This is a genomic window from Allocellulophaga tsushimaensis (assembly GCF_055383085.1).
In genome coordinates this window covers 1,384,114-1,614,799 of the sequence record NZ_AP039451.1, presented here as the reverse complement: position 1 = coordinate 1,614,799, position 230,686 = coordinate 1,384,114, and the positions used below count along the sequence as shown (strand labels likewise).

Annotated in this window: 198 protein-coding genes (2 of these 198 running past the window's edge); 91 read left to right on the top strand and 107 right to left on the bottom strand. The window is 32.2% G+C overall.

Features of this window, described 5'->3' with window-relative positions; translation table 11 throughout:
• The 4 genes from aspS to ACZ451_RS07000 form a co-directional block, all read left to right on the top strand.
• Window positions 1-1,464 carry the 3' portion of an aspartate--tRNA ligase gene (aspS, locus tag ACZ451_RS07015; protein ID WP_464216402.1) on the top strand. The gene continues 291 nt to the left of window position 1, outside the view, so 1,464 of the gene's 1,755 nt are visible here — the last part of the coding sequence; the start codon falls outside the window, past its left edge; it ends in the stop codon at window positions 1,462-1,464.
• Between the two features lie 150 nt (window positions 1,465-1,614).
• Entirely contained in the window at window positions 1,615-3,324 is a 1,710-nt protein-coding gene (locus ACZ451_RS07010; RefSeq protein ID WP_464216907.1) for a chloride channel protein, read from the top strand.
• A 15-nt stretch (window positions 3,325-3,339) separates the two neighbouring features.
• Window positions 3,340-3,600: a hypothetical protein gene (locus ACZ451_RS07005; RefSeq protein WP_464216401.1), complete on the top strand. Its 261-nt coding sequence runs from the start codon at window positions 3,340-3,342 to the stop codon at window positions 3,598-3,600.
• A gap of 90 nt (window positions 3,601-3,690) precedes the next feature.
• The gene (locus ACZ451_RS07000) at window positions 3,691-3,885 is read left to right on the top strand and encodes a cold-shock protein (RefSeq protein ID WP_464216400.1); all 195 of its coding nucleotides are present in this window, start codon (window positions 3,691-3,693) and stop codon (window positions 3,883-3,885) included.
• A 53-nt stretch (window positions 3,886-3,938) separates the two neighbouring features.
• On the opposite strand, the gene ACZ451_RS06995 is transcribed toward ACZ451_RS07000, so the two are convergent.
• The 3 genes from ACZ451_RS06995 to ACZ451_RS06985 form a co-directional block, all read right to left on the bottom strand.
• Window positions 3,939-4,388, bottom strand: a complete 450-nt coding sequence (locus tag ACZ451_RS06995) for a nucleoside deaminase (protein WP_464216399.1) — start codon at window positions 4,386-4,388, stop codon at window positions 3,939-3,941.
• A 102-nt stretch (window positions 4,389-4,490) separates the two neighbouring features.
• A complete protein-coding gene (locus ACZ451_RS06990) occupies window positions 4,491-5,507 on the bottom strand; it encodes a hypothetical protein (RefSeq protein WP_464216398.1) in 1,017 nt (338 codons plus the stop codon).
• A gap of 216 nt (window positions 5,508-5,723) precedes the next feature.
• Window positions 5,724-6,848 (bottom strand): hypothetical protein, encoded by a 1,125-nt coding sequence (locus ACZ451_RS06985; protein ID WP_464216397.1) that lies wholly within the window; start codon window positions 6,846-6,848, stop codon window positions 5,724-5,726.
• A gap of 144 nt (window positions 6,849-6,992) precedes the next feature.
• Here ACZ451_RS06985 and dxs point away from each other — a divergent pair, with 144 nt between their 5' ends.
• Together dxs and ACZ451_RS06975 are read left to right on the top strand one after the other, a co-directional pair.
• The gene (gene dxs / locus ACZ451_RS06980) at window positions 6,993-8,774 is read left to right on the top strand and encodes a 1-deoxy-D-xylulose-5-phosphate synthase (protein ID WP_464216396.1); all 1,782 of its coding nucleotides are present in this window, start codon (window positions 6,993-6,995) and stop codon (window positions 8,772-8,774) included.
• A gap of 40 nt (window positions 8,775-8,814) precedes the next feature.
• Window positions 8,815-9,876, top strand: coding sequence for a DUF3078 domain-containing protein (locus ACZ451_RS06975; RefSeq protein ID WP_464216395.1), 1,062 nt, complete (start codon window positions 8,815-8,817; stop codon window positions 9,874-9,876).
• On the opposite strand, the gene dgt is transcribed toward ACZ451_RS06975, so the two are convergent.
• Window positions 9,873-11,216: a dGTP triphosphohydrolase gene (dgt, locus tag ACZ451_RS06970; RefSeq protein WP_464216394.1), complete on the bottom strand. Its 1,344-nt coding sequence runs from the start codon at window positions 11,214-11,216 to the stop codon at window positions 9,873-9,875. The two genes, ACZ451_RS06975 and dgt, sit on opposite strands and share 4 nt — an antisense overlap.
• A 276-nt stretch (window positions 11,217-11,492) precedes the next feature.
• Window positions 11,493-12,203, bottom strand: a complete 711-nt coding sequence (locus ACZ451_RS06965) for an XRE family transcriptional regulator (RefSeq protein WP_464216393.1) — start codon at window positions 12,201-12,203, stop codon at window positions 11,493-11,495.
• A 193-nt stretch (window positions 12,204-12,396) separates the two neighbouring features.
• Between ACZ451_RS06965 and ACZ451_RS06960 the strand changes: the two genes are divergently transcribed.
• Window positions 12,397-12,678 (top strand): hypothetical protein, encoded by a 282-nt coding sequence (locus ACZ451_RS06960; protein ID WP_464216392.1) that lies wholly within the window; start codon window positions 12,397-12,399, stop codon window positions 12,676-12,678.
• Here the strand turns inward: ACZ451_RS06960 and ACZ451_RS06955 are convergent.
• From ACZ451_RS06955 to ACZ451_RS06945, 3 genes are all read right to left on the bottom strand, one after another.
• Entirely contained in the window at window positions 12,675-14,210 is a 1,536-nt protein-coding gene (locus ACZ451_RS06955; protein ID WP_464216391.1) for a sulfatase family protein, read from the bottom strand. The two genes, ACZ451_RS06960 and ACZ451_RS06955, sit on opposite strands and share 4 nt — an antisense overlap.
• Before the next feature lie 182 nt (window positions 14,211-14,392).
• On the bottom strand, window positions 14,393-15,232 hold the full coding sequence (locus tag ACZ451_RS06950; protein ID WP_464216390.1) for a DMT family transporter: 840 nt from the start codon (window positions 15,230-15,232) through the stop codon (window positions 14,393-14,395).
• 90 nt (window positions 15,233-15,322) lie between these two features.
• Window positions 15,323-17,809 (bottom strand): zinc-dependent metalloprotease, encoded by a 2,487-nt coding sequence (locus ACZ451_RS06945; RefSeq protein WP_464216389.1) that lies wholly within the window; start codon window positions 17,807-17,809, stop codon window positions 15,323-15,325.
• 257 nt (window positions 17,810-18,066) lie between these two features.
• Between ACZ451_RS06945 and ACZ451_RS06940 the strand changes: the two genes are divergently transcribed.
• The 4 genes from ACZ451_RS06940 to ACZ451_RS06925 all read left to right on the top strand — a co-directional run bounded on the left by ACZ451_RS06940 (window position 18,067) and on the right by ACZ451_RS06925 (window position 20,288).
• The gene (locus ACZ451_RS06940) at window positions 18,067-18,768 is read left to right on the top strand and encodes a hypothetical protein (RefSeq protein ID WP_464216388.1); all 702 of its coding nucleotides are present in this window, start codon (window positions 18,067-18,069) and stop codon (window positions 18,766-18,768) included.
• A gap of 270 nt (window positions 18,769-19,038) precedes the next feature.
• On the top strand, window positions 19,039-19,287 hold the full coding sequence (locus ACZ451_RS06935; protein ID WP_464216387.1) for a type II toxin-antitoxin system ParD family antitoxin: 249 nt from the start codon (window positions 19,039-19,041) through the stop codon (window positions 19,285-19,287).
• Window positions 19,280-19,579 carry a type II toxin-antitoxin system RelE/ParE family toxin gene (locus ACZ451_RS06930; protein ID WP_464216386.1) on the top strand — a complete coding sequence of 100 codons (300 nt, stop codon included), beginning with the start codon at window positions 19,280-19,282 and terminating at the stop codon, window positions 19,577-19,579. Before ACZ451_RS06935 ends, ACZ451_RS06930 begins: the two co-directional genes overlap by 8 nt.
• Before the next feature lie 307 nt (window positions 19,580-19,886).
• On the top strand, window positions 19,887-20,288 hold the full coding sequence (locus tag ACZ451_RS06925; RefSeq protein WP_464216385.1) for a hypothetical protein: 402 nt from the start codon (window positions 19,887-19,889) through the stop codon (window positions 20,286-20,288).
• Between the two features lie 262 nt (window positions 20,289-20,550).
• Here ACZ451_RS06925 and nadD read toward each other — a convergent pair whose 3' ends face one another.
• From nadD to ACZ451_RS06900, 5 genes are all read right to left on the bottom strand, one after another.
• The gene (gene nadD / locus ACZ451_RS06920) at window positions 20,551-21,138 is read right to left on the bottom strand and encodes a nicotinate (nicotinamide) nucleotide adenylyltransferase (protein WP_464216384.1); all 588 of its coding nucleotides are present in this window, start codon (window positions 21,136-21,138) and stop codon (window positions 20,551-20,553) included.
• 20 nt (window positions 21,139-21,158) lie between these two features.
• Window positions 21,159-21,743, bottom strand: a complete 585-nt coding sequence (gene gmk, locus ACZ451_RS06915) for a guanylate kinase (protein WP_464216383.1) — start codon at window positions 21,741-21,743, stop codon at window positions 21,159-21,161.
• On the bottom strand, window positions 21,743-22,600 hold the full coding sequence (locus tag ACZ451_RS06910) for a YicC/YloC family endoribonuclease (RefSeq protein WP_464216382.1): 858 nt from the start codon (window positions 22,598-22,600) through the stop codon (window positions 21,743-21,745). Before ACZ451_RS06910 ends, gmk begins: the two co-directional genes overlap by 1 nt.
• A gap of 64 nt (window positions 22,601-22,664) precedes the next feature.
• Window positions 22,665-23,486: a 3-keto-disaccharide hydrolase gene (locus ACZ451_RS06905; protein WP_464216381.1), complete on the bottom strand. Its 822-nt coding sequence runs from the start codon at window positions 23,484-23,486 to the stop codon at window positions 22,665-22,667.
• A gap of 128 nt (window positions 23,487-23,614) precedes the next feature.
• The gene (locus tag ACZ451_RS06900; RefSeq protein ID WP_464216380.1) at window positions 23,615-24,667 is read right to left on the bottom strand and encodes a sugar phosphate isomerase/epimerase family protein; all 1,053 of its coding nucleotides are present in this window, start codon (window positions 24,665-24,667) and stop codon (window positions 23,615-23,617) included.
• 162 nt (window positions 24,668-24,829) lie between these two features.
• Between ACZ451_RS06900 and ACZ451_RS06895 the strand changes: the two genes are divergently transcribed.
• Window positions 24,830-26,533, top strand: coding sequence for a GMC oxidoreductase (locus tag ACZ451_RS06895; protein ID WP_464216379.1), 1,704 nt, complete (start codon window positions 24,830-24,832; stop codon window positions 26,531-26,533).
• Between the two features lie 25 nt (window positions 26,534-26,558).
• Window positions 26,559-27,023: an ASCH domain-containing protein gene (locus ACZ451_RS06890; protein WP_464216378.1), complete on the top strand. Its 465-nt coding sequence runs from the start codon at window positions 26,559-26,561 to the stop codon at window positions 27,021-27,023.
• Between the two features lie 3 nt (window positions 27,024-27,026).
• Here the strand turns inward: ACZ451_RS06890 and ACZ451_RS06885 are convergent, their stop codons facing one another.
• From ACZ451_RS06885 to ACZ451_RS06870, 4 genes are all read right to left on the bottom strand, one after another.
• The gene (locus ACZ451_RS06885) at window positions 27,027-29,246 is read right to left on the bottom strand and encodes an ATP-binding protein (protein ID WP_464216377.1); all 2,220 of its coding nucleotides are present in this window, start codon (window positions 29,244-29,246) and stop codon (window positions 27,027-27,029) included.
• Between the two features lie 229 nt (window positions 29,247-29,475).
• A complete protein-coding gene (locus tag ACZ451_RS06880; protein WP_464216376.1) occupies window positions 29,476-30,615 on the bottom strand; it encodes a Gfo/Idh/MocA family protein in 1,140 nt (379 codons plus the stop codon).
• A 17-nt stretch (window positions 30,616-30,632) separates the two neighbouring features.
• The gene (locus ACZ451_RS06875) at window positions 30,633-31,805 is read right to left on the bottom strand and encodes an MFS transporter (protein WP_464216375.1); all 1,173 of its coding nucleotides are present in this window, start codon (window positions 31,803-31,805) and stop codon (window positions 30,633-30,635) included.
• 92 nt (window positions 31,806-31,897) lie between these two features.
• A complete protein-coding gene (locus tag ACZ451_RS06870) occupies window positions 31,898-32,902 on the bottom strand; it encodes a sugar phosphate isomerase/epimerase family protein (protein ID WP_464216374.1) in 1,005 nt (334 codons plus the stop codon).
• 136 nt (window positions 32,903-33,038) lie between these two features.
• Here ACZ451_RS06870 and ACZ451_RS06865 point away from each other — a divergent pair, with 136 nt between their 5' ends.
• Together ACZ451_RS06865 and ACZ451_RS06860 are read left to right on the top strand one after the other, a co-directional pair.
• Window positions 33,039-34,748 (top strand): GMC oxidoreductase, encoded by a 1,710-nt coding sequence (locus ACZ451_RS06865; protein ID WP_464216373.1) that lies wholly within the window; start codon window positions 33,039-33,041, stop codon window positions 34,746-34,748.
• On the top strand, window positions 34,748-35,401 hold the full coding sequence (locus ACZ451_RS06860) for a gluconate 2-dehydrogenase subunit 3 family protein (protein WP_464216372.1): 654 nt from the start codon (window positions 34,748-34,750) through the stop codon (window positions 35,399-35,401). Before ACZ451_RS06865 ends, ACZ451_RS06860 begins: the two co-directional genes overlap by 1 nt.
• Window positions 35,402-36,611: 1,210 nt before the next feature.
• Here ACZ451_RS06860 and ACZ451_RS06855 read toward each other — a convergent pair.
• The 3 genes from ACZ451_RS06855 to ACZ451_RS06845 form a co-directional block, all read right to left on the bottom strand.
• A complete protein-coding gene (locus tag ACZ451_RS06855) occupies window positions 36,612-39,083 on the bottom strand; it encodes a ribonucleoside-diphosphate reductase subunit alpha (protein ID WP_464216371.1) in 2,472 nt (823 codons plus the stop codon).
• A 135-nt stretch (window positions 39,084-39,218) separates the two neighbouring features.
• Window positions 39,219-40,205, bottom strand: coding sequence for a ribonucleotide-diphosphate reductase subunit beta (locus ACZ451_RS06850; RefSeq protein ID WP_464216370.1), 987 nt, complete (start codon window positions 40,203-40,205; stop codon window positions 39,219-39,221).
• A gap of 963 nt (window positions 40,206-41,168) precedes the next feature.
• Window positions 41,169-41,303, bottom strand: a complete 135-nt coding sequence (locus tag ACZ451_RS06845) for a hypothetical protein (RefSeq protein WP_464216369.1) — start codon at window positions 41,301-41,303, stop codon at window positions 41,169-41,171.
• A gap of 380 nt (window positions 41,304-41,683) precedes the next feature.
• Here ACZ451_RS06845 and ACZ451_RS06840 point away from each other — a divergent pair, with 380 nt between their 5' ends.
• Window positions 41,684-42,424 (top strand): LytR/AlgR family response regulator transcription factor, encoded by a 741-nt coding sequence (locus ACZ451_RS06840; protein WP_464216368.1) that lies wholly within the window; start codon window positions 41,684-41,686, stop codon window positions 42,422-42,424.
• Window positions 42,425-42,428: 4 nt separating this feature from the next.
• Entirely contained in the window at window positions 42,429-44,408 is a 1,980-nt protein-coding gene (locus tag ACZ451_RS06835; protein WP_464216366.1) for a tetratricopeptide repeat protein, read from the top strand.
• Here the strand turns inward: ACZ451_RS06835 and ACZ451_RS06830 are convergent.
• Window positions 44,401-44,970 carry a DUF3109 family protein gene (locus ACZ451_RS06830; RefSeq protein ID WP_464216365.1) on the bottom strand — a complete coding sequence of 190 codons (570 nt, stop codon included), beginning with the start codon at window positions 44,968-44,970 and terminating at the stop codon, window positions 44,401-44,403. The genes ACZ451_RS06835 and ACZ451_RS06830 overlap by 8 nt on opposite strands.
• Window positions 44,971-45,086: 116 nt before the next feature.
• Here ACZ451_RS06830 and ACZ451_RS06825 point away from each other — a divergent pair, with 116 nt between their 5' ends.
• Together ACZ451_RS06825 and ACZ451_RS06820 are read left to right on the top strand one after the other, a co-directional pair.
• Window positions 45,087-45,665, top strand: coding sequence for a MarC family protein (locus tag ACZ451_RS06825; protein WP_464216364.1), 579 nt, complete (start codon window positions 45,087-45,089; stop codon window positions 45,663-45,665).
• Between the two features lie 28 nt (window positions 45,666-45,693).
• Window positions 45,694-45,897: a hypothetical protein gene (locus ACZ451_RS06820; protein ID WP_464216363.1), complete on the top strand. Its 204-nt coding sequence runs from the start codon at window positions 45,694-45,696 to the stop codon at window positions 45,895-45,897.
• Window position 45,898: 1 nt separating this feature from the next.
• Here the strand turns inward: ACZ451_RS06820 and ACZ451_RS06815 are convergent, their stop codons facing one another.
• The 4 genes from ACZ451_RS06815 to ACZ451_RS06800 all read right to left on the bottom strand — a co-directional run bounded on the left by ACZ451_RS06815 (window position 45,899) and on the right by ACZ451_RS06800 (window position 49,414).
• Window positions 45,899-47,524: a S41 family peptidase gene (locus ACZ451_RS06815; protein ID WP_464216362.1), complete on the bottom strand. Its 1,626-nt coding sequence runs from the start codon at window positions 47,522-47,524 to the stop codon at window positions 45,899-45,901.
• A gap of 30 nt (window positions 47,525-47,554) precedes the next feature.
• Window positions 47,555-47,983 (bottom strand): deoxycytidylate deaminase, encoded by a 429-nt coding sequence (locus tag ACZ451_RS06810; protein ID WP_464216360.1) that lies wholly within the window; start codon window positions 47,981-47,983, stop codon window positions 47,555-47,557.
• A gap of 99 nt (window positions 47,984-48,082) precedes the next feature.
• Window positions 48,083-48,667 (bottom strand): HupE/UreJ family protein, encoded by a 585-nt coding sequence (locus ACZ451_RS06805; protein WP_464216359.1) that lies wholly within the window; start codon window positions 48,665-48,667, stop codon window positions 48,083-48,085.
• 12 nt (window positions 48,668-48,679) lie between these two features.
• Window positions 48,680-49,414: a TerB family tellurite resistance protein gene (locus tag ACZ451_RS06800; protein ID WP_464216358.1), complete on the bottom strand. Its 735-nt coding sequence runs from the start codon at window positions 49,412-49,414 to the stop codon at window positions 48,680-48,682.
• A gap of 132 nt (window positions 49,415-49,546) precedes the next feature.
• On the opposite strand from ACZ451_RS06800, the gene ACZ451_RS06795 reads away from it, so the two are divergent.
• From ACZ451_RS06795 to ACZ451_RS06775, 5 genes are all read left to right on the top strand, one after another.
• Window positions 49,547-49,957: a BrxA/BrxB family bacilliredoxin gene (locus tag ACZ451_RS06795; RefSeq protein ID WP_464216357.1), complete on the top strand. Its 411-nt coding sequence runs from the start codon at window positions 49,547-49,549 to the stop codon at window positions 49,955-49,957.
• Between the two features lie 102 nt (window positions 49,958-50,059).
• Window positions 50,060-50,830: an alpha/beta hydrolase gene (locus ACZ451_RS06790; RefSeq protein WP_464216356.1), complete on the top strand. Its 771-nt coding sequence runs from the start codon at window positions 50,060-50,062 to the stop codon at window positions 50,828-50,830.
• Window positions 50,830-51,561, top strand: coding sequence for a lysophospholipid acyltransferase family protein (locus ACZ451_RS06785; RefSeq protein WP_464216355.1), 732 nt, complete (start codon window positions 50,830-50,832; stop codon window positions 51,559-51,561). The genes ACZ451_RS06790 and ACZ451_RS06785 overlap by 1 nt, the downstream gene beginning before the upstream one ends.
• Window positions 51,561-52,223: an HD domain-containing protein gene (locus ACZ451_RS06780; RefSeq protein WP_464216354.1), complete on the top strand. Its 663-nt coding sequence runs from the start codon at window positions 51,561-51,563 to the stop codon at window positions 52,221-52,223. Before ACZ451_RS06785 ends, ACZ451_RS06780 begins: the two co-directional genes overlap by 1 nt.
• Before the next feature lie 74 nt (window positions 52,224-52,297).
• Entirely contained in the window at window positions 52,298-52,639 is a 342-nt protein-coding gene (locus ACZ451_RS06775) for an OmpA family protein (protein WP_464216353.1), read from the top strand.
• A gap of 29 nt (window positions 52,640-52,668) precedes the next feature.
• On the opposite strand, the gene ACZ451_RS06770 is transcribed toward ACZ451_RS06775, so the two are convergent.
• From ACZ451_RS06770 to ACZ451_RS06740, 7 genes are all read right to left on the bottom strand, one after another.
• Window positions 52,669-53,742 carry a PA0069 family radical SAM protein gene (locus ACZ451_RS06770; protein ID WP_464216352.1) on the bottom strand — a complete coding sequence of 358 codons (1,074 nt, stop codon included), beginning with the start codon at window positions 53,740-53,742 and terminating at the stop codon, window positions 52,669-52,671.
• Between the two features lie 135 nt (window positions 53,743-53,877).
• Window positions 53,878-54,456 (bottom strand): hypothetical protein, encoded by a 579-nt coding sequence (locus tag ACZ451_RS06765; protein ID WP_464216351.1) that lies wholly within the window; start codon window positions 54,454-54,456, stop codon window positions 53,878-53,880.
• Window positions 54,457-54,487: 31 nt separating this feature from the next.
• Entirely contained in the window at window positions 54,488-56,041 is a 1,554-nt protein-coding gene (locus ACZ451_RS06760; protein ID WP_464216350.1) for a hypothetical protein, read from the bottom strand.
• A 34-nt stretch (window positions 56,042-56,075) separates the two neighbouring features.
• Window positions 56,076-56,852 carry an enoyl-CoA hydratase/isomerase family protein gene (locus ACZ451_RS06755; protein WP_464216349.1) on the bottom strand — a complete coding sequence of 259 codons (777 nt, stop codon included), beginning with the start codon at window positions 56,850-56,852 and terminating at the stop codon, window positions 56,076-56,078.
• Between the two features lie 60 nt (window positions 56,853-56,912).
• The gene (locus ACZ451_RS06750) at window positions 56,913-58,325 is read right to left on the bottom strand and encodes an ATP-binding protein (RefSeq protein WP_464216906.1); all 1,413 of its coding nucleotides are present in this window, start codon (window positions 58,323-58,325) and stop codon (window positions 56,913-56,915) included.
• Between the two features lie 111 nt (window positions 58,326-58,436).
• On the bottom strand, window positions 58,437-58,991 hold the full coding sequence (locus ACZ451_RS06745) for a CopD family protein (protein WP_464216348.1): 555 nt from the start codon (window positions 58,989-58,991) through the stop codon (window positions 58,437-58,439).
• 262 nt (window positions 58,992-59,253) lie between these two features.
• Complete coding sequence (locus ACZ451_RS06740) at window positions 59,254-62,391, bottom strand: WD40/YVTN/BNR-like repeat-containing protein (RefSeq protein WP_464216347.1); 3,138 nt, start codon at window positions 62,389-62,391, stop codon at window positions 59,254-59,256.
• 120 nt (window positions 62,392-62,511) lie between these two features.
• Here ACZ451_RS06740 and ACZ451_RS06735 point away from each other — a divergent pair, with 120 nt between their 5' ends.
• The 9 genes from ACZ451_RS06735 to ACZ451_RS06695 all read left to right on the top strand — a co-directional run bounded on the left by ACZ451_RS06735 (window position 62,512) and on the right by ACZ451_RS06695 (window position 73,542).
• On the top strand, window positions 62,512-64,263 hold the full coding sequence (locus ACZ451_RS06735; protein ID WP_464216346.1) for a hypothetical protein: 1,752 nt from the start codon (window positions 62,512-62,514) through the stop codon (window positions 64,261-64,263).
• Between the two features lie 123 nt (window positions 64,264-64,386).
• Window positions 64,387-65,667, top strand: coding sequence for a serine hydrolase domain-containing protein (locus ACZ451_RS06730; protein ID WP_464216345.1), 1,281 nt, complete (start codon window positions 64,387-64,389; stop codon window positions 65,665-65,667).
• Between the two features lie 22 nt (window positions 65,668-65,689).
• On the top strand, window positions 65,690-67,507 hold the full coding sequence (locus ACZ451_RS06725) for a glycoside hydrolase family 2 protein (RefSeq protein WP_464216344.1): 1,818 nt from the start codon (window positions 65,690-65,692) through the stop codon (window positions 67,505-67,507).
• Between the two features lie 236 nt (window positions 67,508-67,743).
• The gene (locus tag ACZ451_RS06720; RefSeq protein ID WP_464216343.1) at window positions 67,744-68,076 is read left to right on the top strand and encodes a hypothetical protein; all 333 of its coding nucleotides are present in this window, start codon (window positions 67,744-67,746) and stop codon (window positions 68,074-68,076) included.
• Between the two features lie 32 nt (window positions 68,077-68,108).
• Window positions 68,109-70,493 (top strand): TonB-dependent receptor, encoded by a 2,385-nt coding sequence (locus ACZ451_RS06715; RefSeq protein ID WP_464216342.1) that lies wholly within the window; start codon window positions 68,109-68,111, stop codon window positions 70,491-70,493.
• Window positions 70,494-70,503: 10 nt separating this feature from the next.
• Window positions 70,504-71,061 carry a type 1 periplasmic binding fold superfamily protein gene (locus ACZ451_RS06710; RefSeq protein WP_464216341.1) on the top strand — a complete coding sequence of 186 codons (558 nt, stop codon included), beginning with the start codon at window positions 70,504-70,506 and terminating at the stop codon, window positions 71,059-71,061.
• Window positions 71,062-71,203: 142 nt separating this feature from the next.
• Complete coding sequence (locus tag ACZ451_RS06705; protein ID WP_464216340.1) at window positions 71,204-71,821, top strand: hypothetical protein; 618 nt, start codon at window positions 71,204-71,206, stop codon at window positions 71,819-71,821.
• 9 nt (window positions 71,822-71,830) lie between these two features.
• Complete coding sequence (locus ACZ451_RS06700; RefSeq protein ID WP_464216339.1) at window positions 71,831-72,715, top strand: 3-keto-disaccharide hydrolase; 885 nt, start codon at window positions 71,831-71,833, stop codon at window positions 72,713-72,715.
• A gap of 20 nt (window positions 72,716-72,735) precedes the next feature.
• Complete coding sequence (locus tag ACZ451_RS06695) at window positions 72,736-73,542, top strand: EcsC family protein (protein WP_464216338.1); 807 nt, start codon at window positions 72,736-72,738, stop codon at window positions 73,540-73,542.
• A 296-nt stretch (window positions 73,543-73,838) separates the two neighbouring features.
• Here ACZ451_RS06695 and ACZ451_RS06690 read toward each other — a convergent pair whose 3' ends face one another.
• From ACZ451_RS06690 to ACZ451_RS06670, 5 genes are all read right to left on the bottom strand, one after another.
• Window positions 73,839-74,087: a hypothetical protein gene (locus tag ACZ451_RS06690; protein ID WP_464216337.1), complete on the bottom strand. Its 249-nt coding sequence runs from the start codon at window positions 74,085-74,087 to the stop codon at window positions 73,839-73,841.
• A 433-nt stretch (window positions 74,088-74,520) separates the two neighbouring features.
• Window positions 74,521-75,399: a M28 family metallopeptidase gene (locus ACZ451_RS06685; protein ID WP_464216336.1), complete on the bottom strand. Its 879-nt coding sequence runs from the start codon at window positions 75,397-75,399 to the stop codon at window positions 74,521-74,523.
• A gap of 77 nt (window positions 75,400-75,476) precedes the next feature.
• On the bottom strand, window positions 75,477-75,629 hold the full coding sequence (locus ACZ451_RS06680; RefSeq protein WP_464216335.1) for a hypothetical protein: 153 nt from the start codon (window positions 75,627-75,629) through the stop codon (window positions 75,477-75,479).
• A 134-nt stretch (window positions 75,630-75,763) separates the two neighbouring features.
• Window positions 75,764-76,198, bottom strand: coding sequence for a DUF1801 domain-containing protein (locus ACZ451_RS06675; RefSeq protein ID WP_464216334.1), 435 nt, complete (start codon window positions 76,196-76,198; stop codon window positions 75,764-75,766).
• A 71-nt stretch (window positions 76,199-76,269) separates the two neighbouring features.
• A complete protein-coding gene (locus ACZ451_RS06670; protein WP_464216333.1) occupies window positions 76,270-77,346 on the bottom strand; it encodes a serine hydrolase domain-containing protein in 1,077 nt (358 codons plus the stop codon).
• A gap of 649 nt (window positions 77,347-77,995) precedes the next feature.
• On the opposite strand from ACZ451_RS06670, the gene ACZ451_RS06665 reads away from it, so the two are divergent.
• From ACZ451_RS06665 to ACZ451_RS06655, 3 genes are read left to right on the top strand one after another with little or no spacing between them, the layout of a single operon-like run.
• Entirely contained in the window at window positions 77,996-80,053 is a 2,058-nt protein-coding gene (locus ACZ451_RS06665) for a histidine kinase dimerization/phosphoacceptor domain -containing protein (protein ID WP_464216332.1), read from the top strand.
• 14 nt (window positions 80,054-80,067) lie between these two features.
• Window positions 80,068-82,170, top strand: a complete 2,103-nt coding sequence (locus ACZ451_RS06660; RefSeq protein ID WP_464216331.1) for a histidine kinase dimerization/phosphoacceptor domain -containing protein — start codon at window positions 80,068-80,070, stop codon at window positions 82,168-82,170.
• A 14-nt stretch (window positions 82,171-82,184) separates the two neighbouring features.
• Complete coding sequence (locus tag ACZ451_RS06655) at window positions 82,185-84,290, top strand: tetratricopeptide repeat-containing sensor histidine kinase (protein ID WP_464216330.1); 2,106 nt, start codon at window positions 82,185-82,187, stop codon at window positions 84,288-84,290.
• 66 nt (window positions 84,291-84,356) lie between these two features.
• Here ACZ451_RS06655 and hemH read toward each other — a convergent pair whose 3' ends face one another.
• Entirely contained in the window at window positions 84,357-85,388 is a 1,032-nt protein-coding gene (gene hemH / locus ACZ451_RS06650) for a ferrochelatase (protein WP_464216329.1), read from the bottom strand.
• Between the two features lie 297 nt (window positions 85,389-85,685).
• On the opposite strand from hemH, the gene ACZ451_RS06645 reads away from it, so the two are divergent.
• Window positions 85,686-89,225, top strand: a complete 3,540-nt coding sequence (locus tag ACZ451_RS06645) for a TraB/GumN family protein (protein ID WP_464216328.1) — start codon at window positions 85,686-85,688, stop codon at window positions 89,223-89,225.
• Window positions 89,226-89,296: 71 nt separating this feature from the next.
• Here ACZ451_RS06645 and ACZ451_RS06640 read toward each other — a convergent pair whose 3' ends face one another.
• The 6 genes from ACZ451_RS06640 to ACZ451_RS06615 all read right to left on the bottom strand — a co-directional run bounded on the left by ACZ451_RS06640 (window position 89,297) and on the right by ACZ451_RS06615 (window position 97,272).
• Window positions 89,297-90,967, bottom strand: a complete 1,671-nt coding sequence (locus tag ACZ451_RS06640) for a hypothetical protein (protein ID WP_464216327.1) — start codon at window positions 90,965-90,967, stop codon at window positions 89,297-89,299.
• Between the two features lie 42 nt (window positions 90,968-91,009).
• Window positions 91,010-91,522 carry a hypothetical protein gene (locus ACZ451_RS06635; RefSeq protein WP_464216326.1) on the bottom strand — a complete coding sequence of 171 codons (513 nt, stop codon included), beginning with the start codon at window positions 91,520-91,522 and terminating at the stop codon, window positions 91,010-91,012.
• A complete protein-coding gene (locus ACZ451_RS06630; protein ID WP_464216325.1) occupies window positions 91,519-92,769 on the bottom strand; it encodes a DUF6638 family protein in 1,251 nt (416 codons plus the stop codon). Before ACZ451_RS06630 ends, ACZ451_RS06635 begins: the two co-directional genes overlap by 4 nt.
• 3 nt (window positions 92,770-92,772) lie before the next feature.
• Complete coding sequence (locus ACZ451_RS06625; RefSeq protein WP_464216324.1) at window positions 92,773-94,734, bottom strand: AAA family ATPase; 1,962 nt, start codon at window positions 94,732-94,734, stop codon at window positions 92,773-92,775.
• Window positions 94,734-95,786 carry a hypothetical protein gene (locus ACZ451_RS06620; protein WP_464216323.1) on the bottom strand — a complete coding sequence of 351 codons (1,053 nt, stop codon included), beginning with the start codon at window positions 95,784-95,786 and terminating at the stop codon, window positions 94,734-94,736. Before ACZ451_RS06620 ends, ACZ451_RS06625 begins: the two co-directional genes overlap by 1 nt.
• Window positions 95,787-95,928: 142 nt before the next feature.
• Complete coding sequence (locus ACZ451_RS06615; protein ID WP_464216322.1) at window positions 95,929-97,272, bottom strand: microtubule-binding protein; 1,344 nt, start codon at window positions 97,270-97,272, stop codon at window positions 95,929-95,931.
• 196 nt (window positions 97,273-97,468) lie between these two features.
• Here ACZ451_RS06615 and ACZ451_RS06610 point away from each other — a divergent pair, with 196 nt between their 5' ends.
• Window positions 97,469-98,296, top strand: coding sequence for an N-acetylmuramoyl-L-alanine amidase-like domain-containing protein (locus tag ACZ451_RS06610; RefSeq protein WP_464216321.1), 828 nt, complete (start codon window positions 97,469-97,471; stop codon window positions 98,294-98,296).
• A gap of 211 nt (window positions 98,297-98,507) precedes the next feature.
• On the opposite strand, the gene ACZ451_RS06605 is transcribed toward ACZ451_RS06610, so the two are convergent.
• From ACZ451_RS06605 to ACZ451_RS06565, 9 genes are all read right to left on the bottom strand, one after another.
• Window positions 98,508-99,458: a Fic family protein gene (locus ACZ451_RS06605; protein ID WP_464216905.1), complete on the bottom strand. Its 951-nt coding sequence runs from the start codon at window positions 99,456-99,458 to the stop codon at window positions 98,508-98,510.
• Between the two features lie 127 nt (window positions 99,459-99,585).
• Window positions 99,586-100,950, bottom strand: coding sequence for a ThuA domain-containing protein (locus ACZ451_RS06600; RefSeq protein ID WP_464216320.1), 1,365 nt, complete (start codon window positions 100,948-100,950; stop codon window positions 99,586-99,588).
• A 131-nt stretch (window positions 100,951-101,081) separates the two neighbouring features.
• Window positions 101,082-101,420, bottom strand: a complete 339-nt coding sequence (locus ACZ451_RS06595; protein ID WP_464216319.1) for a hypothetical protein — start codon at window positions 101,418-101,420, stop codon at window positions 101,082-101,084.
• Window positions 101,421-101,428: 8 nt separating this feature from the next.
• Window positions 101,429-101,887, bottom strand: a complete 459-nt coding sequence (locus ACZ451_RS06590) for a hypothetical protein (RefSeq protein ID WP_464216318.1) — start codon at window positions 101,885-101,887, stop codon at window positions 101,429-101,431.
• A gap of 132 nt (window positions 101,888-102,019) precedes the next feature.
• Window positions 102,020-102,433 (bottom strand): hypothetical protein, encoded by a 414-nt coding sequence (locus tag ACZ451_RS06585; protein ID WP_464216317.1) that lies wholly within the window; start codon window positions 102,431-102,433, stop codon window positions 102,020-102,022.
• Between the two features lie 83 nt (window positions 102,434-102,516).
• Window positions 102,517-103,242 (bottom strand): DUF2071 domain-containing protein, encoded by a 726-nt coding sequence (locus ACZ451_RS06580; RefSeq protein ID WP_464216316.1) that lies wholly within the window; start codon window positions 103,240-103,242, stop codon window positions 102,517-102,519.
• A gap of 21 nt (window positions 103,243-103,263) precedes the next feature.
• A complete protein-coding gene (locus ACZ451_RS06575) occupies window positions 103,264-103,689 on the bottom strand; it encodes a hypothetical protein (RefSeq protein WP_464216315.1) in 426 nt (141 codons plus the stop codon).
• Window positions 103,690-103,741: 52 nt separating this feature from the next.
• Window positions 103,742-104,518, bottom strand: coding sequence for a ThuA domain-containing protein (locus ACZ451_RS06570; protein WP_464216314.1), 777 nt, complete (start codon window positions 104,516-104,518; stop codon window positions 103,742-103,744).
• A 127-nt stretch (window positions 104,519-104,645) separates the two neighbouring features.
• Complete coding sequence (locus tag ACZ451_RS06565) at window positions 104,646-105,533, bottom strand: helix-turn-helix domain-containing protein (RefSeq protein WP_464216313.1); 888 nt, start codon at window positions 105,531-105,533, stop codon at window positions 104,646-104,648.
• 205 nt (window positions 105,534-105,738) lie between these two features.
• Between ACZ451_RS06565 and hemA the strand changes: the two genes are divergently transcribed.
• The 11 genes from hemA to ACZ451_RS06510 all read left to right on the top strand — a co-directional run bounded on the left by hemA (window position 105,739) and on the right by ACZ451_RS06510 (window position 115,054).
• Entirely contained in the window at window positions 105,739-106,995 is a 1,257-nt protein-coding gene (hemA, locus tag ACZ451_RS06560) for a glutamyl-tRNA reductase (RefSeq protein WP_464216312.1), read from the top strand.
• Window positions 106,992-108,563: a hydroxymethylbilane synthase gene (gene hemC / locus ACZ451_RS06555; RefSeq protein WP_464216311.1), complete on the top strand. Its 1,572-nt coding sequence runs from the start codon at window positions 106,992-106,994 to the stop codon at window positions 108,561-108,563. The genes hemA and hemC overlap by 4 nt, the downstream gene beginning before the upstream one ends.
• A gap of 135 nt (window positions 108,564-108,698) precedes the next feature.
• On the top strand, window positions 108,699-109,721 hold the full coding sequence (hemE, locus tag ACZ451_RS06550) for a uroporphyrinogen decarboxylase (protein ID WP_464216310.1): 1,023 nt from the start codon (window positions 108,699-108,701) through the stop codon (window positions 109,719-109,721).
• 41 nt (window positions 109,722-109,762) lie between these two features.
• Window positions 109,763-110,221 carry an SMI1/KNR4 family protein gene (locus ACZ451_RS06545; protein WP_464216309.1) on the top strand — a complete coding sequence of 153 codons (459 nt, stop codon included), beginning with the start codon at window positions 109,763-109,765 and terminating at the stop codon, window positions 110,219-110,221.
• A gap of 109 nt (window positions 110,222-110,330) precedes the next feature.
• Window positions 110,331-110,987, top strand: a complete 657-nt coding sequence (locus ACZ451_RS06540; RefSeq protein ID WP_464216308.1) for a hypothetical protein — start codon at window positions 110,331-110,333, stop codon at window positions 110,985-110,987.
• A 3-nt stretch (window positions 110,988-110,990) separates the two neighbouring features.
• A complete protein-coding gene (locus ACZ451_RS06535; protein ID WP_464216307.1) occupies window positions 110,991-111,740 on the top strand; it encodes an EI24 domain-containing protein in 750 nt (249 codons plus the stop codon).
• Complete coding sequence (locus tag ACZ451_RS06530; RefSeq protein WP_464216306.1) at window positions 111,740-112,273, top strand: GNAT family N-acetyltransferase; 534 nt, start codon at window positions 111,740-111,742, stop codon at window positions 112,271-112,273. The genes ACZ451_RS06535 and ACZ451_RS06530 overlap by 1 nt, the downstream gene beginning before the upstream one ends.
• A 41-nt stretch (window positions 112,274-112,314) precedes the next feature.
• Window positions 112,315-112,890 (top strand): transposase, encoded by a 576-nt coding sequence (locus ACZ451_RS06525; RefSeq protein ID WP_464216305.1) that lies wholly within the window; start codon window positions 112,315-112,317, stop codon window positions 112,888-112,890.
• 33 nt (window positions 112,891-112,923) lie between these two features.
• Entirely contained in the window at window positions 112,924-113,832 is a 909-nt protein-coding gene (gene hemF, locus ACZ451_RS06520) for an oxygen-dependent coproporphyrinogen oxidase (protein ID WP_464216304.1), read from the top strand.
• Between the two features lie 11 nt (window positions 113,833-113,843).
• Window positions 113,844-114,470: a hypothetical protein gene (locus ACZ451_RS06515; protein WP_464216303.1), complete on the top strand. Its 627-nt coding sequence runs from the start codon at window positions 113,844-113,846 to the stop codon at window positions 114,468-114,470.
• A gap of 188 nt (window positions 114,471-114,658) precedes the next feature.
• The gene (locus ACZ451_RS06510) at window positions 114,659-115,054 is read left to right on the top strand and encodes a YchJ family protein (RefSeq protein ID WP_464216302.1); all 396 of its coding nucleotides are present in this window, start codon (window positions 114,659-114,661) and stop codon (window positions 115,052-115,054) included.
• Between the two features lie 52 nt (window positions 115,055-115,106).
• Here the strand turns inward: ACZ451_RS06510 and ACZ451_RS06505 are convergent, their stop codons facing one another.
• Together ACZ451_RS06505 and ACZ451_RS06500 are read right to left on the bottom strand one after the other, a co-directional pair.
• On the bottom strand, window positions 115,107-118,712 hold the full coding sequence (locus tag ACZ451_RS06505; protein ID WP_464216301.1) for an ABC transporter permease/M1 family aminopeptidase: 3,606 nt from the start codon (window positions 118,710-118,712) through the stop codon (window positions 115,107-115,109).
• Between the two features lie 2 nt (window positions 118,713-118,714).
• Window positions 118,715-119,593 (bottom strand): ABC transporter ATP-binding protein, encoded by an 879-nt coding sequence (locus ACZ451_RS06500; RefSeq protein WP_464216300.1) that lies wholly within the window; start codon window positions 119,591-119,593, stop codon window positions 118,715-118,717.
• Between the two features lie 166 nt (window positions 119,594-119,759).
• Here ACZ451_RS06500 and hemB point away from each other — a divergent pair, with 166 nt between their 5' ends.
• The gene (gene hemB, locus ACZ451_RS06495; protein ID WP_464216299.1) at window positions 119,760-120,749 is read left to right on the top strand and encodes a porphobilinogen synthase; all 990 of its coding nucleotides are present in this window, start codon (window positions 119,760-119,762) and stop codon (window positions 120,747-120,749) included.
• Here hemB and ACZ451_RS06490 read toward each other — a convergent pair.
• Entirely contained in the window at window positions 120,746-122,947 is a 2,202-nt protein-coding gene (locus ACZ451_RS06490) for a tetratricopeptide repeat-containing hybrid sensor histidine kinase/response regulator (RefSeq protein WP_464216298.1), read from the bottom strand. The two genes, hemB and ACZ451_RS06490, sit on opposite strands and share 4 nt — an antisense overlap.
• Window positions 122,948-123,089: 142 nt before the next feature.
• On the opposite strand from ACZ451_RS06490, the gene ACZ451_RS06485 reads away from it, so the two are divergent.
• The 5 genes from ACZ451_RS06485 (at window position 123,090) to ACZ451_RS06465 (ending at window position 126,893) form a co-directional block, all read left to right on the top strand.
• Window positions 123,090-123,596 carry a DinB family protein gene (locus tag ACZ451_RS06485; RefSeq protein WP_464216297.1) on the top strand — a complete coding sequence of 169 codons (507 nt, stop codon included), beginning with the start codon at window positions 123,090-123,092 and terminating at the stop codon, window positions 123,594-123,596.
• A gap of 26 nt (window positions 123,597-123,622) precedes the next feature.
• On the top strand, window positions 123,623-124,309 hold the full coding sequence (locus ACZ451_RS06480) for a hypothetical protein (RefSeq protein ID WP_464216296.1): 687 nt from the start codon (window positions 123,623-123,625) through the stop codon (window positions 124,307-124,309).
• Window positions 124,310-124,365: 56 nt separating this feature from the next.
• Window positions 124,366-125,490, top strand: coding sequence for a CNNM domain-containing protein (locus ACZ451_RS06475; protein WP_464216295.1), 1,125 nt, complete (start codon window positions 124,366-124,368; stop codon window positions 125,488-125,490).
• Entirely contained in the window at window positions 125,490-125,963 is a 474-nt protein-coding gene (locus ACZ451_RS06470) for a methylated-DNA--[protein]-cysteine S-methyltransferase (protein WP_464216294.1), read from the top strand. The genes ACZ451_RS06475 and ACZ451_RS06470 overlap by 1 nt, the downstream gene beginning before the upstream one ends.
• Window positions 125,964-126,182: 219 nt before the next feature.
• A complete protein-coding gene (locus tag ACZ451_RS06465) occupies window positions 126,183-126,893 on the top strand; it encodes a 3'-5' exonuclease (RefSeq protein ID WP_464216293.1) in 711 nt (236 codons plus the stop codon).
• A gap of 49 nt (window positions 126,894-126,942) precedes the next feature.
• On the opposite strand, the gene ACZ451_RS06460 is transcribed toward ACZ451_RS06465, so the two are convergent.
• Both ACZ451_RS06460 and ACZ451_RS06455 read right to left on the bottom strand, forming a co-directional pair.
• A complete protein-coding gene (locus ACZ451_RS06460; protein WP_464216292.1) occupies window positions 126,943-127,110 on the bottom strand; it encodes a DUF6747 family protein in 168 nt (55 codons plus the stop codon).
• 291 nt (window positions 127,111-127,401) lie between these two features.
• The gene (locus ACZ451_RS06455) at window positions 127,402-128,376 is read right to left on the bottom strand and encodes an endonuclease/exonuclease/phosphatase family protein (RefSeq protein ID WP_464216291.1); all 975 of its coding nucleotides are present in this window, start codon (window positions 128,374-128,376) and stop codon (window positions 127,402-127,404) included.
• A 122-nt stretch (window positions 128,377-128,498) separates the two neighbouring features.
• Here ACZ451_RS06455 and hflX point away from each other — a divergent pair, with 122 nt between their 5' ends.
• Window positions 128,499-129,713, top strand: coding sequence for a GTPase HflX (gene hflX, locus ACZ451_RS06450; protein WP_464216290.1), 1,215 nt, complete (start codon window positions 128,499-128,501; stop codon window positions 129,711-129,713).
• An 827-nt stretch (window positions 129,714-130,540) separates the two neighbouring features.
• Here the strand turns inward: hflX and ACZ451_RS06445 are convergent.
• From ACZ451_RS06445 to ACZ451_RS06430, 4 genes are all read right to left on the bottom strand, one after another.
• Window positions 130,541-131,428, bottom strand: coding sequence for a DUF3078 domain-containing protein (locus tag ACZ451_RS06445; RefSeq protein WP_464216289.1), 888 nt, complete (start codon window positions 131,426-131,428; stop codon window positions 130,541-130,543).
• A 77-nt stretch (window positions 131,429-131,505) separates the two neighbouring features.
• A complete protein-coding gene (locus tag ACZ451_RS06440; RefSeq protein WP_464216288.1) occupies window positions 131,506-132,009 on the bottom strand; it encodes a DUF2480 family protein in 504 nt (167 codons plus the stop codon).
• Window positions 132,010-132,085: 76 nt separating this feature from the next.
• On the bottom strand, window positions 132,086-132,415 hold the full coding sequence (locus ACZ451_RS06435; protein WP_464216287.1) for an SUF system Fe-S cluster assembly protein: 330 nt from the start codon (window positions 132,413-132,415) through the stop codon (window positions 132,086-132,088).
• A 94-nt stretch (window positions 132,416-132,509) separates the two neighbouring features.
• Window positions 132,510-132,932 carry a SufE family protein gene (locus ACZ451_RS06430; RefSeq protein ID WP_464216286.1) on the bottom strand — a complete coding sequence of 141 codons (423 nt, stop codon included), beginning with the start codon at window positions 132,930-132,932 and terminating at the stop codon, window positions 132,510-132,512.
• A 206-nt stretch (window positions 132,933-133,138) separates the two neighbouring features.
• Between ACZ451_RS06430 and ACZ451_RS06425 the strand changes: the two genes are divergently transcribed.
• On the top strand, window positions 133,139-133,633 hold the full coding sequence (locus ACZ451_RS06425) for a hypothetical protein (protein WP_464216285.1): 495 nt from the start codon (window positions 133,139-133,141) through the stop codon (window positions 133,631-133,633).
• A 159-nt stretch (window positions 133,634-133,792) separates the two neighbouring features.
• Here the strand turns inward: ACZ451_RS06425 and ACZ451_RS06420 are convergent, their stop codons facing one another.
• From ACZ451_RS06420 to ACZ451_RS06370, 11 genes are all read right to left on the bottom strand, one after another.
• On the bottom strand, window positions 133,793-135,007 hold the full coding sequence (locus tag ACZ451_RS06420; RefSeq protein WP_464216284.1) for an aminotransferase class V-fold PLP-dependent enzyme: 1,215 nt from the start codon (window positions 135,005-135,007) through the stop codon (window positions 133,793-133,795).
• A gap of 69 nt (window positions 135,008-135,076) precedes the next feature.
• Window positions 135,077-135,703 (bottom strand): porin family protein, encoded by a 627-nt coding sequence (locus ACZ451_RS06415; RefSeq protein WP_464216283.1) that lies wholly within the window; start codon window positions 135,701-135,703, stop codon window positions 135,077-135,079.
• Window positions 135,704-135,717: 14 nt separating this feature from the next.
• Window positions 135,718-136,359, bottom strand: a complete 642-nt coding sequence (locus ACZ451_RS06410; protein WP_464216282.1) for a porin family protein — start codon at window positions 136,357-136,359, stop codon at window positions 135,718-135,720.
• 215 nt (window positions 136,360-136,574) lie between these two features.
• Window positions 136,575-137,891 (bottom strand): Fe-S cluster assembly protein SufD, encoded by a 1,317-nt coding sequence (gene sufD, locus ACZ451_RS06405; protein ID WP_464216281.1) that lies wholly within the window; start codon window positions 137,889-137,891, stop codon window positions 136,575-136,577.
• Window positions 137,892-137,939: 48 nt separating this feature from the next.
• Window positions 137,940-138,314: a four helix bundle protein gene (locus ACZ451_RS06400; RefSeq protein ID WP_464216904.1), complete on the bottom strand. Its 375-nt coding sequence runs from the start codon at window positions 138,312-138,314 to the stop codon at window positions 137,940-137,942.
• 125 nt (window positions 138,315-138,439) lie between these two features.
• Window positions 138,440-139,192, bottom strand: a complete 753-nt coding sequence (sufC, locus tag ACZ451_RS06395) for a Fe-S cluster assembly ATPase SufC (protein ID WP_464216280.1) — start codon at window positions 139,190-139,192, stop codon at window positions 138,440-138,442.
• Window positions 139,193-139,197: 5 nt separating this feature from the next.
• On the bottom strand, window positions 139,198-140,067 hold the full coding sequence (locus ACZ451_RS06390; protein WP_464216279.1) for an N-acyl homoserine lactonase family protein: 870 nt from the start codon (window positions 140,065-140,067) through the stop codon (window positions 139,198-139,200).
• Window positions 140,068-140,199: 132 nt separating this feature from the next.
• Window positions 140,200-141,645, bottom strand: a complete 1,446-nt coding sequence (sufB, locus tag ACZ451_RS06385; RefSeq protein ID WP_464216278.1) for a Fe-S cluster assembly protein SufB — start codon at window positions 141,643-141,645, stop codon at window positions 140,200-140,202.
• Window positions 141,646-141,741: 96 nt separating this feature from the next.
• Entirely contained in the window at window positions 141,742-142,071 is a 330-nt protein-coding gene (locus ACZ451_RS06380; RefSeq protein ID WP_464216277.1) for a HesB/IscA family protein, read from the bottom strand.
• A gap of 341 nt (window positions 142,072-142,412) precedes the next feature.
• A complete protein-coding gene (locus ACZ451_RS06375) occupies window positions 142,413-143,759 on the bottom strand; it encodes a hypothetical protein (RefSeq protein WP_464216276.1) in 1,347 nt (448 codons plus the stop codon).
• A gap of 3 nt (window positions 143,760-143,762) precedes the next feature.
• Window positions 143,763-144,995 carry a choice-of-anchor B family protein gene (locus tag ACZ451_RS06370; RefSeq protein WP_464216275.1) on the bottom strand — a complete coding sequence of 411 codons (1,233 nt, stop codon included), beginning with the start codon at window positions 144,993-144,995 and terminating at the stop codon, window positions 143,763-143,765.
• Between the two features lie 133 nt (window positions 144,996-145,128).
• Between ACZ451_RS06370 and thiL the strand changes: the two genes are divergently transcribed.
• Window positions 145,129-146,175 carry a thiamine-phosphate kinase gene (thiL, locus tag ACZ451_RS06365; RefSeq protein ID WP_464216274.1) on the top strand — a complete coding sequence of 349 codons (1,047 nt, stop codon included), beginning with the start codon at window positions 145,129-145,131 and terminating at the stop codon, window positions 146,173-146,175.
• Window positions 146,176-146,205: 30 nt separating this feature from the next.
• Here thiL and ACZ451_RS06360 read toward each other — a convergent pair whose 3' ends face one another.
• Window positions 146,206-147,429, bottom strand: coding sequence for a hypothetical protein (locus tag ACZ451_RS06360; RefSeq protein WP_464216273.1), 1,224 nt, complete (start codon window positions 147,427-147,429; stop codon window positions 146,206-146,208).
• Between the two features lie 510 nt (window positions 147,430-147,939).
• Window positions 147,940-148,182 (bottom strand): hypothetical protein, encoded by a 243-nt coding sequence (locus ACZ451_RS06355; RefSeq protein WP_464216272.1) that lies wholly within the window; start codon window positions 148,180-148,182, stop codon window positions 147,940-147,942.
• Window positions 148,183-148,452: 270 nt separating this feature from the next.
• On the opposite strand from ACZ451_RS06355, the gene brnQ reads away from it, so the two are divergent.
• Window positions 148,453-149,739: a branched-chain amino acid transport system II carrier protein gene (brnQ, locus tag ACZ451_RS06350; protein WP_464216271.1), complete on the top strand. Its 1,287-nt coding sequence runs from the start codon at window positions 148,453-148,455 to the stop codon at window positions 149,737-149,739.
• A 206-nt stretch (window positions 149,740-149,945) separates the two neighbouring features.
• On the opposite strand, the gene ACZ451_RS06345 is transcribed toward brnQ, so the two are convergent.
• The 4 genes from ACZ451_RS06345 to ACZ451_RS06330 form a co-directional block, all read right to left on the bottom strand.
• Window positions 149,946-150,527: a MiaE family protein gene (locus ACZ451_RS06345; protein ID WP_464216270.1), complete on the bottom strand. Its 582-nt coding sequence runs from the start codon at window positions 150,525-150,527 to the stop codon at window positions 149,946-149,948.
• Window positions 150,528-150,585: 58 nt separating this feature from the next.
• Window positions 150,586-151,788, bottom strand: a complete 1,203-nt coding sequence (locus tag ACZ451_RS06340) for a hypothetical protein (RefSeq protein WP_464216269.1) — start codon at window positions 151,786-151,788, stop codon at window positions 150,586-150,588.
• A 130-nt stretch (window positions 151,789-151,918) separates the two neighbouring features.
• On the bottom strand, window positions 151,919-153,211 hold the full coding sequence (locus tag ACZ451_RS06335; RefSeq protein WP_464216268.1) for an aminopeptidase P family protein: 1,293 nt from the start codon (window positions 153,209-153,211) through the stop codon (window positions 151,919-151,921).
• 141 nt (window positions 153,212-153,352) lie between these two features.
• Entirely contained in the window at window positions 153,353-153,661 is a 309-nt protein-coding gene (locus tag ACZ451_RS06330) for a hypothetical protein (protein ID WP_464216267.1), read from the bottom strand.
• A gap of 198 nt (window positions 153,662-153,859) precedes the next feature.
• On the opposite strand from ACZ451_RS06330, the gene ACZ451_RS06325 reads away from it, so the two are divergent.
• Window positions 153,860-156,715: a WD40/YVTN/BNR-like repeat-containing protein gene (locus ACZ451_RS06325; protein ID WP_464216266.1), complete on the top strand. Its 2,856-nt coding sequence runs from the start codon at window positions 153,860-153,862 to the stop codon at window positions 156,713-156,715.
• A gap of 25 nt (window positions 156,716-156,740) precedes the next feature.
• Complete coding sequence (locus tag ACZ451_RS06320; RefSeq protein ID WP_464216265.1) at window positions 156,741-157,511, top strand: hypothetical protein; 771 nt, start codon at window positions 156,741-156,743, stop codon at window positions 157,509-157,511.
• Between the two features lie 115 nt (window positions 157,512-157,626).
• Here the strand turns inward: ACZ451_RS06320 and ACZ451_RS06315 are convergent, their stop codons facing one another.
• Window positions 157,627-158,262, bottom strand: coding sequence for a peroxiredoxin-like family protein (locus ACZ451_RS06315; RefSeq protein WP_464216264.1), 636 nt, complete (start codon window positions 158,260-158,262; stop codon window positions 157,627-157,629).
• Between the two features lie 153 nt (window positions 158,263-158,415).
• Between ACZ451_RS06315 and ACZ451_RS06310 the strand changes: the two genes are divergently transcribed.
• Window positions 158,416-159,402, top strand: coding sequence for a ThuA domain-containing protein (locus ACZ451_RS06310; RefSeq protein ID WP_464216262.1), 987 nt, complete (start codon window positions 158,416-158,418; stop codon window positions 159,400-159,402).
• A gap of 182 nt (window positions 159,403-159,584) precedes the next feature.
• On the opposite strand, the gene ACZ451_RS06305 is transcribed toward ACZ451_RS06310, so the two are convergent.
• The 4 genes from ACZ451_RS06305 to ACZ451_RS06290 form a co-directional block, all read right to left on the bottom strand.
• Window positions 159,585-160,211, bottom strand: coding sequence for a TlpA family protein disulfide reductase (locus ACZ451_RS06305; protein WP_464216261.1), 627 nt, complete (start codon window positions 160,209-160,211; stop codon window positions 159,585-159,587).
• A gap of 51 nt (window positions 160,212-160,262) precedes the next feature.
• Window positions 160,263-161,192, bottom strand: a complete 930-nt coding sequence (locus ACZ451_RS06300; RefSeq protein WP_464216260.1) for a hypothetical protein — start codon at window positions 161,190-161,192, stop codon at window positions 160,263-160,265.
• 34 nt (window positions 161,193-161,226) lie between these two features.
• Window positions 161,227-161,967 (bottom strand): hypothetical protein, encoded by a 741-nt coding sequence (locus ACZ451_RS06295; RefSeq protein ID WP_464216259.1) that lies wholly within the window; start codon window positions 161,965-161,967, stop codon window positions 161,227-161,229.
• Window positions 161,968-162,152: 185 nt separating this feature from the next.
• On the bottom strand, window positions 162,153-162,953 hold the full coding sequence (locus ACZ451_RS06290) for a hypothetical protein (protein WP_464216258.1): 801 nt from the start codon (window positions 162,951-162,953) through the stop codon (window positions 162,153-162,155).
• Window positions 162,954-163,508: 555 nt separating this feature from the next.
• Between ACZ451_RS06290 and ACZ451_RS06285 the strand changes: the two genes are divergently transcribed.
• The 3 genes from ACZ451_RS06285 (at window position 163,509) to ACZ451_RS06275 (ending at window position 167,989) form a co-directional block, all read left to right on the top strand.
• Window positions 163,509-164,063 (top strand): helix-turn-helix transcriptional regulator, encoded by a 555-nt coding sequence (locus ACZ451_RS06285; RefSeq protein ID WP_464216257.1) that lies wholly within the window; start codon window positions 163,509-163,511, stop codon window positions 164,061-164,063.
• 204 nt (window positions 164,064-164,267) lie between these two features.
• Window positions 164,268-166,352, top strand: a complete 2,085-nt coding sequence (locus ACZ451_RS06280) for a hypothetical protein (RefSeq protein ID WP_464216256.1) — start codon at window positions 164,268-164,270, stop codon at window positions 166,350-166,352.
• 152 nt (window positions 166,353-166,504) lie between these two features.
• Window positions 166,505-167,989, top strand: coding sequence for a DUF5018 domain-containing protein (locus tag ACZ451_RS06275; protein WP_464216255.1), 1,485 nt, complete (start codon window positions 166,505-166,507; stop codon window positions 167,987-167,989).
• A gap of 11 nt (window positions 167,990-168,000) precedes the next feature.
• Here ACZ451_RS06275 and ACZ451_RS06270 read toward each other — a convergent pair whose 3' ends face one another.
• From ACZ451_RS06270 to ACZ451_RS06260, 3 genes are read right to left on the bottom strand one after another with little or no spacing between them, the layout of a single operon-like run.
• Window positions 168,001-169,338, bottom strand: a complete 1,338-nt coding sequence (locus tag ACZ451_RS06270; protein ID WP_464216254.1) for a Kelch repeat-containing protein — start codon at window positions 169,336-169,338, stop codon at window positions 168,001-168,003.
• A gap of 14 nt (window positions 169,339-169,352) precedes the next feature.
• Window positions 169,353-171,407, bottom strand: a complete 2,055-nt coding sequence (locus ACZ451_RS06265) for an IPT/TIG domain-containing protein (RefSeq protein WP_464216253.1) — start codon at window positions 171,405-171,407, stop codon at window positions 169,353-169,355.
• A gap of 3 nt (window positions 171,408-171,410) precedes the next feature.
• Window positions 171,411-173,255, bottom strand: a complete 1,845-nt coding sequence (locus tag ACZ451_RS06260) for a Kelch repeat-containing protein (RefSeq protein ID WP_464216252.1) — start codon at window positions 173,253-173,255, stop codon at window positions 171,411-171,413.
• Window positions 173,256-173,616: 361 nt separating this feature from the next.
• On the opposite strand from ACZ451_RS06260, the gene ACZ451_RS06255 reads away from it, so the two are divergent.
• The 12 genes from ACZ451_RS06255 to ACZ451_RS06200 all read left to right on the top strand — a co-directional run bounded on the left by ACZ451_RS06255 (window position 173,617) and on the right by ACZ451_RS06200 (window position 194,069).
• On the top strand, window positions 173,617-174,567 hold the full coding sequence (locus tag ACZ451_RS06255) for a hypothetical protein (RefSeq protein WP_464216251.1): 951 nt from the start codon (window positions 173,617-173,619) through the stop codon (window positions 174,565-174,567).
• A 152-nt stretch (window positions 174,568-174,719) separates the two neighbouring features.
• Window positions 174,720-176,300 (top strand): tetratricopeptide repeat protein, encoded by a 1,581-nt coding sequence (locus ACZ451_RS06250; protein WP_464216250.1) that lies wholly within the window; start codon window positions 174,720-174,722, stop codon window positions 176,298-176,300.
• 395 nt (window positions 176,301-176,695) lie between these two features.
• A complete protein-coding gene (locus ACZ451_RS06245; RefSeq protein WP_464216249.1) occupies window positions 176,696-183,880 on the top strand; it encodes a BspA family leucine-rich repeat surface protein in 7,185 nt (2,394 codons plus the stop codon).
• Between the two features lie 2 nt (window positions 183,881-183,882).
• A complete protein-coding gene (locus ACZ451_RS06240) occupies window positions 183,883-184,803 on the top strand; it encodes a PorP/SprF family type IX secretion system membrane protein (RefSeq protein ID WP_464216248.1) in 921 nt (306 codons plus the stop codon).
• A 137-nt stretch (window positions 184,804-184,940) separates the two neighbouring features.
• Window positions 184,941-186,257: a cytochrome ubiquinol oxidase subunit I gene (locus tag ACZ451_RS06235; protein WP_464216246.1), complete on the top strand. Its 1,317-nt coding sequence runs from the start codon at window positions 184,941-184,943 to the stop codon at window positions 186,255-186,257.
• A complete protein-coding gene (locus tag ACZ451_RS06230) occupies window positions 186,254-187,282 on the top strand; it encodes a cytochrome d ubiquinol oxidase subunit II (protein WP_464216245.1) in 1,029 nt (342 codons plus the stop codon). The genes ACZ451_RS06235 and ACZ451_RS06230 overlap by 4 nt, the downstream gene beginning before the upstream one ends.
• Window positions 187,283-187,445: 163 nt before the next feature.
• Window positions 187,446-188,129 carry a succinate dehydrogenase cytochrome b subunit gene (locus tag ACZ451_RS06225; RefSeq protein ID WP_464216244.1) on the top strand — a complete coding sequence of 228 codons (684 nt, stop codon included), beginning with the start codon at window positions 187,446-187,448 and terminating at the stop codon, window positions 188,127-188,129.
• A gap of 21 nt (window positions 188,130-188,150) precedes the next feature.
• The gene (locus tag ACZ451_RS06220; RefSeq protein WP_464216243.1) at window positions 188,151-190,148 is read left to right on the top strand and encodes a fumarate reductase/succinate dehydrogenase flavoprotein subunit; all 1,998 of its coding nucleotides are present in this window, start codon (window positions 188,151-188,153) and stop codon (window positions 190,146-190,148) included.
• 33 nt (window positions 190,149-190,181) lie between these two features.
• Window positions 190,182-190,544: a four helix bundle protein gene (locus tag ACZ451_RS06215; protein WP_464216242.1), complete on the top strand. Its 363-nt coding sequence runs from the start codon at window positions 190,182-190,184 to the stop codon at window positions 190,542-190,544.
• Between the two features lie 41 nt (window positions 190,545-190,585).
• Window positions 190,586-191,332: a succinate dehydrogenase/fumarate reductase iron-sulfur subunit gene (locus ACZ451_RS06210; RefSeq protein WP_464216241.1), complete on the top strand. Its 747-nt coding sequence runs from the start codon at window positions 190,586-190,588 to the stop codon at window positions 191,330-191,332.
• Window positions 191,333-191,479: 147 nt separating this feature from the next.
• On the top strand, window positions 191,480-192,616 hold the full coding sequence (locus ACZ451_RS06205) for a helix-turn-helix domain-containing protein (protein ID WP_464216240.1): 1,137 nt from the start codon (window positions 191,480-191,482) through the stop codon (window positions 192,614-192,616).
• Window positions 192,617-192,686: 70 nt separating this feature from the next.
• The gene (locus tag ACZ451_RS06200) at window positions 192,687-194,069 is read left to right on the top strand and encodes a serine hydrolase domain-containing protein (RefSeq protein ID WP_464216239.1); all 1,383 of its coding nucleotides are present in this window, start codon (window positions 192,687-192,689) and stop codon (window positions 194,067-194,069) included.
• 77 nt (window positions 194,070-194,146) lie between these two features.
• On the opposite strand, the gene ACZ451_RS06195 is transcribed toward ACZ451_RS06200, so the two are convergent.
• Together ACZ451_RS06195 and ACZ451_RS06190 are read right to left on the bottom strand one after the other, a co-directional pair.
• Window positions 194,147-196,771, bottom strand: coding sequence for an OmpA family protein (locus tag ACZ451_RS06195; RefSeq protein ID WP_464216238.1), 2,625 nt, complete (start codon window positions 196,769-196,771; stop codon window positions 194,147-194,149).
• Window positions 196,772-197,122: 351 nt separating this feature from the next.
• Entirely contained in the window at window positions 197,123-197,317 is a 195-nt protein-coding gene (locus tag ACZ451_RS06190) for a twin-arginine translocase TatA/TatE family subunit (protein ID WP_464216237.1), read from the bottom strand.
• A gap of 302 nt (window positions 197,318-197,619) precedes the next feature.
• On the opposite strand from ACZ451_RS06190, the gene purD reads away from it, so the two are divergent.
• A complete protein-coding gene (gene purD / locus ACZ451_RS06185; protein ID WP_464216236.1) occupies window positions 197,620-198,891 on the top strand; it encodes a phosphoribosylamine--glycine ligase in 1,272 nt (423 codons plus the stop codon).
• A gap of 42 nt (window positions 198,892-198,933) precedes the next feature.
• On the opposite strand, the gene ACZ451_RS06180 is transcribed toward purD, so the two are convergent.
• Window positions 198,934-199,161, bottom strand: coding sequence for a DUF6341 family protein (locus tag ACZ451_RS06180; protein ID WP_464216235.1), 228 nt, complete (start codon window positions 199,159-199,161; stop codon window positions 198,934-198,936).
• A 132-nt stretch (window positions 199,162-199,293) separates the two neighbouring features.
• Between ACZ451_RS06180 and ACZ451_RS06175 the strand changes: the two genes are divergently transcribed.
• The 3 genes from ACZ451_RS06175 to ACZ451_RS06165 are packed head-to-tail and all read left to right on the top strand — an operon-like array spanning window position 199,294 to window position 201,907.
• Window positions 199,294-200,226, top strand: a complete 933-nt coding sequence (locus ACZ451_RS06175) for a DUF6427 family protein (RefSeq protein WP_464216234.1) — start codon at window positions 199,294-199,296, stop codon at window positions 200,224-200,226.
• A gap of 32 nt (window positions 200,227-200,258) precedes the next feature.
• Window positions 200,259-200,861 (top strand): DUF4254 domain-containing protein, encoded by a 603-nt coding sequence (locus ACZ451_RS06170; protein WP_464216233.1) that lies wholly within the window; start codon window positions 200,259-200,261, stop codon window positions 200,859-200,861.
• Window positions 200,862-200,869: 8 nt separating this feature from the next.
• Window positions 200,870-201,907 (top strand): glycosyltransferase family 9 protein, encoded by a 1,038-nt coding sequence (locus ACZ451_RS06165; protein ID WP_464216232.1) that lies wholly within the window; start codon window positions 200,870-200,872, stop codon window positions 201,905-201,907.
• Here the strand turns inward: ACZ451_RS06165 and ACZ451_RS06160 are convergent.
• A complete protein-coding gene (locus ACZ451_RS06160) occupies window positions 201,900-202,502 on the bottom strand; it encodes a TetR/AcrR family transcriptional regulator (RefSeq protein ID WP_464216231.1) in 603 nt (200 codons plus the stop codon). The genes ACZ451_RS06165 and ACZ451_RS06160 overlap by 8 nt on opposite strands.
• 354 nt (window positions 202,503-202,856) lie before the next feature.
• Here ACZ451_RS06160 and ACZ451_RS06155 point away from each other — a divergent pair, with 354 nt between their 5' ends.
• Window positions 202,857-203,735 (top strand): hypothetical protein, encoded by an 879-nt coding sequence (locus tag ACZ451_RS06155; RefSeq protein ID WP_464216230.1) that lies wholly within the window; start codon window positions 202,857-202,859, stop codon window positions 203,733-203,735.
• A 3-nt stretch (window positions 203,736-203,738) separates the two neighbouring features.
• The gene (locus ACZ451_RS06150; RefSeq protein WP_464216229.1) at window positions 203,739-204,395 is read left to right on the top strand and encodes a hypothetical protein; all 657 of its coding nucleotides are present in this window, start codon (window positions 203,739-203,741) and stop codon (window positions 204,393-204,395) included.
• Window positions 204,396-204,463: 68 nt separating this feature from the next.
• On the opposite strand, the gene arsS is transcribed toward ACZ451_RS06150, so the two are convergent.
• From arsS to ACZ451_RS06135, 3 genes are all read right to left on the bottom strand, one after another.
• The gene (gene arsS, locus ACZ451_RS06145; protein WP_464216228.1) at window positions 204,464-205,519 is read right to left on the bottom strand and encodes an arsenosugar biosynthesis radical SAM (seleno)protein ArsS; all 1,056 of its coding nucleotides are present in this window, start codon (window positions 205,517-205,519) and stop codon (window positions 204,464-204,466) included.
• Window positions 205,520-205,680: 161 nt separating this feature from the next.
• Complete coding sequence (locus ACZ451_RS06140; protein ID WP_464216227.1) at window positions 205,681-206,016, bottom strand: arsenosugar biosynthesis-associated peroxidase-like protein; 336 nt, start codon at window positions 206,014-206,016, stop codon at window positions 205,681-205,683.
• A gap of 376 nt (window positions 206,017-206,392) precedes the next feature.
• Entirely contained in the window at window positions 206,393-207,082 is a 690-nt protein-coding gene (locus ACZ451_RS06135) for a TIGR04282 family arsenosugar biosynthesis glycosyltransferase (RefSeq protein ID WP_464216226.1), read from the bottom strand.
• 325 nt (window positions 207,083-207,407) lie between these two features.
• Here ACZ451_RS06135 and ACZ451_RS06130 point away from each other — a divergent pair, with 325 nt between their 5' ends.
• A complete protein-coding gene (locus ACZ451_RS06130) occupies window positions 207,408-208,181 on the top strand; it encodes a patatin-like phospholipase family protein (protein ID WP_464216225.1) in 774 nt (257 codons plus the stop codon).
• Between the two features lie 24 nt (window positions 208,182-208,205).
• Here ACZ451_RS06130 and ACZ451_RS06125 read toward each other — a convergent pair whose 3' ends face one another.
• The gene (locus ACZ451_RS06125) at window positions 208,206-208,604 is read right to left on the bottom strand and encodes a DoxX family protein (RefSeq protein WP_464216224.1); all 399 of its coding nucleotides are present in this window, start codon (window positions 208,602-208,604) and stop codon (window positions 208,206-208,208) included.
• Window positions 208,605-208,686: 82 nt separating this feature from the next.
• A complete protein-coding gene (locus ACZ451_RS06120) occupies window positions 208,687-209,841 on the bottom strand; it encodes a DNA polymerase III subunit (protein ID WP_464216223.1) in 1,155 nt (384 codons plus the stop codon).
• Window positions 209,842-210,088: 247 nt separating this feature from the next.
• Here ACZ451_RS06120 and ACZ451_RS06115 point away from each other — a divergent pair, with 247 nt between their 5' ends.
• The 4 genes from ACZ451_RS06115 (at window position 210,089) to ACZ451_RS06100 (ending at window position 215,363) form a co-directional block, all read left to right on the top strand.
• The gene (locus tag ACZ451_RS06115; protein WP_464216222.1) at window positions 210,089-211,276 is read left to right on the top strand and encodes a phosphoglycerate kinase; all 1,188 of its coding nucleotides are present in this window, start codon (window positions 210,089-210,091) and stop codon (window positions 211,274-211,276) included.
• A 94-nt stretch (window positions 211,277-211,370) separates the two neighbouring features.
• Entirely contained in the window at window positions 211,371-212,501 is a 1,131-nt protein-coding gene (locus ACZ451_RS06110) for a WD40/YVTN/BNR-like repeat-containing protein (protein ID WP_464216221.1), read from the top strand.
• Window positions 212,502-212,687: 186 nt separating this feature from the next.
• The gene (locus ACZ451_RS06105) at window positions 212,688-214,331 is read left to right on the top strand and encodes a lytic transglycosylase domain-containing protein (protein WP_464216220.1); all 1,644 of its coding nucleotides are present in this window, start codon (window positions 212,688-212,690) and stop codon (window positions 214,329-214,331) included.
• A gap of 15 nt (window positions 214,332-214,346) precedes the next feature.
• Complete coding sequence (locus tag ACZ451_RS06100; RefSeq protein WP_464216218.1) at window positions 214,347-215,363, top strand: DUF4837 family protein; 1,017 nt, start codon at window positions 214,347-214,349, stop codon at window positions 215,361-215,363.
• A gap of 73 nt (window positions 215,364-215,436) precedes the next feature.
• On the opposite strand, the gene ACZ451_RS06095 is transcribed toward ACZ451_RS06100, so the two are convergent.
• The gene (locus ACZ451_RS06095) at window positions 215,437-215,595 is read right to left on the bottom strand and encodes a DUF6747 family protein (RefSeq protein WP_464216903.1); all 159 of its coding nucleotides are present in this window, start codon (window positions 215,593-215,595) and stop codon (window positions 215,437-215,439) included.
• Between the two features lie 187 nt (window positions 215,596-215,782).
• Window positions 215,783-216,688, bottom strand: coding sequence for a hypothetical protein (locus ACZ451_RS06090; RefSeq protein ID WP_464216217.1), 906 nt, complete (start codon window positions 216,686-216,688; stop codon window positions 215,783-215,785).
• Window positions 216,689-216,905: 217 nt separating this feature from the next.
• On the opposite strand from ACZ451_RS06090, the gene ACZ451_RS06085 reads away from it, so the two are divergent.
• Both ACZ451_RS06085 and ACZ451_RS06080 read left to right on the top strand, forming a co-directional pair.
• The gene (locus tag ACZ451_RS06085) at window positions 216,906-217,880 is read left to right on the top strand and encodes a sensor histidine kinase (RefSeq protein ID WP_464216216.1); all 975 of its coding nucleotides are present in this window, start codon (window positions 216,906-216,908) and stop codon (window positions 217,878-217,880) included.
• Window positions 217,877-218,578, top strand: coding sequence for a LytR/AlgR family response regulator transcription factor (locus ACZ451_RS06080; RefSeq protein ID WP_464216215.1), 702 nt, complete (start codon window positions 217,877-217,879; stop codon window positions 218,576-218,578). Before ACZ451_RS06085 ends, ACZ451_RS06080 begins: the two co-directional genes overlap by 4 nt.
• Window positions 218,579-218,623: 45 nt before the next feature.
• Here ACZ451_RS06080 and ACZ451_RS06075 read toward each other — a convergent pair whose 3' ends face one another.
• From ACZ451_RS06075 to trhO, 9 genes are all read right to left on the bottom strand, one after another.
• Window positions 218,624-219,775, bottom strand: coding sequence for a serine hydrolase domain-containing protein (locus ACZ451_RS06075; RefSeq protein WP_464216214.1), 1,152 nt, complete (start codon window positions 219,773-219,775; stop codon window positions 218,624-218,626).
• Between the two features lie 416 nt (window positions 219,776-220,191).
• Complete coding sequence (locus tag ACZ451_RS06070; RefSeq protein ID WP_464216213.1) at window positions 220,192-220,845, bottom strand: 3-oxoacid CoA-transferase subunit B; 654 nt, start codon at window positions 220,843-220,845, stop codon at window positions 220,192-220,194.
• A 43-nt stretch (window positions 220,846-220,888) separates the two neighbouring features.
• On the bottom strand, window positions 220,889-221,269 hold the full coding sequence (locus ACZ451_RS06065) for a hypothetical protein (protein ID WP_464216212.1): 381 nt from the start codon (window positions 221,267-221,269) through the stop codon (window positions 220,889-220,891).
• 19 nt (window positions 221,270-221,288) lie between these two features.
• Window positions 221,289-221,990 (bottom strand): CoA transferase subunit A, encoded by a 702-nt coding sequence (locus ACZ451_RS06060; protein ID WP_464216211.1) that lies wholly within the window; start codon window positions 221,988-221,990, stop codon window positions 221,289-221,291.
• Window positions 221,991-222,148: 158 nt separating this feature from the next.
• Entirely contained in the window at window positions 222,149-224,518 is a 2,370-nt protein-coding gene (locus ACZ451_RS06055) for a penicillin-binding protein 1A (protein WP_464216210.1), read from the bottom strand.
• Between the two features lie 225 nt (window positions 224,519-224,743).
• The gene (locus tag ACZ451_RS06050; protein ID WP_464216209.1) at window positions 224,744-227,101 is read right to left on the bottom strand and encodes a penicillin-binding protein 1A; all 2,358 of its coding nucleotides are present in this window, start codon (window positions 227,099-227,101) and stop codon (window positions 224,744-224,746) included.
• A 3-nt stretch (window positions 227,102-227,104) separates the two neighbouring features.
• Window positions 227,105-227,614: a gliding motility lipoprotein GldH gene (locus ACZ451_RS06045; protein ID WP_464216902.1), complete on the bottom strand. Its 510-nt coding sequence runs from the start codon at window positions 227,612-227,614 to the stop codon at window positions 227,105-227,107.
• Entirely contained in the window at window positions 227,583-228,881 is a 1,299-nt protein-coding gene (locus ACZ451_RS06040) for a PSP1 domain-containing protein (protein ID WP_464216208.1), read from the bottom strand. Before ACZ451_RS06040 ends, ACZ451_RS06045 begins: the two co-directional genes overlap by 32 nt.
• A 162-nt stretch (window positions 228,882-229,043) precedes the next feature.
• Window positions 229,044-230,075: an oxygen-dependent tRNA uridine(34) hydroxylase TrhO gene (gene trhO, locus ACZ451_RS06035; protein ID WP_464216207.1), complete on the bottom strand. Its 1,032-nt coding sequence runs from the start codon at window positions 230,073-230,075 to the stop codon at window positions 229,044-229,046.
• Between the two features lie 300 nt (window positions 230,076-230,375).
• On the opposite strand from trhO, the gene recA reads away from it, so the two are divergent.
• On the top strand, window positions 230,376-230,686 hold the beginning of the coding sequence (recA, locus tag ACZ451_RS06030) for a recombinase RecA (protein ID WP_464216206.1). Its footprint extends 697 nt past the window's final position; the window shows 311 of its 1,008 coding nt (coding positions 1-311); the start codon lies at window positions 230,376-230,378; the stop codon falls past the right edge of the window.

The window sequence follows — 230,686 nt, the reverse complement described above, 5'->3', positions numbered from 1 at the left end:
TCTAAACTAACAGTATTAAATGAAGCCCTAACACCTCCTTTTACGATTGAAGATGCTACAGATGGTGGGGAAGATATCCGTATGAAATATCGTTATTTAGACATCCGTAGAAACCCTGTAAAAAACAGTCTTATTTTTAGACACAAAGTAGCTATGGAGGTTCGTAAATACCTTTCAGATGCGGATTTTATAGAAGTAGAAACGCCTTATTTAATAAAATCTACTCCAGAAGGGGCTCGAGATTTTGTGGTGCCAAGTAGAATGAACGAAGGAGAATTTTATGCCTTACCACAATCGCCACAAACATTTAAGCAGCTTTTAATGGTTGGCGGAATGGATAAATATTTCCAAATTGTAAAATGTTTTAGAGATGAGGATTTACGTGCCGATCGTCAGCCCGAATTTACGCAGATAGATTGTGAAATGGCATTTGTAGAACAAGAAGACATCTTAAACATTTTTGAAGGGCTTACACGTCATTTATTAAAAGAAGTAAACGGAGTTGAAGTAGGCGATTTCCCCAGAATGCTATATGATGATGCCATGCGCAAGTACGGTAATGATAAGCCAGACATTCGTTTTGGAATGGAGTTTGGCGAATTAAACGCAGTTGCACAACATAAAGACTTTGGTGTTTTTAACAATGCAGAATTAGTAGTTGGTATTGCGGTACCTGGAGGGAACAGTTATACCCGAAAAGAAATAGATAAATTAATCGATTGGGTAAAACGCCCACAAATTGGTGCCTTAGGCATGGTATATTCTAGATATAATGATGATGGCTCGTTTAAATCTTCTGTAGATAAATTTTACGATCAGGAAGATTTAGCAAAATGGGCAGAAGTTACAGGTGCTCAAAAAGGGGATATCATTTTTGTGCTTTCTGGAGATACAAATAAGGTAAGAGCGCAGCTTAGTGCGTTACGTATGGAACTGGCAGAACGTTTAGGCTTGCGTAAAGCAGATGAATTTGCGCCATTATGGGTCATTGATTTTCCATTATTAGAATTGGATGAAGAAACAGGGCATTACCATGCCATGCATCATCCATTTACCTCGCCAAAACCAGGACAATTAGCCTTATTAGATACCGATCCTGGAGCAGTAAAAGCCAATGCTTATGATTTGGTTTTAAACGGAAACGAAATAGGTGGCGGCTCTATTAGAATTCATGATAAAGAAACGCAGGCAACCATGTTTAAACATTTAGGCTTTTCTGAAGAAGAAGCAAAAGCACAATTTGGTTTTTTAATGGATGCTTTTCAATATGGTGCGCCACCACATGGCGGCTTAGCTTTTGGTTTAGACCGTTTGGTAGCTATTTTAGGCGGACAAGAAACCATACGAGATTTTATTGCTTTTCCTAAAAATAATAGTGGTAGAGATGTGATGATAGATGCTCCTGCTCCTATTGATGAGGAGCAATTAAAGGAACTAAGCTTAAAAGTAACCATACAAGCTTAAAAAAATCCCGCATTACATTAGCATAAAATGTTTTGCGGGATTTTTAGTTATATTTAGTATCATAAACAAATTAAGGTGCCAAATAACAAGAATACCATTCTAACCAAATTCTTAAAGTGGCGGTATAAAAATATAGCGAACAAAACTTATATGCATTTAATGAGTGTAGTGGTAGGTTTGTTAGCAGGTTTAGCGGCAGTAACCTTAAAAAACATCACTTATTTTATTGAAGCATTAGCCGATAAAGGGATATTCTTTTTAAATAATAGCTTGTACTTTATATTGCCCATACTCGGCCTTACCCTTGTGTATCTGTATGTAAAATATATTTATAAAGAGAAACTACAGCATGCTGTTTCTTCTATTCTTTTTTCACTTTCTAAAAAGAAAGGGCATATTGCTCAAAAACAGATCTATTCGCAATTAATTATGGCGCCATTAACTGTAGGTTTTGGGGGTTCTGTAGGCTTACTTGGCCCAGCAATAGCCTCTGGTGCTGCTATAAGCTCTAATATTAGCAAAGTATTTCATATGAATCAGAAAACACGTTCTTTATTAATTGCGTGTGCTTCTGCTGGAGCAATAGCTTCCATATTTCAATCGCCCATCGCAGCCATTATTTTTGCTGTAGAAGTGTTTAGTTTAGATTTAACGATGCTTTCTATGCTACCCCTTTTATTGGCATCTATATCTGGTGTGCTCACCTCCTATTTCTTTTTAGGAAACGAAGTGCTTTTTAAATTTACAATAACAGATACTTTTGAAGTAAAAGATACTTTATTTTACATTTTACTTGGCGTAAGTACCGCTTTTGCTTCTATCTATTTTACTAAAATGTATTTTAAAATTATGGGGCTTTTTAAACCTTTAAAAAGTCCAAAATATAAACTTTTAGTAGGCGGTTTGCTTATTGGTGTAATGCTTTATCTAATACCACCTTTATATGGTGAAGGTTTTGGCTACATTAATAACCTTCTAGACGGTAACCATATAAGAGCTTTAGGAAAAACGCCTTTTGATAGTTATACCTCTAACATTTGGGTAGTTATTGCGCTTCTTTTTGGGATTACTATTTTTAAAGCTGTTGCCATGACAACGACTTTAGCTGCTGGTGGTGCAGGCGGAACTTTTATACCTACTATGGTAATGGGTAGCACATTAGGAAATGTAGTTGCAAAAATTATAAACAACGCTGGATTAGGTTTCACGGTGTCTGAAAGTAACTTTACGCTTATTGGTATGGCTGGGCTTATTGCGGGTGTACTCCATGCCCCATTAACCGCTATATTTTTAATAGCAGAAATTACGGGTGGTTATGTCCTTTTTGTACCCTTAATGATTACCGCTTCCATCTCCTATCTTATGACTAAAAACGCAATAGATTATACCATTTATACAAGAGAATTAGCCGAAAGCGGAGCATTACTAACACACAACAAAGACCAAACCGTATTAACTTTAATGCAGCTTGATGATGTTATTGAGCAAAATTTTAAAGCTATTAGGCCAGAAATGACGCTTGGAGATATGCTTCATGAAGCAGTAGCGAAGTCTACCAGAAATATATTTCCTGTAATCAATGAAGACGAAGCTTTGGTTGGCATTCTATTGCTAGATGATATTAGGGAATTTATGTTTGATACAAAGCTCTATAAAACGATGCTCATAGAACATATCATGCATGCCGCTCCGGAACATATTTTTTATGAAAAAGATACAATGCAACAGGTGATGGAAAAGTTTCAGAATAGCGGCGCTTGGAATTTGCCTGTAATTAAAGAAGGAAAATATTTTGGTTTTGTTTCAAAATCTAAATTGCTAACTGCATATCGTAGAAAGTTAATTAATTTTACTGCGTAAATACATTATCAACACATGAAATTAAAACATTTTATAGCGCTTATTCTTTTTGCTTCAGTTGGAGCAATAATTTATGGTTTTAGTATTAAAGCAGCTCATGAAACTATAGCACATAAATATATTGGAGCGGGTACTGCGGGTATTTTTTTATTGGCTATGCCTTTATTTTTGTTTAAAGAATCTAAAAAAGGGAAGAATGTAAAAGACTATATGCTTACCGAAGAAAATATTAGAAAAATGCAAGGAAAAGAACCTAAAAAGACTGACAGTCAGTAGTCTAATCTATTTTTTTAAGTCATATTTTACTTATAATTAGTAAAAAATGATACATTTGTAGTACACTATTTATTATTAACTTTTATTCAAATGACTGGAACAGTAAAATTTTTCAATGAATCTAAAGGATATGGATTCATTACTAACGACGACACAGGTAAAGACATTTTTGTACACGCAACTTCTTTAAACGGAACAGAATTAAAAGAAGGAGACAAAGTAGAATATGCCGAAGAAGAAGGACGCAAAGGTATAGTTGCTGCCCAAGTACAAGTAATAGGATAGAAACCCCTTTTACACTAAAAACTAAAAAACCCTAACTGACCCAGTTAGGGTTTTTAATTTAAATTTCTTTTCTGAATAAAGAATCGTTTTAAAATTTCTGAACTTTCTTTTTCTAAAATACCACCTACAACTACAGTTTTTGGATGTAAGGTAGTTCCCATAACCCCACAACCCCTTTCCGTGTCTTTAGCGCCATATACAATTTTAGTAATCTGGCTCCAATACAAAGCCCCTGCACACATTTGGCAAGGTTCTAAAGTTACATATAAGGTGCAATCTTTTAAATATTTACCTCCTAAAAAATTAGCTGCCGCAGTAATGGCTTGCATTTCTGCATGCGCCGTTACATCATTTAATAGTTCGGTTAAATTATGGGCTCTAGCAATAATCCTATTTTGTACCACTATAATTGCTCCTACAGGTACTTCTCCTTTTTCAAAAGCAGCCTGTGCCTCTTCCAGAGCTTTTTTCATAAAATAAGTATCATCGTAAGGCTGTAACATATTAAGAAAATTTGGCTACAATACTACGGAATAATATAGTGGAGCACAAAAAACCCTCAATCAAAAAAAAAATTAAGGGCGGGAAACTTTTTAGGCATTATATTATTTTTTATAGTAATACCTATTTGTATCATTTGAGTTGTTATTATCTTTAATAATAAGTTCATTGGCCACAACTTCGGTTAAACCATCAAGAACTAATTTTGCTTTACCTTTTTCAACATTAACTGCGGTAACCACCCCATTTTTATCTTCTGTATATTTATATTCTACCAATGCTAAACGATTCTCGGCATCAATATAAGCCCAATTTCCTTGACTTTGATATCTATAATTAAGTTCTTTATTTACGGATTCACAAGTCTCATATACCGTATTATAATTAAACCCAGTATTTGTTTCTTTAAAATCAAGAGAAAAAGTTCCATCTGCTTTAATTTCTAAAATCCCATATTCTTTTGTAAAACATGCATCAAAACTAACTAAAGCATCATTCATACAATTAATATTAAATTCATTACAATTGGGTTGACCTGTAATTGTAGTTATGGTTTCTCCTCCGTAAATATTTTCTTCTTTTACAAAATTCCATTTTGCAACAACTTTACTATTTCCGCCCCAGCTTTCTACTATAAGGCACTTTTCCTGTGGAGTACTACTATTTCCCGCTGCATCATATGCAGAAATTAAATAACAAAAAGTACCTGGCACCATTGTAATATCAAAATCAACATCAATATGGATATCTTCTTTTTTATTTGATTGGTTAACCTTAATGTCATAAAAACTATTTGCTAGATTACCATTGTTAGATTTAAATTGAATATAAACCCCTTGTATTTTAGTATCGGAATTTAAAGAAACGAAGAAACCTTCATTCAAAAAGGCATTCGTACTAGCCTCTGTAATATCTATATATATGGCTCCATTAGCCTTTGGCAGTTTTCCTGTTTCTTTAAAAGCGCTTTTGATTATTACATTATCGGTAATTTCATCAATTTCAATAGGTCTTGATTCTAGTATTCTTGCTTTTTTTTGGGAAGATAATTCTGCGTCTTCAGAAAATGGTTTTGCAATTAATAAAGCAGCTATTGCAGCAGTTTTTAAAATAATTTTCATTTTGAGTTGCGTTATTCTTTGATACTATAAAACTAGAGAAATCACCTATTTAAATGATAAAAATGTTGTGAAACCATGAAATAGCAACATGAAATATACATCTTAACATTTTAAAGCATTGATACGCTATAACAATATAAATTCTCATTTTAAAGCACAAAAAAACCCTCAACCATTTTTGATTGAGGGTCTGATTTATTTGGCAAAGTCTAAATACTACTTTTCAAACGTAATCATTTGCCCATAAGAGTACAGCATTAAACTATTATCAACTAATTTAATTTCTTCACCATCATCTCCACCATAAACAATATATCCATCTCCTAATTCTGCTGTATCTGTGCTAACTTCGTCATTATAAATTTCCTCGCTTCTATATTCAACAAAAATAATACGATCTTCGTCTTGCAAGTATGCCCATCTTCCAGAATTATCATAAGTAAGAATATCTTCTGTATCTGAAGTCCCTACACAAGAAAAATCTAGATTAAGAATTTCTGTAAGCTCAGGTGAAAGAGTACCTAAAAGTTTTTCTCTAAAAATTACTTTTTCTCTTAAAGTATATGTTCCATCTGCTTTAATACTAATATCATAATATTCTTGAAGTAGACAATCTTGACCAGAGATACTTTCTCTGTAATTAATTTCAGAGCAGAATACAGAGATTTGTTGATCAATACAATTTTCAATATTTGGAAGATAAATCCTATCTAGCTGCCCATCTCTATACCAGCTTTGAAATTTCCATTCACCAACCAAACTACTATTTCCGCCCCAGCTTTCTACTGTTACGCAATTTTCAACAGGAGCACTAATATTACCTTCAGCATCATACACACAAATTACATAACAGAATGTACCTGGTTCTATTGCATTACCAAAGTCTATATCTACATTAGCATCAGCATCTTCATTTACTTTTTGATTTTTTAGAAAATGTTTTTTAGAAGAAATTTCTTTTTTCTCAGTTCGATTTGCATTAAGATCTATATCATAGTAGCTATCTGCTACAGTACCATCATTACTTTTAAACTGAATATAAGCTCCAGTGATATTAGCATTAGAGTTTAGAGAAACCGTAAAACCCTCGTTTAAAAAAGCAGTTGTACCTGCATCTAAAATATCCATATTTATGGCTTCATTTGCAGTTGGCAAATCTCCAGTTTCTTTAGTTCCACCTTGTATAATTACATTATCAGCAACCGTATTTACGGCTAATGGTCTTTCTTCTAAAATTTCGGCTTGTTCATCTAAATCAGAAGATGATCCTCCAGCTTCTTTGGTACAGGAAGACATAATTAATACGGCAGCCAAAGCTGCACTTCTAAAAATAATTCTCATTTGGTTTATGGTTTATATGGTTTGTTATAAATTGAAAGTTCAAATTTAGAAAAAAATTTACATTTCTACGCTCATAATTCTGTAAAAGGCATAAATAACCTTATGAAAGCATGAAAAAGCGTAATTTTGTTTTTTTAATTCAAAGTGCCTAAAAATATTCTAGAACAAATCAATTCTCCTGAAGACCTTCGTAAACAATCAGTTTCCGAATTACCAAAACTTGCGCAAGAATTAAGGGATTTTATTATTGCTATTGTTGCGGTAAAAGAAGGGCATTTGGGTGCTAGCTTAGGAGTGGTTGAACTTACTATTGCTTTGCATTATGCTTTTAATACCCCTCTAGACAACCTAATTTGGGATGTTGGCCATCAAGCTTATGGACATAAAATCTTGACTGGGAGAAAAGAAATTTTTGAAACCAACAGGCAATTAAACGGTATTAGTGGTTTCCCAAAACGCAGTGAAAGCAGCTATGATGACTTTGGTACAGGACATAGCTCTACTTCTATTTCTGCTGTTCTAGGTATGGCTATAGCATCAAAATTAAATGGAGAACACCTAAAACAGCATATCGCTGTAATTGGAGATGCGGCTATAGCAAGTGGAATGGCTTTTGAAGCTTTAAACCATGCAGGAGAAACAGATGCTAATTTACTTGTTATTCTAAACGATAACGCTATAGGAATAGACCCTAGTGTTGGTGCTTTAAAAAAGTACTTAACCAATGTAAAAAAAGGCATTGCTAAAGATGAGAATATTTTTGAGTGTTTAAACTTTAACTATACTGGTCCTATTGATGGCCATAACATACCAGCATTACTAAATGCCTTTGAAAAATTAAAAAAAATTAGTGGTCCAAAGTTTTTGCACATTATAACTACAAAAGGAAAAGGACTTCTAAAGGCAGAAGAAAATCAGGTTACCTATCATGCTCCAGGGAAATTTAATAAAACTACTGGTGAACTCCATAAGAAACCTACTATAGCATTACCTTCTAAATACCAAGATGTTTTTGGGCACACCTTAGTTGAATTAGCAAAAAAAAATAAAAAAATTATAGGGATTACACCAGCCATGCCCACAGGCAGTTCTTTAAAATTTATGATGCAAGAAATTCCTGAAAGAGCTTTTGATGTAGGTATAGCAGAACAACATGCCGTTACTATGGCCGCTGGTATGGCTGCGGCGGGCTTGATCCCTTTTTGCACTATTTATTCTACCTTTTTACAACGTGCTTATGACCAAGTTATCCACGATGTAGCTATTCAGAATTTACCTGTAATATTTTGTTTAGATAGGGCAGGTCTTGTAGGTCAAGATGGGGCAACACACCATGGCGTTTATGATATTGCTTATTTACGTTGCATACCAAACCTCATCATTTTTGCGCCTATGAATGAGAATGAATTACGGAATATAATGTACACTGCACAACTTGGATTAAAACACCCCATTGCAATACGTTACCCAAGAGGAAGAGGTGTATTAAAAAAATGGAAGCTTCCTTTTCAAAAAATACCTATTGGAATAGCTCAAGAAGTTAAAAAAGGTACAAAAATTGCTGTGCTTTCTATCGGTCATATTGGCAATATAGTATCAGAAGTATTACAAGAAATGAATAAACCTTTAGAAATAGGTCATTTTAATATGCGATTTATTAAACCGCTTGACGAAAAGCTACTTCGTAAAGTATTTAATACCTATGAACAGATTATCACTATAGAAGATGGATGTAAAATAGGAGGATTTGCAAGTGCAATACTAGAATTTGCTAATAATATCGCTGCAAATAAATCTATTAAAGTATTTGCTATAGATGATGAATTTATAGAACATGGTACTACTGAAGAACTCCATAAAATTACTAAAATTGATGCTTTTTCATTAAAAACATACTTAAATAATAGTATAAATGCCCTTGAATAGTATTTTAAAAAAAACCACTTTTTTATTTCTAATCGTTTTTATGTGTCAAGTAAAAGCGCAAGACAGTATTCCTGAATTGCCTACCGATTCTCTAAAGCCTATAATAATAGACACTATTATCATTAGAGCCACACAAGATAAAATTAAAAGTATCCCTAGAAGTGTACGCTTAACTAGTCCTAAAATATCTTTTAATAATACAAAGTCACTTACAAAAAGAAAGAAGAATTTTATAGTTCCTTCCTTTTGGTACAAAGAAAATAAATTAGGTGCCACAATGAGTGAGGTAGCTTTTATAAATTGGAATGCTGGTGGAAACAACTCTATCTCTGCCTTAGGAGATGTTAAATTTGTACGAAACTATAAATTCCGTTATGTAAAATGGGAAAATAGTTTAGAAATGCGGTATGGTTTAAATGCCCAGGAAGGCAGAAAACTTCGTAAAACGGATGATGCCTTGCGGATTAGCTCTACTTTTGGTTATAGAAGAGATACCATTAGCAATTGGTACTATTCTGTAAAAGCAAATTTTAACACTCAGTTTTCAGATGGTTTTAAAGACCCTAATAGGATTACTAAAATATCGGACTTTTTAGCACCTGGTTATCTGTTTTTAGGGGCCGGAACATCCTATATCCTTGATGAAAAAAAGTTTAATTTATACATTTCTCCTCTAACACAAAAAGCTACAGTTGTATTAGACCAAGAACTGGCAGATAATGGTGCTTTTGGTGTTCGAAAAGCAGATAGAGATGCGGAAGGTAATATTATTAGAGAAGGAAACAATGTATATATGGAGCTTGGTTTTCTAATTACTAACAAATGGGAAAGTGAGATTGCTAAAAATGTGATCATGAATCAGGAGTTAAGCTTGTATACCGATTATATTGCCAGCTTTGGAAATATTGATATTGATTGGCAGCTTAATTTTAAGCTTGTAGTAAACAAACACATCAATGCAAATATTGGCACGCAGGTTATATATGATGATGATATTCTTTTTGATGAAATAAAAGCAGCCGATGGTACTATTACCCAAAATGGAGAACCAAGAATACAATTTAAACAACTTTTAGGTGTTGGGCTTGCCTATAGTTTTTAGAGTTGCCTTCCCATAATTTTGTTATGAATATGCACTGCAGCACTATCTGAAAGACTTGCAATATAACAGCAGGTATTAAGCAAAATAGTATATAAAGAAACATCTGTTTGCTGATATAATTTTGGTAATGTTTCTACCAATAGCTTATCATAATTTGAAGCTTTATTTTCCTTTTTATGGACCAATGCAGTGGTATATACTTCTAATATATCTGAGATAATTTTATAGCCTGCTATTTCTTTCTCAATTACTTCTTGAGATTGGTATATTTTAGATATACTGATTTGTATAATATCATCAATCTGTGCTTTAAATTTACTTTTATCTAATAAGGCTACTTGAAATTCACCTTTTAAAATAGCATCTTCATTTTCTATAAAAACAGCTATAGCATCAGTAATTAAGGTGTTTATGGCTAAGGCACGGAGGTAGCTTAACCTATCTTCTGTATGTACCATAGCATTATACTTTTTGGTATTGATGCTATCTTTTACTAATTTAATGAGGTATTCTAAAGCAAAATCTTCGGAAATTAAACCAAGATTTATTCCGTCTTCAAAATCTATAATGGTATAACAAATATCATCGGCTGCTTCTACTAAAAAGGTTAATGGATGCCTTGCAAAACTAATATCTTCTCCTTTTCTTGTTTGGATGAGTCCTAGTTCTGCTGCTATTTCTACAAAAGCATTTTTATCTGACTGAAAAAAGCCAAATTTCTTATCTACAATATCTTTTGTTGGTTTTTTAGGAAGCGATTCCTTAGGGTATTTCATAAAAGCACCTAAAGTACTGTAACTTAAGCGTAAACCTCCTTCTACACCTTCTCTAGAAGCTGCTAAAAGTTTAAAGCCATTGGCATTCCCCTCAAAATCTATAATGTCTTGATATTCTTTTTTAGAAAGTATATTTTTATATTTTTTGCCATTCCCACTTTTAAAATATTCGCCTATTGCTTTTTCTCCGCTATGACCAAAAGGTGGGTTTCCTATATCATGTGCTAAAGCTGCGGCAGCAACAATAGCTCCAAAATCGTTAAAATTATACCCATGGACCTCTTTTAGGTAGGGGTGTTTTTCTAATAATTTTTTGCCGGCAATTCTTCCAAGGCTTCTCCCTACTACAGAAACCTCTAAACTATGTGTTAAGCGTGTATGTACAAAGTCTGTATTAGAAAGTGGAATAACTTGTGTTTTATCTTGTAAACTTCTAAATGCTGAAGAAAAAATAACTCGATCATAATCTACTTCAAAACCCAAACGAATCTCGTCTTGCTCTTTTCGTAATCTTTTATGCGTGTCTCCATAACGTTTTAGTGAAAGTAGTTCTTCCCAATTCATAATATATGCATCAAATTTGCAGCTAAGATAGTAGAATTTATAGGTTTTTTAAGCATTCTTTACACGGAAGAATAACGAGTATATTGTGTACCTATATTGCCTCATTACTGGTGTTATAGTATTAATAAAACGTAAACCTTATAGTAAGCTCTAAACCAATTACAAGGGAACAACCCAAGAGTCAAGAATATTCAATCTAGATCCCGCTGAAAAAGCGGGATTAGTTCAACTTACAATCTTGAGTACGTCCTATGGACTACTCAAGATTGCGTTTCACTAATAGATTTCTTTTTTAATAATAGCAAATAACTGACTTATCTCTTCTACTTTTATTTTAAAATCTGAATATTCTGGAGAATTGTTTAAACTATGACATACAATACTGTTTTCTTTCTGGTTATAGTCTAAAATTTGTTTACAAAGTACTTCCTCTTTGTAAATTAATACCCAAAATGAATACTCGTTAAAAATACTTGCTAAATTAGGATCTTCTTTAGCAATAGCTCTTCCTAAAACAATTCCTTTATCTGGAATACTGTTTAGACTACCATCATTCATAGAATTTCCTTTAATTTCAAAAGACAAATAATTTCCACTTGCTACAGTATCAATAACAAAACTCACTCTGGTTTTGTCCTCTAAAAAAGATTTATCTAGATACTTATTGCAGTATGCTATATAATTTTCTGCTGCTACTAAAGGTACTGTCATTAGATATTTCTTAGCACCAATTACCTTAATGGCGTACCCTACTTCTAATAATTGCTTCTGTGTATCGTATATTCCAGAATCTTCATTTACTTCATGCGAGTATAATTCTGAAATGGTTACATCAAAATAGTTCGCAATTTTTGTAAGATTTTTTATTGGAATATTTGCATCTTTCTTCTCGTAAAGCTGTATTGTACGTAAACTCACACCAATAACTTCAGCTAAATCGGTCTGATTTATATTTTTTTTACGCCTCAATTGCTTTAATATGAACATAAAATTGTATTATTGTGTAATAATCTTACATATAATAAAGAATATGCAATATTATTACATTTACCTGTAATTGGTTTACAAACAAATATAGGTAAATGTGCAACTTTTTATACTATTTATAAAGAAATGATGCTTTTAAAGATTTTTTATGGATGCCTTACTATTATAATTATTAATTAAATATTCTCTAAATATGTTCAAAGAAGAAGATTATGGAAAACCACTAGAAAAAGTATTATCAATTACTTTAAGAAGAAATATAACTAAAGATGATTTAGCAAATATCGCTAGCAGAACTGGGATTAGTTTTTCTACTGTAAGAGATGTTGTATACAGAACTAATAGCCTTACAAAATCTAATGCAAAAGCAATAAGTGCGCTTATTAAAGCAGCTTTTGACAACTCTTTAGCAAGGCAATTACAAGCCCAAGGTGACAAACAGTTTTTTAATCGTATGATGGAACGTTATAATTAGTGCTCGCTTTTGTTTTCTATTGCTGTTAAAGCATCATGCATTTCTTGTACTCTATTAGGAAATTTTGCAGCTAAATTATGTTGCTCTTTAGGATCTTCTGCTAGGTTATATAACTGAGGCTGGTTTTGTACACCGTGTTCTATTTTTTTGTCATTCGTAATCCAGTCAAAACTGTTTGTATTTTCTTTTGGCTTAATATATTTCCATTGGTTTTGGCGTAAGCCTAATGTAAAAGATTCTTCTAGTAGATATTCTCTCCCTTTTTGGTCTTCTCCAAGCAAGCTAGTGATATGGTTTTCACTATCCAGTACTTCATCAGACACTTTTTCTCCAATTAGTGCTGCAAAAGAACTGTAAAAATCTACTTGACTCATTAATGCTTTTGAAGTGGTTGCTTTTACTTTTCCAGGCCAGTATACTATAGTAGGCACTCTAGTTCCAGATTCATAACTGCTGTATTTTCCACCTCTGTAACCCCCAGAAGGATCGTGACTTCCTAATTTTTCTACTGCTTCATCTAAATAACCATCATTTAATACTGGTCCGTTATCGCTCGTAAAAACAATTAATGTATTTTCTATAATTCCTTGTTTTTTAATCGCTTTTATGATTTCTCCCACCACATAATCAACCTGTAGAATTGCATCACCTCTTGGTCCCATTCCACTTTTTCCTTTAAAATTATCATTGGGTAAACGTGGCACATGAATATCATGAAAGGAGTAGTATAAAAAGAATGGTTCTTCTTTATTTTTTTCAATAAAATCCGATGCTTTTTGGGTTAATACGTATGGGAAGTCTTCATCTACCCACTCTGCGCTTTTACCTCCTTGCATATACCCAATTCTACTTACTCCGTTAACAATACTTTTGTTATGCTGTGCATCAGCAGTATAACGTAACAATTCGGGTTTATCTTCCCCAGATGGTCTATCGCCTTCCAATTTATTTGCATAACTTACTGTAATAGGATCATCTTTAGAAAGTCCTAAAACACTCCCATTCTCCATATAAACAGAGGGTACTCTATCTCCTGTTGATGGTAATAAAAAACTGTAATCAAAGCCTATTTCTTTAGGGCCTGGTTGTACTTTGGTATTCCAATCCACAACACCATCTCCTAAACCTAAATGCCATTTACCTACTACAGCAGTATTGTAGCCACCTTTTTTAAGCATTTTTGGTAATGTTATGGCATTAGGGTCTATCAATAAAGGTGCATCTCCCTTTAATACAGCAGCTTTTTTACGAAAAGCATAATTACCTGTTAGCAATGCATAACGAGATGGGGTACAAGTTGCTGTTGCACTATGTGCATCTGTAAAACGCACTCCGTTGGCTGCTAAATAATCTATGTTTGGGGTTTGTATGCTTTTTGCACCATAGCTGCTTATATCCCCATAGCCTAAGTCATCTACATATAAGAGAATGATATTTGGTTTTGTTTCTTTAGTAGCTACAACTTCTGTTTTAGATTTTTCTTTACAACTAAAGCAAACTAGTAAGAGGGAAAATAGTATAAGATTCTTCATTTAAAAACCATTTAATAAGTACCAAGTAAATAACCTCGGGGCAAGCCGGCGAGGTATTAAAAGGAAAAATTCACATTGATTTGGATGCAAGCATCTAAGCATTTTAAATCTCGATTATCGAGTAAAGTTAATAAAAGGATATGGTGTTTAAAAATACGCCTCAGCATATAGGAATGTGCAAATTAATTTTTTAGTTTTTGCTTGTAAAACATGTTTAATAGTAAGCCCGTAATGATTAATACTATTCCAAAAATACTTAATATTGGATAACTTGTATTTAACCAAATTGTACTAAAAATCATCGTAAAAACAACCTCAACATATTTTATGGGGAGTACTTTATTTGCTTTCCCTATCTGAAAAGCTTTGGTCATAAATAACTGTCCAAAATACCCAAAAACACCAAGACTTAGCAGTAAAAACCATTCGATACCTTTAGGCATTTCCCAATAAAATAGGGCAAGTATACCTCCTAAAATAGTAGCAATCCACATAAAATAATTTACAATTACTACAGGATGGTCTCTTGTCCCAATTTTAGCAATTAAAATATAAACAATACCACTAAAAAAAGCCGAAATTAAAACCAAGGTTAAACCAATAGCGTTTACAGAAGCATCAAAACCTTTAATAAATAATACGCCTACAAAAGCCATAAAAAAGAAAAACCATTGTAGCTTGTATATTTTTTCTTTTAGAAAATAGACCGCTAATATTGCAGCAAATATGGGATATAAATAGCGTAAAGAAACTGCCGTACCTACAGACATATAGGTTATTGCATAGAAAAACAATGTCATTGAAGTTACCCCGGCTAAACCTCTTAAAACTAATAGTTTTTTCTGATTTCCTAGCATCGGAATTTTGTTCCAAAGTAAATAGGTCATGGTAAAAAAAAGTGACCCTAATGACCTAAAAAAAACAATTTGAAAGGGAGAAAAATTCGATAAATACTTAATAAATGTATTCATAATTGTAAAGCTTAATGTGCTTAACAACATGAAATAAATAGCTTTTTTCAACCTTTATATTTTAGTGTATTGAGCAAAGGTAAACAAGTGCTAATAATTTACTTGACCATCTTGATTTAAATCCTCTTAATATTTCTAAGCTTATTTAGGATCTAACACCGTCTCAATTCTAGCAATACAATCTTCGTAATGGTAACGTGTTACCGTATTAACTCCAGCATTTTTTGCTGAAGTTAGCCTTGCCTTAAGTGTTTTTAGCTCTCCACGAACTAAAGAACGTACATCTGAGGTATTTACATTATACCTAAACGCTCCTTCAAAACCAGGTCTGTTAAATCTACTTCTAGGCGCTTCCTCAGTCATTAAATATACCATTCTATCGATATAAGAACGTTGTAAATTTCTTCTATATAAATCTACACTTTTAGCTTGCAAAGTTTCTTTAAAAAACCCATTTCTAAGATCTCTAAGCATTTCTAATGCACTGTAATAATCTGTATTGATTGTTTCTGCATCAATTAAACGCCCTAAACGATCAAAACTCAGTAAGTTATTTAAATGCCGTGTTTGCAGTCTTCTTACTTTCTCAAAATAACCTGCATGGTCTATATTTTGAAGAATATTTTTATCGATAAGCCAATTAGGCGTTTCAAAAATATTTTTGTGCAACCATTTTACTGAGGTTCGTTGTGTGCCTTTAGCTACATGCGTATACACTACTCCATCTTGATCTGGATTTTTTATATTTTCAAAAACACCACCAACATTAGTCACTACATGACCTATATATCTGCTATATACTCCTAATAATTCTCCATATAACTCTTCTAAATCTGCATAATTATTGGTTTGATCAGAAGTCCATGTAGGTAAATTTTTAGCTACATATTTTAGGTTTTTTAAGCCATAGTCACTTGCTAGCATAGGATCATCACCTATACATTCTGTTTGCGATTGCGGATCAAAACGGCTAGACTGTCTTCCAAACTTATAGCGGGCATCGCCACTTTTAGCTGTGATCCATGCATTTAAGGTTTCTTTTTCTGCTACAGGAGTGTTTACATTAGGGATTACACGATATCCCCAGTTTACAGCATAATGATCATAGGGACCCATTTGGCGAATAAATCTAATATTTTTATCTCCAGGCTGTGCAATATAATTGTACCGCGCATAGTCCATAAGGCTTGATGCTATTCCGTTTTTTTGCGTAAAATCTCCGTCTCTGTATGATGCCACAGGATATGAGAAGCTTGCTGCCATATTATGCGGAAAACCAAGTGCATGCCCCACTTCATGTGCTATAACCATACGCATCATTTCCCCTATTTCTTCATCAGGAGTATTCAAGGTTCTTGCTAATGGATTTGCGGCTCCTGTTTCTAATAAATATCTGTTTCGATAACTCCGTAAGTGGTTATGATACCAAATAATATCACTCTCAATAATCTCACCACTTCTAGGATCAGATACACTAGGGCCAACCGCATTACGGGTAGTACTTGCTACATAACGTACTACAGAATATCTAATATCTTCTGGACTAAAGTCTGGATCTTCTTCTTTAGTAGGGGTATCTTTAGCTAGTATGGCATTTTTAAAACCAGCGGTTTCAAAAGGCTTTTGCCAGTCTTCTATTCCTTGCTTTATGTATTTTTTTAAACTCTCTGGAGTACCTGGATCTAAATAATAGACGATTGGTTTTACAGGTTCTACCAATTCACCACGCGCATAAGCCTCGGGGTCTTTGGGTTCTAAACGCCATCTGCGGATATATGTTTTCTGATCTGCTTTTAATTCATCACTACCATAATCATACTGGTTCACCGTAAAAAAACCTACTCGAGGATCGTACAAGCGCGGTTGCATGGCCTGTTCTGGCAGTAAAATCATAGACTGATTCATTTGTAAGCTAATAGATTCTGTACGAGCTTGCGAAGGTGGGCTTGATGCTACGTAGGTAAAATCTTGTTTTACTTCTATATTTTCTGGAAAACTTTTAATGCTATTAATAAAACTACGACTGGCATCTAAACGTTTTACTTTATACTCTCTTCTAAAGCGAGATGGTAAACCACTAATGGCGGGAACATCTGTACTAAAAAATTTTGTTGTGTTAATTACCACTGCGGTAGAATCTAAATTAAAAGCTTTGATATCAAAAGCATATAGTGTTGGCTCATAATTGTTTACCCTAACCGAATTATGAATCGCCTTTGTACTATCAGCCACACTTGAATATGATTTTACTTTTAGTAAAATTTTATCCTGAAAACGTTGCCAAACTACAACTTGCTCATTCGTTTTTGACCCTGCATTTACATAACCGCCTCCTAATCCGTTTGGGATTTGGGCTATTCTACTCACCCAAAGCATGTCTTTTTGTAAAACGGAAAATGGAATTTCATAAAAGTAATCTTCTTTAACCTTATGAACGCTAAAAAGGCCCTCATCTGTAACAGCATCTTTAGTAATTACAGCCGTATATTTTTTTATGCCATTTTTTGGTTTTGCTTTAACAGCTGGTGTATTTGCTGCTTTTACTTTTTTTGATTTCTTTCTTTGAGCATTGCTACTATTTGCAGAAAATAAAGCTATTAAAATACAGAAGGTTAGTAGTTTTTTCATGAGTCGTTTTTAGAGTGCTAAAAATAGGAATATAAGCCCCTAAAATCTTTAATTTAAATTAATATTAACATTTAGAATTAATCAAATTAATATAGTTATAGTTACTCATATGATTCTAGTAAAATTACAAGTATTAAAATCTATGGAACGAATAAGCTCTTTGTGGAGCTAAAAGATTATTATCTTAGTGCAACCATAATGGGATAAAGTTATTATTAGTTTTATCCAATCGTTTTGAAATTTTTAAAAACATCCTTATGAAGATGAGTACCTTTTTTATTTTATCCAGTATTCTTTTTGCTTCATGTAATAATAATTCTGATGTATTTAGTATAACTACGAAAGATCTGTATTTAAATGAACTAAAGGGAAACGTAAAAGAATGTGAAATTTATGAAATTCACTATAATAATGGAAATGTGTCAACGATTTCCGAAGTAATATCATTCAATGAAAAAGGTAATTTAATTAGTAGAATTAGAAAATCGTCTTCTGAATCATCAAAATATAATTATCAAAACCATTATTTCAATAAACTAAGGGATTCAACTTTGGTATCTAACTCTAAGAATAGAATAATTCAGAAATATAAATACTCATACGATATTGATAAAAAACTAGAATCAATAATAAATATAGACTACAAAAATCAGTATACAGATTCAATAAAAGTCAAGTATTTTGATAATTCAATCTCGTTAATATCACCACGAATTAATAAAGAAATGACATTTGACAATGAATCTAGTATGATTAAGGTTGAAAACAAATTCAATAATCAATCTATTTCTTTAACATATTCTGAAGGTAAATCTAAATCCGAAAGAGTAACAAATGGATTTAAAGAAATTAGCTCATATACCTATGATGAAAATGGAAACTGGGTTAAAAAAGAAACTAAGTTTAATGTTAAAACTGATAATAAGATCGAATACAAAAGAAAAATACGGTACTACTAAAAAACTATTTTTATAACAAAAACTATAAAAATACGGACTTTGAGTTTTACACCAAGGCCACTGTATATTTATGAAGTCGCAAAATCTTTTAGATTTTGCTCTGAACAAAAAAATAAATCAAAACAAAAAGATTATACTAAGTGTATAGTGGAAAGCAAACGCTAGTTTGCTCCCGTACTTTTCATAGCTCAACCGTTGGGTGTAATCTGAAAATCGAGTTAGATTTGGAGTTTTTACCAATTTTTGGTAAATTTGATTAAAAATAAAACAATGAAGAATACATCCATATCACTCGGAAATTATTTTGACCAGTTTGTACAAACTCAAGTTTCTGCCGGTCGATATAAGAACGTTAGCGAAGTTATCAGAGCTGGACTGCGAATGTTGGAAAATGAAGAAAGTAAAGCAATAGCATTGAAAAATGCTATACAAGAAGGGCTGAACAGTCCTTTAGTTGAAGATTTTGACTTTGATGAAAATCTAAAAAGACTAAAAGCGGAAAAAAGAAAGAATGGCTAAAGTTATACTGAGACAAGAAGCCATTGATGACTTAAATAGAATTTGGGACTATACATTTGAAAAATGGTCCGAAAAGCAAGCTGATAAATATTATGCAATAGTTAAAATGGCTTGTAATGGGATTGGAGATAATCCCGAAATTGGAAAAGAATATAACGGAATAAGCAAAAATTTACTCGGACTTAAATCTGGAAAGCATATAATATTTTATCAGCAAATATCAAGTGATAGAATTGAAATCATAAGAATCTTACACGAGCGAATGGATTTAAAAAATAGGATGATCGAATAAAAAAACTAGACCCAGCAATTTACATATTTCTTATGCCGTTAGGGATGCAAATGAGACGTTGTCCAACAGTCACACTGTATAAATGATTATTAACACATTACCTATAAACTAAAATCACCAAAATTTTTTATTGTTTTTAGTCATTATTTAGAAGTATTACTAAATTACAATCATCAATACTTAAACCGTAGTCTATACTTAACACTCAACCATTTATATATAAATCAAAGAAGATCGTACAAAAAACATAAAATCTTATCTTAAAAAATGCTAACTTAGATATTGCCCAATTCTAATACTTTAAAACATGACTTCTAAAATTGATAGAACCTTAGTTAAAAAATACACTTTTGAGACTGGTACGTTTTATTTTTATAAAAATTATGTAGTTGCTGAAGTAGCAGAAGGCATTGCCTATACTTTTGAAAATGCAACCAAAATGCTAGATATGGCAAAATTCCATTACAGCAATAAGGTTCCTTTTGTGTACATCACCAATCGTAAAAACTCCTATTTATTTAACCCTACCGCTCATTTTAAAACAAATGCGATGTTTCCAAATCTAAAAGGATATGCTATAGTAGTTTATGATGATATGAATGGTGAAATAGCACATATGGAGCAAAGTTTCTTGAGCAAACCTGTGAAAATATTTGATACCTTAGATACTGCTATTGATTGGGTAGATGAATTAATTGTAATGGATTAAAACTGCTTTATTTAACTTGAATTCGATATAATTTCTTGAATTTCAAGTCAGCTAAATATACTTAGAAGTAATCTAAACTTATTCATTTTAAGTGAATTACGTTCATTTTCTTTGGGCAAGCAAAGAAAATGAACCAAAAGAAAGGACACTTTTTCCTAGGCTTCAAAAATTCTTAACGGAAAAGCATTGCTCTACTAAGGAAAAAGACTTATTTCTAAACAAATTTTAGGTCTGACTCACTTTATTTAAGGTCTTTTAAAGCTCAATTCCTATAAAAATTCATTTCATCTATATATTTCCAAACGGCTTCTGGCAATAAAGGTCTTATATTTTTCCCCTCTTTAATACTCTTGCGAATAAATGTTGAAGAAATCTCCATAATAGGTGCCGCTACTTGATGTATTTTTGGATGATTTTTAAACTGATGTTCTACCTTTCCTTCAGAAATTCTAGGGTAAACGTAAATATGATAGTTTTCTAAGATAACCTCATAATTTTTCCATTTGTGTAAACCTTTTAGATTGTCTTCTCCCATCAATAAAGAAAAATGATAATCAGCTCCGTGTTTTTCATCTAAATGTGCAAGCGTATGTACCGTATAATTAGGTTGTGGTAAATCAAATTCAATTTTACTAGGCTTAAGCTTATCATAATTTAAAGTAGCCTCATCAACTATTTGATATCTGTGATGGTTATCTAAGAGTGTTTTCTTTGTTTTAAACGGACTTTGTGGTGTTACTACAAACCAAACCTCATCTAAATCTGAAAATTCTACCATATGGTTCGCAATTGCTAAATGACCAATATGAATGGGGTTAAAGGTGCCAAAGTAAAGTCCTATTTTTTTCATTTTTGTAAAATTTAGGAGTACTATTCTGGTTTTTTTACGCCTACAAAATCAGCTACTAATTGATGTGCTTCTTCTAATGCTATAGTAAGATCGTAGTTCTTAATTACAGTATCGAACTGAGGTGCTGTGGCCAATTCTACAGAAGCTTTAGCGATACGCATATTAATTTTATCTTCACTTTCTGTACTCCGTTTTTTTAAGCGTATTTTAAGTTCATCTACACTTGGGGGCTTTACAAAAACAGCTAGGGTTTCTTTTGGAAATTTATTTTTAATGCGCAAACCACCCACAACATCTATATCAAAAATTACATTTTTCCCTTCGGACCATAAACGTTCCACTTCGCTTTTTAAGGTACCATAAAAATTATCTCTATACACTTCTTCCCACTCTAAAAAATCATCGTTTTTTATATGTGTTTTAAACTCGGAAAGCGACATAAAATAATAGTGTTCTTTATCTTTTTCTTCACCGCGCTTTGGTCTAGAAGTAGCAGAAATAGAGAAAGCTAAATTTAATTCTGGCTGTTTTAGTAAGTGCTTCACTATTGTTGTTTTACCACTACCAGATGGTGCTGAAAATATAATAAGTTTACCGCCTTTCATTACAATACATTAAGCATTTGCTCTTTAATTTTCTCCAATTCGTCTTTCATTTGTACCACTACTTGCTGTAAAGGAGCAAAATTAGCTTTAGAGCCTATTGTATTAATTTCTCTACCAATTTCCTGACATATAAAACCTAGTTTTTTACCGTTAGAATCATGAGTCTCTATTGTTTTTAAAAAATAGTCTAAGTGGTTGGCTAAACGTACTTTTTCTTCGGTAATATCATATTTTTCTAAGTAGTAAATCAATTCTTGTTCAAAACGATTTGTATCTAAATTAGCTTCTAAGTCTTCAACTGCTTTTTCCAAACGCTCTCGGATAGTAGCCAAACGGTCTCCGTCTAATTTTTTTACTTCTTCTAAAAGTGTACTAATGGTAGTTATCCTTGCTGTAAAGTCGTTTTCTAAGACATTACCTTCAGCTGTTCTAAAATTTATAATCTCCTTTAGTGCTATTTGCAATGCGTTTTCTATGGCTAAAAACTCTTCTTCATCAATATCCTCGCGCTCTGTTTTCATCACATCGGGCATGCGCATTGCTATTTCTAATAAGCTTGCTGCATCAGTACTAGAAATAGCATTTAATTGTGCTATATATTGCTTTACGATAGGTTCATTTATAATTGCTGAAGGAGCATCTGCGGTATTTTCTACATATAAGCCAAAGTCAACCTTTCCACGTATTAAAGCACTAGCGATAGTTTTACGCAACTGTAATTCTTTTTCTTTATATGCTGAAGGCATACGTGCATTTAAATCTAAACTTTTACTATTTAAGGATTTAATTTCTATCGTAATCTTCTTTTTGGGAAGCTGAATCACATGCTTTCCAAACCCAGTCATGGATTGAATCATAAATTTTAAATTTCAACAAATATAGTCAAATTTAGAGCCAACAATTGGCTACTTCTAATTGGATTTAATTTAACTCTCTAACCCAAATATTTCGGTAGCTCACTCGGCTATTATCCCCATGATCTTGCAATCTAATTGGTGCTTTACCGTGTGCTTTATTTTTGGGCCAGCCTATGTATTCTGTAGTGCCTTTTATTTCTACATGATCTTGAATAAGAACTCCATTATGCAACACTGTCATAGTTCCAGATTTTATTTTATTTCCATTCTTATTAAACTCGGGAGCATGGTATATAATATCATAAACATTCCAATCTCCAGTAGGCACAGCGGCATTAGCTAAAGGAATATGTTGTTTGTATATAGCACCTACTTGACCATTTACATAAGTATCGTTATCATTATTATCTAATACTTGAACCTCATACCTTTCTTGTAAAAAAATACCACTATTAGCCCTATTCTGACCTTCTCTTTGAATTTCTTTTGGTGATTTCCACTCTATATGCAATTGTATATCACCAAAATTTCTTTTGGTACGGATATCGCCTGCTTTATCTTTTACAGTAAAACTTCCATCCTTATTTACAATCCAAGAAGCTGGTTTGTTATCACCATCAACAGCAAGCCATTCAGATAAACTTTCGCTTTTGTCATCAAATAAAATAATAGCATCGCTAGGAAAATTATTATTACTTGTTGGGTTTACAACTGGTGGTATCGGCTCATAAGATTCTGTTTCTTGAGGTTCAGAAGGTTCAACTCCAGTATATTCCTCATGAACTATTCCTTTATCTAGTAATGGTTCTTCAATAGTAGTATTCTTTTCTTGATCGTTACAAGAAAAGATCATTAATACAACAAAAAATAAGTAATAGTGTTTCATATTCGGTTCGTTTAATTATTGATTGATTGATTGATTTGCTTTTCATCACCTTTTCATAGTAATTTACAACTATATGCATAGTTTCCATATCAAAGCACCACATTTAAAGAAAGTTACTTTTAATTAAATTAAAGTCCTAATATTTTTTTTAGCACTTCTTTATCTGTTTCTCCTCCTGCAAAATCATCAAACGTTTTCTGAGTTGCCTCAATAATATGCTTTTGAATAAAAGGGGCTCCTTCTCTTGCACCTTGATCTGGGCTTTTCATACAGCACTCCCATTCCATAACTGCCCATACATCACATCCATACTGGGTTAATTTAGAAAAAATACCACTAAAATCTACTTGTCCATCTCCTAAAGACCTAAATCTTCCTGCTCTATCAATCCAATCAGAATAGCCTCCATAAACACCTTGTTTTCCTGTAGGGTTAAATTCTGCATCTTTAACATGAAAGGCTTTTATAAACTGATGATAGTGATCTATAAACGTTAAATAATCTAGATGTTGTAATACATAATGGCTAGGATCATATAACATATTTACACGATTATGATTTTGAGTTGCTTCTAAAAAACGCTCAAAAGAAATACCATCATGTAAGTCTTCACCAGGATGTATTTCATAACAAACATCTACTCCCTGTTCATCAAAATGGTTTAAAATAGGCAACCATCTTTTTGCAAGCTCTTGAAAACCCATTTCTACTAAACCTGCTGGTCTTTGCGGCCATGGGTACATGGTATGCCATAACAATGCCCCAGAAAATGTTGCATGTGCGTTAATGCCTAATCTTCTACTTGCTGTACCGGCATTTTTAACAGTTTGGATAGCCCATTCTGTACGTGCTTTAGGATTATTCTTTACCGCATCTGGTGCAAAACCATCAAACATAGTATCATACGCAGGGTTTACAGCTACTAACTGCCCTTGTAAATGTGTAGATAGTTCCGTAATTTCTAATCCGTATGAATTTACTTTTCCTTTAAGCTCATCACAGTAGGTTTGACTTTCCGCTGCCTTATCAACATCTATTAAAGAACTTTCCCATGTTGGTATTTGTATGCCTTTATAACCTAAATCTGACGCCCATTTACACATCCCATCTAAAGAATTAAATGGTGCTTTACTATCCGCAAATTGAGCCAAAAAAACTGCTGGTCCTTTGATTGTTTTCATTTTTAATTATTGCTTTTTAAATATAATTTGTTAGAATAAAATGCATCGTAAAAAATTTAAGAATTATAACTTATATTTATCACTAGTATTTTCCTAACTATTTTTAGAATTGCTATCGGTTAAATATAACAAATTAGATGCTATTAAAAGTAAAATTAGATCATGAATAAAACCAAAAAATATGATGCTATTGTTGTTGGAACTGGAATAACTGGTGGATGGGCAGCTAAAGAGTTATGTGAGAATGGATTAAAAACGTTAGTTTTAGAAAGGGGAAGAAAAGTTACTCACATTAAAGATTACCCAACGATGCATGATGATACTTGGGATTATAAATTAAAAGGGAGTCTTTCTAAAGAAGATGAAAAAAAACACCATATACAACGTAGATTTAAATGGACTCCTAATGAAGATAACAAACATTTTTTTGTTAATGATTTAGAGCACCCCTACCAAGAAACAAAACGTTTTGATTGGATTAGAGGCTATCAAGTAGGCGGTCGTTCCTTAATCTGGGGAAGGCAAAGCTACCGATGGAGTGACCTGGATTTTAAAGCGAATAAAAAAGAAGGCATCGGAGTAGACTGGCCAGTACGCTATAAAGATATTGCACCCTGGTATGATAAGGTAGAAAGCTATATAGGTGTTAGTGGCCAAAATTTAGGCTTAAAACAGCTTCCCGATGGTAAATTTCAACCTCCAATGGATTTAAACTGTGTTGAAACAGATTTTAAGAAGGCTATTGAAGAGCAATATAAAGATGGCAGACTAGTGACTATAGGTAGAGCGGCTCATATTACAGACCCCAATGCAAATATGGATGGTAGAGGGGTATGCCAAAATAGAGATAGATGTTGGAGAGGATGCCCTTTTGGAGGTTATTTTAGTAGTAATTCATCTACACTTCCTGCCGCAGAACGTACTGGTAATATGACCTTAAGACCAGATTCTATTGTTTATGAAGTGATTTATAACGAAAAAACAAAGAAAGCTACTGGCGTAAAAGTAATTGATGCAAAAACCAATGAAAAGATCGTATATGAAGCAGATGTTATTTTTTTATGCGCCTCCGCGATGGCTTCCGTTGGAATACTATTGCAGTCTACCTCTAAACGTTTTCCAAATGGTTTAGGGAATGATTCTGATGCTTTAGGAAGGGGAATTATGGATCATCACTATCGGGTTGGAGCAAATGCTATTGTAGATGGTTACTTAGACAAATATTATAAAGGGAGACGCCCTAATGGGTTTTATATTCCTCGCTTTACTAATATTGATGAAAATGAAAAACCAAAAAATTACTTACGTGGATTTGGTTACCAAGGTTCTGCAAGCCGATTGGATTGGTCTGCCCATATTGCAGAAATGGGATATGGAGCTACACTAAAAGAAAATATTTTAAAACCTGGTACTTGGAAAATAGGTGCAATGGGTTTTGGCGAAGTTTTACCTTATGACGATAATAGAGTTACATTAAGTAAAACTGCAAAAGATAAATGGGGCTTACCGCAATTAGATTTTGATGTAGAATTTAAAGAAAATGAATTAAAAATGCGTGAAGACATTAAAAATCAGATCGCTGAAATGTTTACTAAAGCTGGTTTTAAGAATGTAAATACTTATGATCAAGAAACTGGCCCAGGATTAGGGGTACACGAAATGGGTGGTGCTCGCATGGGGCATAGCTCTAAAACATCTATTGTAAACAAATACAATCAAATCCATACCGTTACCAATGTATATGTTACAGATGGTGCGTTTATGTCATCTGCCAGCTGTGTAAACCCATCTTTAACCTATATGGCATTTACTGCTAGAGCAGCAAACCACGCTGCTAAAGTATTTAAAGCAAAGAAAAAATTATAATAGCTATTAATTAAGAATTGTACCAATGGACAACGCTTCAGCAAGAAAAATGTGGGAAGATTATTTAAAAAAACATACAGAAGAAAATATACCTGTAGAAGCACCACAAGTTATTCATTTTTGTGATAACCCTAAAGATGCCAATACATGTGCAAAATTAGTAGTAAAAGGAGTAAAAAAAGCAACAGCAGATTCCTTACTTGGCTTACAATACCGTAAAGAGCCTTTACCTAAAACTGGTGATTTTCTGGTGGTTACAGACTGGGAGCAAAACGCAAAATGTATTGTAAAAATTACCAAAGTACAACTAAAACCTTTTTTTAGTATCAATGATGCTTTTGCACAAAAAGAAGGAGAAGGCGATAAAAGTTTAGCCTATTGGAAAAAAGTACACTGGGATTATTACACTAGAGAGTTAGCAGAATATAACCGTGTACCTAGAGAAAGTATGATTGTTGTTTGCCAAGAATTTGAAAAAGTTTTTGGGTAAAAATTAATTTACTTTACCAGCCATAAGTACATTTGTTAAAGCTTCAAACAATCGTTTTATTTCAATAGGCTTCCATAAAAAACCATTAAAATAGGGAGCATTTTTATGCGTATTTGCTGCAGTAACATCTGCTGTTAGTGCAAATATAGGCGTGTTTTTATTTGCATTTTTAGTGGTTTTAATACGATGTGTAGCATCAAAACCATTCATAAGTGGCATATGTATATCCATTAATATAAAATCTACTTTTTCTTGCTTAGCAATTTCTATAGCTTCTTTTCCATTTTTTGCTCTTTTTAAAGACATACCCCACTTAGATAATAACTTACTCATTACCAGAGCATTAATTTCATTATCTTCAGCAAGTATTGCTACTTTATTTTCTAATTTTTCAAATCCATCTTCTGTATCTATTGCCGTTGGTACAGCAACCCTCTCTAATTTTAAATTAAAAAAGAAGGTAGATCCAATATTTTCTAAACTCACTACATCAATAGTACTACCGTGTAATTCTATAATTTTTTTTACAATTGCCAAACCAAGACCCGTACCACCATCATTTCTAGTCATTACTGATTTTGGCATATAAAAACTTTCAAATAGTTTTTCTTTTTCTTTATCTGGTATTCCAATACCTGTATCCTTAATTTGAAAAGAAAGCAAATCTTTCTTTTTACCAGAAGACACCTTATTCACAACAATATCTACACTTCCTTTTCTTGTAAATTTAATAGCGTTACTAACAAGGTTTCCTAATACCTGAAAAAGTTTGGTTTCATCTACTATATAGGCATCAGCAACAGTATCTTCTACAGAAAGTTTAAGATCAATTCCTTTTTCTTTAGCTAAACTAATGTAGGTTTGCTGAATATTAAAAAGTAATTCTTTAAATTTAGATGGATACTCTTCTAATATCATTTTATTAGAGGCTAGCTTAGAGAAATCTAAAATGTCATTTATAATTCGCATTAAGTTTCTAGCAGAAAACCGTAAAGAGGTAAGTAATTTTTTTTCATCTTCATTAGTTCTGTCTTGTAATAAAGATATAATACTAGTAATTGCATTAAGGGGAGTACGAATTTCATGACTCATTGCAGACAAAAAGTTTTGTTTCATATACGCTTCCTGCTCTGCTTGTTTTTGTTTTTCGAGTATTTGAGTTTTTTGACGCTCTAATTTTGCTTTATTCTCGTTTGATTGTATTTTAGAGATACGCTCATAATTCTCTATAACTTTAAGTGTTTGTGAGTTTACAGCCGAATCTTTTTCTTTAATATATTTTTCTAAATAATCTAATGCCTTACTACTATTATTTTCTTCTTTATATAGCGTGTACATGAAATAAAAGCACTTATATTTCATTAATGACAAATTATTTTCAGTGCTTATTGCAATTGCTTTTTTTAAATGTTTTTTTCCTTTTATACGATCACCTAACTGAATAAATAGTTTAGCCATTTTAAAATAACACATCGCTAAACCAAAAATATCTCCTACATCCTTATGGATTACAAGAGCTTCTTTAAAATCTTTTAAAGCATCATCATATTTTTCTAAATGCGTAAGTACTTTACCTCTTGCATAAACTGCAAAAGCATAGCCTCTAGTATCACCCGTTTCTAACTTTAAAGCAATAGACTTCTCTGCAATATCTAAGGCTTTTTGAATTTCTTCTCGCTTTAGATAAATCCCTGAAAGTGGATTATATGCATTAGATTCTAAATTTTTATTTTTAATCTCTTTTGCACATAAAATAGCATCTTTATACGCTGCTATAGCATTTGTTTCATCTCCAAGAAATTCGTAAAGCCCTCCTAAGGCTTTGTGCGTTTTTGATTCATTATGTTTATCCTTATACTTCTTAAATATGGTAAGGCTATCTATTAAATGGAACATTGCCAAATGATAGTTATTTGTTTTATAATAAACACCAGCTATATTATATTTTGCATTAGCAATACCAAGTTCATCATTCTTTATTCGGAAATATTTAATAGCTTCTTCTGCCGTTTCAATAGCAGCTTCACTTTCTGCGCAAACCATATGAAAAAGAGAGAGTTGACTTAAACTTTTAGCTATAAGAGAAGTATTTTTAAGATTTCTACTTTTCGCTAGCGCTTCTTTGGTCAATTTTACACTTTCGCGCATATTTGTACCACGTTGAACATAAGCATTTTCTAGAAGTTGAAGAACTTCTTCAGTAGGTTTTTTATTAGAACTCATAACTTTGGGAGATTATGATGTTAGGGTTAATTTTAAAGCATTTAATAATCTTTTACAAAGTATAAATGTTTGCATTACACTACAAATTAAATTGACCTATTACCTTATAAAGCGTTAAAATGTTTTATAGAATTATCCAATGGTAGTTTACTTAAAAATATTTGATACAAATAAAAAGCGTTATAAAATTAAACAACTCTATAACGCTTCTAAATTAAAAATAGTATTGTTACGCTTCCATATCAACCCAAGTATTCCCATTTTTGTGTGAGGCTACGGTAGCTTCTATAAAATTCATTCCACGTACACCATCTAACATGGTTGGAAACTCGCCATCGTTATACTTTTCTGCACGGATAGCTTTTGCAGCTCCTAAATAAATATTTGCCATAGAATCAAAGATACCCTCTGGATGCCCTGGAGGCAGCTTAGTACCATCTAAAGACAATTCAGAATTATAAGCATGCCCTGGCTTATAGACTTGCATTGGCTCCGTATCACTTAATTTATATAAAAAATTAGGGTTTTCTTGCTCCCATTTAAAAGCAGCTTTCTCTCCATAGATTGCTATAGAAAGTCCATTTTCTTCACCCGTTGCTACTTGACTACTACGGACCAGTCCTTTAACATGGTCACCCATTCGTACAAGAACAGTACCATCTATATCCATTTTGTTATCTTCATACAAGTAATTAAAGTCGCATAAAAGTGACTTTACTTGTAAACCTGTAGTAAACTCTATCATATTAAAAGCATGTACACCTATATCACCTATACATGAGCTTATCCCAGCTTTTTCAGGATCTAAACGCCATACAGAAGAACGCTTAGCTTTATCGTGTATTATAGTGTTAATCCAGCCCTGATAATAACAAGCATCTACTTTATGAATTTTTCCTAAAGCACCCTCCTTTATCATCTCACGCATTTGGCGAACCATTGGGTAACCTGTATAGGTATGGGTAAGTGCAAAAACAGTCCCAGCCTTTTCATGAGCAGCTTGTAATATTTTTGCTTCCTCTAAAGTAGTTGTCATTGGTTTTTCACAAATTACATGAAAACCATTGTCTAACAACTTTTTAGCCATGGGGAAATGCAAGAAGTTTGGTGTTAAAACAGAACAAACTTGGATACGTTCCTCTTCAGGAAGTTTCATTTCTTCTACGATAAACGTATCAAAATCTTTATAAATACGGTTTGTTGGTATATCTATCTCTTTTGCAAAATTCATATTTGCAGTAAAATCTGGATTAAATACTGCTCCAACAATTTGGTAGTTGTCATTAATATGCGCTGCCACACGGTGTAATACACCAATAAGTGAATCACCACCACCACCTAAAATCCCTAATCTTATTTTTTTTGCCATTTGTATTTTAAAAATTATTATGCTTCTTCTGTTACTTTTCTTTTTTTCATATAAACATAAAGCCCAGCAAAAGCTATAATTAATATTGCTGGTAATATAGACATTGTTCTTAGAGCTTCTCCTGCATTAGCATTATCCATTAACATTCCCATTACAGGTAATACAATGGATACAGATAACATTCCTGCTCCTCCCATCATAGAAAGTCCTAAAGCTCCTGTTTGCGGCAAATATTCTGCCACAAAACCTAACATAGTAGGCCAGAAAAAAGTAACTCCAACGGCAAATACAGCTGCAGCAACAAAAGTCATTCCTCCACTAGTTATTGTTAGTAACCACAAACCTATAAAAGTAAAAATAGCGGAAAACAACAACATCCCGGCTGGTTGTAATTTATGGATAACCTTTCCTGCAAATAATCTTCCTAAGGCCATAATACCATTAATAAAAGCTAATACTAATAAAGGCTTATCTACCGATGTTTTTAATAATGATTCTATACGTTGGGTGGTTCCTAATTCAGACGCAGCAGTTAAGAACATACAAAATACCATAAATAAGAAAAGTGGTGTTCCTAAACTAGAAAACATTTTTTTAGTACTAATTCCCATAGCCACACGCTCTGTAACTGGAAATTTTTGACCCAAAAATAATATGGCATAAACAATTAATGGTATAAATAAAGTTGCTACCATTATTTGCCAACTTAAGCCCATAACATCCATTACAAGCCAACCTACTAAAGCACCTATTACTATACCTCCAGGAAACCAAACATGAAAACGGTTTAACATTTTTGTTTTATCCTCTGTATACATAGATGCTATCATTGGGTTTAATGCTGCTTCTACCATTCCATTCCCTATACCGACAAATAAAGTTGCGATAAATAAAGAGGTCATATCTTTTGCTAAAATGGTCCAAACAATTCCAATAGCATGGGTAATAAAAGCCAACCATGTAATTTTTTTAATCCCTAAAGAATCTACTAAAGGCCCCCCAAAAAGCATTGCTAAGGTAAAACCCCAAAAAGCAGGAGTAAAAGCATAACCAATTTGCTCTAAAGTTAATCCTACACCTTCTGGGCCAAAAACAGTTTCTAATCTGGCTCTAATTGCAAAAGTCATTGCAGTAACAATTAACGCTATGCAAGAAGCTAAAAACAGTCTACTTTTATTTACTTGTTCCATAATTTATTTTGGTGATTTTAGTTTAATTTTCAATATTCATCTAATATAGCAAAGCATTGTTAATCCTTATTCAAAAGAAAACATACCTACTACTATTTTGCTTGTTTTTTTCCTTCTTTTAGTAATAATGCCTTAGTTGCTAAAATACCCTCCTCTTCGGAAAGCGCATTACCTTCATATTCAACACCAATATATCCAGAAAAATTAGCATCTTTTACAATTTGTAACATTTTTGCATAATCTATACCTGTTTCATTTCCTTGTGTGTCAAAATCACGAGATTTAGCACTGACTCCTTTTGCATATGGCATTAGCTCTTCGATCCCTTTATATATATCATATTCCTCAATACAATTACCTGCCCAACGTTCACCACTATCACGTTTAACACAAAAGTTCCCAAAATCTGGTAATGTTCCACAATTTGGCAAATTAATAGCTTTTATAACTTCAACTACTTTTGCAGCATCTGACGAAAGTCCACCGTGATTTTCAACAATAACATTGATGTTTTTTGTAGCTGCATAAGCTGCTAAACGCCCCATAGCATCTACAGAATTGTCATGCCAAGCTTTCGGGTTTTTTTCAGCATCTCCCCCAAATAAATTTACACGTACAGAAGAACAGCCTAAAGTAGCTGCGGCATCTACCCACATAGAATGTCTTCTAATTGCTTCATCTCGTTCTGCTTTGTCATTTACAGCTAAATCTCCTTCATGATCTATCATAATAAGGACATTTTTTATTCCATGCTCTTCGCTTCTTTTCTTTAATTCTACAACTATACTATCTAAACTTGCTTGCTCATTGCCTTCTGTTAATTTGTATAACTGGCTCACATATTCTAAACCTTCAAAACCCCATTCTTTCGCCTTAGCTGCAAATTGATAAGGGTCCATACCTTCTTCTCTTATCATTTTATGAATAGACCATTGTGCTAACGATAATTTAAAAAAAGGTGCTTCCATTTCTTTTGCATGAGTTTCTGTTCCTTTCTCTTCCTTTTTCTTTTCTCCATCTTTACAAGAAGATATTCCAACCAATAAAATAATTAGAGCTAATTTTAAAGGATTTACACTACGTTTTTTAGTATTCATTTTCTATTTTTAGGGAAATTAATTATTTAACATCTAACGATAACGTTATAGTTGAATACCATTATTATCGCAGCCACTAAATGTAAAAAATTAATTTTATATTTAATAAATTTAAAGAAATAAACAATTTTAGCCCATGAGCAAATTTTATTATAATGAAGAGCAAGATTCTTATGATGCAATAGTAGTTGGAACAGGAGTTAGTGGGGGCTGGGCTGCAAAAGAATTATGCGAAAACGGTCTTAAAACATTAATTTTAGAACGTGGTAGAATGGTAAAACACATAGAAGATTACCCTACCGCGCAAATGGATGATTGGGATTTTCCAAATAATGGAGAACCTACCAAAGAAGAAATTGCAAAACAACAGAAACAAGCTAGAACAGGTTATACTACAAAAAAAGCAAGTAATTTTTGGTTTGTTGATGATATAAAGCATCCTTATAATGAAACAAAGCGTTTTGATTGGATGCGCGGGTATCATGTTGGTGGACGGTCTATTATGTGGGGGAGACATAGTTACCGCTGGAGTGATTTAGATTTTGAAGCAAATAAAAAAGAAGGAATTGCTGTAGACTGGCCAGTTCGCTACAAAGATATAGCGCCATGGTACGATAAAGTAGAATCTTATATTGGAGTTAGTGGTGAGAATTTAGGTTTAAAACAATTACCTGATGGGCAATTTGGTCCTATGATGGAATTAAATTGTGTAGAACAACATTTTAGAGAAAAAGTAGCTGAAAATTTTGATGGCAGGGTAGTCACCGCAGGAAGGGTTGCCCATATTACTGGTAATAAAGAATATGATGGAAGAGGAAAGTGCCAATATAGAAATCGTTGTATAAGAGGTTGTCCTTTTGGTGCCTATTTTAGTAGTAACTCCTCTACCTTACCAGCTGCTGAAAGAACAGGAAATCTAACTCTTAGAGTGGATTCTATAGTTTCTGAGGTTATTTATGATGACGCTACAAAAAAAGCGATTGGTGTTAAAGTTATTGATAGGCTTACTAATGAAGAATTAGTATTTAAAGCTAAAGTTATTTTCTTATGTGCTTCAGCAATAGCTTCAACTGCTATATTAATGCAATCAAAATCTGATCGTTTTCCTAATGGTCTAGGTAATGATTCTGACCAATTGGGCAGAAATATTATGGATCACCAATTAAGTGTTGGCGCTAGAGGTAAATTTGATGGTTTTAAAGATAAATATTATAAAGGACGAAAACCTAACGGAATATACATACCACGTTTTCAAAATTTAGATGCAACTTCTAAAAAAGATTACTTACGTGGTTTTGGTTATCAGGGAAGTGCAAGCAGGTCTAATTGGGAAGATTCTATAGCAGAATTATCTCATGGAAAAGAATTAAAAGAAAACATTTTAAAGCCTGGTGGCTGGACATTTGGGATGATGGCTTTTGGAGAAGTACTACCCTACCAAGAAAACCGTATGACTTTAAATTATGATAAATTAGATGACTGGGGCTTACCTACAGTTACTTTTGACGCTGAAATGAAGGAAAATGAAAAGAAAATGCGTGAGGATATGAAATTACAAGCGGTTAAAATGTTAGAAAAAGCTGGTTTACATGATGTTGAACCTTTTGATGATCCTACTGCACTTGGTTTAGGAATACATGAAATGGGTACCGCAAGAATGGGTAAAGATCCTAAAACATCTGTACTCAATAAATATAATCAAATACATACTGTGCCAAACGTATATGTAACAGACGGATCATTTATGACATCTTCTGCCTGTGTAAATCCGTCATTAACATATATGGCTTTCACAGCAAGAGCTGCAAACCATGCTGCTAAAGAATTTAAAAAAGGAATAATATAATGGATAGAAGAATAGCACTTAAGAACATTGGTTTATCATTAGGTTATGCAGTAGCAACACCAACTTTAGTAAGTATTATGCAAAGTTGTAAGGACAAAACTGTTGCCGAAGAAGTATGGACGCCACAGTTTTTCTCAAAAGAACAAGGCGATACGCTTATAAAACTAGTAGACCTTATTTTACCAAAAACAGACACTCCTTCTGCATCCGAAGTAAATGTACATACTTTTATCGATGTTTTTACTGATGAAGTTATGGAAGTAGAACAGCAAGAATTTGTAAAAATATCTCTAGAGAAATTTCTTGATCAAGCACTAAAAGATGCCAATAAAAAAGCCATAGAAGAGTTATCTTCTGAAGAATTAGAAACAACACTTGCTAATGCATTAAAAGTTACTAAAATAGAGGCTAATGGTCATCATAAACTTATCCAGACATATAAAAAGGCTATGAAAACTGGCAACTCTGCACAGTTAGAAGACAGTGTTTTTAGATATGCATATGCTACTGAACTAAGAGGTATGACAATATGGGCTTATAAAACTTCTGAATATATTGGAGAAAAAGTATTGGCTTATCTCCCCATACCAGGAGAATATATTAGCTGTGGAGATTTAAATGAGCTTACTGAAGGAAAATCTTGGTCTATATAGATTACTATTAGAAATAAAGAATATCACATTATAAAACGAAGAAAGCTCGGGAACCACCCCGAGCTTTTGTGTTTATTCCCGATAACCAGTCGGAAATAACTAAACCAAACTTATGAATTACTTTTCATAATAAATGCATAGACGCTACAATATCAATTCACTTACACTTATTTTTAAAAAAAAGTAAAAAAACTTTTTAAAATAAAAAACAACACTATTTTATTCAGGTTATTTTTAAAATGAAGAAAGCTCGGGAACCACCCCGAGCTTTTAATTTTGTTTCCGATAACCAGTCGGAAATAACTAAACCAAACTTATGAATTACTTTTCATATATCACTTTAGACGTAACCTTATCTATTGACTTACACTTACTTTAAAAAAGTAAAAACTTTTTAAAATAAAAAACAACATTATTCTAATCATAGTTACCCTTTAAAACGAAGAAAGCTCGGGAACCACCCCGAGCTTTTAATTTTGTTTCCGATAACCAGTCGGAAATAACTAAACCAAACTTATGAATTACTTTTCATATACCATTTTAGACGTAACTTTATGTATTGACTTACACTTACTTTAAAAAAAAGTAAAAAAACTTTTTAAAATAAAAAACAACACTATTCTAATCATATTTACCCTTTAAAACGAAGAAAGCTCGGGAACCACCCCGAGCTTTTAATTTTGTTTCCGATAACCAGTCGGAAATAACTAAACCAAACTTATAAACACTTAGGCGTAACTTTATTTATTTACTTACAATTCTAATGTGTTAAAATTATATTAAAGGGAAAAATTTAAGTAATGACCTTGATTTTATGCGACTACTTTTCAGGAAAAAAACAATTTATTTAGGCAAAAGTTGCTTTTTTTAGATTATTTAACATTTAAATAAGATCCAAAAGTAGTTTTTACAACGTATCTGTAGTAATATATTTTTTAAAGCGCCTCCAAATGGAAAATCATATCACATTTTTAATTTTATATATAGTGGCTTATATATCTTCAATAGTATTAAAGCCATATATTAAAAAATAAACTCTTCCAGAGGCAAGCTAATAGCCTTTTTTGAGAAACACATTTATAAGTTCTAGTGTTTATGCACTAGTAAGGAAAAAGTTTAAGTTATTTTTCCTTAAATGAAAATTATAAAAAAAGCATCAGAACTAATTCTGATGCTTTTTTTATGAAAATATATGATATAATATGCAGTTTTAAGACCCACACATTAAACAATCATCGTCTGCTTGCCCTTCTTTAGACCTAGCAATAAGTTCTTTCATCTCAGCGGCTGTCATTGGTTGCACATCATCTTCAGGAGTTGTATCTACTCTTATTTCTGTAGCATCAACAGGAGCTGGAGTTGCGGCTAATACTTCAGCCTCGGCAGCTATACTAACAGGAACTTCTTTTTTCTTTGTATTATCTAAAGTAAATTTAATAGCATCTACAGCTGCTTTTGTTCTTAAATAATACATTCCTGTTTTTAAACCGCTTTTCCAAGCATAAAAATGCATTGAGGTAAGCTTAGAGTAGTTAGCATTTTCCATAAATAGATTTAATGACTGACTTTGATCTATAAAATATCCTCTATGTCTAGACATATCAATAATATCTTTCATACTAAGCTCCCAAACTGTTTTATACAATTCTTTAATATCCTGAGGGATAATATCTATGTGTTGTATAGATCCGTTTGCTCTCATTAGTTCTTGTTTTAAACTTTCGTTCCATAAGCCAAGTTTTACAAGATCTTCTAACAGGTGTTTATTTACAACAATAAACTCTCCTGATAATACTCTTCTTGTGTATATATTAGACGTATAAGGTTCAAAACACTCATTATTCCCTAATATTTGAGAAGTAGATGCTGTTGGCATTGGGGCAACTAATAATGAGTTACGCACACCATTTTTCTTTACTTCTTTTCTTAATTTAGCCCAATCCCATCTACCGGAAAGCTCTTCGTCTTTAATTCCCCATAAATTGTGCTGAAAATCACCTTTAGAAATTGGAGAACCTTCATAAGAAGAATATACGCCTTCTTCTTTTGCCATCTCAGAAGAAGCTGTTACTGCTGCAAAATATAAAGTTTCAAAAATCTCTTGATTTAATGTCTTTGCCTCATCACTTGTAAAAGGCATACGCAACATAATAAATGCATCGGCTAAACCTTGTATTCCCAAACCAATAGGTCTATGGCGTAAATTAGAATTTTCAGCCTCTTTTACTGGGTAGTAATTACGATCTATAACTCTATTTAAGTTTTTAGTAACTCGCTTTGTTACTCTAAAAAGTTCATCATGATCAAACTTTCCGTTCTTAACAAACATTGGCAATGCAATAGACGCTAGGTTACAAACCGCTATTTCATCTGGAGAAGTGTACTCCATAATCTCAGTACATAAATTTGAAGAACGAATTGTTCCTAAATTTTTCTGATTACTCTTACGGTTTGCTGCATCTTTATACAACATATAAGGCGTACCTGTTTCTATTTGAGATTCTAAGATTTTCTCCCACAACTCACGTGCTTTTACTTTTTTACGACCTTTATTTTCAGCTTCATACTTTAAATATAAAGCATCAAATTCGTCACTATGTTTGTCAAAAAGGTTAGGGCATTCGTTAGGACACATTAAAGTCCAATCTTCATTTGCCTCTACTCTTTTCATAAACAAATCTGGAATCCACATGGCATAGAATAAATCACGTGCACGCATTTCTTCTTTACCATGATTCTTTTTTAAATCTAAAAAATCATAAATATCTGCATGCCATGGTTCTACGTATATTGCAAAACTTCCTTTACGTTTACCTCCTCCTTGATCTACATACCTAGCCGTATCATTGAATACTTTTAGCATTGGCACTATTCCATTAGAGGTTCCATTTGTACCTGCTATATAAGAACCGGTAGCTCTTACATTATGTATAGAAAGTCCTATACCTCCAGCAGATTGTGATATCTTGGCTGTACTCTTTAAAGTATCATAAATTCCATCAATACTGTCATCTTTCATTGCTAAAAGAAAACAAGAAGACATTTGAGGTTTAGGCGTACCAGAATTAAATAGTGTTGGCGTAGCATGCGTAAAATACTTTTTAGACATCAACTCATATGTTTCTATAGCGGCGTCTAAATCGTTTAAATGTATTCCAACAGCAACACGCATTAACATATGTTGAGGGCGCTCAGCTATTTCTCCATTTAATTTCAATAAATATGAACGCTCTAATGTTTTAAAACCAAAATAATCGTAGCCAAAATCACGGTTATATATTATAGTAGAGTCTAAAGCATCTGCATTTTCTACAATTACATTATAAACTTCATCTGATAATAATGGAGCTTTTTTACCAGTTCTTGGATTTACATATTCATATAAATCTTTCATCGTTTCTGAAAACGATTTTTTGGTATTCTTATGTAAGTTAGATACGGAAATACGTGCAGCTAGCTTTGCAAAATCTGGATGTGTAGTAGTCATTGTTGCTGCAATTTCTGCTGCTAGATTATCTAGTTCAGAAGTTGTAACACCATCATAGAGACCTTCAATAACACGCATAGAAACTTTTATAGGATCTACCCTTTCATTAAGTCCGTAACATAACTTACGAACTCTTGCCGTTATTTTGTCAAACATAATCGGCTCTTTTCTTCCGTCTCTTTTTAATACATACATATAGCTACTATTTTTTTGTTAATAATATTGTTAGTCAGTTGGTTTGGCTTACAATCCTTTTATAGGATGTAAGTCATAGAAAATTATATTGTAATGTTTTAGATTTAAAATCTAAAAAAGTAATTTTGGTATAATTTAAAAATCAGCATCAAAGCTAATTTTTTGAGAATCGCCGTCTTTATCATTGTTTAAGACACCCGCTTTTTGGTATTCTGCAACTCTTTTTTCAAAGAAATTTGTTTTCCCTTGTAAAGAGATCATATCCATAAAATCAAAAGGATTTGTTGTATTGTACTCTTTTTCACAACCTAATTCTACCAATAAACGATCTGTTACAAACTCCAGATACTGCGTCATTAATTTAGAATTCATACCAATAAGACTCACTGGTAAGGATTCTGTAATAAACTCTCTTTCTATATTCAAAGCATCTACTAATATTTCTCTAATACGCTCTTTAGAAACAGGATTTATAAGGTGGTTTTGATGTAAATGAACGGCATAATCACAATGCATTCCTTCATCTCTAGAGATTAATTCGTTAGAAAAAGTAAGACCTGGCATTAAACCTCTTTTTTTCAACCAAAAAATAGAACAAAAAGCACCTGAAAAGAAAATACCTTCTACAGCTGCAAAAGCAATTAAACGTTCTGCAAAACTTGGAGAATCTATCCATTTTAAAGCCCAATCTGCTTTTTTCTTAATCGCAGGAAAGTTTTCTATTGCTTTAAATAAAATGCCTTTTTCTTTTTCATCTTTTACATAGGTATCTATTAATAAAGAATAAGTTTCTGAATGGATATTTTCCATCATGATTTGAAAACCGTAGAAAAATTTAGCTTCTGCATATTGTACTTCACTCACAAAATTCTCTGCCAAATTTTCATTTACGATACCATCAGAAGCAGCAAAAAATGCTAATATGTGTTTAATGAAATAACGTTCATCTTCACTTAACTTATTATTCCAATCATTTATGTCTTCACCAAGATCTATTTCTTCAGCAGTCCAAAAACAAGCTTCACATTTTTTATACCATTCCCACAAATCATCATGCTTAATAGGAAATATTACAAATCTGTCTTCGTTTTCTGCTAAAATAGGCTCTACTGCTGTTGACATAGTATTTATATTGTTTTGAGAGTGAAAATTAACTGTTTATAGGGTCAACAAAGATTGCAAAAAAGCATCAGTTAATAAAGCTTGTTTTACGTTTTGATATACAAAGTTTTTAACATCGGTTGTTGACATCTAGGTTCAGCAGTTATGTTTGTTGCCTTTGAGATAAAATAATATTTTGTTTAACTTTTAAACAGAAAAGATTAAACCAAAAAGTATGTTTTTTTATACTTTTTGGTTTAATTTTAATAGTTGAAAATACTTGGTTTTTAAAAGTTAAAGATTTTAACGATCAATTTGCAATACTGTCAAACCATGTAACTCATACGATATCTATTTTCGGAATTGTTAGTTAAAAAACTATTCAGTTTAGGAAGTTCCCCCCGAAACCTAAAAACTAAATAAAAGGGTTTCCCCAGTTGTTTAATAATAACAATCATCGTTGGGTTGTAAAAACAACAATGTACATTCTAATTCTTAATGCACACCAATAGAGTTACACTTTATAGGTTTGACAGATTCTTTGATTGCAAATTTTTATTTGGGGAGTATTTGTTCAATGCTGACGGTCAGACCAGCGTTACAAAAATAAATAATTTATACACATTCAAAAACTATTTTCTATCAAAACATTGATTATCAGAAAATTACTAAAAAAACAAGCTATTTGTTAAAGTTTTCTTTGTGTTACTCCTTTTTTGTTGAATTTAATTGAATTAAATTCTTTACAAATGTTAATTTTTTTCTTACAAATTTTAATTAAAGTTATGTTTACATCATTTTATATTTTCTAATTTAATATTTACCAGCATTAAAGTCGCTTTTAAGTATTTCAACAATACAATAAATTTTATTGAATCCTTACAATAAACTCTATACATCTATTTTTTACTTAAACTGTAACATCTTAATCTAGGATAAATTATAAATAGGTTTCTAAACAGTGTGCCAGAAAAGTACTTATTTTTAAGATTGTGGTGTTTTGTTTAGCGCAACTTGGTCTAAGTCTTTACTCTCCTTTACAGCATTTGTATTGTCTGTTAAAACAGCTACAGTTAAAAGCAAAATAAAAATAACAAGTAAAATAAACGATTTTTGCATGGTTTAGGTTTTTAAGTTAAAAAGTGTACTTCTCATTTAATACTGAGTTTTCAGATTATAAGGGAGAACTTCTTTAATTTAAAAATTGGTTTTATATAATAATTTAATATCTTTTCTGGATAATTCTATATCTTGAGCTCGAAATTAGAAGAAAAGTGAGTCTTTTTATAAATTGATGTATAAATGGATACTAATATTGTATAAATGGCAAAAGACTAAAAATCTTAGGTATTTTATACAAGTAACCAACTAAAGTATTCAGGAATATATTTACTAGTTTTCTTGCTATATATGTAATTTGCACTTAAAAATATGCCATTTACACATCTCAATAATTAAAAAATACTTATTACCACTAATTTTAAAAATATTTAATTTTTATGTTAGAAGCCATATTAGTAGATGATGAAGCAAAAGCGATACAAAGTTTATCGTGGGAATTAACCAATTTTAGTGATGAAATTATGGTTGTGTCATCTTTTACAAATCCCGTTGAAGCCCTAAGTTATTTAAATAAGAGTGAAAATACACCTGATTGTCTTTTTTTAGATATTGAAATGCCAACAATGGACGGTTTTCAATTTATTCAGAAATTAGAAAATAAAGATTTCCCAGTTATTATCACCACAGCTTACAATCAATATGCTATTAAAGCACTTAAGCATGAGGCAATAGATTACCTTTTAAAACCCATAGATAGTGATGATTTAACGGATACCATTGCAAAAATAAAAAAGCACAATGCTAGAAATTATACTGCTGACAAATTAGAAAAAGCACTCGGCAATTTAAATACGAATTCACTTCAAAAAAAAATCACGATTAATACTGATGGAAAACTTGTTTTCTTGGAAAATGATGAGATTCTTTATGCTGAATCTGACGGTAACTATAGCACCTTATACTTAGTTAATAATCAAAAAATAGTACTTACTAAAAAATTAAAAGAAGTTAACGAATTGCTACCAAAAGAGAGCTTCTTTAGAATTCATAATTCATACATTATCAACATCAATAAGATTAAAGAATTTTTAAAAACAGATGGATATGTAGTTTTACAATCGAATCATAAAATACCTGTTTCTCGTCAGAAAAAATCTGATTTTCTAGATTTATTATAAATGTATGCACTGCCTAAAAGAAAACCAAACTTACTTTATTTCATTAGGTTGCTGTTTAGCTTTAACTAAAAAAGCGATATTACTTTTTCTACTTTTATTTTCTTTTATAGGTTCTTCACAGGAGATAAGTTCTCATTTTAAAAATGCTACAGATAGTCTTTTACGAATAGCTCCTGAAAAATATGCCGATTTAGATGCTGTGTTAAGACCACATAGGAGAGATACTATTTACATGCGTTATTTTATTAATCAGGCTAAGAAAAAAGACTATCTACATGGGCAGGCATATGCATTAAACCAACTAGGAACAAAATACCGTAATATTTCGCTATACCATAAAGCTATAGATTTACATAATGAAGCATTACAAGCTGCTATAAAAGCCGAAAATATAGAGTTGCGTGTGTTTAGTCTTAACATGCTTAGCGTTGTTTACAGAAGAATGGATGCTATAAAAACAGCGTTAGATTATGCGCAAGAAGCATTAGAATTAGCAGAGACTGTACAAATACCAACACGAGGATTAAAAAGAAGCATTAATGTATCATTAAATGGCATTGGAAATATATACCAAACCTTAAAACAATACAGTTTAGCCATAACGCAATATAAAAAATCATTACTGTTAGAGGCCGAATTAAATAATCAGCTGGGGTTAGCTATTAATAACCAGAACATAGGAGAATGTTTTGAACTAATCGGAAAATTAGATACTGCTTTATCCTATTACAAAACATCATTAACACATAATGATGCAATTAACAATGATAAGGGGCGTGTTTTCTGTAATAATAGTATTGCGCAAGTTTATATAAAGCAAGGTAAACCTCAACTGGCACTAGATATTTTAGTGCCTACTCTAGAAAAATCTATAACCTTAGGTGATGTATTTGCAACATCTCCTATTTATATAAATCTAGGTTGCGCGCAAATGGAACTCAACCAACTTAAAGCTTCAAAAGAAAATATTTCTAAAGGTATTGCTCTTTCGCAAAAACATAATTTAAAAATGTTTTCTGTTTTAGGCTACAAACATCTAGCCACACTTTCTTCTAAAAGAAAAGACTTTGAAAGCGCTTTAGAATATTATACAAAAGCCAAAAAAATAGAGGAAGACGTTACGGATGAGACTAACTTAAGGTATGTAAACGATATTATTTTTAAATACGATGCCGAAAAGAAAAATAACCAAATTGAAGTTCTTGCCAAAGAAAACGAAATTGTAAAATTAAAATTAAAAAGAAACGAAAATACAATACTAGTAAGTGCTTTAGGTTTAGCGCTTTTATTTTTATTTCTATATATCCTGTATCGCCAATTTCAACTAAAAAACGAAAAGAAATTATTGACTTTAGAGCAAAGTATGTTGCGTAGCCAAATGAATCCTCATTTTTTGTTTAATTCCCTTAATTCCATCAAACTTTATATTATTAATAATGAGAAGAAAAATGCGGTATACTATTTAAATAAGTTTTCTAAGTTGGTTCGTAAAATACTAGAAGCTTCCTCTGTAAAAGAAATATCATTAGCAGAAGAATTAGAAACGGTAGAACTTTATATGAACATAGAGAACATACGTTTTTCTAATGAAATAGATTTTGAAGTAATTATAGAAAATGATATTGATGCAAACAATATTAAAATACCTTCTTTAATATTACAACCATTTTTAGAAAACTCATTATGGCATGGATTATCTTCAAAAACAGGAGACAAGAAAATTAAAATCATTATTAAAAAAGAAAATCCGTTTTTTACAGATATTTATATTACTGATAACGGAATAGGCAGAGCTGCTGCCGAAGTAATTAAGCAAAATAAGGTATTAAAAAGAAAATCTATTGGAATTGAAATTACAAAAGAACGCCTTGCTAATTTCTCTAAAGATTATCAAAACTCTTTTGAAGTAGAAATGATTGATTTACATGATGCGGACCATAACCCTAGTGGTACAACAGTACTCTTACACATCCCAACTATTTAGAGATTTCTGAAGCTACTTGTTCTAATTCTGAATACCATTTTTCTCCAAATTTACGCACCAAAGCTTCTTTTACAAATTTATAAATAGGCACTTGCAATTCTTTTCCTAAGGAACAGGCTGGGTCACAAATTTCCCATTTATGGTAGTTTACTGCTGTAAATTCTGTGTATTCTCTAGTTCTTATAGGGTACAAATGGCAAGAAACTGGTTTTTTCCATGTTGTAGCACCTGCATTATAAGCCTCTTCTAATCCACATTTTGCAATTCCCTTGTCCGAGAAAACAACGTAAGCACATTCACTTTCGTTCACTAAAGGTGTTTCCCATTCGCCATCTTCACCTTTTATAAATGCTCCTTGCGCTTCAATCGCAGCAATACCTTCTGGTCTTAAAAATGGTTTTACATCGCGGTAAATATCTACTAAAATTTCTGTTTCATTATCATCAAGGGGGGCTCCTGCATTACCATCTACACAGCAAGCCCCTTCACAAGCTGTAAGGTTACAAACAAAATCGTTTTCAATAATCTCTTCTGATATTAGTGTTTTTCCAATCTGAAACATAATGATACGCTTAAGCCTAACAAAGATACTTTATAGGAACTTTACAAGACATTTATTTTTTTAAAATGATTTCATGTTTCATTTAAAACGTAAATTTGTATTGAAATTACTTTACTATGGAATTCCATTTTAATTTTAAAGAAATAATTACTGCAACTATGATTCTTTTTGCAGTAATTGATATTCTTGGTAGTATTCCTATTATTATAGGCTTGCGTAAAAAAGTAGGACACATACAATCCGAAAAGGCATCTATTGTTGCTGCTCTTATTATGATTACCTTCCTATTTGTTGGTGAACAAATTTTAAATTTAATTGGCATTGATGTTTATTCATTTGCTGTGGCAGGTTCTTTTGTAATTTTTTTCTTGGCCATAGAAATGGTATTAGGCATAACTTTATATAAAGATGATGAACCAGAAAGTGCCTCTATTGTTCCTATTGCTTTTCCTTTAATTGCTGGTGCTGGTACAATGACCTCTATTTTAGCTTTGCGTGCAGAATATTATGTTGAAAATATTATTGTAGCCATTATAGCTAATGTTACCTTTGTGTATGTGGTTCTTAAACTATCTAACAAAATAGAAAAGCTACTAGGAAAAGCTGGTGTAAGTGTTATTAGAAAGGTTTTTGGCGTTATATTATTGGCTATTGCTGTAAAACTATTTGCTGCTAATATTAATCAACTCTTTTAGTTTAAAGTTGCAAAAAACAAATTGTATTATGAATAAGACCGTAAATATCATTTTAATTATAGTTGCAATAGCTTTAATTGCCTATAATACTACTTTACTTAATTTTAATGATTTACTTGAGGGTGATAGTATTATCGCACTCATAGGCATTGTAGCCTCTGCATGTGCAATTGTGATTTTACTAATTTTTATCGCTTCAAAAAAAGTACAAAAGAAAATAGAAGAAGAATAAGCTATTCTATTTTTTCTAATGCTTTAAGTGCTGGGTTATCTAACTCTAAAACTTTACGGATCATAATATCATTCTCGCTTTTTATTTTAGCTTGTAAATTAGGGCTAAACAACTGCTCTGCTAATGCAGATTTTATGTAAATCTTAATTTCTTTTTCATAATCATAATATGGTAAGTGAGAAATTCCAGCACCGTTTCCACTTTCCATCCAAGTGATAAATTTTTCAAAAAGAATATCATCTGCTCTAAAATCATTTAAAAATTCTTCTTGAGCATATCCCTGATATAGTGTTCTATCTTCCTCTAGGTGATAAAATGCAAAACGAGACATTGCTAATTCTAAAGAATTAATGAGTTCTTGTTCATAACTCCCTATAGGAACAAAAACATCTGGAATAATACCTCCACCGCCATAAACAACTTTCCCTTTTGGAGTTGTAAATTTTAAGGAATCTGCAACTTTTATACTATCAACAGAGCCTAGTTCTCCATTTTGGTAACGTTCTGTAAATTTTTTATAGTAGTCTTTATTATTTCCTTTTTTATACTCTTTTTGAATAGATCTTCCTGTAGGCGTATAATATCTAGAAATAGTTAAACGTACGGCAGAACCGTCACCTAATTCCATTTCTCTTTGCACCAAACCTTTTCCAAAAGAACGCCTTCCTACAATGGTACCCACATCATTATCTTGCAACGCTCCTGCAATAATTTCACTGGCAGAGGCAGAACGCTCATTAATCATTACATAAATAGGTTTATCTTCAAAAGCACCTTTACTGGTAGCAAACATTTTGTCTATTTCTCCTCTTTTATTTTTGGTGAATAGGATAAGTTTTCCGTCTTCTAAAAATTCATCTGCCATTTCTTCGGCAACTCCTAAATACCCTCCAGGATTATCTCTTAAATCTAATGCTAATTTTTTTGCCCCTTGTTTTTGTAAGGCTGTTAAGGCCTTTTTAAACTCTTTATAGGTAGACTCTGCAAACCTGTTTACTTTTATATACCCAAGCGTATTGGTTAACATATAATACGCATCTACACTTTTTATAGGAATTGCACCTCTTTTTATAGTAACATCAAAGGTTCTATCTTCTTGTTTTCGGTATACTTTAAGTTTTACTTCGGTTCCTTGTTTTCCTTTTAGCTTATCTATAATAACCTCACTAGGCATCTGGTTACCAAAAAGCGTATCATTATCTGCTATTAAAATACGGTCTCCTGCTTTTATTCCTTTATCATAACTTGGACCATCTTTTATGGTTCTCACTACAGCAATGGTATCTTTTTCCATAAAAAAACTAATCCCAATACCTACAAAATCTCCTTTCATACTTTCGGATACTCTGGTCATATCTTTTTTAGGAATATAAACGGAATGCGGGTCTAGCTTATCTAGGATATTATTTACGGCAACATCTACAATACTATCCGTATTAATATCATCTACATACTCGTAATCTATATAATCTATAAGTCTGTTTAATTTATCTTTTTTAGAGTTTGTATTTGATGTAAAAAGTTTTTCTGGCGTATCTGTAAAGTGAAGTTTACCTCCAATAAAAATACCAATAGCCAGCGTAGCTGCTAAAATGGTAGGCCATAAATAATTATTATTTTTCTTCATTGGTTTTAGCTGTATCTAAACTTTTAAAAACTATTCAATTTCTGATAAATGTAATAACGCTACACCAGCATTTTTAAGGAATTTTAATCCTGAGTCATCTTTGTATGCATTTTTATAAACAACACGTTTTATGCCAGACTGGTAAATGAGCTTACTACATTCTTTACAAGGTGATAATGTAATGTATAAAGTTGCACCATCACAAGACTGTGTAGAGGAGGCTACTTTAGATAAGGCGTTAGCTTCTGCATGCAAAACATACCATTTTGTATTTCCTTCTTCATCTTCGCAATCATTTTCAAAACCTGTTGGGGTACCATTATACCCATCAGAAATAATCATCCTATCTTTTACTACTATTGCGCCTACCTGTTTTCGAGTACAAAAAGATAACTTACCCCATTCTGTAGCCATTCTTAAATAGGCCTTATCATATTTTCTTTGCTTAACCTCTTTCATGAAATGTCTAAAAGTGATTATAATTTGTCTTACAACTTACTAAGATACCTGCTTTAACTAAGCCTCACAACCTATTATAGGTTAATTTTAAGTGAAAACCTAAAAAGGATACGTATTTATAAGTAATGGAATTGTAATTAATATAATAAGTATCGTACCAGCAATAACAAAATAATGATGTGCTGTTGCTATTGTTTCTTTATAACCATAAGCTAAAAGAAGTACTACCAAAACAATAAGCATCTGAGACAACTCTATACCCGTTGCAAAACCAAGTAAAGGTGTAATTTGTTCCTCTTCTCCCATCATTAATATTTTAAAATAGTTGGAAAAGCCAAAACCATGAATAAGCCCAAAAAAAGTGGTTGACAAAAGATACCATAACATATTTACTTGTTCTGCAGCTTTTTTAAAGTATACCAGATTAAAAATTGCAGTACATAAAATGCTAATTGGGATTAAAAATTCAATAAAAGGAATAGCAACTGTTACAATTTTATAGGTAGATAGTACTAAAGAGGCGCAATGTGCTATGGTAAAAACACTTGCTAACAATACTACTTTTTTCCAATTTTTAAAAGTAAAAGGCAATACCATTGCTACTAAAAACAATATATGATCATAAGCTGTTATATCTAACACATGTTTAAAACCCATTTCTATATAAAACCAAAAAGTATCCATAATACGCAACGGTTAAAGCCCTCTTTCTTTTTGTATGGTTTCGTAAGCTTTTTGTACTTCTTTAAATTTTTCTTCAGCACCTCTTTTTATGGCCTCATTTTCAGTATTTACTCGGTCTGGATGGTATTTTTTTGCCATATTCCGATATGCTTTTTTTACTTCATCATTAGAAGCTGTTTTTTCTATTTCTAAAATCTTATAAGCAGTATCAGCAGACTTAATAAACATCGCCATAATACTTTCAAAATCTGTTTTACCAATTCTAAAATACCCTGCGATTTCCTTTAATTTCATTATTTCTGCAGCACTTACATGCCCATCTGCTTGTGCAATACCAAATAAAAAATGTATGAGTTGTAGGCGTACTTCGTAACGGGTACGTACATTCATAAAAGTACAAATACGCTCTGCAGAAATCTCTCGCTTTTTTACAACTTCGTTAAAAGTTCTAAAAATAGCATTTGCTTTTTCTTTCCCATACGTGCTTACAAAATATTGCCGTACATAATCCATTTCGGATTTACTTACCTTACCATCTGCTTTTATAACTAAAGAGCATAACGACAATAAGTTTAGCTCAAAATCTGCTGGAGATACTTTTTGTTGCATTACATCAGTAACTATCTTTTTAAAACCTCCAGATTTACTTTTAAAACTATCAATAATACTACCAATTAAAAAACCAATAATAGCGCCTGGATATTTATAAAAAGAAAGGCCAATGATAGCTGCAATCCATTTTATCATATTAAAAATAATTTTTTCAAAGATATCATTTTCACATACAAAAGATACATTAACGAAAAGTTAAGATCTAAAACAGATATACAACAAATTAGCTATATTTGTTATCTTATAAGAATTTTAAAAAAATTGAATATGTATCCTGCAGAATTAGTAAAACCAATGAGAGAAGACCTAGCATCTGCTGGTTTTCAAGAATTACATACAGCCGAAGCGGTAGAAAAGGCAGTTGCTGCTGAGGGCACAACATTAGTAGTTGTAAATTCCGTTTGCGGATGTGCTGCCGCTAATGCAAGACCTGCTGCAAAATTTAGTTTAACAAACAGCAAAAAACCAGACCATATTGTTACTGTTTTTGCTGGTGTAGATACAGAAGCTGTTGATAAAGCACGTAGTTTAATGATTCCTTTTCCGCCTTCTTCTCCAAGTATGGCATTGTTTAAAGATGGGGAATTAGTGCATATGATAGAACGCCATCATATAGAAGGAAGACCTGCAGAAATGATTGCAGAAAATTTAATGGAAGCTTACAACGAGTTTTGTTAATGACTTTATCTTAAAAAATTAAATTTAAAACCACTTCTATATGAAGTGGTTTTTTATTTTTGTAAAGTGTTCTATAAAATACGCCTCTAAAATTACGTAAGCATGACACATAGCAATCGTATTCTAATTTTACTCTTTTCTTTTTTTGCTTTTAATGCGCTTAGATCGCAACCTAAAATCGCTAGCAAAAAAGATATTTATGTTATTGTTCATGGCGCATGGGGTGGCGGTTGGGCTTTTAAAACAGTTGATTCTTTATTAACCAGTAAAAATGCTATGGTATACAGGCCTACTTTAACGGGGCAAGGAGAGAGGGCTCATTTAGCTTCTCCAAACATAGGCTTACAAACACATATAGATGATATTGTAAATACCATTCTTTTTGAAGATTTGTATCAGGTTATACTAGTAGGACATAGTTATGGTGGAATTGTTATTACTGGAGTAGCTAATAGTATTCCTAACAGAATACAAAAACTAATTTATTTAGACGCTGTTGTTCCTAGAGATAATGAAAGTGGTGAAACAATACTAGGTGTTATGGGTGGAGGACAAATGAAAGAGGTAAACGGAGGTATTGTTCCACCATGGGTTAAGGAAGGGACACCACCTCCAAAAGATGTTCCACATCCTAAAAAAACATGGACAGACAAAATAGTCCTCGAAAATAAAGATCGATTAAAAATTTCTACTAGTTATATTTTTACAGTAGAGAAAGGTACAAATCCTAAAGATGACGGATTTGCAACACAAGCGGCAAGAGCCAAAGAAAACGGCTGGTCCGTTACGCAAATAGAAGGCGATCATAACATGCAATGGTCTAATCCGGAAAAACTAGTTGAAACACTTTTAAAAGTCGTAAAAGAGAAGTAATGCAAAAAATACTCGCCTATCCATTAAGTGCTCTATACCTATTCTCTTTTGGGCTATCTCTTGTTATTTTTCATCCCATACAATGGCTTTGTCTTAATGTATTTGGCTACGAAGCACATAAAAAAAGTGTTTCTTTTTTAAATTGGTTTCTTATTAGAGCTACGCATTGGCTGGGCACTACTTATTCATTTAACAACCCACATACAATACCTACAGACAGACCTCTAATTATAGTTTTAAATCATCAAAGCATGCACGATATTCCGCCTATAGTATGGTGGATGCGAAAACATCATCCAAAATTTGTCAGTAAAAAAGAATTAGGGAAAGGCTACCCTAGCGTTTCATATAACCTTAGACATGGGGGCTCTGTTTTAATAGATAGAAAAGATGGCAAGCAAGCTTTAGGAGAAATTATGAAGCTAGGGAAGTATATTGAAAAACATAAGCGTAGTGCAGTAATTTTCCCAGAAGGAACACGCAGTAGAACGGGGCATCCAAAAAAATTTCAACCCACTGGGCTTAAAGTTTTACTAAAAACTGCACCTTCTGCATTAATTGTACCCATAAGCATCAATAACTCTTGGAAAATGCTGAAATATGGAAAATTCCCTAATGGTATTGGAAATAGGTTGACTTTTGATGTACACCAACCCATAGAAAATACTGGAAATCCAGACGAATTAATTGCAAAAGCAGAAGCATTAGTTACTGCAGGAATAAAAGTATAATGAGTACTACTATCCTTATTAAAAAAACAATAGCCTTTGTAAAAGAAACTTTAAAAGGTGCCGAAGGTGGTCATGATTGGTTTCATATAGAACGTGTTTACAATAATGCAAAATACATTGCGCAAACAGAAGCTGTAGATCTTAATATTGTTCTGCTTGGGGCGCTTTTACATGATATTGCTGATGCAAAATTCCATGATGGAGACGAAACGATTGGCCCTAAGTTAGCTACCGAATTTTTAGAAGCGAATGCTGTAGATAAATCAACCATAGAACATGTTGTACATATTATTAACCATATTTCTTTTAAAGCCAGCCTAGAGGTAAATGGTAAAAAATTCTATTCTAAAGAATTAGCGGTAGTACAAGATGCAGACAGATTAGATGCTATTGGTGCTATTGGTATTGCCCGTACCTTTAATTACGGCGGGTTTAAAAACAGGGAATTGTATAACCCGGAAATTCCGCCTAATCTACATATGACTAAAGAAGAGTATAAAAAGTCTACTGCCCCTACTATTAATCATTTTTATGAAAAACTACTGCTCCTTAAAGAAAAGATGAACACGGATACGGGTAGAAAATTAGCCGAAGAGCGTCATCAATTTATGCTTACTTTTTTAGAGCAGTTTTATAATGAGTGGAAGCCTTCTAATTTTTAAAAATGAACAGATTTGTAAAATTAATAGCCTTTTTAATATTTTATTTTTGTGTAAACTTTATTTTCTGTCAAGATATGATTGTTAAGACAATTTATTTTGGAAGTAATAGCTATAAATTAAACCAAAAAGGTAAAAAAACAATTGATGAAATTGCTGAAATATTATCTTCTTCTAATGTTACATACCTTAAAATATTTGGGTTTGCTTCTCCAAGTGGCCCAAAAGAGAATAACTTTAAGCTCTCTAAAAAAAGGGCATATGAAGTCTATAATGCACTTAATCTAAAGAAAAAAATTGATGAATCTAAATTTTACATGACTTGGCTAGGTGAATCTTCTGATACATATAGTTTACATTTTAAACAAGCTCATAAACAAAATAGATGCGTTGACATATTGATTTTTATTGGAAAATAAATATCTACTGAAATAATATATTTAAACCTTTAAAACAACTTCATTTGCCCATCTTTATATTGCTCGTGTAATTTAGTATTTAGCTTGGGAAAGTTTTTATCTTTAAAATACGTATGCCTTGCTAAACGTACGGTATCATGAATATAACTTGCTATTTTACCTTCTCCACGAGTTCTAATCCCAAATCTACTATCATTTAAGTTCCCATCATGGCAGTCGGCTATTTGGTTTAAAACCTTATCGGCTTTATCTGGTAGTGTTTTTTTAATCCAATCGGTAAAAACTTGTCCTATGGCACCATTTAAACGAACAACTGTGAAAGCAAAAGACAAGGCTCCATTATTGGATACTGCTTTGGCTAAATTTAAAATCTCATGACTATTAATCCCCGGTATTATTGGGGCTAACATAGCATTTACTGGAATTTTATTTTCTGATAAGATTCGTATAGTTTCCAAACGTTTTTTAATCGTTGTAGTTCTTGGTTCTAGGATTCTTCTGGTTTCTTCAGAAAGTGATGTTACGGATACATTTACACCAATTAGTCCGTCTTTTGTAAGTGCTTTTAAAAGGTCTAAATCTCTTAAAATTAATGCATTTTTAGTAATAATCCCTACGGGATGTTTGTATTTTAAAAAGACTTCTAAACAGGCTCTTGTAATTTTAAACTCTTGCTCAGCAGGTTGATAACAATCTGTATTACCTGATAGTACTATGGTATTTGCCACCCATTTTTTACTTTTTAATTTGGCTTCTAATAATTGCGGAGCTGTTTTTTTAATTAATATTTTTCGTTCAAAATCTAAGCCAGCACTATAACCCCAAAATTCATGTGTATTACGGGCATAGCAATAAATACATCCATGCTCACAACCTTGGTACGGGTTCATAGAAAAACCCATTCCAATATCCGGACTTGTAACTTTATTTACAATAGTTTTTGGAAAAATAGGAATGTATTGCGTTTTGTTTTTATCTGCAATTTCGCCTTCTATACGGCAAAACTCTAAAAAATCTGCTCTAGTTTCATATAAATGTTCTAGAAATTTATTAGGTGTATTTTGTTGTGCTCCTCGCCCTTTTATATAGTTTTTAGATTTCATTTATTGGATTTAATCCAAATTTATGGAATAAATCCTTTTAAAGACTGTTAATAAAATATATTTATACTCTTTTAACAGTTTATAACTCTTAAAAGATAAGTAGAGTAATTTGTTAAAGGCTTTAACAAGAAATCGTTATTTCCTTAGATATATTTCTAAAGCATCACTTTTTTTAAAGGCATAGGCTAAAGACTTTCCTTGAAAAGATTTTTCTGGTTTATGATTTACTAGTGAAAATACCTGAGGCAAGTGTAATCCCCAAGAGCCAGATTTTTGAGTATCTCCAGCCTGCAAAGCCACTACATGTCCATAGGTGTTAGAAGTATCAATAACCAAAACCAAAGCACCTTTTTTAGCATGTGTAACTGCTTTATCTATATTATCTTGGTTGGTTGCCACACCTAATTTTTCCCAAGATTTGTTTCTAATAACTATAGATTGAATGCTATCATAAATTTTGTACTCTCCGTTAGCATTTTTAAACTCCTCTAATTCATAGGTTTCACTTATAAACTTGGTAAACGCATTTCTACAGGTTAATCTTTCAGCACTTGCTTGCTTGCACTCCTGAAATTTTGAAATAACACTGTTTAATATCTTGGCAGATGGCAATACTTTTTTTTTACTTTCTGTACTTTCCTTGGTTGTATTGTCTTCTTTACAAGAAACTAAAACAATAATACAGCTTAGTATTGCTAAAATTACTTTCCTCATGTTTACGATAAGTCTTATATTGTTTATTTGCTTAGAAAGATACTTTTACCAGTTGCTTACCAGAGCCTCTTTTAGCGTAAAACAATAAATAATCATTGGCTTTGTCTATTAAGGGTATAGAAACCATTAGAGGAAGGCGAGATTCTTTATCGTCAATTAGCTTCTTATAGATCATTTGCCCGTCTTTATCTAACTGTAAAACAAAAACGTTTCTATTTCTACTAAAACCTTGTCTAAATACAATACGTTCTCCACTAATTTGTTGCGGCTCTTCACTAGCAGTACTAATAAAAAAATAGGTATTACCACCTTTGTTATAAGTACTGTAAGACGTATATGCTGCATCTCCTTGAGTTACTTCAGATTTATTAATATTACGTACCCAATCTAAATCTCCAGTAGCGCTTAATTTTGCGCTTACAATATCATTATAATGGTATCTAAAAATCTTTACTCGAGCTCCAGAAGGGTCTGTTTGGAAACTAGAAGTTGCAAAATACTCTTCGGCATTAAACAGAATTTCTTTATTTTCATTCACCTCAACTCCTTTAAAAATGAGGTTTTTAATTTCTTTATCTTCATCACTCCCAAATTTATCTATCATAAATTGATTGGAAAAGTCGTGATATTTTTTATCATTAATGGTAAAAGAATTCCTGTTCATACTAAAATATACAATACCATTATAACGGTTATCTTTTCGGTTTGCAAAAAAACCAAGGCAAACTAATGTATTATCATCATAGACCAAAGGCGTTAATGCTTCAGGAATTTTTCCTGGATCTGCAAAAATCTGAGTTTGTATACCATCATTTGTTACTTTTATCAACTCATACTGAAATCTACGCTCACCCGTTTTAAACCTTTTTTGTTTAAAGTAGGCTTTTGCTGTAATATAAATTTCTTTTTGATCTTTAGACATGGCTAAATTCTCAAAAGCATAGTTTTTTGTTTCTACTTCTTTAGAAAAATCTTGACGCATAATTTCCTTTAAAGAGGCATCAAAAACATGAATAAAGTGCTGATTGCTCTTTCCTTTTTTAAAGTGTGCACTGATGGTAAAAGCAGAACGTTCTTTATTAAAAAGTACGGTAGTAGAAAAACCAGATCCAAAATTTCTATTGTAATAATTACGATCTATAGGTTCGTTTACTTCTACAGAAGCGATGCTTAATATTTTTTTCTGTGTAAAATTAAATTCGGTACAGGGGCTGGTATGTACTACATATTCATAACTAGATTTAAAATAATTATACTCTAAGAAAAGTAAGTTTACTTGTCCATTTTTTACAAATGCATCTACATAATTAGCGCCTTTTAACTTATAATTATAATCGTTTATAAGTTCTAAATCTTTATTATAATGTTCTATATAGTAGCCTTTGGGTTTAATAAAAACGCCTCCATAATAGGCTCTAACAATAACAGTACCGCCATTATCATCTTTCTCAATAGTTAAAACATTAGAGTATTTATAACGGTCTTTGTATTTTTCTCCTATTTTATATGAAATTGGAATTTCTTGTGCTTTTGCTAGGCTAAAAAGCATTACAAATGCTAGAAGTAGTATGTTTTTAGTAGTCATAAAAGTAGGTTTTAATAGCTATATACTATGGTTTTTACTGAAAATTGGCTTTTCGTTTTTCTAAAAAAGCTGTTGTTCCTTCTTTAAAATCTGCGGTTCCAAAGCAATTTCCAAAAGCTTCTATTTCGGTTTGATAACCATTTACAGTATTGTTAAAACCAGCATTTATAGATTTTATTGCATAATTTATAGCAGAAGCCGAATTATTCGATATCCTGCCTGCTAATTTATACGCTAAAGGCAATAATTCTTCTTGTGGCACCACATAATTCACCAATCCATGCGATAGTGCTCTTTCAGCAGTTATCATCCCAGCTGTCATTACCATTTCCATAGCAATACCTTTACCAACCAATTGTGGTAGGCGCTGCGTACCACCATAGCCAGGAATCACTCCTAGAGAAACTTCTGGAAGTCCCATTTTTGCGGTATCACTAGCTATTCTAAAATGACAAGCCATAGCCAATTCCAATCCGCCTCCTAAAGCAAAACCATTTACAGCAGCAATAACGGGTGTAGGAAGGTTTTCTACAAAGTTAAATAGCAGTTCTTGCCCTTTTGCTGCCAGTTGAGCCCCTTCATTTACAGAAAAATCCGAAAACTCAGCAATATCCGCCCCAGCTACAAAAGCTTTTTCACCACTGCCTGTAATTACAATAACTTTAACTCCTGCATCAGTATCTAAATGAGTAAAGGCTTCATGAAGCTCTTGTATGGTTTCACGATTTAAGGCATTTAATTTTTTAGGCCTATTTATAGTAATTGTAGCCAAATGACCCTCATTGGTAATTAGTAAATTAGTAAACTCCATTTATAATCTAATTTTATATTTTAAAGTTATAACCTATTTTTTGAACTTTTTATGCAATTCTTATTTTTCAGCTTTAGGAAATAAAACCGTAAATACAGTACCTTTTCCTGGCTGAGACGTAAATGTAATGCTACCCTTATAATTTTCTACAATAGCTTTCACCATTCCCAAACCTAATCCCATTCCGCTTGTTTTAGTAGTAAATTTGGGTTCAAATATTTTGTCTTTGTTTTCATCTGTTATCCCTACTCCATTGTCTGCCACAGCTATTTTAACATCATCCCCTTCTGAGGTTATGGTCACTAGGATTTTTGGCGAGGGTACTTCTGGAACCGCTTGTATGGCATTTTTTACCAAATTTGTTACTACGCGGATTAATTGCGTACGGTCTAATCTAGCGATAATCTCTTCTTCGTCTGCAATAAAATGGATGTAATTTTCATTAAAAATATCAATACCTAACTTTACAATTTTCACCACATTAAGAGTTTCTTTTTGTTGTGCCGGCATTTCAGCAAAATTAGAGAACGCAGACGCAATACTACTCATTGTATCTATCTGTTGGATTAAGGTATTAGAATACTCTGCTACTTTCGTTTTAATATTAGGGTCTGTAGTATCAAATTTACGCTCAAAACTTTGTACGCTTAGCCGCATAGGAGTAAGTGGGTTTTTAATTTCATGCGCTACTTGCTTTGCCATTTCTCGCCACGCCTGTTCGCGCTCACTCCGTGCTAATTTTACTGCACTTGCTTCTAACTCATCAATCATATCATTGTAAGCATCAATCAGTTTTCCAATTTCTTCACTTGGGTTTTCAATACTAATTTTCTGGTTTCGTTTGGTTAAATCGGTCTGGTTCATCTTATCGGAAATGGTCTGTAATGAGCGGGTTATGTATTTAGAAATTACATAAGCCAGTGCAATTGCAATAAGAAGCATTAAAAGGTAAACACCCCCTAAACGCCATAAAAATTCCCCTAGTTCTTTTTCGTTAAAAGAATTATCCTCAAAATAAGGAAGGTTTAGGATCCCTATGGGTTTAAACTTACTATCTGTAATATAAGTATAGGAAGCTTGGTATTTATCTCCTGCAGTAGATTTTTGTTCTAAGAATCGTTTATCTAAACTAGATTCTAAATTATTCAACACTTCTGGTGGCAGGCATCTTGAAATAGAATCGTTTGTAAATTTTGGCCTAGAACTTTTAATTAGCTGCCCCTCTAAATCATAAATATTAAAATTTACATTTAAGACATTTGCAATCTCATAAATTTCGTCTTTAAAAATTAGCCTTAGATTTTCCGTTGTTTCTGGGTAGGTTGTTCTTTCTAAGGTATATTCTATATTCTTTTTTATCTGTTGTTCTTTGCGCTCAAGCTTATACTCATGATAATCTTTAGATTGTTCTCCGTATTGATAAATGGTTACCCCTGCAATTAATACAGATGCAATAATTACCAATAAAATCATGGAAACAAAAATGCGAGAACGGAGTGAAAATTTCTGAAACAAAAGTGCTTAATTTAGAATTAAAGATAACAATTATCAGGCCAATTGTAGACTTCTATATACTCTAAATTTCTAAGCATTGGGATTTTTAGCTCTTATCTTTTTATATAATCGAATGCCTAGCATCAATACAATAGCCAAAGAAAAAATACTCAGTACGCCGTATAACCAGTCAATAGTATTTCTTTTGAGTATTACTAAAAAGATTACCGCAAAGAGGATAATACTGGCAACTTCGTTCCAAATGCGCATGTATCTAGAGCTATACTTCACAATATCTTGCTGCAATTGCTTAAAAATAAGATGATTTCTAAGATGATATAAGATTAGAAGCCCTACAAAGCCTAATTTTACCTGCATCCATGTTAACTTTACTAAAGAAGGGTTTATATATAGTAACGCTAGTGCAAAAAAAGTTGCTAAAATAGCAGAAGGCCATGTAATAATATACCATAGTCTTTTGGCCATTAGTTTTAATTGTGCACTAAGTATTTCTTTGTCTGGCGAAGGTTTTTGTGAAGCTTCTATATGGTAAATAAATAAACGCGGAATATAAAAAAGTCCTGCAAACCAAGTGATTACAAAAATAAGATGCAATGCTTTTATATGTTGGTAATACTCTGCCATTATGGTTTATATAATACATTTTAAATGCAAAGATAGGGATCAGAATTAGGCAGAAAACCTCTTTTAAGTATTTTCTTTTTATAGCTGATCTACAACTTGATATTTTAAAATTAAAAAAATATACGCATAAAAAACCACAACTTTAATGTTGTGGTTTTTTATTTCTTACTCAATACAGCACTAAGTCATAGACTTTGCACAGTAGAGTATAAAGTATTGGTGTCTTCAAATTTGAAACAATATCTCATAAGATCTTTAATTCTTATTCCTCCACAAACAAATACTCTAGTTTTAAAGTATTAAACGCTGCATTAAATTGCTCAATTTCTTTGGCAATTAAAGCATTAAAAGCATCTAGCTGAAGGCTAATGGCTGCAGTCAACTCATTTTTAACTGCAATATCTTGCTCCGTTGGTGGAAAGTCGTCTATAGCTACCAAACTATTTAAATGTCCTAATTTATTCGTAAGTTTTATTGGGAAATTTAAAGGATCTTGATTACTCCTATTTTTGGTTTGATACAAGGCTTTTTCTACTTCTCCAAATTGCTCCTTCATCGCTTTGGCCTTTTCTACTAAAGCTGTAGTCTGTGTATTGTCTTTATATTGTTTTGTAAAAGCATCTAATTGTGCTGTTATCTTTTTTATCTTTTTTATAGATTGATGCGCTTTATCTATAGTGGTATTAATATCAGTTATAAAATTAAATTGCTTTTGCATGTCTGCAACAGAAACCTCAGCTCTGGGATCTGGAAGAATTGTAAACGTTTCTGCCGTAGAAACGCCATTAACATTTAAGTGTACTTTATACTTCCCCGGAACTGCTTTGGCACCATTTAAATTAGCCCACCATAAAATCATTCCGTCTAATTTTTCTGCTCCTTTTCCACGGGTGTTCCACACAAAAGTATTACCTCCCTTTTTGACTTCTAATTTTTTATCTTTTTTCTTAGAATGATTGGTATATTTTGCTAAAGTATCACCTTGCACTGTTGTGTAGGTTAAGGCAATTGTATCTTTTTCTGTTAGGTCTTTTAAATAGAAATGTGTAATTACTCCATTAGGATGATTTTGCCCTTCTAACTTTGATGGTTCTTTTCTAGCTCCTCCTTTTGTTCGGTATGAATCTTTAGGCTGATACAAAATTATACCGTTTGTTTTGGTATTTTCTCCTTGTTGGTGCAGCACGGTTAAATCATCTATAATCCATAAACTTCTTCCTTGTGTTGCTACTATTAAATTGTTTTCTTTTAGGGTTAAATCTGTTATAGGAACTATAGGTAAATTTAACTGAAACGGATTCCAATTGGCGCCATCATCAAAAGAAATATACATTCCTGTTTCTGTACCTGCATACAGTAAGCCCTTTCTTTTAGGGTCTTCGCGAACTACTCGCGTAAAATGTTCTTTATTTATACCGTTTGTTATTTTTTTCCAAGTCTTTCCGTAGTCTGTTGTTTTATATAAATAGGGCGTAAAATCTCCCAGCTTATATCGTGTAGCTGCTACGTAACAAGTCCCTTCATCAAAAGCGGAAGGTTCTATACTATTAATCATACTCCATTCTGGCATTATACTGGGCGTTATATTTTCCCAGGTACTTCCTCCGTTTTTTGTAATATGTACTAAACCATCATCGCTACCCACCCATAACAAACCTTCTTTAAGCGGACTTTCATTTGCTGCAAAAATGGTACAGTAATATTCTACACTCGTATTATCTTGCGTAATTGGCCCACCACTAGACACTATTTTTTTAGGATCATTACGAGTCAAATCATCACTCAATAATGTCCAACTTTGCCCTTCGTTTTCGGTTACATGAACATGGTTAGAAAAGGTATATAATTTCTTAGGGTTATGCCGACTAAAAATAATGGGGAAATTCCATTGAAAACGATATTTCATTCCTTCTGCTCCATGCCCCATCGGGTTGTCTGGCCATACATTAATACCTCTTGTTGTTCCTGTTTTATGGTTTTTTCGAGTTAAAAAACCATCATAACTACCACCATATACAATATCATTATTTGTTGGATCTACCGCAATATGAGCCGACTCTCCTCCTGCTGTAGGTTCCCAATCTTTATCAGTGATGGAAAAACCATCACTTCTATGCTTAATCCGCATGGTAGAATTATCTTGCTGCGCTACATAAATACGGTATGGGAATGCATTATCTGTGGTAACCCTATAAAATTGTGAGGTAGGTTGGTTGTAATAGGTACTCCAAGTTTCGCCTCCGTCATAAGTAACTTGCGCACCACCATCATCTCCAATAATCATTCGCTTTGCATTTTCAGGTGAAATCCAAAGATCGTGATGGTCTCCGTGTGGCGCATTAAAGGTGTTAAAGCTTTTTCCACCATCGGTAGATTTATGGTAACGTACGTTTAAAACATAAACCGTATTCTCATCTTCGGTATCAGCATACAAACGCGTGTAATACCAGGCACGCTGACGCAATTTACGCTCACTATTTACTTGTGTCCATTCTTTGCCGCCATCATAGGAACGGTACAATCCGCCTTTTTCTTTATTTTCTACAATAGCCCATATGCGCTCGGAATTTTTAGGGGAAACGGTAACGCCAATAATCCCTAAAGTATCTTTAGGAAAACCTTTGTTTGTAGAAATTTCTGTCCAACTTTCTCCACTATCTGTACTTTTCCATAAGGCAGAGCCATCACCACCGCTACTTAAGCTATAGGGCGTACGTTTTGCGCGCCATGTAGAAGCATATAAAATTCTAGGATTGTTTGGGTCCATAACTAAATCTACAGCTCCCGCCTGGTTATTCGCAAATAAGGTTTTCTTCCATGTTTTACCTCCATCTATGCTTTTATACACCCCACGTTCTTGCGTAGGTTTATAAATATTTCCTAAAACTGCTGCATATACGATGTTATGATTGGTTGGGTGAATGCGAATTCTAGGCACATGCCGGCTATTTTTTAGTCCTACGGATGTCCATGTTTTTCCTGCGTCTTCTGTTTTCCAAATACCATAACCTGATGATACATTCCCACGCAAGGTTTTTTCACCTCCCCCAACATAAATTACATTCGGGTCGCTTTTAGAAACTTCAATAGCACCTATACTACCCCCAAAAAAGCCATCAGAAATATTTCCCCATGTTCTACCACCATCGGTAGTTTTCCAAACACCCCCACCAGTAGCACCAAAGTAAAAGAGATTGGGTTCTCCTGGCACACCAGTAACCGCAGCAGAACGCCCACCTCTAAAAGGACCTATTAATCGGTATTCTAAACTAGAATACAGTTCTTCTGGATAAGCAGTTGTTACAGTGTTTTTCTTTTTTCTTTTTTGTGCTGTTGTCGTTTCTGGAAAAAGGCAAAGGACCAGTAAGAACATGCCAATTTTAGAGCATAGTGTTTTCATCTTTTTAATTTAAATTAGTCGGTACTAAAAGTAGGGAAAAAGATGGGGATTTGGAAGTGTACTTTTTTAAAGCTATTGAAAGTATTCATACCTTAGTAAAATCATTGATTTAAGTACTTTATGAAAAAAATTCTGATCTTATTACTTTTTTTAAATTTAAAAACCTATGCACAATTTAAATTGTTGAGTCCTGAGAAAGAAGAAAAGACTTTTAACCTTATTCATCATAGACCTTCTCCTAATAATAAGCTATCTAAGCTCTTAAAAAGGTATATCACAGAGAAAGAATTAGCACAACTTACATCCTTTGGTAAACTACCTAATTTAAAAAATAGTATCAGGGCTAGATTTGATATCAATAATTATGGAAAGCCTACTAATTTTAGAGTTTTTGTACGAAAAGAGATTTTTAAACTAAATAAAAAAATAGAAGTTGAAGTAGATGATTTTGGAAACCCAATTAGAACTAGGAATATTTCAGAAAATAGACCTATCGGGTTAAGTATGAAGATACAAAATGCACTCAAAGACTTTTTAAGTAAAGAAATTCCTAATCTAGAAAACCTAAAACAAGCAAGAAACTATATTCAACTATTCTCAAAAGAAGGGAATAGAAATATAATCAATGCCAGTTCAATAATCGTAAGTGATTATCCTCCCATTTTTAAAAACTGTTCAGAAAAAACTTTTAATAGCATGCATGATTGTTTTGAAGATGACTTAGAAAGTTTCATCATTACTAATATGGATAGTAAATTATTAAAAAGTGAAGCTATTATTGGTGAATTACGTATTCACATTAATTTCAAAATTGAAAAAACTGGACAATTTACAGACATAAAAATTCATAGTTATTCCCCTAATATTTATACAAACGGTGAAGCATTTGATATAAAGGTAAATTCATACTCTAGTAAGATTGAAAAAGAAATAAAAAGAATACTCTATTTATATCAAGACCAGATTGTATCACCTGCAAATAGAAATGGTATTGCCTTTGCGTCCTATGCTGGCACCACAATAAAATTATTTATCAATGAGATTTTTACAACAAGTGAAATTAGTGAACTAGAAAATAATCTTTACACTAAACTTTTTAGAAAAGAATTAAATAAGAATGAGTTAGCTAAAACAAATTTTGATCAGGCACACCCTAACACAAAAGTTTTTTTAAATTTTAACTCAGAAGGAGAAGTAGAAAAAATTTGGACAAATACAACAAATAAAAAATTAAATAAAAATATTATAAAAATTGTTAAAGAAAATATCTTAGATACTTTAAACATTAATAAATCAATTGATAAACTATATTCATTAACTGTTTTAAGAAATGTAAATAAAAAAAAGCAAATACTTGTAGATAATAAGTTTAAATGGGTTTCCAATGGTTCTTTTAAAAAATGTATTTCTTGCGAAAATTTTGAAGATATTCAAAAACAAAATGTAATTAACATAGAACAACATATAGCTTCAGAATTTAATGCTTTAAGCAAATCTTATAGATTAAAAAGGGAAAACAAAACTGTTTTGAAAGACGAAGGCCCCTACGAAATATACAATGTTTCAACAAATGATTATAAAATAACCAGTATTTCAATAGGTAAAAATAGAGAAAAATCACTTAAAAATAGGTTACATTTAAAAATTGGAATAGATAAGAATGGAGATATTTTTAAACTATTTGGACCTAGCATAAATAACTTCTATAGAAGTAAAAAAGAAAAAATTGATGCTAAATCTTTTGACATCATAAGAAAACAAGTTGATTCCATAATACAGGAAATGCCAAGTTTTTTAAAAGTTCCAATGAAAAATGGAAACCCAACAAGCATAGAATTCAATAATCTTTCTTTTGAGATAGATTATTTATAAAAGCTATCACTATCAAAATAACACATGTAAGGAAGATCATTTACAACATTGCTATAAATAACACTACATACGTATCTAAAACAACAACTAGTAATCCTTAAATTCGCTAAAAAGTAACTCTATATGAAACAACACATCCTAATTCTAGCAAGTTTCTTTATTGCTTTTAACTCATGTAACAGCCAGAAAAAAAATAGTCCCCAAACAAAAGAAGCTTCAGCTATTGTTCATGAGCTAGCTGTAAAAAGAATAGACTCTACGTTAGAGGCTTATACTACATCTGGTAAAATTGCTGGGGTATCTGCCTTAATTTTTGAAAAAGGTGAAGAAGTATATAGCAACGCTTTTGGCTATGCAGATCGGGAAGCTAAAACCCAAATGGATAGAAAAACCATTGCATTGATTTATTCTATGACCAAACCTATTACGGGTACAGCATTAATGCAACTCTACGAAAAAGGGCTTTTTAAATTAGATGATCCTTTAGAAAATTATTTGCCCGAGTTTAAGAATATGCAAGTATATACGGGTGTTGATGCTGATGGAAATGTCCTTACTGAGCCTGCAAAAAGACCTATTTCTATTAGAGATTTAACAAGGCACACCGCTGGCTTCATTAATAATGGTAATGTTCCTGGTTTAAGTGCTCAAATGAATGCGCTAAATATCAGAAGATTTAATATTACACTTGCGGAACAAGCTAAGAAGTTTGGAAGTATACCGCTGTGGTATCAACCTGGAGAAAAATGGGAATACGGCCCATCTGTAGATGTACAAGCTTTATTAGTAGAGCGTCTTTCCGGACAATCTTTTGGCAGCTATATTCAAGAACATATTTTTAAACCCTTAGGTATGGAAGAAACCCGTTACTTTGTTCCTGAAGAAGACAGAAAGCGTTTGGCAGCTTCCTATGTATTAAATGATAGTGGATTGACCAGAGCTTCAGATGAACGTACCCGTTTTAACACCAACAAATGGCCTTTAACACCAGGCGGTTGGGGATTAACTTCTACTTTAGATGATTATATGACCTTTGCGCGGATGTTAGTCAATAAAGGCACACTCAATGGCATTACTATTCTACAACCAGAAACGGTAACATTAATGACTACCAATCATTTATCTGAAACGATAAAAGAACGTTCTTGGTTACCAAGTAAAGGACAAGTTGGTTTTGGAATTGATTTTGCTATTCGTCTAAGACCTCCTGCAACGGCCAAAGAGATTCATGGCGTTGTAGGTGAGTTTTTCTGGGATGGTGCCGCAAGCACTTTATTTTGGGTTGATCCTAAAAATGAGCTAACCGCTGTTCTTTTTGTACAATTATTTCCTTTTGACCAAATAGGCTTGCATAAAAACTTTAAAGATGCGGTTTATGGCAAAGCCGTTTTTGATCAAAATTAATAATATCAACAAAATCTAAAAAATGAGAATCATTGGGTATATTTTTATTGTAATAGCGCTAAGTTCAAGTCTAAAAATCTCAGCACAAAAAGAAGGGTTTTCTCCACTTTTACAAAATATAGATTCCAGAGAAAAAACTACTTTAGATGGTATGTGGGATATTATTATTGATCCTTTAGAGAATGGCTATTACAATCATAGATTACAAGAAAAGGATAATGGCTACTTTAAAAATGCCAAAATGAAAGATCCTTCCGATCTTATTGAATATAATTTTGATACTAGCTTTCAATTAATGGTTCCTGGAGATTGGAATACACAAATGGAAAAGTTATATTATTATGAAGGAACTGTTTGGTATAAAAAAGACTTTAAGTATACCAAGAATGATAGCAAAGCTGCCTTTTTGTATTTTGAAACAGTAAATTACGAAGCTATTGTATACCTTAATGGAGTACGTATTGGGAAACATATTGGTGGTTATACGCCATTTCAGTTTGAAGTTACCGATAAACTAAAAGAAGGGAGTAATTTTGTTGTTGTAAAAGTAGATAATAAACGAAAAAGAGAAAATGTACCTACCGTAAACCAAGATTGGTGGAACTATGGCGGCATTACAAGACCCGTACATCTTATTAGCACTCCTAAATCTCATATTACCGATTATTCCATTCAATTAGCCAAGGGAAGCACAAATAAAATTGAAGGATGGGTATCGGTAACAAATGCTACAGATGGTGATGCTGTAAGTGTGAGTATCCCTGAATTAAAAAAAACTGCGAATGCTAAACTAAAAAACGGAATCGCTAATTTTTCTTTGAAAGCCAACCCCAAACTTTGGGAACCAAAAAATCCAAAAACATATCAAATTAGTATAAAAACTGCTACTGATAAAGTAACAGATGCTATTGGCTTTAGAACCATTATTACCGATGGCGCTAAAATATTATTAAACGGAAAAGAAATTTTTTTAAAAGGAATAAGCATTCATGAAGAAGCCCCTTTTAAAACAGGGCGTATAACTTCTAAAGAGGAATGTAAAATACTATTAGAATGGGCTAAAGAATTAGGCTGTAATTTTATTCGTTTGGCACATTACCCACACAGTGAGGTGATGGTACGCGAAGCCGAAAAAATGGGTTTCATGATCTGGTCTGAAATCCCCGTGTATTGGACCATACAGTTTGATGATAAGAATACCTATGCAAATGCAGAAAATCAGCTTACAGAAATGATTTCTAGAGATAAAAACCGAGCAGCAGTTGTATTATGGTCTATGGCCAATGAAACGCCCGAAGGGGAAGCAAGATTAGCCTTTATAAAAAAATTAGCAGCACAAGCCCGGAAATTAGATACTAGCAGACTAATAACAGCAGCATTAGATACGCAAGGGCAAGGTGATGATGGGAATTTAATTGAAGATTTACTCGGTAATGTAGTTGATGTAATAGGTATTAACAACTATTGTGGTTGGTATTACGGAGCTCCAGAAACTTGCGTCAAAATAAAATGGGCAAGTGCTTATAACAAACCTATGATTATGAGTGAGATTGGTGGAGGAGCACTTTATGGTTTACATGGCAAAAAAAATGAACGTTGGACGGAAGAATATCAGGCAGAAGTATATAATACAAATATAGAAATGATGCAAAATATTGACTTCTTAGCAGGTGTATCTCCTTGGATTTTGATGGACTTTCGTTCTGCCAGACGTCCCTTAAGAAGAATCCAAGACGATTTTAATAGAAAAGGTCTAATTTCTGAACAGGGGATGAAAAAGCAAGCGTTTTTTGTGCTACAAGCGTATTACAACACCAAAGCAAATTATATTAAAAAATAAAAAGTGTTAATTACTGTTTTTGTATACTTTTTGCTACTGGCCTAGCCTTACTTTTATTTAGAAAATAGCGGTAGTAAAATCTTTATTCTAATATAGAGCTGATATAATTTTTTGTTTATTAGTAAGCTATTCTGTTATTAACACCTTAAATATTAAATTATTTATAATACTGATACTCAAATTTCGCTTTATAAAATAGTTCTTTATCTTTGCTCATTAGATTCTTAATAAGATTAATGATTTTAAGAAAACAAATAGCGCAAATAATACTACCTTTTGTATTGTTGTTGGTAATTTTATTACCGACCACTATTCAGTTTTCTCATATCTTAGAAGGACATGAGCATATTCCTTGCAAAAAAGTAAATACGCATGTTCATGAAGACGTATCAGATTGTACTATTTGTGATTTTCAGATCACTTCATATAATTATGATGTTGCAGAGTATCCTACTTTTTTAGCACCTCATACCCCTTTAAAGTTAAAAAAATCTTTTTACGATCTTCTTTTCACCTCTTTTATAAAAAAGAGTACACAATTGCGGGGCCCACCTTCTTTTCTTGCTTAGTTAAAAATATTTTATCCTAATCAAGAATTTATATGCGCGCATTTATGTTGTTGTTGCTGTTATTATGCAGTACATCAATTATTTCTCAAAATTGCAATAATACCCTATCAGGAAAGGTAATAGACCTCCATGATGGTGTAGTACTTAGTGGAGCAACAATTATTGTTGCTGGTATAGAAAAAGCAACCGTAACGGATGTAGATGGCAAGTTTACCATCTCAGGTTTATGCAATCAAAACTATGCGATACAAGTATCACATCCATACTGCCTTACCCAAGGATTTATTGTTAAGTTAAATGGAAACACTACTAAAACCTTTAGTTTAGAGCATCATTTAGATGAACTAAACGAAGTGATTATTAGTGGAAAAGCGTATAGCTCTAAAGTAAATACAGCTAGCGAAAGTAGAATTTCCGAAATAGATATAGAGCGTTATAGCAGTGGCTCTCTAGGAGATGCATTAAATAATATCTCTGGCGTTTCTTCTCTTAATACCGGTAATACAGTAGTTAAACCATTAATACATGGTTTACACAGTAGCAGAGTGGTCATTATAAATAATGGGGTACGGATGCAAGATCAGGAGTGGGGAGCAGAACACGCTCCTAATATAGATATTAATTCTGCAGGAAATATTACTTTAATTAAAGGAGCAGGAGCTTTGCAATTTAGCGGTGATGCTGTTGGTGGCATTATCATTGCTGAAGCTGCAAAAATTCCAGTAAAAGACACGTTGTATGGGAAAACCTTATTTACAGGTGCTTCTAATGGTCGTGGCGCTTCACTAACCTCTCAGCTAACCAAAAGTTATCAGAATGGTTGGTTTGGAACCTTACAAGGAACGGTAAAGCGTTTTGGAGATTTTGAAGCTCCAGATTATGTGCTAAGCAATACAGGTAATTCTCAGCAAAGTGCTTCATTCAGTTTTGGATTAAACCGTTTTAATTATGGTTTTGAAGGTTACTATTCTTTATTTAAGAATGAGATAGGTATTCTTAGTGCATCTCATTTAGGTGGTGCACCAGATCTTATCCGTGCGCTTTCTAGTGATGTTCCACTAATTATTGAAGATTTTACATATGCTATTAATTCTCCAAGACAAGATGTAACACATCATTTAGCGCGCTTAAAAGCCTTTAAAACATTTAAAGGTATCGGTAAAATAAGTCTCCAATATGATTTTCAGCAAAATAACCGATTAGAGTTCGATATTAGGCGCGGAGATGATAATAGAGCTTCTTTAGACTTAGAATTAAAAACACATTCACTTTTTTTAGATCTTACAACAACTCTTTTAGATGCGGTAAGCCTAAAAGCAGGTACCATGTTTCGCTATCAGAATAATTTTGCAGATCCTAGTACAGGAGTACGTAGATTAATTCCTGATTATGATAAATATGATTTAGGGCTTTACGGAATTCTAAATTATAGACCCAACGAAAAACTTTTATTAGAAATGGGAGGTCGTTTTGATTATACTAAATTAGATGTTTTTAAATTCTATGGCACTTCTTTTTGGGAATCGCGCAATTACGATCAGCTTTTTCCAGAAATTGTTATTGAAGAGTCTGCAAACCAGATTTTAACAAATCCACAATTAACGTTTAACAATGTGTCTGCAACAGCAGGACTTACCTATAATTTTGGACAGAAAAATAGCCTGTTTTTCAACTATTCTTTAGCATCACGTGCACCAAATCCTTCCGAACTTTTTAGTGAAGGCTTGCATCAATCAGCTGCCAGAATAGAATTAGGTGATTTACGGTTTACTTCCGAAAAGGCACATAAGCTTGCAGTAAGCCTGGAGCATAAAGGCGATAAATTTCAATTGGCTGTACATCCTTATATTGATTTCATTGACAATTTTATTGTGATAGAACCAACAGGGATTCAGCAAACCATAAGAGGTAATTTTCAAGTTTGGGAATACCGGCAAACCGACGCACAATTACTGGGTGTAGATATAGATGCCTCTTATGCTTTTGCAGAACATTTTAAATTTCTGCATCAATTTTCTTTGATTAAAGGCTATGACCAGGTAAATGATGAAGCACTGATTAATATGCCACCAGTAAACACCAGAAACGAGATTGTTTATCAAAATCCAAAATTAAATGGTTTAAGACTAGCATTACAGAGTGAGTTTTTCTTTCAGCAAAACGAATTCCCTGATACCAATTTTGAAGCTTTTAATCCAATCACAGAAACTATGGTTTTATTAGATGTAAGCACCCCACCAAATGCTTATCATTTATTACATTTTAATTCTGAAATTAACCTAAGTAACACTATTAAGTTGGGGCTTAATATTACGAATATATTAAATACCTCTTATAGAAATTACCTAAATCGTTTGCGATTTTATGCAGATGATTTGGGCAGAAACTTTTTATTAAATCTAAAAATTAATTATTAAAACAAATATCATGAAAAATTTAAAACTTTTAAACGCAATCTTTTTAACAACACTTTTATTTGTATCCTGTTCTGATGATGATGATAACACTCCAGAATTGATCAATGAAGATGAAGTAATAACCACGTTAACCGTAACCTTAACTCCTGAAGGAGGCGGAAACGCTATTACCCTACAAACGCGCGATTTAGATGGCGATGGCCCTAATGACCCTGTAGTTACCATTTCTGGAGATTTAACAAATGGTGTTACTTATAATGGTGCAATTGTTTTACTAAATGAAACAGAAACTCCTGCTGAAAACATAACTTTAGAAGTAGAAGAAGAAGATGATGAGCACCAATTTTTCTATACCGTTGGTACTGGTTTAGATATCGCTACAACTTATTCTAATTTTGATGCAAATAATAATCCATTAGGTACTGAGTTTACCCTTACACCAGGAGCTGCTGGTTCTGGAACATTAACTTTTACTTTACGTCATTTACCAACAAAGCCTAATAACGGATTAGCTGATGCTGGTGGCGAGACAGATATTGAAGCTGCATTTAGCATAGAAGTACTATAGCAGAAAATTAAAAATTTATAGAAGCTAAAATGCCCTTTGTAATAAAAGGGCATTTTTAATTTAAAAGAAAAAAGTAAACTTGCCCCGTAACATTCTGTACTTAGTATATACCTATACCATATAACTTTCTAAATTTATATACATGAAACTACTAAAAAGCATTTTTGGAGATTCTAAAAATCAAATCTGGCAACAAATTGCTACGGAAATAGATGGAGACTACATTGATAATGGTTTTTGGAAAAAAGATGCTGTAGCTTTTAAACATAACGAATGGGAAATTGTATTAGATACTTTTACAAGGCAAATGGGGAATAATCCTGTTACCTATACTAGAATACGAGTTCCATTTCTCAATAAAGACCAATTAAAATTCAAAATTTATAAAGAAAGTTTTTTTAGTAGTATTGGTAAGTTTTTTGGCATGCAAGACATCCAAATAATGGATAAAAAGTTTAATGAGCTATTTATTATTCAAGGAAATAATGAAGTTAAAATTAGAGAGCTCTTGAATGATATGACACTCAAAAAGCTTTTTTATACTTTACTAAAAGTACATATTGAAATTAAAGACAATGAAGGTTGGGGTGCTTCTACCAAATATCCTGAGAATGTAGATGTTATTTATTTTGAAACCATAGGAGTAATTAAAGAAAAGAAAGTACTCTTAGATTTATTTGAACTTTTTTCAGTATTATTAGACAGGCTAGTTCACTTAGATGCTGCTTATGAAGATAACCCTAACATAAAATTGAAATAATTATTTACAATGAAAAAAATTGCCATACTCTTTAGCATTACACTCTTATCTTTCTCTTGTAAAAATGAAATAAAACCAGAAATAACACCTGAAACTGGTTGGACAAAGTTATTAGACACAGAACTATCGCAATGGGATACTTATTTAAGTTATGCTTTACAAGAAGGCTATAAAGGAGAGGTGCCAAAAGATGCAAATGGTGAAGAACTTGCCCCTATTGGTTTAAATAAATCTGGATATGATGTATTTACAGTAGCAGCAGAAGAAAATAAACCTGTACTTAGAGTAAGCGGCGAAATTTATGGCTGCGTGGTGAGCAAAAAAGAGTATAAAAACTACCATTTAAAACTACAAACCAAATGGGGTGATTTAAAATCTGGACTCCGAAAAAATAAGCTTAAAGATTCTGGTATTATGTACCATTCTATTGGACCATTAGGAACAGATTATTTTAAATCTTGGATGCTCTCCCAAGAATTTCAGGTAATGAAAGGGCATACAGGAGATTACTGGAGTCAACAAAGCTCTGCTATAGATATTAGAGCTATTCCATCAGAAGGGATGGTGAATGCTATTGCAGATAACAATGCCAATTTTATCCCTTTTGGAGAAGGAGAAGCTACTATTTATTGTGTAAGAGCAGTTAATAACGAAAAACCTAATAATGATTGGAACACTCTAGAATTAATCTGTTTTGAAGGGAAAAGCCTTCATATTGTAAATGGTGAAGTAGTAATGATTCTAAAAAACTCAAGAAATATTGTAAATGGTAAAGCAGTTCCGCTAGTAAAAGGAAAAATACAATTGCAGAGTGAAGGAGCAGAAACGTTTTATAAAAATATAGAAATTAAAGAAATAACCACTATACCAACAAAATACACTGCGCTTTTCTAATATTCCTAAAACTCTACACTATGCCAAATATTATCGCTAAGAATACCATTTCTACAGAAGACCTTACTGCATTAAAAAATGCAAAACAAAAAATGGAGCAAATTGGTTGGGCTATGCAGGGGCTTAACAAGCTTGGGAATGTAATAGAAAATAAAGTGAATCTCTTACCAGAAAAGCAACAAAAATGGTTGCAACAAATCACCTATAAAGTACTGTATAGCGTAGTAAAAACAAATTTACTGTCTATGCAACAGCATAAAGTAAAGACAAGCCCTTTAAATAAAACGTATAAGGCATTAGTTACCACATCAGGAATTTTAGGAGGTACTTTGGGTGCATCTGCTTTTGCTATAGATTTAGGAATTACCACCAAATTCATGATGCGTTCTATTATGGATATTGCACGTAGTGAAGGTGAGGATTTAACCACTTATGATACACAGTTAGCCTGTTTACAGGTTTTTGCTTTGGGCGGAAAATCTAAACATGATGATGGCATGGAAACCACCTATTATGCATCTAGAATTGCATTAAACACCACCACAAAAGGCGGATTAAAAGCGGTAGAAGGGCTTCTAAAAAGTAGTGCTAACCCTATAGTACAATTTATTGCGGGTATTGCTTCCAAATTTAGCATCCAAGTTTCCGAAAAATTTGTGGCACAAGCTATTCCTATATTGGGTGCCGCAGGTGGTGGCGGTATTAATTTAGCTTTTATTACACATTTTCAAAAAATGGCGCAAGCTCATTTTACGGTAAGGCGATTAGAGCGTAAATATGGAGAGGAAATGATTAGACATCATTATGAGGCGATTGTATTACAATAGTGTTATTTGTTTTTTACCTCAGTTGTTTGTTGATGGTAGTATTCTTCTTATCAATTGTTATTTTTATCATAATAATCGAATAAATGCCCATCTTATTCACTTACTCTAATTAGTTCATTTGCATTTTTTATTAATCGCTGACATTCGCAATTCAAAGTAGATCAAGTTTACACAAAGAGAAGTCTAATCTACAATAATTACGATAAGGTATTGTATTTTTCTCTCTTTCCGTTTTATAGTCTTTCCAAAATTTATCTAATATTCCAATATCAAAACTGAATACGAGTGTCATTATCTCAATCTCTTTTTTTCAATTCTTCTCGAACTTCTTTCAATTCTGGATAAAGTATTGCTGGTCCTCCAACAGTACATATTGCTACTGTTAATATAGAAAAGTCTATTTCATTTCCGTTGAAATAATCTCTAAATATAAAATAAAACAACCCGATAATTACAGGAATAAATACAATAATAAGCCCTTTGAGACTTTTCTCTTTTGTTTTTAATTGTTCTTTCGTCAATTCTTTCAGTTTAGCTTTTCCCATAGTATAATTTCTTGAAATATTCTGTTTGTTTTAATCTAAATATTTTATTCATAATTTATCTTTTAATCTTTCACTATTGGAATGTCTAATAATCATTATTCCAAATAAAAGCATTATTAGACTTATACATACATTCACAATTCCAAATTGATGAGTAAGATGATATTCATCAAATGTATTTGTAAAATAATTCATAATAGAAATAAGTACTCTTATACTAGACCAAATTATAATAATGATTGCCCATATTCGTAAAACCAATAGGGGGTTTTTTCCATTATATTTTATGTTTATTAGTATCAAAAACAGTAATACCATAACAAACAGCAATGGCCCATAGCTTCCTATTAATGCATATTGGATAGCCTTTCTTAGAAAATAAAGTAAGGATACTATTAAAGAAGTAATTAGCCATATATTCTTCTTTATTATTTTAATCATTGAGCAAATCTTTTATTACTTCAAAAGCAAGGTTGGTAGAAGAAGCTAAATAATTAAAATCTACTAAGTGGTATTTATCCTCGGTTGAATCTTTTTTACCCGAGAGTTCGCCCTTAGCATAGGCTTGACTAATGCCAATAGTATTAATTCCTTCTTGGAAAAAAGAGGAGTAATCACTAGCATTTGATGTTATAGCATAAATTGGGATGTGTAGTTTATGAGCGTGTTTTTTATATAAATTTTCAATTTCTGCATTAGGTTTAGGAAGTGCTAACTGTACTTCTTTATTTTTATCTTCATCCCAACCTATTAGATCAAATGAATGTACAGAATGGATCTTATATTTACTAGTTTTTAAAAATTTTGCAAAGGCTAAACTACCTGCTGATATACTTTCTTCCTCTTGATCAAAATAAACAACTATTAAGTTCTTATTCCTACTTTTAATTTCTCTTGCTTGTTTTAAAACACTAGTTATAAGTGCAATACCAGAACCGTTATCAATTGCTCCAGGAAAGTTTTTGCCATCTGTATCATAGTGAGCCCCAATTACTACGTATTCATCACTATTATTTGTTGATGGTAATATGGTGTATATATTAGTTCCTTTCAACGGCTCAATTAAAAAATCAACAACAAGATTAGAATTCGGCATTTCATAATGTTGTAGATACGTAGTTACATTTAGTTGATTGAATAAAGATTTAAAATACGTTAATGTTATTCTCTTTTCTTTTCTGCTCCAACGACTTTTTAGAAGTACATTTTCATCTTTTACAGTCTTTATCTTTTGCTTACCTGTTAATTGACTAATAATCATTTTTTGAAATGCCATTTCACCTTTCGGAATTTCATCAATAACAATATTCAAATTTTCTTTAGTTGAACAACTTAAAAGGGTTATAAAAATTAAACAAAAGAATCTTGACATTTGGTTTTTTTAATTTCCTATAAATGCATAATTAATGGTAGTTCAGGACGTAAATCAAAGGATTTTTGTTGAATATTATTATCAATATATAGCTCCATTACATGCTCTTTTCCAGCTTTAATAGCTATGTTTTCTATTCCATTTATAGTTTTTATTGTTTCAGTTTTCAAATCTAAATCTATGATAACAGTTTGATTATGTTTTGGTTAAGAATTCTCCGATAGGGCCAATCCGAGCGTACCCAGTGATTATTAAAGATAAGAATTTTCCATAAAAAATTATAATCACTATTGGTAAGTTGTTGTTAATTTCTACAAGAGCACTCATGATGCTCATTGAGGTATGCAATTGTTTCCATGCTAAGTTTTTTTACAATTAGAATATTTAAATCGGTTAGTTTTTTAAAATATATACAGGCTTTCCCTATTTTAAATTTGCCTAGATCTTTTAGAAGAGCATCGCTCTTTTCTGTTTTTGAATAGATATAGAGTGAAAACTGGGTTTTTCGGGGTGAGAAGCCCAACAAAGGAGCATCACCTTCATGACCACTAGCATATGTATAATGATAGCTTCCAAAACCTATGATGGTTGGCCCCCACATTTTTGGTTCAAAACCAGACCATTTGCGCATTAATGCTATTAATTTATAGCTATCAGCCTTCTTTTGCTCATTATCTACATATGACTCAATGAAATCAAAAACATCTACTACTGTTTCAGTAGTTTTATTTTTAGCCATTTCGTTATTATTTTAAATTGTCTTAATACTTGCCAACATTTAACTGCTATGATCACACTTATGTATCGAATTTATTTAAGTATCATTTCAACCAAAGTATTGGTAAGGTCATCTTGGTTATACCATTCCGAAAAGCCATTAGCTAAAAAAATTACGGATATATTTTCTTTAGGGTATATTCTGAAAAATGTACACATGGCTCCTGAAAAACCAAATGCTTTTTTTCCATTTAGCGTAGTTGGCTCCCAACCATAGGAAAATGATTTATCTGATGTTGCATATGGAAACAATTCCCACATTTTATTTTTTGAATTTTCCGAAATAAGTTCATTATTATTAAATCTCTTGTTCCATTCAATAAATTCATCCATCGTTAGATGAAGACCATTACAGGCGTAAAAATAGTCGCCATTTGTGTAGTTCAAATCAATCATTAAACCTTCTTTTACCCATGGAAAATATGGAGTAGCCCTATTTTTTATAATTTCACGCGCATCACTTGAAAAGAAGACATTTTCTGTTTTTGAATTTGGAAATTGGTTCTTCATGATATAGTTAGATAAATCCATAGCTGAAATATGCTCAATAATTTCTTTTAAGAGCCAAAAGTTTGTCTGATTGTATTCATATTTTGTACCAACATCAAAATTTAATGGTAAACTATACACTCTTTCTTTTGCTTCTTCTATATTTAAATCTCTTAATTCAAATGGATTTTTCCCAACCATATCTGGCAAACCTGAAGAATGCGATAAAAGATGTTTAATCTTTATATTTCCCCAAGTTTTAGGAATATCTTTTATGTATTTTGAAACAAAATCTTCTAAATTCAGTTTATTCGCTTCAATTAAAGAAAATATCCCTACAGCAATAAATGGTTTTGTTAAAGAATATAGCGGATATATTGTCTTATCTGTAACGTTTACATCATGTTCTAAATTAACAAACCCATGCTCATATTCAAAAATGAGTTTATCATTCTTTATAATAGCAAATGAAACAGCTGGCATACCTAATTGGCTTTGAGTCTCTTTTAAAAAATTATTAAGTTTAATAGTATCTAAAGCTGTATAATTAGTTTGCGTATAACAAAGGAAATTGCTGAATAAGAATAGTAAGGCAAAGCTATACTTTATTATACTGTTCATTTCTTTTACTTTTTTGACTTTAATTATATTTAATTTTCTTGGAGACACAGCCTAGCAAGTGTAATATTGTTATGACTTCTTCAATATGCGTCATGTTGTATAGTAATCTAAAGTTATAACAAAAAATAACATGTACAAAAATATTGATATTAAGGTCATGGCATGCCCAATTTTTAGGGAAATTGTAATGTTGGAATCGTCAAAAAACAACTATTTAGACACCTCTTGTTTTTTGCAGCGTAGCAATATGATCATATAGGTCAGTACCCTCAACGTTCAACTATGATTTCGTTGCTGCAAAATTAAAGTTAACAAAATGAGATTAAGTTTAGGTAATCTAGTAGAGATTTTCCAAGTAGTACTTAAGCAACTTAGCTATGAAACGATTGTTTTGAAATAGAGGTATAGAACTTACTGATTATAATAAGTTAAATTTTACAGGACATTGACCCTAATTACTACAAAATGTATGCTGATATATGGTTAACCTAACAGCAGAAAAAATTATTATAAATATCAAATTTTGTTCTAAAAGTTTAAAAATTGATTATTGATAAAATAAATCTTAAATTTATGCAAAAATATCGTTTTGCATGTTAAAAATAGTATCAAAAAAATAGGTTACCTCTGTTTTTTATACACTACAACTTTGATTGCTCAAACTTCTTCTCCCATAGACAGTTTGCATGTGCTTATCAAAAAATCAGATACCGAAGAACGTATAAGTCACTATACAGCACTGAGTGATATTTATTTTGAGGATTTACATAGAAATTTAGACAGTTCTCTTTATTATGCTAAACAAGCTGTAAAACTTACAGAATCTTACAGAACACCAGAAAAAGCAATAGATGCGCTCTACCGTTTGGGTATGGCTGAAATTGACTTTAATAATTATGATGTGGCCATGACCCACATGAAACAAATATTGGTTGATTCTGAAAAGTTATCTTACAGGGTTGGATTGCGAAAAGGAAATCACGGCATTGCCCAAGTTTTTATAAGAAAATCGCTAACGCTTAAAGCTATTCCTTATGCCACAATTGCATATGATCTTGCCTATGAAAATCAAGAAGATAAAAATATAATTTTGAGAATGGCAATAAGTTTATGCACAGCGTATATTAGATCTGGTGATGATGATATGGCTTCCAAAATTTTAAATACGAACTTAAAATTACTAGACGCCCCCTCTGTTACATTAGATAATAAATCTCGATTTTATAATACCTTAGGTTTTATTAGTAAAAATGAAAATGAAAATGAAATAGCAATAATGCATTATGAAAAATCATTGCAAATTGCTATACTAGATAATAATATCATAAATCAATTTTTTGCATCAGGAAATATTACAAATCTTTTTTTTGATTTAAAAAACTATAAAAAAACGGTGTCACAGGCTTTAAAGACTTTGGAGCTTGCTGATAAGAACCCTGAGACCGATAGTGATTTCAGGAATCAAAATAGAATGATTTTGGGCTATTCTTATCATAAATTGGGAGATAACAAGAAGGCAATTTTTCACCTTGAAAAAGCCTTAGAAAGTTACATGAAAACAACAAATACCTTTTCACAAGGGGAGACACTTCTTTATTTGGGCATTGTATATAGAAACGAGAAAAACATACAAAAATCCAATTCTTGCCTAAAAAAAGCAGCACTGAAATTTAAGGAGAATATTAATTACAATAAAAAAGAAAAAGGAGTAAACTATAAAGAAGCTATTGGGAACTCCTATAAATGTTTAGCAAAAGCAGACTCTATCAATGGTAACTTTAAAGAAACTTTAAAGAACTACAAATTATATGACCTCTACAAAGATAGCCTTACCAATGAAACAAATTTAAAGATTACGGAACGTCTGGAATTTGAAAAACAAGGAGTGGAAAAAAATAAAGAAATCGTTCAGCTTACCGGTGAGAACACAATACAGCGTCTTAAGGCCAAGCAACAGCAAAATTTTAAAATGGCCCTTATTGTAGGTCTTGTTTTAGTACTTCTATTATCAGCCATAATTTATAATCGTTTTCGACTAAAAAAGAAGGCCCTAAAAATTATCAATGAAAAAAACGAAGAAAACAAACTGTTAATGCGGGAAGTGCACCACCGAGTAAAAAATAACCTTCAAATCATTTTAGGGCTCTTAAACGCACAGTTAAATTCTAATAAGGAAAACCCAAAACTAGAACAAGTATTGACAGAAAGTCAGAATAGAATACAATCCATGGCACTAATCCATCAAAATTTATATCAAGGCAACACCTTTGTGAAAATACCTGTAGATTCTTATCTAAAAGATCTTATTTCCAATATCAACGCTACCTATAAAAGAGATGCTAAAAAGGTTCAATTTCAATTAGATATTATCCCAAAAGAAATTAGGATGTCATTGGCGGTACCGCTAGGGCTTATCTTAAATGAACTGATCACCAATTGTTATAAACATGCCTTTGCAAATGCTAAAAGCCAAAATAATACCATTGCTATTTCTTTTGAACAGATTATAGAGTCTAATGGCTTTAAACTTATCATCAAAGATAATGGAGAAGGGATCCAGAAGGATTTCAAAATAGATGAAGGCTCATCATCTTTTGGTTTGCAATTGGTATATGGGCTTGTTGCACAATTGAACGGGAAAATAAAAGTGTTACAAGAACAAGGAACAACTTTTGAGGTATATTTAGAAGAACCGCTTGCTGCATAATTATTAAAAGATTTATGAAAAATAGTATTACAAGAATACTCTTCTGCTGTTTTTTATACGCTACTAGTAGCGCACAAAGCCCGTCCGCGATAGATAGCCTGCATACATTGATCAAGAATTCAAATACAGAAAAACAACTCGATCATTTTATTGCACTGAGCGAGATGTATTTGCAAAGACGAAATCAAAACATAGACAGTTCTTATTACTATGCAAAAGAAGCCGTGCGCCTCAGCACTTCTTACGGCACACCGGAAAAGGGTCTGGACGCACTTTTCTGTTTAGGAATGGCCCAGACTGGCAAGAAAGATTATGATCAGGCCATAAGTCACATGAAACAACTATTGGCAGACTCCGAAAAGCTGTCTTATGGTATTGGCCTGCGCAAAGGAAATCATGGTATGAGCAGTATTTTAAAGAGTATGACACAAGCGACTAAGGCCGTCCCCTATGCCGAACTCGCCTATGAACTTGCCATTGCACATGAAGAAGACAAGAATATAATTTTAAAAATGGCATTAGATTTAGGTGATATCTATGTTGCCTCTGGCAATTATGATATGGCGTCCAGAACTTTGACCATTGCTTTAAAATTAGTTGATCACCCATCTATAACCTTAGGTAATAAGTATCTTTTTTATAGAGATTTAGGTGTCATTCATATGTTTAACAACGAAAATGATATGGCATTGGAATATTTAAGCAAAGCCCTTGAAATTGCTAAAAAGGATTACAATATTATAAATCAAATATACATTTCCGGCAATATAGGAGAACTTTATGCGTATCACATCAAAGATTATAAAAAAGCGACAAGCTTTCTTTTACAGGCACTTGAACTTATTAGTGCAAATGATATAAATTATTCAGGATATGATTATTTTTATAATCTCGATTTAGGCTATTCCTATTATAAATTAGGAGATAACAAGAATGCCCTTTTATATCTTGAAAGAGCTAAAGAAAGTGTTAAAAATACCTTTTATAATTATGATAAAGGACGGGTATTTCATTATCTGGCCCTTGTATATAAAGAGGAAAAAAATAAAGACAAATCCGATGCCTACTTTAAAATAGCTTCACAGCGGTTTTTAGACAACATCAATTATTACAGAAACGAAGGCACAAGCAAGTATTACATCATTAAATCATATGAGCATTTAGCAGCAATAGATTCCGCACAGGGCAACTTAAAAAAAAGCTTTGAGCACTACAAGTTATATTCATTATATAAGGATAGTCTTGCCAAGGAAACAAATTTAAAGATTACAGAACGCCTAGAATTTGAAAAACAAGGTGCGGAAAAAAACAAGGAAATCGTTCAGTTGACCAGTGAGAACAAAATACAAAACCTTGAGGCCAAGCAACAACGGAATTTGAAAATGTCCCTTATTGCAGGTCTCATTTTAGTACTTCTCTTATTGGCCATCATCTATAATCGTTTTCGGCTAAAAAAGAAGGCGTTGAAAATCATCAATGAAAAAAGCGAAGAGAACAAACTGTTGATGCGCGAGGTACACCACCGGGTAAAGAACAATCTTCAGATCATTCTAGGACTCTTGGGCGCACAGTTGGACTCAAATAAAGATGACCCAAAACTAAAACAAATATTGACAGAAAGCCAGAACAGAATACAATCCATGGCACTGATCCATCAGAATTTGTACGGAGGGAATACTTTTGTAAAAATACCTGTAAATTCCTATCTAAAAGACCTCGTTGCTAATATTAACGACAGTTATAAAGGGGATGCCAAGAAAATACAGTTTAACCTTAACGTTGCTTCCAAAGAAATTAGGATGTCATTGGCGGTACCTTTAGGGCTTATTTTAAATGAACTGATCACCAATTGTTATAAACATGCCTTTACAAATGCCAAAAACCAAAATAATACGATTGCTATTTCCTTTGAAAAGATTGTAGATTCTAATACCTTTAAACTTATCATCAAAGATAATGGGGAAGGGATTCAGGAAGATTTTAAGGTAGATGAAGGCTCATCTTTTGGTTTGCAATTGGTGCATGGACTTGTAGCACAATTGAACGGGAAAATAAAAGTACTACAAAAACAAGGGACTGTCTTTGAGATTCATTTACAAGAACCGATTGCTGCATAATTATAAATAGATTTATGAAAAATAGTATTACAAAAATACTCTTCTGCTGTTTTTTATACGCTACTTCCCTTAGTGCACAAAGCCCGTCCGCTATAGATAGCTTGCATGTATTGATCAAAAATTCTAGTCCAAAAGATCAAATCGATTATGTTATTGCGCTGAGCGAAATTTACCTACAAAGAAGAAATTTAAAGATTGACAGTGCCTATTATTATGCAAAAGAAGCGGTACGCCTTACTGATTCTTACGGAACACCGGAAAGAGCTGTAGATGCACTTTTCTGTTTGGGGATGTGTGAAAATCACATGGAGCATTATGATCAGGCCATGCTATATATGGAAAAAATATTGACAGACTCAGAAAAGCTGTCTTATGGTATTGGTCTGCGCAAAGGAAATTATGGTATAAGTTACGCTCTAAACTGTATGATACAGACAACCAAGGCCATTCCCTATGCCAAACTCGCCTATGAACTTGCTGTTGAACACGAAGAAGACAAGAACATAATTCTGGAAATGGCATTAGATTTAGGTAATATTTATGTTGTTTCTGGCGATTATGATATGGCATCTAAAACCTTGACCGTTGCTTTAAAATTAGTTGATCACCCCTCTATAAACTTGAACAATAAATATCTGTTTTATAGTGACTTGGGTATCATCAATAGGTTTAACAACGAGCATGATATGGCATTGCGATATTTTACTAAGGCACTACAATATGCCAAAGAGGATCAAAATAATATCAATCAAATATATGCTATCGGAAATATTGGAGAACTTTACGCATATTACATAAAGGATTATAAAAAAGCGACAAGCTATCTCATACAGGCGCTAGAACTTATTAATAAAAGTTCTGAGGATTTTTATGACTATGATTATTCATGCAATGTCAATTTGGGCTATTCCTATTATAAATTAGGGGATAACAAGAAAGCCCTTTTATATCTTGAAACAGCTAAAGAAGGTTATAAAAATACCTTTTATAATTATAGTAAAGGACAGATATTTCATTATCTGGCTCTTATATATAGGGAACAAAAAAATAAAAGTAAATCCGATGCCTACTTTAAAATAGCTTCTCAACGGTTTTTGGACAATATCAATTATTATAGAAACCAAGGTGATGGTAAAGCCTTTATCCTTGATTCATATATACATTTAGCGGCCATAGATTCGGCACAGGGCAACTTTAAAAATAGCTTTGAGCACTACAAATTATATTCATTGTACAAGGATAGCCTTGCTCAGGATAAAAAATTAAAAATTACGGAACGTTTGGAGTTTGAAAAACAAGGTGCGGAAAAAAACGAGGAAATCCTTCAGCTTACCAGTGATAATGCTATACAGCGACTTGAAGCCAAGCAACAACAAAATTTTAAAATAGTGCTCACTGTTGGTCTTGTTTTAGTCCTCTTGTTATTGGGCATCATCTATAATCGTTTTCGGTTGAAAAAGAAGGCGTTGAAAATCATCAATGAAAAAAACGAAGAGAACAAACTGTTAATGCGAGAAGTGCACCACCGAGTAAAAAATAACCTCCAAATTATTCTAGGGCTATTGAATGCACAGTTAGATTCAAATAAGGACGACTCACAACTAAAACAAATATTGAAAGAAAGCCAAAATAGAATTCAGTCCATGGCACTGATCCATCAAAATTTGTATAGTGGGAATACTTTTGTAAAAATACCTGTAGATTCTTATCTAAAAGATCTTATTGCCAATATTAGTAACAGTTATAAAGGGGATGCGAAGAAAATACAGTTTAATCTTGACATTGCTTCTAAGGAAATACGGATGTCATTAGCGGTACCGCTAGGGCTTATCTTAAACGAACTGATTACCAATTGTTATAAACATGCTTTTCTTGATGCTAAAAGCCAAAATAATACCATTGCTATTTCTTTTGAACCGATTGTAGATTCTAATGCCTTTAAACTTATCATCAAAGATAATGGAGAAGGGATTCAAGAGGATTTTAAGGTAGATGAAAGCACATCTTTTGGCCTACAATTGGTATATGGGCTTGTAGCACAATTAAACGGAACAATAAAAGTACTCCAAGAACAAGGAACTGTTTTTGAGCTTTATTTGGAAGAACCTATTGCGGCATAATAAAAGGCTTAAAATAAAAAAAGCTCATTTGTAAACAATCCTTTCAATCTAAAAGGATTTTTTAAATTATGCTGGTAAGGCACCACTCTCTTCCCAAGTATTCACCCATTTTGCCATTACTGCTACCCAAGCATCATTATCATTTAAACAAGGAATATGTTTATAGTGCTCTCCCCCAGCTTCTTCAAACTGCTCTTTCCCTTCCATGGCAATTTCTTCTAGCGTCTCTAAACAATCCGAAACAAAAGCAGGCGTAATTACTGCCAATTTCTTTTTGCCTTCTTTTGCCAAACGTTCAAACTCATAATCTGTATATGGTTTTAACCAAGGGTCTCCTGCCAAACGAGATTGAAAAGAAGTACTGGTTTGCTCTTCTTTTAGTCCTAAATATGCTTTTACACTTTCTGTAGTATCATATACTTGATGGCGGTAGCAAGTGTTATGCGCTACAGAATTAACCCCACAGCAACTCCCATCTATTTTGCAATGAAAACGGGTTGGATCGGATTTACGAATATGCCTTTCTGGAATACCATGATACGAAAATAAGATATGATCATAATCAAAGTCCTTTAAACCTTCCGCAATGCTTTCTGATAATACTCTAATATAATCTTCATTATTATAAAATGCAGGCAGTGTTGTAATCTTCATTTCAGGAAAAAATGCTTCTTTAACTTCCATAGTTTTTACCACTACTGTTTCATAAGAAGACATGGCATAATGAGGATATAAAGGCACCAATAAAATTTCATTTACGCCTTTATCTTTTAAATCTTGAATTGCATTTTTTATGGTCATGGTTCCATAACGCATTCCTAATGCCACTGGCATTTTTGTATGTTTACGCACCTTTTCTGTAAAACGCTCTGATAAAACAATCAGTGGCGAACCTTCTTCCCACCATATTTTTGAATAGGCTTTTGCTGATTTTTTAGGTCTTGTTTGTAAAATAATACCTCGTACTAAAATATTTCTAAGAACTTTAGGAACATCTATAACACGTTCGTCCATTAAAAACTCATCTAAATAAGGCTTAACATCCTTTGCTGTTGGGCTATCTGGCGAACCTAAGTTTACTAATAAAACTCCTTTCATTATTTTACAATTTTGCGCAATACAAAAATAAGACTTGTTCCGCTACTATGTTTTATTTTGTTAAAATACTTTATTGATAGCGGTATAAATTAAGTCGATTTTAGTTTTAAAAGAAAAGAGCATTAAAATCTCGTTAAAATTTCACTGAAAACAGCCTGTAAAATCAAAGATTTAATAGCTTTATTCTAAGATCTATTTATTTTTTTATTTAAAATAGGCATTACATGAAAATACAAGCTTAGGAATAACGTTATACTTATGCTTAAGCTCTACTTTATACCAAACTAAATATTTTTTATGCGAAATTTTTTTACACTCTTTTTTATAGCTACTTTTTTAAATATTTCTGCACAAGAAAAAAATAGCCTGCTTTGGGAAATCTCTGGAAATGGGTTAACCCAAACCTCATATTTATACGGAACAATGCATGTAAGTAAAAAAATTGCTTTTCGTTTAGATGATGTTTTTTATGAGGCTTTGGCAAAGAGTGAAGTTATTGCATTAGAATCTGACCCATCTACATGGTTAGAAATGGATGATAATTTTGGTGCTGTATTAGGTTTTAACTCTAATTACAATCAGAAAGGGTTTTATACCAAACAGTTTTTATTTAAAAATCCAAAAAAAGAGCTCATTGCCAGATATTTAGGAGCCGAAAATGGGATGCTAAACAATATTCTTTACCGTACTAATGCCTATGATCAGAATTTTGAAGAAGATACCTACTTAGACATGTTTATCTACCAAGCAGGTAAAAAATACAACAAACCTATTGTTGCGCTTGAAGATTTAGAAGAGTCTAGTGCATTGGTTGGTAGAGCTAGTTATAATGCTGTGCGTAAGAAACCTGCAGATTGGCTGCAAAAAAGAGCCTTAAAATCTAATCCTATGAGTTTATTACAAGATGCTTATAGAGAACGGAATATAAATTTGTTAGACTCTATAGACCAAGGTTTGTATTCTGATCATTACCTAAAAAACATGCTCTATATTAGAAACCGTAATATGGCAGATAAATTAGATTCTGTAATGCAAACGGCAAAAGTTTTTACGGGTATTGGAGCCGCACATTTACCAGGTGAAAAAGGGGTTATTAGCATGCTTAGAGAAAAAGGATATACCGTAAAAGCATTGACTTCTAAAATTTCTAAAAAAGCAACATATCTTAAAGAACAATTTCAAAATAAAGTTTTAGAAAATACCTACAAAACACATACGGTAGATGATCATTTTTTTAGTGTGTTATTACCTAATAAATTATATCCTATTTCAGAATTTTCTAACACCTTTTATATTTCACCAGATTTAGCAAACGGCAGTTTTTTTACAGCAAATAGAATCCCTATTTATCCCCAATTACTAAAAGAAAACAATTTTACTTTAGATGACATTGATGCACTATTATTTGAAAATATACCGGGTAAAATCTTGGAAAAAAAACAGATCAGTATACATAACTTCAAGGGTCTAGACATTAAAAATCAACTTAAAAATGGAGAACACCAACGGTATCAAATTTTTATAACCCCATTAGAAATCATTATTTTTAAAATGGGTGGTGAAAAAGATTATGTAAAAAAATATTCAGATACTATCTTCAATAGCATTCGTTTTAAAAATATTGAAAATAAGATAGTTACAGTATCTTCAAAGTATAATGACTTTAAGTTAAAAATGCCAGATTATTACAGGTTTACCAATACAAAAAGAAAAGGAAATAGATTAATTACTGGTTTTGATGCTAAAAAAAATACCTATCGGTTTGCTAAAAAAGTAAGTTTAGTAGACTACAATTTTATTGAAGAAGATACTTTTGAATTAAAACAAATTCAAAAAAGATTCTATCAAAATTTAGAACTTAAACCAACTTATAATCAACTCAAAAATGCATCTCTTAGCTCATTTGCGCTACTAGATTCTGTAACGACAAAAAAACTACATCTTTACACAACTTTAAAAGGTAAAGATTATTATTTGCTAGGTATGGTTTCTACTGATGAAAAAGAGGCAGAAGATTACTTTAAATCATTTAAAATCTCAAAACCAACTTACAAAGAAGCTTTTAAAAAAATAGTAGATACTGCATTATTTTTTAGCACTATTAGTACCGTAAAGCCTCCAAAGTTTGTTCAAAATAGTAATGCGTATTATGGTGTAGATAAAAAACCAAAACCCTATAATGCATTTAATAAAACAACTGTTTATCAAAATAAAAATAACGAAACGATAGCTGTTAAATTAAATAAGTCTCATGACTATTTAATGCTCCCCAGTGTCGATTCTGTTTGGGCCTTACGCAAACGTATTTATGCCTTTAAGAGATTTAACATTTATAAAGAAACGAGGAATATTACTCCAGAGGGTTATCAGGAATTACAATTAACCCTTACAGATACTGCAAGCACAAGAGGTATTTTAATAAAAAATATTCTAAAAGATGGTTTGTTATATGAGTTAAAAACAATTGTAGATACCATTTCTAAACCAAGTGAATTTGTTACTACTTTTTATAACAATTTTAAACCGCAAGATACTGTTATTGGTAAAAGTGTATTAACAGATAAAACGGCATTATTTTTTAAAGACCTGCGTGCAAATGATAGTATTATATTAGACAGTTATAAGCTTATCCATTTTAAAGAAAAAGATATAGATTCTTTAAAACATTATATCACTACGTTTGAATTTAAAGATGATCAGAAAAAAATACAAACGCATCTTATTAAGACTCTAGGGAAACTAGGTGATGAAGCTGTTTTACCTTTTTTTAATACCTTTTATGATGCATCTTATAACAACTCTTTTGCACAGACTAAAATTTTACAGGCAATTACAAAAAAAACCACAGAAAAATCAACTAAGAATCTCTTAGATTTTATGGCTAAAGACTTGCCTTTGGTTTCTAAAACATGGGAAATTTCTACCATTTTTAGACCTTATTCTGATAGCTTAGTTCTAGCCAAAAAACTATTTCCAGAAATCATAGATTACAGTACTATTGAAGAATATAAATCGCCTATATTTTCTTTACTTGCCAAATTAAAATCTCAAGGTTTTATAAAACCTAATTTATATAAAAAATACCGCAAGCAATTGCTAAGTGATGCCAAAATAGTATTAAAACGAAAATTAGGAGATGAGTCTAACACAAGTGAAACTAATAATTTTAGCGACTATCATTATAATACTGCAAGGATAGGTAACAATTCTCTTTTAGAAGATTATATTACTTTACTTTATCCTTTTAGAAAAGAAAAACAAGTACAATCGTTCTTTAAACGCTTAGAAGCCTTAAAAGATCCGAAAGTTCAAATTACTAAACTGGCTTTATATGCAAGTGCTAACGAAAATACTCCAAATTTAAAACAGCAATTAGATACTCTTGCTGCTGATGTAAGCAGTAGAAATTTACTTTTCAAAAAATTAAAAAACATTAATAAATTAGCACTTTTTCCAAAAAAATATAAATCACAAAAGGCTTTAGCTGAAGCACAACTTTTCCAGTTTAACAAGCACGTAACTCCAAAAAATGCTGTAGTTTTCTTAAAGGAAAAAGAAATAACATACAGAGGAGAAAAATACATAGGCTATTTCTTTAAGCATAGAAACAATACAGAATACAATAAAAAATATAAAATATACTTAGCGGTCTATAAACAAGACCAACCATTACAAGCTAAACCGTTTTACAAAAATAACGGTTGGATAATAGATGATACAGATACCGAAGAAGAGGTACTAGGTTATGTTACAGAAGGTTTTATTTTAAAAGATAGAAAACGTGCCGAAGTCTATAGACCTAACAGCTATGACATTCTAAATTTGTATGATTATTAATATACTTAAGTAGCTAAAATAAAATCAATGTTAGTGCTATACCTAAACATATATTAGATCAATCAACTTATTTAGATACTATCTTTTTTAATAGGTTCTATACTCATCTTTAAAGAATCTACTTGAATAGTATCTCCCTTTTGAATTGTCTCTACAGTATTATTTAAATTCTTTTTATGAGGATACAGTATCTCATCAGTTAAATTTTCTGAAGCTTTCCACGTTTCTCCTAACTGATCTAATATGGTTTCTATCCATTTAGACGGATGTTTTGCATCAACCCAAATTACATCTCTATACTCTGCATCTACCAAGGCAAGATCTGGTGTAGCAGCACCATCAAAACGAGTATTACTATCTCTCTTAGCAGCTACAGTCCCTAAAACAAACATTCTTTTTTTACCAGCAATTTTTTTTATGAAAGGTCTAAACTCTACAGGCTTATTTACCGTCCAATCATATTCTTTTTTAGACTCCATAACTTTTAACGGCATTGCAGAAACGCCTGCCATACCTTCTTTTTTAGCAGCATGGTTGTAATAATACAATGCATCTGTACCATCAGCCGGGATCATTACACTAAACGCTAAACTAGTCCGCTCATCACCAATAGGTTCCAAACCAAACCAATGGTATAAACCATTAAATGCTCCTATATTTCTTCCTTCAAAATCAAAATCGGTAACATAAGGTTGCTGATTTTGGTCTTCTGGCAATTCTGGAATCTTTACCGCAGTTTTTTTATTCCAAGGCAATGGGTCTGTAAAGCCTCCTAAAAATTGTAATGATTGCGCTTGCAATCTAGATACACGCTCTGCAACTGTATTTTGGCCTGTTAAAAAAGGATGATTTTTAATTTCTGATGGAGCAATATAAGTGCCTTTCCCTATGGTTATCCGCTCTACATAATCCATAGCATCATGTTCTCCTGCTTCTATAACCATAACACCCCCATAAGAAGGATATGGAAAGAAAAAACCTTTCCATTTTATTAGGCTTACTACTTGCACCCATTTCCCAGCATCGTTTTTCATATAAAAAACATCACTAGGCTCCATAGTAAACAATTGAAAAATATTAAAACGCTGTACTACGGCATTATAGGTATTACGGCTAAAAGCCAATGATTCTCCTATAGAAAAAGTGATTGGAATACGGTTTTCATTAGAAAACCTTGGAAAAGGGGAAGTGCTTTCTACAGTAAAAAGCTCTTCTGTATTATCATTCATCCGCTGCCAAGTATATTCTTTTGCAGGCTGCACCGCCATAGTCCACTGGTTAGTACTATCTAACCGTACCAGTTGTGGTAAAGAAACTTCTTGTGTTTCTCCTATAGATTCATACGCCATAGTAACAATATTATTAAAGGGCTGTATACGCTCATTACGTGTTAAAGGAAGCTCTTGAAGTTCTATTAAATTTAGATGATTGTATACATTATATAATTTCATGTAATCATGTAATTTTAATTTAAAACCAGTAAACCAAATGATTGTAAAAAACACAATAATACCTAATAAAAGAAGTACTCTCTTTCCTGCTCCAACTGCTTTTCTAAACCTAGTTAGCATAAACCATAAGAATAAACCTCCTAATACGATTAGAAAAACATACTTTCGAAAGAATAATAATGCTGGTTGGTAATCATCTCTTAAAAAAAACAACGCTAATACTAGTATCACAGCACTTATACTCACAATGCGTTTTTGTTTTTTTCCTCTTTGCCAATAGTTCTTTATCATCTTTACAATATTGAGTAATTGAATATCTTTTTGTCTCTAATGTTATTTTATCATTCCTTTATCTTTAAGCCGGTCTCTTGCAGATTGTTTTACTTCTGGGGTGGGTTCTTTTACTGGTATATCTTTAGTACTATTATTTACTTCTTCTTCTCCATCCACTAAATCTTCTACAAACTCTTTGCCTTTATCCAATATTTTTTCTAAGTTTTCTTTACTGGTTGATTTTTTAGTAAAAATGACTAAAGAAGCGATATAAGTTCCTATTAGGGTTCCTACAATAGCTGAAGCAAAATATTGGATAAAAAACACATTTATTGGTGTTACAAAGGTAAATACTGCAGCACCTATTACAAATAATAAGCTAATCCAAACCAACCTTAATAAAAATGGCTGCTCATGTACAAAACCTTTTTTATTATCTGCTTTCATCTGCAATTCAGCAGCATGTGTAATTTTATTTGCCATTCGGTATACTTTATTGCTTTTAGATTCTCTCCAATACCAGACGATACCAAATAATATTGCAAGCGTAAATACAATGATTTCTAATGTCATACTACATGTTTTTTATTGTTCTCTACTATTTCATTAATTACCCAATCTTGGTAATCTGGTTTCCATGTACGGTACTTTGCATAAAACTGCTCCTTATCATACCAAAATAAATGTACCGGGTCTTTTGGCATTATCTTTATTAATAATTTCCAAACTAATTCTTTTAACTCTGCTTCTAAAGTGGCTTTGGGTTCGTAAAGTGATTTGATATGAAAATCATCTACAAAGTCTTGTAATTTTAATTCCTTATTTACTATTTTCTTTTGAAAATACAATTCTACACCAGAAATCTTTTTTTGTATTGTAATGGGTAATCCATTTACATATTTCTTAAATAAAAAGTGACTCTCTAAAATTTCGTTTATCGGATGACTATTTTCTTTTAAATGTTCTATAAAAATATGTTTCTTAACTCTCCTATATCTTGGCTTTTTTATAATGCGTTTAAAATTATCCTCTAAAACACCTTGGTTTACTAATGCTTTAATAAGTTCATTATGGTCTTTATGAAATAATAACACGTCATAATCAGTATCATTTAAAGCATTTTTAAAAATAGTTTCATCTTCAAAAACCAAAATTTCTTTTTTGGTATTCTTAAAAACAAACACACCTCCAAAAGCACGAGTATGAAAAGAATCTACTTTTAGCCTAATAGGGTCTAAACGCAATTTTCTGGTTCTTAAATCACCATATTTTTTTGCTGATCGCAAAAGTTGCTTATGTACCTCCCGATCTATAAAATTATTAGCTCTATGAAACAAATTAATAAAAGCCTCTTGCTCCATTTGTTTCTTATCTAAATCGTTTAATAAAGCAAATGTTACTTCTATTTCATTATAGCGCAAAAGATCAAAAGGTTCAAAAAAAGCATCTATCTTCTGATCTAAATGTAGCACCAGAGCTGAATCTTTAGTAATATCTCTAATTTCTGAACAATAGGCTGCAAAAACAGCATTCATCACATCACGATCAAAACTATGCGAGGGCATATGTACTGGCTTACCCTGTTGTTCTGGAGAAATAATAATAGCATTTACATTGGCTTCTCCTATATTTAGATAATAATTCTCTTGCTTTTCTAAGGCAATTTCTGGGCTCCAACCCATCCCATCAATTGAAAACGTTTTCAGTTTTGTTGGGCTAACGCCTAACAGTTCCAAACATTTGTTGTACCGTTTTGCCAACGAACCAGAAAGTGTCATGACCGCTCCACCAAATAAACCTGCTGCCTTTAGTTTTTCCATTAATTATTTTCCTTCTTCAAATAACTTACTTGCTTCTAATTGCACATTTAGATCGTGTACTCTGCCTTCTACTTTACGCTTAAAATCTGTATCTGCAATAGTTGCTACATTATCCAAATAACGTAATGTTTCTTGTTTTCTAATATCAGAAAAATTAAGTCCTTTCATATTCTTCTTCATTAATTCTTTTAACATTTCTAACTTTTCATCATAGCTTTTCTTAAAATAAATTGATGCATCTGAAAACCATTCTTCTGGCAAATCAAAATCGGTTAAACGCAATGAAATAGCACTTTGGATGTTTCTAATATCTCTAGATGAAAAAAACGGAAATGCTTTCTGTACTTCCTTATATAATTCAGCAAAAAACAGATGTTCATTTGTTTTATACTTTGCTGCTGTTTGCTCATAAATCGCTAAAATTTTTGTTTCACTAGGTTTATCATTCTGATTTAAAATTTCACTCATACTTTTTGCTAAACCTTGTTCACTTAAAAAAGTATAGTTTTCTGGGGTTTCCATATTTACAAAATCTGGCATAGTTTCCTGAAATTTACGCCACCATAAATAGTCTTGATCTATAAAATCAGGAATACTTCTAGCCCCATCAATCTTAAACCTTCCTTGTATTCTAGAAATAATAGCTTTATCTAGCATTTCTGGTAAATTGGTAAAAAGCCCTATAGAACTATTTCCATAATTAATTGCATAGGCTCCTTCTGTATATCTTAGAAAAACCCCAATTACTTCTTTAACTCCGGCAGAAACACCTTGTGCAGTACGTTCTTGCAAGTTATTTTCTGCATCATCTATAGGGGCAAAAATTATTTTATTTGGATCTTGTAATGGTTTCATCCATTGTACCATTTTCTCTGCAGATCCACCTTGAAAAGTAGAAATTAGAGTGTCTGGCATAGGGTGAAATAAGAACGGAATGTCTAAAGCATCACAATGTTCTTTTAATTTAGTGGCTATTGCTGCGATAAGCATACTTTTTCCTGTTCCAGGAATTCCATACCCCATAAAAACAGGCATAAAGCCGCCTAATTCTTGAAAAGGATTCTTTTTTGCTTCAAAATCATAGCTTAACATGCGTTCTGTTAACCTACGTGCAAAATGTTTTGCATCTTTATTTCCTACAATCTGCTCAAACTGAATTTTATTGAATTCTACACTTTTAGCATTTCCTTCAAAAGTATTTTCCCAGCCCGAAACCGCAAATTCGCTCTTTTCTAGTTTATAAGTCCTGTCTGTAATTGTTTCCGTATACTCAAAACTACTAAGGCGTAATTGTATTTCTGATAGTAATGCTTCAAAGAAAACTACTGTAAAATTAACAACTTCAACATCTGAAGTTATAATTTCTGGATGCCCTAAATATTTTTCGTAATAAAAAAGCATACATGAAACTCCTTTTAGTGGCGATTGTATAGAAACTTCTGGAATCCCAGCAAACTTATTTTTCATGACACTTAAATCATCAGATGCCTTGGGTTTTAAATCAAATAAAATACGATAGGCAATTCCGAAGAGCATAAAAGCTGTAGCAGTTTGTAATTTAGATTCGTATTCTCTGCGCTGCGATACATCTAAAGCTGACTTGCGCTCATGTAAAGCAGAAAGTCCAGAAGCATCATAATAACTATCTTTTAGCCATATTCCCATAGTTAAACCTTCTTGCAAAGCATATAAGGCCTCATTTAAGTGTAGTGGAATTGCTACTGAATCTGGCAGTAACCTTTTCTTTAACGCTAAAATAGTCTTAGAAACAGAGATCACTTCATTAGCGGCACTTCCATTTGCTTTAGATAAATACAGTAAAATAGAGTCGTCTTTTTTATTTTTATCTCTGCTTTTGGCCTTACTGCCTTGTTCCCACTGTACCCCTTTTAAATACGAAGCAGCTTCGTCTCGTAAAAGATCTAATTCTGTTAATTTTATAGGAAAAGTGCTATTATGCTCCATTAATTTAATTTTAAACTCGGTATCTCTATTGGATTTTGAGTGAGTGAATTTATAGTTTCCGGTATGGTATCGTATAAAGATTGTATGACTCTATGCGAACACAATAAATATTTTTTTTGCTTTGGTTCTTCCCAAAGTTGTAGGTATTGTTTGTTAAAAATAGAGCCTTCTTCGAAACCTCCTTTAGATGTTGTTTCTGCCACTTTTATAGAGATCGCATACGCAGACAAATCAAAAATTTTATTTACAATTTTAGTTAATATGGTATGGGTAATATCTATTTCGTCTTTTGCAAAAACGCTATGCAAAGGTCCTAAATCTAATTTTTTAATTTTTTTAGGCCGTAGTTTACTTAGTTTTTTGTCAATTGCAAATGCCATCATATCAACAGGTATATCTCTGTCTGCTGTACTTTCTAATACAGCATAAATTTCTTTGGTATAATCTTCTAATTGCGCTTTGTGTAAATCAAAATACATAAAACAAATAAATGGTCTATTGTAGGTAACATCATAAAAAGACCAACTTATCATATATTGTGCTTCTTCTGTATTTACTTCTTTTATTTTTCCTTGTACAAAACGTTTAAAGATGTATTGTTGGTCTACAGAATTATAATATACTACAGAAGCTGCCTGTTGCAGTTTGGTTTCACTTATTGGCTTTTTTTCTTTTAGTAAGGTTTCTAGAAAATCTATTTTTATCGCCTCTACATCTGGTAGTTTACTAATATGTTCTTGTTTTAATGCTAAATCATTAAATAAATATCGAAACTCCAAGTAATTCGGGAAACCAGATTCTGTTAGATCAATACGCATTTTCTCATCATCATCAAAAAGGTATTTTACTCTAAAAGCCTCTAAAGAATAGGTAATTAACTCACAATACTGTTCTACATAAGTAGCCTCTATATCAGTACAAATTCCTTCTTTTGCAATGCTACGTACTAACTGATTAAATGCATGTGTAACAATTTTAAAGTACACTTTATACTGTTCTTTTGTTTCTAGAACAGCGCTATCTAAAGGCGTAATAATTTCGTTAATAGGCATGTGAAAAATAGTTTAAATGGCGTGCATTTTTGTTTGGAGTAAGTTCAAAAAAAAGTGAAGCATTTCTTGAACTTACTCAAAGTACTAAATAATATATTTACGGCTGATTAAGCGCTTTTTTTAAGGTGATATTATTTAAAAATTAGCTTAACATATCGTCATCTGCTACTGGTTTTGGCTTTTCAGGACTTCCCCCATCACCACTGTTTTCAGGAGCTTCTCCATCGTTAGCATAATATTCCTCAAATATTTCTTTCATATCCATACCATAACGGTTTGCAAAATCTTTTTGAATATCAGAATCTTTTTCTCTAATTTCTTGAAGTGCTTCTGCATAACTAGAATAAACCCCTTGCATTACTTTTTCATGCACTGGAATATTATCCATCATCTCTTGTCTTGCTTTGGCACTGGCAGTATGCATAGAAGCTAGAGTTTGTCCAATATGCTCATCAGTTTTAACACCTAAATGCTCTAATATTGCTGCAAATTCTTGATCTGTTCTAGCTTTTAAGGCCACTACATAACCATCATAATATTTTAAACGTTCGTCTGTATCACTCTTTAATTTTGCACGGTGTGTTTGTAGGTTACTGCGTAAAGAAGTTAGTACTTTTATCGTTAAATTATGCTTGTGTACAAAGCTATCTTTACTAGCCGCTAAAGTAGTGTAGGCATTTTTTAAGCCTTCTAATTCTTCTACTTTTTGTTCTATGGCTGTTACTTTACCTATAGCTTCAGAATACTCCGTAGATTGTTTATCGGCAACCTCTTCTAAAGCCTGTCTTGCTTGCTTTAAAATAGCGTATTGCTCTTCTAACTTATCTTCTGTTTCTTTTTTCTTTTCTAAGGCTTTAGTATGATTTTTACTTGCTTCTACAATAGCTACTTGTAACTTATCTTCTACTTCTTTTATTTCTACTTCTCGGTTTTTTAAGCGCCCTACAGCTGCCTGACTCTTGTAAGACAATTCGTTTAACAAGGTTTGAATGTCTGCAGATTCAATACGCTCTTGAAACATTTGTTTCGCTTTTAGGTCTGCACCGTCTCTTGTTTTTTGTGCAGCAGCTAATTCTTCTGCTCTCTTTTTAATTTTAGATTTACGTCCCCAAAGGTTATTCCACCAATTGTCTTTTACTTTTTCGGCATCTTCTAATGCTATTTTTGCACGTTCTAATGCTGCTTGTGCAGAATCTATTACTTTTTGCTCATCTGCGTTAAGTGTAGAAAATTTTTCAAAAATTATTCCTACTTCATCTTGATAATCGGTAAGGTCTTTAATAGCATCCAATAATGAAGTACGATCTTTTTCGGCCATCCCCACCACATCATCTAAAGTTGCATTTAATATTTTCTGACGTACTTCTGGGTCATCCTCTTGCGCTAATTTAGATTTCATCTGGTCTACTGCTTTCCCCCAGTTTACATCTACTTTTTCTTGTTTAGAGCTTGATTCGGTTTCTAATAGATCAAAATCTTCTGCCATAGTATCTTTATGTTTAATTTAGGATTAGTATTTCGTTTTAAATTTCGGTAAAAAAAACAATTTAAGAAAGGTTTTGCTTATATGTTGCTAAAAAATTGTTTTTGTTACGAAAAAATAAAAATTTGAATGCTAAAATGATGATTACAATACTAGAATTTGGTTTGATAATTGAGTATTTTTGAGTAGAATTCATTTTATGAAAAAGTTGCTTTTATTTTTTCTGATAACTAATGTTGTTTCTTCGCAACAAATCACATGTTCCCCTCAAGACAAGCTAGCTTTTGAAGACAAAATTATAGCAATTAAAAACTTAGGAAAACAAGATATCGTTGCAATTGGCAAAAGTTTTTTAGGGACTGCTTATGTTGCTAAAACTTTAGAAATAGGAGAAACGGAAACCTTAGTAGTAAATCTACATGGCTTAGATTGCACTACTTATATAGAAAATGTATTGGCATTTAATCTAGTAGTAAAAAATAAAAAAACTGGTTTTAACGATTTTACAAAAGCTTTAGAAACCATACGATATAAAGATGGAAAATTAGAGGGTTACGCTTCTCGCTTACATTATTTTACGGAATGGATAAGAGATAATGAGAAAAAAGGTTTAGTACGAGATATTACTTCTGAAATTGGAGGTAAAGAGATCAGCAAAACCATAGATTTTATGAGTACGCACAGGGAATTATATCCTTTTCTAAAAGATAGCGACGAAAATTATCAAAAAATAAAAGCAACTGAAGCTAGCTTAAATAACGAATCTTTCTGTGTATTAGCCCCAGAAGATATTAAAGCAAATGAGCATTTGATCCAATCAGGAGATATTATCGCCTTAGCCACTTCCATAAATGGTTTAGACGTTACTCATACAGGGATAGCAACCAGAGAAGAAGATGGTAGGGTTCATTTATTACATGCTTCTACTTCTGGAGAAGTTACCGTTTCTGAAAAACCTTTGGTTGATTACCTAAAAGGGATTAAAAAAAATATTGGAATTATTGTGATTAGAGTTGTTGTGGAATAGATTATGTGTGCTTCTAAGCATCTGGGATTGCAAGTTCTATAAATTTGATAATACTCAAAAATTCTCCTAATTGTAAAGCTTGTTCTTCAGTAATTATATCGTAAATAGTTGTTTTAGTTAAATAAAAGGTAAAATTGTTTCTGGTGGAATACTCCCGCTTGCATCTCATGCTATTTCTGTAAAAAAACAAAATCTAATCTAGATTCTAAAGTTAAATAACTTTATACCTTGTCTTATTCTTTTCTCCTGATTTAATTAAAATGCCTAATGCTATCCCTTTTTTTAAATCTCTAGAAGCTGTAGAGGTTGAAATGTCTTTAAACATATCCATATAATCTTTTCTAGTAAACGTTGTTTGGTTGTGTGCTTTAAAATACGCTAACCTTTCTTCCGTATTGAAGTTTCTATTGTTAAACGATAGTAAACCCGAAAGAGAATCATTTATCACATTAAGCATATAGGTAATAAATACAGTCGATGTACCTAACTTATCGCTATCTGCTAAAGCTTTGTAATATGCCACTTGGTCTTTGCTAATTAACGTTTCAAAAGGAATATACTCAAAAACAGGATATTCTGTCATTAATAGCAATGTTTGCCATACTCTTCCCATTCTGCCATTTCCATCTAAAAAGGGATGTATAAACTCCATTTCATAATGAAAAACACAACTTTTAATCAACGCTATTTCATCTGTTTTTAAATATAGAAATAAGTCTTTCATTAAAAAAGGAACATTTTTATATGGTGGCGCTAAATGCGCTACTTTAGAGCCTTTAACTATGCCTACTCCTTGTTTTCTATATATTCCTGGCCCTTCAATTAAACCATTCATCAATGCTTTGTGAGCTTTCAAAAATGACTTTTCGTCTAATGGATTATAGTTGTATATATTATCATAAAGGTGAATAGCATTTAGCACTTCTTGAATGTCTTTTTTTGGACCAATTACACTTTTATTTTCAAGCAAAGCAGTAATCTGTTCTTCAGTAAGTGTATTTCCTTCGATTTTTAAAGAAGAGTGAATTGTTTTTATTTTGTTCTCTTTTCTTAATGTAGGTGAAGGTTTATCTAAAAAACTAGCATTTATTTCTCCTATTTTTTCAGAAATAGAAGCTATCAGTTTTAAGATAGCTGAAGTAATCTCATATGGTGGCTTCATAATGATAGCATCATTTGATAGTATCAAAAATACAATTATTTAAAATAATTATGCTTATTTAATGATTTTACACCTTAAGAAACCCTAAAAAAATTTAGATATTCTTAACTTTTTTATAACAAAAGTTCTAGTTAAGCATAAAAGCAAACGCATTACTGATCAACTGAACAAACTCAGGATTTGAATACTTACTCTTTGCGTGACCCATACTGGAATAAAAACTAATTCCACCATCTGGTCTTTCCCAATAATGTGCGGTCATTCTAGCAATATCATAAGAATTAGAACCCGTATTTGAAACTCGTAACAACTCCGTAAAAGTAGTATTAAGGTAACCGCCTTCCCAATAATACCATTCTTCATTATCACTCCAAGGAAATACAATGCTAGAAGTTAACTGCATATTTTGATTTTCTATGCTTACTGTTGCTCCAAAATTAGCTCTGGTATGGTTTGGATTGTTTCTAACGCTACATCCTGTTACATTTTCGGCATACCAATCCCAAACTCCTTTGCCATTACCAGAAACTGTAGTTGCAGTACTATGCCCATAAGCATCACTAGCCGCATGGTTAGAAATAAAATGCCCTCCTTGTGTGGCGTAAGCCTCTACATTTGCTCTTTGTACTTCATTTAAGGTATTGCCAGAGGTATTGGTGAAAAATATAATATTGAACTGATTTAAATTGGCTTGTGAATTAAATGCTGTGCCACTATCGTCTACTACTACATCAAAATTTAGATTTGCAGCAATCTGTTGTACCATAGTCACACTTTCTTCCTTTGTATTATGATTAAAACCGCTTGTTTTTGTAAATACTAAAACCTTAGCGCTAGCAGGTGTTGTTGCAGTAGTAACTGATACAGCTATACTTTGATCAGATTCATTATCATCAGCATCCAAAGCACTAACCGTAAACATATAGTTTGTAGAAGCGCTAAGTCCTATTACCGAATAAGTGGTTCCTGTAACTTGAGCGATCTCGCTACCATCTTGATACACTTTGTACCCAATAACCTCCATATCATCTGTAGCTGCAGACCAATTAAGATCCGTACTTGTAGCAGTAGTATTACTTGCTGTTAAATCCAAAGGAATCGTTGGCGTTGTTGCGGTTGTTTCTTCTTCTGCTAAAGTAGTCACCTCTATTGTGGAACTGTTTTCTGAAGAAACTTCCTCATTATTTATTGCGGTAATGTAAACTTCATAATTCGTTTCTGGTACTAGGTTAGCTATACTAATAGTGGTACCACTAACCGATTCTAAAAAATTTGAATTAAGATATACAGAATAAGAGGCAATAGTTTGCGTGTCTTCACCATTTTCCCATCTTACTTGGAAAGAAGTTTCACTAATATTAAAAGCAACTACATTTATGGGTGCTGATGGTAATTGTGCGGGCAGAGGCACATCTGGCATAACATTAGTATCTTTTTTACAAGATATCACAACCAAAAACAGAAAAATAACTACAATACGATTTGCTTTCATAAGATCTGGAGATTTTATTTATTTACGTTATGTCTTAGCTTTTTGGTTTTTGTATAATATATTTTAAAATTACTCTTAAGAATCTAAAGGCAATTGACTAAAAGAACTGATTATATGTTTTAATGTAATACTTAGGTCTTATTTACTTTCATTTTATCATCATTAATGGAGACAAACAACAGAGATCCTTTTTCTTCTGGTTTCCACCCTAATTCAAGAGCTTGTTTTATCCAAATTGAAATATCTGATGGAATAACAGAAATCACATTTTCTGTGTTCCAATCTTTCGGATGTTTTATATCTGTGTATATATGTAGTGTAGTTCTAGGTTTTTCAGCAGACTCTACAGCAATATGAATCATACCAATTCCATAATCTGTCTGACTATAGGTAGCTTTTCTCCGAATAAGCCATCTATACTTGTTTTCTTCAACAGTTATAATTCTAGTCCCTTTTTTAGGTATAGCCATATTTCTGTTTAATTTTTTGAGAGTGACTTTAAATCAGAATGCAACTTTCTAAGTTGAGAATTATTAAATGAAAGAAAATTACTATTGAGTTCATCAATTTCTTCATCATTATCCAAAATTATCAGTCTTAGTTTAGGTATAAAACTACGTTTTTTCCCATCTGCAGTTTTCAATTCCGATTTCAATGATGAAAACTGTACCTTTTTCACTTTTGAAGTATACAAAGACTCTTTTGTGATTTCAATCATTTCTTTAGAAAGAAAGACATTTATTTCTTTAATTTTCGAACCTGTTAACCCAGTAATGATTAAAGCTAGGCTTAGCAATGGTCCTGCAACTGTCCATATATCTGGATAGATTTCATTATTAAATAAATAAACAAAAAATGATAACAAAGAGATACCTAACACAAGTTCAAGTATAAATAGTCCTCTGACTGGAATATAATGTTTATAAATATTTTTCACTGTAACAAATATTATAATTACCAAGATATAGAATATATGGTAAGTACAAAGCAGTTTAATGAAGAACTTAATCCTTTATAAGATAGAATAATCCCTTTTATTTGGGGTATTTTCATTTATGGTAATTACCGCTTATTTAGAAAAGGGTTTTTCAACTTTTACACCAAATGCGTTTTCATTCATCCAGATAATATCCCAGCTGGCAATCGTTTCAGAAAAATAATTATTCAATTCTACTTTTTTCAATTCAGAATTCAAATAATAAATTCCGCTTATAATTGCAGATCGTTTTAAACCAGTCCCGCATCTCCCAAGCGATTTTGGATTATAATGTATTTCTAAAATTTCATTTAATTGAAAGTTATATACAGTTCCTTGTGTATAATACTTGCAACGCTTATAAACTCCTATATCAAAATAAGCCCCAGTAATCTTATGGTCATAAATCCAAGAACCAACTAAATCTTCCTTAGTAATTTCTCGCTTCTGTGCAAATGAGAGTAACCCAAGAAATAAGAGTAGAATAGTAGTAGCTAGTTTTTTCATAATTTAGTTGAAACAAGAATCGTTCCAACTTAAAGGCAATATGCGCAAAAACTTATTTCACTAAACAAAACAGTAAGATTTAATTATATTGTATCTCTAGACTTCATTTTTTTTAATCCTACCCATTCGTGCTCAATACCTTTCATTAAAAGGGCATTATCAAATTTCACAGAACCTTTTGGAAAAACAGCTTCATTCTCAAAAAAGCTCGATTGAACTTCTTGTACCTTTAAAAGAGATACTTTCCAGTTATACGTTCTGAGTTCTAATCCTTCAAAATTACTTTTACCTAGGGAATAACCTACAGCATCTTTCTCAAAAAAATTGGAAACGCAATTTAGGTTTTCAAATACGCTTTCAGTATTCCAGTCATCGGTTTCTTGTGCCTCAATTGCTAAAGAAGTTTGGTCATCGCTAACAAAAGCTACTTTATAATTTCCATTAGACTCTTTTACAGAAAACTTAGCAAAATGATGAATACCAGGAAAAATAGTACCTCCTGCCAAAGCGTTTAATTTAGATGAAGTGTCTCTTCTAGGGATATAAACCCCTTCTTTTAATTTTCCATTTTCAATCCATTCCACTGCAATTCGGTGTGCTCCGTTTTCGGAAGAAATACCGATTTGTTTTGGCAATCCTTTAGGTCTTATTTCTTTTAATCGTATTAAACATATTCCTGCAATACCTTTTCCATTAACTAATTTAGGCTTAAAAGGTTTTGGTAAATAATTTCTTAAGACTTCAGCATCAACTTGATAGTTGATAAGAATTCGCCGATCAATAATTCCTCTCATTTTAGGTATTTTCATCTGAGATGGATTCGTTTTTATTTAAAGTTTTTCAACTTTAACACCTAATGCGTTTTCGTTAATCCAAACAATACTCCAAACCTCTTTCAATTTGGTATAATCACTTTTCAGTTTTATTTGTTGTGAATATAAGTCTAGTTTGTAATCGCCACGAATATTTTTTGAGATAATCTTTACATGGTTGCACAGATGTCTTCCCATAATTTTACAATATTGTTGGTTATAATAACGCTTATTAAAGATTCCATCTGATTTAAATTGATATACAGTTCCATATGTATGGGAATTGCATCGTTTATACACTATAATATCAAAATCAGTGTCACTAATGCTATAATCATAAGTCCAATAGCCAATTAAGTCAGATTTTGTAGCAATTTCAATTTCCTGCGCAAATGAGAATGACGCAAGAAATAAGAGTAGAATAGTAGTAGCTAGTTTTTTCATAATTTAGTTGAAACAAGAATCGTTCCAACTTAAAAGTAACACGAAAAAAAACCTATCTCCCTAAACACCATAAAATACCACCTAACATATGCTTTTGGATCAAAGGATTGTCATAAGCTTCCTCTGGATGCCCTAAACCCGTATAAAAAGCTTTACCGCCATCATACTCATGGTACCAAGCAATAGGATGGTTGTCTCCATTTGTACCGCCTTCATATGAAGTTTCATCTAACTTCATTAATACATTTACATTTGGATTTAGGTTTTTATAATTATACCACTCATCACTTAAAATCCAAGTGTTTCCAATTTCGGAGGTTGCCTGATGTTTTTTATCAATCACATTTATAGTAGCTTGTGGTGTCCCTGCAGGATGGCCATTAAAATAACCTCCTACCATTTCACCATACCAAGGCCATTCATATTCTGTATCTGCTGCGGCATGAATTCCCATAAAACTACCTCCATTTTGGATATAATTTTCAAATGCTTTTTGTTGCGATTCGCCTAAAACGTCTCCCGTAGTATTTAAAAACAGCACCAATTTATATTTGCTTAGGTTTTTGGTATTAAAAGCCAAAGAATCTTCGGTTCTGGTAATCGCAAAATTATTGTTTACCCCTAGCTTTTTTAATGAAATAATAGCCTTACTAATAGATTTATGTCGCCACCCTTGTGTTTTGGTAAACATTAAAATTTTATCTGGTTGTGAAACTTTATAGGGTTCTGAGTCACTTAAAACAACCTGCTGTTGTACTTTAGTGCCAGAACAACTTATAAAAAAAGAAACCAAAACAAGTAGAAAACAAACTTTAAAAAAAATCTTCATTATGCGTATTTTAAATGTAACTAAATAATGGATAATTGAAATAATCTCGCAAACTAATGATATCTACGAAGAAAACGAAAAAAAGGATTTAAATAATAATGTTATTTTAATAGAATTTAAAAATCACTTAATTTCCTAAAGCCATTAAATATTTTTTAGGAGTTGTTCCATATTTCTTTTTAAAAGCTGCAATAAAGTGACTTGAAGTACTATACCCAACTTTTAAACCAACTTCATTAACATTATGTTGGTTGGTTTCCAGCATTTTTCTGGCATAATCCATTTTATAATCAAATAAAAAACTAAAAACAGAATCGCCATAAATTTGTTTAAAGCCTTCTTTCAGCTTTTTAAGGGGCAGTCCAATTTCTTCAGATAATTCTTTTAATGTTGGTGGCTCTCCCATTCTAGAAATCATGATTTCTTTTGCTTTTCGAATACGTCTTACATTATCTTCATCTACTAAAAACGGACATTGTTCTATATCTGCGTCTTGCCCTTTATTAAAATAGAGTGAGATTAGTTCGTAAACCTTTCCTTTGATATACAATTCTTTTATAGACGGATGTAGATTGTAATTAATCATCTGGCTTAATACTACAGCTATAGATGGGCTTACTGGATCTTGTGTATAATATTTTTTATCTTTATTTTCTGCACTTAAAAACGGAATGTAATCTGCCTCTCTGGAAAATAAAGAATGAAATTTGCGAATCGTCATCACTACAGAAACCAACCAAGAATTTTGAGACAATTCTAAGTTTAAAGGTAAGTCTTGTTGTGTATTATAGAGCAAAAGTGAATTTTCTTCCGAAACTTCTAGCGCATACCTCCCATCATTAAAAACAAACTTAGCATTACCTTTTAAACAAAAATGAAATTGAATAAAAGAACTGTCTATTGCTTTTGTAACTTTTTGAACCTCAGCACTATCATTCTGAATTTTTAAAACAAAAAAGCCATCTTCTATCAATACTTCTTCAAATGAACCTTTAGCGATATTTTCTACTTCCATAACGATCGAATCTTTGATGTTTCTATTTAGAATTATTCTAAATAAAATTTATTAAAAACATCATTTTCATCATAAAATTAAGGTAATTCACCCGATTTATAATCATTTTAATCCAAAAAAACTTGAAACGATACTAATTATTCCGCTAGCGTTACTTTTATCGACATGTTGCTATTATTTTTGCAAGCGATTGGAAAATCATTGCATGAAAGATTATCATATTTCTAAACATAATTCTTTTTACACCATTGGTCTTAATTATAAAAAGGCAGATGCAGTAACACGTGGTAAGTTTAGTTTAGAAGAGCTAGATATGAAAAATTTGCTTGTGCAAGCTAAAGCACAAGGTATTGATGGCCTTTTAGCAACTTCTACTTGTAACCGTACTGAGTTACATGGTTTTGCTCAGCACCCTTTTCAACTTATAAAATTACTTTGTGATAATACTATGGGTTCTGTTGAAGAGTTTCAGCAAGTAGCCTACGTATACAAAAATAAGGATGCTATAAGTCATTTATTTAGAGTTGGTACGGGTTTAGATAGTCAGATTTTAGGTGATTTTGAAATTATAAGTCAAGTACGTCAAAGCTTTACCCGTTCTAAAAAATTAGGAATAGCAAACCCCTTTTTAGAGCGCTTGTGTAATTCCGTAATTCAGGCTAGTAAACGGATTAAAAACGAAACAGAAATTTCTTCAGGTGCAACTTCCGTAGCTTTTGCATCCGTACAATATATTATTAAAAATATCCCTGACATTTCAGAAAAGAATATTTTGCTTTTTGGAACAGGTAAAATTGGAAGAAATACTTGCGAAAACCTTATCAAACATACCCAAAATTCGCATATTACCCTTATCAATAGAACAAAAGATAAGGCAGAGAAAATTGCAGGGAAATTTAATTTGGTTGTAAAAGATTATGGCGATTTACAAACAGAGATTAGAAATACTGATGTTATGATTGTGGCTACGGGAGCAAATAAGCCTACGATTTCTAAGGACTTAATTTACACAAAAAAGCCTTTGTTAATTTTAGATTTATCTATTCCAAAAAATGTTTCGGACGATGTAATCTCTTTACCACATGTTTCCTTAGTTCACTTAGATCAGCTTTCACAAATTACAGATGAAACCTTAGAAAAAAGAAAACAACATATCCCAAAGGCCGAAGAAATTATAGAAGATATTAAAGCAGAATTTATTCAATGGTTAGAAACCAGAAAATTTGCCCCAGTCATCAAAGCATTAAAAGAAAAATTAAATACTATGAAAGTTGAAGAAATGGACTTTCAAAGTAAAAAAATCACAAATTTTAATGAAGAGCAAGCTGATATCATTTCTAATCGGATTATTCAAAAAATAACAAAGCAATTTGCCAATCATTTAAAAGATGATAGTGTAGATGCAAATACAAGTTTAGAGTTGATCCAAAAAGTGTTTCAATTAGAATTAGATTCAAAATGAGTAAAACCATCCGTATCGGAACTCGTGATAGTGAGCTTGCACTTTGGCAAGCAAATACCGTTCAAAACAAATTAAATGCTTTAGGTTACACAACAGAACTTGTTCCAGTAAAATCTACCGGAGATCTGGTTTTAGACAAACCGCTATACGAACTTGGCATTACTGGTATTTTTACCAAAACTTTAGATGTGGCTATGCTTAATGGCACTATTGATATTGCGGTACACTCCTTAAAAGATGTGCCAACCGCATTACCTAAAGGCATTGTACAAGCTGCTGTTTTGGAACGTGGTAATCATATGGATATTCTGGCTTTTAAAAATAATGAAGAATTTTTAGCGCAACCAGAAGCTACCATTGCAACCGGAAGTTTACGTAGAAAAGCACAGTGGCTAAACAGATACCCAACACATACCGTAGTAGATTTACGAGGTAATGTAAACAGCCGTATGGAAAAGCTAGAAAATAGCGATTGGAATGGAGCTATTTTTGCAGGTGCTGGCTTAGAGCGCATTGGTTTAGAACCAGAACGTACTATAGGTTTAACTTGGATGGTTTCGGCACCCGGACAAGGTGCTGTAATGGTTGCCGCTATGGAAAACGATGCTTATACCAGAGAAGCCTGTGCCCAATTAAACCATGAGCAAACCGAAATTTGTACAACAATAGAACGCGATTTTTTAAGAACCCTTGAAGGGGGCTGTACAGCACCAATAGGTGCTTTTGCATACATTAATAATGAGCAAAAAGTAACTTTAAAAGGTATACTACTTACTGTAGATGGGAGTAAAAAATTAGAAGTAGAGTTTTTTGCCAAATTAGGGGCTCATGAAATGCTAGGGAAAGATGCCGCAGAACGAATTTTAAGTAGAGGAGGCAAATTGTTAATGAATGAGTTGCATGCAGCTGACCAAAGTGCAAAAGTTTTTTCTACCAAAAAATTAAGCAAAGAACAATTAGAATTGTTTCCTGCACATATGGTTGTAAAATCTGAAGATTTTATTAAAATCAATCCGTCTAGAATACCTGCTACAATTTTAAAATCTAAGATTGAAAACGTAGTGATCACCAGCCAAAATACAGTTGATGCTTTGCTACATAATATTGATGCCACTGAATTAAAATTTAAAAATATTTATTGTGTAGGCAGAAAAACAAAACGTCTGGTAGAACGCCATATTGGACCTGTAAAACATACCGCAAAGAACGCAAAACTTTTAGCGGAGCACATCTCAGATTATTTAGAAGGAACAGCAATTACCTATTTCTGTAGTAATCTCCGTATGGACGATTTACCTACTATTTTAAGTGAAAGTGGTATTAAAGTAACAGAAATAGAAGCCTACAAAACAAAATACGCTGCTATTAAAGTTGATGATTCTGTAACATCTGTATTATTTTACAGCCCATCTACAGTAGAAAGTTATTTGCAAGAAAACAGCTCTACCAAAATAGCTTATTGTATTGGAGAAACTACTGCTACTGAAGCCAGAAAACATTTTAAAGAGGTTTTTGTTGCCAAAATACCAACAGTAGAAAGTGTTATTGAGTCGGTGTTGAAAAGCTAATCGCTTTTCGCTATTAGCCTCTGGCTCTTAGCCGTTTGGTATAGCATTTAAAATAAACAGCTAAAGGTCAAAGACCTAAAATAAATATATAGAATAAGCCAACAGCTAATAGCTAGCGGCGAATAGCCAATAAACATGAAAAACGATTTATTCCTAAGAGCATTAAAAGGTGAAACGGTAGATCGCCCACCCGTTTGGATGATGCGCCAAGCAGGGCGTTACTTACCAGAGTTTATGGAGATTCGTAAAAAGTACGATTTCTTTACCCGTTGCCAAACACCAGAACTAGCCTCAGAAATTACAGTGCAACCCATCCGCAGATATGGAATGGACGCTGCAATTTTATTTTCTGATATTCTGGTGATCCCGCAAGCTATGAATATTGAAGTGGAAATGAAGCCTAATTTTGGTCCGTATTTACCAAATCCTATTCGTTCTCAAAAAGACTTAGACAATGTTATTATACCAGATGTTAATGATGCTTTAGGCTATGTTATGGAAGCCATAAAAGCCACCAAAGAAAAACTGAATGATGAAGTACCTTTAATTGGTTTTGCAGGCTCTCCTTGGACAATCCTTTGTTATTGTGTACAAGGACAAGGCAGTAAAACCTTTGATAAAGCTAAAGAATTGTGTTTTACACAACCTCTTGTAGCACATTCTTTATTGCAAAAAATTACAGATACTACCATTGCTTATTTAAAAGCAAAAGTAAAAGCAGGTGTAAATGCTGTACAAGTTTTTGATTCCTGGGGAGGGATGCTATCACCAACTGATTATAAGGAGTTTTCATGGCAATACATTCAGCAAATTATTGATGCTTTAAAAGAAGAAACAGAAGTAATTGTCTTTGGAAAAGGCTGTTGGTTTGCTTTAAATGATATGGCAAAATCTGGTGCTGCTGCTTTGGGTGTAGATTGGACTTGCTCTGCCAGAAACGCACGTTATTTAACGGGTGGAAACATTACACTACAAGGTAATTTTGACCCTGCGCGCCTCTTATCACCTCCAGCAGAAATAAAAAAGATGGTTACCCAAATGATTAACGAATTTGGCACTGATAAATATATTGTAAACCTAGGACACGGAATTTTACCTAACGTTCCTGTAGAAAATGCAAAAGCTTTTATTGATGCCGTGAAGGAGTATCGGAAGTAAAAGTTCTATAAAAGGGAAACCTAATTTAAGTTAAAAATAAAATGCCTTTTCCAATTGAAGAAAAATATATAATAGAAACAGAATCTAAATTAAATATAAAGTTCCCTTCTGAATTTAGAAGTAAAATGATAAAATTAAATGGAGGAGAACTGATTATAAATAAATCTCAATTCGAACTTTATCCTTTTTTCGATAAATCTGATCGAAAAAGAATAAGTCGAACCTGTAATCATATTGAGCTCGAAACAAAAAATGCTCTTAAATGGGACGGATTTCCTAAAAATGGAATTGCAATTGGTTCGGATGGATATGGAAACCAAATTGTATTGATTCATAATGGTGATAATATTTTGTCAGACAAAATATATTTCTGGGACCACGAAACAAGGCGAATAGAGGAAATTGCTCAATCGATTAATAGACACTACTTAGAAAAAAAGACCTCTACTAATAGTAACATTTCATTTTGGCAAAGAGTAAAAACAAAATTTAATTTATAACTTAAGGCTATTACTTTAAAATGCACAAATTCTGGAAGTTAAGTAACTCTAAAATATAGTATCTTTCATATACATCTATTTTAAATGTAACATTCAAGAAAATATAGAAATGAAAAACAACTATTCCATTTTTAGAAAATTCTCAAATTTAGAACAAGCAATAGCATTAAGGGAATTACTCTTAAAAAATGATATTGAATCTGAACTTGCAGATAATGTAGCACCTGTTGATGTTACATTTTCTGGAAACACAATACAAAACGAAATTGAACTCCGCATTAAACAATCCGATTTTAAAAAAGCAGAAGAAATCGTAGAAAAAGATGCTGAAAATATCATCAACGAAATAGATCCTAATTATTATTTATTTGAATATACTGATGAAGAACTTTATGAAATACTTCTGAAATCCGATGAGTGGAACCCTTTTGACTATACTCTTGCTCAGAAAATTCTAACCAAACGAGGAAAACCTATTGATAAAGATTTATTAAACTCCTTAAAAAAGGAACGATTAAAAGATTTAGCTAAACCTGAGGAGAATCAAAAACCTTGGATCATTGCAGGGTATATCTTTTCTATTTTAGGAGGTCTTTTAGGGTTAATTATAGGTTACTTTTTATGGACTGCAAAAAAAACGCTCCCAAATGGTCAAAAAGTATATTCTTATGCTGAAAAGGATAGAAAGCATGGGCGATATATTTTTTGTATTGGATTACTTATTGCTCCTACTACTATTCTATTAAAGGCATTTGACAAATTATAAACCATGATCAAAAACATCCTTAAAGGCATAAAAACATATGGTGGGACCTTAAAATTAATTGCTCAATTAAAACTATGGAAATACTTTCTGATTCCAATTGCAATTAGCCTAGTTACTGCGGTACTTATTGGTTATATTGCTTATGGTTTATCAGATACTATTGGTGTTTTTATTGCCAAACTATGGGTATGGGAATGGGGCAAAGAAAATTTCACTAAAATTAGCACTTTTATAGGCGGTGCTAGTATTCTAATCATTGGCTTAATTCTATACAAACATATTGTTATGGCGCTTTCTGCGCCATTTATGAGTCCCGTTTCAGAAAAAATAGAAGCGCATCTCACTGGGACTACAAAACACGAACATAGAATTACATCTTTTAAGGAACAACTCTGGCGTGGCATCCGTATCAATATTAGAAATTTGACTAAAGAACTTTTTTTTACGGTATTACTATTAATTATTGGGCTTATTCCTGTAATAGGTTTTTTTGCTAGTATTTTAATCTTCTTAGTACAAGCCTATTATGCTGGTTTTGGAAATATAGATTATACCTTAGAACGCCATTATAAATACAATGAAAGCATTAATTTTGTTCGTAAAAATAAAGGCATTACTATAGGCAATGGAATTGTTTTTATGCTCTTTTTATTCATCCCAATTGTTGGAATTATTCTAGTTCTCCCCTTATCTGTAACCGCGGCAACAGTAAACACCTTACATCTTATAGAAGAAACTAAAAGAATTACATAATGCTGTTAACTATTGATACTTTTACGATACAACCCATCCAAGAAAAAGATGCTTGGAAGCTGTGTAATTTTATGGTGGCTAATGCGGATAGGTTTAAGCGCTTTTTTCCAGGCACTTTAGCTGCAACGCAAACGCCTGATTTAGCAGCTATTTTTACCGCTAAAAAAGTAACAGAATTTGAAAAAAAAGAGGAATTTCTTTTCACCCTAAAGGAAAAAGAAAACAGAACTATTATTGGTTTAATCTATGTAAAAGAATTAGACTGGGAAACCAAACAAGGAGAACTAGCATATTGCATTGGGTATCAATACGAAGGAAAAGGATATACTAGTAAAACGGTAGAAACAATTTCTAAATGGGCTTTTGAAGTACAACAATTAAAAACACTCCAAATTATAGCGCATAAAACCAATCTTGGCAGTATTCACGTTGCTCAAAAATGTGGGTATCTTTGGCAAAGCACTTTAGTAAAAGCGCACACACCACCAGGAGAAAATCCGTTGGATATGGAATTATATGAACTTCAGACCTGACAGGTTTTAAAAACCTGTCAGGTCTAAAAACGCAAAGCTAAATGAAAACAGAAAAGCTAGAAAAAGACCATTATTATTATATTTACAATAGAGGTATTAATAGTTGTATCATTTTCAAAAATGACGAAAACAAATGCTATTTTCTTCAACTTGCAGAAAAACACTTAAAAGGTAAAGTCATTGTTTTAGCTTACTGTCTTATGAATAATCATTTTCATTTCGCCATAAAGGTTATTTCAGAAGAAAAAATAGTTACTCAAGCTTTTTCTAATTTATTCAATGCTTATGCAAAAGCCTACAATAAACAACAAAATAGAACTGGCAGTTTATTTGAGAGACCTTTTAATAGAAAACATATTACAAATGAAGAGTATTTAAGAAGCCTAATTATCTATATTCACACAAATCCTCAAAATCATGGCGTAATTAATGACTTTTCAAAATTCCTTTTTTCTTCTTACACCTGTTTTACAACAGAAAAGCATCAGAATAAACTAATTTTAGAAACAGATGAAGTAATCAACTTATTTGATGATTTAGAAAACTTAACGTATTGCCACAAACAAAGTTTAAAGAAAAAAGAACAAATAATAGACTTAGACCTGTTAGGTTTTTAAAACCTGACAGGTCTAGCCAAATTATATTAAAAAATGAAAGATAAATTTTTCGCATACATACAAGACCTTCAAGACACCATCACTTCTACATTAGAAGAAATAGATGGCAAGGCTAGGTTTAAGGAAGACGAGTGGAAACGCCCAGAAGGTGGTGGTGGCAGAACCCGTGTGATAGAAAACGGAGCTGTTTTTGAAAAAGGTGGTGTCAATATTTCTGGAGTTCATGGAGCACTACCTAAAAGCATGCAAACTTATTTTGGTGTAGAAGATGCTGATTTTTTTGCCTGCGGATTAAGTTTAGTTCTGCACCCTAAAAACCCAATGGCGCCTACAGTACATGCCAACTGGCGTTATTTTGAAATGTATGATAAAGAAGGAAAATTAGTAGACCAGTGGTTTGGAGGCGGACAAGATCTTACACCCTATTATTTGTTTGATGAAGATGCCACTCATTTTCATACGGTTTGCAAAACTGCTTGCGATACACATAATCCTGAATTTTATCCGAAATATAAAGCACGTTGTGATGAATATTTCTGGAATGCGCATAGAAATGAAGCTCGTGGTATTGGCGGTCTTTTTTTTGACTATTGCAAAGCAACTGATGAAACCAGTATGGAAGACTGGTATAATTTTGTTACTGAGGTTGGGAATAGTTTTTTAGAGGGGTATGTTCCTATTGTAAGTAAAAGAGCACCTATGGAATACACTAGAGCAAATAAAGATTGGCAAGAAATTAGAAGAGGACGTTATGTAGAATTTAATTTAGTACATGACAAAGGCACTTTATTTGGACTTAAAACGAATGGGCGTATTGAAAGTATTTTAATGAGCTTACCCCCACAGGTACAATGGGTGTATGACCATCAGCCAGAAAAAGGAAGTGAAGAAGAACGATTGCTAAATATTTTAAAAGAACCTAAAGATTGGATAGTTTCCTAAATGATATGATTATGAAAAAAACGACTACCCTTTTTACGCTTTTAATCAGTATTATGGTACTTCAAAGTTGTATTTCAATTTCTTCTAAGGCTCCTTTGTTGACCGATGAGAATGCGAGCAAAATGAAAATAAGCTACACCTATTGGAATATTGAAAAAGAAGATGGAAAACCAAGTAAGTTTGGTTTTGTTCTTGACGATATTACTCGTAAAAAGAAAGAATGGGTCTTTAAAATGGCTCCCAATAAAAGAAACGAAGGGCCATTTAAATTAAGACTTAAAAAAATTGACGAAAACCGATTTATTTTTCAATTTAAAATGCAAGAAAACGAGAAAATCGAATATAATTTATTTGTTGGCGAAAAAATAAAAAAGAATCAATACATCATATTATCATATACTAAAGAAGGGATACTAAAAGCTAAGACTGACCCTACTTTAGCACCTTTTAAAGAACACTTTAAGATAGGAACTGCGGTCTCCTTAGTATTTGATGAATTTATGATGAAAAATCATAAAGAAGAAGTTATCACATTTATAAAATCGTTGGATACAAAAACTGATTTTAAACGTGAGGATGCTCTTATTTTAAATGGAACAAATGACGAAACTGTGTATAAGGCTATGCTTAGAGAATAGAAAATAGAGAATAGAGAATAGAGAATAGAGAATAGAGAATAGAGAATAGAGAATAGAGAATAGAGAATAGAGAATAGAGAATAGAGAATAGAGAATAGAGAATAGAGAATAGAGAATAGAGAAAGTTAAAAATTAACACTTAAAACTAAGCACTTTGTACTTAATACTATTTACTCAATATTAAAACAATGAACTGCCACTGCGGAAAGCCTAAAAGTTATACGGACTGCTGTGACATAGCACATAAGACTATTTCTAAAACAACAACAGCCGAACAGCTAATGCGTTCTCGGTATTCCGCTTTTGTTTTAGCAAATGGTGATTATTTAATGCAAAGTCATCATAGCAGCACTAGACCTTTAAAAGAGAAAAAAGCGATTGTAAAATGGGCAAAATCGGTAAATTGGATTCGCTTAGAAGTACTTGATACCTATAAAGGACAAGAAAACGATACTGAAGGCACCGTTACTTTTAATGCTTTTTATTATGAAAACGGAAACCTTGAAGTAATCCATGAAAAATCTGCTTTTGTAAAAGAGAATGGTCATTGGGTATACTTAGGGCTCTCAAAAGAACACCACTAAACTTAATTTTTAGATTAAATTTAGTGGCGTTTTATTATTAAAGAATTAAATTTTACTCTTCTATACTTTTTAAATTATCACCAGAGTTTCTATCTATTAACTTATTATAGGGGTCTATTCCTGCTTTTACAGGTTTTTTATCAGTGACAATCGTAAAGGTATTTTCTCCAGGCTCTAACCATTTCAACTCTAAATAATATGGGTTTTTAATGGTGATATTATCTTTATTAACGGTATCTTCTCCAAATAAACCAATATCAACTAAATTCTTATTTTCATCTACTTCTTTTTCTTTTCCTTTATCATCATAATAGATTTTTTTAGAATTTACCGTAAAAGTAGTTTCCCATTTACCTGTAGCAAGCTTTTTGGTTTTTGCGCTAAGCACTCTATTTTCATAAAGGACAATCTCTTTAAAACCATCTTTTAATTTATATTTAAGGGAGTCTGGAGTAATGGTATTTAAAGCTTCATACAAATCTCCTGAAGAAGCATAGTAGCCTTTTTCGCCATATTTATATTCATTTAAGAAATTGCGCAGACCTTCATTTACCTTATCTTCTCCAATGACATCCTGCAAATCAAACATGACCATAGATCCTTTTTGGTACCAGATATGCTGTCCTGTTTCTACATCTATTAAAGAACGCTCAGGCTTAAAGCTAAACTGTCGTAATCTTAAGTAGGTATCCAAAGAGTTCTTTAAGAATACTTTTATACCATTTTCACCATATTCTTGCTTCATGGTCATTAAAGAAACGTATTCTGCTAAGGTCTCTGAAATAATATTAGCACCAGAGGTTTTACTAGGTGTTACAATATGTCCCCACCATTGGTGTGCCACTTCATGAGAAGTTACGGTAAATGCATAGTTATAATCTTCTGCTCGGGTAAAATCTGCTACAAAACCAAAGTCTTCAGAATAGGGTATTGTGGTTGCAAAAGACTGCGCAAAATTAGCATACGCTGGGAATTCTATAATCCGAATAATAGAATACGGATACTCGTAGAAATTCTTAGAATTATAAGCTAAGGATACTTTTAGGCCTTTTATAAAATGTTCTAAATTTCTTTTATGTTTTGGAGAATGGTATACTTCTATCGCTACCTTTTTACCACTTGGAGCGGTCCAACTAGACTTTTCTATATCATAATCTGCTGACACAAAACTGAAGAAATAATCTGATTTTTCTTCTAGCTTGTAATTAAAATGACTACGCTCTCCTTCATCCCATTTTTTGGCAAGTACTCCTGGAGCTATTCCTATTTGTCCTTTTTTAGTACTTATGGTAGCCTCAAAAGTCATATAATCTGCATCTTCATTAAAAAGATTCTTTTTTAAAGCAATACTATCTGTTCTTGGCGGAAACAAGAAATCCAACTTTTCTAAATCATATTTTTTACGATCACCATTATCTGTTAAGCTACGGTCATAATGAAATTTTGGAAAAATAGCATCTCTAAAAAAGGTTCCGTTATCCAATACAGCCGTTTCTCTACCGTTAGCAAAACCTTTTGTAATTGCCTTAGTTTCTATAACTAAAGAAACCGTATCTTTTGGTTGTAATGTTGTTGGTAACTTATACATGAATAAACGATAAACCGTATCCTTTAAGAAAGGTTCTAACACCACATCATTATACACCACATTTGTAATTTCGGTGTAAGCCAAAGGAAATTGCATTTCCATTAACAAGGTGTCTATCGGTACCTCATATTTATTAGTTACTTTAAACTCTCCTTTTGCATTGATACTTCTTTCGTCTGGAAAAATATCGATAAATGCTTTTAAATCGGTTACTTGTATATGTGGTTTTCCAATATATTTACCATAAGTTTTCTCTGCATCAGCTGCAACTTTATTTCCATAATCGCTATCATTTATGGTATTCAATACCTTAAGGTTGTAATAGCTATATGCCCCTACAGAAATAAAAGCAAGAACAAAAAATAAGGTATAGGCTATTGTTTTGCCAGAAAAACGTTGTTTTGCTAAACGCAAACGCTCTTTAACCGATGAATAAAAACCTCTGTTCCAAAATACCATCCCTATGGTTGCTAAAATACAAGTAAATAGAATCCAGTACGTATTTAACCAGAAACGACCTGTTAAGTAATGTCCAAAACCATTTATATCACTTAAAAAACTACCAGGTGTGCCGCCAAAAATTACTAGTGGATTATTACTCTTAAAAGCTAAAGTGATAATTAAGGGTAAACCAATAAAAATAATTACTGCTAAAAAGTGCCCTAAAAACTTATTATTTACCAAAACATGAATAAAAAATGCTAACAGTAAAGTAATTACATAGCTAGGAAAAACGCTAGTAAAGTTCTGAATAAAATACATCCCTAACTCATAATTAAAATAACCATTAAAAGTCTGGTAAAGCATCCCAACAACAATATTTAATAGTGTTAATATTACTGCAATACCAAGTAAAGAAATTATTTTAGAAAGATATAATGTGGTGTTGCTCACTGGCAAGGCATCATAAAACTCAAAGGTTTTATTTTTTCTAGTTCTATGTACTGCTTCGCCTGCATAAATAATTAAAATAATAGTAGAGAAAAGTGAAATACCTCCCGCAATTATAGATACCATAAATCTAGTACGCGGTAATGAAGGTGTATCATAAATCTGATTACTCTGATAAGCAATAAAACCAGCTACTAAAATCCCAATTATGATAAGAATAAGAAAAACGGATTCTTTTACAATAGATAAAAATTCTATTTTACTTAAAGACCATAAATTTTCTCTTTGTGCTTTTTTAGTAAAAAACTGTGTAATAACTCCTATAGGGCTTGCTGTATAAGCTTCTTTATCTTCTTTACTTTTTTTCTGTTTTTTAGAAGAAAGAAAACCTTTATAAGAAAACTTAAATAGTGTAAAAACAAATATCCCTATGGAAATGCCTAACCATACTAAACGGTTAATTGCAAATTTTCCTGAAAGTGATAATTGGGTAGTGTTCAACTCATTAATTGACCAATATTTTGTTAAAAAACCGTATGCTGTTTCTCCAAAAGGATCTACATAAATACTTAACCATTCCGTATCTAAACTAGATAATAATTGCCCCGATATCGTTGTTAAAATTATAATTACAATACCTCCTAAATACAGAATAGGCATACGTTTAAAGAAAGTCATTAAACTAAAAAACAAACTTCCTATAAAAAATGCATTAAAGGTCATTAAATATAAAAAAGGCGCAAAATAAGAGGAGAAATTAAAAGCAGTATATGTTCCAAAATCTGGCCTATCTAAAAAAGCACCAATTCCAATTCCAATTATAGCACCCAATACTGCTGCTATATTCATGAGGGTTACAATGGTAAAACTTCCTAAAAATCGCCCTAAAATATAATGTTTTTCAGAAACCGGAAAAGTAAAGAACGTTTGGGCTGTTTTATGTTCTTCATCTCTAAAAACTGGAACGCCCATTACTGCAGCATAAAAGAATATACTTATACTACTCATACCTCCTAAAAGACCCACAATTGCATTTGGGCTATTCGTAAATTGTGCCGTTCCTGATTTTAATGAAAATACCGCAAGTAAAAGAGGTATAATAAACATTAAAAAAGTATAAATGTATGTAGCAGGTCTTCTTAGCCTGTACTTCAGCTCAAATAAAAATATCTCTTTCATCTTTATACTGTTTCTAGTTGGTTGTTGATACTGTAGAAATAAAAATCTTCTAAATCGTTATTTACTGGCTCAAAATCATCACCAGGGTTCGTTTCGCTATATACATTTACATTATAGTTACCACTACGCAAATAGGTAGATAATACCGTATATTCTTCTTGATATTGTTCAATTTCTTCTTTTTCAATACGCTTTCTAAATACTTTACCATCTAAAGAATTAGACAATTCTTGTGGGTGTCCTTGAACAACAACCGAACCTTCGTTAAAAACTGCCATATTTGTGCATAGGTTAATCACATCATCTACAATATGCGTAGATAAAATTACGGCTGCATCTTCACCTAATTCGCTTAATAAATTATGAAAACGGTTACGCTCTAAAGGGTCTAAGCCTGCTGTTGGCTCATCTACTATAATTAATTTTGGATTCCCTATAAGCGCCTGAGCAATACCAAAGCGCTGGCGCATACCACCAGAATAATCACCTAAATTTCTTTTTCTAAATTTATAAAGGTTTACCTTATTTAATAAATCAGCTACGTACGCTTTTCGGTCTGATGTACTATGAATTCCTTTTATTTTTGCAATATGATTAAGCATCATTTCGGCCGAAACTTTAGGGTACACCCCAAAATCTTGTGGCAAATACCCTAATACTTTACGTAATTCTTCTGGCTGCTTAAATACATCTATACCTTCAAAATCAATTGTACCCGAATCGGCGATTTGTAAGGTAGCTATAGTACGCATTAAAGTAGATTTACCAGCACCGTTAGGGCCCAAAAGGCCAAACATGCCTTTCCCAATAGTTAAGTTTACATTATTGAGTGCTTTTGTTCCATTGGGGTATGTTTTATTCAGATCTTTGATAGATAGCATAATCTCTATTTTTATGAATTAGTCAATATGGTGTCATTAGTATATAAAAGCAATATTTTGTTACAATTTAAATGATTTTTTTATGATGCTGTTTGTCTTACACCAAAGACTACTTTAATTAATTGAGTTAAGCTATCTTTGTTTCTTACAATAATATACATACAAAATGTACCCATTAAGAAGAAATAGACGATTACGCACCAATGATGCCATTCGTCATTTAGTTCGTGAAACTATTATAACCCCCAGCGACTTTTTAGTCCCCCTTTTTGTTGTTGAAGGAAAAAATATTAAAGAAGAAATTCCTTCCATGCCGGATTATTATAGGCTTAGTTTAGATTATATTGAAAAGGAGGTGAAAGAACTCTGGAATATGGGCTTATGTGCTGTTCTTCTTTTTGTAAAAGTCCCAGACAACCTAAAAGATAATAAAGGTACAGAAGCGCTAAATGCAAATGGCTTAATGCAACGTGCTATAAAAACCGTAAAAAATGCTTGCCCAGATATGCTGGTGATGACAGATGTGGCTTTAGACCCGTATTCTTCTTACGGACATGATGGTATTGTAGAAAATGGTAAAATTTTAAACGATGAAACTGCGGATCTTTTAGCAGAAATGAGTGTGAGCCATGCAGCAGCAGGAGCAGATTTTGTTGCTCCTAGTGATATGATGGATGGGAGAATTTTAACCATTAGAGAAGCACTGGAAGATGATGGTTATACGGATACGGGTATTATGAGTTATAGTGCAAAATATGCAAGTGCTTTTTATGGTCCTTTCCGTGATGCTTTAGATTCTGCACCAGTAGCACAAGAAAACATTCCTAAAAATAAGAGTAGTTACCAAATGGATGCTGCTAATAGGTTTGAAGCCATAAAAGAAACGCAAATGGATATTGATGAAGGTGCCGATATTGTAATGGTAAAACCGGGGCTTTGTTATTTAGATATTGTACGAGAAATAAAAAATGAAGTAGATGTTCCTGTTGCGGTTTACCAGGTAAGCGGCGAGTATGCAATGCTTAAAGCCGCAGCTGAAAAAGGTTGGTTAGACCATGATGCCGTAATGATGGAACAATTGATTGCTATTAAAAGAGCAGGAGCCAATATTATTGCCAGTTATTTTGCTAAAGACGCAGTACAACTCATGTCTTAAGAAATTACTGTTGTTGGTAAATTGTTTAAAATAGTACTTAAAAATTGTGAGGCATCATAGGGCTTAGATAAAACATCATTCATCCCAGCTTCAAATATTTTTTTTCGCATTTCTTCTACTTCTACTGCAGTTAATGCTATAATAGGTACTTCTTTATTAAATTTTCGTATAATTCTGGTCGCTTCAAGACCATCAATTTTTGGCATATTAATATCCATTAGTATTAGGCTATATACATTGTCTTTTACCATAGCAATAGCTTCTTCACCATCATTTGCAACACTAGATTTTATCGTATTCTTTTTAAGAATACCTTGAGTAACTTTTTGATTAATTTTATTATCGTCTACCACTAATATATGGATATCTGTATGTTGAGATATTAGGGTATCTTTTAATTCTTCTGAAGATTTATTTTCATTTAATTTTAAATCAATATTATTCTTATTTTCTAATAACTCTAAAGTAAAACTGAAGGCAGAACCTTTACCTGGCTCACTTTTTAAGTATATTTCGCTATTATGTAATTTCACTAGCCTTCTTACAATAGTTAAACCTAAGCCTGTTCCTTTATGACTATGATTGTTATTTTCTACTTGAGAAAATTCTTTAAAAATCATTTTTTGTTTGTCTAATGGTATTCCAATACCATCATCTTTTATTTCAAAATATATTTTATGTGTATCATCATTTGCAACTCCCTCACTTTTAATAGTAAGCCATATATTTCCATCCTCATTAAACTTAGTAGCATTACCTATTAAATTCATTAAGATTTGAGATATTCTTACAGAGCTCCCTATTAAATTATTAGGCACTTTATCATCAATAGAAACCACAAGATTATTCTTATTCTGCTCTAAACTAAATTTAAATGATTCGGTAATACTATTTACAAGGGTGCTTAATTGAAAAGGAACTTTCTCTAAAGTCAAGTCCTGATAATCCATTTTACTTAATAAGAGTACATCATTAATTAATGACAATAGATAATCTGCTGAAAATTTAAGTGAGTTTAATTCCTCTTCATATGGTTTTAAATTTTCGTCTTCTTGTAAAATAGAAGAGATCCCTACTACACCATATAATGGAGTACGTAGCTCATGGCTAACTGTAGAGAAAAATTGTGTTTTAATCTTAGACAACTTCTCTGCTTCATTTTTAGCAATAGTTAATTCTGAGTTCTTATTACTAAGCTTATTGATGTATTTTTTTCTTGATCTTAATAGCAAAAAGAAACCAAAGGTGGCAAAAAGTAAAACAACTATAATTATGGTATAAAAGTTAGATACTTTCTTTGCATATTCTTTTTCAATAAGCGCATTTTTTAAATCTTTTTTATATTCTTTTAAATCAAACTTAGCACTAGCAATTTCTATGGCATTTAGTTTATTCTTCTCATAGTTACGCTCTATAAAAGATTTTGCTTTTTTTAAGCTATTTAGCGCTTTTACATATTGCTTTTTATTTTCGTATATTTTAAATAAAAAATTATAGGTGTCTACTGCAGTTATATCTATTGAATCTTGTTCTATAACTTTTTTTACTTTTAAAAATTCCTTTTCTGCTTCGCCATATTTATTTAACTCATAATAATATCTCCCAAAAGTAAAATCATTCAGTGCCTTGTACTCTTTAAATATACTATGGTCTTTTTCTAGTGCTCTGGCTTTAGATATATAAGAATATGCACTATCCAAAACATTTGTACTAAAATATGCTTCAGCTATATTAATGTAGGATAAATACATGTCTATGGTATGTCCTTTTTTTTCATAATAATCTAAACTTTTATGAAAATTTAAGATTGCACCAGCATAATCTTTATTGACTGCAAGTATAGTAGCCATATTTCCATTTGCCCAAGTTATTAAGGAATCGTTTTTACTGGCAATGGCATATTCTAGTGCTTTTTCAGTATTTAAAGCTGTTTTTACAGAGTCTTGTAGAATATCATAAACAGTACCTAAAATGTCATAACCATAAAACCTAGCATAGTTAGAATTGGATTGTTCTCCTCTTTCAATTAATTCTGTAGTTAATGTTATTGTGTTCTTGTAATCATTTTTGTTGTAAGCTTTCTCTATACTATCAATCAATGTTTCAAATTGGTTTCTTTCTTCTTTAACATTATTTTGTGCTAGTACCCCTTTTGTTAGCAATACAAAAAATAGAATAAAAAAATGGGTAGGTCTCATACAAAATGACTGTTGTAGTACAAATTATAAACAGAATGAAGTAACTATTTAATACTTTCGTATAAATTTTTACTAAAAAACAATTTATAACTACTGGTTTATTGAAGACTTTGGTTATGGTCTATTAAAAAAAATATTAAAAATGAAAAAAATACTATTTCTATTATTGGCTTTTATAAGTATAAACGTAAAATCTCAGGATATTATTATCCCAACCTTTCTTGAAAAATGGGAAAACTCCAAAAACTATTTAATTGAAGTTGCGGAATCTATGCCAGAAGACAAGTACAATTATAAACCAACAGAGCCTCAAAGAGATTTTAAAGAACAACTTATTCACATTAGAGCGAATATGATTTGGTTGAGTCACACGTATTTTGCAGACAAAGAAATACCTAAGGATAATTTAAGTTCAAAAAGCAAAGCAGAATTAATACAAATCATTTCCGATGGTTTTGATACGGTAACAACTATTATTAAAAACACAAAACCGAAAGATTTAGCTGCAAAAGTAGAATTTTTTGCAGGGCCAAAAACCAAATTGCAAATTCTAAATTTACTGCAAGACCATGTTACCCACCATAGAGGACAACTTTTGGTTTATTTAAATTTAAACGGGGTAAAACCACCACGGTTTGTGGGTTGGTAGGCTTTTACAAAAACTAATTCATCACTATGAAGCAGCTCCTTATAGTACTAGCCATACTTCTTACTAATTCTTTAAATGCACAAGAATTTACTAAAGGTATAATAATGCCTAGTGATGAGTTTGATGTTTGTTGTATTTACATTCCTACTTCAGGGCTTAGCGTTTATAAGGTTCCAAACGGAGTTTCAGTTGGTAAAATTATGTTAGGAAAATCTGAAGCAAACAATGAAATTTATACAGCAGTTATTCAGGTTGGAGTAGATGAAAAAAAATTGGATCATACTAATCTGTACATGGTTGGTTATGAAATTATGGCTTTAGTTTTTGAGGATACCATTGCTAACTTTATAAAACTTAAAAATGGATATTGGTTAAGTATTGAGGAATTAACTTCTAAAAACCTAAAGTTAATTTCTTGGATGGATTATCTCACTCAGAAAAACTCAGAATGGTATGCGAATGATCCTGGATTACATTTAAGAGTAAAACCAACAAAAAACTCTAAATCCATAGCTGTTTTTAAGGGCGATTTATGGGGCATTAAGCCAACGAAAACAACCAATGGTAAATGGTGTAAAGTTATTGTCACCCAATACCGAAAACATCCTTGTTCTGGAGAAGACAATTTAGTAATTCAGAAATTAACTGGATGGGTTAAGCTTATTTCAGACGAACAAATACCAAATGTTTGGGATTATGCAAAAGGATGTTAAAAGTAATTTAACAAATGAAGTTTTATTGGTATCTTAGTTTCCTATAAAACTAACCCATGGCACTACTCCTTTTTTACGCTTTTATTTCTATATTTTTTTCATTTCTATGCTCTATCTTAGAAGCTGTTTTACTTAGTGTTACTCCTACATTTGTAAATGTAAAACTAAAAGAAGGCAAAGCCTATGCTACTACTTTAGAAAACTTAAAAAAAGATGTAGATAAACCTTTAATTGCTATTCTTACTTTAAATACCATTGCGCATACCGTTGGTGCTATACTAGTAGGTGTACAGGCAAAAGTTGCCTATTCTGAGCTTTATGGCACTACAGAACGTAGTGTTTTTGGCATTACTTTTACAGAAGATTTAATGGTAGGTGTTGTTTCTACTATTATGACAATTTTAATTCTGGTAGCTTCCGAAATTATTCCTAAAACCATTGGTGCCACCTATTGGAAACAACTTGCTAACTTTACTTCTAAATCCTTAAAAATTATGGTTTTAGGATTAAAATACACTGGCTTATTATGGATTTTACAACTTTTTACCAAATTGGTTGGGGCTAAGGGTGGCCATGGCGGCAGCGTGTTAAGTAGAGAAGATTTTACCGCTATGGCAGATATAGCGCAAGAAGAAGGTGTTTTCCAAGAATCTGAATCTAAAGTGATTAAAAACCTTTTACAATTCGATGAGATTTTAGTAAAAGATATTATGACACCCCGAACTGTTATGAAAATAGCAGATGAAAAAAGAACCATAAAAGATTTTTTTGAAGCAAATCCTAGAATGCGCTTTTCTAGAATTCCTATTTATGGCGAAACGCAAGACACCATTACTGGTTTTGTACTAAAAGATACCGTTTTAGAAGAAATGATCCATACCGAAGGAGATGCCCCTTTAGCCACTATTAAAAGAGATATTTTAATTACAAATCGCAATACACCTATTCCAGAATTGTTCAATACCCTTATAGAACAGCGTCAGCATATGGCACTTGTAGTGGATGAATATGGTTCTGTTAGCGGCCTTGTTTCTATGGAAGATATTATTGAAACCTTATTAGGCTTAGAAATTGTAGATGAGAGTGATGCTACAGAAGATTTAAGGCAACTAGCTCGTAAAAAATGGGAAATACGCGCTAAAGAAATGGGAATATTAGAGAATGATTCCAAAACCAGCTAATGGAAACTGCTTATATACAAACTCCGCTTGGAGTGGCAAAATTACAAGGCGATGCTGATGGCCTGCAAAGTATTAGCATAATAGATACTAATGATACCCTTACTGATGTTATTCCAGAAGTTTTAGAAGATGCCGTTTACCAACTGCATGAATATTTTGAAGGCTCAAGAAAACAATTCCATTTAGGATTAAACCCACAAGGAACTGAATTTCAAAAAAGGGTTTGGAAAGCTTTAGAAGAAATTCCATATGGAAAAACAGTTTCTTACTTAGAAATTTCAAAAAGGTTAGGTGATGTAAAAGCAATTAGAGCAGCAGCTTCTGCAAATGGTAAAAACCCTTTGTGGATTGTTATCCCCTGTCATAGAGTTATAGGTAGTGATGGTTCTTTAACGGGTTACGCGGGTGGTTTACACCGTAAAAAATGGCTTTTAGCGCACGAAAACCCTGTGAAACAGCAATCTCTTTTCTAAAAATTAAAAACTACATGGTTTGTTATTGTCTTAAAAAGAGCTTAAAAATACACTTTATCGTTAAAAATTACTTTTTATCGTTCATTTAAAAATCATATTACAAACTATATGGTCTTTTTTAAAGAATTGTATGACAAATTCATAAATAGCTTTATTTTTTTAAATTTAAAGTTTGTATCTTGAGTTTTTGAAGCGTATTAATCTCATCTAAACAGGAATATGTTGCATAAATTAAATCTAGAACATATCTTATTTTTAGATATTGAAACCGTTCCTGAAGAAGAAAGTTTTGCACAACTAGACGATACTAAAAAAGAGCTTTGGTCACATAAAAGTCAGTACCAACGTAAAGAAATATCAGCAGAAGAATTTTATGAGCGTGCAGGTATCTGGGCAGAATTTGGAAAAATAATTTGTATATCGGTAGGCTACTTTAACTTAAATGGAGATAGTAGAACATTTAGGGTTACTACTTTTTATGGAGAAGAGGAAAACCTACTAAAAGAATTTAAAAATTTGCTAGAGTCGCATTTTAATCATCCAAAATACGTATTGTGTGGTCATAATGCCAAAGAATTTGACTTTCCATACATTGCTCGTAGAATGATTATTCATAGAATAGCTTTACCCATAAAGCTTAACTTATTTGGAAAAAAACCATGGGAAATTCCTCATTTAGATACCATGGAACTCTGGAAATTTGGAGATTACAAACATTATACTTCGCTAAAATTATTAGCTAATATTTTAGGCATACCATCTCCTAAAGAAGATATAGATGGCAGCCAGGTAAGGCAAGTATATTATAAAGAAAAAGATATAGACCGTATTATAAAATACTGCGAGTTAGATGTTGTCACTACTGCTCAAGTTTTTCTTAGACTTAAGGGTACTGATTTATTAGAAAAAAATGAGATAAAACATATATAGGGCTACTTAGATATATAAAACTGTACTCTAAAAATACTATTGAAGAATTTTAAAATGCAAAACCTGTAGCCAACCTGTATGCAAAAGCATATATAACTACTGCAAAAAGCGATATGCTCATAACAGCAAAAAACTTCATTGAATTTCTTATTGCAAAATTTGTAATGCTATTTATTCTTTCTGTATAAACTCCTTTAATAAGTAAAATTGTTTTCATAATTGTAATTTTAAAAGTGAGATACAAAGGTCTAGATTCAACTTAGATAAATCCTCTTAAAATTCGAATTTTGGTTTAAAGCACTCAAAAAAATGATGAACTACGCACTAGAAACAACAACAACTTCATAAAGTGCATTTCATCGAGAAGCGCAATTATAGCAACTATAGATTAGCGGTTTCGCTATACCGATAAACTGTAATCTTAAAAAATAGCCTTCTTGTTACTACGTATATAATGCACTATTATAAAATGAAGATTCTATGGTAGAAGTTAGGGAAGAGGTTTTTATTAGGTATTATATTTTAACTCTATGTATACCGGAAAATGATCTGAATATCCTCCTACATATTTTTTACCTACATAAGTTCTAAAAGGATTCCCTTTATATTTTCCATCATATTCTGTTAAAAACGTATCATCAAATATATTAGAGTGGCTAAAACTGTGTGTTTTCTTTTCATAATTTAAAAAACTATGAGACACTATAATCTGATCAAAAAGCATCCATTTAGATTTATAATTAGCACTACCTCTATCTGGGGTTAATAATTTTTCCATAGGGTTATAGAGTGCTTTTTCGGCTACCAATTTTTGAATACTGGGTGAGGTAGGTCCATCATTAAAATCTCCCATAATAATATAATTAGGATTGGCATGCTTTTCTTCTAATACATTCATAAAGGCAATAATGGTCTCTGCAGCTTTAATTCGCTTATATTCAGTTTCTGTATCGCCACTTCTTCTAGAGGGCCAATGATTTACAAATACATGTACTTCTTCATTATTTAATTTTCCATGTACATATAAAATATCTCTAGTTAAATCTCTTTCTCCTTCAGCATTAAGCACAATAAGTGGTATTGGTTCAGAATGCATTAACTCAAAAACACGAGTATCATAAATTAAAGCATTATCGATACCTCTTTCATCTGGAGAATCATAATGCACTATCCCAAATGGTTTATCTTTTAATTCTTCTCTAGAAATTAAATCTTTAACCACTTCTCTATTCTCTACTTCAGAAACACCAATTAAAGCCGGTGCTCTCCCCGAAGTTTTTTCACCAATCTTAGCAATAGTAGATGCTAATTTGTATAATTTTTTCTGATAGCGTTTTTTTGTCCAACGTTTCTTCCCATGAGGCGTAAAATCGTCATCTAAGGTATTAGGATCATCTTTTGTATCAAATAAATTTTCAAGATTGTAAAAAACGATGGTATGTAAACTAGGTTTTGGTTTCTTTTTAAAAATAGAAAAGCGCATAAGTTTAAATCTGGGTTAAGTTCAGAATTGTCTATTAAAATTTTTGTGTAACAATATAATTCTGCCTAAAAATACAAAATAGCTACAGTAGTATTGATTAGATTTGTATTATAATTTATTTTATGCTAGAAAAAAAGGTTATAGATTATGAAAGAACAGTTCTTATTGGGGTACTCAATAAAGAACAAAATGAAGCTAAGGTTACAGAATATTTAGATGAACTAGAGTTTCTTACCTATACTGCTGGTGGCGAGGTATTTAAACGTTTTACACAAAAAATAGATATGCCAAATCCTAAAACGTATATAGGAAGTGGTAAAATGAAAGATGTAGAAGCCTATATTAAGGAACATGATATAGGTTGTGTTGTTTTTGATGATGATTTAACACCAGCACAACAGCGTAATATAGAAGAAATATTACGTTGTAAGATCTTAGACAGAACCAGTCTTATTCTCGATATTTTTGCACAACGTGCACAGACTAGCTATGCACGCACCCAAGTAGAATTGGCCCAATACCAATATATACTCCCAAGACTTAAAGGTTTATGGACACACTTAGAGCGCCAAAAAGGAGGTATTGGAATGCGTGGCCCTGGTGAAACAGAAATAGAAACGGATAGACGTATTGTTCGTGACAGAATAGATTTATTAAAAAAGAAATTATTAAAAATAGATAAGCAAATGGGAACCCAGCGTGGTAACCGTGGTGCATTAGTACGTGTAGCTTTAGTAGGCTACACCAATGTTGGCAAATCTACTTTAATGAATGTAATTAGTAAAAGTGATGTTTTTGCTGAAAATAAACTCTTTGCAACTTTAGATACTACCGTACGGAAAGTAGTTATTGGCAACTTGCCTTTTCTATTAAGTGATACTGTTGGGTTTATTAGAAAATTACCTACCCAATTAGTAGAAAGTTTTAAAAGTACGTTAGATGAAGTTAGAGAGGCTGACTTATTATTGCATGTTGTAGATATTTCTCATCCTAATTTTGAAGACCATATTGCCTCTGTAGAAAAGATTTTAGGCGAAATAAAAAGTACGGATAAAAGGACTATTATGGTTTTTAATAAAATAGACCAGTACAAACATGAAACAATTGATGAAGACGATCTAATTACTCAAAAAACAAACAAACATTATACGCTTGATGAGTGGCGACATACTTGGATGGAAAAGGTTGGTGATAATGCTTTATTTATTTCGGCTCTTAATAAAGAAAATATTGATGATTTTAGAAAACGGGTATATAGTGAGGTAAGAGATATTCATATTACACGTTTTCCATATAATAATTTTTTATATCCAGAAAATCTAGACGAATATAAGTAATTTCTTACGTTAAAATGCATCGATGACAGACAGGATTTGCACTTTATAGAAGCTACAACAAAAAAAGTTTACTTCACAACAATAATTGTTCAAAAACATATAAAGCGCTATATATTTGTAGTGTATTCAAAACAATATTATTATCCCTAAATAATTTTATAATTAGAATGCAAAGTTTACTTGAGTTCCCCCAAACTCACAATGAGCTTAACCCAACTTAAAGCATAACCCAATCTTATTAACCCTACTTATACAAAATAATAAGCGTCCTTTAAACCAGAGGGCGCTTTTTTTACATTACATCTCATGTAATACCACATAACCTATCCTATAAAACAGACTTTAAGAAGATGAGTTCCAATTTTTGGCTTTATTTTAACATATTATTTATGTAAGTAAATAAATACAACCACGTCTAAATGGATATATGAAAAAGTAATTCATAAATTTGGTTTAGTTATTTCCGACTGGTTATCGGAAAAAATTTAAAAGCTCGGGGTGGTTTCCGAGCTTTCTTCGTTTATATATGCAAGATAATAATAGTAGTTTATCTAAGAAATTATACCTTTCATAGAACCTACAACACTATAGGATCACTTCACAACAATAGTTCTTTATTTTCTGTATACGCATAGTATATTTGAAGTGTATTTGAAAATCATGCTATTACAAAAATTATAAAGTATTTTAAAAACCCAAACTTAGAATAAACTTAACCCTACTTATAGCATTTCAAATAAAACTAAACCCTACTTATACAAAATAAAAAACGCCCTCAAGACCAGAGGGCGTTTTTTGTTATATATTTTTCTGAATCTTAATTATCCTTAAAATGCATAGTTTAAACCAAGTACATAATAGGTTTGTAATGGGTTATCTGTAAAACCAGCTACTAGTGCTTCTTGCTCATTACTACGCAAACCAAAATCTAACCCTACACCGATACCTTTCCAAAGGGTATAGCCAAAAGAGTTAATCCACGTCCAATTAGATAATTCACTTCCTTCATAACTCTGAAACATAGAAAGGTTTGTTTTAAAGCTCACTGCTCCTATTTTTCTTGTATAGTCTGCTACAATTTTAGCACCTAATGAAGAAGTAAATATTGGATCTTCACCAAAAACAAAGTTATAGTTTAAAGGGTGAATAACAACAACCAAATCAGTGATTGGAGTCCAAGTAGCACCAACACCAAAATCTAAATACCCAGGATTATTAAAGTTATCTATAATAGTAGTTCTGTATTCTCCAAGAGCAGATATTGCAAATTTCTCACTAAGCTTACGCCCATATAAAGAGGTAATTTGGAAAACATCTGTAGTCGCTTCAAAATTATCACTATCAGTTGGATCGTTCCTGTTATCTAATTTTACCCAAGCTAAATTTACATTTGCAGAATTTCTCCAGAAAAACTTCTCTTCTTTAAGGTTTGCAAAAGCATTTACAGTAAAACCTATATTACCTGAGTTGTTATTTGGTGTGCCCTGAGAAAACCAATTGTTAAAACCAGAAAGGCTCCCACCAATAGTTCCAAAAGCACCTTTTTTCCAACCAGGTAGCGCATCTATTTTAGCTTGTAATGCATCTACACGTGCTTGAATTGCGGCAATAGAATCTTTTTTAGGGCCTTGTAAAGCTTTTAATTCTTCTGCTGTCTGAGCATAAGTTGTAGCTAAAGTACATACCGCAAAAAATGCGAATACTAATTTCTTCATAATAGTAACGTGTTTATAGTTTATAGTTACACAAAAGTAACAATTGTACCATATATAATGCTAAAAAAACAGGAGTCTTATTTTCTTTTGTGTAGTGGTACAAAAGAGCAAGCTTCTCCATACATTACATTTTTTGCTACAGTTTGTATTTTTGTAGTTGCCCATACATAGGCATTAGGTGGCACGGGTTTATTGCTACATCCTTTTATAATCACTGGTTTATCTTGGTAAGAAGAGACATCTAAATTTTCTATAATAGCTTGATAGAGTGCTGTTTCTAAAGCCTCTAAATTACCAACTACAACTTTCTTAGCATAAGGTTCTAATTTTGTTGCCATTAACATATAAGCCCAACCTGGAATAATAGCATCTGTAGAGCAGGTTAAAGCTACGAAAGCATTTTGGTACACTTCCCAATTTTGCTTCTCTAAGGTTTCTCTAAAGTCTTTTTCACGAAGTATAAAACCCTCGTATAACCAGTCTTTAATGTCTAAAAGCACTCGTTTACCCTCAGGATAGTAGTCTTCTAAATCAAAAGTGATGAGTTTGCTCTCGGTAACGCGATTTTTTATTTCAGCCATGAATATCAGATTTTAGATATCAGATATCTGTTCGTTTTCTAAATGCTTTATAAATTTCTTACTTCTGACATCTTAATTAGAGCATTCCTAATTCCAGTTTTGCTTCTTCACTCATTAATTCTTGTGTCCAAGGCGGATCAAAAGTAATTTCTACTTCTGCATCTTTTACCGCATTTAAAGATTTTACTTTTTCTTCTACTTCTAGCGGTAAAGACTCCGCTACTGGGCAGTTAGGAGAGGTTAAGGTCATTAGTATTTTAACATCATTATCCTCGTTTACAAAAACATCGTAAATAAGCCCTAATTCGTAAATATCTACAGGAATTTCTGGATCATAAATGGTTTTTAAAACATTTACAATCTTCTCTCCTAATTCTGCTGTATCTATAGTGGTTTCTTCACTCATTTTTAAAAAGTTTATGAGTTTAGAAGTTTATATGTTTTGGGTTATTTTACTAAACTCCTAAACAAAAGCTAAAAGCTTTAAACTCCTAAACTATTTATTGTATTTGTGTTTGGTATGCAATAGCATACATTTTTAATTGTTTTATCATACTGACCAATCCATTGGCACGGGTTGGTGATAAATGTTCTTTTAATCCAATTTCATCAATAAAAGAAGTATCTGCATCTAAAATATCTTGTGGTTTTTGGTTGCTAAAAACACGTATTAAAATGGCAATAATTCCTTTGGTAATAATAGCATCACTATCCGCAGTAAAAGCTAGTTTATTGTCTTCTAGCTCTGCATGTACCCATACCTTACTTTGGCAGCCTTTTATAATATTATCAGCTGTTTTATATTCTTCATCAATTAATGGTAAAGATTTACCAAGGTCTATCATATACTCATAGCGTTGCATCCAATCATCAAACATTGAAAATTCGTCTACAATCTCTTCCTGTATTTCTTTAATTGTCATATGCTTTTTTAAGCTAATTTTAGATTACAAAAATACAATAAGTAATGTTGTATATCAATACTTTAAGATAGTATTAGTAGAGAAGAGGACTAAGTTATGCACTAGTAAGACTCTCGTTTATATTTATTATACTTGTAGTATGGGTTGTTATATTAACTATGTTATAAAGCTATATGATTAGTAATAATATCTAATTGATGTTTAATGTGAAAAAACTAAAAATTACTCCAAAAAATATATTCTTAGAATCGTTTGCAATGATTCTAATCATTTTCGGAATTAAAAAAATTTATGTTTCTTTCTTTTCCAAGGAGTATGAAGCTGCAATTAAAATGGATAAATCAGAACTAAGCAAACTAGGAATAGAAAGCTTTACTGAATTATTGTTCGGAGAATTTTATTGGAGTTTTGGAACCTTCATTGTGATTTTTATTTTAATTGGAATTCTCAAATTTTGGAAAAATAAAAAGATTGGAATCTTTGATACAATCATAGCTTTCATACTAGTTTTTCTCTTATTTCTATTAAGATTCTTTAATTTAGGAATCTTGCATGGGATTATAAATCAAGTTGGAGCATTTTTAAGTGATGTATTATGGATAAAAATGCTGATTACTGGCCTTTTTTGGATTCTTGTTGGAATTTCAATTATTTTGCATATAATAAAGAAATCAAACAAAACACATGATATAATTAATTGATTGAAAATAGTTTTACATTTAGAAATTACTACTCAATTTTTTGTAGTTAATCGTAGGCAAATCGTTGAAATGAAAAAATGACATTTATAAACCATACAATAACTCTCGTTTTCATAACTAGTCAACTAACAGTAAATTCCTAAAAATATAGGATCAAAACTACAAAAGCATCATCCTAGCCCTTTGAACCCCTTCTACCAAAACATCTACCTCTTCTTTGGTATTGTAAAAACTAAAGCTAGCTCGTACCGTTCCTGGTATTTTAAAGAAATCCATAATAGGTTGCGCACAGTGGTGACCTGTTCTCACCGCAATACCTAGTTTATCTAAAATAGAACCGATATCATAGGGGTGTACACCTTCAATATTAAAAGAAATTACGGAAGTTTTGTTTTTAGCAGTTCCATATATTTTTAAGCCTTCTATTGCTAATAGTTTTTCTGTAGCGTATGCTAGAAGCTCATGCTCATAGGCAGCAATTTTATCAAAACCAATAGCATTCATATAATCTAGACCGGCACCCATAGCAATTCCACCACATATATTTGGTGTTCCTGCTTCAAATTTATGCGGCAAGTCTGCATAAGTGGTTTTCTCAAAAGTAACCTCAGCAATCATTTCACCTCCGCCTTGATACGGTGGTAATTTATTTAACCAAGCTTCTTTTCCGTATAAAATACCCACTCCTGTTGGTCCACAAATTTTATGTGCAGATAAAGTGTAAAAATCTACATCTAGTTCTTGCATATCTGCTTTAAGATGTGGCGTAGCTTGCGCACCATCTACCAAAACTACTGCACCTACTTGATGCGCAGCATCTATAATGTCTTTAATAGGGTTTACAGTACCTAAGGCATTAGAGACATGGTTTACAAAGACTAGTTTTGTGTTATCTGATAATAAAGAATGATAGACCTCCATTTCTAACTCGCCCTCTAAACTCATAGGAATTACCTTTAAAGTAGCTCCTGTACGTTCACATAGCATTTGCCAAGGTACAATATTAGAATGGTGCTCCATGGCTGAAACAATAATCTCGTCTCCTTTTTTTATAAGAGACGAAAAACCATTAGCAACCAAATTAATACTATGCGTAGTACCTGAAGTAAAAATAACTTCATGCGCTTTTGCAATATTAAAATGTTCCTGAATTTTTATTCTGGCTTGTTCGTATTTATCGGTAGCTTCTTGAGAAAGCGTATGAACCCCTCTATGGATATTTGCATTGTAATTGCTGTAATAGTCAACAATAACATCTATAACCTGTTTAGGCGTTTGCGATGTTGCCGCATTATCTAGATACACCAGGGGTTTTCCGTTTACTTCACGGTTTAATATGGGGAAATCTTCTCTTATTTTTTGAATATCAATCATAACAATTGTACTTGTTTACAAAGATACCGACTATGGCTTAAATAGGCTATTAAGTTGATGGGTTTCTAACTAGAAAATATACCCAATTGCTAATTGAAAAGAAAGGTTTCTATTTTGGAAATCATTAGCAAAACTATTTCTTAAGTTATTCGCAAGCCCCAAATACAAACGAGGTTGTACAAAAAAATGATTATTTAACTGATAAGAAACTCCAGCAGCTAAGCCATAGTCTAATCTAAAATTTCCAGAAGATTTAAGGGGTCCTGTTTCTAGCCCTTCTTCGTTAAAATTGGTGTCTTTTACATTGGTTATTTGGTTGATTAAAAACGCAAATTGCGGACCTACTTCTAAAGTAAGTGTATTGCTTACATTAAAACCGGCTGCTAATGGTATAGATATATAATTATTCTGCGTATTGGATTTTATATTTCTTGCTCCATCAAAATCTCTTAAATCGGTATCGATCACAAAACCTTGATTGCTATATAAAAGTTCTGGTTGAAAATAAAAAGTATCATCTACTGTTATCCGCATAAAACCTCCTAATTGAAAACCTAATCGTGGTTGATAGCCTTCTGTTAAATCACCAAAAACAGTAGAATAATTAGCTCCTGCTTTTATACCAAATGTAGTTTCTTGGGCCGTTGAAAAATTAAACCATAGTAATGCAACTAGCACTAAAATTAGGTTTTTCATATCTTATGTTAAATTTAGAATAAAGTATATCCTATTGAAAGTTGAAAAACGGAGTTATTAGTTGTAAAATCTGTCAAACCTGCTCTAGTGAGATTTGAAAACCCTTGAAAGTACCCTAATTCTATAAAAAGTGCTGTGCTTACATTATACGCAACACCTATTTGTCCACCATAGTCTAATCTAAAATCACCAGAGCTCTCAAATCGATTTACTTCTATTCCTCTATCTTTTACAATAGATACTGCATTCAACAAAAAACTAATTTGAGGCCCAAAGTTTAAACTCACTTTTTCAGATAAATGATATTTAATAAGTAATGGAATAGTAAGATAGTTACTTATCTCAGAAGTTGAAAGAAATGGTGAATTATTTTGTGGGTCAACAACAATAACAAGATCTTCATTAACTTCAGTATTTGTTCCTTGTGAAGAAAAAGTTATTCTAGGTGAAAAGGTCCATTTTTCAGATAAAGGAAAATTTGCAAATCCACCTAAATGAAAAGAAATTCTTCGCGTAATATTAAATTCATCGAAATCTCGAATATCTCCTACTATAGTTGAATAATTTGCTCCTCCTATAATTCCTATTTTTTTATCTTGAGCAGTTGAAAAGTTTAAGGCTAATAAGCCTATGAGTAGTAAAAGTGCTTTTTTCATATTTGGTTGGTTTATAAACATATTGAACCCATAGTTAACTATTAAGTTTTTTAAAAGAAACAGACTCAAGAGACCGATCCTACTGAAAAAGCGGGATTAGTTCAGCTTACAGTGTTAAGTTCGTCTTATAGACTTCTCAACATTGAGTTTCTCTAACAAAAAAAAGCCTTTTCTTGCAGAAAGAAAAGACTTTTTACTCAAATTATAAAATTATGCTACAAATCGAATCCTAAATTAACGCCTAATTTCTTAGCAATTAATTTATTAATTCTGATTTTTAATTCCGGAATACGCACACTTTCTAATACGTTATTAGCAAAAGCATACATTAATAATGCTCTTGCTTCTTTTTTAGGTATCCCTCTAGATTGTAAGTAAAAAAGGGCATCTTCATCTAACTGACCAATAGTACAACCATGTGAGCATTTTACATCATCGGCAAAAATCTCTAATTGTGGTTTGGTATTAATTGTTGCTTTATCAGAAATTAGAATATTATTGTTTTGCTGAAAAGCATTTGTTTTTTGTGCAATCTTATCAACGATAATTTTACCGTTAAAAACGCCTGTAGACTTATCCCCATAAATACCTTTATAGTCTTGGTGACTCTCACAATTAGGTTCTTTATGGTGTACTAAAGTATGGTGGTCTACATGTTGCTTACCACTTAAAATACTGATTCCTTTCATAATAGAGTCCATATGTTCTCCATTCTGATAGAAATTAAGGTTATTACGTGTCATTTTTCCTCCAAAAGAGAAGGTGTGTACTTTTACAAGGCTATCACTTTTTTGATTGATGTAGGTATTATCAATTAAAGAAGCTGCTTCATTATCATTCTGAACTTTATAATAGTCTACAATAGCATTCTTAGCTGCAAAAATTTCTGTTACCGCATTGGTTAATACTTCATTAGACGTTAAACTCTGGTGCCTTTCTATAATTTGTAATTCTGCATTTTCTTCAGCTATTACTAAATTACGTGGTTGTAATAATAAAGATGCCTCATTACCTGTAGCAAAATGAACAATTTCAATTGGCTTTTTTGGCACTTTATTCTTAGGAATGTAGATGTAAGCTCCTTCTCTACTAAAAGCCGTGTTTAATGTAGTTAAAGACTCGTCTTTAGAGGCTATTTTATTAAAATAAACGTCTATGATTTGTTTATACATTGGCTTTGTTAAAGCCGAACTCATTAAGCAAATATCTACCCCATCATGCGTTGTTTCCGAAAGGAAAGAACTATAAATTCCGTCTACAAAAACAATTTTATAAGTATCTATCTCATTGATAAAATACTTTTTTACGTCTTTATATTCGAGTGCATTTTCTTTTTTGGGGAAAATACTAAAGTCTATTTTTTGTAAGCTATTTAATGAGGTATACTTCCAAGCTTCTTCTTTTTTTGAAGGAAAGCCTTTAGCTTCAAAATTCTTCATTGCTTCTGTTCTTATATCATGAACGGAATGCTCTATATCAACGTTATTTTCAAACGCTATAAATGAAGAAACTAATTTATCTTTTAAATCCATCTTATAAAATTTCTTGTTTACTAAACTTGTGTTTAGTGTTTCAAGTTTCTATTGTTTACTTTGTTTTTCTTTGAATTTTATTCCTTTAAAATCTTTTTTGTTCAAATAGGTCATAAAATTTGAAATCCTTCTACTTAAGAGTTCATACGCAGTGGTTAATTCTAATAATTCATTTTCTGTAATATAATCATTATCAAAAACCCTATATAATTGAGACCTTGACTCTCCAGCTGATGCTTTGGCTATAGATAAAAATTGTCTAAATTCAATATTACCGTCTCTTTCAAAACCTTCTGCTATATTATCCATTACAGAGCCAGATGATGCTTTTATTTGATCTCTTAATCTAAAATCATTTTTTAAATTAGTAGTTTTAGTTATTGCAATTATTTCTTTAGATAACTTTCTTGATTCTTGCCAAATTTATAAATCTTCAAACTTTTTAATTGTTGCCATAACTTGAAACTAGAAACCTTAAACTAACAACTTTGTAATGAATACTAAGTAATCAGTACTTTGTACTAAATTACTTTGTACTCCGTACTCATTTAAACTACAGTCTCACTTTTTAACCAATCGTATCCTTTTTCTTCTAACTCTAAGGCTAGTTCTTTAGTGCCCGATTTTACAATTTTACCATTGTGTAATACATGTACAAAATCTGGAACAATATGCTCTAATAAACGCTGATAGTGTGTAATTACAATTACAGCATTGTCTTTACTTTTTAATTTGTTTACTCCGTTTGCTACAATACGCAATGCATCTATATCTAAACCAGAATCTGTTTCATCTAATATCGCTAGTTTAGGTTCTAACATTGCCATTTGGAAGATCTCGTTACGTTTTTTCTCACCACCAGAAAAACCTTCGTTTAAAGAGCGTGATAAAAATTTTCTATCGATCTCTAATAAATCTGATTTTTCACGAATTAAACCTAACATTTCTTTTGCTGGCATATCTTCTAAACCTCTTGCTTTACGAGACTCATTAATTGCCGTTTTTACAAAATTTGTAACAGAAACACCTGGAATTTCTACAGGATACTGAAAAGATAAAAAGACACCTTTATGTGCTCTTTCTTCTGGAGAATCTTCTTCTAAATTTTCCCCATCTAAAATAACTTCTCCTTCGGTTACTTCAAATTCTTCTTTCCCAGCAATGATAGAAGCCAAAGTACTTTTACCAGCACCATTAGGCCCCATAATAGCATGTACTTCTCCTGCCTTTACTTCTAAGTTTATCCCTTTTAAGATCTCTTTATCTTCTACGCTTGCGTGTAAATTGTTAATTTTAAGCATCTGTCTTAATTTAAATATTTTGGTGCCTTTGGCATTTTATTAAAGTCTTCTTTTACGTGCTGTAATACTACTTTAGCATTTTTTTCTTTTGCAAAATTTTCAAAAGTCTCCATACTCTTTAAGGTAAGGTCTACATCATAATTAAAGCTAGGAACTCTTTTATAGGTTCTATTTTCAACAAGGTGATATAAATCTCCAGACAAAAGCATAGCACCACTTTCTACCAAGTCTACATACAATGCCATATGACCTGGAGTATGACCTGGTGTTGATTTTAAAATAACTGTTCCATCCCCAAATACATCATGATCTCCATTTAGTTTTTGCACATTGGTCAATTCTTTTATGGCATTATATCCATTTGCAGGATTTGCTTTACTGGTTTCACTTGTAATAGAATCGTACTCTATACCTTGCACCAACCATGTGGCATCTTTAAAAAGATTTGCGGCACCTGAATGATCAAAATGGGTATGTGATAAAGCAATATATTTGAAATCTTTAGGTGTTAAGCCTATTGATTTTAGCTGATTTATAGTAGAATCTTTTCTTGAAATGGTAAACGCACCTCCAGGAGGTGTTATCGGTTCTGGTGAAGCCACTAAGGCATCTGGCAGGCCTGTATCCCAAATTAAATTTCCTTTTGGATGAACAATAACATAAAAAGGATCTGCAAATTCTCTAGACTGCCCTTGGTAAGTAGTATCTTGAGAAAAAAGCGTTAACATATTTGCTTGTACCGTACCGCCTGCAAAAGTATATAACTTTACAGCTGGTTTTGCCATTTCTTTATCTTCAACAGCGGTTTCTTTTTTAGCTTCTTTACACGAGAATACTATAAAAGTTAATGCTGCTAATAATAATATTTTTTTCATTTTGTGTGTTCTAATCTTCTTGTTTCGCTTAAGGTAAACCTTATCAAAAGCTATTTATATAAATTACTCAGCAGTTACGATTTGCCTTCGGTTACGCTCAGTCAATATCTTGGTAGCTGAGCCCAGTTGAAACTATCCTACAGAGCCTTCTAAACTTATTTCTAATAATTTTTGTGCTTCTACAGCAAATTCCATGGGTAGTTTGTTTAATACTTCTTTACTAAAGCCATTTACAATCAAAGCAATTGCTTTTTCTGTATCAATACCCCTTTGGTTACAATAAAAAATCTGATCTTCTCCAATTTTACTTGTAGTAGCCTCGTGCTCTATCATTGCAGACTTATTCTTTGCTTCGATATACGGAAACGTATGTGCCCCGCATTCATTCCCCATAAGTAAAGAATCACATTGCGAGAAGTTTCTAGCATTTTCTGCTCTACTATTTATCTGTACTAGACCTCTGTAACTGTTTTGAGATTTTCCAGCAGATATCCCTTTAGAAATAATAGTACTTCTAGTATTTTTACCTAGGTGTACCATTTTAGTTCCAGTATCTGCTTGCTGATAGTTATTAGTTACAGCGATTGAATAAAACTCTCCAATTGAATTATCGCCTTTTAAAATACAAGAAGGATATTTCCAAGTTACTGCAGAACCGGTTTCTACTTGTGTCCAGCTTACTTTTGCATTTTTCTCGCAAATAGCACGTTTTGTTACAAAATTGTATACTCCACCTTTTCCTTCTTTATTTCCAGGAAACCAGTTTTGTACGGTAGAATATTTTATTTCTGCATCATCTAAAGCAATAAGCTCTACCACCGCGGCGTGTAATTGATTCTCATCTCTTGATGGTGCTGTACAACCTTCTAAGTAACTCACATAACTACTTTCATCAGCAATTACCAAGGTTCTTTCAAACTGACCTGTACCCCCTTCATTAATTCTAAAATACGTTGATAATTCCATAGGGCATTTTACCCCTTTTGGAATGTAACAGAAAGAACCATCTGTAAATACGGCCGAATTTAAAGCAGCATAAAAATTATCTGTTTTGGGAACAACAGTACCCATATATTTCTTTACCAATTCTGGATGTTCTTGAATGGCTTCTGAAATAGGCATAAAAATAATTCCTTTTTCGCCTAAAGTTTTCTGAAATGTTGTGGCAACAGAAACAGAATCTACCACAATATCTACTGCAACATTTTGCAATTTCTTTTGCTCATCTACAGAAATCCCTAATTTTCGGTACATTTCTAACAACTCAGGATCTACATCATCTAAAGTTTTATTAGGATCTGCTTTTTTAGGTGCCGAGTAATAGCTTATTGCCTGGAAATCTGGCTTTTCATAATGCACATTTGCCCATTCTGGCTCTTCCATTTTTTCCCAAATACGGAATGCTTCTAAACGCCATTCCGTCATCCATTCTGGCTCATTTTTTTTCTTAGAAATTGCAATTACAATCTCTTCGTTTAAGCCCTTTGGAAAAGTTTCTGATTCTATATCGGTATAAAAACCATACTCGTATTCTTGAGTTTCTAATTCTTTTTTTAAATCATCTTCTGTATATGCCATACTCCGTTAATTTATCAATTGTTTATAGTAGCAATTGTTTCATTATTTTTTTGATGTCCAATAGAATACCATTAGCACATCATTTCATTGTTGCTTTTATAGCGAAAAACTCTCTCCACATCCACAAGTTCGTTGTGCATTTGGATTATTAAATACAAAACCTTTACCGTTAAGTCCGCCAGAATATTCTAATATAGTACCTACTAAATATAAAAAGCTCTTCTTTTCTACAATAATACGTACTTCATTATCTTCAAAAATCTTGTCAGTTTCACCTACCTTATTATCAAAATTTAGTTCGTAAGATAAGCCACTACAACCACCACTTTTAACACCAACACGAACATAGTCCTTAGCTGCATCAAAGCCTTCTTCTGTCATCAAAGAAATAACTCGTTTTTTTGCTGTTTCAGATACTTGTATCATAATTAGTTATTTAATACCAAAAAACCGTATTTGGTATGATTCTAAATAATTTGCAAATATACTATATCTGTACGTTTTTTCCACTGTACCTAACATTATTATAACATATTATCCTATAAGAAATAATTATGTTAATTATATATTTTAATTATGTGAAAGTAGAAATTTAAAATTGGGACTCCTTATTTACTCAAAAGCTAAGCGCTAATTACCATAAATAGACGCTTTTTAGTCTATTTCTATGGTGTTTACTGGAAATTGGACCATTTGTTTAAGCAAGCATAGTTATATTAAGAAATTTTATCTTGAAGATTCTCTAATTGCAAAAATGATATTTTGTGCTATTTCACTTTAATAACGACTACATCAGATTTTCCTTTATTTTGTATATTTTGAAAATTAGTACTTGCTGTTTCACCTACTAGTATAATAGCTTCTTCATCTGTTTCTATGACATCAAAACCAAAATCTAATCCGGCACCTCCGAACGTTTGTTGCCAGATAATATTGGCATTAGCATCTGTTTTTAGCAACCAGATATCGTTTTCACCAGCATTTTCTGTAACATCATTATCTACACTTTTACTATTGCCTGCTATAATAAAACCACCATCTGTACTAGATATTACGCTATGGGCAGCATCAAACTGACTCCCTCCAAAAGATTTTTCCCAAAGCATATTTCCATTTACATCTAACTTTACCAACCAAATATCTGATTCGCCATTATTTTTAGAAACATCGGTATCATTACTAAATGTGTTTCCAATAATGACATAACCGCCATCTGCAGTTTTAGCAATGTCTTGGGCACGCTCTATACCAGTTCCCCCAAAAGAATTCTGCCATACCAATTCGCCACTATTATTTACCTTAACCGCCCAAAAATCATAACTCCCTCTAGAGTTTTTTATGTCAAAATCTTCGCTTTCCGTAAAGCCAGTCATAACAAAACCTCCATCATCTGCTGCAACTACGGCATGCGCTCTATCATTTGCGGAACCACCATAATAACTACGCCATTGTAGTGCTCCAGTAGCATCTACTTTGGTAGACCAAAATTCACCTACACCATGTCGTGTTAGGGAGCCTCCCTTTTCGGTGTAACCATCAGCACGAGCAGAGGTAATATCTAAAAAGCCAACAAAAAAGTAGCCGTTATCTGCTGTTTGCAAGATATCATAAGAATGATCATGCCCTGAAAAGCCATAACTTTTTTCCCATTCTATAGTTCCAGAAGCATCTAATTTTACCACCCAATTGTCATGAAAGCCTTTATTAACACTTGCGTCTCCATCATCACTTTTCGAATAACCTGTTAATACATAGCCTCCATCTGTAGTTTGCACAAGGCTTTGCCCTCTATCATCTTTACTACCACCATAGGTTCTATTCCATTGCTCATTGCCTTCTGCATCTAATTTTATCAACCAATAATCATTCACTGCTATTGTTTTATGACTTAAATCTCCATCAGTACTATTTGTAAATCCAAGAACAGCATAGCCTCCATCATTAGTAGGTACAATAGCTTGCGCAGTATCTTCACCCGATCCTCCAAAACTTTTTACCCAATCTAATTCTCCTAAAAAACGAGACACATCGGTTTCATTAGGAACCGTATCGCCAGTATCTTGAGCACATGCCATTAAAAAGACAACTCCTAGAGCAACTATTATTTTTTTCATTTTTTAATTTGATTTTTGAATTATAAATAGCCCCGTAGTAGCATCACTAACAATAATTTTACCACTAGAGAGGTAAGGGTAAACACTCCAAACACCTGCAAAATCTGCATTATCTGATGTTGGAAAAGTGTCAAAAAAACCAACTTCGGTAATATCTTTATCTGCAATAGTACTAATGTCTAAAACACGAATTCCTGCGGTATAATTTGCTAAGAAAAACTCATCTCCTTTTACATATCCGTTATGATCTATAGCACTCGTTGCTCCTAAATAGGTATCAAACAATACCGGATTGTCTAAATCGTTGAAATCAAAAATTAAAGTCCTTGATCTAAAACCAAAGTCTACCTCATCAAGTTCATCTCCTAAAATAAAAAATTGCTGATCTTCAGTAAACCAGCCTTGGTGTGTATACGCCGTATTTAAATACCGTACTGTAGCAATATTTACGGGGTTATTTTTATCGGTAACATCTGCTATGATTACCTCATTTTCATTTGCTCCAATATAAATTTCTCTCCCTGTATAATCTACATCAGGACCTGTGTAAGTAACTACTTGTGCATCATGAGAATATCCGTTTTCTGCGTAACCTCCTGCGGCGATAGGGTTTTTAGGGTCTTGGATATTTACAAAATGTGCTCCTCCCCTAAAAGCATCATTACGAGCTGTACCCACTACATAAGCAAAACCAGTTGCCTCATTTATAACAATATTATGCGCATTCCCAAATCCTGTAAAGCGTGCATCTGCCTCAAAAACGACAGGTGCATTCGTTACATTTCTCAGTTTGGTTAAATCAAAAACTTGCATACCGTGACCCGCGGCTTCTGATACAATAAAAGCATGATCTTGGTACACCTTAATATCGCGCCAACTACTTGAGACTGTTGCAGTAGGGAGTTTACCTAAATATTCTAAATTATTGGCATCCGAAATATCTACAAAGGCAGTGCCGTTATTTAATCCCATTATAGCATATTCTTTTCCTGTAGTTGTATCTGTCCACCCCCAACTATCATTGCCAGATTGCGCATCAAAAACAGAAAGTGGAAGTAAGCCAACTAAGTCATAACCATCGCAAGGGTAGATACCAGCCATACCATTATCACAAGGAGTTACATTTATAGCCTCTGTAGGTGGAACTGGAGCTGGAATAAAAGCATCTGTAGTACTTCCGTTATTTGAACAAGAAAAACATAATATTACAAGAGTATACAAAAGTATTTTTTTCATAGCATATTACTTTTTGTTATATATACTAACAATACCATAGCATATTTAGTACAATCTATCTGTTAAAACTAGAGCTCTTTATTTTAAATAGCAGATCAGTTGTAAAATACTCAAATACTACTAATTTTGCAAGATGATAGAAGATAAAAACCAAAAACGTACTTCAATTGAACAATTAGGAGAATTTGGGCTCATTGAACACCTCACCAAAAACTTTACATTGCAACATAAAAGCTCTTTAAAAGGAATTGGTGATGATGCTGCTGTTTTAGATTTTAAAGAAAATAAGACCATTCTTACTACCGATTTACTAATAGAAGGTGTACATTTTGATTTAAGTTATATGCCGCTAAAGCATTTAGGTTATAAAGCGGTAATGGTAAATTTATCTGATGTCTATGCAATGAATGCAACAGCAACTCAAATTACGGTTTCTATAGCGGTTTCTAACCGATTTCCATTAGAAGCTTTAGAAGAATTATATGCAGGCATTGCCCTTGCTGCTAGTACTTTTAAGGTAGATTTAGTTGGTGGAGATACCACCTCTTCCACAACTGGTTTATTGATAAGTATTACCGCATTAGGTACTGCAAATGAAAAAGAAATTACCTATAGAAGTGGCGCAAAACCAAATGATCTTTTGGTGGTTTCTGGAGATTTAGGTGGTGCTTATATGGGCTTACAAGTTTTAGAACGCGAAAAAGAAGTGTTTAAAGTAAACCCCAACAATCAGCCAGATTTAACACCATATACTTATATAGTGGAACGCCAATTAAAACCAGAAGCTCGGAAAGATATTCCTGAACTATTAAAACTATTAGAAGTGCAACCTACTGCAATGATAGATATTAGCGATGGGCTTTCTTCAGAAATTTTGCATTTGTGTAAAAATAGCAAGGTAGGTTGTAATGTATATGAAAATAAAATTCCGTTAGACCCAACTGTAATAACTGCTTGTGAAGAGTTTAAAATGGATAGTACTTTGGTAGCCTTAAGTGGTGGTGAAGATTATGAGCTTTTGTTTACTGTAGATCAGGCCGATTTTGAAAAAATAAAGGCAAATCCTAATCTAAGTATTATTGGGCATATTACTGATCTTAGCGAAGGTGCTAATATGATTACAAGAGGCGATGGTGTGATTCCTTTAAAAGCGCAAGGTTGGAACTCTTTTGAAGGCTAGTCCTAAAAAATCAATAAAAGGTTTCGTTACCTATTGTTTTAATTGTATTTCATGTAGGCTTAGTGAATAAGCACTCCCTACTGGGCTAGTACTCTTTAGATATTCTGGGTTATTCCTATCTTTTTCATTGGTAAAATTAGCAGAGTAACACAACCACATTTTTAAGCCATCTTCACTAATAAATTTTGAAGGAATATTTACAAAATAAGCTTGCTCTCCAAAATCTTTCATATAACTAACCATACGCCAAGGTCCCGTAATATGGTCAGATTCTAATATATACGTATTCATTTTCTCAACAGTGGGCCAACCATCTGTAACACACATCATATACTTTTTTAATGGAGCATTATAGGTCATGGTTACACATCCTGTATTATTATTCCAATCTACTATAGGTTGTATTTGTTTAAAATCATAAGACCATATTGGATTTCCGTCTGCATCATTACCCGCAAAATATTCGTAAGCACTTTCATCATTTATATTTTCTGGTGTTGGTACTACCCTGCATAGGTATATCTCATCTCCAGTAATCCAACTTAAATTTGCTTTTCGTTCTTCTAATTCTTTTTCTGTAGCACCATGCGCTACTAAATAAGCTTTACCATCAGGAGAATGCTCCATATTTTTCCCAAAATCTACAAAATGAGGCGCACCTATTTTAACAGGGTTATTAATTTCATCTGGCTCTGGAAAAAGTGTTTCACCTGGTGTTGAAGATACTGGTGGTTCTACCCAAGTTTTTCCCATATCATAGGAAATACGAAAGCCTGAAAAAGGACCTAAAATAGGCCAATTTAATCCATAAGGTCTATGATTTAAAGTATACGTGCCATAGTACCATATCGAATCGTAAACTAGACTACCACAGGGATAACGCCCTTGATAAGGTTTAGAAGAACCTTCTCTTGTTCCTAAAGAAACAACACTTAAATTCATAGGATCGTCTCCTTTTATAATTGCTTGCCCCGTTCTAGCTTTTGCCCCAGACCATGAATTGCATTTTTCTCCTGCAATACTACCATCTGTCCAAGGAGAATATAAGTTTCCATCCGATGCCCAAGAAGGGTACCACGTATCTGCTTTAGTATAATTAGCAAACTGACCTGTAAATTCTATCGCTTTTATTTCTTTAGACATCTGAAAAGGCCATGTTATATCATTTTTCACCTTCCAACGATACGGAGTCGCTTGATCACTTTTGTAAACAAAAATTTTTGAATCAGTTGTAATTGTATTTTGTGATATCATAAAATAAGGAACACAAGAACTGAGTATTAATACAAGTAAGTATATGTTATGTTTTAAAACCATATCAGTAAAAGGGGTATTTTAATCTTAAAAATCTATGAATAAATATACAGAAAATTCACTATGCCTGATCTTTTTCTTATGAAATCCAATAAACACCATTATATTTCTTTTCTATTCAAATAAAATTCTTAGGAACGGAGCTGGGTAATGCTTCAAAAAGAACAATGATTTTAAAAAAATTACTAGATCTAATTTATTTTCTGTTAAAAACACTTTAATGAGTTGGGCACCCATAAATTCAAAATAGTTTGGAGAGCGGATTATCGATTACACCTATAATTACTGCTTTTAGCTAAAACAAAAAATTCCCGAAAATGCATAGTGATCCTATGATGATTATCTAAGGGCAACAGATAACCAATAGTATAGGGCTATAATTTTCAGGAATACTTTTAAGAATTCTGTAAGCACTAAGGCTTAGAATTCAACTCGCCAGAGCATAAGTAATCACGCCACTTGTCTGTGTGACGCTCTATGTTTCTTCTGATATAATTTTTCTAGAGTTGCATTGATGTCTTGTAATTCTGGTGTTAACACAGAAAGATTACCAGATACATCTGTTGTAACTTCTTTATTACAATGCACACATTTGTATTCTTTAATATGTTCGGTTACTTTTCTTGATACTGAATAGTGGTGTCCAAAAATTGAGCAGCAGAATCCGCTAAACTTAGCTAATACTTTTGTCATAGGTTAAGGTTTTTTTTATCATATAAGTATCAAATTTGGGGAACTCAACACTAACAATAATAAATTGGTTTTTTGCTTGATTTTGATGAAACAATTACAAGAAATTATAAATGTTTTATTTTAGAACGGAACACCTCTTAATTTTATTGAGTGCTTGTACTAAATTATTTAAAAAAAGAGCACTTTTTCGACCAACTACACAAAATGCAGAATTATTAGTATTCTTTTAGCTCCTTTTTTTCTATTATCTTTCTCCTAATTTTAAAAAATATGTTTAAAACCAAAGACATTTTTGTTACTGCTTTTGCCTTATTCTCCCTATTTTTTGGTGCAGGTAATCTACTGCTTCCTCCACTATTAGGATATCAGGCTGGTGAAAACTGGATATGGGTTAGTTTAGGTTTTATGATTACGGCTGTTGTGATTCCTCTTTTAGGGATTTTAGCACATGCTAAATTACAAGGCACTATGTACGATTTTGGAAAAAAAGTCTCTCCAACTTTTAGTACTATTTATTGCATTATTGTCTATTTAATTTCAATACTTATTCCATCACCAAGAACTGCTTCTGCAACACATGAAATTGCGATTGAACCTATTTTTGGAACAAGCCCTCTATTAACAAGTACTATTTACTTTATGTTAGTCTTGGTTTTTGTACTCAACAGATCTAAAATATTAAACTTTATCGGTAAGTTTCTAACACCTTTAATTGTTAGCATACTCCTTTTAGTAATTGGCATTGGTTTATTTTCTAGTGATGCTATTGTAAAAACTACTGACTTTAATTCACCTCTGGCAAAAGGTATTTTAGAAGGCTACCAAACTTTTGATGCAATTGGTGCAGTAGTAGTGGGTGCTGTAATTATCATTTCTTTACATTTAAAAGGCTTTCATTCATTTGAAAAAAAGAGAGCTATTATTCGTAAAGCTGGTTTTATTGCTGGTTTGGGATTGTTTATTATTTATGCTGGGCTAATTGCTGTTGGCGCATATTACGGTTCTGAAATTACTATAGATACTTCTTTAAGTAGTGATATGCAAAGAGCAAAACTACTTAGCGGCATTAGTTTGGCTACCTTAGGCAGTACTGGAAATAGTATTTTAAGCATCTTAATTTCTTTAGCCTGTTTTACTACAGCTGTAGGTATTATTGCTGGTACTGCAGATTATTTTAAGGGCTTGTGCAATGGGTCACAAAAAGCATATGTTTTCACTGCAGTTATTGCCAGTGCTACAGGAGTACTTATTGGCCAGTTAGATTTTCATTCTATTGTAGTAATTGCTTTTCCTGCATTGATGTTTATTTATCCAATTACTATTGTTTTAATTCTTTTAAATGTACTCCCAAATAAATTTGCAGCTGCATCTGTTTTTAGAATTGTAGTGATCATTACAATTATTTTTAGCATTCCAGATTTTTTAGGAAGCGTTGGTTTAGGAGAATACCTAAAAGACATACAACCTTACATTCCATTGAGTCGTTTTCAGATGGGTTGGGTATTACCTGCTTTAATAGCTTTTCTAATTGGGAATTTAATTAGTAGTAGGGAATAATTCTTTAAATTGAAGTAACCTGTTTTACTCCTAGGAGTTTTAATTGTCCTAAAATATTAGTTCGAGTGCTTTTGAGGTACGAAAAAGTGTATCGAGGACTATTTTAGAACTAAAATTCTTATTCTCGATACAATTTTTTTCATTTCATTTCTAAAAATCACTCAAATGGACAGCATTTTTTTTAAATACTCAACAGGCTAGAAGCATTATCCATGTATGGTTGTAGATGTTCCGTATCGTTTAATAATTTCGCCTTCTTGTACTAAAAGTTCTTTCCATTGTTTATCCACATCTATTCCTTCACCGTATTTGCGTGCTAAACCTAAAAATGTAGTGTAGTGTCCCGCTTCGCTAATCATCAATTCTTTATAAAATTTAGAAAGTTCTTCATCTTTTATATTTTCAGACAATACCTTAAAACGTTCACAACTACGTGCTTCTATCATGGCAGAAAACAACAACCTATTCACCAAACTTTGCTGTCTACTTCCTCCCGTCATTCTAGCCTTAAACAATTCGTTTACATAACTATCTTTACGTTCTCTACCCAGTGTATAGCCTCTTTTTTTAATGATATTGTGTACCATTTCAAAATGCTCTAATTCTTCTTTTGCTAAGGCAAGTAGTTCCGTAACCATATCAGTTAACTCTGGGTTTAAAGAAATAATAGTAATAGCGTTTGTAGCTGCTTTTTGCTCACACCAGGCATGGTCTGTTAATATTTCTTCTATATCTGTTTCTACTAATTTTGCCCAACGTGGGTCTGTAGCAAGTTTTAATCCTAGCATTTTTTCTTTTTTATATTGATAAAATTAGGGCTTTTTTTATCAAAAAAACTTTTACTTTTTAAATTGACAATGATACACTAAAAATTAAATCTTTATTTCCATAAAACCCTTCATAATCCATTCCTATTGAGATCCCATTTAGAAAAGTATTATTATTAAACCCAAAATACTTAGAGATTCCTATTCTATAGTCTAAACGACTTTTGAATATTGAAAAAGAAGAGGATGTAGTTACGTTATGTTTCTGAAAACTTTTAGATATATACAACATGCCTCCTACTTCTCGCCTATACCTTTCTAAAAAATCTGCTCCTAAAGCAATACTTATTTTTTTAAAATTAATTCCATATTCTATTTTATGATTCTCTGCTGTTCCAGAAAAATCTGAAAAAAGAAGTTTTCTATTTCTGTAAGAATATCTTAAAAAATCATCTTTTTTAAATATGTTCCATTTACCAACTTTAGCAGAAAAATCCCTGCTGTTTTCATTGTCTTGACGATATTCTAAAGATACCCCAAAGTCAGTTTTAACTTTACCCAAGTATGTTAGAGATTGAGAAGCACTTATTCCTAAAGGTAATTTTATTGATACTGAGTATCCAATTGAAAATGAATTTGGGACATAGCACCAAGTCATTATGCCTCCTGAATCATAGCATCCTTTTTTAGGAACAAGTGTTTCTTTAAATGTTTTATAGGATTCCCTTAAATTTAAAGTCTCTGAAACTTGTTTTACAAAATCTAATACTATTAATGACTCTGGTATAGAATCTTGAACAGATGGAGTCCAATAATGTTTAAAATTATAAGTCTCTTTATCCGAACTTTCTATAAAATAAATAATGCCATCTGACCCATAAGACCAATCAGCAATTTCTTTTTGAGGTGGCACTTCTAATATTTTAGAAGTGTTGATAATTTTTAAGACTTCATTCAATTTTTCTTTTGCCAAAACATTTTTTTCAAATAAGGTTTCTCTTCTCTTATTTCTACCATGTTTTTTTCTATAGATATAATTAATAAGTTCCCCTGATATTGAATCATTATTTTTAGTGATTTCAATTACTTGTCCTCTACTCCTAAATCTAAATGAAAAATCATCATTTGTTTTTAAAAAATCTTTAAGCTTTAATTTTTCATTTAACAGATTACTGCTTTCATAATGATAAATTGTATCACCAGCTATAGTTTTATTTTGGCTAAATACAATTAGAATAGGAAATACGATAAAGAATAGGGATAGATATCCGTTTTTAATCATGTTGGTAGGTTATTTAAAGTAAACTTAGAGTCAAACTACTTATAATTAAACCAATAATGAGTAAACTATCACTTTCAATACGTGAAAAGGCCTTTTATTTATCCCTTATTAAAAAATCTATTCTAAAAACCTAAGCATTCATCAACTCCTCTATCTCCTCCATTTCTATAGGAATGGTTGCCATTAAATTAAATGGTACTCCATTTTCTTGTATCACCACATCATCCTCAATTCGAATCCCCATTTTTTCTTCTGGAATATAGATGCCTGGTTCTACCGTAAAAACCATATTAGCTTTCATTGGCGTTTTTAAAGCCCCATAATCGTGTGTATTTAAACCAATATGATGACTTGTGCCATGCATAAAATACTTTTTATAGGCAGGCCAATCTGGATTTTCATTTTGGATATCTGCTTTATCTAATAATCCTAAGCCTAAAAGCTCCGAAGTCATTATTTTACCTACTTCTTTATGGTATTCTGCCCAAAGTGTTCCAGGCACTAGCATCTTAGTTGCTTCTTTTTTCACCCGCAAAACAGCATTATAAACTGCAGCTTGTCTTGGGGTAAATTTTCCATTAACTGGAACTGTACGCGTTAAATCACTAGAATAATTAGCATATTCTGCGGCAACATCCATCAGAATTAAATCCCCATTTTTACATTGCTGGTTGTTTTCTATATAGTGCAACACATTAGCATTATTACCCGATGCAACAATAGGCGTGTAAGCAAAGCCTTTAGATCTGTTTCTAATAAACTCATGCAACAGTTCTGCTTCAATTTCGTACTCCCAAACGCCAGGTTTTATAAAAGATAATAAGCGTCTAAATCCTTTTTCTGTAATATCACAAGCGCTTTGCATTAATGCAATTTCTTCTGGTTCTTTTACTCCACGTATTTCTTGCAAAATAGGGTTACTTTTAGCATAATTATGTGCCGGGAATTGTGCTTTGCATTTGATGATAAATCGGTCTTCTCTGGTTTGTGTTTCTACGGCTTGGCGATAGTGTTCATTGGTATTAAAATATACCGTATCAGCTTCGGTCATCAGATCAAAAAATACTTTATCAAAATCTGAAAGCCAGTAAACCGTTTCTATTCCAGAAACTGCTGTTGCCTTTTCTTTGGTTAATTTTTCGCCTTCCCAAACAGCAATATGTGCATTTGTTTCCCTAACAAAAAGGATTTCTCTGTGTTTTTTGTTTAAAGCATTGGGGAATAATACTAAAATTGTTTCTTCTTGATCGGCACCACTTAAATAAAAAATATCTCTATGCTGCTCAAAAGGCAAAGTAGCATCTGCACTAATAGGATAAATATCATTAGAATTAAAAACCGCAATACTTTTGGGTTTCATTTGAGCCATAAACTTTTTTCTGTTTTTTATAAAAAGCTGACTATTAATTTGTTCGTATTTCATACTTACAATTTTGTATTTCCATCAAAAATATGAAATAATACCAGTTATTAGTCTCTGGATATGGACTAATAGCATCTTTTAAAAAGAAAAAAGGAGACTCGTTTCCAAGCCTCCTTTTTAAAATGTATAGTTAAAGGTTATTTATTTTGAAATTGCTTTTTTAATAAGACCTACAACTGCCATAATAACGCCACCACCAACACCACTGCCAGCAATACCACCTATAAGACCAGATAAATCCATACCGCCTATAATTGCATCGCCACCCGTTGCTGTACTAGCACCTAGGCCAAGCATTGCCAATATTTTAGCACCACCAACACCTCCTAAAAGTCCAGCAATAGTGTTGCCAATGGAACCTAAAGACATGTTTTTTAATAATTTTCCGGCTACATTACCGCCTACAGCACCAGAAACTAATTGAATGATTAAGGGTAAATACTCTTCCATTTTTATTTATTTAATTGGTTAGTTATCAATAAATTAACTAAATATATTTTATATACACAATTTTATAGTTATATTTTTGTCATTATAAAAATAATCCTGCTGTAAAAATCAGAACTAAATAATGCTACATATTCTATAATCCTTGTAAAACCAACTATTTTTTAGTAGAGTTTCACTAACTTTCCCCTGACTAATTATATGATCATGAAAAAATTATTATTACCTGTGCTACTCTTTTTTATAAGTTATAGTTACGGACAGCAAGAAGCAACTTCTAAAACTACCATATTGCAAAGTCTTAAAGAAAAAGAAGCCCTTGCAAAAAATTCTTTAGTAAAAAATATCCCATTAAAAAATATTGGTCCTACAGTGATGAGTGGCCGTGTTGTAGACATTGACGTAAACCCAGAAAACCCTATCGAATTTTATATTGGTTATGCTTCGGGTGGCTTATGGTATACAGATGATAATTGCATTTCTATGGTACCCGTTTTAGATAACGCTGATACACAAAACGTTGGCGATATTGCTGTAGATTGGAAAACAGGTACCATATGGGTAGGAACCGGAGAAAATAATGCTTCTAGATCTTCCTATGCAGGCATTGGGATTCTAAAATCTACCGACAAAGGAGAAACTTGGCAAAACATGGGATTATCAGATTCGCACCATATCGGTAGGATTATCATTAACCCAAAAAACCCAAATGAAGTAATCGTAGGCGTTACAGGGCATTTATATTCTCCTAATGAAGAAAGAGGCATTTATAAAACTTCTGATGGTGGCCTTACCTGGCAACAAAAATTATTTGTGAGTAACACTGCCGGAATTATAGATGTTGCTGTAGCACCCAATAATTTTAATATAATGTATGCTGCATCATGGGAAAAAGATAGAAAAGCATGGAATTTTAAAGGAAATGGTAGTGCATCTGCCATTTATAAAAGTACGGACGGAGGTGATACTTGGAATAAAATTTCTACGCCAGAAAGTGGTTTCCCTACTGGCGAAGGCGTTGGTAGAATAGGACTTGCAGTATATGATGATGATACTGTTTACGCTATACATGACAGTCAGTTTAGGCGAAAAAAAACGAAAAAATCTGAAAAAAAATCAAAAGGACTAACCAAAGAAGATTTTAAAACCATGTCTTCTGAAACTTTTCTAAAACTAGATACTAAAAAATTAAACAAGTATTTAAAAACAAATAATTTTCAAGAAAAATATCGTGCAGATGATATAAAACAAATGGTACGTAGTGGTGCTGTAAAACCAGCAGACTTAGCTAAATATTTAGAAAATGCCAATACTTTACTTTTTGATACGCCTGTTATTGGAGCAGAAGTGTACCGTAGCAATGATGGCGGTAAAAGTTGGAAGAAACAAAATGAGGAGTATATAGATGATCTTTTTTATAGTTATGGATACTATTTTGCGCAAATACGAGTAGATCCTAGTAATGTAGATAAGATTTATTTAGCTGGTGTGCCTATTATAAAATCTAATGATGGTGGAAAAACCTATACTTCTATGAGCAGAAGAAATGTACATGCAGACCACCATGCGCTATGGATAAATCCAAAGAAACCCGGACACCTTATTAATGGAAATGATGGTGGTGTAAACATTTCATATAACGATGGTAAAAAATGGACAAAAAACAATTCGGCAGCTGTAGGCCAGTTTTACAGTATAAATGTAGATAACCAAAAACCATATAATGTGTATGGTGGCTTACAAGACAATGGCGTTTGGAAAGGGGCACATAATGCCCCAGAAAATGAGCAATGGCAACAAACGGGGCAATACCCCTGGAAATCTATTCTTGGAGGCGATGGCATGCAAGTACAAATAGATGCGCGTGATGTAAATACGGTATATACCGGTTTTCAGTTTGGAAATTACTTTCGTTTAGATCTTTCTAACGGAAAGCGAAAATTTATTCAGCCTAAGCATGAGTTAGGCGAAAACCCATATCGTTTTAATTGGCAAACACCAATTCTATTATCACCTCACAACCAGGATATTTTATATTTAGGCGGTAATAAATTACACCGCTCTATGAACAAAGGTGATGATTGGGATACCATTTCAGAAGATCTAACACAAGGTGGTAAAACAGGAAATGTAGCCTATGGTACATTAACCACTATTTCTGAATCTCCTTTTAAATTTGGTTTAATTTATACGGGTAGTGATGATGGTATAATACAAGTAACTAAAGATGGTGGCAACCAATGGGAAAATATTACCGCTGCCTTGCCTAAAAATTTATGGGTGAGTAGAGTAGCTGCATCAAAACATAAAAAAGAACGTGTTTATGCAAGTTTAAATGGGTATAGAAACGATAATTTTACGCCTTATATTTTTAAGAGTGATGATTATGGCAAAACATGGACCAACATTGCAAACAATATTCCAACCGCAGCTGTAAATGTAATTTTAGAGGATCCTGAAAATGAAAATTTATTATTTGCAGGTACAGATAATGGTTTATATGTTTCTTTTAACCAAGGTGTATCTTGGGACGTTTTTCAGAATGGAATGCCCAATGTTGCTATTCATGATCTAGTAATTCAACCCAGAGAAAAACATTTAATTATTGGCACACATGGGCGTAGCATCTATAAAGCGGATATTGCCACCTTACAAAAATTAAATGCTGAAATAATAGGCAAAACTGTACATGCTTTTAAACCAGAAAATATAAAATATTCATCTGAGTGGGGCAATGCATGGAGCTCATGGTTTGAAGCTGAAAAACCAGGGTTAGACCTTACCATATACAGTGCTAATGAAGCAACTTATGAAGTAGAAGTACTCACTACTGATGGTGTAGCAATAAGTACCTCATCATTGCAAGCAGACAAGGGCTTAAATGTATTATCGTATGATGTTACTTTTTCTAAATCTGGGAAAACCAATTATTTAAAAAAGAAAAAAGAAGCAGTAGAAACTGCTAAAGATGGAAAAACCTATTTACCCAAAGGAGACTATTTTATTAAAATTAGTGGCAATGGAAAAACCCAAAAAGTAGCTTTTAAAATAGAATAGCAATACACCCTATTATAAATACAATATGAAAAATTCTAAATTAAAAATAGTTAACTCCCTATGGTTTATTATTGCATTAGGGCTATTGCTATTAAACGATTTTTGGTTAAAAGAAACTTTCCACAATTGGTTTACAGGTAAATTATCGGATTTTGCTGGGTTATTTGTTTTCTCACTATTTTTTGCGGCCTTCTTTTACAAAAGAGCCAAAGTTGTTTTTTGGTTAGTGGGTATTCTTTTTATTTTATGGAAATCTCCTTTAAGCGAAGGTTTTATAAGCACGTGGAATAGTTTACAATCTATACAAATCAACAGAGTTGTAGATTATACCGATTTAATAGCACTATTAATTTTGCCATTGGCTTATTTTTATTTTAAAAACACTGAGAAAATTAAAGAAGTAGCTATTCCTAAGTTTATTCCTTTAACCATAGCCGTTTTTGCTTTTGTAGCAACATCTGTTGATGAAGAATTTATACCTAGCACTCCAATAAACGAGAGTTATGATATAAATCTATCGCTTACAGTACTTTTTGATAGACTTGAAACTATTGAAACTATTGATTTTAATAGACCTGAAGACTTAAGCGATAATAGTGCAGGTTATGTGATTTATATAGTTATAGACACTCCTGCTTGTGCAAATGGGTTCTTAGAAGTGAGCTTAGCCATATCTAGAATTACCGATACAACCACACAAATTGTTTTAAATTCTGGTCGTACAGAATGCGAAGACCTTAATAACAGTGAAAGTTTTATTGAAATTTTTGAAGATACTATTATAAATAGACTCTAAAACAGCATCATAATACAAACGTATTGCATAAAAAACCTCTTGAAAATACTATTTTTTCAAGAGGTTTTTACATAGCATTTATTTTGTTACACTAAAAAAGAATAGCCAAACTGGACTACAAAGCAACTAAAATAGCTACTGGGTCAGCTCTTTTTGTATAATCTTCATTTACAAAACTGTAGGCAATTTTTCCTTTATTATCCACTACAAAAGTAGCTGGCATTGGCAATTCAAAATTGCTGTTTCCGTTATGCTTTTCTACATCAATACCAAAAGTGTTGTATACTTCCTGTAAATCTTTAGGCATAGCCATTACTAGACCTAATGCTCTAGCATAATCATTATTATGATCTGTTAACACATCAAAAGAAAGTTCATTTTTTTCTGATGTAGTTAAGGAGTTATCTGGTGTTTCTGGTGTAATAGCTATTAAACTAGCACCTTTTGCTTTTATTTCTGGTAAAGCAGCCTGTAAAGCTTGTAATTCTATATTGCAATAAGGGCACCAGCCACCTCTGTAAAAAGAAACGACTAAAGCACCTTCTTCTAAATAGTTAGAAATGTTTACATCATTACCATTAGCGTTAGGTAAAGTAGCTGTTGGGAAATTAGCCCCAACTTTTACTGCTTTTTCAGCCAAATGTGCTGTTTTTAATGCTGCAGTAGCTGCATCCATAACCGTTAAAGCTTCCGCAGGAATACGAGCTCTACCTGCCTTGTTTTTTTCTAATAAATCTTCTGTTAAAGACATCTTATATTGTTTTTTGTTCTTATAAGTGCATCAGTCTTTCTAATTTTAAAAGCATTACAACTGCAACGTTAAAACTATGTTATTGTACATATGATTTTTGCAAAGAACTATATCATTACAAAAGCCTATATTTAAGAACCAAAATTAAAAACCATGCTAAAAAAACTCACTTTAATTGCGCTAGTACTTGTACTCAATAATGGGTGTAAGGCTACCAAAGCAAAAAATACAAGCCCGGAAAAAAAAATAAAAGTTTTAATTATTGATGGTCAAAACAACCACGACCAATGGCCTAAAATAAGTTTTATGCTAAAGCAATATTTAGAAGAAAGTAATTTGTTTACTGTAGAAGCTTCCCGTACCGCAGTAACATGGAAAGGTGCAAATTTTATTGCTGAATTTCCTTTACAAGGAACAGAAAACACAACAGCTGTAAATAAACCTGAAACAGATCCTAATTATAGTCCAGATTTTTCTAAGTACGACGTAGTCATCTGTAATTTTGGTTGGAATGCCGCTGCATGGCCAACAGAAACACAAGTTAATTTTGAAAAACACATTAAAAATGGCGGTGGATTAGTTGTTTTTCATGCGGCAGATAATTCTTTTCCTCAGTGGAAAGCGTACAACCAGATGATTGGTTTAGGAGGATGGGGTGATCGTAACGAAAAAGATGGTCCTTATGTGTATTATGATGATGCAGGTACATTAATACGCGATACGGCTCCAGGAAATGGAGGAGCACATGGCCCACAAAGCGAATATCAAGTTAAAATAAGAAATGCAAAGCATCCCATTACTAAAGGCATGCCACTTACTTGGATGCATACAAAAGATGAGTTGTATAACAGCTTAAGAGGGCCTGCAGAAAATATGGAAATATTAGCAACGGCCTATGCGCCAAAAGAAAACAAAGGAACTGGCAGACACGAACCTGCCTTAATGACGATACATTATGGCAATGGACGTATTTTTCATTCCATTATGGGTCATATAGATTATTCTGTAGAGTGTGTTGGTTTTATTACTACAATGCTTCGTGGTACAGAATGGGCTGCAACAGGAAGAGTGACTCAAAAAATACCTGAAGATTTTCCATCAGCAGAAAAGTCTAACTCAAGAAAATTTATAAGAAAGTAAAACGCAAAACCCTAACGTACTACCTTCTCTTACCATAATTACTAACCTGTTTGCGTAATATGCACTGTATTTAAGAATTTAAGGTTCAACAGAAAAGGTATTTGCATTTTTTTGTCAAAAAATAACCCGAGCCATATGGTTATGACCCGGGTTAATATTAAAAACTAATGCTTATGAATATGCTAACTAGCTGAAGTCTCTTCCACATTTTCTATTAAGGATTTTAACTCTGTTTGAGTAATGGGATAACCAACGGCTTGTACAATATTAGTTGTTGAGACTAACATGGTAGTTGGGGTACCTTCTACCCTATATTTAGCATACACATCTGGAGTACCCTCTAATACCTTAAACGAAAAACCATTATCTGCAATAAGCTTCTTATTCTCCTCTACAGTAGCTCCAGACTGTATTATAACCACTTCTATATTGCTATTACCTTTTGCAAAAGCCGCTAACTCTGGGTAGTATTCCTTGCAATAAGGGCAAGAGGCACTAGAAAAAACCAAGAGCTTTTGCTTGTTAGGCGCAAGGTCTGTAAGACGCTGTGGCGTTTTATCAGTATCTAACAATTCAAAAGCAGGGGCAGTATCGCCCTGGGCAAGTCCTTCACTTTGTTTTTGTAGGTCAACTGCTTTTTTAAACTCGGCATACACAAATGATACCTCTTCGGTAATATCTGCTACCTTTTCTTTGGTTGTTTTTAATACCAATTGCTGTTGGTAGCTAGTATAGCCTAGAAAAAAGAGCATTAGTATAGTAAACAGTTGCAGGAATACAGTTGTATTTTTTTTTACAGGTAATTTCATAAGATGATATATTTAATTTAGTTAATTGTACTTTTTGTTAGAACTAATAGTTTAATTTTGTTGCCTCCAAAGGGTATAGATAGAACCAATTCTATCATTAAGAACCCTGCCAAACCTTGGATGAGACGTACGGCAAAAAATAGCACCAATTTGTGTATTTAAAGTTTCGTTAGAGACCATAGCTACACCTGCACCCGAATGTGATGCTCCTCTAAAAGAACTCAGCTTATTATTAAAGCGACTTCTAAATGCATGTAAGCGATTGTAACGTAGTGGTCTTATACTGTAATTGCCCCCACCCCAAACAGGAAGTGCATCGCCTCTGTAATCGTAATTTGTATAGAAATAGCCACAAAAACGTTGAGCACTATAATCACCACATCTAAAACGTAATTTAGGATATGGTTGACTCAGTGTAGATTTAGGTAACCAAGTCGCATAAGATCCTTTACCTCTGCGATCATAACGCGCTTTTACACGACCAACAGGGTCTAAAACTTCTAGCATGCAATTTGGTCTAATAACTGCTGTTCTTGCTGTTGCACCAACAATTTTAACAATATTGTCTATAGTTATTGCACCTGGGCGATATGATACAGAACGAGACGTTTGTACACTTCTTTGCTGATACCTAAAATCTCCAGAATATATGACAGCCATATAGATACGATTTTTAGTAGGTAATGGCGAAGTAGTAACTTTACCTTCGAGATCAACATTTTTTACATCTAAATCCTCTACAAAACCTTCTAGTTTAGGAAGGTTTTTAGAATCGGGTAAATCTGGTAAAAATTCACCATCAGGGGCAATTTCAACACCCTCTTCGAGTAATTCGCTACGGGTCATATCGTTTAAAACTATCTCTTTTGAATCATCGCTTGCTTCTGCTTCTTCAGCTTCAGTTACATCTAGCTTATTACAAGACGAAAAGCTAAGCATCATTGCTATGGCTATAAAGCTTAAATAATTTAATTTTTTCATTTTAATATATTTTTAGATTAATAATTGTACTTTTTTATCTTCTCTTTGTTTTAATTTGAAGTGTATCTTCGCATACGGCGGTAGCAACATAACATGTTGCTAATTTACCAGCGGCAACAAAAGTTTGCCAAATTACTGCAACTAGGCTATTGATTCCTAATTGAGTTAAATTAAACCTAAACCGCCGAACATCATTAGGATTTCCATTGTATCTAATTGCCATTGCAAGATTTCCATTGTTAATAGCGTAAGCCACATCTACTACAGTGCTCCCTCCTGCAACGCATAGGCATGCGCTTAATATCGACCTGCATAATTTTTCATCTGCTCTTTCGGTTTCTCTTTTAGCTTGACTGACAGTCTTAGCAGCGCGTTGCGCTTTGGGAGTATCATAAATTGCTTTAGCAAACGAATCAAATTTCTTGTCTAATGCAAAATCCAACATCAATTTTTTGGCATCTTTTTGAGTAACTGAACTTTTACCTCCGTCACTATTTCCATACATTCTATTCATGACCATATAAATTTCATTGCTTAAATTATTTTTTTGCAATAAACGGGTTTCATTTAAAAATTGATATTTAAATACTTCTTCGGTCATTCCCTTTTGCTCACACTCTTGCTTTAGCATTTTGGTTTTATGTATGGTTACTAAAAGATCTGATATTTTAGTTAAAACTTCAATATTGGCATTAGGGGACAACTTTATATTATCGTCCTGTGCAAAACCAATAGAGGCAAGGCATAAGCATATAATTAATATATAATATTTCATTGTATGTTTTTTTAAGATTATTAAATAGTCTACTTCTCTGTTCGTATTACCTATTATTTTAGTTTCTTTTAGGAAATACATACGTACTGTAGGTGTTTAAAAACGAAGAATACAGTATAATTTTCCTAAAAAACTTTTACTAATCACGAGTAGAGAATAAGTTAAACTTAATTTTAGTTTAGATTTTATCTAAGTTGTTTAGCCCTTTCACAAACGTCATATGTTTTACCACATAGAACATATGCAGCTCCAGCAATGAAATACTGGGCTACTAGTACAGTTGATAATGTTATTCCAGAAATTACATTATTAATTCTTCCCCTAGGGGTAATCCATGTCCAATTTACCGCACTATGTAAAGTTATCAATCCTGAACCTAACTGTATACCTGCACCAAACATACAGAGTCCATAAACAGCTCTACAAGCAGTAACATTCATTTTTTTAAATAGATCAATAGCTCTCCTTCCTAGAGGTTTTGGAGGGTTCTTATTCATATAAGCTATCTCTGCCATACTACCTATTTCATCGCTAAAAGCAATTTCGTAAAGTATATCTATTGCATTTTCTCCAGAAATACTCTGATTTATACGTGGTGTTTTTAAATGCGCTTTTGCTTTTGTATCAGCATCTAAATCACTATAATCTAGACTGGCATGATAAAGATCATAGGAAGATTGATTAAAGGCATCAATTGTTTTAATACTTAGTTTTTCGAGCTTTGATGCTGCTGAGTTTTTAGCAGAACGAGAAACTAACAAATGTACTTTAAATGCCTCTTTAGACATACCCTTATTTTCTTTTTGCAGCTTTTGATAAAGTAACTTTAGCTCATAAGCATTTTTAAAAAGAGTAACGTACCTATCAAAACTTTGTGATTGTAGTTCTTTTAGTGCTTCTGGCACATGTACTGTTTGTTCTTGCGCTTGTGTATGGCTAAAACTAAATAAGAGCCAACAACACAAGATTGCAATTTGTGTTTTCATCTGTGTTTTCATTTTATATATATTAAGTTATTAATACCCTAAATAGAAGAATAAAAAATTACTGTTTTAAGGAAAAGTGGCATACTTAAAGTAACGCGTAATGTTACATTTTGTAATCTAAAAACTACAATAAAAAAATTAATGATTACACAAAGTATATAAAAAGTAACTCTTTAGATAAATTTTAGAGTACTATATGTTTACATTTAGGTAACAAGATGTTACTTTACTAATACAGAACAAAACCCTATATATTTTTATTAAGTTTATTAATTTAACAGTATTTTATTGCGATATAAGCAAAAAGTATGTTTTTCAGTATATAAAAAACTAAAAATCAATTAGTTAAAAATCAATTAAGTTTTTATTTTAATGCGCTATAAGCTGTAAAAAACTAACCTATTTATAAAATCTCCTTTCACTATAAGAAAAATCTATTTGTATGGTTAGAACAAATGCAATATATTGTAGCATAGAGTAGTACAAATTAATAATCCGTATACCCATAATCGGTACCCCCCTTGCTATTGATAATAACCTTAACCAACACTTATTATGAAAACATTTACACTTTTGGTATTAATAGTACCTAGTAGCACACTCCTTTTTTTTCTGGTGTACCAACACATCCTGTTAATAAGAAAAGTAAAAAAACTAAAAAGTTGTATCGCAAAGCGTAACAACCAGTTTGTAGTATTTGCCGAAGAAGAAAGAACATTTCGCAAAGACATTAATATGTTGGCAAATTCAATGTTGGCTCATATAAAGCAACACGACTTTACTGCCTTAAAGCGAGATCAAAAAGATTTAGAACAAATAGCTTATCATAAATCACAGATTCTTCTGTTTGAGGAAGATATGCAAAAATCGAACTTGCTTTTTGAAATAATCTTACGCCAAAAACATCCTGAACTCAGTAAAAATGATATTAAACATTGTATTTTTCTTAAAGTTGGGCTTTCATTAAAAGATTGTGCACAGTTAATGGGAGTAAGTCTTGATGCAGTAAAAATGGGCCGTAACAGAGCAAAATGTAAGATAGGTCTTGGTAAAAACGAATCGTTAAGAACTTATATTCAACATATACAAGGCAAAGTTTATAGTATTTAGGTTTTTTTCTATTCATAAATTATAGATTGTTCTTATTTAGCTACACTCATATTTTAAGTTGTACTAGAATACCTAGCAAACTATTAATACAAGAGTAATATTAGGTATAAAAAATAAGGAGAGTTTGTTTTTTAAAAAACAATGATCAGTATAAAAATAATTACATTTACTACAACATAGTAAGCATCTCCTAAACACACTAGAATGAAAAAATACACTTTATTTTTAAGCCTTATTTTAATTTTTAGTTGCACTTCTAAAGTGAGTACCCTTAACATTTATGTTGATGAAAACCTCCAAGCTAACTTAACATACGGATTAGAGAAGCTAAAAACACAACTGCTTGCAAACGGTGTACAAGCTTCATTTACAGAAATTAAGAATGATGCGCAGCTACAAATAATGCAAATAGGTATAAATAAGGATGAAGATGGTTTTGCCATAAAAAAAGAAGGCCAAAAAACAATGCTTAAGGCTTCTAGTAATAGAGGTTTATTATATGGTCTGTTAGATATAGCAGAACAATTAAAAAAAGGAGCTGCTTGGGAAACCATACAGCCAAAAGAAATTACTGCCCACTATTCGTTTAGAGCTATAAAATTTAACTTACCCTGGTTTCCCTATAGAGGCGGGGAAAATCTTTCTTTACATCATGAAACCTGTAAAGACCTAAAATTTTGGGAAGCCTACTTAGATATGATGGTAGAGAATAAATTTAACGTCCTCTCCCTATGGAATTTGCATCCTTACATGTATATGGTGCAATCAGAAAAATTCCCAGAAGCTTCTCCATTTAGTAAAGAGGAAATGTTGGAATGGAAGACTTTTTGGAAAACACTTTTTAAAATGGCTAAAGCTAGAGATATTGACCCCTATATTTTTAACTGGAATATCTTTGTTTCAGAAGAATTTAGCAAGGCCTATCATGTAGCGGGTTATTCCAAAGATGGTGGGTATTGGGGTGATGGAGAGACCAATGAAATTATTGAAGCATATACCCGAGAAATGGTTTCTAAAACTATAAATGAGTATAAAGATATTGTAGGCATAGGCATTACGCTTGGCGAGCGTATGGGAAGCATGACTTCTGAAATGCGAAAAGATTGGATTAACAGAACCCTTATAGAAGGTATTAAACAAGCAGACAGAAAAGTAAAACTATTTTATAGAGCACCTCTTTCTGCTGGTTTATCTAGTGAAGGAACGGTTAGTAAAGCTACTGAAGAAATTACAAGAGAGGCTATAGAAAATATCGGTTTGGAAGATGATGTATTACTAGGCTTTAAATTTAATTGGTCTCATGGGCATTCATCACCTAAATTATCTATAGTACATGGAGGTATTTTAACGGATACCTATTGGAATCCGAAACCTAAAAACTATAAAGGTGTTTATACCGTTAGAAATGAAGATTTTTTTGCATTGCGTTGGGGGCAACCCGATTTTATTAGAGCGTATTTAAAGCATAATAGTCAAGATTATATGGCTGGAGCTATCATAGGATCCGAAACCTATATCCCTGCAAAAGACTATATCACTAAAAAAGAATTCCGCTCTTGGAAGTATGCTTTTGAAAAACAATGGCTATTCTACAAATCTTGGGGTAATTTACTATACAATGGCAATACCCCTGATACTTATTTTGCTGAAGCATTAGCAGAAAAATATAACATTAAAGATGGTAGTAAATTACTGGATGCGTGGAAGCTTGCTTCCCAAAATGCCAATAGCTTTGCCAGCTTTTATAGGGGTGAATGGGATGGAACACTTTACACAGAGGGGATGACGCGAGAAAAAGGTGAATTTATTAGCATAAATAAAATAATTGCACAACCTGTATTAGATTCCACTTATGTAAATATTGCAGATTATGTAAAAGGAAACTTCAAAAATGACCAAATTACGCCTTTACAATTTGCAGAAACTATGGAAAAAAACAGTATTAAAGCGCAGGAAATTGCTCAAAAGGCAAGTGCTGAGCATAGAGAAAACACATTGTTAAAAATGGAAGCTAACGATATTGAAGCTTGGGGTCATTTTGGTTTATATATTGCAGATAAAATTAGAGGTGGTGTGGCATTAGAAAGTTTTAGAGCAAACAGCGATATAAAATCTCAAAACAAAGCTATAGTACACCTTACTAAAGCATTAGCACATTGGAAAGCATATGTAAGGGCTATGGAAAAATATAATATAACGGAAATGCCACATCAGTTTGATAAACAATTCTCTTTCCGAAAACACATAAAGGATGCAGAAATAGACATTGAGATTGCTAAAAAAGGGTAAATATAAAACTTAACAACACAGTTAAATAAGCTGTTTTAGTATTTTTCATATAATGAAACGTATTAGTAATTTTAAATATTATCATCACATATACCATATACTTTTCCTATTTTTATAGTAGTTTCTAAATTAGAAATTATAATATTTAAATTATGAAAAGACTACATTACGTATTTATACTAATTTTCCTAATTGCTTGCTCTTCAAATTCTGAAAAAATATTACTTTCAGGAAACTCAATCACACTTTTTCAGTTAGAGATTAATGGAGAAACTATTTCAGGACGAATCAATCCTACAAACAATACTATAGAATTTAATGTTATCAATGCAGATCTAACATCTATAATACCTACAATCACTATTTCTGAAGGCGCTGTAGTTAATCCATCTTCAAATTTACCAATAAACTTTAGTGAAGATGTACAATATACAGTTACTGCAGAAAATGGTAATGAAAGAGTGTATACTATTATTGTTAATAATAGTATTGTTAGTACAGAAAATCTAATTACATTATTTCAATTGCCTATTAACGGTGAAATTGTAGATGGAAACATAAATCAAGAAAATAATAGTATTACTTTTGATGTAGTTGATGCAGATTTAGAATCTTTAATACCGACTATTGAAATTTCTGAAAATGCTACTATTAACCCCTCTTTAAATTCTTCTCAAAATTTTAATGAAGTTATATCTTATACAGTTATTGCTGAAAATGATGATGAAAGAACATATACGGTTACTGTAAACAACATAAGTACAGAAAATGAAATTTTAAGTTTTACCATTGGTATTAATGGTGAATCTATAGAAGCTCGACTTGATCAAGAATTAAAAGAAATTGCTTTTGAAACTGGATCTTTTAACATTTCTAGATTAGTCCCCGAAATAACTATTTCAGAGAATGCTACTATATCTCCAGCTTCTAACGAAGCAGTTGATTTTACTCAGCCTGTAACTTATACCGTTACTGCAGAGAATGGAGACATCAGTGAGTACACAGTAGCGATTAACCAAGCATATAATATCAATGCTTTCACTTTAAGCGGACCAAGATTTGGTGCTCAGAAACTATATACTAGAGCTGAAATGTTTATTGATTTAAAATTTTTAGATCCATCTATCCCAAATACAGAATTATTTCTTACTGATGGAATAAATAGAATCGATTTGCCCATATTAGAATCAAATTCTTTTGAAAGTCAACGCATTATTAATTACCGTATTACAACTAGAATACCAGAGAATACTATCACAAGTACAAATTATAAAATCACATATAAATCTACTGATTTATTGATACAATCAGATTTTTTAATTGATGTATTAGCTGAAGATTCTCCTAAAATAATAAGCACTAATCAAGATTCGTATCGTGAAGGGGATACATTAATTATAACTGGGGAAAACTTAACAGATCTAATAGGAGTTCCATCAAATGCCTCTTTCTTCTTGTTTAATCCATTAGGAAATATTGATGTTGAATTGAATATAGAAAAAACAGTATATACGTTATTAATGCAAGGAGGATTTGTGCGCTCAGCTTTCTTTCCTTTTGATGCTGAAACAAGAGATATTATTTTCATTGGATCAGAAGGAAGACTTGGCGATCAAATTACAGTTAATATAAATTGATAAACAATAATTTATTCGATACCCCAAATATCATTTTTTCTTGTACCATCATTACCTCCAATTAATATAATTTGATCATTTAAAATAACTGTTTTGTGTGAAAATCGACCAGAAAAAGATGTGCTGTTTGGTATTTCATTAGTCCAGTTCACACCATCTTTACTTGACCACATACCACCTCTTCTACCAGCACCTAAACCTCCAATAACCCAAATTTCATTGTCTAACACTACGCTAGAATGCCCCCATCGTACTGGAAACTCAGCATTAATAGTTTCTATATCCCATTTAACACCATCAATACTAGACCATACATCATTTAAAGCTCCAAAGCCACTACCTTGATTAGAATTAATTCCAGCAATCACATACATTTTATCATTAAAAACTATTGTTGTGTGCCCTTGTCTACTAGGGAAATTAGCATTTTCTGTTTCCAACACCCAATTTATTCCGTCTTCACTAGACCACACATCATTATATTCAAATTGATTGTCTTGACCACCTATTAACCATAATTTATTTTTGTAAACAGATAAAGTATGGTTATACCTTCCTATAAATGGAGTATTCATATTTTCTTGAATCCAATTTATACCATCATCACTAGACCATACATCATTTAGTAAGTTGCCAAAATTATCTACACCTCCAACAATCCACATTTTATTATTAAAAACTACACTAGCATGATCTCCACGAGAAATAAAACCTCCATTATTTGTTTCCTTTATCCAATTAATACCATCTTCACTAGACCAAATATCATCTGCACGCTCAAATCTATCAATTCCTCCTAAAATCCATAGGCGATCATTAAATACAACTACAGAATGTTCTTCTCTTCCCTCAAATTCTGCCTCAGAGACAAGTCTATTTACGACTATTGGTCTTGTTTTAAAAGTATAAATATCACTTTTAGTAATAGCCCCACCTGAATCAGTAGCTATTACTTGCCAAGAATAAAGCGTATTTCTAGGAAAAGTTGTTTCAAACACAAAAAAGGTATTTGATAAATTTTCTGTAATTACTGTGGTTGGCTCTTCATTGTCTTTATCTAATAAAAGAGTGTAAGAGACTGAATCATTGTCGGGGTCAATTGCTTCTTCCCAACTAAATTCAGGATTTACTAAAGCAACATTCTCTTGTTGATTTGTATATGACAAAAGTTTAAATGATTCTGGAGCACTGTTAGCAGGAGGTATTTCGTCATCATTATTATCGTCATCTTGTTCCTCTTCATTTTCTACAATTTCTTCACTAGTTTCATCTCCAGGGTTTACTGAATTATCGTTGCTGCAAGCAGTTAAGAAAATTGTAAAGAATATTAAAAAAGTTACATATCTCATTTTTATTGTGAACTCTATAATTTATCTAAATTTACTTTAAAACATAGATCGTCAGGGTAATTATTAACAATCAAATAAATGACATTAGAAAATTTTAAAATAGTTGTTAACTCCGGTGATCTTCCATAGTCTTGAAAATAAAATTCATTTACATCTTCTAATTCAAACCAATCATCAAAACTAGGTTGGTATTTAAAAACATCATCTTGTGAACTTAAAAAACCTCCAAAAACCACATATCCATTACCATTATACTCAAATGAGGCTGTATTTTTCCTTACATCAGGAAAATTATCTATTCTTATCCATTCATTGCTTTGAGGAGAGTATTTCCAGAAATCGTAATCACCAGTATTAGTAGCCCCATTTCCTACATAACCTTCATTATTTAACACAAAAGTTGATGTACTACTTCTTTCATTATAATCAATTGGGAAATTGGCTATTTGGTTCCAACTATCATTAATAACGTTATATTCCCAAAATTGAGCATATGGGAGAGGGTTATCTTGCTGATTTATTCCGTCTGTAAACGCTCCAATACCCATATATAATTTTTCTTGAATAGAAAAAATAGCATTACCATTACTTTGATTATCAGGGTAATTTGTTTTTTCTTCAAATGTTAATGATTCTATTGAAAACTCATAGAAGTTACGCTCCTTATCTTCTGTAAAATAGAAAAACACCTTATTTGTCATATCGTTATAAAGTATTTTAAAATATTCATCCTTAATGCTAGTCCTTGGATAATCTACATAAAATGATGACAGTAAATTTAAGTTTGAATCTAAACGCCTTACCAAAAACCTCGAATTAGCGTCATCTTTAACAAATGTATAAGCTATATCCTCTTTACTTACAAAATGTTGGAAATAAGAATCTGGTAGCTTTTTGTATAACAACCAAGTGTCAATAAACTCAAGATTATCTTCAAATTGATAAACATGATCCATTATTTTTATTTGAAGAGTAGGGTTTTTATCATCGAAAGGTCCAATTGGCACTCTAACTTTAAGCTTGGTTTTAGATGCTTCAATCACTTTAGCTTCACGATTATCAAATAAAACAATATTATCTTCTATGATTGGACTAAATTCATTTCCAATGATTTCTATAGTCTCATAAGAACGAAAGTTTAGTGGAATTTCTTTTATAATTGGAGGTTTTATTCTAAATGTAAACTCAGAATTCACTTCTTGCAATTGGGAATTAAGTGTAAAATTATTAGTTGAAAAAGATAAAGATTCTGGTAATATAAATGTAATAGAATCTCTTGATGAGAATAACAGTTCAGTCTGTTTTTCTTCGATTTTCACTGAGTTTCTTTCATTTATAAAATCAAAATGTTTTCCATAAATAGTAATAGTATCTCCTATTGAAACATTGTTTTCCGAAATACTTTCAATAATTGGTTTAAATAAAGAAAAGCCATCATATTGTGCTGTTTTATTATAAAGTGCTATAGTTATTATTGGATCTGACCTTTCTAACGTTTTAGGAATAATACATTTTATTATAGTATCTGAAGATTCTAATACTTTAGTTATTTCTTCATCGAATAAAACTCGTATTTTATTGGTAGTTGAAGTAAAATTTAAACCACTAATTTGCAATGTATCCCCTATATGTCCCTGACTAATTTGATTATTAATTTTTGGTGCTTTACTACCTGTAGAAACAAATGATTTTATTTTTGTGAATGAATATTGTGTTCCATTATTTATATATGCTAATACATTATATTCTGTATTAAAATCTAGGTTATTATCTATGCTTTGGGAAAACTTATTATTGGTAATACTATTTGATTTAATTTTCCTAGAATTATTAAAAGTAGGATTCTTTTCTTCTGATATTAGAAATCCATATTCTGAAATTATAGTCTCATTTATATCTTTTGCCGATGCATTTAATTGTATTCCTCCATCTTCAAAAACTATCAGCTCTATTGTGAAATCTTGAATCTCAAAATTACCTTGTTTATTTTGGTCATCTACAGAATCAACTTCTTCTGAGCAAGAAAAAAGAAAAATAATGACCAAAAATAACTGTAATAACTTTCCCATTTTTTAATCTGTAAAATTTGATATTTCTGTTCTTAAAATAATATGGTCATATCGAGAAAAACCATTGTTTTCTGGAGGATAACCATTCAAATAGCCAATAAGATATACAAAGCCTTCATGTACAAACATAGATTCTCTTCCAAAATTATAGCTTTCTATTTTAAGATTTTCTTTTTTTGACCACTTATCATCATTAATATCATATTCATAAAACAATTTATCCCAGTCATGATAGAAGTAACCTTTATCTGCAATTTGTGTAAAAATAGCTTGACCTGTAGGATTTGTTAAATTTGATTTACGTACCCATGTTTCATCTGGAGTAAACTCCCAAGTTTCATATGTTCTATCGCCATTACAAATATAAATTTTATTGTTTTTTTTAAAATAATTTGAATAATAAGCATACTCATATTGGCCAAGTACTTCTGGAATTTCTGATATTTCTACCCATGAATTTGATATTGTAGAATATTTCCAAAATTTTCTGTTTATGGTATAATTTGAACGATCAAATGGTCTTGCAAGTCCTGCTCCAAGATAAAAATTATTGTTTTGAAAAAATCCTATCGTTTCCCTCAAACGATAGGAAGAGTTTAAATCTTCAAGCTCAGTAAGTTTTTTTGTTAGAATATTATATTTATAGAAGTTATTAATTTCTCTGTCTATATAGATATATAATTCTCCACCACCTATTGGAAATAACTGGATAGCTTCTCCTCGCAGTATATCACTAAATACTGGCAGATCCTCTTCTTGTTCCCATAAATTGTTTTCAGGAGTATATTTATATAATCGATAATTTGAACTTGAACTATTTTGAAACCCATCTATATAATCATAGACATTGAAATACATAGCACCATTATAATAAAAACTTTGCCTAGATATTGAACCTACAGCCGCAGTTCTACTAATTTCACTTTCTCTTTTATATCCATATAAATACCATTTATTTTTTAAATGTAGATTTAAATTTGCTTCAATTTCTTGTTCTAATACTTTTATTGATATTTTATTTATTTTTCTTCCTTCATAAGGCCCTAAAGGCATCCTGACTATTAATGAATCTCTGAAGGCTTCAATAATTTCTACTTCTTTTCCATCTATTAAAACCTTGTTATAATCATTAACAAAAGGATAAAAATTAGCTCCATAAATGACAAGTTCTTCACCTACGAGTATACTATCTTTCGAGATCTCTTTAAATTTTGGATTAGGTATTATTACTGCTTTTTCTTTTGTAATTGCTTTTAACTGTACTCTTACCAATAAATCATTTTCATGTTTATTTATATTACTTGGCAATACAAACCGAATAGAATCTTTGTTCTGATCTATAGTACTTATTCTATTATTATTTAGTTCAATTATCCCATCAATAGCATTAGGGTGATTAGTAAGATGTTTTCCATATATTACTACAGTATCTCTAAAACCAAAATTACTAGGAATTGAATCTATTTCTGGGGTATGTAATTGAAATGCATTCTTAAAAACTGCTACTGTATCTCGGTTATCTACTTTTAAATGTAAACTATCAGGGTTAAAACCTCTATAAGGTAGCTCAAATTGAATTAAACTGTCATTATTAAAAAGGATTTTTAATAGACTGTTCCCTAAGGATAAATGGATATTTCTATTAAAATTTTTTCCTTTAAAATTTAAAGTGTCACCTAAATCAGCTAATCTAGGTGTAATATCATCAAATCTTAATGCGGAATCGCCTTGGATTTCTTGCTTTTCTTCAGTATTAACTTCTCCTTCTGACATTATTATCTCAGGTTCTTTTGAGTCACTACATCCAAATAGAAAAATAAATACAATAAAAATAGAAATTAATCGCATAAAAATATTTTTTAATGCAAGTTACAAATTATTTATAGAATTTTATACGCATTTAAATAGCACATTTAACAAATACACAATAGAAAATTAAAACAATTATTGCTAGTTATTCTAGAGAAGATATATCATTATATTAATGAGAATGAGAAAGTCATCAAGCTAATTTATAAAAGATGCAGAAATAGACATTGAGATTGCTAAAAAAGGGGCACTTTAAAAAATTAATCAATAATAAGTATTATCTAAAGGTTTATGTATTTAAAAAACCATATCTATCCTTATTTTAATCTTGTGTACAACAATAAGATATATCTTTTTATGAAATTTGGGAACTAACTCAAAACTTTAAAAACTTATAAAAATGAAAACTACTAGAAAAATTACCTTTCTTATTATTACCATTTTTACGCTATCATTAGTTGTTAATTGTTCTTCAAATGATCCTGAAGACGTAGTTCCAGAAGAGCAAGCTGAAAGTCCAACTACTCCTGATGATACAGATACGGAAGATACCACTGATGAAAACGGAGATGACGCTGGAGATGGCACTGGTGACGGTACAGATGGTGACAGTACTGGAGATGGAGACGGTACAGGAGGTGATGGTACAGGAGACATGGGAGACGGAGATGGTACAGGCGATGGAACCGGTGGTGACGGTACTGGAGACGGAGATGGTATGGGTGACATGGGAGAAGGTGATGGCATGGGTGACACTGATTCTGGTGGAGGAGACACTCCGCAAAATGTAGCTGATATTGTAGTACAAATGGAAACTGCTGATTTAACGGGTACTGCTTGGCAACTTAGAACTGATATTGCTGGGTATACTGGTGATGGCTATATTATATGGGAAGGTGCAGACCAATTTTGGAATAACAGACAAGGTGCCAATATAGGAGATTTTGGTAAAATAACGTATACCGTACAAATAGATACGCCTGGTGTTTATTTATTTGTTTGGAATTCTGTAATCGGTAGAGTAGATCCTTCTGGTCCTAATACAGAGCATAACGATTCTTGGTTAAGAATACAAAACAGCGATTTTTACACCATAAATCCAGATACAAATGCGAAACACTATCCTACAGGTTCTGGAAAAACACCAAATGGTATTGCTGGAGAAAATGGAAATGGTTTTATGAAAATATTTATGAACTCACAACAATGGAGAGAAATTGCTTCTACATGGGATAATAGAGGATTCCGTGTTTTTGCAGAATTTGCTGAGGCAGGAGAATATGTTATAGAAATAGCCCCTAGATCTAGTTTCCATGCTATTGATGCATTTACGCTTAAGTTTCAAAACTAGTACATAAAATAATAAATAGCCTTATATAAAAGACTAGGTAAGAAAAACTCTTATCTGGTCTTTTTTAGTTCTAATTTAAAAGAAATGAGGTATCTAAGCTTGTTGTAACCAGTACTATTCTATATTTTTGATTTTTCTATCTCACAGTATACATGAAAAAACAAGTTTTATTTTTATTGTTTTCTTTCCTTTTTATAATCGCTAGCTTTTCTCAAAACCATCATAAGAAAGCAGAATATTACCTCACTAAGCTGCAAAAACAATTTGAAAATGGAGATTACGAAAATTTTAAATCTTATAGCGATTCCTTATACCAACATGCAAAACAGTATAAGCTAACAAAATTTCAGATTCTAGGTATGGTAAACCAAGCGGTTTACTATAAAAACAGAAAAGAGCTAAGTAATGCCATAGCACTTTACAGGGAAGCGCTTAACCTAACAAATACTATTCCTGAAGATTATAGAACCAAAATTATAGTATTAGTAAACCTTGGAAATATATATGTTAATATAGATGCACATGAAAAAGCCATAAAAACAATGAAAGAAGTTCTTTCGTTATTAGCTGCTCATGAAGAAAATCCGAAAATAGAAGCCGCAGCATTAACTGGAATGGCTAATAGTAGCGAAATTTTAGAGCGTTATAATGAGTCTATTGCATACAGGGAAAAAATAATAGAGCTCGGGAAGCGTACTAATAATGATCGTATTATTGCTACTGCACTAAACAATTTATGTGCAACACACTACGATAATGGAAGTTATAAAAAAGCAATAGCAATTGGCAAAGAAGCATTATTATTAGAACACAAAAACACAAAAAATCGAGTAACATTACTTGTTAACCTCGGTTTATCAGAAAATAAGCTAGGTCATATATCTAAAGCAGTATCTTATTTAGAAGAAGCACGTTCTATAGCCACCAAAAAACAACTTGTAGAAGAAGAATTAGATAGCTATATGCATTTGGCAAAAATATACAAAGCAAATGGAGAAAATCAAAAAGCTAGCATTGCCCAAGAAAAATACTTAGTATTAAAAAATGCTTTTTTAGAAAATAAAAATGCTGCTACCAAATTAGATTTAAAAGAAGATCTAACAGGAAAAAATAAACGTCTTAACGCTAATGAAGTAATAATTAAGGGACTTCAAAAAAATAAAATAAAGCTTCTCATATGGGCTGCAATTTTACTTGGAGCTTTTGTTATTTTATGCCTTTGGTTTTTAGCATATAAAAAGAAGATGCAAAAAAAAGAAAGAGTATTACAAGAGCAATTTATCCAGCTTAAGGATACCATCAAACAATTAGATCAAAACAAAAATACTATAACAGAAGTACAAAAAACAACTAAGAGTTCCGTTTACAAAAACTCTACTTTAAGTCAAGAAGATTTTACAGCCTACAAACAGGGTTTACTAACATTAATGCAGCAAAAGAAACTCTATTTAGATGCAGAACTCTCTCAAACCAAATTAGCAGAACAACTTCATATAACCAGCCATCACTTATCCGAAATATTGAATAAGGGATTTAATCAAAATTTTTATAATTTCATCAATTCGTATCGTATTTTGGAGGCACAAAGATTAATGCAAGATAAAAAATATCAATACACTAAAGTAATCGCTATTGCCTTTGATGCTGGTTTTAAAAGTAAAACGTCTTTCAATAGGGCTTTTAAAGATCATACTGGAATTACTCCATCTGAATACCGAAAAACTTTAAAATAAAATACCTCAGGACAAACCCACAAGGTATTCGTAAGGAAATAACTTAAAAATATCGAGGCAAGCCTCGGAGTATATAAATCCCGATTATCGAGGAAATAAGCTTCCTTTTTGTTCTTCTAAAATATAAAAGTGTCCCAATTGTCCTAGTGGTACCTTTTGTATACTCAAACGCTAAATCTTTGCGTTACACTAAAAACAAATTAATCTAAAAAGAAAAAATTACCTTCTTGTGTTGAAATACAAAATCAATCAAATTGTAGCTTAAAACCTTTTCACGGTTTACAGGGTATCATTTAACCACTGCTATACAATAGTTTTACAACAAAAAATTGGAAGATAGGTAAGTAATGAAATAGCTTTCCAAATCAAGTAGAAAAAACCCCAAACAATACGTAATGGTAAAAAAACTTCACCTTTTAGCCACCTTTTTATTTTTTGCAAATATTTATGGCCAAAGCTTCATCTCTAGATGGGATACCGAGCAAACAGGCACTTCCCCCAACAACGGAATACAAATTCCTACCAACCCTGCATTTACTACTTATGATTACACTGTAGACTGGGGAGATGGCACTGTGGAAACAAATATAACAGGAAATGCTAACCACATATATGCAAATCCTGGAATCTATACTATAGAAATTACAGGAAATTTCCCAGCTATTTATTTTAATAATAGAGGTGACAGAAGAAAAATCATAGAAATTTTAAATTGGGGTAGTATTGAATGGGAGACTATGGAAGATGCCTTTCACGGTTGTGAAAATTTAAATTTTGATGCAATAGATTCTCCAGATCTTTCCAGAGTTACTTCCTTAAAAAATATGTTTAGAAGGGCAACGCTTTTTAATGGCATTATTAATAATTGGGATGTAAGTACTATAACAGATATTTCAGGGCTTTTTGCGAGTTGTGTAACTTTTAATAGACCATTGGACAGGTGGAATACTGCAAACGTTACAGATATGTCTTTCACTTTTTTTCAAGCATTAGAGTTTAATGAACCGCTAGACAATTGGAATACAGCTGCTGTTACAAGCTTGGAAGATACATTTAATAGGGCTACCAAATTTAATCAAAATATAAATAATTGGAATGTAAGCATTGTCACTAATATGGCTGGCACTTTTAGGGGTACGAGTGCATTTAATCAACCTTTGAACAATTGGTCTGTAAATAATGTTGAAAACATGTTCAATATGTTTTCATCAAGTGCATTTGATATGCCTATTGCGAATTGGAATGTAAGCAATGTAACTAATATGTCAAGGATGTTTTTTGAGGCTCAATTTAATCAACCTATTGAAGCCTGGGATGTATCTAGTGTTACTGATATGAGTCAAATGTTTTCTGGAGCTTCAATTTTTAACCAGCCTTTGAATGGATGGAATGTGATTAGCGTAACAGATATGAGTGGAATGTTTGATGCTGCGTCTTCTGGGACACAATTTAATCAACCTATAAATGCATGGAATGTATCAAATGTTACGAATATGGGCTTTATGTTTCGGCGCTCTAGATTTAATCAACCACTAGATAATTGGGTAGTAAGTAAGGTTACTTTCATGGCTGGTATGTTTGACAGAGCAACAGCATTTAACCAGGATATAGATAGTTGGAACGTTGAAAATGTGACCAATATGAGCTCAATGTTCTCAGGAAGCGCATTTAATATGCCTATAGGTAGTTGGAATGTTGCAAATGTTACCGATATGAGTTTTATGTTCTTTAGAACATCATTTAACCAACCTTTAGACACATGGATGGTTACTTCATTGGAGAATACAGATGGTATGTTCGCAGATAATACCGTATTTAACCAACCTCTAAATAGTTGGGCAGTGAATAACATGACTGTAATGAAAAACATGTTTTTTAATGCTTCTGCATTTAATCAGCCTCTTGATAACTGGAATACAGATTTAGTAAGCAATATGGAAGGTATGTTTAACGGGGCTTCAGTATTTAATCAAAGTTTGGCAAATTGGAGTATCGGTGAAGTGACCAATATGACCAACATGCTTAATAATACATCTATATCATTGGAAAATTACGATGCCTCTTTAATTTCATGGGCAGCACAAACAGTGCAAGCCAATGTTAATCTAGGTGCAAATGGACTTACCTATTGTGAGGGTCGCGAAGAAAGACAACAACTTGAAGATAATAGTGGTTGGACATTTACGGGAGATAGCGTTAATTGTAGTTTTGTACTTTGTACATCCTTCATATCACCACAAGATGGTGACACCAATGTACCTGCTAACTTTGATTTAAGATGGAATGCAGCTCCAAACGCAACTGGATATAATGTAAGTGTAAGTTATGTTCGTGGAGGTGTTACCACTGTTTTATTAGATAATTCACCTGAAGGTAATGTAGTTGGTATTGATTTTACCACCGATTTTCTCCCTGGAGATATTGTAACAGCACTAGTAGTGCCCACTAAGGACGATAATCCTGCAATGGATTGTGAAGGTGAAGAAATTACTTTTACTGTTGTTGAAAGTTGGAAAGATAGCCCCAACGCCTTTAAAATAACAATCGATACTAATGCAGCTGGCTTTGGTTATTCCAATATAAATCAGTTTCGCCTTTTTGCTAGATCAGGGTATACTTATAATTACGCTATAGACTGGGGCGATAACCAATTTGATAACAATGTAGATGAAACCATTACACATACCTATCTAAACCCAGGTATATACACCATTTCAATTATTGGTGATTACCCCTCACATTTTTACCCAAATTCATCATCATCGGATAACAATAAATTATTAACCATAGACCAATGGGGAACCATTCCATGGGAAACTTTTGAGAGTGCATTTTTCGGTTGTAGAGGTTTTACAGGTTATAATGCCACAGATACTCCAGACCTCTCCAGAGTAACTGATATGTCCAGAATGTTCGAATCTTCTAACTTTAATGGCAACATCAATAATTGGGTTGTAAGCAATGTAGAAAACATGGCGCGAACCTTTATTGGAATGTCTGAGTTTAACCAACCACTAAATGATTGGGATGTAAGTAATGTAACGACCATGTCTGATATGTTCTTGGGCACTACAAAATTTAATCAACCGTTAAACCAATGGAATGTAAGTAAAGTAGAGACAATGAACAGAATGTTCGATGGTTTTAATAGAGATATGGCTTTTAATCAAAATTTGAACGATTGGGATGTTTCATCGGTTACAAATATGACTTCAATGTTCAGTAAATGTGTAGATTTTAATCAACCCTTGAATAATTGGGTAACATCATCTGTTACCACAATGTTTGAAATGTTTGATGAAGCACATTCATTTAACCAAGATATTTCCAATTGGGATGTTTCATCCGTTACAAATATGGTGTCTATGTTTAGAGAGGCAAATGATTTTAACCAGCGCTTAAATCGTTGGACCGTTACAAATGTTGAAGATATGAGTGCTATGTTTCAGAATGCTAACAGTTTCAATCGGCCTTTAAATAGCTGGAACACTATAAATGTGAAAGATATGATTTTCATGTTCGATGGTGCTACAAACTTTGATGGTAATATTAGTAATTGGGATGTAGACAATGTCACCAATATGCGGGCTATGTTCAGGAATGCATCAGCATTTAACCAAGACATAGATTCGTGGAATGTAACCAATGTTATTGACATGAGTTCTATGTTTGAATCGGCTGAACTATTTAACTCTCCATTGAATGGTTGGAATGTAAACTCCGTAGTAAATATGGCTTCCATGTTTAATGGTGCTATTGCATTTAATCAACCACTAAGTACATGGAATGTAAGTGCTGTTGCAAATATGACTTCAATGTTTCAAAACGCAACACTTTTTAACCAAGATATTCAAAATTGGGATGTTAGTTCCGTAACGCTTATAAATTCTATGTTTGAGGACGCACCAGCATTTGCAAGTGATATGGAGAATTGGCAGGTAGGCTCTGTTACGACAATGCAAAATATGTTCAAAAATGCAATAGCATTTAATAGTCCGTTAAATTGGGATACCGGAGAAGTTTTAAACATGCAAGAAATGTTTAGTGGAGCAACATCATTCAATCAAAATATTGATAGTTGGAACGTTTCTTTTGTAACAACCATGCAAGAAATGTTTAAGGATGCCACCCAATTCAACCAATCTTTAGATTCTTGGAACGTAGCTTCCGTAAACACTATGCTAGCAATGTTTCAAGGCGCATCGGTATTTGATGGTGCCATAGGAAGTTGGAATGTAAGAGCAGTAACCACTATGCAAGATATGTTCAATGGTGCTACTGTATTTAATCAAGAAATATCTAATTGGAGAGTATCTGCAGTACAAAACATGGACAATATGTTCCTAAATGCATCAAACTACAATCAAAATATGGATGGCTGGATTTTAGGAAGCACTACCATGCGTAATTTTTTAAGAGATGCTTCTATGTTCAATCAATCTCTAGAAGAATGGGATGTAAGCGGTATTACTGATATGAGTAATATGCTTGATAATACAGCTATTGAGCGTATAAATTATGATAACACACTAATTGCCTGGTCAGAACAGACCTTAACTTCTGGAATCACTTTTGGTGCTTTAACATTACCCTATTGTGAAGCAGAAGAAGAAAGGCAAGCTATTGTAGATACTTTTGGGTGGAATTTTGAAGGTGATGTTAGAGATTGCCCTATTCCTGAATGTACTGAATTAATTGCTCCAGCAGATGGTGCAATGGATATACCCTTAAATACCAATTTAACTTGGGAACCCGTTCTTTATGCAACAGCATATGATTTAACCATAACATTAATACCAAGTGGGACTATTATTACTGAAGCTGGGTTAAATGATACTTTTTATGAATTTGCCCCAAATGAATTGGTTGGCTCAACGAGTGTATCAGTAACCATCATACCAAAAAATGATACTGGAAGTCCAACGAGTTGCCCTCCTGAAACATTTACACTTTCTTCAACAGCAAGTATCCCAGAATGTACACGTCTCATAAGTCCCATGGGTACTGAAGATGTTCCTGTTGATACCGATATCTCTTGGGAACCTGTATCTAATGCAGACAATTACCACATTGCTGTAGGAACAGCTACAAACAGAACACTTTTTGAAGATAGAATGGTAAGCGAAACGTTTATTACCCCTAGAACAGATTTTCCTGAAAATACAGAAATTTTTGTTACGATTACAGCTACTAATGAAGAAGGTAGCTCTAGATGTGTTTTTAGGTTTACTACAGAAATTATACCCACACCTCCATCATGTACAGAATTAATAAACCTTACTAATATACCTGCTGATTCCGGTATTAGTTGGAATCTTGTTGATAATGCTACAGGATATTTAGTTACTATTGGAAGTACTTCAGGAGGAATTGATATTGCTAATAATGCAGTTGTTGAAAATGGAAATTTCTTCCCTTTTTCTGAAGCTTTAAATGAAGTAAGAGAAGATAGAAACTATTTTGTTACAATTACACCATATAATGGTGAAGGAGATGCTATTAACTGTATGGAACAGACTATAAGAACTTCCGGTGCTCCATTAACCCCTCCAGATTGTACTACGCTAACCAGTCCTTCTGGTGTGAACGTGCCTTTAAATACAACAAGGTTAGAATGGAATGCTGCTGCCAATGCAACAAGTTATAACGTAATCATTTCGGGAACTACTAATAATGACGGAACTTTTACAACCACTAATACCTTCTATGAAGTGATGAATCCATTCGTTAATGGTGAAACTGTTACCGTAACCATTCAACCTCTTAATGGAACAACACCGCCTAATGCTCCTTGTAACGCTATAAGCTTTACGATTGAAGAGGCGGCTACAACAACGCCTCCAGATTGTACTACGCTAACCAGTCCTTCTGGTATGAACGTGCCTTTAAATACAACAAGGTTAGAATGGAATGCTGCTGCCAATGCAACAAGTTATAACGTAATCATTTCGGGAACTACTAATAATGACGGAACTTTTACAACCACTAATACCTTCTATGAAGTGATGAATCCATTCGTTAATGGTGAAACTGTTACCGTAACCATTCAACCTCTTAATGGAACAACACCGCCTAATGCTCCTTGTAACGCTATAAGCTTTACGATTGAAGAGGCGGCTACAACAACGCCTCCAGATTGTACTACGCTAACCAGTCCTTCTGGTATGAACGTGCCTTTAAATACAACAAGGTTAGAATGGAATGCTGCTGCCAATGCAACAAGTTATAACGTAACCATATCTGGAACTACTAATAATGACGGAACTTTTACAACCACTAATACCTTTTATGAGGTGATGAATCCTTTCATTAATGGTGAAACTGTTACCGTAACCATTCAACCTCTTAATGGAACAACACCGCCTAATGCTCCTTGTAACGCTATAAGCTTTACGATTGAAGAGGCGGCTACAACAACGCCTCCAGATTGTACTACGCTAACCAGTCCTTCTGGTATGAACGTGCCTTTAAATACAACAAGGTTAGAATGGAATGCTGCTGCCAATGCAACAAGTTATAACGTAACCATTTCGGGAACAACCAATAATGACGGAACTTTTACAACCACTAATACCTTTTATGAGGTGATGAATCCTTTCATTAATGGTGAAACTGTTACCGTAACCATTCAACCCCTTAACGGAACAACACCGCCTAATGCTCCTTGTAACGCTATAAGCTTTACTATTAAAGAGGCGGCTACAACAACGCCTCCAGATTGTACTACGCTAACCAGTCCTTCTGGTATAAACGTGCCTTTAAATACAACAAGGTTAGAATGGAATGCTGCTGCCAATGCAACAAGTTATAACGTAACCATTTCGGGAACTACTAATAATGACGGAACTTTTACAACCACTAATACCTTCTATGAGGTGATGAATCCATTCGTTAATGGTGAAACTGTTACCGTAACCATTCAACCTCTTAATGGAACAACACCGCCTAATGCTCCTTGTAACGCTATAAGCTTTACTATTGAAGAGGCGGCTACAACAACGCCTCCAGATTGTACTACGCTAACAAGTCCTTCTGGTATAAACGTGCCTTTAAATACAACAAGGTTAGAATGGAATGCTGCTACCAATGCAACAAGTTATAACGTAACCATTTCGGGAACTACTAATAATGACGGAACTTTTACAACCACTAATACCTTCTATGAGGTGATGAATCCATTCGTTAATGGTGAAACTGTTACCGTAACCATTCAACCTCTTAATGGAACAACACCGCCTAATGCTCCTTGTAATGATGTAAGTTTTACTATTGAAGAGGCTGAAACTATTGTATCTAAAAATGGATTATCACCAAATGGTGATGGTATTAATGATTATTGGAACATAAACGGCATTGAAAACTATCCTAATAATACTGTAATGATTTTTAATCGATGGGGAGATATGGTCTTTACAACAGAAGGGTACGATAATGTTTCCAATGTATTTAGAGGAGAAGCCAATCAGTTAAATAATTTAGGCGCTAAACAATTACCTGACGGAACTTACTTTTTTCAGCTCATTTTACCAGAAAACCACAACCTAAATGCCACTCAAGGCTACCTTGTTTTAAAAAGATAACTATGACCAAGCTAAAACACCTACTATTCTTATTTTTTTGTTGGTCTACTTTTTCTATCGTAGCACAACAGACACCGAGTTTTACGGAATATAATTACAATCCTTTTATCATTAACGCGGCTTATACTGGCGTATCTGATGCTACAGAAGCTACATTGAGCAATATTGGTTTTGGAAATCAAAATTTTGATGGTGCACCTCAAAGTTTTGTATTCTCCTTAAATACCCCATTACGCAATGAAAAAATGGGTCTTGGCGGGGGTATTATTAGTGATCAAATTGGAGTTACCTCAGCTACACAAGTTTTTGGAACCTATTCCTATCGAATTTTTCTGAACGATAATTCTTATCCCTATTGGAAAATATACAAACGCTCTTTTGTTTCGTTTGGATTAAGTGCTGGAGCTTTATTATACAACCAAGATTTATTACGATTAGGTATTGAAAACGATCCTAATTTTGCAGAAAATGTAAATGCTACACTCCCAAGTGTTGGAGCTGGAGTATTATTTGGTTTCGGCAATTTTTTCGCAGGGCTTTCTGCTCCTAATCTTTTAGGAGATTCTTTTGCAAATCAAAATAATTTAACTATTTCGCAACCTGTATATGGCTACACAGGATATCATTTTATTTTAAATAAATACCAACCCGATTATATTTTAAAACCAAGTATGCTGGTTAAATACGAGCAAGGGGCTCCACTACAAATAGATACTAATCTTTCGTTAAGCATCAAAAACAGTATAGAAATAGGTGCAGGATTCCGAACCAGTGCTTCTTTAAATGCCTTTGCTGGTTTTTATATTCTAAAAAACTTTAGAGCCTTATACAGTTATACCAGTGGCAACGCAAATTCTCCTTTAGGTACTACCCATGGCATTATTTTAAGTTATAGAGGAGGTAATGGTTTTGTTATTGAGTAATTTAAAATAATCAATAATAAAATTAGAATTTACCAAATTCTACAATAGAAAATCTACCATAAAGTTCTACTTATAATTTGAGTAAAAAAAGACTCCATATCGTATCTTTGTAAAAGACAATTTCTAAAGCAAAACCTATGGAAAATTTAGATGCCGCGAGACTTCAAATGGCCTTTACATTAATCTTTCATATTGTTTTTGCTTGCATTGGTATGGTGATGCCTTTTTTTATGATTGTATCCCATAAAAAATGGTTAAAAACCAGAGATCCTATCTATTTAACACTTACCAAATCTTGGCAAAAAGGAGTTGCAATTTTTTTTGTTACAGGAGCTGTTTCTGGAACTGCTTTATCTTTTGAATTAGGCTTACTTTGGCCAGAATTTATGAAACATGCGGGTCCTATTATTGGGATGCCTTTTTCTTTAGAAGGAGCTGCCTTTTTTGTAGAAGCCATAGCCTTAGGATTTTATCTCTATGGTTGGAATAAAATACCAGAAAAATTTCATTGGTTTACCGGGATTATTGTTGGAATATCTGGAGTGTCATCCGGTATTTTAGTAGTGGCTGCTAATGGTTGGATGAATGCCCCTACTGGATTTGATTATATAAATGGTGAATTTCTAAATATAGATCCTATACAAGCTTTACTAAACCCTGCATGGTTTACACAGGCATTACATATGACTTTAGCAGCATTTACCGCTGTTGGTTTTGCTGTAGCTGGAATCCATGCGTACCAAATCTATAAAAAACGGAATAATCTGGAACTGCATAAAAAAGCATTTAAAATAGCACTTACTTTTGGTGCTATCGCTGCTATTTTACAACCTATTAGTGGCGATATTTCTGCCAAAGATATTGCGGAACGACAACCCGCAAAACTTGCTGCTATGGAAGCACATTATGAAACAGCTAAAGGAGTTCCGCTTTATATCGGTGGTATTGTAAATGAAGAAACACAAGAAGTTAACTATAAAATAGAAATCCCAAAAGCACTATCTTTTTTAGCCTTTGGAGATTTTGATGCAGAAGTAAAGGGTTTAAATGATTTTCCAGAAAGTGAACGACCTAAAGTAGCTATTGTTCACTATGCTTTTCAAACTATGGTAGGTATAGGTGCCTTATTAGTATTATGTGCAATTTTATTTTTTATCGCCTTATTTAAAAAACGTTCTTGGTTTAATCATCTAAGATTTTGGCTTCTTTTTGCACTACTAACACCTATGGGCTTTATTGCCTTAGAAGCAGGTTGGATTGTTACTGAAGTGGGTAGGCAACCCTGGATTATTCATAATATTATGAAGACCAAAGATGCGGTTACTCCTGTTCCAGGAATTATATACAGTCTCTATATGTACATTGCTGTTTATGCTACACTTACGGTTGCTGTTACTTGGCTCATGAAAAGGCAATTAAAAGCATTAAATAACCCTGAAAATCTATCAGTATGATATTCGTTGTATTATTTTTTCTAGGATTCTCGCTGTTATTTTATGTATTGCTAGCAGGTGCCGATTTTGGTGCAGGTATGGTAGAATTGTTTTCTTCTAAAAAAAACCAAACGATTACAAAAAAGACTGTTTATAGGGTTATGGGGCCAGTTTGGGAAGCCAATCATATTTGGATTATTATTTTAATCGTGATTTTATGGATAGGCTTTCCAAAGTTTTATAACGTATTAATGATCTCATTACACATTCCGCTTACTTTAATGCTTTTAGGGATAACTTTAAGAGGAGTAGCTTTTGTGTTTAGACATTATGATGCCTACAAAGATAAATCGCAACTACTATACAACTGGCTTTTTAAAATTTCAAGTTTGCTGACTCCTGTTTTTATAGGAATGACTTTTGGCGCACTTTTAAGTGGTAAAATTATTGTGAATGATGTTGCAAAACATGCTTTTCCTGACTTATATATTTTCCCTTGGTTAAATATTTTTTCAATACTTATTGGTATATTTTTTGCATTACTATGTGCTTTTTTAGCTGCTGTTTTACTCATTGGAGAAGCTGATGAATTTACAAAAAAAACATATATAAAAAGAGCGAGTAATTTTATTTTAGCACTGGTGATAACTGGTTTTATAGTACTTCTTTATGGATACTTTAAAAAAATACCATTTGTTATTTTTTTTGTTTCAAATGCATATGCTATCAGTGCAGTAATAGTATCAGGCATTTTACTTTTTCCACTTTGGCTCTGTATCAAAAAGGGGAGAAGAATTTGGAGCAGATTCTTAGCAGGTTTTCAGGTATTGTTGATTTTAACTGCCGCTTTTATGCCTATTTTTCCAGATATACTCTTTACAAAAGAAGGGAGTTTAAGCCTAATGGATGGTGTAGCTCCTGATAGTGTCATAAATACATTAGGTATTTCACTTATCATTGGAGGCCTTATTATTCTACCGGGACTTTTTCATTTATTAAAATCATTTAAGATGATTAAAATTTTAGATAAATTCCCAAAACCGTGAAAAAAATATTAATTTTTTGTTGAGTTTAACTTCCTTTAAACGTCTCATATTTTAAAATAGATTAAACACAATACAACCATTATGCATAATTAGTATAAATACAATACTAAACTTGTTAATAACTTCGTTGTGACTTAACTTTGTGTAACAAAATTTTTAAGAAATGAGCGGAATTTTAAATTCTTCAATTGGTAGAAAGTTTGCAATGGCCTTATCAGCACTCTTTCTAATGTTTTTTATCCTACAGCATTTTTCAATCAATATCCTATCTGTTTTCAGTCCAGATGTTTTTAATGAAGTTTCTCATTTTATGGGGACCAATCCCCTTGTGCAATTTGCATTGCAACCCATATTAATTTTTGGAGTTGTTTTTCATTTTATAATGGGTTTTGTCTTAGAAATAAAAAACCACAATGCAAGAAAAGTGAGTTACGCTAAAAATAATGGTGCTGCAAACTCTACTTGGATGAGTAGAAACATGATTTATAGTGGTGGTTTTATTTTAGTATTTCTTGTGATACATTTTATTGATTTCTGGATCCCGGAATTAAACGTAAAATACGTTGCAGGCGATACTTCTGGTTTAATAGATCCTAGCAATGCTGCCAGTGGTTTTAGATATTATGAAGAGCTTGTTCATAAATTTGAGCCAATTTGGAGAGTAGCACTATATTGTTTAGGTTTCATCTTTTTAGCGTTACACCTTCTACATGGTTTCGATTCTGCTTTTCAATCTATTGGAGCAAATAATAAATACACTAAAGCAATTAAAGGAGCAGGAAAAGCATATGCTATTCTAATTCCATTAGGATTTATTGCTATTGCTTTAATCCATCACTTTAAATAACGTACACTAAAACATTTTCACATGGCTTTAGATTCTAAAATACCTCAAGGACCACTAGCAGATAAGTGGACAAATCATAAAAATAAAATTAATTTAGTAAACCCTGCTAATAAGCGTCTTATTGATGTTATTGTTGTAGGTACTGGTTTAGCAGGCGGTTCTGCTGCTGCTACCTTAGCTGAATTAGGATACAATGTAAAAGCATTCTGTTTTCAAGATTCTCCAAGACGTGCGCATTCAATTGCCGCACAGGGAGGAATTAATGCTGCAAAAAATTATCAAGGCGATGGTGATTCTACATATCGTCTGTTTTACGATACCGTAAAAGGTGGTGATTACCGCTCTCGTGAAGCCAATGTATATCGATTGGCAGAAGTATCTACTAATATTATTGACCAGTGTGTTGCACAAGGAGTTCCTTTTGCAAGAGATTATGGTGGTTTACTAGACAATCGTTCTTTCGGTGGCGTATTAGTATCGCGTACCTTCTATGCGAAAGGGCAAACGGGGCAACAATTACTTTTAGGCGCTTATTCTGCTATGAACCGACAAATTGGTCGTGGTAAAATAAAAATGTACAACCGTCATGAAATGCTAGACGTTGTAAAAGTAGATGGGAAAGCTAGAGGTATTATTACCCGTAATTTAGTAACAGGAGAAATAGAACGGCATTCTGCACACGCAGTAGTATTAGGAACTGGTGGTTACGGAAATGTATTTTTCCTATCTACAAATGCCATGGGTAGTAATGTTACTGCTGGTTGGAAAGCACACAAACGAGGTGCTTATTTTGCAAACCCTTGTTACACACAAATTCACCCAACTTGTATTCCTGTTTCAGGAGACCATCAGTCTAAATTAACATTGATGTCTGAGTCTTTACGTAACGACGGACGTATCTGGGTACCAAAACATCAAAAAGATGTAGAGGCTATTAGAAATAAAACCTTAAAACCAACACAGTTATCAGAAGAAGAGCGCGATTATTATTTAGAGCGTCGTTACCCTGCTTTCGGTAATCTTGTTCCTCGTGATGTTGCCTCCAGAGCTGCAAAAGAACGTTGTGATGCTGGTTTTGGAGTTAATGCAACTGGTGAGGCTGTTTATTTAGATTTTGCATCAGCTATTCAACGTTACGGAAAAGAACAAGCACAAATAAAACACTTAGATCAGAATGATGCTGCACTAGTTAAAAAACTAGGACAAGAAGTCGTAAAAAATAAGTATGGTAACTTATTTCAAATGTACGAGAAGATTGTAGATGAGAATCCGTATGAAACGCCGATGATGATCTACCCTGCTGTGCATTACACTATGGGTGGTGTTTGGGTTGATTATAATTTACAAACTACAATTCCAGGCTTATACTGTATTGGTGAGGCTAATTTTTCTGATCATGGCGCTAACCGTTTAGGAGCTTCTGCCTTAATGCAAGGTTTAGCAGATGGCTATTTTGTATTACCTTATACTATTGGTGATTATTTAGCTGATGATATCCGTACTGGACCAATTTCTACAGAAACGCCTGAGTTTGAAGAAGCGGAAAACAAAGTAAAATCTGAAATAGAACATTTAATTAACAATAATGGTTCTAAACCAGTAGATTATTTCCACAAACGCTTAGGTAAAATTATGTGGAATAAATGTGGAATGGCTAGAAATGAAAAAGAGCTTAAAGAAGCTATTGAAGAAATTGCTGCGCTTAGAGCAGAATTTTGGAAAGAAGTTCGGGTACCTGGAAGCGCAAATGAGTTTAATGAAGAACTTGCTAAAGCTGGGAGAGTAGCAGACTTCCTAGAATTAGGAGAATTATTTGCCAAAGATGCTTTGGTAAGAGAAGAATCTGCAGGAGGGCATTTTAGAGATGAATACCAGACTCCAGAAGGGGAAGCGATGCGTAAAAAAGAATTTCAATTTGTTTCTGCATGGGAATATAAAGGAGAACCTAAAGATGCAGTGCTACACAAAGAAGATTTAGTTTACGAAAATATAGAAGTAAAAGAAAGAAGTTATAAATAATAATAGAAGTTAGCGAAAAGTGATAAGGAAAGAGTGAGTAACATAAAATCATACAAAGAGTTGATAGTTTGGCAAAAGTCCATGAAACTAGTAACTAAAGTTTATGATGTAACAAAGTCTTTCCCCGATGATGAACGATTTGGTTTAACAAGTCAAATGAGAAGATGTTCGATTTCAATACCTTCAAACATAGCTGAAGGATGGGGACGATTATCTAGAAAAAATTATATTCAATTCTTAAGAATCTCTAGAGGTTCTTTATTTGAATTAGAAACACAAATTTTAATTACAAAACAGTTAAAGTATATAAATGATAGCGAATCAATAGAAAACTTAATTATTGAAATTAGTAAAATGCTAAATTCTTTGATAAGTAAGCTTGAAGAGAAGACTTAAAACTTTTCGCTTTTCGCTCACCACTAAAAACTAAAATAGTTATGAATTTAACACTAAAAATATGGCGTCAAAAAGGCGCTAACGACAAAGGAAAAATAGTTGATTATCCTATCAGCAATATCTCACCAGATATGTCTTTCCTAGAAATGTTAGATGTTTTAAATAATGAATTAATTACTAAAGGCGAAGAGCCTGTAGCATTTGATCATGACTGCCGTGAAGGTATTTGTGGTTCTTGTTCATTATACATAAATGGAGAAGCCCATGGACCAGACAGAGGGGTTACTACATGCCAATTGCATATGCGTATGTTTAAAGATGGTGATACCATACATATTGAGCCATTTAGAGCAAATGCATTCCCTGTTATAAAAGATTTAGTAGTAGACAGAAGTGCTTTTGACCGTGTGCAACATGCAGGTGGGTTTATTTCTGTAAATACATCTGGAAATACGATTGATGCCAATGCAATACCGGTAAACAAACATGATGCAGATACTGCGTTTGATGCGGCAACTTGTATTGGTTGTGGTGCTTGTGTAGCCAGTTGCAAAAACTCTAGTGCTATGCTATTTGTATCTGCTAAAGTATCGCAATTTGCTTTATTACCCCAAGGGCAAGTTGAGGCAACTGACCGTGTATTAAACATGGTAAAACAAATGGATGAAGAAGGTTTTGGAAATTGCACCAATACTGGAGCTTGCGAAGTAGAATGTCCTAAAGGAATTTCTTTAGAAAATATTGCACGTATGAATAGAGAGTTCTTATCCGCTTCTCTAAAAGGGTAAAACCTTAAAATAGTGCAAACCATATTAAAAAGATCTTCTTAAACGAAGGTCTTTTTTTATGAGGAATCATATACTATGCCGTTTATTTAATTATGGTATGTTCTTTGCTGATTAGATTTTCATTATAAAAACGAAATACTTTTAACATTGACATTCAATTCTTTTTTAAATACGCTTATTCTCCTTGGTGCCATTCAGGGTATTATTACATCAGTACTTCTTTATAGGATAAAGGATAACAATGTGGCCAATAAAATTTTAGCCATACTAATAGGAATTATTGCAATAGATTGTTTTAATATTTTCTTACTTGAAGCTATTGATGGACCAGAAAACTCAACCCTATATAACATTTGTAGAACCATTATTCCATTGGGTATTTATATGCCAGTTGGTCCTTTACTTTATTTTTATATAAGAGCACTATTAGAAGAAGATTTTAGAATAAATCAGAAAAAGAAAATTCATTTTAGTACTGTATTACTAGATTTTGCACCTTATCTATTAGGTTTAATTATTGTATTAGCCCTTTATTCTGGAATAAAAGCACCATTAAATAGTAGCGAAAGTAATTTTTGGGGTGGTTTAATTGATACGTATCAGAAATACATGGATATTCCTAGATGGATTGCTATGGCAATTTATACTTGGATCTCACATAAGTATCTAACTCAAAAAAAGAAAATTAAAAACGAAAAAGTAATGCAATGGGCTAGGACTTTTCATTTTGGATTTCTTCTAATTTTAATGGTATGGTTTATTTATTTAGTACTTTATATTCTTCCCTTTTCGTCAAATTTTTTGGTAGCTCATTTTGGTTTTTATCCTATTTATATCCCTTTAGTTATCTTAATTTATTGGTTAGGAATTAATGCACTGATGATTCGGTATAAGTCTTATGTTGCATCAAAATCTGCAATAACACTTGATTCAGAAGTCGTTCATAACTGTATTGCTCTACTTAAAAAAACAATGACAAAAGAGCAACTGTACTTAAACCCTACACTTAAATTAAATACTTTGGCTGAACACATACAAATTCCGCAAAAGACCATCTCTGCAGTATTAAATCAGCATTTAAACAAAAGTTTTAATGAATTTTTAAACTATTACAGGGTAGAAGAAGTAAAACAGCGATTAGCCAATCCAAAATATAATTATTTAACTATTACGGGAATAGCATTTGATTCTGGTTTTAATTCACAAGCTACATTTCAGAGAGCCTTTATGTATTTTGAGAAGACTACTCCAAAACAGTTTAGAAAAGACCAAAAAGTAGATTAAATACGTCTCAAATATAGATTTGAATAGATTGAAGTACTTCTATTCCTTTGATTTGGGAAAAACAAAAAAAATGAAAAACGTATATTATTTCAGTATTGCATTTTTAATTACAATTATAGCTGCTAACGGACAGCTTAGTAAAGAAACCATTCAACAAATTGATCATTATTTAAATCAAGAGTTTAAACCTGATGAACCTGGAGTTATCATCAGAATTAACCAAAATGATCAGAAAATATATGAGAAAGCGATTGGTTTAGCAAATATTGAAAAAGGGGCGCCACTACAAACAGCTATGGTTTTCCCTATAGCTTCTATGAGTAAACAATTTACAGCAATCGCTATTCTGCAATTGTATGAACAAAGAAAATTAGCACTTACAGACGAAATTCAAAAATACATTCCTTCCTTTCCAAGGAAAGAGAATCCTATTACTATTCACCATTTACTTTCTATGTCATCCGGAATACCAGAATATTTTGATGTAGAAGATCATGAAACGTACCTAATAACAAAAGAATACAAGCAACAAGAAATATTGCATTTATTTGAGGACAGCCCTCTTCTTTTTAAACCCGAAAATAAGTGGAGCTATAGTAACTCTAATTACTTTCTATTAGGAATGATCATTGAGAAAGTTTCTGGCTTAACGTATGGAGAATACCTAGAAGAGCATTTTTTTAAACCTTTACAAATGACTGATTCTTATTATTGGTTTACACCCGAAATTTCAAAAAATAGATTGGCTACAGGTTATAGACAAAAGAAAGGAGCTTATAGCCCTACTTTTCCTAATCATAAAATACATAGCTCTACAGTCTTTTCTGCAGGAGGGATACTCTCTACAATGGAAGATTTAAATAAATGGAATACAGGGCTACAAAACAATACTGTATTAAAAAAGAAAACACTAAAAAAAGCATATACAAGTTATAAACTTCTAAATAATGATCTAAACCCATATAGTTATGGTTTTTTTATTGAAGACTTTTATGGAAATAAGGTAATCCGCCATGGTGGAGACTTATTTGGTGTTGCAACAAATGGGCTGTTTTACCCTAAGCAAAATACCTATATAAGCATATACGCCAATTCTGAGTTTAAAGACACTAAAACGATAGTGTATGATCTGCTTCACTTCGTTACAGAAAAACCTTTGCCCTATAAAACAATAAAATTAAAACCAGAAACTTTAAAAAAGTATATTGGGACATATACATTTGCAACTAAACCAACTCGCATATTAAAATTAACATTAAATAATGAGCTACTTTATGCTTCAATAAGTGATCATCATCCTGATGTAGTCTTGAAACTAGATGCTATAGATGAGTTTCATTTTGTTCATAAAGCCTCTAAAGCGCTTTTTAAATTTATATTAAATGCTAACAATAAAGTAATTAAAATAGAAGTAGATCAGGATGGAATTTATTATTGGAACAAAATAGATTAAAGATAGTTTATATACTTTACAAGCATCTAAATAAAAAGATCTGTAAACCAGATCTTTTATTTTTCTTTAAAATTGTTTTACATGTTTACAATAATAAACTCTGAACGTCTGTTCTGAGCGTGCTGTTCTCTAGTACAACTGGTACAGTCATTAAATAATTTTTCTTCTCCATATCCTATAGCACTCTCTATTCTAGCTGCATCTATTCCTTTAGATATGATATAGTCTCTTGAGGCTTTAGCACGTTTATCAGATAAGTATTTGTTATATGCTTTTGGTCCTCTAGTATCTGTATGCGATTCTATTTTGATAACCATTTCTGAGTTTGCTTTCATTGCTGCAACAAGCTTATCTAATTCTACAGAAGCATCTTTACGAATAAAAGATTTATCGAAATTAAAGTAAATTGGTTCAGTTTTAAATTTTGTAATACCTTCTTCTATTACAATATTTTCTTTTGCTATGTTTACATCTTTTTGAGCTACTTCTGTGTTTTCAAAGACAACAACAGTACCTTGTTTTGTTTCAACTTCTTTCAATTTAATTTTACGCTCGTCTAATGAGTTGACTAGCGCTTTTGGAACGTTAATACTTACACTATCGTTTAAAGCAATCGTAACTGCTTTTTCTTCATCATAATAAACGTTTTCTTTGGTTATGGTAACATCTTTTTGAGCTACTCCTAACTCTTCAAAAACAATAACATTACCTTGTTCCGTTTCAATTTCTTTCAACTTAATTTTATTCTCATCAAGCAAGGTTGCTAATGGCTTTGGAACATCAACACTTACGGTATCGTTTAAAGCAATGGTAACTGCTTTTTCTTCGTCGTAGTAAATATTTTCTTTCAACTTAATCTTATCAATTACTAAGTCAGGGATAGAATCGTTTGTAATTAATTCAGTAATTTTTTCTGAAATAGCATCTATTGTAGCTACTTTTTCTGGTATTATGCGTTCAAATGAATAAATGTCATCATCTCCTTTCCCTCCTTTTCTATTCGAAGCAAAATAACCTTTTTGGTTTTCTTCGTTTATAATGTATGAAAAGTCATCTTTTTTGCTATTGATAGGCTTTCCTACATTTTTTGCTTTTTCAAAACCTTCTTCACTAATCGTAGATTCATATACGTCTAAGCCACCTAAACCAACATGTCCGTCTGATGAAAAGTATAATTTCTTATCTGTTACAAAAGGAAACATTTCTTTTCGTTTTGTATTTACTTCTGGTCCTAAATTGCGAGGTTTAGAAAAACGACCATTTTCTAGTACATCAACAACATAAATATCTGTCATACCAATGCTTCCAGGCATATCAGAAACAAAATATAATAATTTACCATCTTTACTTAAAGCTGGATGCCCTGTAGAATATTCATCACTATTAAAAGTAACTTCTGTCGCTGCAGACCACTCATCGTCTACCTTTACAGATTTGTATATTTTTAAATGATTAATTCCGTTTTTTGCTCTTCTTAACTTTTTACCATAATTATTTCTTGTAAAATACATGGTTTTATGATCAGGAGAGAAGGTAGCCGAAGCTTCATGGTATTTAGTGTTTACTTTTTTAGAGAATTTAATGGCTTTTTTTAGATCTCTAGATTCTTCGTTTACTTTGGCTACATATAAATCTAAATAGGGTTGATTGTTCCATTTATAGCGTCTTGTATTTAAAAAAGAAGAATCTTTTGCAGAGGTAAAAACAATCTTATCCTCATCAAGGAACATAGGAGAAAAATCTGAATATTCAGAATTTACACTTAAATTTTCTACACTATATTGTGCTTCTGCATTTATAATATTATCTAAAGTTTGTTCTTTTCTCAATAAAGGTTTAGTAGCTACAGCAACATTTTCATCTACACCATTATACAAACGCATTAATCTTTTTGCTTTGTCATAATTACCTGTACCCTTTAATGCGTGTGCATATCTAAAGACATTATCAGAGGACACTTCGTTATTGTAGTCATTATATAAAATTTCATACCATTTTAAAGCTTGTGCCATATTTGAATTGAAATAATGAGCATCAGCTGCTTTTTTAATTGTTTCGTATGAATAGTTATTCTTATCCTTTAAAATTTCTTCATATAAATCTGCAGACTCCGTATACCATAATTTATTAAAATATTGATCTGCTTTAGTTATGAGTTTTTTTGTTTTAACCGCTGTATTTTTTTTATTAGTTGCTACACTCTTAAGGATGTCAGATGAAACTTTTTTAATTACAATTTCTTTATTAGGCATATCATTACCTTCTACTTTAAGAATCCAAAAGTCTTCAGATATTTTATATAAACCTCTTTGGTACGATTTTACAACATCATTTAAATTATCATGATGACTCACATATACATAATTTAATGCATCATCTTCTTTATATATAGAACCTGCATTAAAACCTTTTCTTTTTAATTTCTTTACTTCTCTTAATGCATTTTTCTTTTTTGAAAAACTAGAGGTAATCACATAATATCCGTTTGCAATTTTTCCTTTAGAATAGGTAGAAGAGTTATCTCTTGTTGATCTACTATTTTGACGTGGTAGTTGAAGAAGAGATGAAATATGATTGGTATTATTACTAATACTACTAGCAATACTAAAGTCAGGAATACTATTTTTAGTTTCCTGAGCAGCTAAGCTAAAAGACATTAACAACACAATTGTTGCTATTATTTTTGATAAGATTGTATTCATTTTTCTATACTATTAACAGTATAATATTGAAATAGTTTCACAACATTTAATTGATAACCAACCATTTCGTTAACAAATTTAACATTTAAGCTTAGTTTAGTTCATTATTTGTTGTGAACTTCTTGTTTTATGTCGTGAAATGCTGTTTTTGTATTGATTTTACTGTACGTGATCGATAAAAAACACTAATTTTTTTGACAAAATAACAATGTAAAACTAATTATTAGTTAACATATGTATCAAATTAAACAGTTGAAGTTATCTTTAACTCGATTAAAAGTATTTATACAAACCAAAAGCACCCTTTTATAAGTTAAAAGGGTGCTTTTGGTTTGTATTACAAAGAAAAAATTACTTTTTCTCTTCTATTTTATCATTTACATCTTCTTCATCTTTAGATGCGTCTTTAAATTCTTTAATTCCGCTCCCAAGACCTCTCATTAATTCAGGAATTTTTTTTCCTCCAAAAAGAAGTAAAATAGCCACAACTATTAAAACTATCGAAGCGGGTCCAGGAATTGCTAATATGATATCTGAAAAAACCATGATGATTATATTTTAATACAAAGTTAATGAATTAAAGTAATATCTAATTTTAAATCTAATTTTTTTAAAGTATCCAACCCAACCACATACTTTGTTTCCGTAAAAAGCAGTCATATTTAGCAATTTGTTATATGCAAAGCATAAAAGTTATACTATTTATAGGACTTAAAATGTTACTTATATAGGTTTTAGCAAAGTTAATGTTACATAACAGTATAAAAAACATCTAATCTGTAAGAATTGCATATTATTCTTAGCCATTTTCCGCATCAAAACGTATTTTTGATCAAATTTTTTAGAAAATGAACATCCTAATTCTTGGAGCAGGCGGTAGAGAACATACACTTGCTTGGAAATTAAAGCAAAGCCCAAAACTTACACAACTATTTGTTGCACCCGGAAACGCTGGTACAGCTGCAATCGCAAAAAATATACCAATTGGTGTAAATGATTTTCGGGCAATTAAAACAACTGTTTTAGCTGAAAAAATAGATATGGTAGTGGTTGGTCCGGAGGATCCTTTGGTAAATGGAGTTCATGATTTTTTCTTGAATGATACAGCAATCAAGCACATTCCAGTAATAGGGCCACAAAAAGCAGCAGCAACATTAGAAGGCAGTAAAGATTTTGCTAAAGAATTTATGATACGTCATAAAATTCCAACAGCAGCTTATCAAAGTTTTACTGCTGAAACACTAGAAAAAGGATATGCTTTTTTGGAAACACTTAATCCACCGTATGTTCTTAAGGCCGATGGCCTAGCAGCTGGTAAAGGAGTTTTAATATTACAAAACTTAGAAGAAGCTAAAAACGAATTAAAAGACATGCTCGTTTCGGCGAAATTTGGAAATGCCAGTACTACTGTGGTCATAGAAGAATTTCTTGATGGTATAGAATTAAGTGTTTTTGTACTAACTGATGGTAAAAATTATAAAGTATTACCTACTGCAAAAGATTATAAGCGTATTGGTGAAGGAGATACTGGGCTTAACACGGGTGGTATGGGTGCAATTTCACCAGTTCCTTTTGCAGATGATGAATTTATGAGCAAAATACACAGCAGAATTGTTTTGCCCACTGTAGAAGGACTTAAAAAAGATAACTTACCCTATAAAGGTTTTATTTTCATAGGACTTATAAAAGTAGCTAACGATCCAAAAGTAATTGAATATAACGTACGTTTAGGAGATCCTGAAACAGAAGTAGTAGTTCCTAGAATAAAAAATGATCTGGTTGAAGTATTCCAAGCTGTAGCTAACCAAACTCTTGATGAGATAGATTTAGTCTTAGACCAACGTACCGCAACTACGGTAATGACTGTTTCTGGTGGCTATCCTGAAGCCTATGATAAAGGAAAAGAAATTACTGGTTTTAATGCTATTGATAATGCTGTAGTTTTCCAAGCAGGAACAACTTTAAAAGATGGAAAAACCGTTACGAATGGTGGTAGGGTATTAGCCGTTACCGCTTTTGGAAAGAATTACCAAGAAGCATTAAAAAAATCTTATCAAAATGTAGAAAAACTCCATTTTGATAAGATGTATTATAGAACCGATCTCGGTTTTGATTTATAAAACCTTAACTTTTTCTCTCCTTTGGAGGGATTAAGGGAGGATTTACAAGTAAGAATGTGCAGTAACGTCTTTACTTTCCTCTCCACTATCGTTATATTTCTTTAACTGGCCCATCCAATAGATAAAAGCAACACTTCCTATTAACATAAAAAACCAGTTGATCCCATTTGCCATAAACCAGTTTGTTAATTCTAGTTCTCTAAGTTTGTCTAATGGAAGAAAAAATCCATTTACAAATAAATCTTCTATCGCTCTAAAAAATGATTCCATCTTTAAAATATATTTCTTGCAAAAATATAAAAAGCTAAGAAACTATATAAATTTTTATGATTGGAATTTTTATAGTTTATTTTTGAGGATGAAGAAAAACTTTGATCCCTATAAAAAAAGTATTTATTTCAGATGATTTCAACCACTTTTGGAAAAACAAAGCCGTCTAATTATGTAATTATACTTACTGTACTGTTTGTATTTTATGGTTGTATTAGTATTTTTCTATTTAAAGAATCTTATTCATTAGAAAATATATTTTCGCATTCACTAACTGTAGCTGTACTTTTATTTAGCGTTATGATCATTGATTTTATTGTGAAACGCAATAAAATTACAAGTACGCATACCTATGCCGTGTTGTTTTTTTCTATCTTAATTATTTTTTTTCCAGAAATATTGGCCGATAAAAACAGTATTTTTTGCACTTTCTTTATCCTATTGGCAATTAGAAGGCTACTTAGTGTAAAATCGCTCTTAAAAATAAAAGCAAAAATTTTTGATGCATCCTTATGGATACTTGTTTCAAGTCTTTTTTATGATTGGTCACTATTATTTTTACTATTAGTATTTATTACAATTTATTTATACGAGCCCAAAAACATTAGAAATTGGTTTGTCCCTTTTATAAGTGTAGTAGTTTTTAGTAGTATTAGTTTAAGTGTACTTGCCTTAACAGATTATTTTATTTTTATTGAAAAACATTACACCTTTACATTAGATTTTACAGTAGCCTATTTTTTTAACTGGCAAAATAGTACCCTTCCTATAATTTACTTTTTTATTACAAGTATTACAATATTCATTACGCTTATTAAGGTAGGTGCATCTGGTTTGGGTAGAATTATTAACATGAGGTTATTAGCGATAACATACGTTATTGGCATTATAATTACTTTATTAAATTCATCAACAAATATTAGCGCAATTCTATTGACCTTTTTCCCTGCAGCAGTATGTATTTCTAATTATATTGAAACCATTAAAAAACCTAAAAATAAAGAAGTCTTATTTATTGTATCTATTATTCTTCCCCTTATCCTTCTTATCTTTAAATTTTACTAAATAAAGTATCTTTGCCTTAAATTTTTATAGTTATGTTCAGCGAACTTGCCCTTACCATTTTTGAAAAAAGTATAGCTACTTATCATATCAAAGACGATGTATACCAATCGTTTTTAAATCCATATCCTAAAAACGATATTGAACATTTATTATACCGAAAAAATTGGATAGATACAGTACAATGGCATTATGAAGATATTATTAGGGATCCAAATATTAATCCTGAAGATGCATTAATTCTTAAGCGAAAAATTGATGCTAGCAACCAAGACAGAACAGACTTAGTTGAATATATTGATAGTTACTTTTTAAATAAATACCAATCGGTAGAAATAAAAGATAACGCAACGATAAATACAGAAAGTCCAGCCTGGGCTATAGATCGTTTGTCTATATTAGCATTAAAGTTATACCATATGCAAGAAGAGGTAAACCGTTCTGATGCAAGTACTAAGCATATTGAAAAATGCAAAGAAAAATTACAAATATTGCTAGAACAAAAAAAAGATTTGTCTTCTGCTATAAATCAGTTAATTACAGATATTGAGAATGGTACAAAATACATGAAAGTCTATAAACAGATGAAAATGTACAATGATGATGAATTAAATCCTATCCTTAGAGTAAAGAAATAAAACTATTTATGTCATCAAAAAAACATCTGCTGATAATACGTTTATCTGCCATGGGCGATGTTGCGATGACGATACCTGTACTCAGTGCATTAACAAAACAATATCCAGAATTAAAAATTACTGTTTTAACAAGAGCTTTTTTTAGTCCTATGTTTTCTCAGTTTCCAAATGTGCACGTTTTTGAAGCTGATGTAAAAGGAAAACATAAGGGCATATTTGGTTTATGGAGACTTTACAAAGAACTCAATTGTTTACCTATTGATGCAATTGCCGATTTACACAATGTTTTACGCAGTAACATTCTAAAATATTTCTTTACATTAAGTGGCATAAAAACAATACAAATTGATAAAGGCAGAACTGAAAAAAAGGCTTTAACTGCTAAAAAAAATAAAAATTTTAAGGCTTTAACTACTACTCATGAACGATATGTTGATGTATTTAAAAAACTAGATTTTCCTATTACGCTAGAAAATACGCCACTTTTAGTAAAACAAGCACTAAACAAACCTACACAACAAATTATAGGAGATACCAGTAAAATATGGATTGGTATTGCACCTTTTGCAGCATTTAAAGGTAAAATGTACCCCTTAGTATTAATGAAAGAAGTAATTCATTTATTAGAAAGTACCGATAAGTATAAAATATTGTTATTTGGAGGCGGTTCTGTAGAGCAAGCACAATTAGCAAAACTAGAAAATACCTATGAAAGTTGTATTAATTTGGCAGGGAAACTATCTTTTAAAGAAGAATTAGCTATCATTTCTAATTTAGATATCATGTTAGCTATGGATAGTGGCAATGCACATTTAGCAGCTATGTATGCCATACCAACAGTAACCCTATGGGGTGTAACGCATCCATATGCAGGTTTTTATCCTTTTCAACAGGAAGAAAATGTGCTTTTAGCAAATAGAACGCAATTCCCCTTAATCCCTACCTCCATTTATGGAAATAAATTTCCAGAAGGCTATGATAAAGCCATAACTACTATTCTTCCAGAAACTGTATTTCATAAAATAGAAGAAGTAGTATCTAAATAGAAATTGCTTTAAAATAACGCCGTAATTGTTGCATGTATTTATAGCGTAAATTTCTACTATTTCCTTCTACCATTAAATTTCTAATACCAATATAAGAAGAGATAATATAGGTAGCTATCGATTCACTATCAGCATGGCGATCTAAATATCCATCAGATTTTCCTTTTTGTAATGCTGTAATTAAACTCACCTCCCACATTTTAAGAATGTCAGTGAGGTAAACCATAATTTCATCATTTCTCTTACTAAACTCACTCATAAAATTAGATAGCACAAAGCCAAAATCTAACTCGTTATGTTCGGCTGTCTCAAGAGATTCCTCAATAGTATTAGCAATAATGTTTAAAGGGTCTTCTTTACGTTCTACAGGTTCTACTAGCATACTGTATACTTTAGGAACTATAAATTGCTGTATAATGCTAATAAAAAATTCTTCTTTAGTTTTAAAATGATAATAAAAAGCACCTTTAGATAAGGATAATTCTTTTAAAATATCGTCAACACTAGTATTATAGTACCCTTTTTGGTAAAATAATTCTAAACCTGTGGTTTGCAGGCGTTGCATGGTTGCCATGCGTTTTAAGTTCTTTTCCATTAGTTTGAATAGTATTTATTAAAAAACCGACTGCTTAGTATAAATATATAACGCAAGTATAAACACTTTTAATTAGATAATGATGTATATAACACTAAAAAATTGGTGAAGTGTATCATTAATATTAAAAAATTAAGATTCTAACTTAGAAACTAATTGTTAGCTTTATAAAACTATTTTATGAAAAAAATAATCATAAAAACGGCTATACTACACTTATAATGAGCTAAAAATCATAATAAACTAAAGAATAAAGTATTTTTTCGCAATATTAAATTTTGTATTTTTATAAAACTTATCTATTCCTTAGATAGAAATTAAGACCAAAAATAACCACTAAACCAAAATTAAACCATGGCAAAGTATTACCAATCCTCTAACAAATTTTCTCCTTTATCTTTTCTTTACTTTTTTATCTGTAGTATTACGGTACTCCCTATCCTAGCATTAATATATTCCTATGCTATTTGGTATATTCCACTGCCCTATATTAACTTTTTTATTACAATGGGTTTTGGTATTGGTATTGCCATGGCTATTAATTTTTTTGTAATAAAGCTGGGAAAGGTGCGCAATAAAATGCTGGCTTTAACTTTTGGAATTATTGGGGTATTAATAGCATTATATTTCAGTTGGGCCGTTTGGTTAGATTTATTGCTAAATGTTAGTGATACCTATGGTACAGATAGTATTGGTATTGCAGCAAGCAATATAGAAATATTTCAGGTGTTTGGTTTAATCATGGAACCCGGTACCATGTTAGATATTATAATTGAAATACAAAAAGAAGGAGTTTGGACTATAATGTCTACAACTGTAAGTGGTATTGCTCTAATTTTAGTTTGGATTATAGAAGCTGGTATTGTCCTTTTTTATGGTGCGCTACCTCCAATGGGAAAATCTAGTATTCCTTTTTGTGAATTTAATAATAAATGGTTTGCTGTAAAAGAGATAGAAGGCCTAGATTACATTAGGTTAACTGAAAAATACAAAACCGCATTAGAAACAGGAGATATAGAATTACTTAAAGAAATAGAGAAAACTGCAAATATTGAAGCTGAAAGTCATAGTGTTTTTACCTTGTATGCAAATGAAACTAATGAGAATTACCTTTCTATAGAAAACAAAAGAGCCAGTCGGAATGATAAAGGCGAGATAAAATTTGAATCTGAAGATATCATAAGTAATATTGCAATTAGTGAAGAATTTAGTAACTTTTTAGAAGCCCTTTAAAATATGAAACATATAAAAAATATTACTATTTTAACAATTACAGCTATCTTAATGATGAACTGCCAATCTAATGGTAAACCAGCTAATTTTGATTACGGTAGTGTTAAAAATGATATCTACACTAATGATTATTTTAATATTGAGATGAATACTCCTGAAGGATGGGTAGTACAATCAAAAGAACAAACTGATCGTCTTGTTAATGCAGGAAAAGACATAATCGCAGGAGATGATGAAAACATGAAGGCTGCTATTAAAGCTTCTGAGATCAATTCCGCAAATTTACTTTCTATTTTTAGAAATGAAGTAGATACTCCTTCCGAAGAATTTAATCAAAGTTTAATTATGGTTGCTGAAAACACAAAAAATTTCCCTGGGATAGAGAGTGGTGAAGATTATTTATATCATGCAAGAAAATTATTAAGTAAAACATCTTTAAGTTATACTAATATTTCTGAAACTTTTGAATCACAAGCTATAAATGGAATTTCATTTTATGTTATGGATACAGAATTAGAATATATTGGGCTTAAAATAACTCAAACATATTACGCAACTGTATTAAATGATTTTTCTATTAGTATTATAATATCTTATACTTCTGAGGAACAAAAAGAAGAATTATTTAAATATGTGAGTAGTTTTAGTCTTAAGAATTAAACCTTTAATACAAAAAGTCCTTCTAAACTATAGTTTAGAAGGACTTTTTCATGTAACCTTTTTGTCTTTTAAGCCACTGTACCCTGGCAACTACTACCTGCTCCAGCAGTACAACCATAGCAGTGTTGCGAGATAATAATATTTCTATTATTTAAAAGATCTTCGTTATAATCTTTAATATGTTTTACTTTACTTGCTACTTTTAAGTCTAACATTTGGTTAAAATCACAATCGTACAACCAACCGTCCCAACTTATAGAAATGGTATTGGTACACATTACATTAGCAACAGCAGCAGGGTTATATGCCTCTACTAAAGCATACATATAATCTTCATAATTTTCTGATGCCACCAAATAATCTAGAAAACGAGCAATAGGTAGATTGGTAATTGCAAAAAGGTTATGAAAATTGATATTAAAATCATCTTTTAATGCTTTTTTAAAATCGGCTTCTAGTGCCATTTGGTCACCAGGCAAATACGCTCCAGATGGGTTGTATACCAAATCTAAACGCAAATCGCTACCAGGCATTCCATAGCCTCTTTCATTAAGTTCTTGTAATGCTTTTATAGATTTATCAAAAACTCCGTCTCCACGTTGTTTATCTGTTTTACCACGTGTATAATGTGGCATAGAAGAAATTACGTGTACATTGTGCTTCTTAAAGAAATCTGGCAAATCGTAATACTTTTTATTTGCACGAATAATAGTTAAGTTAGATCGTACAATAAAATCTTTAATACCTGCTTTTGCAGCTTCCTCTACAAACCAACGAAAATCCGGATTCATCTCTGGTGCTCCACCAGTTAAATCTAAGGTATGCGCGCCTGTATTTTTAATTACTTCTAAGCATTGCTGCATGGTTTCCCGCGTCATAATTTCTTTACGGTCCGGACCAGCATCTACATGACAATGCTCACATACTTGGTTACACATGTATCCAACATTAATCTGTAAGATCTCTAATTTTGAGGGTCTTAACGGAAAATGCCCTATTTCTGCAATTTTATCTTTAAAATAAGGAAGTTCTCCATCAGCAAAAATACCTCCATTTAAAATTTCTAATTGCTTATTTACTTCAGCTAAATCTTCTCCTTTAGCTTTTAATGATTTTGTAGCCATTTCTTTTTGTTGTGAGTTGATAGTCGTTAGTTGCTACTACTCTTTACAAGTATATCAACCATAAACTAAATAACATTTTTAAAAGTTTTCAGTCAGCAGTATCAATTAGCAGTAACTTATAGAACTATACTTTCTGCCAACTGCAACTGTTTACTGCATCTTTACATACTTAATTTATTGTACTTGTTCATCATTTGTACGCCATGTACTAATGTTGCGCCAGCTTCTATAGCAGAACCTACGTGAACTGCTTCCATCATTTCTTCTTTAGTTATTCCCTTTTGTAAGCCATCTTTTGTATAACTATCTATACAATAAGGGCATTTTACTACATGGGAAACTGCTAAGGCAATAAGCGATTTTTCTCTTGAACTTAATGCACCTTCTTTAAAAACAGAACCATAATAATCAAAGAACTTCTCGCCCAATTCTTCACTCCATTCTGTAATTTTTCCAAACTTTCTTAAATCTTTAGGGTCATAATACGAATCTGCCATTTTATGTGTTTTTGTTTAATTTTATTGTTGTGTTTCAGTATTCTTATCTTAAATACTGACTCGTTCTCCTTTTCCAGTTAAATTGCTGTAGCATCTCATAAACTAGTATTAATTCACTATTTATCGGCTAGTTGTTTCTATACCACAACAGTAAACTATTCAGTGATAATATCTTAGATATTTATGATTGTGTTCTACATACTCCCTGAAAACAGCACTAACTAAAAAATAGTTCGTCTCAATCTATAATATGATTAAGTTGTGTAAAGAACTCTGAAAAGCAACAAAACCAGTAGTTATTTATATCATTTTAAACTTTTTAATAAGCCTGTTAATGATATGAAGCATATTCAGAAGCTTCTTTTAAAACTTTAGATTATAGCGCTATTGGAGAGCCTTTATTATAAAATACGCTATGATGTATTTTTTGTGGGATAGTAAATTTATAAGCAATATCATATGTCTTTCTTCTACCAATAGTCAATAATACCTTAAGTATTTTTTCTGGTATCTGGTATCCATATGCTAAAATTGCTTTTATATCTTCAACCGTATCAATATCCCATAAGGTTTTAAGACGGTATAATTGTACTACATCTGAAGTAATGAGACCTAGTAATTGTTTAGAAATTAAAGCTGTTTTCCATGCTAATTTTTTAAATGCAGCAGGTTTAAAATGAGAAGTATGCATCCCCATTAAATAAAAACCTCCATCTGTTGCAGGTCCTAAAACAAATTTTTCGGCATTTATTTGTTTTGCCGCATTTACAATATGAGCAACAGTTAATTGTGGCGTATCGTTGCCAATAGTAATAACACGATCAAAGCCCTTGTTAAAAACACATTGGATTGCATTTGTAAAACGCTCTCCAAAAGTATGTCCTATTTGTTCTTTTTCAGAAAAATGAAAATATGCTAACCCAGTTTTTTTAACGATATCTATTGTACGCTCTGTTAGCGCATCAAATAACTTTTCACTTTTGGGTATTGCTTTATATTGTAATTCTTTTAGAGAAGAATTAGCAAAAACAAGAATGGCTGTTTTGTTTTTTTGGTTTACCTGCATAAGAGCTGTGACACTTCTATTTTGCAATAGCAAGATATCTAAATAAATGTCGTGATTTTAAAAATTTCTTACATCTTTTTTAAAAAATTTAATATTAACAAAACCAACTGACTAGTCTTTAGATGTGTTAGTTTTATACAATTTCAATACTATATTTACTATAAAGCGCTTTATTTTTAAGTTGAGATGTATGGATTAAGAACCAAAAGCCTGATGCAAAACAAAATACAAACTACTAGGTTTAAAAAATATATTGATTTGGTTCCTTAAAATCAGCATAAATCTTATTTTTAAGACTAACTTTAAACGAATAAAATAAATCTTAATGCTAACTAAACTTAAAAATGCAGAATCTATAGGTCTTGTCCTTTCTGGTGGTGGTGTTAGAGGAATGGCTCATATTGGTTTAATAAAAGCAATGCAAGAGCTTGGTATTAAAGCGCATATTATTTCTGGAAGTAGTGTTGGTGCTCTTGTTGGAGCATTATATGCCAATGGAAATACCGTTGAAGAAATGTTGCAGTTTTTTAAAGACACTCCCTTATTTAAATATAATTTCTTAACCATTACAAAAACTGGAATTATAAATACAGACCGCTATATAACACTATTTAAAACTTACTTTCCTGAAAATTCTTTTCAGGCCTTAGAAAAAGAATTACATATTGTGGCTACAAATTTGCAAAAAGGTGATCAAGAGTTTTTTTCAAGCGGAGAATTAATCCGTCCTTTATTAGCTTCTGCTGCTTTACCACCTGTTTTTAATCCTGTATGTTTAAACGACCAATTGTATGCAGATGGTGGTATTATGAATAATTTTCCGTTAGAACCAGTGACAAAAAGAGCCGATTTTATTATTGGCAGTAATGTTTCTATTATAAATAAAGTACCAACTAAAGACTTAAAAAGCCCTATTAAATTAACAGGTAGAATAACGGGTTTAATGGTTTATGCCGCTGTACAACAAAAGCTACTATCTTGTGATATGATGATTGCCCCTCCTTTAATAGAACATATTGGGGTTTTAGATAGGAGTAATATTGAAAAAGCTTATACTATTGGTTATGATGAAGCAATGCGAATTTTAACTGATGCATAGTCCTTAAAAGTTTAAATCAATCGTTTAGCCTTGCAATAAAAACACTAAAAAGATAGCAGGTATAAAGTAAATAGCAATCGTTTTTGCACCTTCATAGTCCTTTGCCATACGCTGACCAAAAAGGAGCATCAGTAAAGAAATACAGGAAAGTATTGCTCCATAAAAAGCAAAATCTTTTTCATTACAAGCAATAATTTGATAGATGCCTCCAACACAAAAAAGTGCAGCGATCATTTCCGTAATTAAAACAATACCTAATAATAAAGGGACTATATTTTTTAAAGGACTTTCAGCAAAATGCCCTTTTAACCAGCTTAAATTACCTGTCCAGTCTACAATTTTGTCTATACCACTTTGTAAAAAAGTGATGATTAAAAAGAGTAATAATATAAGTTCTGTTGCATTATTTAAAAGTACTTTCATCTTAATACGTGTTAAATTAATTTCAATGTTAGTGTATTTATGTATGCGTAATTTTTAATTCGGTCACAAAAAAAGTTTTAGGCTAAGCTGTAGCTTTCTTTTTATGCAATAATCGGGTAAGCTTAATAGATAAATCTGTTAAAATAATTTTTGCGTTGCCATTTCGCTCAATATGGTACATTGCGCTTTCTAATTCTTCAACAATAGTTATTATATTATTTTCATGAACAAAAGGTGCAAATTTTTCTAGTTGAAAGCCTTCTATATGGATTCTCATATATGCCAATTCTTTTACGTTATAATTAATAAGCATAGCTTGGCGCATGATAGCAATACAATATAGTAAGAATTTTTTTTGCGTTTCTCTTCCAGTTTTAGCAACTTCGTTAGACCATAGGATTAAATCATGAATTGCTGCCTTATTACCTTTAGCTTTAAAAGCACTTCTTACCCATTGTACAAACCATTTTTCAAACACAAGATCTTCAGAATCATTATTCATTAAATCTAGTGCCTTATTATAATTTCCATTGGCTTCATTAGCAATTCTATAGGCTTGTTCTTTGGTAAGACCCTCTTGTATAAGTCCGTTTGCTATAGCAGTTTCTGCTAAAGGAGGAAAATGTAATACTTGGCAACGAGAACGGATGGTTTGTATAATTTGTTCTTCATCTTCTGCAATAAGTATAAAAACCGTTTTTTCTGGTGGTTCTTCTATGAGTTTTAAGAGTTTGTTTGCAGACGCAATATTCATTTTATCGGCCATCCAAATAATGCAAATTTTATACCCTCCTTCATAGGATTTTAAAGAAAGTTTTTTTACAATTTCTTGCGCTTCGTCTACTCCAATTTGCCCTTGCTTTTTTTCAATATCAATTGCTCTATACCAATCAAATAAATTACCATAAGGTTGCTCTTTCACAAACGCTCTCCATTCCTGAATGTAATTATCACTTACAGCATGGCTTTTTACTTTAGTAGAATTAGCAACAGGAAACGCAAAATGCATATCTGGATGTGAGAGCGAATTACATTTTATGTGACAAGATTGCTTTTTTTCCTCAGTATTATTTGCTGCATCACAAAGCACATGTTGGGCATATGCAATAGCCATTGGTAAGGTGCCACAACCCTCGGCTCCTACAAATAACTGCGCATGCGGAATACGACCTGCATTTGCACTAGAGATTAAATGGTTTTTGATATGAGAAAGTCCTAAAATAGCATCAAACAACATGCGCCAAATATACAGTTTTTGGACTAATTTTAGCGTGCAGAATTATTGCTATTTTATAAGTTGTAGCTTGGTTTTTCTTTCTTTTTTAATGTGATATGCAATGTATGCTAACAATTTTATAAAACTAATGAATAATAAGAGGCTAATAGGTAGTGAATTATCAGAAATCTTTACATTTGTCTCAGAAATTGAAAAAAATCAATTTAAAACAAGTTGCTAAGCCTATTTAGCACCTAATAAATTACACATGAATACAATAGACAATTTTAATTTTGAGAACAAGAAAGCGCTTATCCGAGTAGATTTTAACGTGCCTTTAGACGCAGATTGTAACGTAACAGATGTTAGCCGTATAGAAGCCGCAAAGCCTACTATTATAAAAGTTTTAGAAGATGGCGGTAGTGCCATTTTAATGAGTCATTTAGGAAGACCAAAAGGACAAGCCGTTCCAGAAATGTCTTTAAAACATATTTGTGATAAAGTATCTGAAATTATTGGTGTTACTGTAAAATTTGTAGAAAATTGTGTGGGAGAAGTAGCAGAAAATACTGCTGCAAACTTGCAAAATGGAGAAGTATTATTATTAGAAAATTTAAGATATCACGCAGAGGAAACATCAGGTGATAAAACATTTGCTGAGCAATTGTCTAAATTAGGAGATATTTATGTAAACGATGCATTTGGTACTGCACATAGAGCACATGCATCAACAACAGTAGTAGCACAATTTTTTCCAGAAAATAAATGTTTTGGTTCTTTATTAGCTAAAGAGATAGCGTCTATTGATAAAGTAATGCAAACAGGAGAAAAGCCTGTTACAGCAATTTTAGGAGGTTCTAAAGTTTCTTCTAAGATTACAATTATAGAAAACATTTTAGATAAAGTAGACCATTTAATTATTGGTGGCGGGATGACCTATACTTTTATAAAAGCACAAGGTGGCCAAGTAGGAAATTCTATCTGCGAAGATGATAAGCAAGAACTAGCATTAGACATTTTAAAGCAAGCAAAAGAAAAAGGAGTAGAAGTACATATTCCTGTTGATGTTTTAGCAGCAGATGCCTTTAGTAATGATGCAAATACACAGGTTGTTGCTGTAAATACAATTCCTGAGGGATGGGAAGGCTTGGATGCAGGACCAAAAACCTTAGAAAACTTTAAAGAAGTTATCTTAAAATCTAAAACCATACTTTGGAATGGTCCAATAGGTGTTTTTGAATTAGATACTTTTGCCAATGGAACTAAAGCTATTGGTAATTTTATTGATGAAGCTACGCAAAACGGAGCGTTTTCTTTAGTTGGCGGGGGAGATTCTGTTGCAGCAGTAAAACAATTTGGTTTTGAAGATAAAGTAAGTTATGTTTCTACTGGAGGTGGTGCAATGTTAGAAAGTTTAGAAGGAAAAACATTGCCAGGTATTGCAGCAATACATTAATACTTAATACTAAAACAAGTACAAAAAGGATGTGAATTTATTCATATCCTTTTCTATTAATTAAACTTTTTAACCTGTAGTAGCTATACAAATTATGAGAAAATATCACTTTATTTTTTTAGTAGTAATGGCAAGTTTTTCATGTTCGCAAACAAAGAAAAACTACGTCAATATAGAAGAAATTCCAGCAATAGAATTTAACACTACAGCTAATATTACACAAGGTAATTATAGTTTTACCAATATATCTTCTGGCCAAAAAGTATCCATATTACATCATTTAAAGAAAATAGGATTTCATTTCTATAATGATTTAAAGTTTAAGACAGCAGATACTGGTGTTTTAGTTGGTGGAACTGGTTTAAGAACAAGAATCACCAAAGATGGTGGTAAAACTTGGCAAGAGTATAGCTTTTCTCCGTTTGCTAATTCATTCTATGGACTTGCGTTTTCTAAAAATAATATGTTTTTGGTTGGGGAAAGCCAATATATTTTTAAGAGTACCGCTTTAGGAGAAAATTGGAGTGTATTTGATACCAGTAAATTTTTTGAAAAAGACAATCCCTTTACACAATTTAAATATTACAAAGTTCATTTTTTAAATGACCAAATAGGTTTTATTGCTGGAGAACGTAATAATAATCCTGTGATTTTAAAAACAGTAGATGGAGGAGAAAATTGGGAGCTTATAAAATCTCAAGGTATTTCAGAAAATAGCATTGCTATAACAGATTTTGCATTACTTTCTGACAAAGAAATGATGATGGTAACCCTTTCTGGAAAATGCTATAAAAGTGTTGATCAAGGACTTCATTGGAAATTACTTTATGAGAATAAAAAGAAGACCATTTCTTTTAATTCTATCGCTTTTAAAAATGCTGAAATAGGTTTTATTGGTGGTTTAAATAGCTCATTGTTGCATACCACAAATGGAGGGGAAACATGGCAGGAAATTAAGTTGTCTTCAGAAAAGAATATCAATATTTCTGATATTACTTTCCTGAAAGATAAAGCACTTATTACAACAGCTAAATCCTTTTCAGAAAAAAGAGCCGTTTTTACTTTTATGATTAATGAAGATGGAACTCATATTTCTCCTTTTTTAACTAAAGAAGATGAAAATGTTCTCTTTTTAGGTGATTCTTATGGTATTGATGTGTTAGGTAACAATGCTTATATTTTAGATCGGAATAATGTGTATAAAACAGCAATAATTAAATCATAATAAAAACGTTTGTTATAATAGAACAAAGAATATTTTTTACAGACCGATGAATAATCCTTATTTTTCTGACGTTTTTTATATCTTAAACCCCCAATACGCAGTAGTTAAGATGTTTTTAATATTAAAATTTTATTCTTAGTTAAAAAAAAACGATTTTCGTTGATTGCTATTTTTAATAGAGGTTTTATGATGATAAACAAAAGAATATTACTTATTGGGAGTTTTCTACTCTTTTTTATAAATGTAAAGATTACAGCACAAGAAATAAAGGCTCCTGTTAAAGATAGTACTGAACTAGCAAACTCTAATGCTGTTACTATAGATTCTACAAAAAATAAGTCATCACTTGCTCCTAATACTGCAACAGTTAAGGTCTTAGGAACAAAAGAAAAGCAGTCTCTTTTAATAAAAAACAGTGCTAATAAGTTCGATTTAAAAGACATACCACTGGCAGCAAAATATGATAGCCTTTGGCTTAAAGAACTTTATGAATCCGCGCTACTTTTTGATGAGCTACAGGAAGAAATTACTAGCCCTAAAGATAGTATTGTATATGATCCAACATTACCTACAGATACTTTAAAGTTACGTTTAAATAGGCTCAACCAAAAAACACCATTTAATGTAGCATATAACCCATCATTAGAGCGTGTAATACAATCTTTTTTAAAAAGAAAAAAAGGCTTAATGGAACGGATGCTTGTTGCAAGTCAGTTTTATTTTCCAATGTTTGAGGAAGAGTTAGCAAAGTATAATATTCCTTTAGAGTTAAAATATTTAGCTATTGTAGAGTCTGCGTTAAACCCAAGAGCAAGGTCTAGAGTAGGCGCTACCGGTTTATGGCAATTTATGTATAGCACAGGTAAGATATACAATTTAGATGTAAGTAGTTATGTAGATGAGCGTAGTGATCCTATCGTTGCCACAAAAGCTGCTTGTAAATACCTATCTAAATTATATGATATTTTTGGTGATTGGGATTTGGCTTTGGCAGCATATAATTCTGGTCCTGGTAATGTAAATAAGGCTATAAGAAGATCTGGAGGATATAAAAATTATTGGAATATTAGAGCTTTTTTACCCAGAGAAACTGCTGGCTACGTTCCTGCTTTTTTAACAACAATGTATATTTTTGAATATGCAAAAGAACATGGTTTAATTGCAAATAAAGCAGAACGACCCTATTTTGTAACAGACACCATACAAGTAAAGAAATTAATAACGTTTGATCAGGTTTCTAAGTTTGTTGATGTTAGTGTGGAAGAACTAGAGGTTTTAAACCCTTCTTACAAGCTAAATATTATTCCTTACGATGAAGAGAAAAAATATACTTTACGCTTACCTGTATACGAAATGGGCAAATTTGTAAGTAATGAAGATGCCATATATGCGTATGTAGAAGAAGAATTTAAAAAGAAAGAAAAAGTATTACCAAAATTGGTCAAAGTAAACGACCAAATTCGTTACAGAGTTAAATCTGGTGATTATTTGGGAAAAATTGCTGAGCGTTATAGGGTTGGTGTAAGCCAAATAAAGCGTTGGAACGGATTACGGAGTAATAATTTAAGAATAGGGCAAAGATTAACCATATATACCAAAAACCCAGGTAAAGTCTTAAAAACTAGTAAGAAAACAAAAAAAATTGTTCGCCCTGTTACGGTGGTAAAAGACCCTTCTAAAGTGCATATAGTAGAAGAAGGAGATTCTCTTTGGACAATTTCTAAAAAATATTCTGGTATTTCTGTTGAAAATTTACGAGAATGGAACGGTATTAGCGGTAACAACCTAAAACTAGGTACTAAGCTAAGGTTATGCGACTGTCAGCCTTAAAAAACTAAGAATTTTATGAAAAAAATTAATACTATAGCATCATTATTTTTAGGAGCTATGCTCTTATTAAGCTTTGGTGCCTGTAAAGAGGGTGAAAAACAAAAATATTCTCCAAAGTCTATTGGAGCAATAAACGCACTCACAGTAGTAATGGACACAGATTTATGGAAAGGTGAGGCTGGCGATAAAGTTAGAGAACACTTTGCAGCTCCAATTGTGGGTATGCCATGGCAAGAACCATTATTTACAATAAACCATGTGCCCGCTAGCGTTTTTACGGGTGCAATACAAAAAACACGATCGGTATTATTTGTAACTAAAGATACCATTTCTGCAGCATATTTAAGTCCAGATGTCTACGCTGCACCACAACAAGTAGGTGTAGTAAAAGGAAATAATGTACAAGAAATCATTAAAAACATAGGGAAATCTGCTGATGAGATGATTAAAGCTTTTAAAGATTTAGAAATCGTTGAAACTCAAAAACGTTTTAAAAGATCTTTGCTTAAAGACCAAACATTAACAGATAAATTCGGAATTACATTAGATATACCTTCTGCATATATTGTTGGAGCGCAAGCAGATAATTTTGTTTGGATAGATAGAGCTATTCCTAAGGGTACTATGAATATCATTGCCTATACAATGCCTTTAAATTCTTTTCAGACAGATTCTACTTTTGTAAAAGATATTATTAAAATGCGCGATTCTATTGGTGCTGTTAATATTCCCGGAGAAGATATTGCTGGGAAAAAGAACCATATGATTACAGGAAAAGATTTTGCTCCTCATGTATATCCTGCAGAAATTGCAGGTAAAAAGGCAGTAGAAGTAAGAAGCACATGGGAAATGAGTGATTATCCAATGGCTGGACCATTTTTAACCTATATTATCAATGATCCAGAGCACAATAGAAAAATGGTGGTAGAAGGCTTTGTATTTGCTCCAGCAACAAATAAAAGAGACAATATGTTTGAGTTAGAGGCTATCATGAAAACAATAGATTTTAATGAAGAAGTAACTAAAGAGTAGTATGTTATTTAAAACAGAAAAGCCCTAGTAAGAAGAAAATTACTAGAGCCTTTCAGAAATTAAATAAAAATAATTATTCAAATAAAAAACTTGTTGACAAACGAAACGCAAAAGCATAAGCTGCAATTACAATAAGAATTAAACAAAACCATATCAGTACTTTTAAAAGATTTTTGAATTTATGATTCTCTAAACTTCTAAAAGCATCATAATAAATCTCCCTGATAAGCATAATATGCCTCACAATTATGGTTTAATTTAATGCTACAACTAATATGCGTTTAAAATTAGAATTGAAAAATAAAACCAGTTAAACAGAAGATATTTTAGTTGTAAAATACCTTCAATTGATACGTTTCTATGAACTGTTTTTTTTATCGGATGAACGACTTGGTTTTTTATAAAGCGCTTATATTGTATTAATTATGCTCTAAACGAGCAATTTTATCCTGTAGCTTTTTTATGGTAGGGTTATCCTTTATTAGTTGCAAGGCTAATTTATAATTGGCTATAGCCATTTTTTTATGACCAGAAAGTTCATATGCTTCTGCCAAACTATCATAGGTATTTAATTTATTTGGGAACAATACTGTATTTAATTTAAATACAGCAATAGCTTTTTTATATTCTTTATTTCTTAATAATAAATAACCATACCCGTTTAGATCATAATCGTTTTTAAAATATGGCTTTAGAATAGAAACTGTTTTTTTGGTTGTGATGGTGTTGAGTCCTTTTTCTTTTATTATTTTAATTAATATATTAACACCATTGTAATTGGGATTATAGGTTTCTCCTGTAACAATTGCAACAATGTCTTCTTCAAAAGTTAGTATTGGGTGTTCAACAATTCTATTAATTTCTTTTCCATTTTTATAAAAAATAAAAGTAGGCACTCTAAATATATTTTTCCCTTTTTCTTCTCCGTTAGGGCTTTTTTTATATTGGTTTGGGGTATGATCAACAGCAATCATTTTTAGTTGACTCATAGGAAAATTTATAGCTTCTAATACTTTATAAAAACGAGGAATTTCTTTTCTGCTATCACCACACCAAGTTCCCATAAAGGCTTCAATTTTATACGTTTTAAGTTCTTTTTTTAACCTTTTGGCAATTAACAATTTCTTATTTACCTGATAACGATCAAAACTTGGCTGAAACCAAGCTGCAAAAGAATTTTTTGTGAAATCTGCTTTAGTAACCTTTCCTAATAGTTTTTCTTTCCCATTTTTAGTAGTAATTTTTTTATTTATGTCTTGTGCTTCAGAAGATTGAGGCATTAGAAACAAAAAGGATAGTGTAAAAATGAATTGAATGACTTTCATGATAAATTAGTTTTTAATGTTTCATCTAAACTATTCCCATGACAGACATTAGTCAAATTTTATACATCAAAAGCATAGAAGAATATACCTATCAAGAAAAACATCTTATCAATAGCATTATATACTCCAAAGTGTTGTTTATACCTTCAAACTGTTATTTGATATATTTTAATTTTAAGAAAATAAGATATTATAGTACCTTAAATTTTTTAAACTTATGATTATAACACGGCATTTAGTTTCAAAAATTTTAATACACCTGTTATTTTGGTCTCTTTTTGTATTTGTTTCTCTCTTTGTATTTTCTAACTATTACTGGAAAGAAAACCCATTCCGCTACTATTTTTTTATTTTAATAGCCATTGTTTATCTAAATAACGGTGTACTCTTGCCTTTTTTTGTTCGTAAGAAGTATTATTTTTTATATGCATTTTTAATAGGGCTTATTGCTTTTTTAGGAACTCAAGCTTACTGTAATTTCTTTGCAGAATGCGGCTGTTCTATAATGAAATGCTTATCTGATTACCTTTGGCAAACATTAGTGCCAATCGTTATATTTTCTTTTTTATGGATGTTATTTAGTTATTTAGAAAAGCAAGACGAAATAGAAATTATTAAAAAGGAGCATGCAGAAATGGAGCTTCAGTTTTTAAAATCGCAAATAAGTCCCCATGTTTTATTCAATAATTTAAATACAATTTATTCGTATGCATTAGAAAAACCAGAAGAAGTTCCCAAAATGATTTTAATGCTTTCGGATAATTTAAAACATGTTTTGTATGAAAGTAACGCTGATAAAATAGCTTTAAAAAAAGAAATAGAATATATTGATAATTATATTGCTTTTCAGAAAATTAGAACAGAAAACATAAAAGAGATTACATACAAGAAAGACATTGAAGATGTTACTACTCATAAAATTGCACCATTGTTACTAATTACCATAATAGAAAATGCATTTAAGCACAGTCCGCCAAAAAGTATCATCTCTATTTTTATTAGCGTTAAAAAAGGGGTCTTGGAATGTAATTGTGAAAATAAAATTAATATAAATACTAAAACCAAAAGCAATAGCCAAATAGGGTTACTAAACTTAAAAAAAAGACTAAATCTTTTATATAAGAGTAAGTACAAATTGCGCATTACAGATACAGAAACGTATCAAGTAAATTTAAAAATAAAGCTTTTATGAAATGTATTCTAATTGAAGATGAACTACCTGCGCAACGCATTGTAAAAAACTATATTTCTAAATTAGAGGATGTAGAATTATTAGCGTGTTTTCAGTCTGCTTTAGAAGCAAATACATTTTTACAAAATAATACTATAGATGTTATTTTTTTAGACATTAATTTACCTGATATTTCAGGAATACAGTATATAAAAACGGTTGTAAACCCTCCAAAAATTATTATGACTACTGCTTATCATGAACATGCTGTAGAAAGCTTTGAACTAGACACCATTTGTGATTATCTCGTTAAACCATTTTCTTTTGAACGTTTTTTAAAAGCAATAAATAAAAGTAAGAAAGGTGAAGTGAAAGCTTCAAACTTAAAAATAAAAGAAACAGAGACTAAGGATACTATTTTTTTAAATGTAGACAAAACCTTGCATAAAATTTACCTCCAAAATATTTTATACATAGCTTCGGATAAGAATTATGTAACTGTAGTTACCACTACAGATAAGCTTTGTTATATAGATGCCCTTAAGAATTGGGTTGACAAATTATCTCCAAATGACTTCCTTCAAGTACATAAGTCTTTTATTGTAAATTATCATCAAATAACTAAAGTTACTGGCAATCAATTATATATAAATAAAACTAAAATACCAATTGGTAGATTTTATAAATCTGAGTTACTAAAGAAATTAGCATCGCATTAAAGCTTACAAAAAAATAGTAGTAAATTGGGGTATTTTTTTAAGTAGTTACAAAGCTGCATTTACCAACTTCATAAACTCACCCATTTTACTAGGCTCTAACCATCTGGCAACTACCACAAGATCATTTTCAGTGTCGATCACAATAAAATTACCTCCAAAACCTGCGGCATAATATATATTTTCTGACAAGCCTTCCCAATGTCTTTTCCCTTTTTTATTGAGCCACCACATATAACCATAATTTACATTAGGTATCGATGGTTTTATCGCTTTCTTAATCCACTTTTCACTAATAAGCTGTTCAGTTTTCCATTTTCCATTATTTAAAAATAATAATCCAAACCGCGCCATATCTTCTGTATTAATAAAAAGTCCGGCACCAGAATGCCCGCCACCCGTTACAGATTTTACTTGTACGCCATCTACTTCTGTCCACGCTTTATCATAACCATACCATCTCCAAGTAGTAGAAGCATCTATTTTATCCATAAGATGTTCTTTTAGTACTTGTGGCATGCTTTTTCGCCAAACATGCGTTAATGAATAGGCTAATACATTTACACGAACATCATTATACTCCATTACTGTTCCAGGTTCATTTAATGTTCTAAATTTCCAATCGTCTAAACTCCCTGTACTGGGAGGTCTATCTGCCCAATCTTTACCACCCCAAAGCTCTCCAGACCAATCAGAGTTTTGTTGTAATAGATGTTCCCAAGTTATTTTGCTGTTGTGAGCCCCATCAAAAGTGCCGTCCCAGATATAATCCCCTACTTTATCAGTTGTATTAGAAATTAATTTTTGGTCCTCAGCTAAACCAGCAACAGTAGCTAAAAAGCTTTTAGTAACACTAAAAGTCATGTCTACTCTTTTTGGATTTCCCCATTCAGCTATCTTGTAACCATTTTTCAGGATCATTCCTGTAGGTCCACCCCTTTTTTTAGTAGGTCCTAGTATTTTATGAAAGGGTTCTTTTTTAAAACTTTCTACAATAGCAATTCTCAAATCTCTGGAGCCAGAATATTCATTTGCTTCAGCAAATGCTATAGCTTCATCTAATTTTTGGGTATTAATCTTGACTTCTTTAGGGCTTTTTTGCTCCCATTCAGCATTTTTTTCAGGAAAATAATATTTGGTTTGAGCATGAAGCAAGCTAAGGCCAAGAACAGAAATAAATAAAAATACAAACGATTTCATTTTTAGTAGATTTTATTGGGCATGAAGTTAATCAAAATACAAATAAGGAAGAATACGCAACAAAAATAAACTAGCAAAGGGCAAGTACCCAAGGCATTGAATTGAAAAATGACTTAGTGTTGAATGAGACAGGTTTAAACAAAAAAGGAGCACCTAGTGAGTGCTCCTTTTTTTGCGTTTAAAATGCCTAGACTATAACATAAATAGTCTTTTTGTAAGCAAAATAATACCACTAAAGAAATCGTTCTTGTAAACTTGAATTTCTTCTTGTGCTGCTACGTTGTTAACTTGATTATTCATAATTTATAAGTAAAATGTGGGTTATAATACCCTAAAAATAATAGAAAAAGAGTTAAACTGTAAACTTTATGTTGTGAATGTGTTTAAAAAAGTGGTAAAAACAGCTTTTCGTAATCTTACAAGCTCATCTCAGGAATTTCTCCTTCTATAATCAGTTTTCCTTCTGTAGCATCTTGTATTTCTGTAACACTAACTCCTGGTGCTCTTTCTAAAAGTTTAAAACCGTCAGGAGTTACTTCTAAAACAGCAAGGTTCGTTACTATTTTTTTTACGCAAGCAACACCAGTTAATGGCAAACTACATGTTTTTAGCAATTTAGAAGCTCCTGCTCTATTGGTATGCATCATAGCAACAATAATATTTTCTGCTGATGCAACTAAATCCATAGCTCCACCCATACCTTTTACCATTTTTCCAGGGATTTTCCAGTTGGCAATATCTCCATTCTCAGAGACTTCCATGGCGCCTAAAATGGTTAAATCTACATGTTGCCCTCTAATCATTCCAAAGCTAGTAGCAGAATCAAAAAAAGAAGCGCCTGCTAAAGTGGTAATAGTCTGTTTTCCTGCATTTATAATATCAGCATCTTCTTCTCCTTCAAAAGGAAATGGACCCATCCCTAAAACGCCATTTTCACTCTGAAATTCTACACTAATATCTTCACGTACAAAATTGGCAACTAAAGTAGGTATTCCAATGCCTAGATTAACATAGTAACCGTCTTTCACTTCTTTTGCTATTCTTTTAGCGATTCCGTTTTTATCTAACATAATCTTAATAATGGATCAATTGTTTAATGTTCTAATTTTTAACTTATTTTTTTCTGATGGCATAACGATTAAAATTCCTAACCGCAGTATTTTCACGATTCCAAAATAACATAGGTAATGCAGATAAAGTAGTTCCAACAAAAGCTAAAAGTTTCCAGAAAGCAAATGCTAAGCCAGAAAAATTTTCTAAATAAATTATGACAACTATAACAAGTAAAAGTCCTAATATAAACCCTCCTACTATAATTCTATTATCAACTACTGCGCTAATTTTATTAATGTGTATTTTTTCTATTTTACCACAATGATTACAATTTATTTTAGCTTCATCACCAATTTGCATTTGTAAATCTCCTCTTGTAGAGGAACGAGATTTAAAATCATTAGTTTTTTTGCATGATGGACATCTATATTGTAATTTCATAATTAGATTATCAAATTAATTAATCTCTTTTCCGAACAGTCCGTTGTTCAATGCGCTTTTCATAATCTTTTCCTTGAAAAATCCGTTTTATAAAAATTCCCGGAACATGAATTTCATTAGGATCAAGTGTTCCTGCAGGTACCAATTCTTCTACCTCAGCTACCGTTATTTTTGCTGCACCACACATACAAGGGTTAAAATTACGAGCAGTACCCTTAAAAATCAGGTTTCCAGCTTCATCTCCTTTCCATGCTTTCACAAAAGAAAAATCAGCTTTGTAGGCTTCTTCTAGCACATACATTTTACCATTAAAATCTCTTGTTTCTTTTCCTTCGGCTACTTCTGTACCATATCCTGCTGGGGTATAAAATGCTGGAAAACCAGACTGCGCTGCCCTACATTTTTCGGCAAGTGTACCTTGTGGAGTAAGTTCTACATCTAATTCTCCACTTAACATCTGACGCTCAAACTCATCATTCTCACCAACATAAGAAGAGATCATTTTTTTAATTTGATGCTTTTCTAACAATAATCCAAGTCCAAAACCATCTACACCTGCATTATTAGAAATACAAGTAATATCTTTTACACCCAAGCGAACTAATTCTGCTATAGCGTTTTCTGGAATTCCACAGAGGCCAAAACCACCAAGCATAAAGGTCATATTATCTTTAACTCCTATTAATGCGTCTTGCACATTAGAAACTGTTTTTTTTATCATTTTTTATGCTATTAACAATATACAATCATAAAATTACCATTTTTTCAATGAAATAGATCAATCATTATGAAATAAAAGAAATGCTCTTTAAAGCGGAATTAAAAAACCCTTACTATATTTTATAGTAAGGGCTATCTTATGTAAAAGTATATTTTAATTTAAAAACCGATATCTATATCATCCTCTTCGGGTTTGGCAGTGTCTTCTGCTTTTTCTTGGGTTTTTATACAATCTACATTTATAGAAAGGTTTTCTGGTTTTTTAAAATCTTTATCGGAAACTTCTAGTTCTTTATTCGCATAATTTTTAGTCATATAGAGCCCCCAAATAGGTAATGCCATAGAAGCTCCAGCACCATATGCAGTACTCTTAAAGTGTATAGCTTTTTCTTCTCCTCCCACCCATACACCAGTAACTAGATTTGGCACCATACCCATAAACCATCCATCACTATTATTTTGTGTAGTTCCTGTTTTACCAGCAATGGGGTTGGTAAGATTATATGGATAACCTGTAATGATTTTTTTATTCACTACATTATTTTTATTGTAATTATGTCTAAGCCTGCTACCAGAACCCGACTCTACTACACCTTTCATTAAATCTACCATAGCATAGGCTACATCTTTACTTAAAATATCTTTTGTTTCGGGCACATATTCGTATAATACCGTTCCGTTTTTATCTTCTATACGGGTAACCAAAACTGGTTTTACATACACTCCTTCATTAGCAAAAGTTCCATAGGCACCTACCATTTCATATACATTAACATCTGGAGTACCTAATGCAATAGCTGGTACTTCAAGAATATCTCTAGTGATTCCCATACTTCTGGCTATAGCAATTACAGGTTTTGGTCCTACTTCGTCCATTAATTGCGCTGTAACTGTATTTACAGATCCTGCCAAAGCCTCCTTTAATGTCATTTGTTTTTTAGAAAACTTCCCATTAGAATTCTTAGGGCACCAGGGTTCTAGATTTCCATGTTTATTTGCCTCAATACAATATTCGTTATCTGGTTTGGAATCGCATGGAGAATAACGTAATTGATCTATTGCTGCGGCATATACAAACGGCTTAAAAGTAGAACCTGCTTGTCTTGCGCCTTGTATTACATTATCATATTGAAAATGTTTGTAATTAAGACCTCCAACCCATGCTTTTACATGCCCTGTTTGTGGCTCCATAGACATCATTGCTGTTCTTAAGAACGATTTATAATACCGTATGGAATCTAATGGTGTCATTAGCGTATCTTTTTCGTTATTGGTACTATTCCAATCAAAAACAACCATGGGTGTTGTTTTTTTAAAGGAAGCTCTAATTTCTTCTTCAGAAGATCCATTTCTTTTCATAGTACGCCAACGATCTGAAACTTTCATAGCACGCTCCATACTTTTGGTAATTTCTAATTTATCTAAATCTAAAAAAGGTGCTGTTTTATTACGTTCAGGCGTATTTTGCAAAAAGAACTCTGCCTGCAAGCGCTTCATATGCTCTTGTACCGCATCTTCTGCATTCTTTTGCATTTTAGAATCAACTGTAGTATAAATTTTAAGTCCATCTAAATAGATATTCCATTTGTCTCGTTCTCCTCCTAAAGCGGGTTTTGGGTTTTTTTCTATCCAATCTTCCATAAAACGTTTTAGGTGCATTCTAAAATATGTAGCCAAACCATCTCTGTGCGATTCAGGTGAATACCGTAGGCTTAATGGTAGTTGTTGTAATGAATCTTTTACTTTTTCATTTAAATAACCATATTTAAACATTTGCGCTAAAACTACATTTCTTCTATTTTTAGTGCCTTCAGGATTTCTTTTTGGTCTTGGATTATAAAGAGACGAATTTTGAAACATTCCTACTAACATCGCAGATTCATTAATACTTAACTCTTTTGGTTCTTTACTAAAATATATTTTTGCGGCAGACCGAATACCATCTGCATTATTTCCAAAATCATAGATGTTAAAATACATCGCTATAATTTCTTCTTTGGTATAATTACGCTCTAAACGGGTGGCAATAACCCATTCTCTAATCTTTTGCGTATATTTCTTCCAATCTTTAGCTCTATTACCAACAAATAATTGTCTTGCTAATTGTTGCGAAATAGTACTTCCTCCTCCTGCATTTCTAAATGTTAATTTAGCAATTAAAGCCCTAAAAAAACTTCTAGCATCTATACCTGCATGGTCTCTATAGCGTACATCTTCTGTGGCGATTAGTGCATTCACCAAATTCTTAGAAAGTTCTCTATAGGAAACAGGTGTCCTATTATCATCTAAATAATATTTTGATAATAAAACTCCATCGGAAGAAATGACTTGTGATGCTAAATTGGTTTGTGGATTTTCTAAATTTTCAAAAGTGGGCATTTCGCCTAAATATCCAGATGCCGCTAATTTAAATGTGATTATAGGAATTGAAAGAGCTATTAAAAATACAACCCAGAACCATTTTATAAATTTTCTAAAGCTTTTTTTAGGTGTTCCTTTTTGTTTTATCTTTTTGGTAGCCGATGCCATTAGCTTGTATATTATTTTTCTCTATTAGGTATCTTGTATTTGAAATACCCTCTAAACTTATCATCCTATTTATCACCTCATTTTTAAATAGCAAAATAAATTTTAAGATATACGGCATTAATTAAAAAAACGATGTTTTCTATGTTACTAACGCTTTCTTTTTGGAGATATCTTTTTAATAAGAAAAATTAAACTTATTTAAAGTTGTAAATAATGAAAAAATGCTTAAAAACCGATATCTATATCATCTTCCTCTGGTTTGGCATTGTCTTCTGCTTTTTCTTTAATTTTTGTACAATCTACATTTATAGAGAGGTTTTCTGGCTTCTTAAAATCTTTATCGGAAACTTCTAATTCTTTATTGGCATAATTTTTAGTCATGTAAAGTCCCCAAATAGGTAATGCCATGGAGGCTCCTTGCCCATATCTGATACTTTTAAAATGGGTAGCTCTTTCTTCTCCACCTACCCATACACCAGTAACTAGGTTAGGTACCATTCCCATAAACCATCCATCACTTTGGTTTTGCGTTGTTCCTGTTTTACCAGCAATAGGATTGGTTAGGTTGTAAGGATAACCCGTAATAATTTCTTTATATACTATATCATTTTTATTATAACTATGCCTTAGTCTACCCCCAGAACCAGACTGCACTACACCTTTCATTAAATCTACCATAGCATAGGCCACATCTTTACTTAAAACATCTCTAGTTTCTGGCACATATTCGTATAATACCGTTCCGTTTTTATCTTCTATACGGGTTACCAAAACTGGTTTTACATAAACCCCTTCATTAGCAAAAGTACCAAAGGCGCCTACCATTTCATAGACATTAACGTCTGGTGTACCTAGCGCAATAGAAGGTACTTCTGGGATATCTCTTGTGAGTCCCATACTTCTAGCAATAGCAACTACAGGTTTTGGTCCTACTTTATCCATTAACTGAGCGGTAATAGTATTTACTGAATTTGCCAGTGAATTTCTAAGCGTTCTTTGTTTTTGAGAGAACTTCCCGTCAGAATTTTTAGGACACCAAGGTTCTGGATTCCCGTGTTTATTGGCTTCGATGCAATACTCCGTGTCTGGTAAAGAATCGCAAGGAGAATAACGTAATTGATCTATAGCGGCAGCATAAACAAAAGGTTTAAAGGTAGAACCTGCTTGTCTTGCGCCTTGTATTACATTATCGTACTGAAAGTGTTTGTAATTAAGACCTCCAACCCAAGCTTTTACATGTCCTGTTTGCGGTTCCATAGACATCATTGCTGTTCTTAAAAAAGATTTGTAATAGCGAATAGAGTCTAGCGGTGTCATTACCGTATCTTTCTCATTATTGGTACTGTTCCAATCAAAAACAACCATGGGTGTTGGCTTTTTAAAGGAAGCTCTAATTTCTTTTTCAGAAGATCCTTTTCTTTTCATGGTGCGCCAACGATCTGAAACTTTCATAGCGCGTTCCATAATTTTAGTAATGTCTGACTTTTCTAAATCTAAAAAAGGTGCTGTTTTATTACGTTTAGGAGTATTTTGTACAAAAAATTCTGCTTGCAAACGTTTCATATGTTCTTGTACCGCATCTTCGGCATTTTTTTGCATTCTAGAATCTATTGTAGTATAAATTTTAAGCCCGTCTAAAAATAAATTCCATTCGTCACGCTCTCCTTCTAAGGCGGGTTTTGGGTTTTTAGAAATCCAATCTCCCATAAAACGCTGTAAATTCATTCTAAAATAAGTAGCTAAGCCTTCTCTATGCGATTGTGGAGAAAAACGAAGTCCTAATGGCAGTTGTTGTAAGGAGTCTTTTGTTTTTTTATCAATATACTCGTACTTGTACATTTGTCCTAAAACAGTATTTCTTCTATCTAGTACTAGTTTTTCTCTACGCCTAGGATTATATAGAGATGAGTTTTTGAGCATCCCAACAAGCATTGCTGCTTCTTGAGTTTCTATATCTTTAGGTTCTTTATTAAAATATATTTTACAAGCAGATTTAACACCATCGGCATTGTAGTTAAAGTCATAAACGTTAAGATACATTGCTATAATTTCTTCTTTGGTATACTGGCGCTCTAAACGTGTAGCAATAACCCATTCTTTAATTTTTTGCTTGATCCGATCAACAATATTAGATGAAGGCTTTATTGTAAATAATTGCTTAGATAATTGTTGTGTAATAGTACTACCTCCACCATCTCTTCCTAAAGCGGCTACTGCTCTAAGAATGGCACGTGCATCAATACCTGCATGGTTTCTGTAACGCGCATCTTCTGTAGCAATTAAGGCATCTACAAGGTTTTTGGGGAGTTCTTCATAAGCTATTGGAGTTCTATTATCATCCAAATAGTATTTTCCTAAAGTTTTTCCATCAGAAGAAATTACTTCTGTTGCTAAATTTGTTTGCGGATTCTCCAAGCTTTCAAAAGTAGGCATTGGTCCAAACCATTCCCATGAGGCTGCTAAAAAAATAAGCATCGCTGATACTATTCCAAATAGGAAAATAGACCAAAACCAAATTAAAAATTTACGGAAGTTACTTTTTGGAGTAGCCTTTTTTGTTTTTTTGTTTGTAGCCGTTGCCATAGCTTATTTGTTATTTTTCTCTATTTGATACCCAACATCTGTGATGCCTTCTAAATCTACAATCCCATTTACGTTACCATTTTTTCGCATTGCATGAGATATCTTTAATGTATATACGCCATTGGTAGGAAAAACGATGTTTTCTTTATACCAAAGTTTATTTTCTTTAACACTACCATTACCTGTGCCAAGCCAAGTACCATCTGGCTCAGCCATTTTATACTGTAAGGTATCTTTTTCTGATCTTCCGTTTGGAAAATTTAATTCTGTAATTAAATATAAGTTACTAAACTGAAATTTTTCATCGTTTCTAATATTTATAAAAATATCAGAAGGGTTAATAGTATCTACATCAGAAAAGTTAAATGTTATTATATCATCTTTTTCCCAACTACCATTGGTAGTGGTTTTGTATTCTGATTTTATGATATTAGTTGTGCAAGAAGATGATGCGATAAGCATACACCCTAAAAAAACAATTTTAACTATTGTTTGTTGGTTTTTTCTTGACATTTCTTCTCCTATTATTCTTTTTGGCATTAGTTCCTTTATTTGCGGTGTTACCTGCTGTGTTTCCATTTTGTGGATTAGGCTTCTTTTTCGCATTTCTTGGGCCCTTGTTATTAGGGTTATTCTTCTGATGGGGTTTATTTTTCTTTTTCCTGTTATTATTTTTTCGTTTTGGTTTATCAAAACGTGTTAAACTATCTTGACCTACAACGTTCTCAAATACTTTTTCTTGTTCTTTTTCTACAGATATTTTTTCAGCATATTCTTCTAAGCTAGCAATCTTTTCCTTGTTTTTAACTTTTTCTAGCATTTCATTAACCTTATCCTTAGATATGGTATGCCAGTTGGCCCAATCGTCTTTGTAACAAAACCATAATGTTGCTTTAAAAATATCAACTTTTTGGCAAATTGCTAAGCCTTTTTCTGTTGGTATTTTGGTGTCTTGAGACGGGAAATCTTTTAGTGCATCTAAATATACATCTAACTCATAATTAAGACAGCATTTTAATTTACCACATTGTCCTGCTAATTTCTGTGGATTTAAAGATAGCTGTTGGTAACGTGCCGCCGAGGTGCTAACGGATCTAAAATCGGTAAGCCAAGTAGAACAGCAAAGCTCACGTCCGCAAGAACCAATACCTCCTAAACGCTGTGCTTCTTGGCGATATCCTATCTGGCGCATTTCTATACGAATACCAAAGGCCTTGGCCATATCCTTAATTAATTGCCGAAAATCTACCCGTTCTTCAGCAGTGTAGTAAAATGTTGCTTTAGAACCGTCTCCTTGAAACTCTACATCAGAAAGTTTCATTTCTAATTTTAAAGCTATGGCTAATTCTCTGGAGCGCTTTTGAATTTCTGCTTCTCTATTTCTACATTTTTGCCAAATATTAATATCTTTTTGAGATGCTTTACGGTATACTTTTGGAATTTCGTTGCTTTTAAAATCAACCTTTTTCTTTTTCATTTGAACCTTTACCAGTTCTCCTGTAAGGGTTACTATTCCAATATCATGGCCAGATTTTGCTTGCGTGGCAACAACATCTCCAATAGAAAGTGATAGGTTTTCGGTATTTCTGAAGAATTCTTTTCTACTATTTTTAAAACGGACTTCTACACAATCAAATGCTTTTTCGCCACTTGGTAATGACATATTGGAAAGCCAATCAAAAACCGTTAATTTATTACAACCGTCCGAACCACAAGTTCCATTATTCTTGCAGCCACGCGGTTGTCCGTCTTTGCCAGTTGAACAACTGCTACAACTCATATCTTATATATTGATTTCTTAAAAAAGGTTTGTTTTTAAGAAAGAAGATTCATATTCTTTTTTAGCTAATTGTAAAGATAGCGTTTTTAAGATTATTTGGAACGGTTTGCAAAAGTTTTAAATTTTACTCTTTTCGACACTAAAAAATATAAAAACCAATTGTTATTTTTTAAATTTCAACACTTCAGATCTCCCTTTTTTAAAGATTTTATTGCTTACAACTTTTCCTTTTCTTAATCTTTTTTGTTCTTCATAAGGTAAATTATGAATTTCTTTACAAGCATCAGAACAGCAATTATCCATTTGTTTAGCGCAATCTTCACATTGTATAAACAGTAGATGACAAGCTTCATTAGCACAATTTACATGTTCATCACAAGCATCTCCACATTGGTGGCAGTTTGCTATTACATCATCTGTTATACGCTCGCCGCGCCTGTGATCAAAAACAAAATTTTTACCTATAAATTTATTTTCTAATTTTTTATTTTCTACTTGCCTCGTATATTCAATAATACCACCTTCTAATTGGTAAACATTTTTAAAGCCCTTGTGCTTATAATAGGCACTTGCTTTTTCGCAACGGATACCACCAGTGCAGTACATTACTAATTTTTTATCTTCTTTATACGCTTTTAAATCTTCTTCAATAATATCTAATGAGTCTCTAAAGGTATCTACATCTGGAGTAATTGCATTTTTAAAATGACCTATTTCGCTTTCATAATGATTGCGCATATCTACTAAAACAGTATCTGGATCTTCAATAAGTTCATTAAACTTTTCTGCATTTACATGAATGCCTTTTTTAGTTACATCAAAAGAAGCATCATCTAAACCATCAGCAACTATCTTATGACGTACTTTTACTTTTAATTTTAAAAAAGATTTATTGTTTTGTTCGATAGCAATATTAAGCCTAACGTTCTCCAAAAAAGAAATACTATCTAAGTGCTCTTTAAAAAGTTTAAAGTTTTCTGCTGGTACAGATAATTGCGCATTAATACCCTCATAGGCAATATAAATTCGTCCTAAAACGTCAAGAGCATCCCAATTGATGAATAAATGATTTCTAAAAATTTGTGGGTTTTTGATGTGCGCGTATTGATAAAAAGAAATTGTTAAGCGTTCTTTACCCGCCTCTTCTATTAATTTCTCTCTCTCTTTTGCGCTTAAGGTATTGTACAGTTGCATGCTATACGAATAGTTTAAGTTAAAAATGATTGAAATGCAAAACTAATGTAACTCTACATGTTAAACAAAAAAAGACCTTGGAATTCCAAGGTCTTTTTGCGGTTACCCTTAACTTTTTCTTTTTCACAAATTTAGATAATAGTATAAGAAATAACCAGCTATAAGCTGTAATCTATTAGAAGATTACAGGCATAAAAATTGAGTTAGTTAGTTATTAGATGCAGGTTTTATAAAAAGGTTGCGTTAACGATTGTGATATGAAAAAAGAAATAGTAATTTAGCCCTACTAATTTAACAAAAATGAGCACAGAAAAAGAAGCAAAACTAAAAGCATTAAAGTTAACACTAGATAAACTAGACAAAACCTATGGAAAAGGGGCTGTCATGAAAATGGGAGATAGTGTTGTTGAGGAAGTTGAAGTAATACCATCTGGTTCTTTAGGTTTAGATATTGCTTTAGGCGTTGGAGGATATCCTAGAGGTAGAGTTGTTGAAATATATGGTCCAGAATCTTCTGGTAAAACTACATTGACGCTACATGCCATTGCAGAAGCACAAAAAAAAGGAGGTATTGCCGCTTTTATTGATGCAGAGCATGCATTTGATCGTTT

Excerpts from the sequence above, each read along its gene's own strand:
- arsS (WP_464216228.1), bottom strand. The coding sequence starts at position 205,519 with ATGGCTACAAAATCATTAAAAGCTAAAGGAGAAGATTTAGCTGAAGTA.
- ACZ451_RS06435 (WP_464216287.1), bottom strand. The coding sequence starts at position 132,415 with ATGAGTGAAGAAACCACTATAGATACAGCAGAATTAGGAGAGAAGATT.
- ACZ451_RS06990 (WP_464216398.1), bottom strand. The coding sequence starts at position 5,507 with ATGAAAATTATTTTAAAAACTGCTGCAATAGCTGCTTTATTAATTGCA.
- ACZ451_RS06120 (WP_464216223.1), bottom strand. The coding sequence starts at position 209,841 with ATGTTGTTTGATGCTATTTTAGGACTTTCTCATATCAAAAACCATTTA.
- ACZ451_RS06620 (WP_464216323.1), bottom strand. The coding sequence starts at position 95,786 with ATGCCTATTAACGAAATTATTACGCCTTTAGATAGCGCTGTTCTAGAA.
- hemC (WP_464216311.1), top strand. The coding sequence starts at position 106,992 with ATGAGTAAAACCATCCGTATCGGAACTCGTGATAGTGAGCTTGCACTT.
- ACZ451_RS06770 (WP_464216352.1), bottom strand. The coding sequence starts at position 53,742 with ATGAAATCTAAAAACTATATAAAAGGGCGAGGAGCACAACAAAATACA.
- ACZ451_RS06785 (WP_464216355.1), top strand. The coding sequence starts at position 50,830 with ATGCAAAAAATACTCGCCTATCCATTAAGTGCTCTATACCTATTCTCT.
- ACZ451_RS06315 (WP_464216264.1), bottom strand. The coding sequence starts at position 158,262 with ATGTCTTTAACAGAAGATTTATTAGAAAAAAACAAGGCAGGTAGAGCT.
- ACZ451_RS06960 (WP_464216392.1), top strand. The coding sequence starts at position 12,397 with ATGTTCAAAGAAGAAGATTATGGAAAACCACTAGAAAAAGTATTATCA.
- ACZ451_RS06640 (WP_464216327.1), bottom strand. The coding sequence starts at position 90,967 with ATGATAAAGAACTATTGGCAAAGAGGAAAAAAACAAAAACGCATTGTG.
- ACZ451_RS06105 (WP_464216220.1), top strand. The coding sequence starts at position 212,688 with ATGATGATAAACAAAAGAATATTACTTATTGGGAGTTTTCTACTCTTT.
- ACZ451_RS06890 (WP_464216378.1), top strand. The coding sequence starts at position 26,559 with ATGGACAACGCTTCAGCAAGAAAAATGTGGGAAGATTATTTAAAAAAA.
- ACZ451_RS06725 (WP_464216344.1), top strand. The coding sequence starts at position 65,690 with ATGAGAATCATTGGGTATATTTTTATTGTAATAGCGCTAAGTTCAAGT.
- ACZ451_RS06760 (WP_464216350.1), bottom strand. The coding sequence starts at position 56,041 with ATGACTACTAAAAACATACTACTTCTAGCATTTGTAATGCTTTTTAGC.
- ACZ451_RS06320 (WP_464216265.1), top strand. The coding sequence starts at position 156,741 with ATGAAAAATTCTAAATTAAAAATAGTTAACTCCCTATGGTTTATTATT.
- ACZ451_RS06130 (WP_464216225.1), top strand. The coding sequence starts at position 207,408 with ATGCTAACTAAACTTAAAAATGCAGAATCTATAGGTCTTGTCCTTTCT.
- ACZ451_RS06305 (WP_464216261.1), bottom strand. The coding sequence starts at position 160,211 with ATGAAATTACCTGTAAAAAAAAATACAACTGTATTCCTGCAACTGTTT.
- ACZ451_RS06290 (WP_464216258.1), bottom strand. The coding sequence starts at position 162,953 with ATGAAAACACAAATTGCAATCTTGTGTTGTTGGCTCTTATTTAGTTTT.
- ACZ451_RS06285 (WP_464216257.1), top strand. The coding sequence starts at position 163,509 with ATGAAAACATTTACACTTTTGGTATTAATAGTACCTAGTAGCACACTC.
- dgt (WP_464216394.1), bottom strand. The coding sequence starts at position 11,216 with ATGAATTGGGAAGAACTACTTTCACTAAAACGTTATGGAGACACGCAT.
- ACZ451_RS06170 (WP_464216233.1), top strand. The coding sequence starts at position 200,259 with ATGTTCAGCGAACTTGCCCTTACCATTTTTGAAAAAAGTATAGCTACT.
- ACZ451_RS06720 (WP_464216343.1), top strand. The coding sequence starts at position 67,744 with ATGATTTTAAGAAAACAAATAGCGCAAATAATACTACCTTTTGTATTG.
- ACZ451_RS06875 (WP_464216375.1), bottom strand. The coding sequence starts at position 31,805 with ATGGAACAAGTAAATAAAAGTAGACTGTTTTTAGCTTCTTGCATAGCG.
- ACZ451_RS06110 (WP_464216221.1), top strand. The coding sequence starts at position 211,371 with ATGAGAAAATATCACTTTATTTTTTTAGTAGTAATGGCAAGTTTTTCA.
- ACZ451_RS06470 (WP_464216294.1), top strand. The coding sequence starts at position 125,490 with ATGGAAACTGCTTATATACAAACTCCGCTTGGAGTGGCAAAATTACAA.
- ACZ451_RS06050 (WP_464216209.1), bottom strand. The coding sequence starts at position 227,101 with ATGGCAACGGCTACAAACAAAAAAACAAAAAAGGCTACTCCAAAAAGT.
- ACZ451_RS06605 (WP_464216905.1), bottom strand. The coding sequence starts at position 99,458 with ATGAAGCCACCATATGAGATTACTTCAGCTATCTTAAAACTGATAGCT.
- ACZ451_RS06570 (WP_464216314.1), bottom strand. The coding sequence starts at position 104,518 with ATGAAGATTTTTTTTAAAGTTTGTTTTCTACTTGTTTTGGTTTCTTTT.
- ACZ451_RS06815 (WP_464216362.1), bottom strand. The coding sequence starts at position 47,524 with ATGAAGAAAAATAATAATTATTTATGGCCTACCATTTTAGCAGCTACG.
- ACZ451_RS06765 (WP_464216351.1), bottom strand. The coding sequence starts at position 54,456 with ATGAGGAAAGTAATTTTAGCAATACTAAGCTGTATTATTGTTTTAGTT.
- ACZ451_RS06535 (WP_464216307.1), top strand. The coding sequence starts at position 110,991 with ATGATCAAAAACATCCTTAAAGGCATAAAAACATATGGTGGGACCTTA.
- ACZ451_RS06660 (WP_464216331.1), top strand. The coding sequence starts at position 80,068 with ATGAAAAATAGTATTACAAGAATACTCTTCTGCTGTTTTTTATACGCT.
- ACZ451_RS06095 (WP_464216903.1), bottom strand. The coding sequence starts at position 215,595 with ATGCTTATCAGGGAGATTTATTATGATGCTTTTAGAAGTTTAGAGAAT.
- ACZ451_RS06835 (WP_464216366.1), top strand. The coding sequence starts at position 42,429 with ATGCACTGCCTAAAAGAAAACCAAACTTACTTTATTTCATTAGGTTGC.
- ACZ451_RS06670 (WP_464216333.1), bottom strand. The coding sequence starts at position 77,346 with ATGAACAGTATAATAAAGTATAGCTTTGCCTTACTATTCTTATTCAGC.
- ACZ451_RS06865 (WP_464216373.1), top strand. The coding sequence starts at position 33,039 with ATGAGCAAATTTTATTATAATGAAGAGCAAGATTCTTATGATGCAATA.
- ACZ451_RS06925 (WP_464216385.1), top strand. The coding sequence starts at position 19,887 with ATGACTTCTAAAATTGATAGAACCTTAGTTAAAAAATACACTTTTGAG.
- ACZ451_RS06430 (WP_464216286.1), bottom strand. The coding sequence starts at position 132,932 with ATGACAATTAAAGAAATACAGGAAGAGATTGTAGACGAATTTTCAATG.
- ACZ451_RS06345 (WP_464216270.1), bottom strand. The coding sequence starts at position 150,527 with ATGCTAGGATTAAAACTTGCTACAGACCCACGTTGGGCAAAATTAGTA.
- ACZ451_RS06500 (WP_464216300.1), bottom strand. The coding sequence starts at position 119,593 with ATGCTATCTATCAAAGATCTGAATAAAACATACCCCAATGGAACAAAA.
- ACZ451_RS06540 (WP_464216308.1), top strand. The coding sequence starts at position 110,331 with ATGAAAAACAACTATTCCATTTTTAGAAAATTCTCAAATTTAGAACAA.
- ACZ451_RS06955 (WP_464216391.1), bottom strand. The coding sequence starts at position 14,210 with ATGAAGAATCTTATACTATTTTCCCTCTTACTAGTTTGCTTTAGTTGT.
- ACZ451_RS06225 (WP_464216244.1), top strand. The coding sequence starts at position 187,446 with ATGAGCGGAATTTTAAATTCTTCAATTGGTAGAAAGTTTGCAATGGCC.
- ACZ451_RS06420 (WP_464216284.1), bottom strand. The coding sequence starts at position 135,007 with ATGATTGATATTCAAAAAATAAGAGAAGATTTCCCCATATTAAACCGT.
- ACZ451_RS06895 (WP_464216379.1), top strand. The coding sequence starts at position 24,830 with ATGAATAAAACCAAAAAATATGATGCTATTGTTGTTGGAACTGGAATA.
- ACZ451_RS06945 (WP_464216389.1), bottom strand. The coding sequence starts at position 17,809 with ATGAAAAAACTACTAACCTTCTGTATTTTAATAGCTTTATTTTCTGCA.
- ACZ451_RS06195 (WP_464216238.1), bottom strand. The coding sequence starts at position 196,771 with ATGAATACAATCTTATCAAAAATAATAGCAACAATTGTGTTGTTAATG.
- ACZ451_RS06740 (WP_464216347.1), bottom strand. The coding sequence starts at position 62,391 with ATGAAAACACTATGCTCTAAAATTGGCATGTTCTTACTGGTCCTTTGC.
- ACZ451_RS06190 (WP_464216237.1), bottom strand. The coding sequence starts at position 197,317 with ATGGTTTTTTCAGATATCATATTAGCAATTCCTGGACCCGCTTCGATA.
- ACZ451_RS06090 (WP_464216217.1), bottom strand. The coding sequence starts at position 216,688 with ATGAAAGTCATTCAATTCATTTTTACACTATCCTTTTTGTTTCTAATG.
- ACZ451_RS06580 (WP_464216316.1), bottom strand. The coding sequence starts at position 103,242 with ATGAAAATACCTAAAATGAGAGGAATTATTGATCGGCGAATTCTTATC.
- ACZ451_RS06445 (WP_464216289.1), bottom strand. The coding sequence starts at position 131,428 with ATGAAGAAATTAGTATTCGCATTTTTTGCGGTATGTACTTTAGCTACA.
- ACZ451_RS06735 (WP_464216346.1), top strand. The coding sequence starts at position 62,512 with ATGAAAAAAATTCTGATCTTATTACTTTTTTTAAATTTAAAAACCTAT.
- ACZ451_RS06870 (WP_464216374.1), bottom strand. The coding sequence starts at position 32,902 with ATGAATACTAAAAAACGTAGTGTAAATCCTTTAAAATTAGCTCTAATT.
- ACZ451_RS06795 (WP_464216357.1), top strand. The coding sequence starts at position 49,547 with ATGTATCCTGCAGAATTAGTAAAACCAATGAGAGAAGACCTAGCATCT.
- ACZ451_RS06775 (WP_464216353.1), top strand. The coding sequence starts at position 52,298 with ATGATTGTTAAGACAATTTATTTTGGAAGTAATAGCTATAAATTAAAC.
- ACZ451_RS06255 (WP_464216251.1), top strand. The coding sequence starts at position 173,617 with ATGAAAACTACTAGAAAAATTACCTTTCTTATTATTACCATTTTTACG.
- ACZ451_RS06820 (WP_464216363.1), top strand. The coding sequence starts at position 45,694 with ATGAATAAGACCGTAAATATCATTTTAATTATAGTTGCAATAGCTTTA.
- ACZ451_RS06690 (WP_464216337.1), bottom strand. The coding sequence starts at position 74,087 with ATGGGAAAAGCTAAACTGAAAGAATTGACGAAAGAACAATTAAAAACA.
- ACZ451_RS06485 (WP_464216297.1), top strand. The coding sequence starts at position 123,090 with ATGAAAAAAATACTATTTCTATTATTGGCTTTTATAAGTATAAACGTA.
- hemE (WP_464216310.1), top strand. The coding sequence starts at position 108,699 with ATGAAAAACGATTTATTCCTAAGAGCATTAAAAGGTGAAACGGTAGAT.
- ACZ451_RS06410 (WP_464216282.1), bottom strand. The coding sequence starts at position 136,359 with ATGAAAAAAGCACTTTTACTACTCATAGGCTTATTAGCCTTAAACTTT.
- ACZ451_RS06310 (WP_464216262.1), top strand. The coding sequence starts at position 158,416 with ATGCTAAAAAAACTCACTTTAATTGCGCTAGTACTTGTACTCAATAAT.
- ACZ451_RS06985 (WP_464216397.1), bottom strand. The coding sequence starts at position 6,848 with ATGAGAATTATTTTTAGAAGTGCAGCTTTGGCTGCCGTATTAATTATG.
- ACZ451_RS06045 (WP_464216902.1), bottom strand. The coding sequence starts at position 227,614 with ATGTCAAGAAAAAACCAACAAACAATAGTTAAAATTGTTTTTTTAGGG.
- ACZ451_RS06455 (WP_464216291.1), bottom strand. The coding sequence starts at position 128,376 with ATGCGCTTTTCTATTTTTAAAAAGAAACCAAAACCTAGTTTACATACC.
- ACZ451_RS06600 (WP_464216320.1), bottom strand. The coding sequence starts at position 100,950 with ATGAAAGCAAATCGTATTGTAGTTATTTTTCTGTTTTTGGTTGTGATA.
- ACZ451_RS06885 (WP_464216377.1), bottom strand. The coding sequence starts at position 29,246 with ATGAGTTCTAATAAAAAACCTACTGAAGAAGTTCTTCAACTTCTAGAA.
- ACZ451_RS06055 (WP_464216210.1), bottom strand. The coding sequence starts at position 224,518 with ATGGCATCGGCTACCAAAAAGATAAAACAAAAAGGAACACCTAAAAAA.
- ACZ451_RS06695 (WP_464216338.1), top strand. The coding sequence starts at position 72,736 with ATGCCAAATATTATCGCTAAGAATACCATTTCTACAGAAGACCTTACT.
- ACZ451_RS06300 (WP_464216260.1), bottom strand. The coding sequence starts at position 161,192 with ATGAAAAAATTAAATTATTTAAGCTTTATAGCCATAGCAATGATGCTT.
- ACZ451_RS06295 (WP_464216259.1), bottom strand. The coding sequence starts at position 161,967 with ATGAAATATTATATATTAATTATATGCTTATGCCTTGCCTCTATTGGT.
- ACZ451_RS06100 (WP_464216218.1), top strand. The coding sequence starts at position 214,347 with ATGAAAAAAATTAATACTATAGCATCATTATTTTTAGGAGCTATGCTC.
- ACZ451_RS07010 (WP_464216907.1), top strand. The coding sequence starts at position 1,615 with ATGCATTTAATGAGTGTAGTGGTAGGTTTGTTAGCAGGTTTAGCGGCA.
- ACZ451_RS06565 (WP_464216313.1), bottom strand. The coding sequence starts at position 105,533 with ATGGAAGTAGAAAATATCGCTAAAGGTTCATTTGAAGAAGTATTGATA.
- ACZ451_RS06975 (WP_464216395.1), top strand. The coding sequence starts at position 8,815 with ATGTGTCAAGTAAAAGCGCAAGACAGTATTCCTGAATTGCCTACCGAT.
- ACZ451_RS06165 (WP_464216232.1), top strand. The coding sequence starts at position 200,870 with ATGTCATCAAAAAAACATCTGCTGATAATACGTTTATCTGCCATGGGC.
- ACZ451_RS06480 (WP_464216296.1), top strand. The coding sequence starts at position 123,623 with ATGAAGCAGCTCCTTATAGTACTAGCCATACTTCTTACTAATTCTTTA.
- ACZ451_RS06155 (WP_464216230.1), top strand. The coding sequence starts at position 202,857 with ATGGCAAAGTATTACCAATCCTCTAACAAATTTTCTCCTTTATCTTTT.
- ACZ451_RS06705 (WP_464216340.1), top strand. The coding sequence starts at position 71,204 with ATGAAACTACTAAAAAGCATTTTTGGAGATTCTAAAAATCAAATCTGG.
- ACZ451_RS06880 (WP_464216376.1), bottom strand. The coding sequence starts at position 30,615 with ATGGCAAAAAAAATAAGATTAGGGATTTTAGGTGGTGGTGGTGATTCA.
- ACZ451_RS06375 (WP_464216276.1), bottom strand. The coding sequence starts at position 143,759 with ATGAAAAAAATAATAGTTGCTCTAGGAGTTGTCTTTTTAATGGCATGT.
- ACZ451_RS06415 (WP_464216283.1), bottom strand. The coding sequence starts at position 135,703 with ATGAAAAACCTAATTTTAGTGCTAGTTGCATTACTATGGTTTAATTTT.
- ACZ451_RS06370 (WP_464216275.1), bottom strand. The coding sequence starts at position 144,995 with ATGAAAAAAATACTTTTGTATACTCTTGTAATATTATGTTTTTCTTGT.
- ACZ451_RS06645 (WP_464216328.1), top strand. The coding sequence starts at position 85,686 with ATGCGAAATTTTTTTACACTCTTTTTTATAGCTACTTTTTTAAATATT.
- sufB (WP_464216278.1), bottom strand. The coding sequence starts at position 141,645 with ATGGCATATACAGAAGATGATTTAAAAAAAGAATTAGAAACTCAAGAA.
- ACZ451_RS06910 (WP_464216382.1), bottom strand. The coding sequence starts at position 22,600 with ATGATTCAATCCATGACTGGGTTTGGAAAGCATGTGATTCAGCTTCCC.
- ACZ451_RS06330 (WP_464216267.1), bottom strand. The coding sequence starts at position 153,661 with ATGGAAGAGTATTTACCCTTAATCATTCAATTAGTTTCTGGTGCTGTA.
- ACZ451_RS06270 (WP_464216254.1), bottom strand. The coding sequence starts at position 169,338 with ATGAGATATGTAACTTTTTTAATATTCTTTACAATTTTCTTAACTGCT.
- ACZ451_RS06135 (WP_464216226.1), bottom strand. The coding sequence starts at position 207,082 with ATGCAGGTAAACCAAAAAAACAAAACAGCCATTCTTGTTTTTGCTAAT.
- ACZ451_RS06380 (WP_464216277.1), bottom strand. The coding sequence starts at position 142,071 with ATGATACAAGTATCTGAAACAGCAAAAAAACGAGTTATTTCTTTGATG.
- ACZ451_RS06510 (WP_464216302.1), top strand. The coding sequence starts at position 114,659 with ATGAACTGCCACTGCGGAAAGCCTAAAAGTTATACGGACTGCTGTGAC.
- ACZ451_RS06780 (WP_464216354.1), top strand. The coding sequence starts at position 51,561 with ATGAGTACTACTATCCTTATTAAAAAAACAATAGCCTTTGTAAAAGAA.
- hemA (WP_464216312.1), top strand. The coding sequence starts at position 105,739 with ATGAAAGATTATCATATTTCTAAACATAATTCTTTTTACACCATTGGT.
- ACZ451_RS06355 (WP_464216272.1), bottom strand. The coding sequence starts at position 148,182 with ATGACAAAAGTATTAGCTAAGTTTAGCGGATTCTGCTGCTCAATTTTT.
- ACZ451_RS06080 (WP_464216215.1), top strand. The coding sequence starts at position 217,877 with ATGAAATGTATTCTAATTGAAGATGAACTACCTGCGCAACGCATTGTA.
- hemH (WP_464216329.1), bottom strand. The coding sequence starts at position 85,388 with ATGAAAGGAGTTTTATTAGTAAACTTAGGTTCGCCAGATAGCCCAACA.
- ACZ451_RS06845 (WP_464216369.1), bottom strand. The coding sequence starts at position 41,303 with ATGCAAAAATCGTTTATTTTACTTGTTATTTTTATTTTGCTTTTAACT.
- ACZ451_RS06475 (WP_464216295.1), top strand. The coding sequence starts at position 124,366 with ATGGCACTACTCCTTTTTTACGCTTTTATTTCTATATTTTTTTCATTT.
- ACZ451_RS06790 (WP_464216356.1), top strand. The coding sequence starts at position 50,060 with ATGACACATAGCAATCGTATTCTAATTTTACTCTTTTCTTTTTTTGCT.
- ACZ451_RS06610 (WP_464216321.1), top strand. The coding sequence starts at position 97,469 with ATGAAAAAGTTGCTTTTATTTTTTCTGATAACTAATGTTGTTTCTTCG.
- ACZ451_RS06515 (WP_464216303.1), top strand. The coding sequence starts at position 113,844 with ATGAAAAAAACGACTACCCTTTTTACGCTTTTAATCAGTATTATGGTA.
- ACZ451_RS06070 (WP_464216213.1), bottom strand. The coding sequence starts at position 220,845 with ATGTTAGATAAAAACGGAATCGCTAAAAGAATAGCAAAAGAAGTGAAA.
- brnQ (WP_464216271.1), top strand. The coding sequence starts at position 148,453 with ATGTTTAAAACCAAAGACATTTTTGTTACTGCTTTTGCCTTATTCTCC.
- ACZ451_RS06545 (WP_464216309.1), top strand. The coding sequence starts at position 109,763 with ATGCCTTTTCCAATTGAAGAAAAATATATAATAGAAACAGAATCTAAA.
- ACZ451_RS06755 (WP_464216349.1), bottom strand. The coding sequence starts at position 56,852 with ATGGAGTTTACTAATTTACTAATTACCAATGAGGGTCATTTGGCTACA.
- ACZ451_RS06065 (WP_464216212.1), bottom strand. The coding sequence starts at position 221,269 with ATGAAATTACAATATAGATGTCCATCATGCAAAAAAACTAATGATTTT.
- ACZ451_RS06160 (WP_464216231.1), bottom strand. The coding sequence starts at position 202,502 with ATGGAAAAGAACTTAAAACGCATGGCAACCATGCAACGCCTGCAAACC.
- ACZ451_RS06505 (WP_464216301.1), bottom strand. The coding sequence starts at position 118,712 with ATGAAAGAGATATTTTTATTTGAGCTGAAGTACAGGCTAAGAAGACCT.
- ACZ451_RS06280 (WP_464216256.1), top strand. The coding sequence starts at position 164,268 with ATGAAAAAATACACTTTATTTTTAAGCCTTATTTTAATTTTTAGTTGC.
- ACZ451_RS06460 (WP_464216292.1), bottom strand. The coding sequence starts at position 127,110 with ATGAAAACAATTTTACTTATTAAAGGAGTTTATACAGAAAGAATAAAT.
- ACZ451_RS06115 (WP_464216222.1), top strand. The coding sequence starts at position 210,089 with ATGAATACAATAGACAATTTTAATTTTGAGAACAAGAAAGCGCTTATC.
- ACZ451_RS06840 (WP_464216368.1), top strand. The coding sequence starts at position 41,684 with ATGTTAGAAGCCATATTAGTAGATGATGAAGCAAAAGCGATACAAAGT.
- ACZ451_RS06995 (WP_464216399.1), bottom strand. The coding sequence starts at position 4,388 with ATGTTACAGCCTTACGATGATACTTATTTTATGAAAAAAGCTCTGGAA.
- ACZ451_RS06730 (WP_464216345.1), top strand. The coding sequence starts at position 64,387 with ATGAAACAACACATCCTAATTCTAGCAAGTTTCTTTATTGCTTTTAAC.
- ACZ451_RS06630 (WP_464216325.1), bottom strand. The coding sequence starts at position 92,769 with ATGGAAAAACTAAAGGCAGCAGGTTTATTTGGTGGAGCGGTCATGACA.
- ACZ451_RS06125 (WP_464216224.1), bottom strand. The coding sequence starts at position 208,604 with ATGAAAGTACTTTTAAATAATGCAACAGAACTTATATTATTACTCTTT.
- hemB (WP_464216299.1), top strand. The coding sequence starts at position 119,760 with ATGTACCCATTAAGAAGAAATAGACGATTACGCACCAATGATGCCATT.
- ACZ451_RS06615 (WP_464216322.1), bottom strand. The coding sequence starts at position 97,272 with ATGGCAGAAGATTTTGATCTATTAGAAACCGAATCAAGCTCTAAACAA.
- ACZ451_RS06210 (WP_464216241.1), top strand. The coding sequence starts at position 190,586 with ATGAATTTAACACTAAAAATATGGCGTCAAAAAGGCGCTAACGACAAA.
- ACZ451_RS06440 (WP_464216288.1), bottom strand. The coding sequence starts at position 132,009 with ATGGCTGAAATAAAAAATCGCGTTACCGAGAGCAAACTCATCACTTTT.
- ACZ451_RS06040 (WP_464216208.1), bottom strand. The coding sequence starts at position 228,881 with ATGAGTTGTAGCAGTTGTTCAACTGGCAAAGACGGACAACCGCGTGGC.
- ACZ451_RS06245 (WP_464216249.1), top strand. The coding sequence starts at position 176,696 with ATGGTAAAAAAACTTCACCTTTTAGCCACCTTTTTATTTTTTGCAAAT.
- ACZ451_RS06930 (WP_464216386.1), top strand. The coding sequence starts at position 19,280 with ATGGCTAAAGTTATACTGAGACAAGAAGCCATTGATGACTTAAATAGA.
- ACZ451_RS06220 (WP_464216243.1), top strand. The coding sequence starts at position 188,151 with ATGGCTTTAGATTCTAAAATACCTCAAGGACCACTAGCAGATAAGTGG.
- gmk (WP_464216383.1), bottom strand. The coding sequence starts at position 21,743 with ATGAAAGGCGGTAAACTTATTATATTTTCAGCACCATCTGGTAGTGGT.
- ACZ451_RS06940 (WP_464216388.1), top strand. The coding sequence starts at position 18,067 with ATGAAGATGAGTACCTTTTTTATTTTATCCAGTATTCTTTTTGCTTCA.
- sufC (WP_464216280.1), bottom strand. The coding sequence starts at position 139,192 with ATGCTTAAAATTAACAATTTACACGCAAGCGTAGAAGATAAAGAGATC.
- ACZ451_RS06935 (WP_464216387.1), top strand. The coding sequence starts at position 19,039 with ATGAAGAATACATCCATATCACTCGGAAATTATTTTGACCAGTTTGTA.
- ACZ451_RS06585 (WP_464216317.1), bottom strand. The coding sequence starts at position 102,433 with ATGAAAAAACTAGCTACTACTATTCTACTCTTATTTCTTGGGTTACTC.
- ACZ451_RS06150 (WP_464216229.1), top strand. The coding sequence starts at position 203,739 with ATGAAACATATAAAAAATATTACTATTTTAACAATTACAGCTATCTTA.
- ACZ451_RS06490 (WP_464216298.1), bottom strand. The coding sequence starts at position 122,947 with ATGAGACCTACCCATTTTTTTATTCTATTTTTTGTATTGCTAACAAAA.
- ACZ451_RS06075 (WP_464216214.1), bottom strand. The coding sequence starts at position 219,775 with ATGAAATCGTTTGTATTTTTATTTATTTCTGTTCTTGGCCTTAGCTTG.
- ACZ451_RS06715 (WP_464216342.1), top strand. The coding sequence starts at position 68,109 with ATGCGCGCATTTATGTTGTTGTTGCTGTTATTATGCAGTACATCAATT.
- ACZ451_RS06700 (WP_464216339.1), top strand. The coding sequence starts at position 71,831 with ATGAAAAAAATTGCCATACTCTTTAGCATTACACTCTTATCTTTCTCT.
- ACZ451_RS06750 (WP_464216906.1), bottom strand. The coding sequence starts at position 58,325 with ATGATTTTATTGGTAATTATTGCATCTGTATTAATTGCAGGGGTAACC.
- ACZ451_RS06575 (WP_464216315.1), bottom strand. The coding sequence starts at position 103,689 with ATGAAAAAACTAGCTACTACTATTCTACTCTTATTTCTTGCGTCATTC.
- ACZ451_RS06060 (WP_464216211.1), bottom strand. The coding sequence starts at position 221,990 with ATGATAAAAAAAACAGTTTCTAATGTGCAAGACGCATTAATAGGAGTT.
- ACZ451_RS06465 (WP_464216293.1), top strand. The coding sequence starts at position 126,183 with ATGTTGCATAAATTAAATCTAGAACATATCTTATTTTTAGATATTGAA.
- ACZ451_RS06710 (WP_464216341.1), top strand. The coding sequence starts at position 70,504 with ATGAAAAATTTAAAACTTTTAAACGCAATCTTTTTAACAACACTTTTA.
- ACZ451_RS06625 (WP_464216324.1), bottom strand. The coding sequence starts at position 94,734 with ATGGAGCATAATAGCACTTTTCCTATAAAATTAACAGAATTAGATCTT.
- ACZ451_RS06180 (WP_464216235.1), bottom strand. The coding sequence starts at position 199,161 with ATGGAATCATTTTTTAGAGCGATAGAAGATTTATTTGTAAATGGATTT.
- ACZ451_RS06745 (WP_464216348.1), bottom strand. The coding sequence starts at position 58,991 with ATGGCAGAGTATTACCAACATATAAAAGCATTGCATCTTATTTTTGTA.
- thiL (WP_464216274.1), top strand. The coding sequence starts at position 145,129 with ATGATAGAAGATAAAAACCAAAAACGTACTTCAATTGAACAATTAGGA.
- ACZ451_RS06200 (WP_464216239.1), top strand. The coding sequence starts at position 192,687 with ATGAAAAACGTATATTATTTCAGTATTGCATTTTTAATTACAATTATA.
- ACZ451_RS06265 (WP_464216253.1), bottom strand. The coding sequence starts at position 171,407 with ATGGGAAAGTTATTACAGTTATTTTTGGTCATTATTTTTCTTTTTTCT.
- ACZ451_RS06825 (WP_464216364.1), top strand. The coding sequence starts at position 45,087 with ATGGAATTCCATTTTAATTTTAAAGAAATAATTACTGCAACTATGATT.
- ACZ451_RS06855 (WP_464216371.1), bottom strand. The coding sequence starts at position 39,083 with ATGTATGTATTAAAAAGAGACGGAAGAAAAGAGCCGATTATGTTTGAC.
- ACZ451_RS06250 (WP_464216250.1), top strand. The coding sequence starts at position 174,720 with ATGAAAAAACAAGTTTTATTTTTATTGTTTTCTTTCCTTTTTATAATC.
- ACZ451_RS06805 (WP_464216359.1), bottom strand. The coding sequence starts at position 48,667 with ATGGATACTTTTTGGTTTTATATAGAAATGGGTTTTAAACATGTGTTA.
- ACZ451_RS06850 (WP_464216370.1), bottom strand. The coding sequence starts at position 40,205 with ATGTCAACAGCAGTAGAGCCTATTTTAGCAGAAAACGAAGACAGATTT.
- ACZ451_RS06675 (WP_464216334.1), bottom strand. The coding sequence starts at position 76,198 with ATGGCTAAAAATAAAACTACTGAAACAGTAGTAGATGTTTTTGATTTC.
- ACZ451_RS06810 (WP_464216360.1), bottom strand. The coding sequence starts at position 47,983 with ATGAAAGAGGTTAAGCAAAGAAAATATGATAAGGCCTATTTAAGAATG.
- ACZ451_RS06230 (WP_464216245.1), top strand. The coding sequence starts at position 186,254 with ATGATATTCGTTGTATTATTTTTTCTAGGATTCTCGCTGTTATTTTAT.
- ACZ451_RS06800 (WP_464216358.1), bottom strand. The coding sequence starts at position 49,414 with ATGATAAAATGGATTGCAGCTATCATTGGCCTTTCTTTTTATAAATAT.
- trhO (WP_464216207.1), bottom strand. The coding sequence starts at position 230,075 with ATGCAACTGTACAATACCTTAAGCGCAAAAGAGAGAGAGAAATTAATA.
- ACZ451_RS06530 (WP_464216306.1), top strand. The coding sequence starts at position 111,740 with ATGCTGTTAACTATTGATACTTTTACGATACAACCCATCCAAGAAAAA.
- ACZ451_RS06325 (WP_464216266.1), top strand. The coding sequence starts at position 153,860 with ATGATCATGAAAAAATTATTATTACCTGTGCTACTCTTTTTTATAAGT.
- ACZ451_RS06830 (WP_464216365.1), bottom strand. The coding sequence starts at position 44,970 with ATGTTTCAGATTGGAAAAACACTAATATCAGAAGAGATTATTGAAAAC.
- ACZ451_RS06390 (WP_464216279.1), bottom strand. The coding sequence starts at position 140,067 with ATGAAAAAAATATTATTATTAGCAGCATTAACTTTTATAGTATTCTCG.
- ACZ451_RS06085 (WP_464216216.1), top strand. The coding sequence starts at position 216,906 with ATGATTATAACACGGCATTTAGTTTCAAAAATTTTAATACACCTGTTA.
- ACZ451_RS06275 (WP_464216255.1), top strand. The coding sequence starts at position 166,505 with ATGAAAAGACTACATTACGTATTTATACTAATTTTCCTAATTGCTTGC.
- ACZ451_RS06900 (WP_464216380.1), bottom strand. The coding sequence starts at position 24,667 with ATGAAAACAATCAAAGGACCAGCAGTTTTTTTGGCTCAATTTGCGGAT.
- nadD (WP_464216384.1), bottom strand. The coding sequence starts at position 21,138 with ATGAAAAAAATAGGACTTTACTTTGGCACCTTTAACCCCATTCATATT.
- ACZ451_RS06235 (WP_464216246.1), top strand. The coding sequence starts at position 184,941 with ATGGAAAATTTAGATGCCGCGAGACTTCAAATGGCCTTTACATTAATC.
- ACZ451_RS06860 (WP_464216372.1), top strand. The coding sequence starts at position 34,748 with ATGGATAGAAGAATAGCACTTAAGAACATTGGTTTATCATTAGGTTAT.
- ACZ451_RS06965 (WP_464216393.1), bottom strand. The coding sequence starts at position 12,203 with ATGTTCATATTAAAGCAATTGAGGCGTAAAAAAAATATAAATCAGACC.
- ACZ451_RS06260 (WP_464216252.1), bottom strand. The coding sequence starts at position 173,255 with ATGCGATTAATTTCTATTTTTATTGTATTTATTTTTCTATTTGGATGT.
- ACZ451_RS06905 (WP_464216381.1), bottom strand. The coding sequence starts at position 23,486 with ATGAAACACTATTACTTATTTTTTGTTGTATTAATGATCTTTTCTTGT.
- ACZ451_RS06360 (WP_464216273.1), bottom strand. The coding sequence starts at position 147,429 with ATGATATCACAAAATACAATTACAACTGATTCAAAAATTTTTGTTTAC.
- ACZ451_RS06655 (WP_464216330.1), top strand. The coding sequence starts at position 82,185 with ATGAAAAATAGTATTACAAAAATACTCTTCTGCTGTTTTTTATACGCT.
- ACZ451_RS06340 (WP_464216269.1), bottom strand. The coding sequence starts at position 151,788 with ATGATTAAAAACGGATATCTATCCCTATTCTTTATCGTATTTCCTATT.
- ACZ451_RS07000 (WP_464216400.1), top strand. The coding sequence starts at position 3,691 with ATGACTGGAACAGTAAAATTTTTCAATGAATCTAAAGGATATGGATTC.
- purD (WP_464216236.1), top strand. The coding sequence starts at position 197,620 with ATGAACATCCTAATTCTTGGAGCAGGCGGTAGAGAACATACACTTGCT.
- ACZ451_RS06595 (WP_464216319.1), bottom strand. The coding sequence starts at position 101,420 with ATGGCTATACCTAAAAAAGGGACTAGAATTATAACTGTTGAAGAAAAC.
- hflX (WP_464216290.1), top strand. The coding sequence starts at position 128,499 with ATGCTAGAAAAAAAGGTTATAGATTATGAAAGAACAGTTCTTATTGGG.
- ACZ451_RS06635 (WP_464216326.1), bottom strand. The coding sequence starts at position 91,522 with ATGACATTAGAAATCATTGTATTTACGCTTGCAATATTATTTGGTATC.
- ACZ451_RS06335 (WP_464216268.1), bottom strand. The coding sequence starts at position 153,211 with ATGAAATACGAACAAATTAATAGTCAGCTTTTTATAAAAAACAGAAAA.
- sufD (WP_464216281.1), bottom strand. The coding sequence starts at position 137,891 with ATGGATTTAAAAGATAAATTAGTTTCTTCATTTATAGCGTTTGAAAAT.
- ACZ451_RS06140 (WP_464216227.1), bottom strand. The coding sequence starts at position 206,016 with ATGGCAGATTCGTATTATGACCCTAAAGATTTAAGAAAGTTTGGAAAA.
- ACZ451_RS06240 (WP_464216248.1), top strand. The coding sequence starts at position 183,883 with ATGACCAAGCTAAAACACCTACTATTCTTATTTTTTTGTTGGTCTACT.
- hemF (WP_464216304.1), top strand. The coding sequence starts at position 112,924 with ATGAAAGATAAATTTTTCGCATACATACAAGACCTTCAAGACACCATC.
- ACZ451_RS07005 (WP_464216401.1), top strand. The coding sequence starts at position 3,340 with ATGAAATTAAAACATTTTATAGCGCTTATTCTTTTTGCTTCAGTTGGA.
- ACZ451_RS06175 (WP_464216234.1), top strand. The coding sequence starts at position 199,294 with ATGATTTCAACCACTTTTGGAAAAACAAAGCCGTCTAATTATGTAATT.
- ACZ451_RS06525 (WP_464216305.1), top strand. The coding sequence starts at position 112,315 with ATGAAAACAGAAAAGCTAGAAAAAGACCATTATTATTATATTTACAAT.